Origin of the sequence: Novosphingobium cyanobacteriorum (assembly GCF_029436685.1) — a bacterium.
In the GTDB taxonomy this organism is placed as follows: Bacteria; Pseudomonadota; Alphaproteobacteria; order Sphingomonadales; family Sphingomonadaceae; genus Novosphingobium; species Novosphingobium cyanobacteriorum.
The window spans coordinates 55,392-227,029 of sequence record NZ_JAROCY010000006.1; the positions used below are offsets into that span (position 1 = coordinate 55,392).

The 171,638-nt window shown below is 66.9% G+C and carries 159 protein-coding genes and 1 pseudogene (1 of these 160 only partly in view); 94 read left to right on the forward strand and 66 right to left on the reverse strand.

The annotated features are described in order from the left end of the window. From gltB to POM99_RS08005, 3 genes are all read right to left on the reverse strand, one after another. Positions 1–1,887 carry the 5' portion of a glutamate synthase large subunit gene (gltB, locus tag POM99_RS07995; protein ID WP_277276522.1) on the reverse strand. Its footprint begins 2,754 nt before the window's first position, so the window shows 1,887 of its 4,641 coding nt (coding positions 1–1,887); it begins with the start codon at positions 1,885–1,887; the stop codon falls past the left edge of the window. A 217-nt stretch (positions 1,888–2,104) separates the two neighbouring features. Next, positions 2,105–3,763: a hypothetical protein gene (locus POM99_RS08000; RefSeq protein ID WP_277276523.1), complete on the reverse strand. Its 1,659-nt coding sequence runs from the start codon at positions 3,761–3,763 to the stop codon at positions 2,105–2,107. Between the two features lie 48 nt (positions 3,764–3,811). Beyond that, complete coding sequence (locus POM99_RS08005) at positions 3,812–5,044, reverse strand: TIGR04063 family PEP-CTERM/XrtA system glycosyltransferase (protein WP_277276525.1); 1,233 nt, start codon at positions 5,042–5,044, stop codon at positions 3,812–3,814. Positions 5,045–5,129: 85 nt separating this feature from the next. Between POM99_RS08005 and POM99_RS08010 the strand changes: the two genes are divergently transcribed. From POM99_RS08010 to POM99_RS08020, 3 genes are all read left to right on the forward strand, one after another. Next, positions 5,130–5,285 (forward strand): hypothetical protein, encoded by a 156-nt coding sequence (locus POM99_RS08010; RefSeq protein WP_277276527.1) that lies wholly within the window; start codon positions 5,130–5,132, stop codon positions 5,283–5,285. After that, complete coding sequence (locus tag POM99_RS08015; protein ID WP_277276529.1) at positions 5,278–6,657, forward strand: putative O-glycosylation ligase, exosortase A system-associated; 1,380 nt, start codon at positions 5,278–5,280, stop codon at positions 6,655–6,657. The genes POM99_RS08010 and POM99_RS08015 overlap by 8 nt, the downstream gene beginning before the upstream one ends. A gap of 93 nt (positions 6,658–6,750) precedes the next feature. Beyond that, on the forward strand, positions 6,751–7,200 hold the full coding sequence (locus tag POM99_RS08020; RefSeq protein ID WP_277276827.1) for a MaoC family dehydratase: 450 nt from the start codon (positions 6,751–6,753) through the stop codon (positions 7,198–7,200). Positions 7,201–7,210: 10 nt separating this feature from the next. On the opposite strand, the gene POM99_RS08025 is transcribed toward POM99_RS08020, so the two are convergent. Further along, on the reverse strand, positions 7,211–8,470 hold the full coding sequence (locus POM99_RS08025; RefSeq protein ID WP_277276531.1) for a polyhydroxyalkanoate depolymerase: 1,260 nt from the start codon (positions 8,468–8,470) through the stop codon (positions 7,211–7,213). Between the two features lie 211 nt (positions 8,471–8,681). On the opposite strand from POM99_RS08025, the gene POM99_RS08030 reads away from it, so the two are divergent. The 5 genes from POM99_RS08030 to POM99_RS08050 all read left to right on the forward strand — a co-directional run bounded on the left by POM99_RS08030 (position 8,682) and on the right by POM99_RS08050 (position 14,354). Further along, a complete protein-coding gene (locus tag POM99_RS08030; protein WP_277276829.1) occupies positions 8,682–10,493 on the forward strand; it encodes an ABC transporter transmembrane domain-containing protein in 1,812 nt (603 codons plus the stop codon). A 98-nt stretch (positions 10,494–10,591) separates the two neighbouring features. Continuing rightward, the gene (locus tag POM99_RS08035) at positions 10,592–12,718 is read left to right on the forward strand and encodes a M13 family metallopeptidase (RefSeq protein ID WP_277276533.1); all 2,127 of its coding nucleotides are present in this window, start codon (positions 10,592–10,594) and stop codon (positions 12,716–12,718) included. 82 nt (positions 12,719–12,800) lie between these two features. Continuing rightward, positions 12,801–13,616 carry an undecaprenyl-diphosphate phosphatase gene (locus POM99_RS08040; RefSeq protein WP_277276535.1) on the forward strand — a complete coding sequence of 272 codons (816 nt, stop codon included), beginning with the start codon at positions 12,801–12,803 and terminating at the stop codon, positions 13,614–13,616. Between the two features lie 127 nt (positions 13,617–13,743). Beyond that, entirely contained in the window at positions 13,744–14,010 is a 267-nt protein-coding gene (locus POM99_RS08045; protein WP_277276831.1) for a GlsB/YeaQ/YmgE family stress response membrane protein, read from the forward strand. A gap of 71 nt (positions 14,011–14,081) precedes the next feature. Further along, a complete protein-coding gene (locus POM99_RS08050; protein WP_277276537.1) occupies positions 14,082–14,354 on the forward strand; it encodes a hypothetical protein in 273 nt (90 codons plus the stop codon). Positions 14,355–14,427: 73 nt separating this feature from the next. On the opposite strand, the gene phhA is transcribed toward POM99_RS08050, so the two are convergent. Then, complete coding sequence (gene phhA / locus POM99_RS08055; protein ID WP_277276539.1) at positions 14,428–15,363, reverse strand: phenylalanine 4-monooxygenase; 936 nt, start codon at positions 15,361–15,363, stop codon at positions 14,428–14,430. A gap of 109 nt (positions 15,364–15,472) precedes the next feature. On the opposite strand from phhA, the gene ppk2 reads away from it, so the two are divergent. The 5 genes from ppk2 (at position 15,473) to ribA (ending at position 19,594) form a co-directional block, all read left to right on the forward strand. After that, entirely contained in the window at positions 15,473–16,252 is a 780-nt protein-coding gene (ppk2, locus tag POM99_RS08060; protein ID WP_277276541.1) for a polyphosphate kinase 2, read from the forward strand. 84 nt (positions 16,253–16,336) lie between these two features. Continuing rightward, positions 16,337–16,504 (forward strand): 50S ribosomal protein L33, encoded by a 168-nt coding sequence (gene rpmG / locus POM99_RS08065; protein ID WP_054132393.1) that lies wholly within the window; start codon positions 16,337–16,339, stop codon positions 16,502–16,504. Between the two features lie 76 nt (positions 16,505–16,580). Further along, entirely contained in the window at positions 16,581–17,246 is a 666-nt protein-coding gene (locus tag POM99_RS08070; protein ID WP_277276546.1) for a LolA family protein, read from the forward strand. Between the two features lie 477 nt (positions 17,247–17,723). Then, positions 17,724–18,515 (forward strand): exodeoxyribonuclease III, encoded by a 792-nt coding sequence (locus POM99_RS08075; RefSeq protein ID WP_277276548.1) that lies wholly within the window; start codon positions 17,724–17,726, stop codon positions 18,513–18,515. 17 nt (positions 18,516–18,532) lie between these two features. Then, the gene (gene ribA, locus POM99_RS08080) at positions 18,533–19,594 is read left to right on the forward strand and encodes a GTP cyclohydrolase II (protein ID WP_277276550.1); all 1,062 of its coding nucleotides are present in this window, start codon (positions 18,533–18,535) and stop codon (positions 19,592–19,594) included. Positions 19,595–19,628: 34 nt separating this feature from the next. On the opposite strand, the gene POM99_RS08085 is transcribed toward ribA, so the two are convergent. From POM99_RS08085 to POM99_RS08095, 3 genes are read right to left on the reverse strand one after another with little or no spacing between them, the layout of a single operon-like run. Next, positions 19,629–19,928, reverse strand: coding sequence for a hypothetical protein (locus tag POM99_RS08085; protein WP_277276552.1), 300 nt, complete (start codon positions 19,926–19,928; stop codon positions 19,629–19,631). A 54-nt stretch (positions 19,929–19,982) separates the two neighbouring features. Continuing rightward, the gene (locus POM99_RS08090; RefSeq protein ID WP_277276554.1) at positions 19,983–20,330 is read right to left on the reverse strand and encodes a hypothetical protein; all 348 of its coding nucleotides are present in this window, start codon (positions 20,328–20,330) and stop codon (positions 19,983–19,985) included. Between the two features lie 38 nt (positions 20,331–20,368). After that, positions 20,369–21,310, reverse strand: coding sequence for a right-handed parallel beta-helix repeat-containing protein (locus POM99_RS08095; RefSeq protein ID WP_277276556.1), 942 nt, complete (start codon positions 21,308–21,310; stop codon positions 20,369–20,371). A gap of 302 nt (positions 21,311–21,612) precedes the next feature. On the opposite strand from POM99_RS08095, the gene POM99_RS08100 reads away from it, so the two are divergent. Continuing rightward, positions 21,613–21,801: an HP1242/YdcH family protein gene (locus POM99_RS08100; protein WP_277276558.1), complete on the forward strand. Its 189-nt coding sequence runs from the start codon at positions 21,613–21,615 to the stop codon at positions 21,799–21,801. Here the strand turns inward: POM99_RS08100 and recQ are convergent. From recQ to POM99_RS08120, 4 genes are all read right to left on the reverse strand, one after another. Further along, entirely contained in the window at positions 21,785–23,584 is a 1,800-nt protein-coding gene (gene recQ, locus POM99_RS08105) for a DNA helicase RecQ (RefSeq protein WP_277276560.1), read from the reverse strand. The two genes, POM99_RS08100 and recQ, sit on opposite strands and share 17 nt — an antisense overlap. 43 nt (positions 23,585–23,627) lie before the next feature. Next, positions 23,628–24,086 carry a nuclear transport factor 2 family protein gene (locus POM99_RS08110; protein WP_277276562.1) on the reverse strand — a complete coding sequence of 153 codons (459 nt, stop codon included), beginning with the start codon at positions 24,084–24,086 and terminating at the stop codon, positions 23,628–23,630. 71 nt (positions 24,087–24,157) lie between these two features. Beyond that, on the reverse strand, positions 24,158–24,628 hold the full coding sequence (locus POM99_RS08115; protein WP_277276564.1) for a DUF3592 domain-containing protein: 471 nt from the start codon (positions 24,626–24,628) through the stop codon (positions 24,158–24,160). 25 nt (positions 24,629–24,653) lie between these two features. Then, the gene (locus POM99_RS08120) at positions 24,654–25,793 is read right to left on the reverse strand and encodes a serine hydrolase domain-containing protein (RefSeq protein ID WP_277276566.1); all 1,140 of its coding nucleotides are present in this window, start codon (positions 25,791–25,793) and stop codon (positions 24,654–24,656) included. 267 nt (positions 25,794–26,060) lie between these two features. Here POM99_RS08120 and POM99_RS08125 point away from each other — a divergent pair, with 267 nt between their 5' ends. Continuing rightward, on the forward strand, positions 26,061–26,528 hold the full coding sequence (locus POM99_RS08125; RefSeq protein WP_277276568.1) for a hypothetical protein: 468 nt from the start codon (positions 26,061–26,063) through the stop codon (positions 26,526–26,528). Here POM99_RS08125 and POM99_RS08130 read toward each other — a convergent pair. Beyond that, positions 26,491–26,952, reverse strand: a complete 462-nt coding sequence (locus tag POM99_RS08130; RefSeq protein ID WP_277276570.1) for an Lrp/AsnC family transcriptional regulator — start codon at positions 26,950–26,952, stop codon at positions 26,491–26,493. The genes POM99_RS08125 and POM99_RS08130 overlap by 38 nt on opposite strands. Before the next feature lie 136 nt (positions 26,953–27,088). On the opposite strand from POM99_RS08130, the gene ald reads away from it, so the two are divergent. Further along, complete coding sequence (gene ald / locus POM99_RS08135) at positions 27,089–28,204, forward strand: alanine dehydrogenase (protein WP_277276572.1); 1,116 nt, start codon at positions 27,089–27,091, stop codon at positions 28,202–28,204. 40 nt (positions 28,205–28,244) lie between these two features. Then, the gene (locus POM99_RS08140; RefSeq protein ID WP_277276574.1) at positions 28,245–29,942 is read left to right on the forward strand and encodes a GGDEF domain-containing protein; all 1,698 of its coding nucleotides are present in this window, start codon (positions 28,245–28,247) and stop codon (positions 29,940–29,942) included. Here POM99_RS08140 and POM99_RS08145 read toward each other — a convergent pair. Together POM99_RS08145 and POM99_RS08150 are read right to left on the reverse strand one after the other, a co-directional pair. Then, entirely contained in the window at positions 29,939–30,334 is a 396-nt protein-coding gene (locus tag POM99_RS08145) for an acyl-CoA thioesterase (RefSeq protein ID WP_277276577.1), read from the reverse strand. The genes POM99_RS08140 and POM99_RS08145 overlap by 4 nt on opposite strands. A 10-nt stretch (positions 30,335–30,344) precedes the next feature. Further along, positions 30,345–32,447, reverse strand: a complete 2,103-nt coding sequence (locus POM99_RS08150) for a S9 family peptidase (RefSeq protein ID WP_277276579.1) — start codon at positions 32,445–32,447, stop codon at positions 30,345–30,347. 44 nt (positions 32,448–32,491) lie between these two features. On the opposite strand from POM99_RS08150, the gene POM99_RS08155 reads away from it, so the two are divergent. The 6 genes from POM99_RS08155 to POM99_RS08180 all read left to right on the forward strand — a co-directional run bounded on the left by POM99_RS08155 (position 32,492) and on the right by POM99_RS08180 (position 40,649). Beyond that, entirely contained in the window at positions 32,492–34,297 is a 1,806-nt protein-coding gene (locus POM99_RS08155) for an aminopeptidase P family protein (RefSeq protein WP_277276581.1), read from the forward strand. Between the two features lie 56 nt (positions 34,298–34,353). Further along, entirely contained in the window at positions 34,354–34,728 is a 375-nt protein-coding gene (locus POM99_RS08160; protein ID WP_277276583.1) for a VOC family protein, read from the forward strand. A 217-nt stretch (positions 34,729–34,945) separates the two neighbouring features. Further along, the gene (locus POM99_RS08165; protein ID WP_277276584.1) at positions 34,946–35,629 is read left to right on the forward strand and encodes an EF-hand domain-containing protein; all 684 of its coding nucleotides are present in this window, start codon (positions 34,946–34,948) and stop codon (positions 35,627–35,629) included. A gap of 57 nt (positions 35,630–35,686) precedes the next feature. Next, positions 35,687–36,418 (forward strand): response regulator, encoded by a 732-nt coding sequence (locus POM99_RS08170; protein ID WP_277276586.1) that lies wholly within the window; start codon positions 35,687–35,689, stop codon positions 36,416–36,418. Next, positions 36,418–37,857 (forward strand): sensor histidine kinase, encoded by a 1,440-nt coding sequence (locus POM99_RS08175; RefSeq protein WP_277276588.1) that lies wholly within the window; start codon positions 36,418–36,420, stop codon positions 37,855–37,857. Before POM99_RS08170 ends, POM99_RS08175 begins: the two co-directional genes overlap by 1 nt. A gap of 110 nt (positions 37,858–37,967) precedes the next feature. Further along, complete coding sequence (locus POM99_RS08180; protein ID WP_277276590.1) at positions 37,968–40,649, forward strand: M1 family metallopeptidase; 2,682 nt, start codon at positions 37,968–37,970, stop codon at positions 40,647–40,649. A gap of 152 nt (positions 40,650–40,801) precedes the next feature. Here POM99_RS08180 and POM99_RS08185 read toward each other — a convergent pair whose 3' ends face one another. Further along, entirely contained in the window at positions 40,802–42,376 is a 1,575-nt protein-coding gene (locus tag POM99_RS08185; protein WP_277276592.1) for a helicase HerA-like domain-containing protein, read from the reverse strand. Positions 42,377–42,503: 127 nt separating this feature from the next. Between POM99_RS08185 and pabB the strand changes: the two genes are divergently transcribed. From pabB to arfB, 4 genes are all read left to right on the forward strand, one after another. Then, on the forward strand, positions 42,504–44,291 hold the full coding sequence (pabB, locus tag POM99_RS08190) for an aminodeoxychorismate synthase component I (RefSeq protein WP_277276594.1): 1,788 nt from the start codon (positions 42,504–42,506) through the stop codon (positions 44,289–44,291). A 5-nt stretch (positions 44,292–44,296) separates the two neighbouring features. After that, complete coding sequence (locus tag POM99_RS08195) at positions 44,297–45,466, forward strand: pyridoxal phosphate-dependent aminotransferase (protein ID WP_277276596.1); 1,170 nt, start codon at positions 44,297–44,299, stop codon at positions 45,464–45,466. Beyond that, on the forward strand, positions 45,463–46,137 hold the full coding sequence (locus POM99_RS08200; protein ID WP_277276598.1) for an RluA family pseudouridine synthase: 675 nt from the start codon (positions 45,463–45,465) through the stop codon (positions 46,135–46,137). The genes POM99_RS08195 and POM99_RS08200 overlap by 4 nt, the downstream gene beginning before the upstream one ends. 309 nt (positions 46,138–46,446) lie before the next feature. Continuing rightward, a complete protein-coding gene (arfB, locus tag POM99_RS08205) occupies positions 46,447–46,872 on the forward strand; it encodes an alternative ribosome rescue aminoacyl-tRNA hydrolase ArfB (RefSeq protein ID WP_277276600.1) in 426 nt (141 codons plus the stop codon). Between the two features lie 68 nt (positions 46,873–46,940). On the opposite strand, the gene POM99_RS08210 is transcribed toward arfB, so the two are convergent. Together POM99_RS08210 and POM99_RS08215 are read right to left on the reverse strand one after the other, a co-directional pair. Beyond that, positions 46,941–47,165: a hypothetical protein gene (locus POM99_RS08210; RefSeq protein WP_277276602.1), complete on the reverse strand. Its 225-nt coding sequence runs from the start codon at positions 47,163–47,165 to the stop codon at positions 46,941–46,943. Positions 47,166–47,167: 2 nt separating this feature from the next. Then, on the reverse strand, positions 47,168–47,485 hold the full coding sequence (locus POM99_RS08215) for a hypothetical protein (protein WP_277276604.1): 318 nt from the start codon (positions 47,483–47,485) through the stop codon (positions 47,168–47,170). Between the two features lie 178 nt (positions 47,486–47,663). On the opposite strand from POM99_RS08215, the gene POM99_RS08220 reads away from it, so the two are divergent. The 4 genes from POM99_RS08220 to metH all read left to right on the forward strand — a co-directional run bounded on the left by POM99_RS08220 (position 47,664) and on the right by metH (position 53,419). Then, complete coding sequence (locus POM99_RS08220) at positions 47,664–48,647, forward strand: ArsR/SmtB family transcription factor (RefSeq protein WP_277276607.1); 984 nt, start codon at positions 47,664–47,666, stop codon at positions 48,645–48,647. Continuing rightward, positions 48,644–49,594, forward strand: a complete 951-nt coding sequence (metF, locus tag POM99_RS08225) for a methylenetetrahydrofolate reductase [NAD(P)H] (protein ID WP_277276609.1) — start codon at positions 48,644–48,646, stop codon at positions 49,592–49,594. The genes POM99_RS08220 and metF overlap by 4 nt, the downstream gene beginning before the upstream one ends. Next, entirely contained in the window at positions 49,591–50,652 is a 1,062-nt protein-coding gene (locus tag POM99_RS08230) for a homocysteine S-methyltransferase family protein (RefSeq protein WP_277276612.1), read from the forward strand. The genes metF and POM99_RS08230 overlap by 4 nt, the downstream gene beginning before the upstream one ends. Positions 50,653–50,797: 145 nt before the next feature. After that, positions 50,798–53,419, forward strand: a complete 2,622-nt coding sequence (metH, locus tag POM99_RS08235; protein WP_277276614.1) for a methionine synthase — start codon at positions 50,798–50,800, stop codon at positions 53,417–53,419. 682 nt (positions 53,420–54,101) lie between these two features. Here metH and POM99_RS08240 read toward each other — a convergent pair. After that, positions 54,102–54,368, reverse strand: a complete 267-nt coding sequence (locus POM99_RS08240) for a hypothetical protein (RefSeq protein ID WP_277276616.1) — start codon at positions 54,366–54,368, stop codon at positions 54,102–54,104. 256 nt (positions 54,369–54,624) lie between these two features. Here POM99_RS08240 and POM99_RS08245 point away from each other — a divergent pair, with 256 nt between their 5' ends. Beyond that, positions 54,625–54,942 carry a UrcA family protein gene (locus tag POM99_RS08245; RefSeq protein ID WP_277276618.1) on the forward strand — a complete coding sequence of 106 codons (318 nt, stop codon included), beginning with the start codon at positions 54,625–54,627 and terminating at the stop codon, positions 54,940–54,942. A gap of 132 nt (positions 54,943–55,074) precedes the next feature. Here POM99_RS08245 and POM99_RS08250 read toward each other — a convergent pair whose 3' ends face one another. Further along, the gene (locus POM99_RS08250; RefSeq protein WP_277276621.1) at positions 55,075–55,581 is read right to left on the reverse strand and encodes a winged helix-turn-helix transcriptional regulator; all 507 of its coding nucleotides are present in this window, start codon (positions 55,579–55,581) and stop codon (positions 55,075–55,077) included. A gap of 171 nt (positions 55,582–55,752) precedes the next feature. On the opposite strand from POM99_RS08250, the gene POM99_RS08255 reads away from it, so the two are divergent. The 7 genes from POM99_RS08255 to POM99_RS08285 all read left to right on the forward strand — a co-directional run bounded on the left by POM99_RS08255 (position 55,753) and on the right by POM99_RS08285 (position 61,431). Continuing rightward, positions 55,753–56,091 carry a DUF8200 family protein gene (locus POM99_RS08255; RefSeq protein WP_277276623.1) on the forward strand — a complete coding sequence of 113 codons (339 nt, stop codon included), beginning with the start codon at positions 55,753–55,755 and terminating at the stop codon, positions 56,089–56,091. 159 nt (positions 56,092–56,250) lie between these two features. Beyond that, the gene (locus tag POM99_RS08260; RefSeq protein WP_277276625.1) at positions 56,251–56,937 is read left to right on the forward strand and encodes a hypothetical protein; all 687 of its coding nucleotides are present in this window, start codon (positions 56,251–56,253) and stop codon (positions 56,935–56,937) included. Between the two features lie 60 nt (positions 56,938–56,997). Then, a complete protein-coding gene (locus POM99_RS08265; RefSeq protein WP_277276627.1) occupies positions 56,998–57,972 on the forward strand; it encodes an SPFH domain-containing protein in 975 nt (324 codons plus the stop codon). A gap of 5 nt (positions 57,973–57,977) precedes the next feature. Next, positions 57,978–58,415: an NfeD family protein gene (locus tag POM99_RS08270; protein ID WP_277276629.1), complete on the forward strand. Its 438-nt coding sequence runs from the start codon at positions 57,978–57,980 to the stop codon at positions 58,413–58,415. Between the two features lie 31 nt (positions 58,416–58,446). Next, the gene (gene msrB, locus POM99_RS08275; protein WP_277276631.1) at positions 58,447–58,848 is read left to right on the forward strand and encodes a peptide-methionine (R)-S-oxide reductase MsrB; all 402 of its coding nucleotides are present in this window, start codon (positions 58,447–58,449) and stop codon (positions 58,846–58,848) included. A gap of 127 nt (positions 58,849–58,975) precedes the next feature. Continuing rightward, positions 58,976–61,126 carry a transglycosylase domain-containing protein gene (locus POM99_RS08280; RefSeq protein ID WP_277276633.1) on the forward strand — a complete coding sequence of 717 codons (2,151 nt, stop codon included), beginning with the start codon at positions 58,976–58,978 and terminating at the stop codon, positions 61,124–61,126. 62 nt (positions 61,127–61,188) lie between these two features. Next, positions 61,189–61,431 (forward strand): hypothetical protein, encoded by a 243-nt coding sequence (locus tag POM99_RS08285; protein WP_277276635.1) that lies wholly within the window; start codon positions 61,189–61,191, stop codon positions 61,429–61,431. Between the two features lie 144 nt (positions 61,432–61,575). Here POM99_RS08285 and POM99_RS08290 read toward each other — a convergent pair whose 3' ends face one another. The 3 genes from POM99_RS08290 to hflK all read right to left on the reverse strand — a co-directional run bounded on the left by POM99_RS08290 (position 61,576) and on the right by hflK (position 65,284). Beyond that, on the reverse strand, positions 61,576–63,123 hold the full coding sequence (locus POM99_RS08290; protein ID WP_277276637.1) for a Do family serine endopeptidase: 1,548 nt from the start codon (positions 63,121–63,123) through the stop codon (positions 61,576–61,578). A gap of 122 nt (positions 63,124–63,245) precedes the next feature. Then, the gene (gene hflC / locus POM99_RS08295; RefSeq protein WP_277276639.1) at positions 63,246–64,097 is read right to left on the reverse strand and encodes a protease modulator HflC; all 852 of its coding nucleotides are present in this window, start codon (positions 64,095–64,097) and stop codon (positions 63,246–63,248) included. Continuing rightward, complete coding sequence (gene hflK, locus POM99_RS08300; protein ID WP_277276641.1) at positions 64,094–65,284, reverse strand: protease modulator HflK; 1,191 nt, start codon at positions 65,282–65,284, stop codon at positions 64,094–64,096. The genes hflC and hflK overlap by 4 nt, the downstream gene beginning before the upstream one ends. 319 nt (positions 65,285–65,603) lie before the next feature. Here hflK and POM99_RS08305 point away from each other — a divergent pair, with 319 nt between their 5' ends. The 7 genes from POM99_RS08305 to POM99_RS08335 all read left to right on the forward strand — a co-directional run bounded on the left by POM99_RS08305 (position 65,604) and on the right by POM99_RS08335 (position 74,501). Further along, a complete protein-coding gene (locus tag POM99_RS08305; protein WP_277276833.1) occupies positions 65,604–66,368 on the forward strand; it encodes an Mrp/NBP35 family ATP-binding protein in 765 nt (254 codons plus the stop codon). A gap of 4 nt (positions 66,369–66,372) precedes the next feature. Next, positions 66,373–68,658, forward strand: a complete 2,286-nt coding sequence (locus POM99_RS08310; protein WP_277276643.1) for a xanthine dehydrogenase family protein molybdopterin-binding subunit — start codon at positions 66,373–66,375, stop codon at positions 68,656–68,658. Beyond that, positions 68,658–69,683 (forward strand): ferrochelatase, encoded by a 1,026-nt coding sequence (gene hemH / locus POM99_RS08315; RefSeq protein ID WP_277276646.1) that lies wholly within the window; start codon positions 68,658–68,660, stop codon positions 69,681–69,683. The genes POM99_RS08310 and hemH overlap by 1 nt, the downstream gene beginning before the upstream one ends. A 60-nt stretch (positions 69,684–69,743) precedes the next feature. Further along, positions 69,744–71,141 (forward strand): cytochrome P450, encoded by a 1,398-nt coding sequence (locus tag POM99_RS08320; RefSeq protein WP_277276648.1) that lies wholly within the window; start codon positions 69,744–69,746, stop codon positions 71,139–71,141. A gap of 208 nt (positions 71,142–71,349) precedes the next feature. Beyond that, positions 71,350–71,610 (forward strand): 30S ribosomal protein S20, encoded by a 261-nt coding sequence (gene rpsT, locus POM99_RS08325; RefSeq protein ID WP_277276650.1) that lies wholly within the window; start codon positions 71,350–71,352, stop codon positions 71,608–71,610. 563 nt (positions 71,611–72,173) lie between these two features. Then, complete coding sequence (gene dnaA / locus POM99_RS08330) at positions 72,174–73,565, forward strand: chromosomal replication initiator protein DnaA (protein ID WP_277276836.1); 1,392 nt, start codon at positions 72,174–72,176, stop codon at positions 73,563–73,565. A gap of 168 nt (positions 73,566–73,733) precedes the next feature. Beyond that, positions 73,734–74,501: a HesA/MoeB/ThiF family protein gene (locus POM99_RS08335; protein ID WP_277276652.1), complete on the forward strand. Its 768-nt coding sequence runs from the start codon at positions 73,734–73,736 to the stop codon at positions 74,499–74,501. Between the two features lie 130 nt (positions 74,502–74,631). Here the strand turns inward: POM99_RS08335 and POM99_RS08340 are convergent, their stop codons facing one another. Continuing rightward, positions 74,632–75,345: an NAD-dependent deacylase gene (locus POM99_RS08340; protein ID WP_277276654.1), complete on the reverse strand. Its 714-nt coding sequence runs from the start codon at positions 75,343–75,345 to the stop codon at positions 74,632–74,634. 35 nt (positions 75,346–75,380) lie between these two features. Here POM99_RS08340 and dapB point away from each other — a divergent pair, with 35 nt between their 5' ends. Genes dapB through POM99_RS08355 form a run of 3 tightly spaced genes read left to right on the forward strand, consistent with a single transcriptional unit; the run spans position 75,381 to position 77,190 of the window. After that, positions 75,381–76,109 carry a 4-hydroxy-tetrahydrodipicolinate reductase gene (dapB, locus tag POM99_RS08345; protein WP_277276656.1) on the forward strand — a complete coding sequence of 243 codons (729 nt, stop codon included), beginning with the start codon at positions 75,381–75,383 and terminating at the stop codon, positions 76,107–76,109. Then, positions 76,106–76,792 carry an endonuclease III gene (gene nth / locus POM99_RS08350; RefSeq protein WP_277276658.1) on the forward strand — a complete coding sequence of 229 codons (687 nt, stop codon included), beginning with the start codon at positions 76,106–76,108 and terminating at the stop codon, positions 76,790–76,792. The genes dapB and nth overlap by 4 nt, the downstream gene beginning before the upstream one ends. Positions 76,793–76,794: 2 nt before the next feature. After that, a complete protein-coding gene (locus tag POM99_RS08355; RefSeq protein ID WP_277276660.1) occupies positions 76,795–77,190 on the forward strand; it encodes a hypothetical protein in 396 nt (131 codons plus the stop codon). A gap of 138 nt (positions 77,191–77,328) precedes the next feature. On the opposite strand, the gene POM99_RS08360 is transcribed toward POM99_RS08355, so the two are convergent. Continuing rightward, positions 77,329–78,639, reverse strand: coding sequence for a dicarboxylate/amino acid:cation symporter (locus POM99_RS08360; protein WP_277276662.1), 1,311 nt, complete (start codon positions 78,637–78,639; stop codon positions 77,329–77,331). A gap of 198 nt (positions 78,640–78,837) precedes the next feature. Continuing rightward, entirely contained in the window at positions 78,838–79,923 is a 1,086-nt protein-coding gene (aroC, locus tag POM99_RS08365; protein ID WP_277276665.1) for a chorismate synthase, read from the reverse strand. 121 nt (positions 79,924–80,044) lie between these two features. On the opposite strand from aroC, the gene POM99_RS08370 reads away from it, so the two are divergent. Together POM99_RS08370 and POM99_RS08375 are read left to right on the forward strand one after the other, a co-directional pair. Further along, a complete protein-coding gene (locus POM99_RS08370; RefSeq protein ID WP_438822996.1) occupies positions 80,045–80,386 on the forward strand; it encodes an antibiotic biosynthesis monooxygenase family protein in 342 nt (113 codons plus the stop codon). Further along, positions 80,383–80,724 carry an arsenate reductase gene (locus tag POM99_RS08375; RefSeq protein WP_277276667.1) on the forward strand — a complete coding sequence of 114 codons (342 nt, stop codon included), beginning with the start codon at positions 80,383–80,385 and terminating at the stop codon, positions 80,722–80,724. Before POM99_RS08370 ends, POM99_RS08375 begins: the two co-directional genes overlap by 4 nt. 98 nt (positions 80,725–80,822) lie before the next feature. Here POM99_RS08375 and POM99_RS08380 read toward each other — a convergent pair whose 3' ends face one another. Continuing rightward, entirely contained in the window at positions 80,823–81,671 is an 849-nt protein-coding gene (locus POM99_RS08380) for a cupin-like domain-containing protein (RefSeq protein ID WP_277276669.1), read from the reverse strand. Between the two features lie 114 nt (positions 81,672–81,785). Here POM99_RS08380 and POM99_RS08385 point away from each other — a divergent pair, with 114 nt between their 5' ends. The 4 genes from POM99_RS08385 to POM99_RS08400 all read left to right on the forward strand — a co-directional run bounded on the left by POM99_RS08385 (position 81,786) and on the right by POM99_RS08400 (position 84,732). Beyond that, complete coding sequence (locus POM99_RS08385) at positions 81,786–82,760, forward strand: polysaccharide deacetylase family protein (protein WP_277276671.1); 975 nt, start codon at positions 81,786–81,788, stop codon at positions 82,758–82,760. Next, a complete protein-coding gene (locus POM99_RS08390; protein WP_277276673.1) occupies positions 82,757–83,674 on the forward strand; it encodes a GNAT family N-acetyltransferase in 918 nt (305 codons plus the stop codon). The genes POM99_RS08385 and POM99_RS08390 overlap by 4 nt, the downstream gene beginning before the upstream one ends. 5 nt (positions 83,675–83,679) lie before the next feature. Further along, entirely contained in the window at positions 83,680–84,228 is a 549-nt protein-coding gene (locus POM99_RS08395; protein ID WP_277276675.1) for a GNAT family N-acetyltransferase, read from the forward strand. Positions 84,229–84,297: 69 nt separating this feature from the next. Further along, positions 84,298–84,732, forward strand: a complete 435-nt coding sequence (locus POM99_RS08400; protein WP_277276677.1) for an acyl-CoA thioesterase — start codon at positions 84,298–84,300, stop codon at positions 84,730–84,732. Between the two features lie 18 nt (positions 84,733–84,750). Here POM99_RS08400 and POM99_RS22475 read toward each other — a convergent pair whose 3' ends face one another. The 3 genes from POM99_RS22475 to ubiG all read right to left on the reverse strand — a co-directional run bounded on the left by POM99_RS22475 (position 84,751) and on the right by ubiG (position 86,369). Continuing rightward, positions 84,751–84,876 (reverse strand): SEC-C metal-binding domain-containing protein, encoded by a 126-nt coding sequence (locus POM99_RS22475; RefSeq protein ID WP_369011637.1) that lies wholly within the window; start codon positions 84,874–84,876, stop codon positions 84,751–84,753. Positions 84,877–85,017: 141 nt separating this feature from the next. After that, positions 85,018–85,404 carry a hypothetical protein gene (locus POM99_RS08405; protein ID WP_277276678.1) on the reverse strand — a complete coding sequence of 129 codons (387 nt, stop codon included), beginning with the start codon at positions 85,402–85,404 and terminating at the stop codon, positions 85,018–85,020. A 236-nt stretch (positions 85,405–85,640) separates the two neighbouring features. Beyond that, the gene (gene ubiG, locus POM99_RS08410; protein WP_277276680.1) at positions 85,641–86,369 is read right to left on the reverse strand and encodes a bifunctional 2-polyprenyl-6-hydroxyphenol methylase/3-demethylubiquinol 3-O-methyltransferase UbiG; all 729 of its coding nucleotides are present in this window, start codon (positions 86,367–86,369) and stop codon (positions 85,641–85,643) included. Positions 86,370–86,446: 77 nt separating this feature from the next. Between ubiG and POM99_RS08415 the strand changes: the two genes are divergently transcribed. Beyond that, a complete protein-coding gene (locus POM99_RS08415; protein ID WP_438822997.1) occupies positions 86,447–87,703 on the forward strand; it encodes an aspartate kinase in 1,257 nt (418 codons plus the stop codon). Positions 87,704–87,762: 59 nt separating this feature from the next. Here POM99_RS08415 and POM99_RS08420 read toward each other — a convergent pair whose 3' ends face one another. Together POM99_RS08420 and POM99_RS08425 are read right to left on the reverse strand one after the other, a co-directional pair. Next, a complete protein-coding gene (locus POM99_RS08420; protein WP_277276682.1) occupies positions 87,763–88,458 on the reverse strand; it encodes a pentapeptide repeat-containing protein in 696 nt (231 codons plus the stop codon). A 121-nt stretch (positions 88,459–88,579) separates the two neighbouring features. Beyond that, a complete protein-coding gene (locus POM99_RS08425) occupies positions 88,580–90,091 on the reverse strand; it encodes a catalase (protein ID WP_277276684.1) in 1,512 nt (503 codons plus the stop codon). Between the two features lie 176 nt (positions 90,092–90,267). On the opposite strand from POM99_RS08425, the gene POM99_RS08430 reads away from it, so the two are divergent. Next, positions 90,268–91,278, forward strand: coding sequence for an NAD(P)H-dependent flavin oxidoreductase (locus POM99_RS08430; protein WP_277276686.1), 1,011 nt, complete (start codon positions 90,268–90,270; stop codon positions 91,276–91,278). A gap of 4 nt (positions 91,279–91,282) precedes the next feature. Continuing rightward, positions 91,283–92,545: an MFS transporter gene (locus POM99_RS08435; protein WP_277276687.1), complete on the forward strand. Its 1,263-nt coding sequence runs from the start codon at positions 91,283–91,285 to the stop codon at positions 92,543–92,545. Between the two features lie 8 nt (positions 92,546–92,553). Here POM99_RS08435 and POM99_RS08440 read toward each other — a convergent pair whose 3' ends face one another. Further along, positions 92,554–93,219 (reverse strand): HNH endonuclease, encoded by a 666-nt coding sequence (locus tag POM99_RS08440; protein WP_277276689.1) that lies wholly within the window; start codon positions 93,217–93,219, stop codon positions 92,554–92,556. Between the two features lie 229 nt (positions 93,220–93,448). After that, the gene (locus POM99_RS08445; protein WP_277276691.1) at positions 93,449–94,870 is read right to left on the reverse strand and encodes a M20/M25/M40 family metallo-hydrolase; all 1,422 of its coding nucleotides are present in this window, start codon (positions 94,868–94,870) and stop codon (positions 93,449–93,451) included. A gap of 206 nt (positions 94,871–95,076) precedes the next feature. On the opposite strand from POM99_RS08445, the gene gyrB reads away from it, so the two are divergent. Both gyrB and POM99_RS08455 read left to right on the forward strand, forming a co-directional pair. Beyond that, on the forward strand, positions 95,077–97,593 hold the full coding sequence (gene gyrB / locus POM99_RS08450) for a DNA topoisomerase (ATP-hydrolyzing) subunit B (protein WP_277276693.1): 2,517 nt from the start codon (positions 95,077–95,079) through the stop codon (positions 97,591–97,593). After that, positions 97,593–97,850, forward strand: coding sequence for a hypothetical protein (locus POM99_RS08455; RefSeq protein ID WP_277276695.1), 258 nt, complete (start codon positions 97,593–97,595; stop codon positions 97,848–97,850). The genes gyrB and POM99_RS08455 overlap by 1 nt, the downstream gene beginning before the upstream one ends. A 360-nt stretch (positions 97,851–98,210) precedes the next feature. Here the strand turns inward: POM99_RS08455 and POM99_RS08460 are convergent, their stop codons facing one another. Further along, positions 98,211–99,119, reverse strand: a complete 909-nt coding sequence (locus POM99_RS08460) for a c-type cytochrome (RefSeq protein WP_277276698.1) — start codon at positions 99,117–99,119, stop codon at positions 98,211–98,213. Positions 99,120–99,290: 171 nt separating this feature from the next. On the opposite strand from POM99_RS08460, the gene POM99_RS08465 reads away from it, so the two are divergent. The 17 genes from POM99_RS08465 (at position 99,291) to POM99_RS08545 (ending at position 116,398) form a co-directional block, all read left to right on the forward strand. Beyond that, complete coding sequence (locus POM99_RS08465) at positions 99,291–100,181, forward strand: prephenate dehydratase (protein ID WP_277276699.1); 891 nt, start codon at positions 99,291–99,293, stop codon at positions 100,179–100,181. A gap of 61 nt (positions 100,182–100,242) precedes the next feature. After that, positions 100,243–100,941, forward strand: a complete 699-nt coding sequence (locus POM99_RS08470) for a hypothetical protein (RefSeq protein WP_277276701.1) — start codon at positions 100,243–100,245, stop codon at positions 100,939–100,941. Next, on the forward strand, positions 100,938–102,203 hold the full coding sequence (locus POM99_RS08475; RefSeq protein WP_277276703.1) for a DUF4350 domain-containing protein: 1,266 nt from the start codon (positions 100,938–100,940) through the stop codon (positions 102,201–102,203). Before POM99_RS08470 ends, POM99_RS08475 begins: the two co-directional genes overlap by 4 nt. Beyond that, a complete protein-coding gene (locus POM99_RS08480) occupies positions 102,200–103,156 on the forward strand; it encodes an AAA family ATPase (protein WP_277276705.1) in 957 nt (318 codons plus the stop codon). The genes POM99_RS08475 and POM99_RS08480 overlap by 4 nt, the downstream gene beginning before the upstream one ends. Positions 103,157–103,167: 11 nt before the next feature. Beyond that, the gene (locus POM99_RS08485; protein WP_279644552.1) at positions 103,168–104,487 is read left to right on the forward strand and encodes a DUF58 domain-containing protein; all 1,320 of its coding nucleotides are present in this window, start codon (positions 103,168–103,170) and stop codon (positions 104,485–104,487) included. Beyond that, the gene (locus tag POM99_RS08490; protein WP_438822998.1) at positions 104,484–105,557 is read left to right on the forward strand and encodes a stage II sporulation protein M; all 1,074 of its coding nucleotides are present in this window, start codon (positions 104,484–104,486) and stop codon (positions 105,555–105,557) included. Before POM99_RS08485 ends, POM99_RS08490 begins: the two co-directional genes overlap by 4 nt. Beyond that, a complete protein-coding gene (locus POM99_RS08495) occupies positions 105,557–106,525 on the forward strand; it encodes an RDD family protein (RefSeq protein ID WP_277276709.1) in 969 nt (322 codons plus the stop codon). The genes POM99_RS08490 and POM99_RS08495 overlap by 1 nt, the downstream gene beginning before the upstream one ends. A gap of 218 nt (positions 106,526–106,743) precedes the next feature. Further along, positions 106,744–108,081: a PAS domain-containing protein gene (locus tag POM99_RS08500; protein WP_277276711.1), complete on the forward strand. Its 1,338-nt coding sequence runs from the start codon at positions 106,744–106,746 to the stop codon at positions 108,079–108,081. A gap of 41 nt (positions 108,082–108,122) precedes the next feature. Beyond that, positions 108,123–109,106, forward strand: a complete 984-nt coding sequence (locus POM99_RS08505) for an alpha/beta hydrolase (protein ID WP_277276713.1) — start codon at positions 108,123–108,125, stop codon at positions 109,104–109,106. A 12-nt stretch (positions 109,107–109,118) separates the two neighbouring features. Next, complete coding sequence (locus POM99_RS08510) at positions 109,119–110,477, forward strand: M48 family metalloprotease (protein ID WP_277276715.1); 1,359 nt, start codon at positions 109,119–109,121, stop codon at positions 110,475–110,477. Positions 110,478–110,487: 10 nt separating this feature from the next. Next, the gene (locus POM99_RS08515; protein WP_277276717.1) at positions 110,488–111,276 is read left to right on the forward strand and encodes a DsbA family protein; all 789 of its coding nucleotides are present in this window, start codon (positions 110,488–110,490) and stop codon (positions 111,274–111,276) included. Beyond that, a complete protein-coding gene (locus tag POM99_RS08520) occupies positions 111,273–112,196 on the forward strand; it encodes a M48 family metalloprotease (RefSeq protein WP_277276719.1) in 924 nt (307 codons plus the stop codon). The genes POM99_RS08515 and POM99_RS08520 overlap by 4 nt, the downstream gene beginning before the upstream one ends. Positions 112,197–112,262: 66 nt before the next feature. Next, positions 112,263–113,429, forward strand: a complete 1,167-nt coding sequence (locus POM99_RS08525; protein ID WP_277276721.1) for a sensor histidine kinase — start codon at positions 112,263–112,265, stop codon at positions 113,427–113,429. Between the two features lie 70 nt (positions 113,430–113,499). Continuing rightward, a complete protein-coding gene (locus tag POM99_RS08530) occupies positions 113,500–114,297 on the forward strand; it encodes a LytR/AlgR family response regulator transcription factor (RefSeq protein WP_277276723.1) in 798 nt (265 codons plus the stop codon). A 46-nt stretch (positions 114,298–114,343) separates the two neighbouring features. After that, positions 114,344–115,207 (forward strand): carboxylating nicotinate-nucleotide diphosphorylase, encoded by an 864-nt coding sequence (gene nadC / locus POM99_RS08535; RefSeq protein WP_277276726.1) that lies wholly within the window; start codon positions 114,344–114,346, stop codon positions 115,205–115,207. Positions 115,208–115,271: 64 nt separating this feature from the next. Continuing rightward, positions 115,272–115,700, forward strand: a complete 429-nt coding sequence (locus POM99_RS08540) for a hypothetical protein (protein ID WP_277276728.1) — start codon at positions 115,272–115,274, stop codon at positions 115,698–115,700. A 5-nt stretch (positions 115,701–115,705) separates the two neighbouring features. Beyond that, positions 115,706–116,398 (forward strand): ribonuclease T2, encoded by a 693-nt coding sequence (locus tag POM99_RS08545; RefSeq protein WP_277276729.1) that lies wholly within the window; start codon positions 115,706–115,708, stop codon positions 116,396–116,398. On the opposite strand, the gene POM99_RS08550 is transcribed toward POM99_RS08545, so the two are convergent. Then, a complete protein-coding gene (locus POM99_RS08550; protein WP_277276731.1) occupies positions 116,395–116,850 on the reverse strand; it encodes a nucleoside deaminase in 456 nt (151 codons plus the stop codon). The two genes, POM99_RS08545 and POM99_RS08550, sit on opposite strands and share 4 nt — an antisense overlap. A 121-nt stretch (positions 116,851–116,971) precedes the next feature. On the opposite strand from POM99_RS08550, the gene rpmB reads away from it, so the two are divergent. Then, positions 116,972–117,256: a 50S ribosomal protein L28 gene (gene rpmB / locus POM99_RS08555; RefSeq protein ID WP_277276733.1), complete on the forward strand. Its 285-nt coding sequence runs from the start codon at positions 116,972–116,974 to the stop codon at positions 117,254–117,256. A gap of 311 nt (positions 117,257–117,567) precedes the next feature. Here the strand turns inward: rpmB and POM99_RS08560 are convergent, their stop codons facing one another. The 5 genes and pseudogenes from POM99_RS08560 to POM99_RS08580 all read right to left on the reverse strand — a co-directional run bounded on the left by POM99_RS08560 (position 117,568) and on the right by POM99_RS08580 (position 122,939). Continuing rightward, on the reverse strand, positions 117,568–118,578 hold the full coding sequence (locus POM99_RS08560) for an esterase-like activity of phytase family protein (RefSeq protein WP_277276735.1): 1,011 nt from the start codon (positions 118,576–118,578) through the stop codon (positions 117,568–117,570). A gap of 71 nt (positions 118,579–118,649) precedes the next feature. Continuing rightward, a pseudogene (msrB, locus tag POM99_RS08565) lies at positions 118,650–119,104 on the reverse strand (peptide-methionine (R)-S-oxide reductase MsrB). Positions 119,105–119,314: 210 nt separating this feature from the next. Beyond that, positions 119,315–120,649 carry a cytochrome P450 gene (locus tag POM99_RS08570; protein WP_277276737.1) on the reverse strand — a complete coding sequence of 445 codons (1,335 nt, stop codon included), beginning with the start codon at positions 120,647–120,649 and terminating at the stop codon, positions 119,315–119,317. Positions 120,650–120,735: 86 nt separating this feature from the next. Then, entirely contained in the window at positions 120,736–121,944 is a 1,209-nt protein-coding gene (locus tag POM99_RS08575) for an ABC transporter permease (RefSeq protein ID WP_277276739.1), read from the reverse strand. After that, entirely contained in the window at positions 121,944–122,939 is a 996-nt protein-coding gene (locus POM99_RS08580) for an ABC transporter ATP-binding protein (protein WP_277276741.1), read from the reverse strand. The genes POM99_RS08575 and POM99_RS08580 overlap by 1 nt, the downstream gene beginning before the upstream one ends. 46 nt (positions 122,940–122,985) lie before the next feature. On the opposite strand from POM99_RS08580, the gene queG reads away from it, so the two are divergent. Further along, positions 122,986–124,050, forward strand: a complete 1,065-nt coding sequence (gene queG, locus POM99_RS08585) for a tRNA epoxyqueuosine(34) reductase QueG (protein WP_277276743.1) — start codon at positions 122,986–122,988, stop codon at positions 124,048–124,050. Here the strand turns inward: queG and POM99_RS08590 are convergent. From POM99_RS08590 to POM99_RS08610, 5 genes are all read right to left on the reverse strand, one after another. Then, the gene (locus POM99_RS08590) at positions 124,034–125,260 is read right to left on the reverse strand and encodes an NAD(P)/FAD-dependent oxidoreductase (protein ID WP_277276745.1); all 1,227 of its coding nucleotides are present in this window, start codon (positions 125,258–125,260) and stop codon (positions 124,034–124,036) included. The genes queG and POM99_RS08590 overlap by 17 nt on opposite strands. 111 nt (positions 125,261–125,371) lie before the next feature. Further along, positions 125,372–130,060, reverse strand: a complete 4,689-nt coding sequence (locus POM99_RS08595) for an NAD-glutamate dehydrogenase (protein WP_277276746.1) — start codon at positions 130,058–130,060, stop codon at positions 125,372–125,374. A 307-nt stretch (positions 130,061–130,367) separates the two neighbouring features. After that, positions 130,368–131,366, reverse strand: coding sequence for an LLM class flavin-dependent oxidoreductase (locus POM99_RS08600; protein WP_277276748.1), 999 nt, complete (start codon positions 131,364–131,366; stop codon positions 130,368–130,370). 5 nt (positions 131,367–131,371) lie between these two features. Continuing rightward, positions 131,372–132,277, reverse strand: coding sequence for a tetratricopeptide repeat protein (locus POM99_RS08605; protein WP_277276750.1), 906 nt, complete (start codon positions 132,275–132,277; stop codon positions 131,372–131,374). Positions 132,278–132,289: 12 nt separating this feature from the next. Beyond that, positions 132,290–133,045, reverse strand: a complete 756-nt coding sequence (locus POM99_RS08610) for an alpha/beta hydrolase (protein ID WP_277276752.1) — start codon at positions 133,043–133,045, stop codon at positions 132,290–132,292. A gap of 133 nt (positions 133,046–133,178) precedes the next feature. Between POM99_RS08610 and thrS the strand changes: the two genes are divergently transcribed. From thrS to POM99_RS08625, 3 genes are all read left to right on the forward strand, one after another. Further along, positions 133,179–135,173 carry a threonine--tRNA ligase gene (gene thrS, locus POM99_RS08615; protein ID WP_277276754.1) on the forward strand — a complete coding sequence of 665 codons (1,995 nt, stop codon included), beginning with the start codon at positions 133,179–133,181 and terminating at the stop codon, positions 135,171–135,173. A gap of 67 nt (positions 135,174–135,240) precedes the next feature. Continuing rightward, a complete protein-coding gene (locus POM99_RS08620) occupies positions 135,241–136,182 on the forward strand; it encodes a hypothetical protein (protein WP_277276755.1) in 942 nt (313 codons plus the stop codon). 129 nt (positions 136,183–136,311) lie between these two features. Next, positions 136,312–136,662, forward strand: a complete 351-nt coding sequence (locus POM99_RS08625) for a PilZ domain-containing protein (RefSeq protein WP_277276757.1) — start codon at positions 136,312–136,314, stop codon at positions 136,660–136,662. Positions 136,663–136,726: 64 nt separating this feature from the next. Here POM99_RS08625 and POM99_RS08630 read toward each other — a convergent pair whose 3' ends face one another. The 10 genes from POM99_RS08630 to POM99_RS08675 form a co-directional block, all read right to left on the reverse strand. Beyond that, positions 136,727–137,089 (reverse strand): HesB/IscA family protein, encoded by a 363-nt coding sequence (locus tag POM99_RS08630; protein WP_277276758.1) that lies wholly within the window; start codon positions 137,087–137,089, stop codon positions 136,727–136,729. Positions 137,090–137,112: 23 nt separating this feature from the next. After that, entirely contained in the window at positions 137,113–137,616 is a 504-nt protein-coding gene (locus tag POM99_RS08635; RefSeq protein ID WP_277276760.1) for an SUF system Fe-S cluster assembly protein, read from the reverse strand. Next, complete coding sequence (locus POM99_RS08640) at positions 137,616–138,827, reverse strand: cysteine desulfurase (RefSeq protein ID WP_277276762.1); 1,212 nt, start codon at positions 138,825–138,827, stop codon at positions 137,616–137,618. The genes POM99_RS08635 and POM99_RS08640 overlap by 1 nt, the downstream gene beginning before the upstream one ends. Continuing rightward, positions 138,824–139,558 carry a SufD family Fe-S cluster assembly protein gene (locus tag POM99_RS08645; RefSeq protein ID WP_277276764.1) on the reverse strand — a complete coding sequence of 245 codons (735 nt, stop codon included), beginning with the start codon at positions 139,556–139,558 and terminating at the stop codon, positions 138,824–138,826. Before POM99_RS08645 ends, POM99_RS08640 begins: the two co-directional genes overlap by 4 nt. After that, the gene (gene sufC / locus POM99_RS08650; protein ID WP_277276766.1) at positions 139,555–140,298 is read right to left on the reverse strand and encodes a Fe-S cluster assembly ATPase SufC; all 744 of its coding nucleotides are present in this window, start codon (positions 140,296–140,298) and stop codon (positions 139,555–139,557) included. Before sufC ends, POM99_RS08645 begins: the two co-directional genes overlap by 4 nt. Before the next feature lie 2 nt (positions 140,299–140,300). After that, on the reverse strand, positions 140,301–140,843 hold the full coding sequence (locus POM99_RS08655; RefSeq protein ID WP_277276768.1) for an endonuclease domain-containing protein: 543 nt from the start codon (positions 140,841–140,843) through the stop codon (positions 140,301–140,303). After that, positions 140,840–141,223, reverse strand: coding sequence for a hypothetical protein (locus POM99_RS08660; protein ID WP_277276770.1), 384 nt, complete (start codon positions 141,221–141,223; stop codon positions 140,840–140,842). Before POM99_RS08660 ends, POM99_RS08655 begins: the two co-directional genes overlap by 4 nt. Then, complete coding sequence (sufB, locus tag POM99_RS08665; RefSeq protein ID WP_277276772.1) at positions 141,220–142,701, reverse strand: Fe-S cluster assembly protein SufB; 1,482 nt, start codon at positions 142,699–142,701, stop codon at positions 141,220–141,222. The genes POM99_RS08660 and sufB overlap by 4 nt, the downstream gene beginning before the upstream one ends. Next, complete coding sequence (locus POM99_RS08670; RefSeq protein ID WP_277276774.1) at positions 142,698–143,156, reverse strand: SUF system Fe-S cluster assembly regulator; 459 nt, start codon at positions 143,154–143,156, stop codon at positions 142,698–142,700. Before POM99_RS08670 ends, sufB begins: the two co-directional genes overlap by 4 nt. Positions 143,157–143,277: 121 nt before the next feature. Further along, on the reverse strand, positions 143,278–144,228 hold the full coding sequence (locus tag POM99_RS08675) for a helix-turn-helix domain-containing protein (protein ID WP_277276776.1): 951 nt from the start codon (positions 144,226–144,228) through the stop codon (positions 143,278–143,280). 453 nt (positions 144,229–144,681) lie between these two features. Here POM99_RS08675 and POM99_RS08680 point away from each other — a divergent pair, with 453 nt between their 5' ends. The 4 genes from POM99_RS08680 (at position 144,682) to POM99_RS08695 (ending at position 151,780) form a co-directional block, all read left to right on the forward strand. Further along, positions 144,682–145,713, forward strand: a complete 1,032-nt coding sequence (locus POM99_RS08680) for a quinone-dependent dihydroorotate dehydrogenase (protein WP_277276778.1) — start codon at positions 144,682–144,684, stop codon at positions 145,711–145,713. 10 nt (positions 145,714–145,723) lie between these two features. Next, positions 145,724–147,478, forward strand: coding sequence for a gamma-glutamyltransferase family protein (locus tag POM99_RS08685; RefSeq protein ID WP_277276780.1), 1,755 nt, complete (start codon positions 145,724–145,726; stop codon positions 147,476–147,478). 145 nt (positions 147,479–147,623) lie between these two features. Beyond that, positions 147,624–149,399 (forward strand): AMP-dependent synthetase/ligase, encoded by a 1,776-nt coding sequence (locus POM99_RS08690; RefSeq protein WP_277276782.1) that lies wholly within the window; start codon positions 147,624–147,626, stop codon positions 149,397–149,399. An 89-nt stretch (positions 149,400–149,488) separates the two neighbouring features. Next, positions 149,489–151,780, forward strand: a complete 2,292-nt coding sequence (locus POM99_RS08695; RefSeq protein WP_277276784.1) for a putative bifunctional diguanylate cyclase/phosphodiesterase — start codon at positions 149,489–149,491, stop codon at positions 151,778–151,780. Between the two features lie 4 nt (positions 151,781–151,784). Here the strand turns inward: POM99_RS08695 and POM99_RS08700 are convergent, their stop codons facing one another. The 5 genes from POM99_RS08700 to POM99_RS08720 form a co-directional block, all read right to left on the reverse strand. Beyond that, the gene (locus tag POM99_RS08700) at positions 151,785–152,312 is read right to left on the reverse strand and encodes a hypothetical protein (protein WP_277276844.1); all 528 of its coding nucleotides are present in this window, start codon (positions 152,310–152,312) and stop codon (positions 151,785–151,787) included. Between the two features lie 148 nt (positions 152,313–152,460). Next, a complete protein-coding gene (gene trmB, locus POM99_RS08705; protein ID WP_277276786.1) occupies positions 152,461–153,201 on the reverse strand; it encodes a tRNA (guanine(46)-N(7))-methyltransferase TrmB in 741 nt (246 codons plus the stop codon). Positions 153,202–153,260: 59 nt separating this feature from the next. After that, complete coding sequence (locus tag POM99_RS08710) at positions 153,261–153,470, reverse strand: hypervirulence associated TUDOR domain-containing protein (RefSeq protein ID WP_277276788.1); 210 nt, start codon at positions 153,468–153,470, stop codon at positions 153,261–153,263. A 124-nt stretch (positions 153,471–153,594) separates the two neighbouring features. Further along, positions 153,595–154,296: a response regulator transcription factor CtrA gene (gene ctrA / locus POM99_RS08715; RefSeq protein WP_277276790.1), complete on the reverse strand. Its 702-nt coding sequence runs from the start codon at positions 154,294–154,296 to the stop codon at positions 153,595–153,597. Between the two features lie 185 nt (positions 154,297–154,481). Continuing rightward, positions 154,482–155,603, reverse strand: coding sequence for a tetratricopeptide repeat protein (locus tag POM99_RS08720; RefSeq protein ID WP_277276792.1), 1,122 nt, complete (start codon positions 155,601–155,603; stop codon positions 154,482–154,484). A gap of 154 nt (positions 155,604–155,757) precedes the next feature. Here POM99_RS08720 and POM99_RS08725 point away from each other — a divergent pair, with 154 nt between their 5' ends. Genes POM99_RS08725 through POM99_RS08740 form a run of 4 tightly spaced genes read left to right on the forward strand, consistent with a single transcriptional unit; the run spans position 155,758 to position 162,010 of the window. Then, positions 155,758–158,334, forward strand: coding sequence for a cyclic nucleotide-binding domain-containing protein (locus POM99_RS08725; RefSeq protein ID WP_277276794.1), 2,577 nt, complete (start codon positions 155,758–155,760; stop codon positions 158,332–158,334). A gap of 5 nt (positions 158,335–158,339) precedes the next feature. Then, entirely contained in the window at positions 158,340–159,239 is a 900-nt protein-coding gene (locus tag POM99_RS08730) for a hypothetical protein (protein ID WP_277276796.1), read from the forward strand. A gap of 10 nt (positions 159,240–159,249) precedes the next feature. After that, entirely contained in the window at positions 159,250–161,133 is a 1,884-nt protein-coding gene (locus POM99_RS08735) for a cytochrome c3 family protein (RefSeq protein ID WP_277276798.1), read from the forward strand. Between the two features lie 10 nt (positions 161,134–161,143). After that, the gene (locus POM99_RS08740) at positions 161,144–162,010 is read left to right on the forward strand and encodes a phosphodiesterase (RefSeq protein ID WP_277276801.1); all 867 of its coding nucleotides are present in this window, start codon (positions 161,144–161,146) and stop codon (positions 162,008–162,010) included. 101 nt (positions 162,011–162,111) lie between these two features. Here POM99_RS08740 and rpoN read toward each other — a convergent pair whose 3' ends face one another. Together rpoN and lptB are read right to left on the reverse strand one after the other, a co-directional pair. Continuing rightward, complete coding sequence (gene rpoN, locus POM99_RS08745; RefSeq protein ID WP_277276803.1) at positions 162,112–163,632, reverse strand: RNA polymerase factor sigma-54; 1,521 nt, start codon at positions 163,630–163,632, stop codon at positions 162,112–162,114. A gap of 163 nt (positions 163,633–163,795) precedes the next feature. Beyond that, on the reverse strand, positions 163,796–164,572 hold the full coding sequence (gene lptB, locus POM99_RS08750) for an LPS export ABC transporter ATP-binding protein (protein WP_277276805.1): 777 nt from the start codon (positions 164,570–164,572) through the stop codon (positions 163,796–163,798). A gap of 292 nt (positions 164,573–164,864) precedes the next feature. Between lptB and POM99_RS08755 the strand changes: the two genes are divergently transcribed. The 3 genes from POM99_RS08755 to POM99_RS08765 all read left to right on the forward strand — a co-directional run bounded on the left by POM99_RS08755 (position 164,865) and on the right by POM99_RS08765 (position 168,133). Then, entirely contained in the window at positions 164,865–165,254 is a 390-nt protein-coding gene (locus POM99_RS08755; RefSeq protein ID WP_277276807.1) for a hypothetical protein, read from the forward strand. Between the two features lie 110 nt (positions 165,255–165,364). Beyond that, positions 165,365–166,711: a TldD/PmbA family protein gene (locus tag POM99_RS08760; RefSeq protein WP_277276808.1), complete on the forward strand. Its 1,347-nt coding sequence runs from the start codon at positions 165,365–165,367 to the stop codon at positions 166,709–166,711. 57 nt (positions 166,712–166,768) lie between these two features. Continuing rightward, positions 166,769–168,133 (forward strand): mechanosensitive ion channel domain-containing protein, encoded by a 1,365-nt coding sequence (locus POM99_RS08765; protein ID WP_277276810.1) that lies wholly within the window; start codon positions 166,769–166,771, stop codon positions 168,131–168,133. A 24-nt stretch (positions 168,134–168,157) separates the two neighbouring features. Here the strand turns inward: POM99_RS08765 and ppa are convergent, their stop codons facing one another. The 3 genes from ppa to POM99_RS08780 form a co-directional block, all read right to left on the reverse strand. Beyond that, complete coding sequence (ppa, locus tag POM99_RS08770; protein ID WP_277276811.1) at positions 168,158–168,697, reverse strand: inorganic diphosphatase; 540 nt, start codon at positions 168,695–168,697, stop codon at positions 168,158–168,160. 109 nt (positions 168,698–168,806) lie between these two features. After that, positions 168,807–169,484 (reverse strand): DUF1345 domain-containing protein, encoded by a 678-nt coding sequence (locus POM99_RS08775; protein WP_277276813.1) that lies wholly within the window; start codon positions 169,482–169,484, stop codon positions 168,807–168,809. Positions 169,485–169,502: 18 nt separating this feature from the next. Further along, complete coding sequence (locus tag POM99_RS08780) at positions 169,503–170,312, reverse strand: M61 metallopeptidase family protein (protein ID WP_277276817.1); 810 nt, start codon at positions 170,310–170,312, stop codon at positions 169,503–169,505. Between the two features lie 707 nt (positions 170,313–171,019). Between POM99_RS08780 and POM99_RS08785 the strand changes: the two genes are divergently transcribed. Next, the gene (locus POM99_RS08785) at positions 171,020–171,505 is read left to right on the forward strand and encodes a hypothetical protein (RefSeq protein WP_277276819.1); all 486 of its coding nucleotides are present in this window, start codon (positions 171,020–171,022) and stop codon (positions 171,503–171,505) included. The last annotated feature ends 133 nt before the right edge of the window (positions 171,506–171,638 follow it).

The following is a 171,638-nucleotide window of genomic DNA, read 5'->3' on the forward strand; positions in this document are numbered from 1 at the left end:
CAGCACCGCCTCGGTCGCGGCCCAGCACATTTCCTTCACCGCCTGCTCGAGGCCATCGGCCCCGCTCGCGGCGTCCCAGGTGGTGTCGATCGTCGCGGTACGGAACGCGCCGTCGAGCGCGGCCTCGACCGAGCGGATCTTGGCGATCTCGTCATTGGTCAGGATCGGCTGGTCGACTTCCAGGCGCTTGTGGCTGCCGGCGTCGTGGCCCAGCAGGTTCGGGCGCGGCCCGATCATGCTGACCAGCGACATGACCAGCTCCTCGCGGATCGGGTCGATCGGCGGGTTGGTCACCTGCGCGAAGTTCTGCTTGAAATAGTCGTAGAGCAGGCGCGAACGCTTCGACAGCACCGCGATCGGCGTGTCGGTGCCCATCGAGCCGATCGGATCGTCACCGGCCACGGCCATCGGCTCGAGGAACTTGGTCACGTCCTCCTGCGTGTAGCCGAAGGCCTGCTGGCGATCGAGCAGCGAGGTCGTCTCCACCGGCAGCGCGGCCAGCTCGGGCTCCACCACTTCAAGCTCCTTGAGCTTGTACTGCGCGGATTCCAGCCACTCCTCGTAAGGCTCCGCCCCGGCGAGTTCGGCCTTGATCTCCTCGTCCTCGACGATGCGGCCCTTTTCCATGTCGATCAGCAACATGCGGCCGGGCTGCAGGCGCCACTTGCGGACGATGTCCTCCTCGCGGAAGGGCAGCACGCCGCTTTCCGAAGCCATGCAGATCAGGTCGTCGCGGGTGATCGAGAAGCGCGCGGGGCGCAGCCCGTTGCGGTCCAGGGTCGCGCCGATCTGGCGGCCATCGGTAAAGGCCACCGCCGCCGGGCCGTCCCACGGCTCCATCAGCGCGGCGTGGTATTCATAGAACGCGCGGCGCTTGCCATCCATCAGCGGGTTGCCGGCCCAGGCTTCGGGGATCAGCATCATCACCGCGTGCGCCAGCGAATAACCACCCGCGAGTAGCAGCTCGAGCGCGTTGTCGAGGCTCGCCGTGTCCGACTGGCCGTGCGGGATGATCGGCCACATCTTGTCGAGATCGGGGCCGAGCAGTTCGGATTCCATGGTGCGGCGGCGCGCATTCATCCAGTTCACGTTGCCGCGAACGGTGTTGATCTCGCCGTTGTGCGCCACGAAGCGGAACGGATGCGCCAGCTTCCAGCTGGGGAAGGTGTTGGTCGAAAAGCGCTGGTGAACCAGGCCCAGCGCCGAAACGCAGTCCGGATCGCGCAGGTCGTCATAGAAGCCGCCCACCTGGGTCGCCAGCAGCAAGCCCTTGTAGACGATGGTGCGCGACGAGAAGCTGGGCATGTAGAGCTGCGTCACGCCCGGCAGGTCGAACTTTTCGGCCATGGCGGCCAGCGGGTTCTGCGTCTGCTTGCGGATCGCCAGCAGCTTGCGCTCGAACGCGTCCTGATCGGGCGTGCCGGCGCCCCGCGCGATCACGCACTGGCGGATCACCGGCATCTGTTCGATCACGGTCTTGCCCAGGCCCGCCACGGTGGTGGGCACGTCGCGCCAGCCGACCAGTTCCTGGCCTTCCTTGGCGATGAACTTCTCGAAGAATTCGATCACGAAGTTCCGGCTGGGCTCGTCCTGCGGCAGGAAGCACATCGCCACGGCATAGTCGCCCGGCGCAGGCAGTGTCTTGCCCTCGGCAGTGGCCCACTTGCGGAACAGCGCATCGGGCAGCTGGATCAGGATGCCCGCGCCATCGCCCAGCAGCGGGTCCGCGCCCACCGCGCCGCGGTGGTCCAGGTTGTGCAGGATCTGCAGCGCCTGTTCGATAATCGCGTGGCTTTTCTGCCCCTTGATGTGGGCAATGAAGCCCACGCCACAGGCGTCATGCTCGTTACGCGGATCGTAGAGGCCCTGAACCGGCGGAAAACCCATCTCGAATTTGTTCCTGCATCCAGAAAGAAGGAATACGCGCGCGAATCACCGCCCGGAAAAGGCGATGAAAGTTGCGCGAATGTCCCCCATGACTGCAGGATTGTTATTTTGCAACCGCGAGAAGGGGCAGCGGGCCCAGAAGGCCGTTGGAAATAGGAATGCGATCACAGAATGGGGGGGCAGAACGCCCCCTCATCCCGCATTTTATCTTTGAATTTCAACCCTTCGCCGTCATCCGTTGCAGCGTTGCCAGCGCAGCGCGAAGTGCACGATCGGCCTCTTCTGGATCAACCTGCGGGGCGGCGGGTGGGGTGAAAATCTGGCGGGGTGCCTCCCCTGTCGCCTGCGGCCGGGCGAACGGGCCCTGTCCGGGGAAGACCACGACCGGTTCTACCTCGGTCATGTCATCTTCGGCCACGCCATCCGTTTCGGGAGCATCGGCGGCCAGCGCATCAAGCGGCAGGTCCACCCGCACGAACTCCTGGCGGGGCAGCGGCGCGGGCATGTCCACCAGCGAGGGATAGCGCTCCTCGGGCACGGGCGGCTCGGGCTCGGCATCATCGGACTGGGGGATCGCCACCGGCTGAAGCGGCGTGCGACCCAGGAAGCGCGGCACGATGACCTCTTCCTCGTCCTCGTCGTCCTGTGTGACGGGTGCGATATCCGCTTCCTGCGAACGCAGCGAAACGATGCGCTGGATCGGCTTTTGCACCAGCGGCGAATAGGGCAGCGGCTGGATGCCTTCCGCACGGTCGCTTGCCGGCGTGGTCGGCTCGTCCTCTTCGCCACGCACGGTCACATCCGGAGCGGGCGAAGCGCCCAGCCGCATCGCCAGCGGGCCCGAACGCGCCTGATCGAACAAGGGCGAACGGAAGAGAGCGCGCGCAGGCTGGCTGAACGGTGCAAGGTCCGCTGCCGTTTCGGGTTCCGCATCATCAACAGGCTCCGCCACCGGCGGAACAACCATTTCCGGCGCGGGCCGGGTTTCAATTGCCGGCGCGAATGCTTCGTCCTGCGGCTGCGCCATTGCCTGGGCCTGCGCCAATTCCTGCGCCTGCTCCTGCAGTGCGCGGCGTTCGGCAATGGCCAGCGCCAGACGCTCGATCAGCTGGACCAGGCCCAGCGTGCCAAGCGGTGCCTCGGCCACCGGTGAGCGCGGCGCGCCGGGTACGACCGGTTCGGGCATGGCGAAGATCGGGGCCATGGTCGGCCGGGCAGGTGCGGCGGCCACCGTCTCGACTTCGGCCTGCTCGATCTCGTCGGCATCGTCAGCCATGGCGTCAGCCGCTGTCTCGGGCTGATCAAACGGCTGGGCCTCGAGTTCAGCTTCGAATGCGGCCTCGCCTTCATCAACCGCGACAAACTCGGCGTAATCGGTCGGTTCGGCTTGCTCCGCCTCTGCCACGGGATCGGCAGAGTAGACGTCATCGTAAGGCGCGTCTTCCGCAGGGGCCGGGGCGATCGGTTCGGCGGCGATGTCCTCGCTGAGGATCAGAGGCTGGCACACCGGCACTTCCACGTCGCGCCACGCAGCCCGGCCCGTGCTTTCGGCGGGTGCATCAGGCACCACCGAACGGCGGCGCGGGCTGGCATGGGGCGAGGCGGGCCTGAGCCTGAGGCCGATCAGCGCGCCAAGGCCAAGGCCGACGACAGTCAACATGATGGCGACGAGCGCATGCGCCGTGGCGCCCAGCGGCGGCGCTGCAGCCGGAACCAGCGCGGGCAGCCCGGTCATGGCAACGATTCGTTCCAGCACCGAAGCGGGCACCGCAAAGCTGCCGAGCCCGAACAGGGCCCCGAACCAGAGTGCGACAAGCGCGGGAAACAGCGGATGCGCCGTGATCGGCTGGGCGGGCTTGCGCTTCTTCGGTTTCACGTGCGTTCGAGTCCCCGGATACCTTATCGGCCTTGATCGCCCCCGGTTTCAGGCGGCAATTTCGGCATAATCAGGCTCTTGGCCTAGCACGGTTTGGTAAACGGGAAGATAACGTCTGACGTTGAGAGCCCAGTCGTGCCGCTTTTCAACGAACGTGCGCGCCGTTTCACGGCGTTCCGGCCAGCGCTGGCGATGGCACAGCAGATCCGCCATCGCATCGGCCAACCCGGCCGGGTCATCGGGTGGAAACAGCGTGCCGGTGCGGTCGTGCTCGATCAGTTCGCGGTGCCCGCCCACGCTGCTCGCCGCCACCAGCTTGCCCTGCGCCATGGCCTCAAGCGGCTTCAACGGGGTGACCAGCTCGGTCAGGCGCATGCCCTTGCGCGGATAGCAGACCACGTCGACCAGGCTGTAGTACCGGTCCACATCATGGTGCGGCACCCGGCCGACGAAGCGGACCGCGCTGGCCGCCGGGCTGGCCGAGGCCTGCACGCGCAGGCGTTCCTCGGCGGGGCCGCCACCCACCAGCAGCAGGCGGGCATCGGGCACGCGGGCAACGATGGCGGGCATGGCGGCAATCAAGTCGTCCAGCCCTTCATAGGGGTAGAAGCTGCCGAGGAAGCCGATCACCGGCCCCTCACCCAGCCCCAGCTCGTTGGCCAGCGCCGCATCGCGCGGCAACGGCGTGCCGAACATCGCCATGTCCACGCCGTTGGGCATCACGGTGAAGCGGCTGCGCGGATATCCGCGTGAAACCAGGTCTTCCAGCAGGCCGTTGCAGATCGTCACAACCGCATCGGCGCCGGCGACCACGCGGTTTTCCAGGTGGCGGGTCAGCCAGTACTTCGCCGATCCCTCGCGGCCCGTGCCGTTGCCCACGGCGGCGTCTTCCCAGAAGGCGCGGATTTCATAGACCACGGGAATGCCCAGCCTGCGTCCGGCCTTCAGCGCGGCAAGGCCGCACAGCGCCGGCGAATGCGCGTGCAGCACATCGGGCCGCCAATCGCGCGCCACTTCAACGATGCGCGCGGCCAGCGCGGATACTTCCTTCCATTCACGCCAGCCGGTCGGCCCTTCGGCCTCGCCGGGGGTGCGGTAAAAGGTCAGACCGTCGGCCTGCTGCACATCACCCGGCACGGCGGGGGCGGCATGGCGCTGCCCGGTCACGCCGCGCACGTCCAGCCCCAGCGCCTCCTGCGCCTTCAGGATGGCGCGGGTGCGAAAGGTATAGCCGCTGTGCAGCGGCAGGCTGTGATCAAGGACATGGAGCACGCGTGTCATGGTTTCCGGCCATGCCACGGGAAGGCTTAACGCGGCGTCAACCCCGGCGGGTTAGGGCATGGTGCATGCGCAAGGTCGTGGCCCCATGATCGACATCTTCACCGTGGTGGTGCCGCACGCGCTGATGGCGCTGGCGGTATGGCGCCTGCTCCATCGCGACGATCTCGACAACGACCCCGCCCTGCCCGAAGGCAGGAAGCCGCTGGCGCGGGGGCAGAACCGGCGGCGGCCGCGTGCTTAACCTCTTTCTCACCGCCTTCGTCTTCGCCTTTCTCGGCGCGGGGCTGCGGCGGCCGTTCCTGCTCGTGCTGGCCTATGCCTATATCGACATCGTCGCCCCGCAGAAGGTGACCTGGGGCTTCCTGCAGAGCGTGCCGGTCTCGCTGATCACGTTCGGCTGCATGATCCTCGCGTGGCTGGCGGCGGAGAACAAGGACGGCATCCGCGTTTCGCCACGCCAGTTCGTGCTGTTCCTGCTGCTGGTCTATTGCGGCCTCACCACCCGCACCGCCGATTTCCCGGAGGAAGCGCTGGAGAAGTGGGCCTGGGTGTGGAAGGCGCTGGTCTTTGCCATATTCATGCCGCTGACCCTGCGCACCCGGCTGCGGATCGAAGCGATGACACTGGTCATGGTGCTTTCGGTCGGCGTGATCGTGATCGGCGGCGGGATCAAGACGCTGGCCTCGGGCGGCGGCTATGGCGAACTCAAGCTGCTGGTGAACGACAACACCGGGCTCTACGAAGGCTCGATCATATCGGCGGTGGCCATCTCGGTGGTGCCGCTGGCGCTGTGGCTGGCGCGGCATGGCACGATCTTCAGGCCCAACTGGATGGTCTGGCTGTTCGCGCTGGGCATCTGCTTTTCCTGCCTGCTGATGCCCATCGGCACGCAGGCGCGCACCGGGCTGATCTGCGTGGCCGTTCTCGGCGTGCTGATGCTGCGCACGGCCAAGCGGCGGCTGCTCTACATCTCGCTGATCGCCATCGCCGGGGTGATCGCCGTGCCGCTGCTGCCAGCCAGCTTTACCGAGCGGATGAGCACGATCCGCAACCACCGGAGCGACCAATCCGCCGGGACGCGCATCGCGGTGTGGCAGTGGACGATGGAATACGCGCAGAGCAATCCGTTCGGCGGCGGCTTCAACTCCTACCTCCAGAACAGCGTCTCTTACGACAAGGTGATCGCCGACGATGCGGGCGACAACAACACCGCGCTGAAAACCGAACGGATCGAGGAAAAGGCCCGCGCCTTCCATTCCAGCTACTTCGAGATGCTGGGCGAACAGGGCTATCCCGGCCTGGCACTGTGGCTGCTGCTGCACATCATGGGCGTGGTGCAGATGGAAATGCTGCGCCGCCGCTATGCCAAGGACCCGCCGCCGGGGTTCGCATGGGTCACCCCGCTGGCCGATGCGCTGCAGCAGGCGCAGATCGTCTACCTGGTTGGCGGGGCCTTCGTGGGCATCGCGTTCCAGCCGTTCTGCTATATGCTGGTGGGGCTTCAGTGCGGCCTGAGCGCCTATATCGGGCGCGTGCAACGCAGCGCCAGCGCGCCGTTCCGCAGGCCCCGCAACACCGGCCGCGCACTCGCTGCATCTTTGCCAACCCCTTGAAGCGGGTTGCAGCCGCCGTAGGTTGAGCGCAGTTGAGAGGGGGTTGAGATCGACTGAGAGCGATCGAGAGGGGGTTGAGCGATGCAGAAGACCATGCAGGCGGCCGATATCGCGAAGCTGGCCGGGCAGCAGATCGGCACGTCCGAATGGATCGAGGTGACCCAGGAAAGGATCGACCGCTTTGCCGAGGCGACGGGCGATTTCCAGTTCATCCACGTCGATCCGGTCCGTGCGGCGCAGACCCCGTTCGGCGGCACCATCGCCCACGGTTTCCTCACCCTCTCACTTCTGCCGCTGCTGACCGAACGCAGCGATTGCCCTGTGGCCGAGGGCACCAATATGTGCGTCAACTATGGCAGCAACAAGCTGCGTTTCCTGGCCCCGGTCCGCGCCGGAAAGCGGGTGCGGGGTGTGTTCAAGCTTCTGGAACTCGAGGAAAAACGCCCCGGCCAATGGCAGCAGGTGATGGAAGTGGCCATCGAGATCGAGGGCGAGGACAAGCCCGCCCTGATCTGCGAATGGATTTCCCAGTTTTTCGTCTGACCCAGCCGGATCAGGCGACGACCGAGAGGTTCTTGCGCTTCTTCGCCAGCCGGTCGTGGCGCAGCACCCATTCATCGACGACCGGGGCGATCGACGTGCGCCAGCGGGTGCCGTTGAAGATGCCATAGTGGCCCACTTCGGGAGCGAGGTGGTACTTCTTCAGCTTTTCCGGCAGGTTGGGCGTGACCTTCAGCGCGGCCTTGGTCTGGCCGATGCCGGAGATGTCATCGCGTTCGCCCTCGATGCACAGGATCGCGGTGTCGGTGATGTCGCCCAGGTCCACCGCCGTGCCGCGATGGACCAGCTCGCCCTTGGGCAGGGCGTGGGTCTGGAACACGACGTCCACCGTCTGCAGGTAGAATTCAGCGGTCATGTCGCAGACCGCGCGGTATTCGTCATAGAACTTCTTGGTGGCGTCGGCGCTTTCGCCATCGCCCTGCACCATGTGCTTGAACAGGCCATAGTGGCTCATCATGTGGCTGCCGAGGTTCATCGACATGAACGAGGCGAGCTGCACGAAGCCGGGATAGACCTGCCGCCCCGCGCCCGGATAGTTCTGCGGCACGGTGGTGATCACGTTGTGCTTGAACCACACATAGGGCTTGGTGATCGCGTGGTCGTTCACCGCAGTGGGGCTTTCACGCGTGTCGATCGGCCCGCCCATCATGGTCAGCGTGACCGGGCGGCAGGGGTGGCCGGCCTTGGCCATGACCGCCGTTGCAGCAAAGGTGGGCACCGAAGGCTGGCACACCGCCATCGCGTGGGCGCCGGGGCCGATGTATTCCAGGAAGCCGACGATGTAATCGATGTAGTCGTCGAGGTTGAAGCTGCCCTCTTCAAGGGGGACGTACTTCGCATCGGCCCAATCGGTGATGTAGACCACGCAGCGTTCCAGCATGCGCTCCACCGTGCCGCGCAGCAGCGTGGCGTAGTGTCCGCTCATGGGCGCGACGATCAGCAGGCGGGGCGCGTCCTCGGGCAGGCCGGTGTGGGTGAACTTCTTGAGATCACCGAACGGACGCGTCACCGCGGTCGTCTCGCTGACCGCATGGGCGTGGCCATCGACCGTCACCGTCTTGATGCCGAAGGCGGGCTTTGCGCGCGGCGCGGCGGCGTGGGCGAAGACATCAAGCGCGGACGCCATCATCTGGCTGAAGCCCGTGTTGGCGAGGGGATAGCGCGGATCGGAGAACAGTTCCGACGTGAGCGAGGCCATGGCGCTGCCCGCATTCAGGAACGAGCGCTGGATCTCGTGGATCTTGTAAAGCACCTGCGAACACCTTTTGTTGTTGCCCGGCAGCGCCGGACTCGATTGCGGCGCAGTCTGCCGTGGTTTCAAGCCTTGTGCAACGCAACAATTTGCGAGGTCCGGGGGTGCCCGTTCCACCGCTTGCCCGCATGCCCCCTTCCGGCCATGCCCGCCATCGGCTAGGCGGGCGGCCATGGACGCGCAAACCCCGCCCGAAATGGCCCAGCCCGAAATGGCCCAGCCCGAAAAGGCCCGCCCCGAACAGGCCCAGCCCGAACTGGTGCCGCCGACGGCGCGCAACCTGACCCCGCTGCGCATGATCCTGCGCCAGGCGCTGAACTATCCGGCGCAAGTGGGGGCCGCGCTGGCCGCGCTGGTGGTGACATCGGGCGCGACCATCGCCATTCCGGCGCGGTTCAAGACGATCATCGACCAGGCGTTCGGCCCCGGCGCCAACCCCGAAACGATCAACGGGGCGTTTCGCCTGCTGCTGGTGATCGTGGTGGTCCTTGGCATCGGCACGGCGACGCGGTTCTACTTCGTTTCATGGATCGGCGAACGCGTGGTGGCGGACATACGCCTGCGCGTGCAGAAGAACCTGCTGCGGATGCCCCCCAGCTTCTTCGAGAGCAACAGCCCGAAGGAGATCTCCAGCCGGATGACGTCGGACACGTCGATCATCGAGCAGGTGGTGGGCACGACGGTTTCGGTCGCGCTGCGCAATTCGCTGACCGCGGTGGGTGGCCTTGCCTATCTGTTCTACCTGGCGCCGGCGCTGACCGCTGGTGTGCTGGTGGGCATTCCGGTGATCCTGGGGCCGATCTTCTTCTTTGGCCGCCGCCTGCGCAGTGCATCACGATCAAGCCAGGACCGCGTGGCCGATATCGGCGTGCAGATTTCCGAAGTGCTGGGCGCGATGAAGGTGGTCCAGGCCTTTGGCCAGGAATCGCGCGAGGCGCAGCGCTTTGGCGCGACGGTGGAACGCACTTTCGCCACCGCGGAACGGCGCATCCGCATCCGTTCGGTGATGACCGCCATCGTCATCTTCCTGATCTTTGGCGGGATCACCGCGCTGATGTGGGAAGGCGCGATGGGCGTGGCCCAAGGGCGGATCAGCGGTGGCACGATCGCCGCCTTCGTGCTGACCGGGGGCCTTGTCGCCGGTGCATTCGGTTCGCTGATGGAAGTCTATGGCGACCTGGTGCGCGGGGCTGGCGCGGCGAGCCGGCTGAACGAGCTGCTGCTGGAACAGCCGGACATCGCGCCCCCGGCCCGGCCGATCACCCTGCCGCAGCCGCCACGCGGGCAGATCGCGTTCCAGAACGTATCGTTCCGCTATCCCAGCCGGCCCGAGATTGCGGCGCTGGAGGACTTTTCGCTGGCGGTGGAGCCAGGCGAGACGGTGGCCATCGTCGGCCCTTCGGGCGCGGGCAAATCCACCCTCTTCCTGCTGGCCGAGCGGTTCTATGACCCGCAGGCGGGCACCGTGCGGATCGATGGGGTGCCGCTGCCGCAGGCGGACCCGGCGGAAGTCCGCGCGCGCATGGCGCTGGTGCCGCAGGACGGCACGCTGTTTGCCGCCAGCGCGCGCGACAACCTGCGTTATGGCAACTGGAGCGCGAGCGACGACCAGATCTGGGAAGCAGCCCGCGCCGCCAATGCCGAAACGTTCCTGCGTGCGCTGCCGCAGGGGCTGGACACGTTCCTGGGCGAGGATGGCGCGCGCCTTTCCGGCGGGCAGCGCCAGCGCATCGCCATTGCCCGCGCGCTGCTGCGCGATGCGCCGATCCTGCTGCTGGACGAAGCGACGAGCGCCCTGGACGCCGAAAGCGAGCGGCTGGTGCAGGATGCGCTGGACCGGCTGATGGCGCAGCGCACCACGCTGGTGATCGCGCATCGCCTTGCCACCGTGCGCCAGGCCGACCGCATCGTGGTGATGGAAAACGGGCGCATCGTGGAGCAGGGCAAGCATGCCGAGCTGACGGCGGCGAACGGGCTCTATGCCCGGCTGGCGCGGCTGCAGTTCGATACGGCGGCGGCCTGAGGCCATTGCGTCGCCCGAAAGGGTGGGGGGTGTTCACCACAGCGCAAGGCGGCTAGAGCCATCCGGTCACCATTGAAACCGGATGGACCCGACTGCCCATGCGTTTGCGCCTGTTGCTTGCCTGCACTGCCGCCCTTGCCCTGCCCGCCACCGCCCTTGCCGAGGGGCCTGCCGCCGCCCCGTCCGCGCAGGTGGACTACCCGGTGCCGACCTTTCCGGGCTGGGGCTTCAATCCGGCCGACATCGACCGGTCAATCAAGCCGGGTGACGATTTCTTCGCCTATGTGAACGGCAAGTGGGACAAGGCCGAGGTCATCCCGCCGCAATACCCATACAGCGGCAATGCGCTGGCGCTGCGGCTGGCTTCGGACCGGGCGGTGCGCGACATCGTGACCGGCCTTGCCGCAACGCCCCATGCCGCCGGAACGGGCGAACAGCGCATCGCCGACAGCTATCGCGCGTTCATGGACCGCCCCGCCATTGACGCGGCAGGACTGGCTCCGGCCAAGCCCTATCTCGACCGCATCCGCGGCGCCGCCACGCGCGAGGCGCTGTCCGCGTTGATGGCGCAGCCGGGCATGCCATCGCCGGTGGCGTTCTATGTGAGCATCGACCGCACCGATCCGGCGCGCAATGCGGTCTATGCCGGGGTCGGCGGGCTGGGCCTGCCCGACCGCGATTATTACCTTGTCGACAACGAGCGCAACCGCGAGATCCAGGCGAAGTATCGCGCCTATCTGGCGTTCCTGCTGGGCAAGGCCGGGCAGGCCGATGCGGCTGCGATGGCCGACAAGGTCTATGCCTTCGAATACGCCATCGCCCAGGCGGACTGGGACCGCGCGGTGGCGCGCAACCCGCTGCTGACCACCAACGTGGTGCCGCGCGCGGATTTTGCAGCGCTGGGCAGCGCCTTTCCACTGCAGCCACTCTTGCAGGGTCGCGGGCTGGGCGAGGTCGGTTCGCTGATCGTGACCGAACTGCCGCCATCGACCGAGAAGGCGGCGAAGCTGGCGCTTTCGGCAGAGGACCGCGCCAAGCTTGGCGGCGGGATGCCCGCGCTGGTGAAGCTGCTGGGCGAGACCGACATCGGCACGATCCAGGCGTGGATGGCGGCGCGTTTCCTCTCTTCAAACGCATCGGTGCTGCCATCGGACATCGATGCGGCGACGTTCGAACTCTATGGCCGCACCCTGTCGGGCCGCACGGCGGAGCGCGAGCGCTGGCAGCGGGCGATGGCCACGCTGGAGGGCCAGATGGGCGAGGCGCTGGGCGCGCTCTATGTGAAGGAACACTTCCCGCCTTCGAGCAAGGCGGCGATGATCGAACTGGTCGGCAACCTGCGCGCGGCGCTGGCGCACAACCTGAAGACGCTGCCGTGGATGACGCCGGCCACCCGCGTGGCGGCGCAGGCGAAGCTCGACGCGTTCAACGTGAAGATCGGCTATCCGGAAAAGTTCAAGAGCTATGACGGCATGGCCATCCGCCCCGATGCGCCACTGGACAATGCGGTGGAATCGGCGCGCTGGCACTGGCAGGACGACCTGAAGGAGCTGGCGGCGCCGGTGGACAAGGGCAAGTGGCTGATGACCCCGCCGACGGTCAACGCCTATTACATGCCGCCTGCGAACGAGATCGTGTTCCCGGCCGCGTTCCTGCAGCCGCCGTATTTCAACCCCCGGGCGGATGCGGCAGTGAACTATGGCGCGGTGGGCGCGACCATCGGGCACGAGATCGGCCACGGCTTCGACGATTCGGGTTCACGCTATGACGGGACCGGCGCGCTGAAGGACTGGTGGACCGAAGAGGACCGCAAGACCTTTGACGCGCTGGGCAAGAAGCTGGCCGCGCAATACGACAGGGAATGCCCGCTGGACGGGGGCAAGACCTGCCACAACGGGCTGCTGACGCTGGGCGAGAACATCGGCGACCTTGGCGGGCTGTCGATGGCATACCAGGCCTACAGGCTTTCGCTGAAGGGCAAGCCCGCGCCGGTGATCGACGGGCTGACCGGGGACCAGCGCTTCTTCCTGTCCTATGCCCAGGCGTGGCGGTGGAAGTACCGCGACGCCTTCGCCCGGCAGCTGTTGAAGACGGACCCGCATGCGCTGGCCGAGGCGCGGGTGAACGCCGTGCTGCGCAACTTCGACCCGTGGTACAAGGCGTTCAACGTGAAGCCGGGCGACAAGCTTTACCTGCCGCCCGAGCAGCGCGTGCGCATCTGGTGAGGGGCGAAAGGGCGGGCATTGCCATAATTTAAGCCCGCCCCACCCTTGACACTTTGCTGCACTGCGGCGACGCCTGCGCGCCATGGACAGCCTGACGATCACCGCCATCCTCTTGGGCATCGTGGAGGGACTTACCGAGTTCCTGCCGGTGTCCTCCACCGGCCACCTCGTGCTCGCGACCGAGGTGTTCGGGTATGACCCAGGCCAGTGGGAAGTGTTCAACGTGGTGATCCAGCTGCCAGCGATCATGGCGGTGGTGGTGCTTTACTGGAGCAAGTTCATGGAGGTGGCGAAGGGCCTGTTCGCGGGCAGCCGCGACGCCATCGCCTTCGTGCGCAACATCATCGTCGCCTTCATCCCCTCGGCCATCCTGGGCGTGCTGCTGAAGAAGAAGATCGACGCGATGCTGGAAACCCCGGTGATCGTGGCCTGGGCGCTGATTCTGGGGGGCGTGGCCATCCTGCTAATCGAGCGGGTGGCGAAGCAGGGCGAATATCGCCCGGTGGAGAATGTCTCGGTCGGCAAGTCCTTCGCCATCGGGGTGATGCAGTGCATCTCGATGATCCCGGGGGTTTCGCGATCAGGTGCGACGATCATGGGGGCGTTGTCGATGGGCGTGAACCGCCGGACCGCCGCCGAATTCAGCTTCTTCCTGGCGGTGCCGACGATGTTCGGGGCAACCGCCAAGCAGCTGTGGGACCATCGCGAGGAACTGGCCGCGCAGTCAGGCCCGGTGGGCTGGAGCCACATCGCCGTCGGCTCGGCCGTGTCGTTCGTGGTGGCGCTGGTGGTGATCAAGCTGTTCGTCGGCTTCGTCAGCCGCCGTGGCTTCACCCCTTTCGCGATATACCGCATCGCCGCCGGCGCGCTCGCGCTGGTGTGGCTGATGCGGGGGTAAATTCTTTGCCGCAAGCCTTGGGCCGATGCCCAAGGCGCATCGATCAAAAACGCCTCGTCGCACTATCGGAACCAAATGCCTCGGCCCGGATTTTTCCGGGCAGACAGCATTTCAAGGGATTAGCGATATGGGCCTCATCATTCTTCTTGTCGTCGGTGGCATTCTTGGCTGGCTGGCCAGCATCGTGATGCGCACCGATGCCCAGCAGGGCATCTTCCTCAACATCGTCGTCGGCATTGTCGGCGCGCTGCTTGGCGGCTTCCTGCTTGCGCCGCTGATCGGCGGTGGTTCGATCACCAACGGCATCTCGGCCGGCACGCTGATCGTGTCGTTCCTGGGCGCCCTGATCCTGCTCGCGATCGTCAACCTCGTCCGTCGCGGCGCGGTGCGCTGAACCGGACTTCCAGACATTACCAACCCGAGGCGGTCCTTTGCGGCCGCCTCAACCATAAAGGGGACAAAGGCATGAAGACCTTCACCAAAGGCGCGATGATCGCCATGACCGCAGCGCTGGGCCTGAGCCTGGCCGCGTGCGACAGCAAGAAGGAAGACGCGGCCGAGAACACCGCCGACGCCGTGCAGAACGCCAGCGATGCCGCTGCCGACGCCATGGACACCCAGGCCGCCAACATGAGCGGCGCTGCGGCCGACACCATGAACGACAAGGCGGATGCGGTTCGCGCCTCGGGCAACACCAAGGCCGAAGCGATCGAAGAGAACGCGGAGAAGAAGCAGTAATCCTGCCTGCAGGGGACTGTTTCAGGTCGGCGCCCGGGCTTTCCCGGGCGCCGTTCTGCTTTGGTCGTGCCGGTCAGACCGGCTCTGCCCCGCTGCCTCTGCCGCCGCGCAGGTGATATTCCAGCGTGCCCTTGTGGATCACGTCGTCCACGTCGATCACGGCCGTATTGGCATAGGTGAACCCTGCGCCCAGCCCGCGATAGAGCCGGTCGAAATCTCGCTCCACCGTCTGATGGTAAAGCTGGGCAAAGCTTTCGATCACGAAGTAGGTCGGCTGCAGGTCGCTGATCACGTAATCGGTGCGCATGGCGCGATCGACATTGAGCATGATGCGGTTGGGCGAGCGGGCCTCGAGCGCGAAGACCGCTTCGGCCGGGCCGGAGAGAATGCCCGCGCCATAGGCGCGCAGGCCGTCCGCTTCCTGCACGAGGCCGAATTCCACCGTGTACCAGTAGAGCGCGCCCAGCGCCTTCAGCCGGTTGTAGCGCATCGCCTTCCACCCGGCGCGGCCATATTCCTGCATGTAATCGGCATAGACCGGATCGGCGAGCAGGGGCACGTGGCCGAACACATCGTGGAACACGTCAGGTTCCTCGATATAGTCGAACCGATCAGGGCTGCGGATGAAATTGCCCGCGGGAAAGCGGCGGTTGGCGAGGTGCCAGAAGAACACGTGATCCGGGATCAGCATGGGCACCGGCACCACGCTCCACCCGGTCAAGGCGGTGAGTTCGCGCGACAGGCGGGCGAGTTCCGGCACGCCGCCGCGGCCAAGGTCCAGCCGTTCCAGCCCCGCCATGAAGGCGCTGGCGGCGCGGCCCGGCAGCACTTCCATCTGCCGCGCGAACAGGCGATCCCAGGTGGCGTGGTCCTGTGCGCCATAATCCGCCTGGGACGGCTCCACCCAGTCTTCACCCAAGTGGGTGGGCCGGCGCAGCGGCGCGGTGAACACATCCGCCGGAAGATCGGGCAGACGGGTGAAATCGGTGGGGGCGGTGATCGTCGACATGGTTTCAACTGCAACCTCTAACAGTTCACGTCCGCTTCCGCAAACTTGCTTGCCGCGCCAACTCCACGCAGGGTGGCCCGCGCAGGTTGCAACCTGAAAGGATCCACCGATGGGCGAGCTGAAGAAGAAGGACTACGAGGACCTGCTCGAACCACTGCAGGAAGAGCTGAACGCCATGGCGCGCTGGGCGGCAAAGGTTGGCGCGCGGGTGCTGGTGATCCTGGAAGGGCGCGACACGGCGGGCAAGACCGGTGTGATCAACGCCCTGTCCGACAAGCTCAATCCCCGACAGGTGCGCACGGTGGCCCTGTCCAAGCCGACCGAGCGCGAACAGGGGCAGTGGTATCTCCAGCGCTACGTGCCGCACCTGCCGGCGGCGGGCGAGATCGTGCTGTTCGATCGCAGCTGGTACAACCGCGCCGGGGTGGAACGGGTAATGGGCTACGCCACCGAGGAGCAGGTGCGGGCGTTCCTCGCTGCCGCGCCTGCGTTCGAGAAGATGCTGGTCGACGATGGCATCCTGCTGTTCAAGTACTGGCTGACCTGTGACCAGTCCGAACAGGAAAAGCGCTTTGCCGAGCGGCGCGGCGATCCGATGAAGCGGTGGAAGCTGTCACCCGTGGATATCGAGGCGCGCGGCAAGTATGCCGACTACACCGCCGCGCGCGAGGCGATGCTGGCGGCGACCCACACGGCGCATGCACCGTGGACGCTGGTGGATTTCAACGACCAGCGGCGCGGACGGCTGACGCTGATTCGCAACCTGCTTGACCGGCTGCCCGATACCATGGTTGAGACCCCGCCGCTGGAGCTGCCACCGCTGCCTGGCAAGCCCGAGGAAGAGCATTTCGGCGTGCTGAAGCCGATTCATCCCTTCCCCGCCCCTTGACTTTGCCCTGATTCTCCCCCAACGCCCGCGCCCTGTGAAGGCGGCGTGGCGACGCGCCGCCGCTTGCGTTTTCAGGATAGAGCAATGGCCAAGCCCACCACCGTCAAGATCCGTCTGGTCTCGACCGCAGACACCGGTTTCTTCTATGTCACCAAGAAGAACCCGCGCAACACGACCGAGAAGATGAGCTTCCGCAAGTATGACCCGGTGGTGCGCAAGCACGTCGAGTTCAAGGAAGCCAAGATCAAGTAAGCGGGCGCTTGCCGCGCCGCACCCGGAACCGGAACGGTTCACGGGAAGTTCAACGCCGACACTGCAAGGAACGGCGATGAACACGATCTTGAAGACCCTTCGCACCCCGGTTCTTGCCGCTTCGGCCCTCGCGCTTGCCGCGACGGGCCTTTCGGTGCTTCCGACACCGGCAACCGCCCAATCCGCCACAGACCGTGCGCAGATCGATACGGCGGTGGGCGCGCTGCGCGCCATTTCCTCCATGCGGGCCGACTTCGTGCAGACCGATCGCAACGGCCAGCGCGTGGGCGGCGTGATGACGCTGAAGCGCCCGGGCAAGATCCGCTTTCAATATCAGAAGGGCGTGCCCTTCCTGATCGTGGCCGATGGATCATCGCTGACCATGATCGATTACGAAGTGCGGCAGGTACAGCGCTGGCCCATCCGCAACAGCCCGCTGGGCGCACTGCTCGATCCCAACAAGGACGTGGCGCGCTTTGCCAGGCTGAACCCCACGGCCAATCCTTCGGTGCTGAGCATCGACGTGAAGGATCCTCGCCACCCGGAATACGGCACGATCACGCTGATCATGGTGCGCAAGGCTTCGGCACCGGGCGGCTGGGAGCTCGATTCGTGGGTGGCGCTCGATTCGCAAGCCAAGCGCACCACGGTGCGGCTGACCAACCACCAGTATGGCATCGCCGTGCCGGACAACACCTTCCGCTTTAACGACCCGCGCACCCAGAATCGCCGCGCGGGGTGATTCTTTCAGAGTCTGGTCCAGGCGGAGAACCCGAATTGCGGTTCACCGGCACCAGCCCACGACTCGTCCTGAGATCGCCCTCCGGCTGCGACAAATTGCGACAAGGCTGAAAGCAGCGTTCATCCGGGCGAAAGGGGCGGGGTCCTAGAAAGACATCAGACGGAGCGGTCGAGGCGGGTTTCCCCCCTGTTGCCCAGCTTCCATCCAGCCGCCCGTCTAGCGTGACGAACGCACATGGAACCCTCGGACCAATGCCCCCGGTCCGAGGGTTTTCTGTTGGGACAGGCCGTGTTTGCCGGTGGCCGGGCTGCGAACGGCACTGCCCTGCGCTGCGGGTGCTCGCGACCAGAAAGGTCGCTGCGCGCCGCTTCTCGGACAGCACCATTCTCGCTACGGCCATCGCCAAATCCAGCCCATCCCAATGCGCGGCAGGCCCCGGCCTTGCTCCCTTCGGCACACGCTCCTAAAGCCACCACCATGATCTCGATCGCCACCTGGAACATCAATTCCGTCCGTCTTCGCGCCGATCAGGTGGAACGCTTCCTTGCGCAGGAAGCGCCCGACGTGCTGTGCCTGCAGGAGATCAAGTGCGCCGAGCACCTGTTCCCGCACGAGGTGTTCGAGAAGGCCGGATACGTGCATCGCGCGGTGCGTGGGCAGAAGGGCTATCACGGTGTCGCCACGGTGAGCCGCATTCCGCTGCGCGAGATCGGCCGGCACGACTGGCAGGACAATGGCGAGGCCCGGCATGTGGGCGTGGAACTGCTCGGCCCCGGACAGGGGCTGGTGCTGGAGAACGTCTATATCCCGGCGGGCGGCGATATTCCGGACCGCGAGGCGAACCTGAAGTTCGGCCAGAAGCTAGATTTCCTGGAGCGGATGACGCGCTGGGCCGATGTGCTGGACAAGCCCACGCTGATCGTGGGGGACTTCAACATCGCGCCGCTGGACTGCGACGTCTATGACCACAAGGCGCTGCTGAAGGTGGTGAGCCACACCCCGGTGGAGGTGGAGACGCTGCAGCGTTTCGCCGATGCGCATGGCTGGGTGGACCTGGGCCGCAAGCACATTCCGGCGCCCGAGCGCAATTACTCGTGGTGGTCGTATCGCTCCTATTGGCGCAACAAGGACCAGGGCCGACGGCTGGACCATATGTGGGCATCGCCGCAGGTGGCGGCGCAGTCGGTCTCGCACCGCTTTGTCGAGGAGACCCGCCGCTGGGAACAGCCTTCGGACCACGTGCCATTGGTGACGGTCCTGGACCTGTGAGCGCGGCAGGCGGCAGCATGCAAGGCGGCAGCCGCGCCGTCGCCCTCGCGCTCGATGCGTTGCGGCACGGCTGGGCGATCCGCGTGAACGGCGAAGGCGGCGCGCTGGACCTGCTGCCGGCGGAAACCGGCTTTGCCCAGCCGGGCCTTTATGCCGCGCGCATGCTGATTTCCGCAGCGCGCGCGGCCACGCTGAAGCTGGCCAACAGCCGGGAATACCGGCCCGAGGCGCCCGTGCTGATCCACGGGGCCGAACCCTTTGCGCTGCGCGATGCGCGTGAGCTGGCCGACCCTGCGCTCGATCTTGCCCGACCCCTGCGCGGGCCGTTCCGCGCCGAGCCGATCGCGGCCGGGGCAGCGGCGGTGGCGGCGATGGAACTGGCGCGGCTGGCCGGCATCCTGCCCGCGTTCCTGGTATCCACCGGCGTGGAGCCGGCGGCGGCGGTGACGGTGGCTGACCTTGCCGCGTTCAAGGACCCGCTGGACCTGACCATCCAGGCCCGTGCGCGCCTGCCGGTGGCGGCGTGCGAATCGGCAGAGATCGTGGCGTTTCGCGCACGGGATGACCTGCGTGAGCATGTGGCGCTGGTGATCGGCAGCCAGAACGGCGACGTGCCGCCGCTGGTGCGGCTGCACAGCGAATGCCTGACCGGCGACATCCTTGGCAGCCTGAAGTGCGATTGCGGCCCGCAGCTGGACGCCGCGCTGCGCCGCATGGCGGAGGAGACGACAACCGGCGGCTGGGGCGTGCTGCTCTACCTGCGGCAGGAAGGGCGCGGCATCGGCCTGATCAACAAGCTGCGCGCCTATGAACTGCAGGACCAGGGCTTTGACACGGTGGACGCCAACGAACGGCTTGGCCTGCCCAGCGAGGCGCGTGATTTCCCCGTGGCGGCACGGATGCTCGATCTGCTGGGCGTTTCTGCGATACGGCTGATGACCAACAACCCGGCCAAGGTGGCGGCGCTGGAAGGCGTAGGGGTGACGGTGTTGGAACGCGTAGCGCACCAGCTGCCCGCCAATCCGCATAACGCCCGCTATCTCGACACCAAGCGCGACCGCACGGGGCATATCCTGTGATAGGCGGGGAGCCGCAGCCCCCCGCCATCGTGCATCACCAGGCGCGCCACATGATCGCCGCGACGATGGCGACAAGCACGGCGGCGCCGGCGATGCCCTTCAGCACATCAGCCCACGAGAAGCGATCGATGTGTTCGGCGCGGAAGCGGGCATAGCCGCGGGCGATGCCCGGCTCGCTGGCCAGCAGCGCCACATCCATGGCAGTGGCTTCGCGGCGGAACCAGCGCACCAGCAGGTCGCGCTCCTCAACATTGACATCGGGATAGGCCGCCAGCAGCGCTTCCACATGCGCGCGGCGGGCGAGCGCGGAGGCGCTCTCGGTAAGGGTGTTCATGATGGGTAATCCTGAATTGCTTGGAAACAGCGCCAAGGGGCGCGCGTCGACAATTCAGGCGTGAGGAGGGCCCCGCGGCGCTTCCTTGCGCGCCAGGGCAGGCGCGGCGGGTGGTGGGCCGGTGGAATCCGGCCGCACATGATCGAACACGGCAATGGCGGGCTGGACCACAGGTGTGGCCGCCGTGGGCACGGGCGGCAAGGGCAACGGCGCAATCCGCACCGCCGCCACATCGCGCCGTGCGGGCGCAACCACCATTTCCACCGTATCTGCGCTGAAGGCCGATCCGCTGCGCTGTTCAAAGGCGGCCGCCACCGGTGTTCCGGCGTGGAACGCGATGGTCAGCACCAGCAGCACGGCCCAGAGCCGCCCTGCCAGCCGCAGGGGAAACCGGCTCAGCATCCCGACAAGGTAGGGACCGAAGCCCCGAGAGGCAAGTTTCAGCGGCGCTCGAACTTCTTCAGCCCCGGCCCCGTCTGGTTCGCGCCGAGCCGGATCGCATCGCCGCTCCAGTCCGCAACAAAGGCCGTGGTGCGGTCCACGCCGGGGGCGAGGCGGGCGACGTTGGCTTCGATCACCAGCCCGTCGGCGCTGTGCACGCGACCTTCGGCGGCATTGGTAATGAAGGCGCTGTAGTTCTCCTTGTCCTGCCCCTGCACCATCCAGTTGCCACGGATCGCGCCGGTGGCCCCGGCGCTGAGATCGATCATGTAGTTGGTTGCGCGCCCCTGCGAATCGTCGAAGCTCGAATCGCTGACCTCGATGCGCGCGGCGCGGCTCTTTACATAGTGACCGCCACGGCCCTGCTCGAACCGCACGTTGCGGATGGTCACGCTGCCATAGTCGCCGAAGTAGACCGAGTGCGCGCAGGACAGGCCACGGTCGCAGCGGCCGAGGCGGCTGAAGGTGGATTTCTCGATCAGCACCTGCCCGTTCGGGTCGTCGGCCGAGAGGATGCCTTGGTCGCTGTCGCGAAACCACGACTGTCGCACGGTAAGGTCGCCCTTTTCCAGACGGATGCCCGCGCCGTTGCCTTCGCCGATGCGCAGGTTCTGGAACACCAGCCCTTCAACGCGGGCTGAGCGCCCGCGCACGACCAGCGTCGCCTTGCCTTCGCAGATCGCGCCGTCAAACACTGTCTGCCCAGGCTCCTGCGCCACGAAGGCGACTTGGCCCGCCGTCTGCACGGCGCAATCGCGATAGGCGCCGGGTGCGATCAGGATGGTGCCGGCACGGTCACCGATGAAGTTCACCGCCTCCTGCAAGGCGCCGAAGCGCTGGCCGGTCTCAGCCACGGTATAAGGCGCGCGGTCGGGCTGGGCCGAAACCGTGCCGGCAAGCAACAGGACCGGGAGGGCGAGCAGGCAGGTCGCTTTGATCATGGAGCCGGCTTACCCCGCCAGCCCAATCCTGTCAGGCGGCGCGTAACGTCCGTGCCATAACGGATCAGGACGGGCAGAACCGATTGCGCTTGCGAATCAGACCATATTGATCCACTATTGCTTCTGCGGGACCGGGCCCCTCTGGCGCGGCGGTGCGATCATGGATTGCACGCCACGTGATGTCGGACCGCATCGGGTGTTTGCCGATGCTGCCGGTCCGGGTCCTCTCCCCCCACTCCCCGGCACGGACCAGAGCATTAGCGCACCCGATCGAACGCAACGTTCTGATCGAGGAGCATATGATGTCGAACAAGACCTTCCGCCTGCTGGAACGCCACCAGAAGCTGGACGCCCTGCTGCGCATGGCGCAGGGGCGGCGCTGGGCCGATCCCTATGAGATCGCGCGGATCAAGAAGCTGAAACTGATGGTCAAGGACCGGCTGGCGCAGCTTGCCCGCGGCGGACGCCGCGCGGCTAGAACTGCCGGATGACCGCCAGGAACTGGTCGCCATAGGCGTCCAGCTTGCGCGCACCGACCCCGCCGATCGCGGCCAGATCGCCGCGACTGGCGGGGCGGACCGCCGCCATTTCACGCAGCACGGCATCGTGGAAGATGACATAGGGCGGCACTCCCGCCTCCTGCGCCAGTTCGCGCCGCAGCGCGCGCAACGCATCGAACAAGGGATCGCCCACCGGATTGGGCGCACCGCCCCCGCCCTTGCGCCGCCGACCGCCGCTGCGTTCTGCCCGCTCGGCAATCACCAGGTCGAGCCGCGCCTCTCCCTTCAGCAACGCCCGTGCATCGCCGCCCAGCATCAGGCCGCCATGTTCGTTGGCGACCAGCGCGCCGCGCGCCTGCAGGGCCCGGCTCACCTGCTTCAGCAGCGGCGCTTCCTCGGCCGGAACAATGCCAAACACAGTCAATTGATCGTGCCCGCGCTGCATCACGCGTTCGTCGGCAACGCCGGTCAGCACTTTTTCCACGTGGCCGAAGCCGAACGCCTGCCCGGTACGATAGACCGCGCTGAGCAGCTTGCGCGCCAGCTCGGTGGCGTCGGTCACGCCCGGCGCGTTCAGGCAGTTGTCGCAGTTGCCGCATTGGGTGGGCGGGTTCTCGCCAAAGTGGCGCAGCAGCACGGCGCGGCGGCATTCGGCGGTTTCGACCAGCCCGGCCAGCGCATCCAGCCGCGCGCGTTCGCTCGCGCGGCGGTGCTCTTCCACTTCGCCCAGCCGCGCCCGTGCGCGCACGAAATCGTCCGGCCCCCACAGCATGATGGCCACCGAAGGATCGCCATCGCGCCCGGCGCGGCCGGTTTCCTGATAGTATCCCTCGATCGACTTGGGCAGCGCCGCGTGGGCGACGAAGCGCACATCGGGCTTGTCGATACCCATGCCGAAGGCGACGGTCGCCACCATCACCATGTCCTCGCTCGCCACGAAGGCGGCCTGGTTGCCCGCGCGCACTTCGGGCGCCAGCCCGGCGTGATAGGGCAGCACGGTGCGCCCCTCGCCCGCAAGCTGATCGGCCAGCCGCTCCACCTGCGCGCGTGTGGGCGCATAGACGATGCCGGGACCGGGGTTTTCGGCGAGCACCTGCTTCAGCTGGCGCAGCGGGTTGTCCCGCCCGCGAATGGCATAGCGGATGTTCGGCCGATCAAACCCGGCCACGATCAGACCATCATCGGGAATGCCGAGCTGCGCGAGGATGTCTGCCCGGGTGTGCCGGTCCGCCGTGGCCGTCAGCGCCAGCCGCGGAACATCCGGAAAGGCATCCATCAACGGGCGCAGCAGGCGGTAATCGGGGCGGAAATCGTGGCCCCATTCCGAGACGCAGTGCGCCTCGTCGATGGCAAACAGGCCGACCCGCCCCTGCGACAGCAGATCGCGGAAATGCGGCTGGCTGGCGCGTTCGGGCGCCACGTAGAGCAGGTCCAGCTCGCCGCGCAGGAAGCGTTCGATGGTCTGGCCGCGATCGGCATCGACGCTGGTCAGCGTGGCGGCGGCGATGCCGTTGGCTGTCGCCCCGCGCAGCTGGTCATGCATCAGCGCGATCAGGGGGGAGACGACGATGCAGGTGCCATCGAGCATCGTGGCTGGCAACTGGTAGGTCAGCGATTTGCCCGCGCCGGTCGGCATCACCGCCAGCGTGGACTGCCCTGCCAGCACACGCGCCACCACCTGTTCCTGCACGCCGCGGAAGGCGGGAAAACCGAACACCCGCGCCAGCGCGGCGCGCGCCTCGTCCATGTTCGCAAGCATATCGAAATCGGCCATCGCCTTTGCCCATGCCACACATGGGCGGCGGGTTACACCCGCCTTATCCGGTGATCACGTGCAGCCGGCTGATCCGGCTGGTCACGATCTTCCAGCCGTCCGCCTCCTTGCGGTAGGTTTCGTGATAGTGGCCCATGCCGTGCAGCGTCATCGTCTCGCCCGCCAGGTCCCAGATCTGGTCTTCCATGGCGATCACGCCGCGCGCCTCGGTATCGGACAGGATCTCGATCTCGTGGCAATGGCCGTGGTGCACGGTGCGCAGCGTCTCCACCGCCGCCTGCACGAAGGCGGCGATCTGATCGCCGCCACTGTGTGTCCACTGGTCTGCATCCGGGCCGGGTTCGAGGCTGAGCGAACAGCTGGCGTCAAAGCGCGCATCATCGGCAAAGACCTGGCGCAGCCCGACGAAGTCCTTGGTGTCCATGCAGCGGAAATAGCGTGCCTTCAGCTGCTTGATCTCCTCGATCGCGATCAGCCGCTGGATGGGGTCGATATCAGGCATGTCAGGCTCTCCCGGAGATGTTTGCCCGGAAGGCTAGCACGGCGATGCCGCCCCGCGCCCTCTGCTTTCGTTCAGGCGAGCAGCGACGCGAGCACGCCCGATGCCGCAGCCGTGCGTGCCAGCATCACGGTGAGCACGAGGGCCAGCACCGCCATCAGGCCCCAGAACCACGGGCCGAGAACCGTCACCCGCGCCGGATCGGCAGTGTCATACCACACTGGATAATAAAGGCTGGGCCGCCAGCCGCGATGCACCTGCCGCCGCACCACCGCGCGCTGCAGAAGCCCGTCGGCGGTGGTGAACTCCACGTCATCCTCGATCAGGCGGCTGTCCTCGCCATCGCGCCAGTTCCACCCGCGGGAGGTGAACATCGTCATGCCGAACGACCAGAAATCCTCGCGCTGCTGGCTTTCGGTATAATCGCTGCGCAGCACCCGCGCGGTGGCAGGGCGCCAACCGCCCAGCAGCCGCAGCGACTGCCATACGCAGAACACGAAGAACAGCCACGCCGCGAGCGTCGCCACGAGGATCAGATCAGCCATGGATGCGTGCTATCGCAGGCCGGGCTTAATTTTCCGCAAGCGCCGCCAGCTTCTCCTCAACGGCGGTGAAGGCGCTGTGCGCACCCTTGGGCGCAGCATCGGGCACGGCGGTGGTGAAGAAGGCCACGCCCTTGCCCGTCTTCGGATCGACCCACAGGCCCGAACGCAGGCCATAGGCTTCGCCCGAATGGCCGATACGCAGGCGGCCATCGCCGAACAGGTTGTCTGCACAGGGCGGCGGACCGCCTGCCAGCACATGCACCGCCAGGCCATAGGCGCAGTTCACCCCGCCCTGCCCGCCGCCTTCGTCCACGCCATTGGTGCCCGAGAAGCGCCATGCGGGCTGCACCAGTTCGGCAAAGCTGCGGCGCGAGAGGAAGCCTTTGCCGCCCCGCCCCAGCAGTTGCCCGATCCGCGCCAGGTCCCGCATCGAAATGCGCAGGCCACCCTGCGGGGAGAACAGGCCACCATTCCAGCCGGACACATAGGTGGACAGATCACAACCGCCGTCCCTGCCGGGCTGCACCGGGCAGGCGGGGACTGCACCTTTCAGGTCATCGCGCGCCACGCTGCCATCCGCACGATGGAGCACCACCGCGTGCGCCGCGCGCCCGGCACTGCACCCGCTCCAGTTGAAGCAGGCGTCCAGCCTCAGCGGCCGCAGCACGATGCGCTGCATAAGTGCATCGAACCGCTCGCCTGTCGCCGCCTCCATCACCGAGGCGATCACCGGGAAATTGAGATTGGTGTAGTGGAACCAGTCGCTGCCGGGGGCATGGGCCCTGTCCCACGCCCGGGGATCGGAAAGCCTTGCACGGACCGTGTCCCCCAACGGGATCAGGTAATCGGCATCGTCCACCAGGCTCGACCGGTGAGACAGCAACTGGCGCAGCGTGATCGGCACATCGGGAAAGGCGGGGTTGCGCAATCGCCAGCCGAGATAACCAGACACGTCACGATCCAGGTCCAGCACGCCCGCATCCACCAGCCGCATCACCCCCAGCGCGGTGACCAGTTTGGAGATCGAGGCGATGCGCACCGGATCGTCTGCGTTCACCTTGCGCCCGGTGGTACGGTCGGCCTCACCCTCGGCCAGGACGGTGCAGATATGGTGGCGATCGAACGCGATGGCCACCGATGCCGGCACGGCCTGCGCGCTGACCATTGCGGACGCGCAGGAGAGAATCCCAACCATTGCAACACTATACCATCGCGCCATCGGCATCAGTCTCCGGCCAGCAACCGCCCGCCGAGACTAGCAGGTTCCGCCCCGCTGTCGCCTGCCTTCAACGGATGCGAAACCGCCGGAATCCGCCACCCCTTAACCAAGGCAGGCCGCCGCCGTCCTCAGGTTACAGACCGGCGAGCCGTACCTCCTCCATCCACCTTGGACGGCCCGTCGGTCGCCCCGCCCTGTCCGTGGAGGATGACTTTGACCGAAGCCCTGACCCAGTGCTGGTTCACCCGCATCCACCTGCCCGAAAGGCACCGGCACAAGGAAGCCGACGGCTCCACCAGCAGCACCTGCCGCTATTGCCACAGGCCGATCGTCAGCTGGAGCAAGGACGCCTGGTCACTGGCCACGGGACTCGACGTCTCGCGCCTCGCCGCCACTGCTTCGGGCCGCTACCTCTGGCTGCATGATCGCGAGGCGGACTACGTCATCCATCGCTACACCGTGAAGCACCTGAACGACGAGGAAGCCATCGAGGCGTTCAAGGAACGGCTGCGCGCCGAATACAACCTTGACGATCCGGACACCACGCTGGTGCTGATGGACAGCCACCCGCCCAAGCGGAAGCGCCCTGTGCGCAAGGCCGGCGCCAAGGCGGGCAGATCGGGCCGCGGGATGTCAGACGCTTTCAGCTTCGTGTTACCGGGTAACCGTCAAATCGCTTGATCCGGCGCAGCGAGAAGCTGGATCGCATCGAGGAGACGCCCGGCAGCCGGGCCAGGCAATCGCGATGGATGCGGTCGTACTGGTCAAGGTCCCGCGCCGCCACGCGCAGGATATAATCCGCACTGCCGCTCATCAGGTGGCATTCCAGGATATCGTCGAAATCACCCACCGCACGCTCGAACCGGTCCATTGCCTCGCGGCTCTGGCTGGTCAGCGTGATCTCCACGAAAACCTCCACCGCCAGTCCCACCGCGCGGGGATCGATCCGTGCGGCATAGCCCGAGATCACCCCTTGTTCCTCAAGCGCACGGATGCGGCGGTGGCAGGCACTGGGCGACAGCGCCACCTTTTCCGCCACCTGTGCAATCGGCTGCGCCGAATCACGCTGCAGCGCTTCGATGATGGCGGCATCCGTGCGGTTCATGCAATTTTTTCCGATAAACTTGGTATTGATCAGGAAATATCGCCATTTTGGGCAATGGCAAAGCCCCATTTAGGTGAAACAGTGCACCCCATCGCGCGTATTCTGCATGGCATCACAGTTTGACGGGAGCAAAGCCATGCGTGTCGGTACAGTTCGCGAAATCAAGAACCACGAATACCGGGTCGGCCTGACCCCTGAATCCGCGCGCGAACTGGTCGCGCATGGCCATGAAGTGTGGGTGGAAAGCGGCGCCGGCAACGGCATCGGCGCAGGCGATGCGGACTATGAAGCCGCAGGTGCCACGATCAAGCCCGATGCCGCCACGATCTTCGCCGGGTGCGAGATGATCGTGAAGGTGAAGGAGCCGCAGGCTGTCGAACGCGCCCAGCTGCGCGAGGGCCAGGTTCTCTACACCTACCTCCACCTCGCGCCGGATCCGGAACAGACCGCCGACCTCGTGAAGAGCGGCGTGACCGCCATCGCCTATGAAACCGTCACCGGGCCGGGCAATGCCCTGCCGCTGCTCAAGCCGATGAGCCAGGTTGCCGGACGCATGTCGATCCAGGCCGGCGCCACCGCGCTGGAAAAGGCGAACGGCGGACGCGGCGTGCTGCTGGGCGGCGTGCCCGGCGTGCTGCCGGGCAAGGTCGTGGTGATCGGCGGCGGCGTGGTCGGCTTCAACGCCGCACAGATGGCGGTGGGCCTTGGCGCCGATGTGACGATCCTTGATCGTGATCCCAACGTGCTGGAACGGCTCGACAATCACTTTGAAGGCCGCGCCCGCACCCTGCATGCCGGCAAGGCCGCGCTGGCCGCGCTGGTGGCCGATGCGGACCTGGTGATCGGCGCGGTGCTGATCCCCGGCGCTGCCGCCCCCAAGCTGGTCACGCGGGACATGCTGGCCACGATGAACCCCGGCTCGGTGCTGGTGGACGTGGCGATCGACCAGGGTGGCTGCTTCGAGACCAGCCGGGCGACCACCCATGCCGAACCGACCTATGTGGTCGATGGCGTGGTCCACTATTGCGTGGCCAACATGCCGGGCGCAGTTGCGCGCACCAGCACCTATGCGCTCAACAACGTGACCCTGCCCCACGCGCTGCGCATTGCCGACCTGGGCTGGAAGGCCGCGCTTGCGGCCGATGCGCATCTCGCCGCAGGGCTCAACGTCCACGCCGGCAAGGTCGCCTATGAAGCCGTGGCCCGTGAACTCGGTTATGAATTTACGCCACTGGGGCAAATACTTGGCTGAGTTTACCCGACGCTAAACAGGCGGGGGATAGTCAGGATTCATGACTGCCCCCGTGCGCATGGTTCTGATGCTGCTCGTGGCGCTTGCCGGATTGATGCCGGCAGGCGCCCTTGCGCATCCGTTGACGGTGCGCGAGCAATGCCATGCCGAAGCCTCCGCCCAGGAATCCTACGCCTCGGTCAGCCTCGATCCACGCCGCTGGACCTGCTCCGCCGACAACTACAGCATCGATTCAGAGGTGGTCTTCATCCGGTTCCGCCTGGATCAGACCAGCCCCTTGCCGGCCAGCTTCGTCACCCATGCCGCCACCTTCGCCCGCGTGGACCTCGCCGTGCTGGACCGCGACGGTACCATGCGCAGCCTCAGCTATCCTGAACGAGAGGCGCGCCACCTCGGCTCCGGGCCGGTCGTATCGGTGCAGTTGCCGCCGGTTACCAGGAACAGCGAATGGGTGGTCGCCCGCATCACCGGGCCGTGGTCGAAGACCGTGGTCAGTCAGGCCCGGCTGGACGACGACCCCGAAGGCACCGGCTGGGACCTGGGCGAGATCGTCGCCATGGCGATGATTTGCGGGATGCTGGTGCTGCCCCTGCTGTTCAACGGCGGCTTCTATGTGATCCTGCGCCAGCAATACGTGCTCTGGCACCTCGTGCTGATCACGGCCATGCTGCTGCAGGCGCTGGTCGGCACCGGCTTCATCCACCTGATCGCGGACCTGCCGACCTTTGCCGAAGGGGCCGTATCCACGTTCTGCTACGGCACGATCGGAGCGAGCGCGCTGATGTTCACGGGCACGTTCCTTGAACCGCATGCGCTTGACCGCGCGGTCCAGCGCGGGCTGCGGCTGACAGCGGCTGCCGTCTTCGGCATCGGCGCGTTCACGATGCTGCCGTTCAATGCGCTGCGCCTGTGGTCCACGCTGGCGATCTACCTTGCCATGATCGCCACCATCGTGATGCTGGTGACGGCGCAGGTCCACGCATGGCGGCGCGGCAGCAACCTCGTCTGGTTCCAGATCGCGGGCTGGACGCCTACAGTCCTCGTCGGGGTGTGGCGCATCGGGTGCTATCTGTTCCCCGCAGGGCATCCGACCGATTCCATCGTCCCCTATGAACTCTCGCTCGCGGTGGAAGTCGTCGCCAGTTCGATCGGCATCATCAGCCGCATCGTGGTGCTGCGCCGCGAACGCGACGACGCCACCGCGCTGGCGCAGGAGCTTGAGGGCGAGGCCCGGCGCGACCCCCTTACCGGGCTGTGGAACCGCCACGCAATCGAAGCGCGTTTCCGCGATCTGGTGCGCGATGGCTTCCGCACCATGGCGGTGATCGATCTCGATCACTTCAAGGCGGTGAACGACAGCCACGGGCACGACGTGGGCGACAAGGTGCTGAAGGCAGCCGCCGGCGCGCTGGTGTTCGATGCCGATACCCGCGCCATCCGCATGGGCGGCGAGGAATTCCTGCTGCTGCTGCGTGGCCCCGATTCGGCGGAGCGCGCCGAGCGCTGCCGCCGCGCCATAACCACCCGCGTCGCCGCCGGCGTTCCGGGGCTGGACCGCATGGTCACCGCCAGCATGGGGCTGGTCGAACATGATCCGCGCGGGGCGCTGCAGGCGGATTTCGCCACGCTTTATCGCCAGTGCGACAAGCTGCTCTATGAAGCCAAGCGCCTGGGCCGAAACCGCACAATGCGCGAAAAGATGACCAGCTTCGCCCCGGACGCAGCGTTGGCGATCTAGGGCAGGAAAGGCGCCGCGATCTCGGGCGTCACCCGCTGCAGCCGTCCGCTCGCCCGGTCGATCAAAGCCCAGGTGGTGCGTGCGCTGACGATCGCCTTGCCGCCGGTATCGCGGAAATCCACCCGCCGGTCGAACCGCGCGCCGATCGGCCCTTCGGGAATGAAAGTCTCGGCGGTCACACTCTCGCCCTCGCGGATGTTGCCGCGGTAATCGATCTCGTGCCGCGTCACCACCCAGACATAGGCCGCCTTGTGCGCCTCGCTCGCCACCGCCTCCCAATGCGCGACGGCGATCGCCTCCATCCACTGCACCCACACGGCGTTGTTCACATGGCCCAGCTCGTCGATGTGCTCGGGGCCTGCGGTGAAGGTCAACGAATGGCGGTTGGTCAAAGCCTGTTCCTCACGCCGGCACGCCCAGCTGCCACAGGATGAAGGCGAATTCCTCGGCGGTTTCCTTCAGCGATTCGAACCGGCCTGACTTGCCGCCATGCCCTGCGCCCATGTTGGTCTTGAGCAGCAGCTCGCTGTCGCAGGTCTTCACTTCGCGCAGCTTCGCCACCCATTTGGCCGGCTCCCAATAGGTCACGCGCGGATCGTTCAGGCCTGCGGTCACCAGCATCGGCGGATAGGCCTGCGGCTTGACCTGGTCATAGGGCGAATAGGACCGAATCAGCTCGAATGCCGCCGCATCCTCGATCGGGTTGCCCCATTCGGGCCACTCTCCGGGGGTCAGCGGCAGGCTCTCGTCCAGCATGGTGTTGAGCACGTCGACAAAGGGCACGTGCGCCGCCACTGCGCCCCACAGGCCTGGATCGGAATTGACCACCGCGCCCATCAGCTCGCCTCCTGCCGATCCGCCCGCGATGGCGATCTTGCCCTCTGCGGTGAAGCCGCGCTCCACCAGCCCCTTCGCCACATCGACGAAATCGTTAAAGGTGTTGGTGCGCTTTTCCAGCTTGCCGTCCTTGTACCAGCGGCGGCCCATGTCGTCGCCACCACGAATATGCGCGATGGCATAGGCGAAGCCGCGGTCGACAAGACTCAGCCGCGTGGTGGAAAAGCCCGGCCCGATGGCGATGCCATAGGCACCATAGCCATAGAGATAGAGCGGCCCACCCTGCTCGCGGCCCTTGCGCCACACCACCGAGACCGGGATGGCCGTGCCATCGCGTGCAGTGATCTCAAGCCGCGCGGATTCATAAAGCGAAGCATCATACCCGCTGGGGATTTCCTGCGTCTTCAGCAGCTCCAGCCGCCGCTCCGCCACGTGATAGTCATAGGTAGACGCGGGGCTGACCATCGATTCATAGCTGATGCGCAGCTTTTCCATCGCCCATTCGGGGTTGTCCCCCAGCGAGGCTTCGTAACTCGCTTCCGGGAAGGCGATGGGCTCCACCCGCGCAGGCTCGTCGTAGTATCGCACCTCGATCCGGTCGAGCCCGCGCACCCGGCCTTCCACCACATAGAAATCGCGAAACAGATCGAACCCCGTCAGGTAGAAATCGTCGCTGCCCTCGATCAGGGTGGACCATTCGCCGGGCTGCGCCAGCGGTGCGGTCGCCAGCCGGAAGTTCTCATGGCTGTCGTTGGTATGGATGTAGAGCACGCCCTCGCGCTCATCGACGTCATACTCCACGCCCACCTGCCGTTCCCGCACCAGGATGGGCGTGGCAAGCGGATCGGCGGCGGGAATCAGCCGCACTTCACTGGTCTCGTGATCGCCGGTGGAGATCACCACCCACTTCTCGTTGGCAGAAAGCCCGGCAGACACGCGGAAGCCCTCGTCGTCCTCGTGATAGAGTTCGACGTCGTCCGACAGCGGCTTGCCCAGCCAGTGCAGCCGGGCATTGTCGGTCCGCCAGTTCTCGTTGGCGAGGCTGTAGATCAGCGCGCTGTCGTCCGCGACCCATACGAGACCCGAGAGCGTGCCCGGAATCTCGTCGGCCAGCACTTCGCCTGTGGCGATCACCTTTACCCGCGCGGTGAAGCGTTCCGATCCGTTGTCATCCACCGACCACGCCAGCAGCTTGCCATTGGCGGAAACAGAGATCGCGCCCAGCCGGAAATATTCCTTGCCCTCGGCCAGCGCCACTTCGTCAAGGATCAGTTCGTCCGCGCTGCCATCATCGGGGGTGCCCACCGGGCGGCGCCACCACTTCTTGTATTCCGCCCCTTCCTCGTACTCGATCCAGTAGAGGAACGCGCCGTCCTTCTGCGGCACCGACTTGTCCGCTTCCTTGATCCGTGCACGCATTTCCTTGAACAGCGCATCGATCGTCGGCTGCTGCGGCTTCATCCGCGCCTCGAACCAGGCGTTCTCGGCTTCCAGGTGCGCCAGCACCGCCTTGTCGGTCACTTCCGGGTAACCGGGATCGCGCAACCAGGCGTAATCATCGGTCACGGTCACGCCATGACGGGTGAAGCTGTGCGGCTTCTTCGCGGCGAGCGGAGGTGTTGCGGGGACGGGAGCGACAGGAGGGGTGTTATCGGCCATCACCCGCATCTATGTTGCAGCTGTAACCACCGCAACCCGGACTCGCAGATCCCATGCTGATGAACACGCACGAAGCCCGCGTCGACGCCCTGCGAAAGGAGCTGGCCCGCCAGAACCTCGACGGCTTCGTCATCCCCATCTCCGACGAGCACATGAGCGAATATGTCGGCGCCTATGCCCAGCGGCTCGAATGGCTGACCGGCTTCGGCGGATCGGCCGGCAGCGCCGTGGTGCTGAAGGATGAGGCGGCGATCTTCGTCGACGGGCGCTATACCCTGCAGGTGCGCGAACAGGTCGATGGCCGGCTCTTCGCCTACGAATCCGTACCGCAGACCAGCGTGGCCGCATGGCTGGGCGAACATGCGCCCGAAGGCGCGCGCATCGGCTACGACGCATGGCTGCATTCCAAGGGCTGGGCCGAAAGCGCGGCCCGCGCCTTGGCCGCCCGCAACGCCACGCTGGTGGCGGTGGAGCGCAACCCCATCGACGCGATCTGGCAGGACCGGCCGCAGCCCTCGCTCGCCCCCGCCGTCCCCCACGCCAGCGAGGTCGCGGGCCGGAGCGCGACCGACAAGCGCGCCGAAGTGGCCGAATGGCTCGCCACCAAGGGCCATGACGCCGCCGTCATCTCCGCGCTCGATTCGGTGGCGTGGCTGCTCAACATCCGGGGCGAGGACGTCTCGCGCACGCCGGTCGCGCTCTCGTTCGTGCTCGCCCATGCCGATGGCACCGCAGACCTGTTCATCGCCCCCGAAAAGGTCACGCCTGACCTTGTCGCGCACCTCGGCAACGCGGTGCGGGTGCAGCCGCGCGAGGCCTTCGTCCCCATGCTTCAGGGCCTGGCCGGCAAGACCGTGGCGGTCGACCCGGAACGCGCCGTCGCCGCGATCTGGAAGGCGCTGGAGGATGCCGGCGCGAAGACCGTGGCGGTCACCGATCCCACGGTGCTGCCCAAGGCGATCAAGAACCCGGTCGAACAGGCCGGCCACCGCGCCGCGCAGGCGCGTGACGGGGCGGCCATCTCGCGCTTCCTTCACTGGCTGTCGGTCGCCGCGCCCAAGGGTGGCGAGACCGAACTCTCCGCCGCCGCCGCCCTGCAGGCGGAGCGCGAGAAGACCGGCCAGCTGCGCGATCTGTCGTTCGACACCATCTCCGCCGCCGGGCCCAACGGGGCCAGCCCGCACTACAAGGTGGACGAGCACACCAACCGCCCGATCGAGCCGAACAGCGTCTACCTCGTCGATTCGGGCGGCCAGTATCTCGATGGCACCACCGACATCACCCGCACCGTGTGGATCGGCCCCGATGCGCCGCCAGCCGAAGTGAAGGACCGCTTCACCCGCGTGCTGAAGGGCCACATCGCGCTGGCCCGCGCCGTGTTCCCGCGCGGCACCAACGGCAGCCAGCTCGATACCCTCGCGCGCCAGTTCCTTTGGTCCGCCGGGCTCGATTACGCGCACGGCACCGGCCATGGCGTGGGCAGCTTCCTCGCGGTGCACGAAGGGCCGCAGCGCATCGCCAAGGCCAGCGGCGGGCAGGCTGGCACCGGGCAGGAGCTGCTGCCCGGCATGATTCTCTCCAACGAGCCGGGCTATTACAAGGCCGGCGAATACGGCATCCGCATCGAAAACCTGATCCTGGTCGAGGACCGCCGGATCGAAGGCGCGGACGGCGCGTACATGGGCTTCGAAACGCTCACCTTCGCTCCCATCGATCGCACTCTGGTGGACCTGTCCCTGCTCACCGGCGAGGAGCGTGGATGGTGGAACGACTATCATGCGCAAGTCCGGGCCCTGCTCGCGCCCCAGCTTGCGGGCGATGACCTGGCCTGGCTGGAGACGGCCTGCGCCCCGCTTTGACGGCACATTTGTTCATGATATGTTCCGTAGATCGACTCGGATGAAAGGAACACGTCATGATCGGATACATCACGCTCGGCACCAATGATCTCGCTCGCGGGGCCGCCTTCTATGACGCCCTGGCCGCTGAACTCGGCGTGGGGCGCATGATGGAATGGGACCACGCAATTGCCTGGGGCACGCCCGGCGGCAGCGCGGGCATCGGGCTGACGCGCCCATTCGATAGCGGCCCTGCCACGGTCGGCAACGGCGTGATGGTCGCGCTCGAGGCAAAGGATGCCGAACAGGTGCAGCGGCTCCATGCCATCGCGCTGGCCCATGGTGGCGTGTGTGAAGGTGCGCCCGGTCCGCGCGGCGAGGGCGGCGGGTTCTACGCCGCCTATTTCCGTGATCCGGACGGCAACAAGCTCAACGCCTTCGTCATGGGCTGATGCAAAGGTTCGCGACAAACTGCGACAAAGTTTCACCCCTCGCGGCATAGTTGCGCGACAATCGGCACCTATATCGTTGGTCAAGGAAGTCGCGGGGCGGCCTGATCCAGTCCCCCCTTGAAATCTGGCCACCAAACCGGCGGGTCATTCCCCTCCCCCTGTGCCCGCCGGGGCAGCTCCGCGGCTTTCTCCCCCCTTTCCCCGAGGACTGACCACGATGAGGAAGTTCACACTCGCCGCCACTGCCGCGATCCTGGCAACGGCAGGCACCGCCGCTTATGTCGCCTCCCCCGCCTATGCCCAGATGGCGGGCGGAAAGGGTTGGGATCGCAACGCCACGATCACCTGGGCCGATGCCAAGGCCAAGGCCGATGCGGCATGGACGCGCCTTGACGTCAACGGCGATGGCAAGCTCGACCAGGCCGACCGCGACTCCAGGATGGGCCAGATGTTCGACCGGATCGACACAAACCACGATGGTTCGATCAGCCGCAACGAGTTCATGGCCCATCACAAGGGCATGATGGACCATGGCAAGCCGGGCGCGATGCCGCCCCCGCCCCCGGGCGAAGGACCGATGGCGGGCAAGGGCCATGGCTGGCGTCATGGCGGCCCCGGCGGAATGGGGCCAGACCACGGCGCGATGGCCATGCTCGGGATGGCCGATACGAACCACGATGGCGCCGTCAGCCGCGCCGAATACGACGATTCGATAAAGGCCATGTTCGACAAGGCTGATGCCAACCATGATGGCAAGGTCACACCCGAGGAACGGCGTGCCGCGATGATGCAGATGCACGGCCGCATGGGCGGCCCGGGCGGGCAGATGAACGGCGGCATGGGTCGCGGCCTTGGCGGCGACATGATTCCACCCCCGCCTCCGGGCGATGACGGCGAGTGAGCCGAAGCGCCTGCGTGATTTGAAACCCAGCGCCATTTTCGGCTAGGACCGGGGCCGATGACCGAAACCACTGCCACCCGCATCCTGCTTGTCGACGACGAAGCTGCGCTGCGCGAACCCCTGGCGGACTACCTCGTCCGCCAGGGGTTCGGCGTGACCCAGGCCGGCAGCGCGGCGGAAGCCCGCGGCCTCATCGCCGAGGAGAGCTTCGACCTCGTGCTGCTCGACATCATGATGCCGGGCGAAGATGGCCTGTCGCTGTGCCGGCACCTTGCGGAAACGCGCCACCTCCCGGTCATCTTCATCACCGCAAAGGGTGAAGCGACCGACCGCATCGTCGGGCTGGAAATCGGCGGCGACGACTATGTGGTAAAGCCCTTCGATCCGCGCGAACTGGTTGCCCGTATCCGCAGTGTGCTGCGCCGTGCCGGTCGCGCCGTGCCCGATGAGGGCGAGGCGGTGTGCTTCGAATTTGAAGGCTGGCGGCTCGATCCGCTCAAGCGCCGCCTGACCGATGGCGAAGGTGCGGTCGTGGCCATTTCCTCGGCCGAGTTTCGCCTGCTCATGGCCTTCCTTGAACATCCACGCCAGGTGCTCGACCGCGACCGTCTGCTCGACATGGTGCAGGGCCGCGAGGCGCACCTGTTCGACCGCGCGGTGGACAACCAGATCAGCCGCCTGCGTCGCAAGATCGAGGTGGACAGCCGCAACCCGCAGATGATCCAGACCGTCTGGGGTGGCGGCTACATGCTTGCTGCCGAAGTCCGCAAGGTGCCGGCGCGCGCGTGATGGCCACGCCGCCCCATTCCTCGCGCATGCCGCAGGTTCCGCGCAGCCTGCAGGGCCAGATCATGCTGGCCATCGCCGTCGCGCTGCTTGTGGCGCAGGGCATTTCCGCCGCGCTGATCTGGCGGGCCCAGCATGAACGGCACATGATGGGGCTGGTCAACGCCGCCGCCTTCCGTCTGATCGGTGATCGCATGCTGCCGGCCACGCCGGCAGAAGGGCGCGGTCGGCGCCGCCCTCCACTGCCTGACGACGGCTTTCGCCTGCCGCGCCCGCTGCGGCTCCAGATCACCTCCGCCTCGCCATGGCAGGATGGGGACCGCCGGCGCGAGGACATCGAATCCGAACTGCACGAGGTATTCGAGGCGCAGGGCGTGGCCTCGGGCGAACTGCTGGTGATCCAGCGCGATCCGCATCGCGATCCTGTGATCGACGATTGGCTGGAACAGACGCGCCGTCGCTTCGAACGGCTCGGCTGGTGGGAAGGCCAGCCGACTTTGGTGATCGCCGCCGTCCGCCGTGGCGATGGTCAATGGCTGGCGGCGCGCTTGATCGTGCCTGCAACCGAACGACACGTCCTGCTCTCGCTCATGGGGCAGACGATCCTGCTCTACTTCGTGCTTATCGGTGCGGTGGCGCTGATCCTGCGCCGCATCGTTCGCCCGCTCAAGGCGTTGACCCGGCGGGTCGAGGTCTTCGCCCGCGAACGCAGCCTCGATGGTCAGCTCGTGCCTGAAGGTCCGGAGGACGTGCGCCACCTGGTGGAGGCGCACAACCAGATGGAAGGCCGCATCGCCGCGCTGCTCGATGAAAAGGACGTGATGCTCGGCGCCATCGGGCATGACCTGAAGACCCCGCTCGCCGCCCTGCGCGTGCGCATCGAGGCGGTGGACGACGACGCCGAGCGCGGGAAGATGGCCGCCACCATCGAGGACATCAACCGCTCGCTCGACGACATCCTCTCGCTTGCTCGCGTCGGCCGCCCCACCGACCCGGTCGAAGCCACCGAGCTTTCCGCGCTCATCTCTGACGTGGTTGGCGAATACGAGGACATGGGCGACGACGTCACCCTGCTTGATACCCAGCGCATGGTCGGCCGCGTCCGCGCCACCTGGCTGCGCCGCGCGCTGCGCAACCTTGTCTCCAACGCCCTGCGCTATGGCACTCGCGCCCGCGTGGCCCTCGTCCGACAAGGCGATTGGGCGGTGCTGACCGTGGAAGATGATGGCCCCGGCATCCCGGAAAGCGAGATCGCGCGGATGATGGAGCCGTTCAACCGGCTCGAGAGCTCGCGCAACAGCGGCACCGGCGGTGCCGGCCTTGGCCTTACCCTCGCGCGCGCCATTGCCGATCAGCACGGCGGCGCGCTGATCGTGGCCAACCGCATCGAAGGCGGCGCGGTGCGCGGCCTCGTCGCCACGCTGCGCCTGCCGCTCGCCTGAACCTTCCCGCCCGCGCCCTCCCGCAAAGGCTCTCGCCACGCCCGGGATTGGTTGCTAGTGCAACCGCCTTCGCCGCATGCGCGGCCCAGTCTCCGGGAGAATCCCTGCCCATGCGTTCGCTCGCCCTTGTTTCGGCGCTGGCTCTTGCCGTTGCCGCGCCCCAGGTCCTTGCCGAAACCCCGCTGGTCGCGCCCAATCCCGTTGCCGCCGCGGGCGTGCACAGTGACCTGCCGCGCAACGCCGCCCCACTGCACTACACGATAGAGATCGCCCCCGACGCCACCGCCATGGCCTTCACCGGCAAGGCGGGCATCGACATCGCGGTCAGCGAGGCAACGCCCACCATCGTGCTCCACGCGGTAGAACTGACCGTGGACAAGGCTACGCTCACCCCGGTCGGCGGCGGCGCACCGATCACGCTGACTGCCGCCACCAATGCGGCCGAACAGAAGCTGCGCCTCACCGCGCCGGCCGCGATCGCTCCGGGACAGTACCGGCTCGACATCGCCTACAAGGGGACGATCAACACCCAGCCAAACGGCCTCTTCGCGCTCGATTACCCCGACAAGCGCACCGGCAAGACCACGCGCGGCCTGTTCACCCAGTTCGAACCGGCCGACGCCCGCCGCTTTGCGCCGATGTTCGACGAACCGATCTACAAGGCGCCCTGGACCCTCTCTGCCGTTGTCCCCGCCGCGCAGATGGCCGTGGCCAATACCCCGGCGGTAAAGGAAGAACCGCTCGCCGGGGGCCTGAAGCGCGTCACCTTCGCCGAAACTCCGCGCATGTCATCCTATCTGCTGTTCTTTGCGCTGGGCGATTTCGAACGCTTGGCCAAGCCGGCCATGCCCGGGGTCGAGGTCGGCATCGTCTCGCCCGCAGGCAGCGGCGAACAGGCCCGCTTTGCGCTCGATTCGCTGGCGCCGCTGGTCCCCTATTATGCCGACTATTTCGGCCAGCCCTTCCCCCTGCCCAAGCTCGACAACGTTGCCGGGCCGGGCCAGTCGCAGTTCTTCGGCGCCATGGAGAACTGGGGCGGGATCTTCACCTTTGAAAGCATCCTGCTGGAAGATCCGGCCATTTCCACCCCTGCCACGCGCAACGCGATCTACACCACGCAGGCGCACGAAGTGGCGCACCAGTGGTTCGGCGATCTCGTCACCATGGCGTGGTGGGACGATCTCTGGCTGAACGAAGGGTTCGCCAGCTGGATGGAAACCAAGGCGACCGACCATTTCCATCCTGACTGGTTCGCGCCGATGGGCCGCGTCAATGGCCGCGAACAGGCGATGGAGCTTGATGGGTTCCGCACCACCCACCCGATCGTGCAGGAAATCCGCACGGTGGATGAAGCCAACCAGGCCTTCGATTCGATCACCTACCAGAAGGGCGAGGCGGTCATCTCGATGCTCGAGGCCTTCGCCGGTGAGGACGTGTGGCGGGGTGGCCTGCGCGCCTACATGGCGGATCGCAAGTTCGGCAGCAGCCGCACCGATGATCTGTGGGCGGCGGTCGAAAAGGCCGGCGCCCCCGGACTGACCAAGGTGGCGCACGATTTCACCCGCCAGCCCGGCATCCCGCTGGTGAAGGTCACCGCCATGCAGTGCAAGGGCGGCAAGACCACGCTTGCGCTCGAACAGGGCGAGTTCAGCCGTGACCGCATGGCCGAAACCGGCGCCAGCCCCGCGCGCTGGCAGGTGCCGATGCTCGTCTCCGCCGGCGGCGCGCCGGTCCGCTCGATCCTCGATGGCCGCGCCAACGCCGGCAAGGCCTCCGTCACTGTCGACGGCTGCGGCCCCGTGCTGCTCAACACCGGCCAGCTCGGCTACTACCGCGTACTCTATCCGCAAAAGGCGCTGGCCGGCCTCGCCAAGGCGCTGCCCGGCTTTACGCCCATCGACCAGATGGGCCTGGTGTCCGACAACATCGCCCTGTCCTACGCCGGCTACCAGCCGCTTGCCCCGGCGCTCGATCTGCTCGCCGCCGTCCCCGGCAACGCCAACCCCGTCCTCGCCAGCAGCGCCTTCCGCCACTACCGCGCCGCGTGGGATTCGCTGGACAAGGCCCCCGCCGCCCGCGCCGCGCTCACCGCACGCATCGCGAAGACCTGGCGCCCCCGTCTCGAAGCGCTCGGCTATGAACCCCGCGCCAACGAGACCCTGCCCGAAGCGACCCTGCGGACGCAGCTCGTCGGCGGCTTCGGCGCGCTCGGCGATCCGCAGGTGCTGACCGAGGCGCGCCGCCGCTTCGCCCTGCTCAAGGCCAATCCCAAGGCGCTGGACGGGCCAATGAAGACGGTATGGTTCGGGATCGTCGCCCGCCACGCCACCCGCACGGAGTGGGACGCCATCCGCGCCTATGCCGACGCCTCGGGCAGTTCGGTGGAAAAGCAGACGCTCTACACCCTGCTCGCCCGTGCCGAGGACCCGGCGCTCGTCCAGTTCGCGCTAGACCTCGCCCTCACCGACAAGCCCGGCCAGACCACCAGTGCCGGCATGATCGCCATGGCCAGCGGTCTGCATCCCGAAATGACCTATGACTTCGTGATCGCGCATCGCGATGCGGTGGAAAAGCTGGTCGACAGCTCCTCGCGCACCCGGTTCCTCGCCGGCGTGGTGGACAATTCCAACGATCCCGCGCTGGTGCCCAAGGTCGAAAGCTACATGGCGAACCTCGCCCCCGATGCGCGCAAGCCGATGGAGCAGGCGCTGGCTGCGCTCAAGGAACGCCTCCAGTCCCGCCCCCGCTACATCAGCGGCCTCACCGCATGGCTGGGCGTGAAGAAGAAGTAAGGCCTGAAGGCCGGTCTTAAGCTGTTTCGGTTACACCGAAACAGGGACGGCACCGGCCCGCTCCCACGCCCGGCCACCCAACGAGATTGTATGCCCTGGGTGGCCGGGCGGAGGGGCGGGCCGGTGCCGCCTCCCACGTCAGTGGACCAAATTCAGCGAAGCAGCCCGCCCAACAGCCCGCGCGCAAAGCGCCCGAACGCGGCCCCGCCGATCGAGGTCGCCACCGTGCCCACCACGGCAGACAGGCCCGAACTTACCGGCGATGCGCGGGATTTCTTGCCGGTCAGCTCGGCCGCGATCACCGATCCGGCTGAAGCGGCGATGGCGCCTACCGCGGCCTTGCCTGCCTTGCCCCACAGGCTCGGGCTCTGGCGGGCAGAGTTGCGCTGCGCAACTTCGCCTTCCTGCTCCACCTGCGCGGCAGCGGCTGCGGCATCGGCGGCCTTCTGCGCCAGCACTTCGGCCGCGCTCTCGCGGTTGACCGCCGCGTCATACTTGCCGTCGAACGGGCTGACCGACTGGATCACCGCGCGCTCCTTGTCGCTCAACGGACCCAGCCGTGATCGCGGCGGCGCCACCAGCGTGCGCTGCACCACCCCCGGCGCGCCATCGGCATCCAGCGTGGAAACCAGCGCCTCGCCCACCTTCAGTTCGGTAATCACCGTCGCCACGTCCAGGTCCGGGTTGATGCGAAACGTTTCCGCCGCCGCCTTGATCGCCTTCTGGTCGCGCGGAGTGAAGGCGCGCAGCGCGTGCTGCACGCGGTTGCCCAGCTGCCCGGCGATCTTTTCTGGTATGTCGATCGGGTTCTGGCTGACGAAATAGACGCCCACACCCTTCGACCGGATCAGGCGCACCACCTGCTCCACCTTGTCAAACAGCGCCGCCGGCGCGTCGTCGAACAGCAGGTGCGCCTCGTCAAAGAAGAACACCAGCCGGGGCTTGTCCGGGTCGCCCACCTCGGGCAGCGCCTCGAACAGCTCGCTCAGCAGCCACAGCAGGAACGTGGCGTAGAGCTTGGGGCTCTGCATCAGCTTCTGCGCCGCCAGCACGTTGACGATGCCGCGCCCCTGCTCGTCGGCCTTGATGAAGTCGTTGATCTCGAACGCCGGCTCGCCAAAGAACCTGTCCGCCCCCTGGCTTTCGAAGGCCAGCAGCTGGCGTTGGATCGTGCCGACGCTGGCCTTGGAAACGTTGCCGTACTTCGTCGCCAGTTCGCTCGCCTGTTCGGCGCAGGCCGCCAGCGTCGCCTGCAGGTCTGCCATGTCGATCAGCAGCAGGCCGTTGTCGTCGGCATAGCGGAAGGCGACGTTCAGCACGCCCTCCTGCGTCTCGTTCAATCCCATAAGCCGCGCCAGCAGCAGCGGCCCCATTTCCGATATCGTCGTGCGGATCGGATGCCCCGCCTCGCCATACAGGTCCCAGAACACCGCCGGATTGTCGGCATAGGCATAGTCCGTGATGCCCAGGTCCTTCGCCCGCTGCTCCAGCGTGGCCGCGTGCTTGAAGGTCGGGCTGCCCGGCATCGCCACGCCCGAAAGGTCACCCTTCACGTCGGCCATGAACACCGGCACGCCTTCGCGGCTGAACTGTTCGGCGATGGTCTGCAGTGTCACCGTCTTGCCCGTGCCCGTGGCCCCGGCCACCAGCCCGTGGCGGTTGGCGCGGTCCAGCCGCAGCACCTGGCGCTCGCCGTTCGCGCCCAGTCCGATCAGGATATCGCCCATCTTTTCGCCTTCTCGCCCATGCCCGGTTGTCAGTGCCCCTGCAGGCAGGAACCTATGCGGAGCCGCCTTGGGGCGGAAGCGGTTTTTGCATCCTGATCGGTGTGCGGCTATGCGCACTCGCAATCCCATGGACGCCACCCCCTTCATCCTGCTCGACGATGCCCGTCACGATGGCACGGCCAGCGCGCGCCTCTATCGCGCGCCGCGCCGGATCGTCGTCGCGCGGCGTCCCGAAGAGGTCATGCCCGCGCTCGCCCGCATCGGCGAAGGCGGCGGCGATTGGGCAGGTTACATCGCCTATGAAGCTGGACTCGCGCTTGAACCGCGCCTTGCCGGGCGCGCGCCTGCCCGCACCGGCGCCTGCGGCCCGCTGGTATGGTTTGCCCGGTTCGATGAAGTGACCGAGCTGGATGGCGAGGCCGCCCAGCGCTGGATCGCCAGCCATGCGCAGGGCAACGGCCGCCTCGGCCCGCTTGGCGCGCAGCTCTCCGCCGGCGGCTATGCCCGCACCTTCGCCGCCATGCGCGATGCCATCCACGCGGGTGACATCTACCAGGCCAATCTCACCTTCCAGCTCGGCGGCAGCTGGAGCGGCGATCCGCTGGCGATCTATGCCGCCCTGCGGCAAGACAGCCGCGCCGGCCATGGTGGCGTGGTCTGGGATGGCTCGCACTGGCACCTCTCGCTTTCGCCCGAACTGTTCCTCGAACTGGCCGACGGCATGGCCACCGTCCGCCCGATGAAGGGCACCGCCCCGCGCGGGCGCACGCCGGAAGAGGACGAAGCCTCGAAGGCCCTGCTGGCGCAGAGCGTGAAGGACCGCGCCGAAAACCTGATGATCGTTGACCTCATGCGCAACGATCTGTCACGCGTGGCGGAACCCGGAAGCGTGCGCGTGGAACGGCCCTTTGCGGTGGAAACCTATCCCACTCTGCACACCATGGTCACCACTGTGCGGGCGCAGCTGAAGCCGGGCGAGGACGTGCGCAGCCTGATGCGCGCCATCTTTCCCTGCGGATCGATCACCGGCGCGCCCAAGATCCGCGCGATGGAGCTCATCGACGAAGTGGAGCGCGATGCCCGCGGGCTCTATTGCGGTGCGATCGGCCGTGTCGATGCGTCTGGCGATGCCGCGTTCAATGTGGCAATCCGCACCTTGCGCCTTGCCCCCGATCATCCCGGTGCCAGCGGGGGGCGCGCCAGCATGGGGGTGGGCTCGGCGGTCGTGGCCGATTCTTCCGCGCTGGGCGAATGGCGCGAATGCATGGTGAAGGGGAATTTCTTGCGTCTGTCCGCCGGCAATGCCGACTTGATCGAAACGATGGCCTTCGATCCGGCCACGGGCATCGCCCTGCTCGAACTGCATCTTGAACGGATGAAGGCCAGCGCCGCCGAACTCGGCTTCGAATTCGATCGCCACGCCGTGCGCAATGCCATCCACGCGCTGTGCTTCGATCTCGATGCGCCCTCGCGCGTGCGCCTCGTCGCCTCGCGCGCCGGCGCCCATGCGCTTGAAGCCGGGCCGATGCCCGCGCCGGTGGCGGGCCTCGCCTGCGCCATCCTGCCCCTGCCGGTTGCGGAAAATGACTGGCGCCTGCGCCACAAGACCTCTGACCGCGCCTTCTACGAAGAGGGGTTGAAGGCCGCACAGGCCGCCGGCGCGGGTGAGGCGCTGTTCCTGCGTGACGATGGCCTGCTTACCGAAGGCACTTTCACCAACCTTTTCGTCGAACGCGATGGCATGCTGCTCACCCCGCCCGCCACGCTCGGCCTGCTGCCCGGCGTGCTGCGCCGCAGCCTGATCGAATCCGGCCGCGCGCGCGAAGCCGATCTGCGGATCGACGATCTCGCCGGGGGCTTCTTCTGCGGCAATGCGCTGCGCGGCCTCGTGCCCGCCCGCCTGCTCGGCGTCTGACCATCATGCAAAACCTCAGCACCGCGCTCTCGCGCATCCAGCCCTCGCGCACCAATGCGATGACCGACCGCGCCATCGAACTGCGCGCCCAAGGGCGTGACATCATCTCGCTTTCAGTGGGTGAGCCCGATTTCCCCACGCCCGATCACGTCAAGCAGGCTGCCAAGGACGCGCTCGACGCCAATGACACGCGGTACACCGCCGTGGTCGGCACAGCAGCGCTGCGCGATGCGGCGGCGCTGCACTTCCGCCGCGATCTCGGCCTCGTGGTCGATCCCGCCAACGTGATCGTCAGCGCGGGTGGCAAGCAGGCGATCTTCCTCGCGCTCTGCGCCACGCTCGATCCGGGTGACGAGGTGCTGGTCCCATCGCCCTGGTGGGTCAGCTACCCCGAGATCGTGCGCTTCGCCGGCGGCACGGTGGTGGATCTGCCCACCACCGCCGAGGGCGGCTTCCGCCTCTCCGCCACCCAGCTCGAAGCGGCGATCACCCCCGCCACCCGCTGGCTCCTGCTCAACAGCCCGGGCAACCCCACCGGCGCGACCTATCCAGCGGAAGAACTGCGCGCCTTGGGCGAAGTGCTGCGTCGCCACCCCCGCGTGCTGGTGCTCAGCGACGATATCTACGCGCCGCTGCGCTATACCCCCGGCACCCACGCCACACTGGCGGTGGAATGCCCGGATCTTGCCGACCGCATACTCACCGTCTCGGGCGTATCGAAAAGCCACGCGATGACCGGCTTCCGCATCGGCGTCTCCGCGGGCCCCGCCTGGCTGGTGGGCGCCATGGGCAAGCTGCAGAGCCACGCCTCGGGCAATCCCTGCTCTATCAGCCAGGCCGCCGCCGTCGCCGCCTTCACCGGCCCGCAGGAATTCCTGGCCGATTGGCGTGAACGCTTCCGCGTTCGGCGTGATCTCTGCGTCGATGCGGTGCGGGCCATCCCCGGCCTGTCCACCCCGGTGCCCGATGGCGCGTTCTACCTGATGATCGACGCCGCGCCGTTGATGCCGCGCTTCGGCGATGACGAGGCGCTCGCGCTGCACCTGCTCGAACATGGCGTCGCCGTCGTCGCCGCTTCGGCCTTCGGCGGGCGCGATGGCTTCCGCATTTCCTTCGCCGCCGACGATGCCCGGCTGACCGAAGCCTTCCATCGCATCGCCAAGGCGCTCACATGATCGATTTCGACATCCTGTTCGAAGATGGCGAGGCTCTGGTGATAGACAAGCCCGCCGGCCTGCCGCTCGACCAGCCTCGCGCGGGTGGCCCCTCGCTCGAAGACTGGCTCGACGAACTGCGCTTCGGCTTTCAGCGTCCGCCTGCCCCGGTCCACCGGCTCGACCGCGACACTTCGGGCTGCCTGCTCCTCGCCCGCAATCCCAAGGCGCTGAAGCGCTTTTCGGGAGCGTTTGAGGCGCGGGAGGTGACCAAGGTCTATCTCGGCGTCGTCGCGGGCGATGTGGCCGGTGAATCCGGCACGATCGACCTCGCGCTCAGCAAGATCAGCAGCGCCGAAGCGGGCTGGCGGATGATCCCGGCCAAGAAGGGCAAGCCCGCCCTCACCCGCTGGAAAGTCCTCGATCGCAAGGACGGCCTCACCCTTGTCGAGTTTCGCCCCGAAACCGGTCGCACCCACCAGATTCGCATCCACGCCCTCGCCGGCCTCGGCCACGCGCTGATGGGCGATCCCATCTACGGCGACGGCAAGGGCGCCCAAAATGGCAAAATGGGGCGGACGATGCTCCACGCCTCGGCGCTCACCGTCCCCCGCGAAGGCAAGGCCCCGATCACCGCCACCGCCGCGCTGCCGGCAGACATCGCCGCTCTTGGGTTCGATCTGCCCGCCTGATCTTGCGTACACCCCCATCCCCAGCGGGGAGGGGCGCGAGACTTGCCGAACCGCAGGTTCGCTAGTCGCAGCGGGGTGGGGGTTCTACGCCAGCAGGCAAACGACCCACCTGGCCCCCACACCCGCAAAAAAAGGGCCGGTCCGAAGACCAGCCCTGGAAAGTTTGGGAGAGGATGCCTGAAAGGCCCGTCCCTTGTGCACTGCATCATGAGATTGTGCAAGTGCGAAATAGTACGATCCGGTTGCATCTGGCACAATTGACAGGTCTCACCCTTCCACAGGCCCCCTCCTGCGGTTAGAAGCGCCGGCATGGTCGCGATCCCCGTCACCCGCTCGATCTTTATTGACAGCGACGAGCTGGTGGAGAGTTTCGCGCGCGCTTCAGGCGCCGGTGGCCAGCATGTGAACACCACAGACAGCGCCGTCATGCTCCGCTTCGATGTCGCCGCCTCGCCCGGCCTGCCCGATCCGGTCAAGCATCGCCTCGCCCAACTCGCCGGCTCACGCATGACGCGCGAAGGGGTCCTTGTCCTGCGCAGCGAAGGCTCGCGTTCGCAGCTGCTCAATCGCCAGGAAGTGCGCGATCGCCTGTTCGAGCTGATCCGCGAGGCGACCGTGGTGCCCAAGAAGCGCAAGCCCACGCGCCCCACCAAGGCCTCGCAAGCCCGCCGCGTCGACGCCAAGGCCCGCCGTGGCTCCGTCAAGGCCGGCCGCGGCAAGGTGAAGCTGGACTAAGCCAGCCCGACGCCCAATCTCCGTTCGTGTCGAGCGAAGTCGAGACACCCCACCCGCCCGGCAGGTTGCTATTCCGGCGTTCCCGAAGCTTCGGGCGCCAGCAGGTCGGCCGGCACGGTCGCATCCACCAGCGGCGGCGCGGGGCGCGATTCCAGCATCTGCGCCGCGTCATCCAGCGCCTTGGCCTCGCCCTGGGTCACCCCGCCGGGGCCGGGATCGCTGTCGCGCGAACAGCCTGCCACTGCGGCGGCCAGCATGAGCGCGAGCGCAGGGCCAGCGATCAGCCCCCGCATCGTTACTGCTGCGGCTCGGTCTTGGGCTGGGCCTGTTCGGCTTCGGCGGCAGCAGCCTTGGCGGCTTCGGCGGCGCTCATCGCGGCGTCGGCGTTGCTGCGCGCGGCCTGCTCGGCACTCATCGCCGCTTCCGAAGCGTCGGCGGCAGGATCGGCAACGGGCGGCGGGGCGGCCAGCGAAGGCGCGGCGGCAGGCAGTTCGTCCGCCGGCATCTCCACGTTGTCGGGCGTGGCCTGATCGGCCGCATCGTCCGACTTGCCGCAGCCCGCCAGCGAAAGGGCGGCAGCGGCAGCGAAGGCGGTCAGGGCGAACTTCTTCATGGGGATCCCTCTCGGTTCTTTCGGCTGCCAACATGCGCGGGCAGCGTATCGCGCGGTTCTATCCGTCAGCCTGCCCGCAAAACAACCCCCAAGACGTCATATGCGTCGAGTTGCGGCTTTCTACCACATGATATAAAGAAATCCTTATATCCCTTGCCACATATAAAGGATACTTTATATGGCGATCACAATGACCCTGCTCGACTCCCTCCGGGCCCTTGCCGACCCAACCCGCGTGCGCATCATGCGGCTGCTCGCCAGCATGGAGCTGGCGGTGGGAGAGCTTGCGCAGGTCCTCGGGCAAAGCCAGCCCCGCGTCTCGCGCCACGTGAAGATCCTGTGCGATGCCGGCCTTGCCGAACGGCGCAAGGAAGGCGGCTGGGTCTTCCTGCGCAGCGCCCTGGGTGAAGCGGGGGACGGACTGGCTCCCGCTCTCGCCGCGCTGCTCGCCGCCGCTGAACAGGGCGATCCCGCCTTCGCCCGCCAGTGCGCGGAAGACCGCCAGCATCTCGAAGCCATCCGCACCGCGCGCCACGCCCATGCCGAAGACTATTTCGCGCGCCACGCCGCCGAATGGGACAGCCTGCGCAGCCTGCACATCGCCGATGGCCCGGTGGAATCCGCGCTGGAGGCCATGCTGGCCGATCTTGCCGGCAACAAGACGCTCGGCCGCCTGTTCGATGTCGGCACCGGCACCGGCCGCATGGCAGAACTCTTCGCCGACAAGGCCGATCACATCACCGCGCTCGATCGCAGCCCGGAAATGCTCCGCCTCGCCCGCACCCGGCTGCAGCACCTGCCTGCGGGCAAGGTCGAGCTGGTCCAGGGCGATTTCGCCCAGCTGCCCTTCGCCGCCGCCAGCTTCGATACCGTGCTGTTCCACCAGGTCCTGCACTATGCGCTCGCGCCCGAAGCCGTGCTGGCCGAGGCCGCCCGCGTCACCGTGCCGGGCGGGCGCATCGCCATCGTCGATTTCGCCGCGCATGATCGTGAAGAGCTGCGCGAGCGCCACGCCCACGCCCGCCTCGGCTTTTCCGACGCGCAGATTCACGATCTGCTCGCCGATGCCGGGTTCGATCTCGCCGCCGAACGCGCCCTTCCGGGGCACGAACTGATCGTCAAGCTATGGACCGGGGTCCGCCGCCCCGCGCAAAAGACATGAACAGCACCAATCCCACTTTCGACCAGCTGCGCGAAGCCCGCACCGCGCTCGATACGCCCCTGTTCGCCGGCCTGCCGGGCGATATCCGGGTCAGCTTCGAATTCTTCCCGCCCAGGACAGACGCCCTGATGGAGCAGCTGTGGTCGGTGGTCGAAGTGCTCGCCCCGCTCGATCCCGCCTTCGTCTCGGTCACCTATGGCGCGGGTGGTTCCACCCGCGATCGCACCCACGGCACCGTGGCACGCATCATCCGAGAGGCACGGCTGCCCACCGCCGCGCACCTCACCTGTGTCGACGCCACCAAGGCCGAGATCCGCGAAGTGGCCGAATCCTATTGGGAAGCGGGCGTGCGCCACATCGTCGCGCTGCGTGGCGACATGGGGGCTCCCGGCGTGCCCTTCACCCCGCATCCCGATGGCTATGCCAATGCTGCCGATCTGGTCGCGGGCCTCAAGGATATCGCCCCCTTCGAGATCTCCGTCGCCGCCTATCCGGAAAGCCACCCGGATTCGCCCAGCCGCGCCGCCGATATCGACAACCTGAAGCGCAAGCTTGATGCCGGGGCCACCCGCGCCATCACCCAGTTCTTCTTCGAGCCCGAAACCTTCTTCCGCTTCCGCGACGATCTTGCCGCCGCCGGCATCGATGCGCCGGTCCTGCCCGGCATACTGCCCGTGTCCAACGTGGCGCAGACGCGCAAGTTCGCGCAGGCCTGCGGCGCGGCGATCCCGGCGTGGATGGACGGCCTGTTCGAAGGGCTCGATACCCACCCCGCCTCGCGCCAGCTCGTCGCCGCCACCATCGCCGCCGAATTCTGCCGCCGCCTCTATGCCGGCGGGGTCCGCGATTTCCACTTCTACACCCTAAACCGCGCCGAACTGTCCTACGCGATCTGCCACCTCCTCGGCCGTCGCCCCAAGGCCTCGCCGCTGGAGAAGGCCGCATGACGCTGATTCCCTCCGCCGCCCGCACTGCCTTGGTCGAACAGGCGCGCCAGCGCATCCTGATCACCGATGGCGCCTTCGGCACCGAGATCCAGAATTACCGCCTGTCCGAGGCCGACTATGCCGGCACCCTCGGCCTCACGAAGGACCAGAAGGGCAACAACGACATCCTCGCGCTGACCAAGCCGGAGGTGCCCGAGGCGATCCACCGCGCCTACTTCGCCGCCGGAGCGGACATCGCCGAAACCAACACCTTCAGCGCCAACCGCATCAGCCAGGCCGACTATGCCGCCGAGCATCTGGTGCGCGAGATCAACGTGGAAAGCGCCCGGCTGGCCCGCAGCGTGGCCGATGAATTCGCCGCCAGGGATGGCCGCCCCCGCTTCGTCGCCGGCGCCATCGGCCCCACCAACAAGACCCTGTCGCTTTCGCCCGACGTCAACGATCCGGGTTATCGCGAAGTGGACTGGGACCTGATGGTTGATGTCTATGCCGAACAGGTGCGCGCGCTGGTCGAAGGCGGCAGCGACTTCATCCTGATCGAAACCGTGTTCGATACGCTCAACGCCAAGGCTGGCGTCATGGCGGTGCGGCGGGTGGAACAGGAGCTCGGCCGCGAAGTGCCGATCATGCTGTCGATGACGCTTACGGACCTCTCGGGCCGCAATCTGTCGGGCCATACGGTCGAGGCGTTCTGGTACGCCATCCGCCATGCCAAGCCCGTCACCGTCGGGCTCAACTGCTCGTTTGGCGCCACCCAGCTGCGCCCCCATGTGCGCGCGCTGTCGCAGATCGCCGATACGCTGATCATGGTCTATCCCAACGCCGGCCTGCCCAACGAACTGGGCGAGTACGACGAAGCACCGCAGACCACCGCCGCCCTCGTCAAGGAATGGGCCGACCACGGCCAGGTCAACATACTCGGCGGCTGCTGCGGCTCCACCCCGGACCACATCGCCGCCATGGCGTCAGCCGTACAGGGCCTCCCCGCGCGCACCCTGCCCACGCCGGAAACCGTAACCCGCCTCGCCGGCCTCGAACCTTTCGTGATGGCTGGCTGACGCCTGCCCCCGCCGCAAGGCCGGGGGTCCACATTCTCCCCTCCCGCTTGCGGGAGGGGCAGGGGGAGGGCCTGTTACCCTCCACCTGGATGAACCCGCCCTCCCCTACCCCCTCCCGCAAGCGGGAGGGGAACTGGAATCGACAATGACCACCTCCACCACCACCCCTGCCAATGCCGGTTCCCGCTTCGTCAATGTCGGCGAACGCACCAACGTCACCGGCTCGGCCGCGTTCAAGAAGCTGATCCTTGCCGGCGACTATGCCAAGGCGGTGGAAGTGGCGCGCCAGCAGGTGGAAAACGGTGCGCAGGTGATCGACGTCAACATGGACGAAGGCCTGCTCGATGCGGTCGAGGCCATGACCACCTTCCTCAAGCTGATCGCCGCCGAGCCCGACATCGCCCGCGTGCCAGTGATGATCGACAGTTCGAAGTGGGAAGTGATCGAGGCTGGCCTCAAGTGCGTCTCGGGCAAGCCCATCGTCAATTCCATCAGCATGAAGGAAGGCGAGGAGGCATTCCTCACCCACGCGCGCAAGTGCATGGACTATGGCGCCGCCGTGGTCGTGATGGCCTTTGACGAGAAGGGCCAGGCCGACACGAAGGATCGCAAGGTAGAAATCTGCGAGCGCGCCTACAAGCTGCTGATGGGCATCGGCTTCCCGCCCGAGGACGTGATCTTCGATCCCAACGTCTTCGCCGTCGCCACCGGCATCGAGGAGCACGATCGCTACGCCCTGGATTTCATCGAGGCGACGCGCGAGATCAAGGCGCGTTGCCCGCACGTCCACATCTCGGGCGGCCTGTCCAACCTCTCGTTCAGCTTCCGCGGCAACGAAACGGTGCGCCGCGCCATGCACTCGGTGTTCCTCTACCACGCCATTCCGGCAGGCATGGACATGGCCATCGTCAACGCCGGACAGCTTGACGTCTATGCCCAGATCGATCCCGTGCTGCGCGAAGCCTGCGAGGACGTGCTGCTCATGCGCCGCGCGGATGCGACAGAGCGGCTGATCGAGCTGGCCGAAAGCTTCAAGGGCAAGGACGCGGTTGCCGAAAAGCAGGCCGAGGAATGGCGCAGCTGGGACGTTGTTCGCCGGCTGGAGCACGCGCTGGTCAAGGGCATCGACGCCTACATCGTCGAGGATACCGAGGAAGCCCGCCTGCTCCACGCCCGCCCGATCGAGGTGATCGAAGGCCCGCTGATGGCCGGCATGAACACCGTGGGCGACCTGTTCGGATCGGGCCAGATGTTCCTGCCGCAGGTGGTGAAATCCGCCCGCGTGATGAAGAAGGCGGTGGCCCACCTCATCCCCTTCATCGAAGCGGCGAAAGAAGAGGGCGCCAAGGCCAAGGGCAAGATCGTGATGGCCACGGTGAAGGGCGACGTCCACGATATCGGCAAGAACATCGTCGGCGTGGTCCTGCAGTGCAACGGCTACGAAGTGATCGACCTTGGCGTCATGGTGCCGTGGGCCACGATCCTCGACACTGCGAAGAAGGAAGGCGCCGACATCATCGGCCTTTCCGGCCTGATCACCCCCTCGCTGGACGAGATGGTGACCGTGGCCGAGGAAATGCAGCGCGCCGGCTTCACCATCCCGCTGCTGATCGGCGGGGCCACCACCAGCAAGGTCCACACCGCGCTCAAGATCGACCCGGCCTATGATGGCCCGGTGGTCCACGTGCTTGACGCCAGCCGCGCCGTCGGCGTCGCCAGCCAGCTGCTGTCCGACACCCAGGCGCTTGGCTTCATCAAGGCGACGGCCGCCGATTACCAGCACGTGCGCGATGCCCGCGCCGGCAAGGGCGGGTCCAAGCTGCTGCCGTTGCAGGATGCGCGCGACAACGCCTTTGCGCCCGACATGTCGGAAAAGGCGCCGCCGCCCGAACAGCCCGGCCTGCATGTGTTTCCCGATTGGGATCTTGCCGATCTGGTCGAAACCTTTGATTGGACGCCCTTCTTCCGAGCCTGGGAACTCGCCGGCACCTATCCCGCGATCCTGACCGATCCTGTCGTGGGTGAAAGCGCCACCAGCCTGTTTGCGGATGCCAGGGCCATGCTCGAGAAGATCGTCTCGGAGAAGTGGCTGACGGCCAAGGGCGTCGCCGGCTTCTGGCCCTGCGCCCGCCACGGTGATGACGTGGTGCTGCATCCCGATGATGACGAGCTGTCGGTCCGCCTGCCCTTCCTGCGCCAGCAATTCATCAAGAGCCGGGGCCGCGCCAACTTCTGCCTGGCCGATTTCATCGATCCGGCGGGCGACTGGCTGGGCGGCTTCGCCGTGGGCATCCATGGCATCGAACCGCACCTCGCCCGGTTCCAGGCCGCCAACGACGACTATTCGGACATCCTGCTGAAGGCCTTGGCCGACCGTTTTGCCGAAGCCTTTGCCGAGCGCCTGCACCAGCACGTGCGCACCACGCTGTGGGCCTATGCACCGGGGGAGCAGCTGACCAACGAGGCACTGATCCGCGAACAGTATCGCGGCATCCGCCCCGCGCCGGGCTATCCCGCCTGCCCGGATCACAGCCTGAAGCCGGTGCTGTTCGATCTGCTGCGCGCGCAGGACAACGCCGGCATCACGCTCACCGAATCGCAGGCGATGCTGCCCACCGCAGCGGTCAGCGGGTTCTACTTCGCCCACCCGGAAAGCCAGTACTTCGGCGTCGCCACCATCGGCCGCGACCAGCTGGAAGACTATGCGGCGCGGCGGGGGGTGGACCTTGCGACGGCAGAGCGGTGGCTGCGCCCCAATCTCGACTGAGGCAAGCGCTGCGTGTGCGGAGAGCCCCCACCCCCAACCCCCTCCCTTGTCCTTCGACAAGCTCAGGATGAGCGGGGAAGGGGCATGGAGAGCATCCGGCGGCGAGCCCGGACTTTTGCCTGAGGATCAAGACGGACCTGCGCGACCGGTGCGGGCGCCATGCGTGGCGCCGCAAGGGAGGGCGGGCAGCGCGCATTTGCGAGTGGCCGGGCGGGGCGTTGCAGCCGCTTCGGCGCAGCCTGTGACCGGACGGAAGCTCGATGCCGGGTGGCGGCTCGCGTGCCAGCCCGGTCCGTAGCGCCATTGGCAAGGGGAAGAGGCCGGGAGCGTCACACGGATAGGTCACCGTAGGTCCGCCGGGAAGCGGGATGCCGTTTCGTGCCGGAGGCCCGACCCGGGCCCTTGTCCGACGCATGCACGCGGCTGAACCACCGCCCCACATCCGCCGTCCGTTGCTTTGGCTTGGGATTTGCCCGGGGCTGGGGCTTTACGCCCTCGTGCTGGCAAGGCTGCCAGTTCCCCGCGATGCCGAACCCGCGCCGGTCGCGTCGGGCTTCGGCCTGAGGGGCCTGACCCGAAGGAGCGAGGGCGAAGCCGGCCATGCCCGCTCCCGGTCCAAGGCTGGGGCATATAACCTATTTGGTTATAATTGTCAAGTTCATGCGTATAGCTGTGCCACGCACTAGACCCGTCGCGTCAGGATCAGCCAGCCCGCCACGCCATTCAGCGCGGAATAGGCGATGTAGCCCAGCAGGCCCCACACTTCGCCCTGCGCGGCCAGCAGCATGCCGGCGAACAGCATGAGGAACTCCACCGCCAGCGAAAGGCGCCGGCTCATCGCGTGGTAGAACCACGGCATCCGTCCGATCAGCGGGTGCCCGCATTCCATCACCGCGCCGTGCAGCGCGAAGTTGGCCACGCCAAGGATGAAGGTGAGGAGAATCGCCATGTTTGGCGCAGCCTACACCACCGTGGCGGGGCGGGAAGAAGCCTTTCCTGTCGTTCGCCGGATGCACCATGTCGTTCGTCGGGCGACCGTGCCGCTGGTCGGGTGCATTCGCGGGATTGTCGAGCCTGCCGCGCATCGCCCCGCGGCCGGGGGTATCAGGATGGCATGCGGCGGCGGTCCCTTGCGAACCCCACCCCCCGAACCCCCAAGGGGCCCCGTCGCGACCGAGTTGAACCCCATGCCAAGGAGCCCCGCCATGACCTTCACCAAGACCCTGATCGCCGCTGCCGCCGCCAGCACCATCGCCTTCGCCGCAGCCCCTGCCGCCTTTGCGGAAGAGCCGGTCACCGTGACCCGCCTGGTGCGCTACAGCGATCTCGACCTCGCCAGCCCCGAAGGGCAGGCAAAGCTCGACGCCCGCCTGCGCTATGCCGCCGCCCGGGTGTGCGAAACCAGCAGCGGTCCGCACCCGCTGTCCGAAGAGATCTCCAGCCGCCGCTGCTACACCCGCGCCCTCAACGGTGCGCGCCAGAGCTTTGCCGCGGTGATGACCAGCAAGTCGCTTAGCCGCTGATGGACCGGCGGCCCCGCGAGCCGGTCGGGAAGCACTCCAGCCCCGCTTCCCGGCCGGTTCGTGGAATGCTTTTGCCTGTTGCGGCACAAACCTTCGATGGATGTCGAAGGCGCACCAAACGAAGGCCCTTTGCTATTTCACCGCCCGAACCGGCGACCTGCCTTCGGCCTCGATGTCGGCACGTTCGCGCCAGGTGAGATCCGCCGGGCCCAGCACCCGGTCATCATGCGCGCGGATGGTGATGGGCAGGATCGGCTGGCCGTCGCGCGCGTCGCACAGCACGGGATTGGCCGGCACGCCCAGCGCCCACTTCTCCCCCCACTGGCGCAGCGCCAGCATGGCGGGCAGCAGATCAAACCCCTTTGGCGTGAGCCGATATTCGATGCGCCGGCGATCGTCGGCGCACGGTTCGCGCTTCAGGATGCCGGATTCGACCAGGCGCGACAGGCGGTTGGAAAGGATGTTGCGTGCAATGCCGAGCTGATCGAGGAATTCCTCGAAGTGACGCACCCCGTTGAACGCGGCGCGCAGGATCATGAACGACCAGCGCTCCCCCATCGCCTCAAGCGCGCAGGGCAGGCCGCAGGCGGCCAGATCGGACAAGGGTTCGCGCAGTTTTTCCATATCGGTTCCCGCCATAGCGCAAAGGCGCAAGCGATGTAAGTTTTTAGTTGCAACTTAAAACCTAGATATGTAGGTATCGATTCGCAACTGAAATCCGCATCCTCTCCAGGACGCTCCGCACGGCGGCTGGTTCCGTCAGCGGCGCCCCAGCGCCGGGTTTCATGCACGGACATAAGGGGAAGAGACATGACTGCAACCGTTGACGGTGGCCTGCGCCGCCTGCTGCCCGCCCTCGCCGCGCTGGCGTTTTCGGCCGGATCGTTCGCCATAACCGCCCAGCCCGCCCGGGCCGAAGGCGGATACTACACCGCCGCGCTGGCGGCCCCGCTGGCCGCGCCGCAGAAGGTGATCGAAGGCGGAGTGTTGTGGAACTGCGCCGGCACCGCCTGCACCGCGGCCCGCGACACCTCTCGCCCGGCCATCGTCTGCGCCCGTCTGGCGCGCAAGGTGGGCGAAGTGACCCGCTTTGCCACGCCCAAGGGCGAACTGGCCGCAGAAGACCTGGCCAAGTGCAACAGCAAGTGAGTTTTCCAGCCTGACCTGCTCCAGCGCGTGCCCGCCCCGACCCTGCCGGGCGCGCCAAACCTGACAGGCCGTGGAGCGAACGCATGCCGCTCCACGGCCTTCTTTTTGGCATGGATTTGTCCGTGACCGTTCAGGTTGCGGTTCCTATAGCATGGCGCCATGCGCCCCCTTGCACTTGTCGCCGCCCTGTCGGCCGCCCTGCCCGCACCCGCCTTCGCTGCGGACGCGCCCGCGCAAGCGCTGACCGACGTGCACCGCACCGAACTGCGCTGCGCCGCCGCATTCGCGCTGGCCGCCAATGCGCAGGCGCAGGGGGACGAGGCGGCGCAGGGCCTGCCGCCACTGGCGGTAAGGGGCAAGCGCTACTTCACGATGGTGGGGCAGCAGGTGATGGAGCAGGCCGGCATGACCCGTGAACAGGTGCGTGACCTGCTGACCGCCGACGCCACGGCGATCCAGCAGGCGGCCGCAACCGATCCCGCTTCCGCGCTGACTTCCGCCGTAAAGCCTTGCCTCGCCAGCCTGGAAGCCAAGGTGCCGCCGCTCAAGACGCCGGACCTGCTGCAATGCTCTGCGATCCTCAGCCTCGCCTTCGACGAAGTCCATGCACGAGAGGGCATGAGCGACGCGGCCAAGGACATGAAGACCCTGGCCACCGTTCTGGCCGCGCGCGAGCACGAGGCGCTGGTGGCGCAAGGGCGCAGCAACGACGAGGCGGATGCCACGCTGGCCAAGGCGCACGACGCCATGCTGGCCGAGGCGACGGACAGCGCCGGCGGGGTGGAGAAGTACGATATCGACCATTGCTACGACCTCGCCAGGCCGGATGCCAAATCGCACTACTGAACCGGCTCGCGATGCGGTATTGCTCCACCGACGCCGGATAGTCCGGCCGGAGGGGGCAAGATGGAAGCGGTACTGCTGCTGCTGATCGTTCTGGTGGTCGTTTACGTGCTGATGGGCGTGCGCGTGGTGCGGCAGGGCCATGTCTATACCATCGAGCGGCTGGGCCGCTTCACCCTGGCAGCGCGGCCGGGGCTGCATTTCCTGATGCCGTTCGTCGACCGGGTGGGCCACAAGGTCAACATGATGGAGCAGGTGCTCGACATCCCCGGACAGGAAATCATCACGCGCGACAACGCCATGGTCGGCGTGGACGCGGTGGTGTTCTTCCAGGTGCTGGACGCGGGGAAGGCGGCCTATGAGGTGTCAGACCTCTATGTGGCGATCATGCAGCTGACGACCACCAACCTGCGCACGGTTATGGGTTCGATGGACCTGGACGAGACGCTGTCCAAGCGCGACGAGATCAACGCGCGGCTGCTGTCGGTGGTGGACCACGCCACATCGCCATGGGGGGTGAAGATCACCCGGGTGGAGATCAAGGATATCCGCCCGCCGGTGGACATTTCCAACGCCATGGCCCGCCAGATGAAGGCGGAGCGCGAAAAGCGCGCCCAGATCCTTGAGGCAGAGGGTTCGCGCGCATCGGAGATCCTGAAGGCGGAAGGGCAGAAACAGGCGCAGATCCTTGAGGCCGAGGGGCGCAAGGAGGCCGCGTTCCGCGATGCCGAGGCGCGTGAACGATCGGCCGAGGCCGAAGCGAAGGCGACCATGGTGGTGTCCGAAGCGATTGCCGCATCGGGCACGCAGGCCCTGAATTACTTCGTGGCGCAGAAATATGTCGAAGCGGTGCAGCAGTTTGCCACATCGCCCAACGCCAAGACCATCCTGTTCCCGGTGGAGGCGACGCAGCTGATCGGAACGCTGGGCGGAATTGGCGAGCTGATCGGAGATGCGGTGAAGGGTCCGCCGCCGGCCCCGCAGCCGCCGCGTTCACCGCGCCCGTCGGTGCCGACGATCACGCCCGGACAGGGGTGAGCGCCATGACGGTCCTGCTGGAATCGCCGTGGGCCTGGGTGGCGCTGGGCGTGGTGCTGGCCATCGCCGAGCTGCTGGTGCCGGGCTATTTCCTGATCTGGATTGCGGCGGCGGCCTTGCTCACCGGCCTTGCCGGGCTCGCGCTGCCCCTGCCCTTTGCCGTGCTGGCGCTGCTGTTCGTGGCGATGGCGGGTGTGGCGGTGCTGGCCGGACGGCGCTGGTATGCACGCAACCCGGGGGTGGATGCGGACCCCGCGCTGAACGATCGCGGCGGCCAATTGGTGGGCCAGGGCGCCGTGGTGGCCTGCGCGATCAGCGGCGGCAGTGGCCGGGTGCGCCATGGCGACACCGAGTGGTTGGCGCGCGGGCCAGACCTGCCTGCGGGCGCGCGGGTGCGTGTGGTTGGCCATGAGGGCACCGTGCTTGTTGTGGAACCCGCCTGATCCCATATCGCTGCGCGAAGGAGATCCCCAGATGGTCGACAAGCTGAATCTGACCGAAGCCGAATGGCGCGAACGACTGACCCCCGAGCAATACCAGATCCTGCGCCAGCATGGCACGGAGCGCGCCTTCACCGGCAAGTATGAAAAGAACAAGGCCGCGGGCGATTACACCTGCGCCGGGTGCGGTGCGCCGCTGTTCGAGTCCGACGCCAAGTATGACAGCGGATCGGGCTGGCCCAGCTTCTATGCCCCGGTGGATGACGAGATGGTCGACGAGATCACCGACCGCAGCCATGGCATGGTCCGCACCGAAGTGCGCTGTGCCCGCTGTGACGGGCATCTTGGCCACGTGTTTCCCGATGGTCCCGCACCCACCGGCCTGCGCTATTGCATCAACAGCGCATCGCTGGATTTCAAGCCGAAGGAAGACTGAACTGCGACGCTTTCGCCACTCGTGAAACTTCCCATTAACCCTGCGTTATATTTGCCCTATGCATGAGGCGCCCGTCAGGGCGGGCAAGCATGCCTGTGCACGATAACGAGGGAAGCAATCAAAGCTGATGGCCAGGCGGGACATTCCCCGGCGACGTCCGGAGCCCGAAGACGAACCGCGCGGCCGGTCAGGCCGTGGCAGCTCCTTCATCGGAAGGCTGCTGCGCCGGATCGTGGTATGGGGCGGCGCGCTGACCCTGCTGGGCGCGATGGCGCTGACCGCCGCGGTGCTGATCACCGCGCGGTCGCTGCCGAGCTATGACCGGCTGAAATCGAGCCAGGCGGGCCAGACCATCGTGGTGCGCGCGGCCGATGGTTCGGAAATCGTCACGCTCGGGCCCAGCTATGGCAAGTGGATTCCCATCCGCGCCGTGCCCGGTGTGATGCAGGATGCCATGGTGGCGGTGGAAGACCGCCGCTTTCGCAGCCATTGGGGCGTGGACCCCATCGGCATCGCCCGTTCGGTGTGGGTGCGTATCCAGAGCGGCCATTGGCGGCAGGGCGCGTCCACCATCACCCAGCAGCTGGCCCGCAACGTTTTCCTGAACAACAGCCGCACCTTCGACCGCAAGATCCGCGAGGCGGTGCTGGCGCTGGCGCTTGAGACCCGCTTCAGCAAGGACCAGATCCTCGAACTCTATCTCAACAAGGTCTATTTCGGCGGCGGCGCCTATGGCGTGGATTCGGCTGCGCGCAAGTTCTTCGGCCATTCGGGCGAGCAGCTGAACCTGTCGGAAGCGGCGATCATCGCCGGGCTGGTGAAGGCGCCATCGCACTATTCGCCCACGGCGGACAAGGATGCCGCCGTCGAACGCGCGAAAACGGTGCTGGGCACCATGGTGAAGGCCGACAAGATCACGCCTGCCGAGGCCGATGGCGTCGATTTCAAGGCGGTCAGGTTCGCTTCGGAGCAGGGCCAGAACTCCGCGCGCTATTTCACCGACTGGGTGCTGCCGCAGCTGGACCTGCTGCTGCCCGACAACGACCAGCCGATCGAGGTGTGGACCACGCTGGACCCCACGGCCCAGCGCGCCGCAACCGACGCGATCCAGGCCTTCGCGCCCAAGGGTGCACAGGGCGCGCTGGTGAGCGTGGACCGCGATGGCGCAGTGCTGGCCATGGTGGGCGGCACCGACTACGTCACCAGCAACTACAACCGCGCCGTCAACGCCGTGCGCCAGCCGGGATCGGCGTGGAAGCTGTTTGTCTATCTCGCCGCGCTGGAAGCGGGCTACAAGCCCGAGGACAAGGTGCGTGACGAGCCGGTGACGATCGACGGGTGGAGCCCGCGCAATTCCGGCGGCACCTATGCCGGCGAGATCGACGTGCGCACCGCCTTCGCCTATTCCAAGAACACCGTGGCGGCGCAGCTGGGCAACGAGGTGGGCTTCGGCGCGGTGGCCAACATGGCGCGCCGCTTTGGCATCACCACCCCGATCAACACGATGCCTTCGATGGTGCTGGGCACCAGCGAAGTGCGCGTGATCGACATGGTGCGCGCCTTTGCCGAAGTGCAGGCCAAGGGCACCAACGTGATGCCCTATGGCATCCGCAAGGTGACCACCACCGATGGCGAGGTGCTCTACAGCCACCGGCCCGACAACCCGCAGCAGCTGGTGCCCAACTATGTGGCGGCGGGCATTACCGACCTGATGCAGACCGCCGTCAGCACCGGCACCGGCCGCGCGGCGCAGATCGGCCGCCCCGTGGCGGGCAAGACCGGCACCACCAGTTCCAACAAGGATGGCTGGTTCCTGGGCTTTTCCAGCGGGATCACCACCGGCGTGTGGATGGGCCGCGACGATGCGCGCGCGGTGCCCGGCCTGCAGGGCGGCACCGCCCCGGCGCGGGCTTTTGCGTCATACATGAAGGTCGTCACCGCCAAGCGCCCGGTGGAGCAGTTCGAGACGCAGCTGACCCTGCCGCAGTGGCAGCTGGAGCCCGATGACGAGGCGATGCAGTCCAATCCGGACGACTACTTCTATGTCGACCCGAACGGCGATGTGGTGAACGGTGCGGGCCAGCGCGGCCCGCAGGCGCCGGATGAAGCTGTGCCTGTGCCCGAGGACGGGGTGGAGCAGGATGCGCCGGCTGCGGCCAACGACGATTTCCTCAACCGCGCCACGGGCCGTGACGCGCCACGGCAGCGCGTTCCCGCCGGAAGGCCCACCACCAGCGCCGGGCCGCAGCGGCAACAAGCCAACCCCGCGAACTTTTAGGCCACACGTTCGTTGTGCGGTGGATGGGTCCTGCCGGACCCGATACCGACAGGAGACGAACAATGGCTCTGTTCAAGCTCGCCGCCGCTGCGACGGTCGGCTATTTCATCTGGAAGGCGTCGAAACAGACCGCTTCCAACGCGGAACCGGCGGCCTTCGCCACGGGCGAGGGATCGGGCGAAAACTTCTCCAAGGTGCGCTCGGCCGGCACCGAGGGCATGCGTTCGGACCCGCCCAAGTGGGACAAGGTGGACCAAGCCGGGGACGAAAGCTTCCCGGCGAGCGATCCGCCGTCAACGTACTGATTGTGGTACGATGGGGGCAGGCAGGCTGACATTATGGCAGCCGAGAGCCCCCGGCCATCGCCCGTCGCCCGAAGGGGAGACATAAAAAAGGGGCGGCGTTGCCAGATGGCAGCGCCGCCCCTTTCTGCTTGAGTCTGATGCCGATCAGCGCAGGCGGATCGGCACGTAGATGGCGGGCTGGCCGCGGCGCTGGATGCGCAGCAGCACGGCTTCGCGGTTCTCCGCCTTGGCCTGCCTGACCACGGCTTCCAGCTCCGCCGCGGTGGTCACCGGCTTGTAGTTGGCCGAGAGGACGATGTCGCCACGCTGCAGGCCCTTGGCCCCGGCGTCGGCGGAATCGTCGACCGCGGTGATGACCACGCCCTTCACATCCTCGCCCACGCCGAGCTGGCGGGCGATGGTGGCGGTCATCGGGATCACCGCCACGCCCAGCGACTGCTGCACCACCGGCCCGGCGGGGGCCTTCTGCGCGGAGCCGCCATTGGGGCCGAAGCCGCCATCGTCGTCGCCATTGTCGGGGTCGAAGCTCTGCTTGGCGAGTTCCTCGTCGCTCGGCCGCTTGCCCACCACGGCCTGCACGGTCAGGCGCTGGCCATTGCGGATCAGCTCGATCGGGATGCGCTTGCCCGGAGGGGTGTTGGCAACGATGAACGACAGCGTCTGGTCCGGCGTCACTTCCTTGCCATCCACGGCCACGACCACGTCGCCCGGCTGCATCCCGGCCTTGGCCGCGCCCTGGCCAGGCTCGACCGACTGGATGAATTCGCCACGCTTCTTGGCGATGCCGAGCGAGGCGGCCAGATCGTCGGACAGCTGCTGGATGCGCACGCCGAGGTAGCCGCGATCGATCGCCTGCCCATTGCGCAGCTTGTCCACGATGGGCGCAGCGATTTCGGCGGGAATGGCGAAGCCGATGCCGACGCTGCCGCCGGTGGGCGAGAAGATGGCGTTGTTGATGCCGATGACGTTGCCGTTCATGTCGAACATCGGGCCGCCCGAGTTGCCCCGGTTGATCGAGGCGTCGGTCTGCAGGTAGCGGTCATAGGCCGAGCCCGAGCCGGTGTTGCGATAGACCGCCGAGATGATCCCGCTGGTCACCGTGCCGCCCAGGCCGAAGGGGTTGCCGATGGCGATCACCCAGTCACCCACGCGGGCATGGCGCGAATCGCCAAATTTCACGAAGGGGAACGGCTTTGTGCCGCTGATCTTCAGCACCGCAAGGTCCGAGGCGGCATCGCGGCCGACCAGCTTGGCCGGATAGTCGGTGCCGTCGGTCATGGTGACGGTGATCGATTCAACCTCTCCCTGCCCGTCGGCGGTGATCACGTGGTTGTTGGTGACCACATAGCCATCGGCAGAGATGATGAAGCCCGAACCGAGTGACTGCGCCTCGCGCGTCTGCGGTCCGCCATTGCCCTGCCCGCCGCCGAACAGATCGCCAAAGGGCGTTCCGGCAAACGGGTTCTGGTTCTGCACCTTCACCCGCTGGCGCGTGGAGATGTTGACCACTGCCGGCTGCAATTGCTGGGTCAGGTCCGCAAAGCTGGCGGGCGCCCCGGCGCGGGGCACCACAGACTGCATCTGGCTGCTGTCATTCTGGGCGACCTGCGCCCCTGCCGGAAAGCCGGTAGCCAGCGTCAGCGCGCTGCCGGCGAGGAGCAGCGCCGTAGTCACTCCATAAGCGTATCGCACGTGGCCTTGTCCTCTTTGTCTAATCCTGGTCGCGGAACGGTGATTCCGCTGCCGATCCCCGAACGGGATTCACGCTTCGTCGCATGAACGAAATTTGAATGGCAGCGGTTTCACCAGCGAAGTCACTTTCCGCGGAACTGGCGCAGATATTCGTTGTCGGGCGAGAGCACGATCGAGGTGCTCGACTGCTTTTGCGCGAAGGTGGTGTCATAGCTCTGCATCGCGCGGTAGAAATCATAGAACTGCGGATCCTTGCCGAAGCTCTCGGCATAGGTCTTGGCAGCCTGCGCTTCCGCTTCGGCCCGGATGATCTGCCCGGCCTTCTGGCCCTGTGCGCGGATCGTCGCGGCTTCCTGCTGGCGTGCGCTGATCATGCGGGTGAAGGCGCTTTCCAGCGGCGCTCCGTCGGGCAGGTCCGCCCGCTTGATGCGCACGTCGATCACCTGCGCGCCATATTCGCGCGCTTCAGCGTCCAGCCCCTTGCGGATGTTCTCCATCGCCTGCCCGCGCTCGGCGGTGAGCAGCGAGGCGAACGTGCGCTTGCCCAGTTCCTGGCGCAGCACCGAGTTGAGGATGGGCTGCAGCTGTTCCGCCACGCGGTCCACCGTTCCGGCCGTCTGGTACATCTTGACCGGATCGATCACGCGGAAGCGGGCATAGGCGTCCACTTCCAGCCGCTGCTGGTCGGCGCTGGTCACCTGCTGGCGCTCCATGCTCACGTCCAGCACGCGCTTGTCGATGGTGATCACCTGTTCAAAGAACGGGATGCGCCAGGTAAGGCCTGCCCCGGTCTGGCCGAAATCGGCATTGGGGCGGAAGCGGTTGACCACGCGCACCGGTTCACCCAGCCGCACGATCACCGCCTGTTCGGTCTCGTCCACTTCCTTGAGACAGGACAGCAGGCCGATGATGGCGATGATCACCGCGACCAGCGCAAGCTTCTGTTCGGCCCAGATCCGTTCGAGCGCGTTCATGGCTTGGCCTCCGACACGGGGGCAGGCGGCGGCGTCTGCTTCATCGCCGGCAACGGCAGGTAGGGCACCGTGCCGGGCGCCTCGACGATGACCTTGTCGGTCTGGCTCAGCACACGCTCCATCGTTTCGTAATACATGCGGCGGCGGGTCACCTCGGGCGCCAGCTTGTACTGCGCATAGACCTTGTCGAAAGCCGCGGCCTCACCCTGCGCACGCGCGGTCAGCTGCTGGGCCCAGGCGTTGGCGCGATTGATCTCGCTCTGTGCATCCTGCTGCGCGGCCAGCACTTCCTTGAACGCGTCCACCACCTTGGTCGGCGGGTCGGTCTTCTTGATGTCCACGCCCTGGATGGTCACACCCGCGCGATAGGCGTCGAGCACCCGCTGCATCCGGTCCCGCACGCTGGTTTCGATCGCGGCGCGGCCCGATCCCATCACCTGCCCCAGCGAGACTTCGGAAATGGACTGGCGCATCGCCGCCTCGGCCACTTCGCGAACGGTCTGGTCGGGATCGGCCAGCTGGTAGGAATAGAGCTTCAGGTCCTTGATGTTCCAGCGCACGATATAGCTGAGGTCGACAAGGTTCTGGTCGCTCGTCAGCATCAGCTTCTCGGCATCGCCCTCGGGGATCGATTCCCGGCGGATCTGGGTGACGTTCTCGGTCGTCACCGCCTGGAACGGCCAGGGCGCGGTCAGCGCCATGCCCGGCTTGAGCGTGCGGGAATAGGAGCCGAAGGTCGTGACCACACCCTCTTCCTGCGCGGAAACGCGGTGGACCATCGAGGTGCCGAGCCACAACAGCAGCACGGCCGCCACCACCAGCGGCGTCCACGATTTGCCATCGGGCCGCTGTGGCAGGCGGAACTGCGGGTTTGGCCCGCCGCGCCCGCCGTTGTTGCCACCACCACCTCCACCGCGCTTGCGGAAGATGTCCTCCAGGCTGGGACGCCGGTTGTCACCACCGGCAGAGGGCGGCAGCCAGGGGTTGCGCGGGCCGCCGGACTTGTCACCCGGCTTGCCGCCGGGCTGATCGGCCGCGGGCGGAGGGGATGCGGGAGGGCTCTCGCCATCGGGGGTGGACGGCTCTTCCGGGCCGGAACCGCCTTCTCCGCCTGACCCGCCCCAGGGACTGTTCTTGCCGGCCATCGCCCAGCCGCTGTGCTTCGCACGCTCACCAAAACTGCTCATGTCCCCGGTTATAGGGACGTTGCCTGCGAAAAACAGTGTCTCCTCCTCAAATTTCCTTGCTAGGGGAATGCCCGAAAGGACGGGCTTCGGCCCGGAGCGGGAACGGAACGTGGCAATCGAAGAGGCGGGTGACGAAACGGCGCTGGCACAGGCGCTGAAGCAGGTGGACCCGGCGCGCGTTCAGGCGGCGCGGGTGAAGGATGGCGTGGCCAGCGTTGTGCTCGACGTGGGCGGGCTGGAACGGCTGGAGCGCGACAAACTGGAAATGGCCGTGCGCGACGCGGCGCGAAAGGGCGGCGCCACCGACGTGCGCGTGGCGATGACCGCGGAAAAACGCGCCCGGCGGATCATCGCGGTGGGTTCTGGCAAGGGCGGCGTGGGCAAGTCCACGCTTTCGGCCAACCTTGCCGTGGCCATGGCACGGCTGGGGCGCAAGGTGGGGCTGGTCGATGCCGACATCTATGGCCCATCGCAGGCGCGGCTGCTTTCCACCGAAGGGCGCACGCCCGAAGCCAGCGACAGCAAGATGCACCCGGTGCAGAGCCCGTTCGGCGTGCCGCTGCTGTCCATGGGCCATCTGGTGCAGCCGGGGCAGGCCATCGCCTGGCGCGGGCCGATGGTGGGCAATGCGCTGAACCAGCTGATGGACGCGCACTGGGGCGATGCCGAGATCATCGTGGTCGACCTGCCGCCCGGCACCGGCGACATCCAGCTGACCATGCTGCAGAAGCACAAGCCGGCCGGAGCGGTGATCGTCTCAACCCCGCAGGATCTGGCGCTGATGGATGCGACCCGCGCGATAAGCCTGTTCGAGCAGGGGCAGATCCCGCTGATCGGCATGGTCGAGAACATGGCCGGCTATATCTGCCCGCATTGCGGCGAGGAAAGCGACCCCTTCGGCGTCGGCGGGGCGCAGGCTGCGGCGATGACCATGAACCTGCCGTTCCTGGGCCGCGTGCCGCTGGACATCCAGATCCGGCGGGAAAGCGACGCAGGCCATCCCGTGGCCGCAGGCGACGGACCGCAGGCCGAAGCATACCTGAATATCGCGCGCGCCGTGCTGGCGTGGCTGGACACGCACTAAGGTCATGCGGCTCAGCCGGCGCGGGCTGCTGATCGGCGCAGGGGCAGGCGGCGGCCTGTTGCTGGCGTTCGGGCTGCTGCCGCGCCGCTATGCCAGTGCGCTGGTGGCGGGCGAGGGCGAACGCGTGTTCGACAGCCTGCTGCGCATCGGCAAGGATGGCACGGTCAGCGTGGCAGTGCCGCTGTGCGAGATGGGCCAGGGCATCACCACGCTGGCGGCGCAGATCGTGGCGGTTGAGCTGGGTGCGGACTGGAAGCGCGTGGGCGTGGAGCCCGCGCCGGTCAGCCCGCATTATGGCGATCCGGTGCTGGCGGCGCGCTGGGCCTCGCTGTGGATGCCGCTGGCCGCAGGGCTGGCGGATTCGCCGGGCGACACGCTGGCCCAAGTCCATTCCGAGCGCGGGCCGATGATGATCACTGCCGAAGGCACTGCGCTGGCCGCATTCGAGGCGCCCCTGCGCGCCGCAGCGGCATCCGCCCGCGCCTGCCTGGCGCAGGCGGCGGCGGCGAAGTGGGGAGTCGGTTGGGAAACGCTGGAGGTGCGCGACCACGCCGTGATCAACGGCAGGCAGCGGCTGGGCTTTGCCGAACTGGCCGGACCCGCAGCCGACTATGACCCGCCATCGGTGCCCGTGCTGCGCGCGGAACCAGCGCGCGAAAAGCCGGGCGCCTTCCCCGAAGGCGGGCGCCTGCACTTCCCCCGGCTGGACCTGCCGGCCAAGGTGGACGGCAGCTTCGTGTTTGCGGGCGACGTACGCCTGCCCGGCATGGTCCATGCCGCAATCGCCCACGGCCCGCAGGGCGATGCGGTGCTGGCGAGCTATGACCGCAAGGCGGCGGCCGATGTGCCTGGCCTGGTCGGCGTGGTGAAGGCCAGGCGCTGGCTGGCGGCGGTGGGCGCGACCTGGCACGCCGCGGACAAGGCGCTGAAGGCGATGGACCCGCGCTTCAAGGCGGCGGGGCGGGTGGTCGATTCGGGCGCGCTGGACAGCCGGCTGGACCGCGCGCTGCGCAAGGGCGAGGCCACGGTGATCGCCGCCGAGGGCGACCCCACCGCGCTGCTGGCCAAGCCGAACCTGACCGCGCGCTATGACGTGGAGGCGGCGCTGCACGCCCCGCTGGAAACGCCCACCGCCACCGCGCGGATCGAGAACGGGCGGCTGGAGCTGTGGATCGCCACGCAGGCGCCCGAACAGGCCGCGCGGGCGGCGGCGCGTGGGGCGGGCATCGCCCGGCGCAACGTGGTGGTCTATCCCATGCACGCGGGCGGCAGCTTCGATGCGAAGCTTGACACGCGCATCGCGGCAGAGGCGGCGGCGATCTGCAAGGCGGTGAACCGCCCGGTGCAGCTGGTATGGTCACGTTGGCAGGATCTGCTCGCCACGTTCCCCCGCGCGCCCGCTTCGGCGCAGCTTTCCGCCGCAATGGGGCCCGATCGAAGGCAGCTGCTCGGCTGGCGCACCCGGCTGGCAATGCCCGCCACCGCGATCGAGGCGGGTGCGCGCCTGTTGGGCGAGGAAAGCGTGCCCGCTGCGCTGGCTGCCGCGAAGGACAGGGCTGACCCCCTCGCCTGCGAAGGCGCACTGCCGCTTTACGCCATTCCCGAAAAGGCGGTGGAGCATGTGCCGGTCAACCTGTCGCTGCCCACTGCGCGCCAGCGCGGCAATTCCCACGGCATTGCCGCTTTCCTGACCGAGAGCTTCATCGACGAGTGCGCGCATTTTGCCCGGGCGGAACCACTGTCTTTCCGCGTGGGCATGCTGGGCGGGCAACCCCGGCTGGTGGCCTGCCTGCAGGGCGTGGCGCGCATGGCGATGTGGGGCGGCGGTGCCGACGCATCGGGCCAGGGCATCGCCTGCCACCGCATGGACCTGAACGCGCCAGAGGGGCAGCGCAGCGGCTTCATCGCCGTGGTAGCCACCGCCCGGCAGGAAAACGGCGCCGTGCGGGTGGACCGCCTGTCCGCCTATGCCGATATCGGCCGCGTGGTGAATGTGGACGTGGCGCGCCAGCAGATCGAAGGCGGCATGGTCTTCGGGCTGGCGCAGGCCATCGGCGGCGCCACCGCATGGGCGCACGGGCTGCCGCAGGCCGGGCGGCTGGCGCAGCTGGGCCTGCCCCTGCTGGCCGATTGCCCGAAGATGGATGTTGCATTTGCCGATTCGAACGCCGAACCGTTCGATCCCGGCGAACTCGGCATGGTCGCAGTTGCGCCGGCCATCGCCAATGCCCTGTTTTCCGCAACCGGACTGCGTTTCCGCCGGTTGCCGCTGCTTTCCGAAGGAATCTGATGTCCTCTTCCGCCATCCTGCCGGCCGACCACCCGACCATCGCCACCGGCAAGGTCGGGGTGCTGCTGGTCAACCTCGGTACGCCCGATGCGCCCGATGCCGGCGCGGTGCGGCGCTATCTCGCCGAGTTCCTGTCAGACAAGCGGGTGGTGGAGATTCCTTCGCTGGTGTGGCAGCCGATCCTTCGCGGCATCATCCTGCGCACACGCCCGCAGAAATCGGCCCATGCCTATCAGCAGGTGTGGACCCCGGAAGGCTCGCCGCTGGCCGCGATCACGGCAGCGCAGGCCCGCGCACTGCAGGGGCGGCTGGGCGATGCGGCAATCGTCCGCCACGCCATGCGCTATGGCAAGCCGGCCGTGGCGGGGGAGCTTGACGCGCTGATCGAAGCCGGATGCGAGCGCATCCTCGTCGCGCCGCTCTATCCGCAATATTGCGCCGCCACCACCGCCAGCGTGCTCGACGCGATGGCCGACTGGATCAAGGCGCGCCGCCGCCTGCCCGCGCTGCGCACGCTGCCCCCCTATGGCGACGATGCGCAGACCATCGCCACGCTTCACACCGACCTTTCGCGCCAGATCGCCGCACTGGACTTCGATCCGGAGGTGCTGCTGCTTAGCTACCACGGCATGCCTGAGCGTACGCTGTTCCTGGGCGATCCCTATCACTGCCACTGCCGCAAGATGTCACGCCTGCTGGGCGATGCCTTTGCCACAAGCCATCCCGGCATGCGGCTGGTCACCAGCTTCCAGTCGCGCTTCGGCCGGGCCAAGTGGCTGGAACCGGCAACCGATACGGTGCTTCTGGAAGAAGCCGGCAGGGGCACGAAGAAGGTGGCCATCGCCGCGCCGGGCTTTTCCGCCGATTGCCTGGAAACGCTCGAAGAACTGGCGATTCGCGGCAAGGAGGACTTCATCGGCGCGGGCGGAACGCACTTCGCCGCGCTGGCCTGCCTCAATGCCGGGGATGCCGGCATGGACCTGCTGGAAAGCCTGGTGCGGCGCGAGCTTGCAGGCTGGATTTGACTTTGCTGACATGAATGTCATTAATTGCCCGGTTAAAGCTTAACCGGGAGAGACGAAGCCATGGCAAGCCTGGCGCCTTCGCAGGTTCACCTTGTCCAGACCGATCACGGCAACCCGCACTGGACCCGCCACCCCGGCGACAGTGCGCTGGACCACATCCCGGGCGAAGACGGCTGGCCTTTCGTGGGAACCACGCTGATGCAGCTGGCCGATCCGCTCGGCTTCGGGCAGCGCATGCTGGAAACATACGGCCCGGTCTATCGCACGCGCAGCTTCGGCCGGCGGCAGGTTGCGCTGATCGGCCCCGACGCCAACGAACTGGTGCTGTTCGATCGTGACAGGCTGTTTTCCAATGAGCAGGGCTGGGGCCCGATCCTCAACCTGCTGTTTCCGCGCGGTCTGATGCTGATGGACCACGAAGCGCACCGCATCGACCGGCGCGCGCTTTCGATCGCCTTCAAGCCCGACCCGATGCGCGCCTATTGCGGGCAGCTGAACGCCGACATCGCCCGCATGGCAGGTGCATGGGGCGCGGGCCCAATCCGCTTCTACGATGCGATCAAGGCGCTGACGCTGCAGACTGCGGCCACCAGCTTCATGGGTCTGCCGTTCGGTCCCGAGGCGGACAGGCTGAACAAGGCCTTCGTCAACATGGTGCAAGCCTCGATCGCGCCGGTGAGGCGCCCCCTGCCCTTCACCCGCATGGGCCGGGGTGTGGCGGGGCGGCGGATGATGGTGGACTTCTTCACGCCTCTGGTGCGGGAACGCCGCGCCCGCCCGGGGCAGGACATGTTCAGCCAGTTCGCGCTGGCCACGCGCGAGGACGGCAGCCTGCTGGCCGAAGATGTGGTGGTGGACCACATGATCTTCCTGATGATGGCGGCGCATGACACCATCACCAGTTCCTTCACCACGCTGGCATGGCACCTGGCGCGCAACCCGGAGTGGCAGGACAAGCTGCGCGCCGAGGCGCTGGCGGTGCTGGGCGGGCCTGGCCGGACGCTCGACTACGATTCGCTGGGCCGGATGGAGATGACCGAGCTGGCCTTCAAGGAAGCGCTGCGCATCATGCCACCGGTGCCGTCGCTGCCGCGCCGAGCGCTGCGCGATTTCACCTTCCACGGCTTTGCCATTCCGGCGGGCAGCACCGTGTCGATCAGCCCGGCGGCGGTCCATGCCGATCCTGCGCTGTGGCCCGATCCGACCCGCTTCGATCCGCTGCGCTTCACGCCTGACAAGGTGGCGGCGCGGCACAAGTATGCCTGGGTCCCCTATGGCGGCGGGGGCCACATGTGCCTTGGCCTGCACTTCGCCGCGATGCAGACCAAGGTTCTGGCGGCGCAGATCCTCACGCGCTACCGGCTGGAAGCGGCGCCGGGATACGAGCCTCGCTGGCAGGCCTGGCCGATCCCCAAGCCAAGGGATGGTCTGCGGCTGACTTTGCGGCCACTGGATTAATCGCCACTGACGGGGCCGGCGGCACCGACCCTGTTTCGGTCCGGCCGAAACTCCATCTGGCCCCATCACAGCCGAATCTGTTGACGATTCGCCGCTCCACCGCTAAGGGCCGCGCTTTCCGGCGGGTTTGCCCGCCTTTCGAGCAAACCAACGCCAATTCGACCGGGGCGTCCAGTGCGGCCCGGCAGAGGACAGAAACAGGACAGACATGGCCAATACGCCGCAAGCCCGCAAGCGCATCCGCCGCAACGAACGTCGCGCCGAAATCAACGGCAACCGCCTTTCCCGCATCCGCACCTTCGTGAAGAAGGTGGAGACCGCGCTGGCCGGTGGCGACAAGACCGCGGCTTCCGAAGCGCTGAAGGCTGCGCAGCCCGAGTTGGCCCGTGGCGTGGCCCGTGGCGTGCTCCACAAGAACACCGTGGCCCGCAAGATGAGCCGTCTGAGCAAGCGAGTCGCTGCGCTCTGATTCGGCTCTTGGCCCTCTCCTGAGGGCCAGCCATCAGCACAAAAACAGAACGTGGCCGGCGCCCAAATCGCCGGCCACTTTTTGTTTCTGCCCACTGTCACGAACGGTAACGGTGTGCAGGTGCAACAAGTCACGGAAACTTCGCGATTCGCGATCACCGCTAATTAAAATGATGTAATTTCAGTGACTTAGAAAATTATCACGGCATCCCGTGAGTCAAGAAGGTTTATTTCGGTTTTTTTACGACACCGCGCTTGCGAATCCCTCCCTACCCCCAATAGACAGTGCTTCCCGCTACCGGAGATTGTCCCTGCTACGGCAGGTTCGAAGCTGGCAGCTGGGTCACGAACATCAGCTGTTGAGAGGTCGGCGAACACCATGTCCGCCGACAAGGGGGAATTCATGCCTGCAACGGACACACGTTGCAGCATGCAGTTTGAGCGGGGCGGGGAAACGTGAAACTCGATGAATTCGGCAGCGGGCCGACGGCACGGGGCATTGGCGCAGACGCTGGCCCTGCGCATGGACGCGGCACACTCGCCAGGAAGGGACGTGACGGGGTAATGAACGAGGACCAGGAAGCACTGGATCTGGCCGCAGATTGGGCGGACATCAGCCAGGGGCTGAAGAAGGACCTCGGCTCGCAGCTGCACGCGCAGTGGATCAAGCCGATCCAGCTGGGCTCGTTCTGCAAGGACACCGGCACGCTGGACCTGTTCCTGCCGACCGAGTTCTCGGCCAACTGGGTGGCCGACCGCTTTGCCGATCGCCTTTCGCTGGCGTGGAAGATCGCGCGCAGCGAAGTGCGCCAGGTGCGCATCACCGTGCACCCGCGCCGCCGCGCCATGCCCGAACTGCGCGTGGGCGGCGATGCCGGCATGGCTCCGGCGCGTGTCCAGGGCATTCCCGCACCGGTGGTGGCCGATGCCATGGTCACCGGGCTCGACCCGTCGCTGACCTTTGCCGAATTCGTCTCAGGATCGGCCAACGTGCTGGCGGTGAACGCGGCGCAGCGCATGGCCGCGGTGGAAACGCCGCAGTTCTCGCCGCTCTACCTCAAGGGTTCGACCGGCCAGGGCAAGACCCACCTGCTCCACGCCATCGGCCACGCCTATGCCGCCAACAAGCCTGGCGCGCGCATCTTCTACTGCTCGGCCGAGCGCTTCATGATCGAGTTCGTCCAGGCCATGCGCCAGAACGAGATGATCGAGTTCAAGGCCCGCCTGCGCGGCTTTGACCTGCTGCTGGTGGACGACATCCAGTTCATCATCGGCAAGGCCAGCACGCAGGAGGAATTCCTGCACACCATCGACGCGCTGCTGGGCGCGGGCAGGCGGCTGGTGGTGGCGGCGGACCGCGCGCCGCAGGCCCTGGACGGGGTGGAGCAGCGCCTGCTTTCGCGCCTGTCGATGGGCCTGGTGGCTGATATCCAGCCCGCCGACATCGAGCTGCGCCGCAAGATCCTCGAACACCGCCTTGCCCGCTTCACCTCCACCCAGGTGCCGCAGGACGTGGTCGAATTCCTTGCCCGCACGATCAACCGCAACGTGCGCGAACTGGTCGGCGGGCTCAACAAGCTGGTCGCCTTCGCCCAGCTGACCGGGCAGCCGGTCTCGCTGAACCTGGCCGAAGAGCAACTGACCGACATCCTGTCGGCCAACCGCCGCCGGATCACCATCGACGAGATCCAGCGCACGGTCTGCCAGTTCTATCGCGTCGACCGTACCGAGATGGCCAGCAAGCGCCGCGCCCGTGCCGTGGTGCGCCCGCGGCAGGTGGCGATGTACCTGGCCAAGGTGCTCACCCCGCGCTCGTACCCGGAAATCGGCCGCAAGTTTGGCGGGCGCGACCATTCCACAGTGATCCACGCGGTGCGCCTGATCGAGGAACTGCGCACCCGCGATGCCGACATGGACGGCGACGTGCGCACCCTGCTGCGCCAGCTGGAAGACTGACCGCAGCAGGCCAAGGTTGCGCCGGCATCCTTCGACAGGCTCAGGATGAGCGGGGTTGGTTTTGTGGGATCGGACCCTTGCCAAACCGCTCGTGGTGAGCTTGTCGAACCACCACGGCGCAACCTCGCCGCGCTTGTCGAAGCGCTCCGCCGGCCCTAACTGCGGCGCATGACCCCCGACCGCCTCGACCGCTTCGCCCGCCATATCGTCCTGCCCGAAGTGGGCGGCGCCGGGCAGGCGCGGCTGGTGGAAAGCCATGTCGTGCTGGTGGGCGCGGGCGGCATCGGCAGTCCGGCGCTGCAATATCTGGCCGGGGCGGGCATCGGCCGGATCACCGTGATCGACGACGACTCGGTCGAGACAAGCAACCTGCAACGCCAGACGATCTTCACCGGTGCCGACATCGGCAAGCCCAAGGCCGAGGCGGCGGCGCAGTGGGTGCGTGCGTTTGATCCCGCGCTGGCCGTCACCGCCCATGTCACCCGCATATCCCGTGGCAACGCGGCCGACCTGATCGCCGGGGCGGACGTCGTGCTCGACGGCTGCGACAACTTCGCCACTCGGCTCGCCGTGTCCGACGCCTGCGTCGCTGCCGGCGTGCCGCTGACCAGCGCCGCGCTGGGCCGCTTCCAGGGCCAGGTCGCCAACTTCGCCGGGCACCGTTCAGACCACGCCTGCTATCGCTGCTTCGTGGGCGATGCCTTCGATGCCGAGGACTGCGACACCTGCGCGGACCTTGGCGTGCTGGGCGCAATGGTCGGCATGGTTGGCGCCTTCGGTGCGATGGCGGCGATGCGCGTGCTGCTCGAAGGCACCTCCTCGCTGGGCGATCCGCAGTGGGGCCAGCTCCACGTGCTCGACGGGATGAAGCCCTCGCTGCGCTCGATGCGCATCGTCAAGGACCCGGAATGCAGGGGTTGCGGCGGGGCGGCCTAGGTTTTCGCGCAAAGACGCGAAGACGCGAAGGGGTTCGCGCAGAGCCCGCAGTGGGCCCAGAGGCTTTAAAGCCTGCGGCGCAGCCGCCCTACTGCCTCCCTGTCTCTGCGATCTCTGCGCGAATCCAATTTCAGCCGAGCAGCTCGTCCACCCAAGCCGGAACGATCTCGGTCGCCGGGCCCAGTCGCGATTCGTGGAACCACGCCGAGCCCTGCGAGCGCTCCAGGTTCAGTTCCAGCGTCTGCAACCCCAGCTCGCGCGCAGTGCGCACGAAGCCGGCGGCGGGATAGACCGCGCCTGAGGTGCCGATCGACACGAACAGGTCCGCTGCGCCCAGCGCCTGATAGATGTCCTCCATGCGATAGGGAATCTCGCCGAACCACACGATGTCGGGCCGCAGCGCCGCCTTTCCGCAGGCCGGGCACGGCGGACGGTGGAGCAGCGGCCCGGTCCAGCGGCTGCGCGCGTCGCAGGCATTGCACCATGCGTTGAGGTGTTCACCATGCATGTGCAGCACATCCAGCGCGCCGCCCCGCTCGTGCAGGTCGTCCACGTTCTGCGTCACGATCAGCACTTGCGCACCCGGTGCCTTCTTCGGCCATTCCCGCTCCAGCCGGGCGAGCGCGCGGTGCGCGGCGTTGGGCTCCTTGGTCTGGATCGCCGCGCGCCGCATGTCGTAAAAGCGCAGCACCAGTTCGGGATCACGGGCGAAGGCTTCGGGCGTGGCCACGTCCTCCACCCGGTGCTGTTCCCACAGCCCGCCGCCGCCCCGGAAGGTGTCGATGCCGGATTCGGCGGAAACGCCTGCGCCGGTGAGGATCACGATGTTGCGAATGTGGCTCATCCCGCCCATGAAGCACGCCTTCAATGGGGTGAGCAATGGCGAGAATCGGAATCATCGGCAGCGCGGGACGCATGGGCAACGCGCTGCAGGCGGCGGTCGCGGCGGCAGGGCATGACTATGCCGGCGGCATCGACAAGGGTGGAGACCCGCTGGCGCTGGCGCAGGCGAGCGACGTGCTGGTGGACTTTTCCGCCCCCGCTGCACTGGAATACAACCTTGATGCGGCGATCCACGCGGGCAAGCCGATCGTGGTTGGCACCACGGGGCTTGAAGAGCGCCACCACTGGCTGGTCGATGCCGCGGCGGTGAGCGTGCCCGTGCTGCAGACCGGCAACACCTCGCTGGGCGTGACGCTGCTGTCCTACCTCGTGCGCGAGGCGGCGCAGCGGCTGGGCGAAGACTGGGACATCGAGATCGTGGAGACGCACCACCGCATGAAGGTGGACGCGCCATCGGGCACCGCGATCCTGCTGGGCGAAGCGGCGGCGCGCGGGCGCGGCGTATCCCTTCATGAAGAGGAAGTGCGCGGGCGCGACGGCATCACCGGCGCGCGCAAGGCCGGGACCATCGGCTTTGCCAGCCTGCGCGGCGGCACCGTGGCGGGGGACCATTCGGTCCACTTCCTGGCGGACAACGAACGGCTGACCCTGTCGCACCTTGCCGAGAACCGCGGCATCTTTGCCCGCGGCGCGATCCGCGCGGCGGAATGGCTGCTCGACAAGAAGGCGGGCCGCTACACCATGCCCGAGGTGCTCGACCTTTGAACAAGGCGGCGATCTTCGAATTCTTCCGCCGGCTGGCAGAGGCCAATCCCGATCCGCAGACCGAGCTGGAGTTCGGCAACATCTACCAGCTGCTGGTGGCGGTGACGCTGTCCGCGCAGGCGACCGACGTGGGGGTGAACAAGGCCACGCGCGCCCTGTTCGCCAGGGTGAAGACCCCGCAGGACATGCTCGACCTGGGCGAAGAGGGGCTGAAGCAGCACATCAAGACGATCGGCCTGTTCAATTCGAAGGCCAAGAACGTGATGGCGATGGCGGAAATCCTCGTCCGCGATCACGGCGGCGATGTGCCCAACGATCGCGATGCGCTGACCGAGCTGCCCGGCGTGGGTCGCAAGACCGCCAACGTGGTGCTGAATTGTGCCTTCGGCGCGGAAACCTTTGCGGTCGACACGCATATATTCCGGGTCGGCAACCGCACGGGGCTGGCCAAGGGCAAGACGCCGCTCGCCGTGGAGAAGCAGCTGGAAAAGAAGGTGCCGCAACCCTTCCGGGTGGGCGCGCACCACTGGCTGATCCTCCACGGGCGCTATGTCTGCAAGGCGCGCACGCCGGAATGCTGGCGCTGCCCGGTGGTTGACCTTTGCGGATACAAGGCGAAAATCCTCGAAAAGGGGGCCAAGCCGGCGACTCAGCAGGGCCGCGCGGCAGCAAAGGAGAGCTGAGCATGAAAGCCCTTAAGCTGTTTGCAGGCGCCGCCGCGCTGCTCGTCACCGCTGGATGCGCGCCGATGGCGGGCGGGGGCAACGACGGCCATGGCAAGAATGTGCCCGCCGCCACGCTGGCCGGCCCGCCGCAAAGCTGCATCCCCATCGTCCAGATCAACGAAAGCCGGGTGCGCGATGACTGGACCATCGATTTCCGCGTCGGCAGCCAGTGGTATCGCAACAGCCTGCCCAACCGCTGCAACAACCTCGGCTTCGAACGGTCCTTCTCCTATTCCACCTCGCTTTCGCAGCTGTGCAACGTGGACATCATCACGGTGATCCAGACGGGCGCCGGCGGTGGCCCGCGCGGATCGTGCGGACTGGGCCAGTTCCAGCCGGTGACGCTGGCGAAGTAGCGCCTGGTTGCCGCTCACGCGGAAGCGGCACCGGCCCACTCCCCCGCCCGACCACCCAACGGAATTGTACGCTATGGGTGGTCGGGCGGGGGAGTGGGCCGGTGCCGCAACCCTGTTTCAGTGTAACTGAAACAGAAGCTAAGCCTCAGGATCGAGATGCAGCCCCTTGCGCCCATGCTCGGGCGTATCGTGCGGGGGCACGGTTTCGGGTGCGTCGGGGTCCAGCGGCGGCTGCAGCATGCCTTCCCACTTGGTGATGACCGATGTCGCCACCGCATTGCCGACCACGTTGGTGGCGGTGCGGCCCATGTCGAGGAACGTGTCCACGCCCAGGATCAGCGCGATCCCTTCCACCGGCAGGCCGAACTGCGTCAGCGTGGCGGCGATCACCACCAGGCTGGCGCGCGGCACGCTGGCGATGCCCTTGCTGGTGACCATCAGCGTCAGCAGCATGGCGATCTGCTGCCCCATGCTCAGGTGGATGTCATAGGCCTGCGCGATGAACATCGTGGCGAAGCTGGTGTACATCATGCTGCCATCGAGGTTGAACGAATAGCCCAGCGGCAGCACGAAGCCGGAGATGCGGCGCGGCACCCCGAAACGGTCGAGCTGTTCGAACAGCTTGGGCAGCGCAGATTCAGAACTCGCGGTGGCAAAGGCCAGCAGCAGCGGCTCACGGATATAGCGCGCCAGCAGCAGCACCCGCTTGCCCAGGAACACGCCGCCCGCCGAAAGCAGCAGCACCCACAGGATCAGCAGCCCGAAGTAGAACTCGCCCATGAACACGCCATAGGTGACGACGATGCCCAGCCCCTTGGTGGCGATGACCGAGGCCATCGCCCCGAACACCGCCAGCGGCGCGGCCTTCATCACATAGTCGGTCACCGTCAGCATCAGCGTGGCCAGCGCCTCCGCCCCGCGCAGCAGCGGCGCGCCCTGCTCCCCGATGGCCGAAAGCGCCACGCCCGCAAACAGCGAGAACACCAGCACCTGCAGCACGTTGTTCTGCGCCATCGCGTCGATGATGCTGGTGGGGAATACCGACAGCACGAAGTGGCGCACGGTGAAGTCCGCCGTGGCCAGCTCGCCCACCGGCGTCGTGGCGGTGAACTGCAGCCCGTGGCCCGGCTGGAACAGGTTCACCAGCACCAGCCCCAGCCCGATCGAGATCAGGCTGGCGGTGATGAACCAGGCCAGCGCGCGCCCGCCGATGCGGCCCAGCGCGCTGCTGTCACCCATGCTGGCGATGCCGGTGACGATCGTCGCCATCACCAGTGGCGCGATGATCATCTTGATCAGGTGCAGGAACACCTCGGGCAACAGCTTCAGCAGGTCGGCAATCTGCGCCAGCTGCTTGCTGTCTGCCGGATAGGCCTGGTTCAGCGCGAAGCCGACGGCGATGCCGGCCAGCAGGCCGATGAGGATGTAGAAGGTAAGCCTGCGCGCCAAGGTCCCGGTCCCTGCAATATTGTTGCGGACGAGACTAACGACCTTTCCCGCGAAGCCCAAGCGCCTTTGGCGGGTGTAGTGCTGTGGTGGTCCGACAAGCTCACCACGAGCGACTTGGGTATTTCCAAATAACCGAAAAAGCACCCAACCCCGCTCACCCTGAGCCTGTCGAAGGGTGCTGGCGCGACCTGGCCTCTCTCAGCGCCCCGTCTGCGCGCGGTGCAGCAGCTTCTGGTCCGCCAGCACCAGCGCCATCATCGCTTCCACCACCGGCACGCCGCGAATGCCCACGCAGGGGTCGTGCCGGCCCTTGGTGAACAGCTCGGTCGCCTCGCCCTCGCGCGTGATCGTGGGCATGGGGGTGAGGATCGAACTGGTCGGCTTGAACGCCACGCGCACCGTCACCGGCTGCCCGGTGGAGATGCCGCCCGCAATCCCGCCCGCATGGTTTGCCGTGAACAGCGGTCCATCATTGCCCGGCCGCATCGGGTCGGCATTGCCTTCGCCGGTGTTGGCTGCGGCGGCGAACCCGTCGCCGATCTCCACGCCCTTCACCGCGTTGATGCCCATCATCGCGTGGGCCAGTTCCGCGTCGAGCTTGGCATAGAGCGGCGCGCCCCAGCCGGCGGGCACGCCCGTGGCCACGCATTCCACCACCGCGCCCAGCGAAGACCCGCTCTTGCGCGCTTGGTCCACCAGCGCCTCCCAGCGCGCGGCGGCCTGTGCATCGGGGCAGAAGAACGGATTCCGGCCGATCTCAGCCGCGTCGAAGTTCGCCATGTCGATGGCGTCACCACCGATGGCGCTGACCCAGGCGAGGATCTGCACTTCGGGGATCACCGCCCGCGCCACCGCGCCCGCCGCCACGCGGCTGGCCGTCTCGCGCGCGCTCGACCGGCCACCGCCGCGATAGTCGCGAAAGCCGTACTTCGCGTCATAGGCATAGTCGGCATGGCCAGGGCGATAGGCCTTGGCCACGTCGCCATAGTCCTTGGACCGCTGGTCCACGTTCTCGATCATCAGGCTGATCGGGGTGCCGGTCGTGCGTTGGATTCCATCTTGGCCCTCGAACACGCCCGACAGGATCTTCACCGCATCCGGCTCCTGCCGCTGCGTGGTGAAGCGCGATTGGCCGGGGCGGCGCGCATCGAGGAACGGCTGGATGTCCGCTTCCGACAGCGGCAGGCCCGGCGGGCACCCGTCCACCACCGCGCCGATGGCCGGCCCGTGGCTTTCCCCCCAGGTGGTGAAGCGGAACGCGTGTCCGAAGGTGTTGAAGCTCATGGCCGCGCGCTTTGTCGGAAATCCGCGCAAAAGTCCACCGGCACGGGCGTGCTGCGGTGGTTCGACAAGCTCACCCCAAGCGGATATGGACGGCCACATACAAACCCCGCTCGCCCTGAGCTTGTCGAAGGGCCCCACCCCGGACCCGCCCATGTTCCTCGTCGTCTTCCGCAACCGCAAGCGCGTCGATCTCGACGCCGCCGCCTACGGGGCCGATGCGCAGGCGATGGAGGACCTCGCGGCCCGGCAGCCCGGCTTCCTCTCCTTCAAGAGCTACACTGCGGAAGACGGCGAAGTGATCGCCCTGTCCGAATGGACCGACGAAGCCGCCGCGCTCGCCTGGCGCAAGGTGGCCGAACACGCCGCAATGCAGGCGAAAGGCCGCAGCGACTACTACGAAGACTACACCCTCTTTGCCGGCACCCCCAACCGCGTCCACCGCTTCAGCAGGAAAGCCCCATGACCACTCTCTATGGCATACCCAACTGCGACACCGTGAAGAAGGCGCGCGCCTGGCTTGATGCCAGGGGCATCGCTTACACCTTCCACGACTACAAGAAGCAGGGCGCTCAACCCGAGCGCATCGCCGGCTGGATCGCGCAGGCGGGGCTGGGCAAGGTGGTGAACAAGGCTGGCACCACCTTCCGCAAGCTGGACGCGGCCGATCAGGCGGCGCTGGATACGGACGGCGCCCCGGCGGTGCTGGCGGCGAACACATCGGTGATCAAGCGGCCCATCGTCGAGCATCCCGGCGGGCTGCTGGTCGGCTTCAAGGAAGCGGAGTGGGCGGCGGCGTTCTGAGCGCCGGCAGCCCACCCCGCTGCGACTAGCTTCGCTTTGCTCAGCAAGTCTCGCTCCCCTCCCGCCTGCGGGAGGGGTTGGGGGTGGGCCCTTGGCAATTACCCCCGCAACCTCCGCAACGCCCGGTTCGCCAGCGCCTTCACCCGGTTCGACGCCGGATAGGGCGCCGGCGAGCGCGGGTTCAGGCCCACGCCGCGCAGCACGTGGTTGAAGGCGCGCGCGTCCGCTTCGGCAAAGCTCCATTCCGATCGCCAGGTGACCGAGAGCGAGACCGACACGCCATCGCCGTTCTGCACCCAGTGCGGCGCCTTCACCGGCACGTGGATCGCCTCGCCCGGATGGATCGTGATCGCCACGCCCTTGCCCGCGAAGTCCTCCTGCCACGGCAGGTTGCGGTGATGCTGGCCGAGGTGGAACGCCTCATGCACATGCGGCGCGAAGATCGCCTCGTCGTCGCCCGGAAACACCGTCATCGTCTTTGATCCGCGCACTTGCAGCAGGATGTTGTGTTCGGGATCGAAGTGGAACGGCGTCACCGCGCCGGGCGAGCTGATGAAGATGAAGCCTTCCTGCCGCAGCATCGCGCCCGTGCGCGGCTGGACCACATGGGCCAGGTCCCCCAGGATGCTTTCCATCAGATCGCGATAGGCCGCCACCTGCTCGATCCGCTTGAGCACCACCCACACGCCTGCACTTTCCAGCCCTTCCAGCGCCTGTTCCAGCGCGCGTTCGGGCGTCGGCACGTCTTCGGGCGCAATGCCCACGGGCAGGTTGCCGGGATTGTATTCGATCGAATCGGCCGGCAGCTCGCGCGCCAGCTGCTGCAGCGCGGGCAGGCCGAGCAGCGGATGCGCCAGCAGGCCATGCGTCAGCTTCATCGGCTGCACCGGGTATCCCCCGGCAAAGGTGGTCAGGGCCTCTGGCGTAAAGAAACGGGGGTCACCCATGGGCGCGCCTTCAAACGGAAACACACGACGCGGCATAGCGCGCGGGCGTTAATTCCCCCTTTCTCTCTTGATGCTTAACCCCATCGCAAAGCATTGGCCCTATGCCCGCATGCGATGACCCGCTGCTACATCACCATCGATACCGAGTACGACTTCGGCTTCACCCGCCGCACAGGCGCGAATTCGCGCTGCGCCAACTTCGATCGGTCGATCGCCTGCGTCACCCCCGGCGGCGCGGTGGGCACGGTCTATCAGATGGATCGCTTCGATGCGCACGGGCTGAAGGCGGTGTTCTTCGTTGATCCCATGCCCGCGCTGATATGGGGCGTGGCGGCGATCGAGGACGTGGTCGGCCCGATCGTGGCGCGCGGGCACGATGTGCAGTTGCACATCCACACCGAATGGCTGGAACTGGCAGGCACCAGCAGCCCGGTCGGCAGCCGCACAGGCCTGAACATCAAGGACTTCACCTTCGAGGAGCAGTGCGCGCTGCTCACCTACGCGCGCAACGTCCTCGTCGCCGCAGGCGCACCGGCCCCGGTCGCCTTCCGCGCCGGCAACTATGGCGCCAACGACGATACCCTGCGCGCTCTGGCCGAGATCGGCCTCGCCTATGACACCAGCTTCTGCCCCGGCATCGCCCAGTCGCACTGCGCCATATCGCTCGACCGCGCGGTGCGTGTGCCGGTTATGCACCAAGGCGTGATCGAAGTGCCCATCGGCTGCATCGCCGGGCACGGCGGCACGTTGCGCCATGCGCAGGTCACCGCAATCTCTGCCGCGGAAACACTGGCTGCGCTGCACCACCACCGCCGCCACGGGATCGACAGCTTCACGCTTGTCTCGCACAGCTTCGAACTGCTCAGCCGCGATCGCAGCCGCGTGAACGAGATCGTGCGCCGCCGCTTCGAACGGCTCTGCGCCGCGCTCGAAAAGGCCGAGGGCGTGGCCACCGGCACTTATGCCGATCATCCACCCGCCGTGGCCCCCACCGGCGCGACCGCCGGCACGCCGCCGTTCAGCCCGCTTCGCACCGGCCTGCGCCTCGCCGAACAGGCGCTGGCCAACGCGCTCTATGGTGCGCGATGACCACCCAGACCGTCCCCATCAAGTTCGTCGTCGGCTCGCGCAAGCTGCTCTCGGTGCCGCGCGTGGTGCAGACGCTGGCCTTCGGGCTGGATGACCTGATCGGCGGCACCCTGCCCCAATGGCCTGCACCGGGTCCACAGGTGCAGGGCCTGCGCATCCTCTCCGCCCCGGCCAGCCAATTGGGCGCGATCCGCGCGCGCTATCCCGGCTATCTCGTCGGCGGGCTGCAGCACTACCGCCGCTTCTATATCGAGATGGAGGGGCGGACCTATGCCGATTACCTCGGCCTGTTCTCGTCCAAGACCCGCTCCACCTTCAACCGAAAGCGGCGCAAGCTGGCCGAGGCCAGCGGCGGCGCGCTCGACCTGCGCGAGTTCCATGGCGAGGCCGATGTCGAGGCCTTCATGGCCGATGCCGTGCCGCTCTCGCGCCGCACCTACCAGACCCGCCTGCTCGATGCCGGCCTGCCCGAAGGGCCGGAGGCCATCGCCGCGATGAAGGCGCTCGCCCGCAGGGACGAACTGCGCGCCTACATCCTCTACATCGGCGGCCAGCCGGCCAGCTATCTCTACCTGCCCACCACCGGCGGCGTGGTGACCTATGCCTTCCTCGGCTACGATCCCGACCATGCCCACCTCTCGGTCGGCACGGTGCTGCAGATGGAAGTGCTTGAGCGCCTCTTCGGCGAAGCGCGCTATCGCTACTTCGATTTCACCGAGGGCGAAGGCGCGCACAAGCAGATGTTCGGCACCGCCTCCATTGCAGCCTGCAGCTTCTTCCTGCTGCGCCCCAGCGTGCCCAACCGCGCGCTGATGGGTGGGCTCAACGCCTTCGATGGCGGCGTGGCGCTGGCCAAGCGGCTGGCGGAGCGCGGCGGCGCGCTGGCCCGCGTGCGCCAGCTGCTGCGCGGCTGACGCGCATGAAGGCCGCCCTGCGCGCGCTGGCCGGGCTGCTGGTGCGCGATTACCGGATCAACTGGATCTACGCCGCCGAGGGCACCAGCCCCCTGCTGCTGCGCCCGGACGAGGCGATCCGCCCAGTGGACGAAGCCCTGCGCAACCAGCTCGCGCAGAGCCGCACCGCCAAGGTCGCCAACAGCCTCTCCTACGCCAACGCCGGGCTTGAAGGGCTCGCCCTTCTCCGCGATGGCGATCCGCTCTGCGTCGCCCATTTCGCGCAAGGTGCGCAATACGGTCGGGCCGCCACCTGGCCACTGCGCTCGGGCGAAGTGGCGCTGATGGACATCGCCACCGAAGACGCCGCACGCGGGCAGGGCCTCGCCCCGCGCATGATCGCGGCGGCCTCGCGCCATTTTCTTGGGGCAGGCGCCTTGCGCATGATCGCCTTCATCTGGTGGAGCAACACGCCCTCGGTCCGCGCCTTCCGCAAGGCAGGCTGGCGCCGAATCGGCCTCAGCCTTGAATGGCAGGGGCGTGGGCCCTGGCGAAAGCTGCATATCCCGCTCTGATCCGGCATCGGGAACAAAGACCTTCGGAAAGTCTTAACCCTGTAGCGAAACTGTGCTACTTACACCGTTGTGAGCAAATCCCAACTCAACCCGCCCCATCTCTACCCCATCGCCGTCGATCCTGCGGACATCGACTTCATGGGCCACGTGAACAACGCGTCCTACCTCAAATGGGTGCAGGACGCGGTGATCGATCACTGGCGCGCGTTCGCCCCGGTTGAGGCGGTGAAGCAGTACCTGTGGGTCGCCACCACCCATTCGATCACCTACCGCCGCCCCACCTTCCTTGATGACACGGTGATTGCGGAAGTGATCCTCGAAAAGGTCCAGGGCGCCCGCGCCTTCTACGAAACCGTGATCAAGCGCGGCGAGGAAGTGCTGGCCGAGGTCAAGTCCAGCTGGTGCTGCATCGACGCCGACACTATGCGCCCGGCCAGGCTGGCGCGCGAACTGGTGGAGAAGTTCCTGCCCTCCTCCACCACGCCCGCTGCTCAGCGCCAGTAATCGCGGCGCTGCATGCCGTCATAGCGCCCGCTGTCGAGACAGCAGCGCTTGAAACCTCTTCCCCGAACCGCACGGGCACGGGTCGCGACGCCCCAGCCGTTCAAGCAGTTCGATGCTTGCCGGATCATCCGGGCCGCCGCGCACCGTACGCAGCCCCCGCTTGACGCGGGTCTCGCTGGGGAACCCCTTACGGCGCTTCGACGTGCGCTCGAAAGGACGGCTGTAGGTCGTGGTATGCGGTCTTCATGTCTGCCTCCATCGTGAAGGGTGTGGGACAAGGTTGATTCAGTGCAGCTGGCGGCGTTCCGGCTTGGCCACCACCTGCCACCGATCGCGGTACAGCAACTGGCCAGGATCGCGGGTCCACGTCCGCTGCACCGGCACACCGCAATCCTCGATCAGCGCACAGAGCGCATGGGCATGCGCCACCATTTCGCGCGCGTCGTCGCGAAACCAGCAGACGCCGTCGGACCAGCGTCGGCCCTTGGCGCAGACGTGAAACCGGTCGGGCACCGGCAACCAGTCCCCGAACCAGTCGAGTTCGCGCCGCAAAGCAATCAGGACGGGCGTATCCTCGGTCCGCTCGTTCCAGATGGCATAGGCGGCGCGAAACGGGCCCGGCGCCACGCTCGCACGCGTGACCGTCCCGGGCGTCGTGAAACGCACAAACATTGGAAATTTCCCGCAAGGCGCTGCCGCACGCCCCGCAACCGATGGCGTCGGGTCCGAATGCGGTCAGCGATGTCGCAACAAAAGGGTCGAACGCGCGCGTGCGCGGCTTACTTCGGGCCCTGTGGCTCAAGGACTGCAAACATGGGCTACCCTCCTGAGCAGGCGCGACGCGGACCATCCGCGATCGGGTGCGCGCCCTTACTGCGCGCCAGTGCGGTTTGCAAGCGCCGGGATCTTCAGTCCAGCCTCTTCACCGTCACGATATAATTCAGCGCCAAATCGTCAGACAGGTGCAGGCCCTTTGACGGCCCCCACGCGATCCCCATCGGGTTGCCCATGGCCAGCCCCACCCCAGCCAGCAGGTCGTGCAGTTCGATCGGGGTGATGAAGTCGTCCCAATGGTGCGTGCCGCGCGGCACCAGCCCCATCCGTTCGGCGCCCTCCACCATCAGCAGGCGCGATGCGGTGGTGCGGTTGGGGGTGGAAAGCACCATCAGCCCGCCCTCGCCCAGCCGCTCTGCCAGCGCGCGAAGGAACGCCGCCTTGTCCGCCACGTGCTCGATCACTTCCAGGCAGGTGACGAGGTCGAAGGTCGGCAGGCCCAGCGCGGCCAGTTCGCCATGGCGGTAATCGATGGTCAGCCCGCCCGCCTCGGCATGGGTGCGCGCCGCCGCGATGTTCTCCTGCGCCGCATCCACGCCCGTCACCGCCGCACCCAGCCGCGCCAGCGGTTCGCACAGCAGTCCCGCGCCGCAGCCGACGTCGAGCGCGGTGCGGCCCTTCAGCGGCTTCAGGCCACGCGAATCGGTGGCGAAGTGCGCGTCGATCGCGCTGCGGATGAAGCCCAGCCGCACCGGGTTGAGCCGGTGGAGCATCGCGCTCGATCCCTTGTGGTCCCACCACTCGGCGGCAAGCTGGCCAAAGTGTGCGGCTTCGTCCGGGCGGATCGTTGTTGCATTGCTCATGAACCCTTCCTAAAGCGCCGCCACCCTGCGGTCCACCGGTCTGCCGGGCAAGATTCTTACGTTTTCAGGAGCAAGCCTTGGCCCGGATCGTGATGAAATTCGGCGGCACGTCGATGGCCGGCACCGAGCGCATCCGCCGTGTCGCCCGCATCGTGCAGCGCCAGCAGGCCGCGGGGCACGAAGTCGCCGTGGTCGTTTCGGCGATGGCGGGCGAGACCGATCGCCTTGTCAATTTCTGCCGCGAAGCCAGCCCGCTGTATGATCCCGCCGAATACGACGTGGTCGTGGCTGCGGGGGAACAGATCACCTCGGGCCTGCTGGCAATGCACCTGCAGGCGCTGTGCTGCAAGGCGCGTTCGTGGCTCGGCTGGCAGCTGCCGGTGCGCACTGACGATGCGCACAGCAAGGCGCGCATCGAGGATATCGATTCGGACGAACTGCTGGCCAGCATGGCCGCGGGCGAGATTGCGGTGATCCCGGGATTCCAGGGTCTGACCGCCGGCAACCGCGTCACCACGCTGGGCCGGGGCGGCTCCGACACGTCGGCCGTGGCCGTGGCGGCCGCGATTAAGGCCGATCGCTGCGACATCTACACCGATGTCGATGGGGTCTATACCACCGACCCGCGCATCGTGGCCAAGGCGCGCAAGCTGAAGAACGTGACGTACGAGGAAATGCTGGAGCTGGCCTCGGTCGGGTCCAAGGTGCTGCAGACCCGCTCGGTCAGCCTTGCGATGAAGGAAGGCGTGCGGGTGCAGGTGCTGTCCTCGTTCATCGATGACGACGCGCCCGCTGCCGACACCATCCCCGGCACGATGATTGTCTCCGACGAAGAGCTCGAAGGATTGGAAATGGAACGCCAGCTGATCACCGGCATCGCCGCCGACAAGAACGAGGCCAAGGTCACCCTGACCCGCGTGGCCGACCGCCCCGGCGCAGTCGCGTCGATCTTCGCGCCGCTGGCCGAAGCCAACATCAACGTTGACATGATCATCCAGAACATCGCCAAGGACAAGGGCGAGACCGACGTGACCTTCACCTGCCCGCAGGCGGACCTCGCCCGCACGCAGGCGCTGCTGGAAGAGCGCAAGGAGCAGATCGGCTTCTACCGCATGATCGCCGACAGCAAGGTGGCCAAGGTCTCGGTCGTCGGCGTCGGCATGCGCAGCCACGCCGGTGTCGCCAGCACGATGTTCAAGTCGCTGGCCGATCGCGGCATCAACATTCAGGCGATCAGCACCAGCGAGATCAAGGTCTCTGTCCTGATCGACGCCGACGAGGTGGAACTGGCCGTCCGCGTGCTCCACACCGCGTACGGACTCGACGCGGCATAAGCCCTTCTCAGAGGGGGCTCAGTCGGCTTCAGTCGACTTCAACCCCCTCTCAGTCGTTCTCAACGTACCTTCAATCCAAGCTCCGCGAGCAGGTCTCCAGCCTGTTCGCGTGAGATCGTGGCGCCGCGGAAAAGGCGCGCATCCTCAAGCTTCACCCCGCCCAGATCCGCGCCGCGCAGGTCCGCACCGTCGAAGCGCGCCTGCGCCAGCGTGGCGTCGCGCAGGCTGCAGGCCTCGAACGTGGCCATGCGGAAATCGCACTTGCGCAAGTCCGCCTGCGAAAAATCCACGCGTTTCAGCGCTTCCTTGCGGAAAGACAGCCCCGGCAGCCGCGCCGCCACCAGCAGCACTTCCTCAAACGCCACGTCCAGCGCCTTCGCGTCGGAAAAGTCCGCCCCGGTCAGCTTGCAGCCGGAAAAGCGCGCGCCATTCAACGCGGCACGGCGGAACATGGCATTGTTGTAATCCCCGCCCTCGATCCGCGCATCCGCCAGTTGCGCCCCGGTGAAATCGGCGAAAGGGGCGCGGCATCCCCGCAGGACCGCGCCGTTCAGCTGCGCACCGGCCAGTTTCGCATGGCGCAGGATGCAGCGTTCGAAGCGCCAGCCATCAAGCGGCAGGCCCGAAAGGTCCGCTTCCTCCAGATCGCAATCGACGAGGTGCGTTCTGGGCGGGAGACCGGTTAATGCCGCGCGATCAAGGCGTTGGCCGGTGACCGGTGCGGGCTGCTGCGGGCGGGAAAAGAGATCGTCCATCCCCGCGCGCTAGGCGCATCTGGCCCGTATGCAAAGCGAAACCCCGCCCCCGAAGGTCCAACGAATGCTGGCCATCCCGGGGGCGGGGTGCGACCCGCTGGCGCTGTCACCCGATACGGGTTCAGTCAGCCAGTTCGGGCTCGGCCGGCACCATCTCGGGCAGGGGCATCCCGAGCGCGGCGGCCACGCCTGCGCCATATTCGGGGGCGCAGCGCAGGCAGTTTTCGATGTGCCGGGCCTTGATGAAGGCCGGGGCATCGCCCATCGCCCGCGCCGTGTTGAAATAGAGGCTCTGCTTCTCGGTCGCGCTCATCTGCAGGAACAGCTTGCGCGGCTGGGTGAAGTAGTCCTCGTCATCCTCGCGGAAGTTCCAGTAGTCGGCATCGCCACGGATCTTCAGCGGCGGTTCGCGGTATTCGCCCTGGTCCTGCCAGGTATCGAACGAGTTCGGGTGGTAATGCAGCGTGGAGCCATAGTTGCCGTCCACCCGCATCGCGCCATCGCGATGGTTGGAATGAACCGGGCAGCGCGGCGCGTTCACCGGAATCTGGTGGTGGTTTACCCCCAGGCGATAGCGCTGCGCATCCGAATAGGCGAAAAGGCGCGCCTGCAGCATCTTGTCGGGCGAAACGCCGATCCCGGGCACCAGGTTGGAAGGCGCGAAGGCGCTCTGTTCCACTTCGGCGAAGAAGTTGTCCGGGTTGCGGTTGAGCGCGAACTCGCCCACCTCGATCAGCGGATAATCGTCCTTGTACCACACCTTGGTCAGGTCGAACGGGTGGAACTTGTATGTCTCCGCCTCTTGCTCGGGCATGACCTGGATGTACATCTTCCAGCGCGGAAACTCGCCGCGTTCGATCGCGTCATACAGGTCGCGCTGGTGGCTTTCGCGGTCCCGCCCGATCAGGTCGCCGGCCTGCGCATCGGTCAGGTTCTCGATGCCCTGCTGGCTGAGGAAGTGGAACTTCACCCAGAAGCGTTCGCCTTCGGCATTGATCATGCTGTAGGTGTGGCTGCCAAAGCCATGCATGTGGCGATAGGTGCGCGGGATGCCGCGTTCGCTCATCACGATGGTAACCTGGTGGAACGCTTCGGGCAGCAGCGTCCAGAAATCCCAGTTGTGGCTGGCCGAGCGCAGATTGGTGCGCGGATCGCGCTTCACCGCCTTGTTCAGATCGGCAAACTTGCGCGGATCACGGACGAAGAACACGGGGGTGTTGTTGCCCACCATGTCCCAGTTGCCTTCCTCGGTATAGAACTTCAGCGCAAAGCCGCGGATGTCGCGCTCAGCATCGGCGGCGCCGCGTTCACCCGCCACGGTGGTGAACCGCGCGAACAGTTCCGTCTGCTTGCCCACTTCGGAAAGGAACGCGGCGCGGGTGTAACGCGTGACATCGTTGGTGACGGTAAAGGTGCCGTAAGCGCCCGATCCCTTGGCATGCATACGCCGTTCGGGGATCACTTCGCGGTTCAGGTTGGCGAGCTTTTCGATCAGCCACACGTCCTGCATCAGCAGTGGGCCGCGCGGTCCAGCGGTCATGGAGTTCATGTTGTCGGCCACAGGGGCGCCAAATGCGGTGGTCAGGCCACCCGAGTAAGGACACTTGCCGGTGGGCTGGTCTGATCGGCTCATCTCATCAACTCCGTCTGTTTGATCGTTAGAACCGATCTACAGAAAGCCGCTTGATCGAGGAAACGAGTAAGACCGCTCACTATGATCGCCTGAAGCGATCTACATCTGCCTTGCCGCTGCCACGAAGCGGCCCTAAAGCGCGCGGCTTGATATCAGGACGGGAAGAAGCTGCGGGAATGACCCAATATCCGAAGACATCGGCGCTGATGGCGCGCGGGGCGGAATTCCTCGGCACCGAACACGCCGTGCTGTGCGGCGCGATGAGCTGGGTTTCCGAACGCAACCTCGTCGCCGCGATCAGCAACGCGGGCGGCTTTGGCGTGATCGCCTGCGGCGCGATGACGCCCGCACTGCTGGACAAGGAAATCGCCGGGACCAAGGCGCTGACCGCCAAGCCTTTCGGCGTGAACCTGATCACCATGCACCCCGCGCTGTTCGATCTGATCGAGGTCTGCGCCCGGCACAAGGTGGGCCACGTGGTGCTGGCCGGCGGCATCCCGCCCAAGGGCAGCGTGGAGGCGATCAAGGCCTTCGGCGCCAAGGTCATCGTCTTCGCGCCCACCATTGCGCTGGCGAAAAAGCTGTTCCGATCCGGCGCGGATGCGCTGGTGATCGAAGGCAGCGAGGCGGGCGGCCACATCGGCCCGGTTTCCACCAGCGTGCTGGCGCAGGAATTCCTGCCCGCGCTGGCGGCCGAACACATCGTGTTCGTGGCCGGCGGCATCGGCCGGGGCGAGGCGATTGCCGGTTACCTGGAGATGGGCGCCAGCGGCGTGCAGCTGGGCACGCGCTTTGCCTGCGCCAGCGAATCGATCGCCCACCCCGCGTTCAAGCAGGCCTTCTTCCGCGCCAATGCGCGCGATGCGGTGGCCAGCGTGCAGGTTGATCCTCGCCTGCCGGTGATCCCGGTGCGCGCGCTGAAGAACAAGGGGTCCGAGGAATTCACCGCCAAGCAGGTGGCCGTGGCCAAGATGCTGGATGAAGGCACGGTGGACATGGCCGCCGCGCAGCTTGAGATCGAACACTTCTGGGCCGGTGCGCTGCGCCGTGCCGTGATCGATGGCGATGTTGAACGCGGTTCGGTGATGGCCGGGCAATCGGTGGGCATGGTGACCAGCGAAGAGCCGGTGGCCGAGATCATGGCCCAGCTGCTCGCCGAAAGCGAAGCCGCGCTGGAGCGCCGCTGACGCGATGAACGGCAGCGCGACAGGAGCGGAGACTGCCCCTACCGCGCGGCCACACCGCGCTTCGTGGGGCATTGTCTTCGCCATCGTGCTGATCGACATGCTGGGCTTCGGGCTGGTGATTCCAGTGCTGCCGGGCCTGATCATGCATCTGGCCCACGTGCCCATCGCGGTTGCCGCCGAATATGCCGGGTGGCTGGGCGCGGGCTATGCCGCGATGCAGTTCGTGTTCGCACCGATCATCGGCAACCTGTCGGACCGGTTCGGCCGTCGCCCGGTGCTGCTTGCCTCGATCTGCGCGCTGGGGCTGGATTATCTGCTGCAGGCGGTGGCGCCCAACATCGGCTGGCTGGTGGCGGGGCGCCTGATCGCCGGGATCACCGGGGCCAGCTTCTCGGCCGCCTATGCCTATATCGCCGATGTCACCCCGCCTGAAAAACGCTCGGCCAACTTCGGCCTGATGGGGCTCGCTTTCGGTATCGGCTTCGTCGTCGGCCCGGCGGTGGGCGGGTTGCTCGGTTCAATCAGCCCGCGCCTGCCCTTTGCCGCCGCCGCCGCGCTGGCTTTGGCCAACGCGGTGTTCGGCTTCTTCGTGCTGAAGGAGTCACTTGCCCCTGAAAACCGTCGCCCGTTCGACCTGCGCCGCGCCAATGCGCTGGCGGCACTGCAATCCCTGCGCGGGCAGAGCAGCACGGTGCTGTGGTTCGTGGCGGCACTGGGCACCTGGCAGCTGGTCCACATCGTCTATCCCGCCGCCTGGGCCTATATCGCCATTGCCGCCTATGGCTTCACCACGCAGCAGGTGGGCGTGGCGCTGGCCGCGGTGGGCCTTTCCAGCGCGCTGGTGCAGGGTGTGGCGCTGCGCCGGGTGCTGCCACGGATCGGCGAAAAGCGCGCGGTGCTGATCGGCATTGCCGGGCTGATCGTCGCCTCCGTGCTCTATACCGTGGCGCGGACCCCTGCGGCGGTCTACCTCGCGGTCTTCGTGGGGGCGCTGCAGGGGCTGGTGCAGCCATCGATCTCTGGCCTCAACAGCCGCGCCGTGGATGCGCGCAGCCAGGGCGAGCTGCAGGGCGCGGTGCAGTCGATCGGCTCGATCGCGGCGATCATCGGCCCGCCGCTCTACACCCAGATCCTCGCGCGCTTCAGCGGCCCGCACGCGGTGCTGAACCTGCCGACGATGCCGATGCTGGTCTCCGCCGCGATCTCGCTGGTGGTGCTGGTGCTGTTCCTGCGCGGGGCGCGAAAGCTGGAGCTTACCTCAGCTTGAGGTGAAACTCAGCTTTCCAGTTCGACGTCCCAGTAGAGCCAGTCGCGCCAGGATTCGTGCAGGTAGTTGGGCGGGAAGGCCCGGCCCCGATCCTGCAGCTGCCACGTGGTCGGGCGGATCGGGTGTTCCATGATGTGCATGTGCGCCTGCGCCGGAGTGCGCCCGCCCTTCTTCAGGTTGCACGGCGCGCAGGCGGTGGTCACGTTCTCCCACGTGGTGCGCCCGCCCAGCCGGCGCGGCACCACGTGATCGAACGTCAGCTGTTCCCCGCATCCGCAATACTGGCAGGAGAAGCGATCGCGCAGGAACAGGTTGAAGCGGGTGAAGGCGGGAAACTCGCTGGGCCGCACATACTGCCGCAGCGCGATCACCGAAGGGATCTTCATGTCGAGCGAAGGGCTGTGCACCTCCCGCTCATACGTGGCGATGATGTCCACCCTTTCCAGGAACACCGCCTTCACCGCGGTCTGCCACGGCCACAGGCTCAGCGGGTAATACGACAGCGGCGTATAGTCCGCATTGAGCACCAGCGCGGGGCAGTTCGACAGGTGCCGACTGGCGGAATGGCCGGTGAAACCGGCATCGGCGATATAGCGGGAATGCAGTGCCGCAGCGGCATCGCCGCCATGAAGGCTGGCCGAAGCCGCCTTATCGATCAGCGCCTTATGAAGCATGCTCCGGTCCGGCCCTCGTCCATCGTCGTCCTGCCCCTGTCCGGGGAGCCATGGGCGACGGGCGTGACCACTTCATGACGCATGGGCAGATGGAACACGCCTGCGACTCCCCCGTCAAGAGGGAACCGCGGGCAGTTTCCACATCCTGCCTTCAAAGGGGTGCTGTTTCAGTTGCACTGAAACGGATGCGGTGCCGGGCGGGGGAGCGGGCCGGCACCGCCTCATCAGATCAGAACGCGTAAGCCATCACCAGATCGTTGAGCAGATCGCGCCCCGTGAACACGGCCTTCACCGATGCCCGCTCGTTCAACCCGTGCACCCCGTTGCCATCGGGATTGCCGAAGCCGGCAGGCGGCCCATACGACGGGATGCCCACCGCTTCCAGGAACACGCCATCGGTCGCCCCTGGCGACATCACCGGCACCAGCGGCACGCCGGGATAGTACTTGGCCACAAGCTTTTCCGCCGGGCCGACGATCTTCGGATCGAGCGGCGGGGCCTTGGCGTCGGGCCCGCGCATGTCGGTGCGGGTCACGGTCATCTTCGGATCGGCGATCACCTGCTCCAGCGTCTTGCGCACCTCCTCGCCGGTCACGCCCGGGAAAATCCGGCAGTTGATGTTCGCCCCGGCGCGCTGCGGCAGCGCGTTGTTGGCGTGCCCGCCATCGAGCAGCGTGGCGACGCAGGTGGTGCGCAGCATCGAATGGAAGGTGCGGTCGGTATTGAGCAGGTCTTCCGCCGCCTTGTCGTTCGGGTTGGCTGCGATCGCGACCATCGCCTTGCCCATCGCGTCGCTGCGGCTGGCCCCGGCCTTGGCGAAATAGGCGCGAGTGGTGTCATTCAGCATCAGTGGGAATTCATAGGCTGCGATCTTCTCCAGCGCCGCCGCCAGATCGTAGATCGCATTGTCCTTCACCGGGATCGAGCTGTGCCCGCCGCGGTTGGTCGCCTCGATGCGGTAGTTCACCGGGGTCTTCTCGCCCACGTGGATGGTCTGCACCACCACGCGCCCGCCTTCCTCCAGCGGCTTGTCCGTCCTGCCGCCCCCGCCTTCGTTCAGCGCGAATTCGGCGTCGATCAGGTCACGCCTGTTCTCGGCCAGCCACTTCGCGCCGTTGAAGGCGGTGCTGGTCTCCTCGCCGCAGGTCAGCGCCAGCTTGATCGTGCGCCTGGGCTTCTTGGCCGCAGCCTTGAAGCGCATCATCATGTCGACCCAGGTGGCGTCCATCGCCTTCATGTCCGACGTGCCGCGGCCATAGAAATAGCCGCCTTCCTCGATGAACCGATAGGGATCGCGGGTCCAGTCCTCGCGCTTGGCCACCACCACGTCAAGATGGCCGAGCAGCAGGATCGGCTTCAGCGTCTTCGAGGTTCCCGGCAGCACCGCCACGATGCCGCCCTCCTTCGGCGCCTCGGGCACGGCAAAGCGGAAGATGTCGGCATCGCCATAGCCGGCCTTGCGCAAATGCCCCTCGATCTTGTCGGCCAGCGCGGTGCAGCTGCCGGTGGTGATCGACGTGTCGGTCTCCACGAACTCCTTGTAGAGCTCGCGCCAGGCAACCTGGTCGGGCCGCAGCGGCGCTTGTGTCGCTGCGTTGGCGCCAGTGGAAAGAAGCATGGCGGCAAACGCCGCGCCGATCAGCTTGTGCATCAGGAAATGCCCCCGAAATCAGGTCTATGGCGCCATTCCAGCAGCTTTGCCCCGCCCTGCAAAGCGCCTTTGCGGCCATGGGGTGAAACGCCGCTGCAACACGCAGGGTCCATGGGCGGCGGCACAGCCGGATTTTCCGCCCGCTCCTGTGTAAAACAGGCCGGATTCGCTTGGGTTTTCGGCCCCGAATGCCTATGTCGAAAGGCATGGCCAGCACCAACGAAAACACCCCGAACACCAACGCCTATGGCGCGGAATCGATCAAGGTCCTCAAGGGGCTAGACGCCGTGCGCAAGCGGCCCGGCATGTACATCGGCGATACCGACGATGGATCGGGCCTGCACCACATGGTGTTCGAGGTGTCCGACAACGCCATCGACGAGGCGCTGGCCGGGCATTGCGACCTCGTCCTGATCGAGCTGAACGCCGACGGTTCGGTTTCGGTGGAGGACAACGGCCGTGGCATCCCCACCGGCATCCACCCCGAGGAAGGCGTTTCCGCCGCCGAAGTGATCATGACCCAGCTCCACGCGGGCGGGAAGTTCGAGAACACCAGCGACGACAACGCCTACAAGGTTTCGGGCGGCCTGCACGGCGTCGGCGTCTCGGTGGTGAACGCGCTGTCCGAATGGCTGGAGCTGACCATCTGGCGCGACGGGCAGGAACACTGGATGAAGTTCGCGCACGGTGATTCCGTCGCCCCGCTGGCGGTGCGCGGCCCCGCGCCGGAAGGGAAGAAGGGCACCCGCGTGACCTTCTCGGCCAGCCACGAAACCTTCAAGAACGTGACCGAGTTCGATTTCGACAAGCTCGAGCACCGCTACCGCGAACTCGCCTTCCTCAATTCGGGCGTGCGCATCCTGCTGCGTGACAAGCGGCACGAGGAGGTGAAGGAGCACGATCTCTATTACGAGGGCGGCATCGCCGCCTTCGTGAAGTACCTCGATCGCAACAAGGTGGCGCTGCTGCCCGATCCCATCGCCATCTCGGCGCAGCGCGACGGCATCGGCATCGACGTCGCGCTGGAATGGAACGACAGCTACTACGAAAACGTGCTGTGCTTCACCAACAACATCCCGCAGCGCGATGGCGGCACCCACCTCGCCGCGTTCCGCGCCGCGCTGACCCGCACGCTCAACAGCTATGCCGAAAAGTCGGGCATGCTGAAGAAGGAGAAGGTCAGCCTGACGGGCGACGACATGCGTGAGGGGCTCACCGCGATCGTCTCGGTCAAGCTGCCCGATCCCAAGTTCTCGTCGCAGACCAAGGACAAGCTGGTCAGCTCCGAAGTGCGCCAGCCGCTCGAAAGCCTGATGAGCGACAAGATGACAGAGTGGCTGGAGGAAAATCCCGCCTACGCCAAGGCGGTGATCCAGAAGGTGATCGACGCCGCCGCCGCGCGCGAAGCGGCAAAGCGCGCCCGCGAACTGACGCGGCGCAAGGGCGCGATGGACATCGCCAGCTTGCCGGGCAAACTGGCCGACTGCCAGGAGCGCGATCCGCGTCTGTGCGAACTCTTCCTGGTCGAGGGTGATTCGGCCGGCGGCTCTGCCAAACAGGGGCGTGACCGCGCCACGCAGGCGATCCTGCCGTTGAAGGGCAAGATCCTGAACGTTGAGCGCGCGCGCTTTGACCGGATCATCGGATCGAAGGAAGTCGGGACGCTGATCCAGGCGATGGGCACCGGCATCCGCGAGGACTTCAACCTCGAAAAGCTGCGTTATCACAAGATCGTGATCATGACCGACGCCGACGTCGACGGCGCGCACATCCGCACCCTGCTGCTCACGTTCTTCCACCGCCAGCTGCCTGAGCTGATCAAGAACGGCCACCTCTTCATCGCCCAGCCGCCGCTGTACAAGGTGGCGAAGGGCCGCAGCGAGGTTTACCTGAAGGACAACGCCGCGCTCGATCGCTACCTCGTCGAAGCGGGGCTTTCCGGCCGCGTGCTGGAAACGGCGGGCGGCGCGCGCAGCGGGCAGGACCTGGCCGATATCGTCGACCACGCACTGCGCCTGCGCAACCTGATGGCGTTCGTCCCCCGCCGCTACAACGCCGACATCATCGAGGCCCTGGCGCTGGCCGGCGCGCTCGATCCCGATCTTTCGGCCGATGCCCGCAGCGCCGCGCTGCAGCGCGCGGCACAGTGGCTGGACCGGGGTGATCCCGAAGCGACCTGGACCGCGCAGATCGCCGAAGAAGGCGGCTATCACGTGCAGCGCCTGTGGCGCGGGGTGACCGACCACCACATGATCGAGGCCGGCTTCCTCACCAGCGCCGAAGCGCGCAAGCTGGCCAAGCTGGCGGCGGAGAACGCCGAAGTCTATGCCAACCCGGCCAGGCTGGTCCGCGCCACGGCGGTCGCCGCAGCGGAACCGGTGGAGGAAGAGCAGGCCGGTGAGGAAGACGCCGAGACACCGGCCCGCACCCGCGCCGAACCGCGCGAGGGTGACATCACCCGTCCTTCGCAGCTGGTCGAGGCGGTCTTCGCCGGCGGACGCAAAGGCCTGTCGATCCAGCGCTACAAGGGGCTGGGTGAAATGAACGCGGAACAGCTGTGGGAGACCACGCTTGATCCCAACAACCGCTCGCTGCTGCAGGTGAAGATCGAGGACGCCGACGTGACCGACGAGATCCTCACCCGCCTGATGGGTGATGTGGTGGAGCCGCGGCGTGACTTCATCCAGGAAAACGCGCTCAACGTGGCGAACCTGGACGTCTGATGCAGCACGAAACCGTTGCCGATATCGCGTGGGACCAGTCCGCGACGATGATCGACCTTGAAGGCCGCGCGCCGATCATCGGCACGATCCGCGACTGCGCCATGCATTTCGCGCTCTACAAGCCGCACGCCCGCGACAATGCCCGTGTGCTGCTGACCAGGCCCGTCCATCGCGAAGGACGGGCCACGCGCACATGGCTGCTCGAACCGTTCGAAATCGCCGAACTTTCGGAACGGCTCAAGCGCGAGACCCAGTGACCATCACATAACGCGATCATCGGATAACGGGATCACCGGAATCCGGGTTCTCGGCCGACCGAATCAGTCCGATCACGCGTCCCGCCGGCATGGCCGCCTCGCCTGCCCCGATTGTCGGCCGCGGGGATTGTCGTGCGGCATCGGCCTGGGTCGGCATGGCCACCGCCAGACCGACGCACAGCAAAGACGCCACAAGAAGATGGTTTTGCAAGGGAGCTTTCTCCGTCTGGGAACGCTCCTGCAGCGTCTTGGCGCAGCCCGCGTTCCACGCCCGGAGACGGGCCGAATGGCGAACGCGCCCAAACGAAAAGGGCGCCCCAACCGGGACGCCCTTTCATGCCTCGTGTGTGGAAGAAGCGGTTACTTCTTCGACTTGAGATAGGCGATCACGTCAGCGCGCTGCTTCGCGTCGGGCAGGCCGGCGAAGGTCATCTTGGTGCCGGGCGCGAACTTGGCGGGGCCAGAGAGCCACGTGTCGAGCGTCGCGTCGTCCCACACGCCGCCCTTGCCCTTCAGCGCGTCGGAGAAGGCGAAGCCGCCGCGGTCGCCCGCAACCTTTTCACCCGCAACGCCCCACAGGTTCGGGCCGATGCCGTTGGCAGCGCCCTGATCGATGGTGTGGCAGGCCTTGCACTTGGCAAAGACCTTTTCGCCGGCTGCAGCGTCACCCGCCACGGCAACTGCCGGGGCAGCGCCTTCGGCCGGGGCCGCACCAGCCGCCGGAACGGCTTCGGGCGCGGGCAGCGGCACGTTGGAACCCTTGGTGTTCAGGTACAGGATCACGTTGGCGCGTTCCTGCGGATCGGCGATGCCGGCGAACGACATCTTGGTGCCCTCGGCAAACTTCTTGGGATTGGCCAGCCACTCGTCGAGCGCGGCGAAATCCCAGTTGCCACCCTTGGCCTTCAGCGAATCGGAGAACGCGAAGCCGCCCTTGCCCTGGGCGATGCCTTCACCCACCGTACCCCACAGGTTCGGACCGATGCCGTTGGCAGCGCCCTGATCGATGGTGTGGCAGGCCTTGCACTTGGCAAAAGTCGCTTCGCCCTTGGCCGCATCGGCGGTGGCCAGGCGGTTGGCGATCGGCAGGACAGCCGCCGCAGCGCCCGCGCCGCCTTCAGCTTCCACGCCCTCGATCACGTAACCCAGCTTTTCCGGACGTTCCGGCTTGTCCGCCTCGAAGTAGTGCGACGAGAGGCTCGAAAGCCCCAGAGCCACGATACCGCCGAACAGCGTCCAGCCGGCGATGGTGTTGAAACGGTCGTCCATTCCGTACCCCATGCAGCGCATACCGGCACCCTTGCCGGCCCCCGCGCGTGTTTGGCGTCGCTCTAGTCAGGCCCCTTGCCCTGCGCAAGAGAGATTGAAGGCTGATCGACCTGCTTATTTGACGAATGCGCCTTGCCCGCGCGTGGCGCGCTGCCTAATCCCCGCCGTGCCATGACCAGCTATCCCGCCCCCGCCCAGCGCCTTGTCGAATCGATGTCTGCCGCCGCTGCCGCCGATCCGGCGCGGACCGTTGCGTTCCAGGGCGCGCCGGGATGCAATTCGCATCGCGCCGCGCTGGAAATGCTGCCCGATTGCCTGCCCCTGCCCTGCTTCTCGTTCGAGGACGCGCTCGATGCGGTGAAGGACGGCCGCGCCGCGCGCGCGATCATCCCCATCGAGAACTCGCAGCATGGCCGCGTGGCCGACATTCATTTCCTGCTGCCCGAATCCGGTCTTTCGATCACTGGCGAGCACTTCATGGAAATCCATGCCTGCCTGATGGCGCTGGGCGATGGACCGTTCACCTCGGCCTACAGCCACCCACAGGCGCTTGGTCAATCACGCTTCTACCTGCGCGAACGCGGCATCGTGCCATTAAGCTATGCCGATACGGCGGGCGCCGCAGCCTTTGTCGCCGAACTTGGCGATCCGGCAATCGCCGCCCTCGCGCCGAAGATCGCCGCCGAACTCTATGGCCTCAAGGTGATCGAGGAGAACGTGGAAGACGCGCATGACAATACCACGCGCTTCGTCCTGCTCGCCCAGCAGCCGCTCGATCCCGCCGCGATCACGGGTGAGGCGATCACCACGTTCGTGTTCGAGGTGCGCAACATCCCCGCCGCGCTTTACAAGGCGCTGGGCGGCTTCGCCACCAACGGCGTGAACATGACCAAGCTGGAAAGCTACCAGAAGGGTGCCAGCTTCTCCGCCACGCAGTTCTTTGCCGACGTGATCGGTGCGCCCGGCCAGCCCGCGCTGGACCGCGCGCTGGAGGAACTGCGCTTCTTCGCCAAGGACCTGCGTATCCTCGGCACCTATCCGCTGGAACGCGCGCGGGGTTGAGGTGTAAAACGGCGGCATCGCCCCTTGCGGAGGCGGGCCGCTTCGTGCCACCACCCGCGATGTGGCGGCACCAGCGGGATCGGCAGGCACTGAAGCAGCAGACCACGCGTGGCGCGCCGCGCGGGCGATGGGCGATATCCAGTACGCCCCGGTAACGCCCAAGGTCGCCCCCAAGTCCGAACCGCCCGAATGGCTGATCAGCCTGCTGCGCGCGATCGGCAAGGTTCTGGAGCCCATCGGCCGTTTCCTCGGCAGCAGCTGGGGCGTGGTCGAAGTGCTCCTGCTGATCCTGGCCGTCGCGGGCGTCGCATGGATCGCCTGGACGCTGCTCTGGCCGCTGTGGCGCGATCGTCGCCCCGCCACCGCCACAGCTCCGCCGGGCTGGGTTCCTGCGCGTGAGGCCGCCATCGCCCTGCTCGAGGATGCCGATCGCCTCGCCGCCGAAGGCCGCTATGGCGAGGCGGCGCACCTGCTGCTCCAGCGCAGCGTCCACCAGATCTCCACTGCCCGTCCCGATTGGCTCACCCCGTCGAGCACCGCGCGAGAGATCGCCACGATCCGCGAACTGCCGTGGGCGGCCAAGCGCGCCTTTGCGGTGATCGCTGGCGAGGTGGAGCGCAGCCTCTTTGCGCTGCACGGCCTCACCACCGAAGACTGGACCCGCGCCCGCACCGCCTATGCCGAATTCGCGCTGGCGGACCTTGCCAAATCGGACAGGCCCACCGATCCGCCCCTGCCCACCAGGGCGGTCCCCGCATGAATCGCCAACCCTTTGGCCGGGGCACGGTGATCGGGCTGGTGCTGATCGGCCTGCTCGCGTTCGTCGCCCTGCTCTACTGGCTCGGCAACGGGATGGGGCAGAGCAACAACGGCGGCAGCCACGCCGCCGGGCGCGGGCTCAACGGCTATGCCGCGCTAGCGGCGATGCTCGAGGCCGACGGCATGACCGTCAACCGCGCCCGCGCCAAGGACGCGCTGAAGCAGCCCGGCCTGCTCGTGCTCACGCCCACGCCCTATGCCAAGGGCGAGGATATCGAGAAGATCGTCTCCGAACGGCGCTATGTCGGCCCCACGCTGGTCGTCACGCCCAAATGGGTGGCCGAACAGATCAGCGGCGATCCCGCGATCAAGCGCGGCTGGACCACCATCGTCGGCACCATGGCGCCCGAATGGCGCGGCTTTGCCGACGATGTCACCGTCACCATCGGCCGGCCGCAGGATGCCGCCGCGCGCGGCTGGCGCACGGCCTATGCATCGGGCCGCCTGCCTGATGATCGCCGCGTGCTCTCGGGCACTGGCCAGGGCCTTGAACCACTGGTGAAATCGGGTGACGGCCGCATCCTCGCCGCGTGGCTGGTCGACGATGGCGACTACCCCGCGCTTGCCGAATTCGCCCGCACCGAATCCGAAGGCGGCGACGGCGACCTTTATCCCGTTGTCCTCGTGTTCGAGCCTGACCTGCTCGACAACTGGGGCCTTGCCGACCGCGACACCGCGCTGATGGCGCATGACCTGATCGTCGCCGCAGCGGGCGGGCATGACCAGCCGGTTACCTTCGACCTCACGCTGGTCGGCCTCGGCGCATCACCCAACCTGCTTACGCTGGCATTCCAGCCGCCCTTCCTTGCCGCCACGCTGTGCCTGCTGATGGCGGTGCTGGCGGCGATGTGGCGGGCGTTCAACCGCCACGGACCGGCACGGCGCGGGGTGCGCGAGATCGCGCTGGGCAAGACCGCGCTGGTCTCCAACACCGCCGGGCTGATCCGCCGCACCGGGCGCCTGCACCTGATCGCCGCACCCTATGCCGATGCCGCGCGCGAACGGCTGGTTGCGGCGCTGGGCCTGCCGCGCGGCCGTCCTGCGCCGGAAAGCGAGGCCGCGATCGATGCGATCATGGAGCGGCGCGCGCTGCCAGACCGCTTCTCCGCCGCCGCCGCCCGCCTGCGCCAGGCGCGCCGTGCCGAAGACATCGCCCGCCGCGCAGCGGAGCTACAGAAAATCGAAAAGGAACTGGCGAGATGACCCTTGATGAAGTGCGCGATCTGGCCGGGGCCATTCGCGGCGAGGTGGCCAAGGCGGTGGTGGGGCAGGAGGCGATCGTCGACCACCTGCTGATCGCCATGCTCTCGGGCGGGCACGTCCTGCTCGAAGGGCCCCCGGGCACGGCCAAGACCTTCCTCGCGCAGTGTTTCTCCACCGCGCTGGGGCTCGATTTCGGCCGCATCCAGTTCACGCCCGATCTGATGCCGGGCGATATCCTCGGCTCCAACCTGTTCAACTTCCAGACCAGCCAGTTCACCCTCACCCGCGGGCCGATCTTCCACGAACTGCTGCTGGCCGACGAGATCAACCGCACCCCGCCCAAGACGCAGGCCGCGCTGCTTGAAGCGATGCAGGAACGGCGCGTCACCCTGGATGGAGAGGTTCACGCGCTGTCGGATCGCTTCATGGTGGTCGCCACGCAGAACCCCATTGAAAGCCAGGGCGTCTATCCCCTGCCCGAAGCGCAGCTCGATCGCTTCCTGTTCAAGCTGCTGGTGCCCTATCCTTCCGCCGAGGAGGAGGCGAAAATCGTCGCCCGCTATGGCGAAGGGCGCGGCGCGCGCAAGCCGGCCGAACTGGGCGTCACCGCCGTCACCGATGCCGCGCGCATCGCCGCGGCCAGCGCCGCGCTGGCGCAGGTGACGCTGGCTGACAGCGTGATCGATTACGTCGTCAGGCTGGTCCGCGCCACGCGCGAAAGCGCCGATCTGGTTGCCGGGGCCAGCCCCCGCGCGGCTGTGCTGCTGGCCGGCGCCGCCCGCGCCCGCGCTGCGCTGGAAGGGCGCGATTATGTACTGCCCGATGATGTGAAGGCGCTTGCCACCGCCGTCCTGCGCCACCGCATGCTGCTGTCCCCGGCGGCCGAGATCGAAGGCCGGCAGGTGGAAGCGATCGTGGCTGACATGGTGCAGCGGACCGAGGCGCCGCGCTGAAGGTGCAGCGCCTGCCCGCCTTCTATCCCACCGGGCGCGCCGCGCTGCTGCTGGCGCTGGCTGCGCCACTGGCGCTGCTAGTCGCCACGATCCAGCCCGCCGCGTGGATCGCCGCGCCCGCGCTGGGCGGCGCGCTGTTGCTGCTCGTCCTGCTGGATGCGCTGTTCGCAGGCTCGGTGTCGGATCTGCGGGTCATCGCACCCGCCGATGCCGAAGTGGGTGAACCGCTGCGCATCACCGTACTCGCCGATCTCGCCCGCGTCGGCGGCTGGGCGCGTCCAGTTGCGGCGCTCGGCTGCGATCCCCGGCTGGCCGATGGCGGGCGGCTGGACCTGCCGCTTGCCCCGCACGATGGCGCATGGTCGGGCGCCACCGAAACCGTCCCCACGCGCCGCGGCACCGGCATGCTCTCGCGCGTGTGGCTGCGCTGGCAGGGGCCGCTCGGCCTCGCCCATCGCGCCGCATCACGCCCGGTGGAACAGTCCGTGCGGGTCTGGCCCAATGTCACCCCGGTGCGCAGCCCGGCGCTGCAGATCTTCCTGCGCGATGCCCAGTTCGGCCTCGTCGCCCGGCGCATCCGTGGTGAAGGGACCGAGTTCGAATCGCTGGCCGATTACGAACCCGGCATGGACCGCCGCCGCATCGACTGGAAAAGCTCGGCCCGCCACGCCCGGCTCTTCGCCAAGGAATACGAGACCGAGCGCAACAACCAGATCGTCTTCGCCTTCGATTGCGGACAGGCGATGTGTGAACCCATCGACGGGTTGCCACGCATTGACCGCGCCGTCACCGCCGCGCTCACCACCGCGTGGGTCGCGTTGAAGGCGCAGGATCGCGTTGCCCTGTTCGGCTTTGCCGCGCGGCCGCAGGTGCTCACCCCGTTCGTCACCACCACGCGCGATTTCCTGCGTCTGCAGCAGGCCGCCGCCGCGCTCGATTACCATGCCGAGGAACCCAACTTCACCTTGGCCCTCGCCACGCTCTCGGCGCGGCTGAAACGGCGCTCGCTGGTGGTGATCTTCTCCGATTTCACCGATCCCACCAGTGCCGAACTGATGATCGAGAACATCGCCCGGCTGGTGGAAAAGCACCTCGTGCTGTTCGTTGTCATGGCCGATGCCGAACTGGCCGGGATCGTCTCCGCCCCGGTCGATACGGTGCAGCAGGCGGCCATGGCCGTCACCGCCGATACCCTGCAACGCCAGCGCGCCGTGGTGCTGCAACGCCTGCGCCACCTCGGCGTGCGCGTGGTCGAAGCGCCGCATGACAAGATCGGCAACCGCCTGCTCGACGCCTATCTCGCGGTGAAGCGGCAGGGGAGTCTGGGATGAGCACGCAGCCAACCCTCGCCGCCCGCGTCATGGGCCGCTTCTCCCGCTCGGAAGTGGAAGCCGTTGCCGATGCGGAACAGGCCGCGCTGCGCTCCGACCGCTTTCGCCTGGAACGCGAAGGTGACTGGAAGCGGCTCGAAGCGATCGTCACCCGTGTCGAACAGGGTCGCCTGCGCCGCATCTCGGATGATGATCTGCTGGCCCTTCCGGCGCTGTACCGCAACGTCGCCTCCAGCCTGGCCATCGCACGGGAAACCTCGCTTGATCGCGCCACGATCACCTGGCTCGAAGGGCTGGTGCAGCGCGCGTGGTTCATCGTCTATGGCCCGCGCGCCAGCCTCGGCAACTGGCTGCGGCGCTTCCTCGGCGGCGGCTGGGGTGCCAGCGTGCGCGCGCTGGGGATCGACATCCTGATCGCGCTTGCCACCATGATCGCCGGCACCGTGGTCGGCTGGCTGCTGGTGACGCACAACCCCGATTGGTACTATTCGCTGGTCGGCGCGGGTGACGAACGCGTGCCCGGCGCCTCACGCGCGGTGCTGGAAAAGGTGATTCACGGCAACCAGGGGCAGGATGGCATGGCCATCTTCGCCGCCGCACTGTTTTCCAACAACGCGCAGGTCTCGATCCTCGCCTATGCGCTCGGCTTTGCCTTCGGCGTGCCATCCTTGCTGCTGCTGGTACACAACACCGCCTCGCTGGGCGCGCTGCTGTGGCTCTATCACGGGCAGGGCCTGCTGTTCGATCTGGTCGGCTGGCTCTTCGTCCACGGCACCACCGAACTGTTCGCCATCCTGCTCGCCGGCGCCAGCGGCATCCACATCGGCCGCGCCATGGCCTTTCCCGGCGATCTCCCTGTGCTCGAAGCCGCGGCTCGCGCCGGCCGCCGCACGGCGCAGGTCATGGCCGGGGTGGTGATCATGCTGATCTGCGCCGGCCTGCTCGAAGGCTTTGCCCGCCAGCTTGTCGATGCCACCGTGCCACGCCTGATCATCGGCAGCTTCATGCTGGTGTTCTGGATCGGCTATTTCTTTGCCTGGCGGCGTAACCGGGCAGAGGTGATCGGCTGATGGCGATTTCGCTGCCCTTCCGCCAACGCCGCGAAGCCGGCCGACGCCCGCTGGATCACGAAGAGCGCCGCCGCCGCACCATCGTCACGCCCGAAGGGCTGCGCCTCTCGGTCACCATCGCCTCGCGCGGGGCGCGCGCCGCGGCGCTGCTGATCGACCTGTTCCTGATCGGCCTGGCGATGATGGTCACCACGCTCGCCCTGCTGTTCATCGCGCGCGGCGTCGGCCTGCAGCTTGATGGCAAGCCCGAAGGCGTCGGCGGCCACGCGGTGCAGGCGCTGGTGATCGTGTGGATCATCGCCATGTTCGTGTTCCGCAACGCCTGGTTCCTCTATTTCGAACTGGGCGCGCGCGGGGCCACGCCGGGAAAGCGCATAACCGGCATCCGCGTGGCGGCGCGCGCGCAGGAAGACGGCGTCGGCCGCCTCACCACCGAAGCAGTGATCGCGCGCAATCTCGTCCGCGATATCGAACTGTTCATGCCGGTGGTGTTCATCGGCGGTGCGATCTCCGCCGGCGGCGATACCGAGATGGCGGGCTGGGCGGGCGCGCTGTGGTTTCTCATCTTCGTGCTGTTCCCGCTGACCAACCGCGATGCGCTGCGCTGTGGCGACGTGATCGCCGGCACCTGGGTGGTGGAGGCGCAGCGGCGCAAGCTGGAGCAGGCGCTCTCGCTGGGCGAGGCCGGCGGCGGGCGCAGCGCGGCCACCGGCGCGCAATACGTGTTCGGTGAAGCCGAACTCTCGGTCTACGGCGAATACGAGCTGCAGGTGCTGGAACGCGTGCTGCGTGACGACCGCCCCGAGGCGCTGGCCGAAGTGGCCGAGACCATCTGCCGCAAGATCGGCTGGAACGCCGGCCGCGGCGACGAACGCGCCTTCCTCGAAGCCTACTACACCCAGCTTCGCGCCCGCCTCGAACGCGGCATGCGCTTCGGCAGGCGCAAGGCCGACAAGTTCACGGACTGACTGGGACGCGGCCTACATCCCGAATCAGGAGAAACGACCGGCAATCCCTGGAGGAAGTGCGCGGCCTTGTAGCTTGAGAGTGTTGCCGGTTGTTCCGGTCTGTGCCGCTGGGAAAGGCCGAAGCCGGTGTCCCTTCCACGAACAAGTCGCGGCGCAACTTAAGGGATTCTTCACCATGTTGCGCCAGAACGGCACCAATCAAACGAAGGTGCCCTGCAATGGACGGTCTTTACGGTTCCGGATTCGATTCCCGGGACGATCATGCTGACGACATGGTGGTTGAGGCGCCGCCGCCCGTGGTGGGGCAGGACGAGCGCCGCATGCAGGTGCGCGCCTACAACTTCTGGGCCAGCCTGCTGGGACAGGGCCAGTATCCCCGGCCCGATACGCTGCTGGCGGGCAAGGTGCCGGATTTTGCCGCGAACGCGGTGCTGCTGCATTTCGACGAAGGGCTTGAAGACCCTTCCATCATGCTGGTGGGCCAGGCGCTGGCCGACGAATGCGGCGCCGAACACGCGCTTCACCGGCTGAGCGATGTGCCCGGCCGATCGCTGCTTTCGCGAATCACCGACCATTACCTACAGATCATCGCCAACAAGGCGCCGATCGGATTCGAAGCCGAGTTCGTCAACCAGCGCGGGCGCACGATCCTGTATCGCGGCATCCTGCTGCCGTTTTCGACCGACAACGAGACGATCGACTACATCTATGGCGTGATCAACTGGAAGGAACTGGCCGAGCAGCACACGACCGACGAGCTGCTGCTGGAACTGGGACAGTCGCTGGAAGAGCCTTCACCCAAGCGGGGCGAACCGTTCGGGGCGCCGCTGGCCGAATGGGCCGATGGCCCGGCCACGCTGGATCTGGCCGATTATGGCGAGATCCTGCCCTTCCCCAATGCTTTCGACGACGACTTGGCGGACATTCCCTCGCCCTCGTTCGGCGCCGACGCCACGGCGGAGATGACGCTGGCCGACTGGCTGGCTTCGGCGCGGGACTATGCCGCGGCCGCCAATTCGAGCGAGGACCGCACCCGCAGCGCGCTCTATGCCGCGATCGGCCGTGCCTGGGACTTTGCCCTGGCGGCGCAGGCCGAGCCCGACGAATATGCCGAGATGGTGGCCGAAGCCGGCCTGACCATGCAGGAACGCGCGCCGCTGACGCCGCTGGTGAAGCTGGTGTTCGGTGCGGATTACGACAAGACACGGCTGACCGAGTTCGTGACGGCGCTGAACCATGCGCAGCGGCTGGGGCTGGGCCGTGGGGAGCTGGGCCGGTTCCTGGCCGATGCGCCAGGCGGGCTGAAGGGCGTGGTTTCCACCGAGCGCCGCCTGCGCCGCGAGGAAGCCGGGCGCGACGGGCGCAGCAGCACCGAAGTGCTGGCCGAGTCGCTGCGCGCCTTGCCGCCACGACGCATCGAGACACTGCCTGCGCAGGGGGCCGAGTTTGCCCTGGTGGTGGTGCGCCGCCTGCCCGATGGCACCGTGGCCCTGCTTGGCGAGATCGAGGACGACCTGCCGCTGTTCGAACGCGCGGCGCGCAAGCTGGTCGGCTAAAAGAGATTCCCGGCCCGCCCGCATCCTGCTAGCCGTTCGCAATGAGCGGCAGGCAGGAACGGCGGCGCGTGGGAATTCCGCAGATGGGCATGCTCGGCTGGTCGTTGACCGCGCTCGCCCTCGTTCTGGTGGCGCTCTATGCCGCCTATGCCCATGCCATCAACACCAACGCGGTGGGCACGCTGGATGCGGCAGACCGGTTCCTGCGCGGCGGGGACGGCGCGGTGCGGCTGGTGGCGGCGGCGCAGTTCGGGCCGGACAAGGCGCAGAAGCTGGAGATGTTCCTGCCGGCCGAAGCCAAAGCAGGGGGAGCGGGCGGCAAGCTGCCGGTGGTGGTGTTCATCCATGGCGGCGGGTGGAACAGCGGCAATCCGCACGATTATCGCTTCATGGCGCGGGCGCTGGCGCCGCAGGGCTATGCCGTGGTGCTGGCGGGATACCGCCACTTCCCGCATGTGCGCTATCCCGCGATGCTGGAGGACGGCGCGCTGGCGGTGAAGTGGGTGGAAGACCATGCCGCCGAACATGGGGGCGATCCTGCACGGCTGGTGCTGATGGGCCATTCCGCGGGCGCCTATAACGCGATGATGCTGGGGCTTGACCCGCGCTGGCTGAACGCGGTGGGGCTTTCGCCCGGCGCGCTGCGCGGGGTGGTGGGGCTTTCGGGGCCCTATGACTTCTATCCCTTTGACGTGAAGGCATCGATCGACAGCTTTGGCCAGGCGCCCGATCCGGCGGATACCCAGCCGGTGAACCACGCCCGCGCCGGGGCGCCACCGTTGCTGCTGATCCACGGCAGCACCGACATCACGGTAAAACCGCGCAATTCCATCGCGTTGGCCAGGGCGATGACAAACGCCGGGCAGCCCACGCAGGCGATCATCCTGGAAGGCATGAGCCACGAAGGCGTGATCATGCGCTTTGCCCGCCCGTTCGCGCGCGATCCGCGCGTGCTGGACGCGGTGCTGCCGTTCCTGCGGGATGTGACACAACCTTCACCAGCCGTTCAGGCGGCAGCCCGATAAGGCTGGGACCAGATGCGCCGCACCTTTCGCCTGATCGTCGCCGTCCTTGCCACCCTGGCATTTTCCGCACGGCCCGCCGCCGCGCAGGGCGTGCTGCGCGATGCGGAGACCGAGGCGCTGTTCCGCGACCTGTCAGCCCCGATCATCGCGGCGGCGGGGCTCGACCCGAAGAACGTGGACCTGGTGCTGCTGAACGATGGCAGCATCAACGCCTTCGTGGCCGGGGGGCAGGCGATCTACATCCATTCGGGCCTGATCGGCGCGGCCGACAACGTGAACCAGGTGCAGGGCGTGGTGGCGCACGAACTGGGCCACATCACCGGCGGCCACGTGATCCGCAATGATGAAGGCGCCAAGCCCGCCACCGGAATCACCTTGCTGAGCCTGCTGCTGGGCGCGGCGGCGGCGGCGGCGGGATCGGCCGATGCAGGCATGGGCATCTTCATGGCCGGGCAGCAGGCGGCGCTGGGCAAATACCTGGCGTTCAGCCGTGCGCAGGAATCGAGCGCGGACGCCGCGAGCGTGCAGTTCCTGACCAAGGCGGGGATTTCCGGCCGGGGATCGATCGACTTCTTCAAGAAGCTGCAGAACCTGGAAATGCGCTATGGCTTCAAGCGCAATGCCGACAGCGAGTTCTACAGCACGCACCCGATGACATCGGACCGCCTGACCACGCTGGAGGATTCGTTCAGCCAGGATCCGGCATGGAACCGTCCGCCCGATGCGGACCTGCAGGCCCGCTTCCTACGGGTGAAGGCCAAGCTCTTCGGATACCTGGCCGATCCGCAGGCGACGTTGGCGGCCTATCCCGATTACCTGCAGGACGTGCCCGCGCACTATGCCCGCGCCTATGCCTATCACAAGGAGGCGTTCCTGGACAAAGCGCTGGAGGAAACCGACGCCATCCTGAAGGCCCAGCCAGACGATGCCTATGCGCTGGAACTGAAGGGGCAGGTGCTGCTGGAATCGGGCAGGCCGGCAGAGGCGGTGCCACCGTTGCGCCGCGCCGTCGAGCTGTCCCGCAACAACCCGCTGATCGCGACCACCTTTGGTCACGCGCTGCTCGCCACCGAGGACAAGGCCAACTTTGCCGAGGCGGAAAGGGTGCTCAAGACGGCAGTGGCGCGCGACCATGACAACCCGTTCGCATGGTACCAGCTGGGCGTGGTCTATGAAGCGCAAGGGGATACCCCGCGCGCGCGGCTGGCCAGCGCCGAGCAGCAGCTGATGGAAATGAACTTGCTGGAAGCCGCCCAGAATGCCGAAACCGCCGAAGCTGCCCTGCCCAAGGGATCGCCCGACTGGCTGCGCGCCCAGGATATCGCCATGTCTGCCCGCGCAATGATTGAGCGCGCGCGCAAGAAGAAGTAGCGTTGCGCCGATGAACGCCACGCGCATCCGCCCCTTCGCCCTGCTCGCCATCGGCGTGCTGATGATCGCCGCCGCCTTTGGCTGGTGGCTGGAAAGCCGCCGCGCCGCGACCGAACCCGCCGCCAATGCCGAACTGGACAGCCAACTGGCCAAGGCGGGGATAGACCCGAAGCAGCGCGCCGCGCTGGAAGGGCTGGTGCGCGCCTATATCCTCGATCACCCGGAAATCCTGCCCGAGGCGATGGACCGGCTGCAGGCGCGCGAGACGCAGGCCAAGCTTGCGCCGCTGCAGGGAGCGCTGGAAACCCCCTTCCCCGGCGCGGTGATGGGCAACCCGCAGGGCAAGGTGACACTGGTGGAATTCACCGACTTTTCCTGCACATACTGCCGGGGCAGCGTGGCAGACGTGAAGGCGCTGATCGCCGGGAACCCCGACCTGAAGGTGGTGGTGCGCGAACTGCCGATCATCGGCCCGCAGAGCGAACCCGCCGCGCGCATGGCGCTGGCCGCCGCCGCACAGGGCAAATATGGCGCGTTCCACGATGCCATGTTTTCCGGTGACCGGCCCAGTCCCGAAAGCATCGATGCCGCCGCAGGAAAGGCGGGGCTGAACCTGAACGCCGCGCGCACATTCGCCAGCAATGCCGGGGTGCAGGCCGAACTGGAGCGCAACCTGGGCATGGCCCGGCAATTGGGCGTGAACGGCACGCCGGCGTGGATCGTCAATGGCGAGCTGATTTCCGGCGCAGTGGGCCGCGAGCGGCTGCAACAGGCGATCGACGCCGCGCGCAAGGGATGACCATCGCGCGCAAGGCCCTGCTGGCGTTAGCGGCGATGGCAGGCGCGATACCCGCAAGTGCCGTGCCGGTTGACGACCTGCAGCAGGGCGATGCGATGGTGCAGACCATCGGCTGGAAGCTGGCCAGCGCCAATGCCCGGTTCTGCGCACGCAGTGGGCCGGGCATAGGCCTGCTGCTGGGCGATGCCCGCACCTTCAACGATGCGGCTGCGGCGCGCGAGGCCTATGGCCTGGGCGGCGACATTTCCGTGGCGGCGGTGGCCGATGGCGGCCCTGCGGCCAAGGCCGGGCTTTCCGCCAACGATACCGTGCTGGGCATCGCCGACGCGACCGTGGACAGCGAGCCTCCGGCCCGGCCCGGCGCATGGACCCGGCAGATCCGGCTGCAGACGCGGCTGGAAACGGCGGTACGGACCGACGGCAAGGTCACGCTGGCGCTGGCAGGAAACCGCAGCGTGACCGTGGCGGGCGAACCCGCCTGCACCGTGCGCTTCATGCTCGACGATTCGAAGGGATACGCCAAGGCCAACCGCGAGGAAGTGCGCATCGGCCGACGGTTCTACGACAGCACCGGGCAGGACGAGGCCGCCTTTGCCGCGATTGTGGCGCACGAGATGGCACATGCGGTGCTGGACCATCAGGGCGTGCTGGAGCGCGGCCCGCGCAGCGTGACGCTGGTGCGGCATACCGAGCGTGAGGCGGACCGGCTTTCGGTGTGGCTGATGGCCAATGCCGGATACGATCCACAGGGCGCGGTGCGGATGATCGAAACGGTGCTGCGATCCAAGGAGCCGTTCCTGTTCCCCGACCCGGGCCATGGCGGATGGAAGGCGCGGCGCGAGGCAGTGGTGGCCGAGATCGCCGCGATGAAGGCCGCGCCCGAGCCCGACTGGCCCCGGTTCTTCAAGCGAGAGACCTGACAGGCTCCACCAATCCGGAGGCTGCGGTGTTTTGCATTCGCGCGCATCCTCGCTACATTGGCGAGCATGGCCATGCTGCCGCTTCCGCCGACGCCGTTCTTCGGCAACAAGAACCGCGCTTTTTGGCGCCTGCAGTTCCTTGGCTGGGGCGGGGCGATGCTGCTGCGCGCGCTGTCCAGCATCGCCAATGCGCAGCCGTGGTCGTTCCTGATCATCGTGCTGATCGCCACGATCACCGGCTTTTCGCTCTCGCTGATCCTGTCGGTGATCTATCGCGCGCTGATCAACCGCCGCGCGATCGTGACCTGGGGGGTGACGGCGGTGGTGCTGGCGATCGCGGTGGGGCTTTATGCCTTCATCGATTCGTGGGTGATCAGCCTCTACCGCACCAGCAACGATGCCGGGTTTGCGCAGCTGTTCCTGGGGGTGTTCTACCTTGACCTGACGCTGCTTGGTGCATGGTCCGCCCTGTATTACGCGATCAATTTCTACATCCAGGTGGAAGAACAGAACGACCAGCTGATCCAGCTGGAGAACCAGGCGACGAGCGCGCAGCTCGCGATGCTGCGCTATCAGCTGAACCCGCACTTCCTGTTCAACACGCTGAACTCCATCTCCACGCTGGTGCTGCTGAAGCAGACCGAACCGGCCAATGCGATGCTCAGCCGGCTGTCTTCCTTCCTGCGCTATACCCTGATCAATGAGCCGACTGCGCGGGTGACCGTGGCGCAGGAGATCGAGACGCTGAAGCTCTATCTCGACATCGAGCGGATGCGCTTCGAGGAGCGGCTGCGCACCGAATTCCGCGTGGAGGAAGAGGCGAAGCAGGGCCTGATGCCATCGCTTCTGCTGCAGCCGCTGGTGGAGAACGCGATCAAGTATGCGGTGAGCCCGCTGGAGGAAGGGGCGCAGATCACCATCGATGCGCAACTCGTCGGGGGGATGCTTCGCGTCACCGTGTCGGACACGGGGCCGGGCTTGCCACCGGGCACCGACCCGTCGAAGCTGTTCGGCGTGACCAGCGAAAGCTCAAAGCATTCAACGGGCGTCGGCCTCGCGAACATTCGCGACCGGTTGGCGCAGGCCTATGGCGAAAACCAGCGATTCGAGATTGCCGACCGGCCCGAGGGTGGCGTGGCCGTGGTAGTCGAGCTTCCGTTCGAGGCGCGCGAAAACGCGCCTGCCGTTTCCGTCTCTCCCGCTTCCTCGGCTTCTGCGCAGGCAGTGGCGTGAGCGTGGCGGGAACCGCCTTTCCGTGCCGCAAGTTGTTCGCGGTTGCCTCAGGACAATCCAAGGGAAACCCATGACCATCCGCACGATCCTCGTCGATGACGAGAAGCTCGCCATCCAGGGCCTCCAGCTGCGGCTGCAGGCTTTTCCGGACGTGGAGGTGATCGACACCTGCTCGAACGGGCGAGAGGCAATCCGCAAGATCAAGACCGAAAAGCCCGACCTGGTGTTCTGCGACATCCAGATGCCCGGCTTCGATGGCTTTTCGGTGGTGAAAGGCGTGATGGAGATCGATCCGCCGCTGTTCGTGTTCGTCACCGCCTATTCCGAACACGCGATCAAGGCGTTCGAGGCCAACGCAGTGGATTACCTGCTGAAGCCGGTTGAGGAAGACCGCCTGGCCGATGCGCTGGACCGCGCGCGCACCCGACTGGCGGAAAAGCGCGGGCTGGAAGAGGCCGAAAAGCTGAAGCACGTGCTGGCCGAAGTGGCACCGGATGCGATGCCCGACATGCCCGAGGATGGCGAGCCGGCGGCGGGCCGCTTCGAAAAGCTGATCAACATCAAGGATCGCGGCCAGATCTTCCGCGTGGACGTCGACACGATCGAACGGATCGAGGCGGCGGGCGATTACATGTGCATCTACACCGGCGACAATTCGCTGATCCTGCGCGAGACGATGAAGGACCTTGAGCGCCGGCTTGACCCGCGCGTGTTCCAGCGCGTGCACCGCTCCAAGATCGTGAACCTCGATCAGGTGCGGCAGGTGCGCCCGCACACCAATGGCGAATGCTTCCTGGTGCTGGACAGCGGGGCCGAGGTGAAGGTCAGCCGGTCCTATCGCGACGTGGTGGCGCGCTTCGTCCATTGACAGGCTTCGCTCGACAGGGGCGGACCGGGTTGGGTAAGGGGCGGGCATGACCAGCTTTGCCATCCCCGGTTTCGACCTTGCCGCCTTTGTTTCCGCCACGCTGGCCGAGGACCTTGGGCAAGGCCTGCCGGGCGGCGGGAACGACGTGACCAGCAACAGCGTGATCCCGGCGGACGCGCAGTTTTCCGGGGTGATGGACAGCCGCGATGCGATCACCGTGTGCGGGCTGCCGATCGCGGCCGCGTTCTTCCGCGCGCTGGACCCGGCGATGGCGATCGAGATCCTGGTTGAGGAAGGCGCACGCGTGGAACCGGGCAGCGCGCTGATGCGCATGGTCGGCAATGCGCGGGCGATGCTGACGGCGGAGCGCAGCGCGCTGAACACGGTGCAGCACCTGTCCGGCGTGGCCACGCTGACCCGCACCTATGTCGACGCGATGGGCGATACGCGGGCGAAGCTGCTGGATACGCGCAAGACCATTCCGGGGCTGCGCCTCCTGGAGAAGTACGCCGTGCGCACCGGCGGCGGCCACAACCACCGCATGGGGCTGTGGGACGCGGCGATGATAAAGGACAACCACGTGCTGGTTGCGGGCGGCGTGGCCGAGGCGGTGAAGCGCGCGCTGGCTGCCGGAGTGCAGGACGTGATCTGCGAAGTCGACCGGATCGACCAGATCGAGCCGGCGCTGGCGGCGGGGGCGACGCGCCTGCTGCTCGACAACATGGGGCCGGACATGCTGCGTGAAGCGCTGGCAGTGGTGGCGGGCCGGGTGCCGTGCGAGGCATCGGGCGGTGTGCGGCTGGATACAATCGCCGCCATTGCCGCAACGGGGGTGGACTACGTCTCGGTTGGCCGCCTGACGCAAAGCGCACCCGCAGCAGACATCGGGCTGGATTTCACGCCACTTTGACCGCGGCTGCGGTTGCCGCCCTTTGCCCGACTGCTAAGCTGGCCGTCAGCGAGGGAGTGAAGGCATGCGGCCCACATCGATCGACCAGTTCGAGAAACTCTATCTGGGGGCGTCGGTCTTCGGGCTGTTGAACTTCATCTTCAACTTCGATGAAGCGACGCGCCAGATGGCGCAGCTGCAGTACGGCATCGTTTTCCTGGTGATTGCAGCGTTGGTCGGTTTGGGCATCAACATGCTGTTCTGGTTCTTCATCGCCCGGCGCGCCAGCAACGTGGCGAAGTGGATCCTCACCGTGCTTACGGCTTTCGGGCTGGTGAGCACGGGGATGCGATGGCAACTGATGACCTCCTATTCGCCGCTGCGGCTCACGCTGTCGCTGCTGGTGCTGGTGCTGCAGGTCATCGCCGTGGCCTACCTGTTTCGCGCTGATGCGGTAATCTGGCTGAAGAGCAAGGGGCGGCAAGGTCCGGTCGACGTCGCCACGTTCGAATGAGGCCGATGCGCGGGACAGCGGCCCTGCTCGCGCTTGCCGCCGCCACGCAGGCCCATGCGCAGGCGTGGCAGTGCCATGTACCTTCGCGGGTGGAGGCGCCTGCCCTGCCCGCCCCCGATGGGCCACGCCGCGTGCTGCCGATCCGCGGCTATACGCTGGCGCTGTCATGGTCGCCCGAGTTCTGCAAGGCGCGCAAGGGTGACAGGGCCAGCGCCACGCAATGCAGCGGCAGGATGGGGCGGTTCGGCTTCGTGCTGCACGGGTTGTGGCCGGAAAGCGCGCCGGGCCTTTGGCCGCAATGGTGCGCCGCCAGGCCGGTGCCGGCGGAGACCGTGCGGCGCAACCTGTGCCTGACGCCATCCCCGGGCCTGATCGCGCACGAATGGGCCAAGCATGGCAGTTGCATGGCGCGCAGCCCGGAAGGCTATTTCCGCGCGGCGGCGGCGCTGCTGCGGCCGATCCGGTTTCCCGACATGGCGCGGCTATCCCGGCAGGACGGCCTGACCGCAGGTGACCTGCGCAAGGCGATGGTGGAGGCGACGCCATTTCTTTCGCCCGCCGCGATCCGGCTGAAGGTGAACAGGCGAGGCTGGCTGCAGGAAATGCATCTTTGCTATGGTGCCAGCTTCATGCCCGCCGCCTGCGCCGATCCGGGCGCGCAGGATAACGCGCCGCTGAAGATCTGGCGCAGCTTCTAACGGCGTTCACGGAAGAAGGTGCGCAACAGGTCTGCCGCTTCGGCTTCGCCCATGCCGGAATACACTTCGGGCCGGTGCAGGCATGTGGGCTGTTCGAACACGCGCGCGCCGTGTTCCACCGCCCCGCCCTTGGCATCGGAGGCGGCGTAGTAAACCCGGTCAAGCCGGGCGTGGACGATGGCCCCGGCACACATCGCACAGGGTTCCAGCGTGACCCACAGGTCGCAGCCATCCAGCCGTTCCTGCCCCAACGCGGCGGCAGCAGCGCGAATCGCCAGCACTTCGGCATGGGCGGTGGGGTCACGCTGTGCCCTGGGGGCGTTGTGCGCCGTGGCGATCACCTGCCCGTCCTTGACCACGACCGCGCCGATGGGCACTTCGCCCGCACCTGCGGCAGCACGGGCCAGCTCCAGCGCGAGCTTCATCGGATCGGGCAGCGGCCAGCGGGTCATGGCAGTCGGCTAAACCGGCAAAGCGCGATCCGCAACTTGCGAATCCTTGACTTCGTCCGGTGAATCGATAAGAGCCGCGCCTTCCCGATAGGTATTATCGAACACAAAGCGAGTTTCAGCCATGTCGCGCATCTGCGAACTGACCGGCAAGGGTCGCCAGGTCGGCCACAATGTCAGCCACGCCAACAACAAGACCAAGCGTCTGTTCCTGCCCAACCTGCAGAACGTGACGCTGATGAGCGAGAAGCTGGACCGCAGCTTCAAGTTCCGCGTTTCCACGCACGGCCTGCGCTCGGTTGAGCACAACGGCGGCCTGGACAACTGGCTGCTGAAGCAGGACGACACCAAGCTGTCGGCCCGCGCCCTGAAGGTGAAGCGCGACCTCAAGAAGGCCGTCGCCGCCTGATTGCGCTCCGGTCGGCATGCCGACCGGGTGCCAAGCCAAAGCCCCGCTTCGGCGGGGCTTTTTGCGTATCTACTTAGAGCGGCGTACCGTATATCTGACCCACCCTGATTGCCTCAGGAAGCTTCTCGGCAAGGAGCGCTGTGCAGGGCGGGCTGGTTTCCCGTCCCAGCAGCGTGACGCTGTCCGAGCCGCTTCCTGTGGCAACCGCGAAGCGGCGGGCCGCTTTTGGCCCAGCGCTTCGTCCCTCGTCGGTCACTATGCGACGGCATGGCTCCCTCCTCGCTCCTCGCGATGGGCCAAAATCGGCTCCGTCAGGGTGGATCAGATATACGGTACGCCGCTCTAAACCGCAGCTTCAGCAGCAGGGTGCGTTGCAGGCGCACCATCAGGTTGCTGTCCGAAATGATCCAGATGGCCGGCTTTCCATCGGCATCCGCGGTCACGGCCATTCCTTCGAAGTTGTCGCGGATGCGCGGGTCGTCGATTCGCGCAATCTCCTGCGTTGCCACGGTTGCGCCCGCCCGGATTGCCCGCGAATCGACAAGGGCGATGACGTTGCGAAAACCGGTGATCGAAAAGCTGCGCCCCAGCACCAGCAGCCGCCCATCGGGCAGTTGTTCCAGCTCCACCGGCCGGAACCCGGCCGGCATGGCGATGGTGAAGTGGCCAGGCCGCTGGGGGTGCGCCGGGCCGGGAATGCCGGAAAAGACAAGCCCGGGATGCAGCTTCTCGTCATCCCAATCGGTATAGGTCTCGCCCAGGATCACCAACCGCCCGTCCTGCAACAGGACCATCGCCTCGGGCCCCTTGTTTTCTGGCCATGCCGCCAGTTCGGGCACCGGGATCCGCCGATGCCGCACCAGATCAGGTGAGAAGCGATAGAGTTCACCCACGCCTTCCGAAGCAAGGACGATATCCTGGTTGGCGGGATCGACCACGAAGGCTTCCGCATCGGCCGATGGCGGCGGATCGCCCCACTTGCCGTGCATCGTCACCCCCTGTCGCAGCACCGCAAAGGGGCCGGGCCGGTCCGGCGGGACGAATTCCATGTAATCGTTGCGATCGCTGAGCGCGAGGATCGTCCCGCTCTTGAGCTGGCGCATCGCGGAAAAGTTGCCGAAATCGCGATAGACGCTGTTCAGCTGCCATGCGCCGACCAGTTCCAGCCGGCCAAGCTTCGGGATGCCGCCGCCTGTCCGCAAATCAGGCATCAGGTCCGTCTTGCGCACCGGTGCGCCATAGCGCATCGGGCCGCCGGTACCGTGCTGGAGCAGCACCGCCGCCACCAGGGCCAGCACGACAAGGAGCGCAGGACGCTGCATCGCGCCAGCGCTTGCCACACGCCGGGGCGCAGCGGAATCGGAAACTGTTGCTTCGTGGAAAAAGGCCTTTGTCAGGCCGGCTGGAAGCGCAGCGCGTCACCGTTCATGCAATACCGCTTGCCGGTGGGGGGCGGGCCATCGTCGAACACGTGGCCAAGGTGTCCGCCGCAGCGCGAGCAGTGCACTTCCGTCCGGCTCATGCCGAAGGAGCTGTCCGTGCTGGTGCCGACCGCACCCTTCAACGGGCGCCAGAAGCTGGGCCAGCCCGTGCCGCTTTCAAACTTCGTGGTGCTGGAGAACAGCGGATTGCCGTCAGCCGCACAGACGAACGTGCCCTTGCGGTGTTCCTTCAGCAGGGGCGAGGTGAAGGGGCGCTCGGTGCCCGCCTGGCGCAGTATGTATACTGGTCGGGCGTGAGCAGGCGCCGCCATTCGGCGTCGCTGTGCCGGACCGGAAACGTCCCCGCCACGGCCGGTCGCGCGCTGCAGGCGCCGGCAAAGGCCATGGCTGTTCCTGCACCCAGCATCCCGAGGAAACGGCGGCGGGTGGAGGCCTGGATCGATGCGGAATCGGCAAGCGGGGTCGTCACCGGTGGTACCCTTCGAATGGTCCGTCCCGGGCGGGGCACGAGGGGGGCATCGGGTGGCCCCGCCCAGGACTGTGGCGGAGTTAACCCCGCCAGCCTGAACGCGGGGTGACCGCCGTCACACCGCATGCAGGAATGATCATCAAGGCCTCAATAGCGTTCGACCTCAACCTCCATGAGGCGGAAGCCATGCACGAAGTTGGCGCGGACCCGCTCCACTTTGCCCGCCACATGAACCCTCAGGCGGCGTTCGCGCATCTCTTCCAGCAGAACGCGCAACTGCAGCTCAGCCAGGCGCGCGCCCACGCAGCGGTGGATGCCATGGCCGAACGAAAGGTGCCGTCTTGCGTTCTCGCGCGTGACGATCAGCTTGTCGGGGTTTTCGAACACCGCTTCGTCGCGGTTGGCGGAGATGTACCACATCACCACCTTGTCACCCGCGCTTATCTGTTGCCCGAACAGCTCGGCATCGGACACGGCGGTGCGGCGCATGTGCGACAGCGGGGTAACGAAGCGGATGCATTCCTGCACCGCGTTGGGGATCAGCGATCCATCGGCTTCAAGGATGGCGCGCTGATCGGGGAACTGGTGCAGCGCGTGGATGATGCCCGACATCGTGTTGCGCGTGGTATCGTTTCCGCCCACGATCAGCAGGATCAGGTTGCCCATGAATTCCTGCGGGCTCATGTGGTTCATCGCCGGGGAATGGATCATCATCGAGATCAGATCGGGCGAAGGCGGCCTCCCCATGCGATCGATCCACAGGCGCTGGAAATAATGGGCCATTTCGCCCAGGAATTCAAAGCGCTGGTCAGAAAGCTCGCTCGCCAGCGTCAGCTCCACGTCGCCCGCCCAGTCTGACCAGAACGTCAGCAGTCGGCGGTCTTCCCACGGAAAGCCGAACAGGATCGCCAGCATGCCGGTGGTCAGTTCGATCGAAACCTGGTCCACCCAATCGAAACGTTCACCCAGCGGCAGCGAATCGAGAACGGCGGCCGTGCGGCGGCGGATCTCCGCCTCCATCTCCACGATCTTGCCCGGGGTGAACGCCGGGGCCACGGTGCGGCGCTGGCCGGTGTGTTCGGGCCGGTCCATCGCGATGAACATCGGCAGCTGGCGCTCCGCCAGCTTGGCCGGGTCGATATCGGGCGGTGGATCGCCGATCGTGATGCCGCCGTGCTGCCATGAGGAGGAAAAGATCTCGGGCAGCGATTCGACGTGGAGGACTGCCTTGTGGCTGACCACGTTCCAGTAATCGCCATAGGGCGTGCCGGTGACCTTGTTGACCGGCGCCTGCGCACGCATTTCCGCAAAGATCGGGCCCCAGGTGTCGTTCACATAGATGTCCGAGCGGCTGACGTCCCACGGGTGGGTGTGGACCGGGCGCGCCTGCGGATTGGCGTGCAGCCATTGTTCGAACACTTCGTTGGCGGTGGGCGACGAACGGTAGGTGAACGCAGTCTGGTCTGCGAATTGCGTGGCCATGGCATCCTCCGCGGACCCGTCGTGAATGCGAGTCCCTTGCAGAGGTACTATTTCCGCAACCTACAAGGGTGTCAATAAGGCGCAGCTCAGGCGGCCACGGCCTTTCGACGCTTCGCCTTGCGCGGGCGTGCCGGGCCGCTCTTCATCACCGTGCGACGGAACAGCTGCGATCCGAAGCGGACCATCAGCCCGACCCAGAGCGCCTGCCACGCCAGCGCCACAAGGTGGGGTGCGAGCGCGGAAGACTGGGCCGCGCTGGCCAGCATCGCATAGGGCGAGCTGACCGGGAAAACCCGCGAGGCCGTTTCGATCCACGTGCCGGGACGGGCCAGCGCATAGCTGGCGAAGAAGAACACGATCAGCTGCAGCATGGTGGCAGGCATCGACAGCGTCTGCACTTCGCGCACGGTCGTCGCCAGGCCGCCGATGGCGAGGAACATCGAGCCAAGCAGGAGGTAGGCCATCGCGAAGTAGGCAAAACCCAGCGCCAGGAACATCGGCCAGCCCACGGCCGGCGCGGCGAGCAGCGGGGCAGACTTCTGCCCCACCAGCACCAGCAGGCCATAGCCCGAACCCCACACCGCGATGCCGACCATGCTCACCGCCAGCATCGCGAACAGCTTGCCCAGGAACAGCGCGTCCATGGGAATGGAAGCGGCCAGCACTTCGATGATCTTGTTGGCCTTTTCCTCGACCAGGTTGGACAGGACCATGCCTGCCAGCAACATGGTGAGCAGGAACAGGAGCACCTGGCCCGCCTGCGCGGTCAGCACTTGTTCGTTGCGCTGCTTGGCCACGCTGGTCTTCACTTCGGCCACCTGCACGATCGGATAGCCCTGCGGCGCCTTTTCCACGGCACGCGCGGCAATCAGGCCGACGATGCCCTGCCACTGGTCGATCCGTTCGGGCGTGCCGGTGAGCACCGGCGCGGCGCGGGTGCCGGTGATGATAGCGGCCACGCCCTGCCCACTGCCGAGCGCCACGCGCGCGTCGAACGCCTCGCCATCGCGCAACCGCTTGAGCACGACCAGTTCGGGCACGCGGCCATCGAGCTGTCGGGCCACGGCATCGCGCGCCACAACCATCAGGTCTCCTTCATGCGCGGGCATGGCCACGCCGATCACCGGGCGATCGAGATCGCGCTGGACCGTGGCGCCGATCGATCCGGCCATCATGCCCACGATCACCGGGAACAGCGGGCCGAGCAGGAAGAAGATGAACGCCTTGGAAAAGATCACCGCCACGAAATCGCGGCGCGCGACGACCCAGGCGGCGTGCAGGCGGTGCGACAACATCAGCGGCGACCCTCTTCTTCGGGATTGGCTTCCAGCGCCCGCGCCGCGGCTTCACCCGCGATGGCGACAAAGGCATCGTGCAGCCCGGCGCGTTCGATCGAAAGGCTGAGGATGCCCGCATCGCCCTCGATCAGTGCGCGCAGCAAGGGCTCGACCCCGCTTTCGGGCAGCGTGAAGTGCCAGAACGCCCCTTCGTGCCGGGCATCGGCAGGCAACGCGGCGCGCCATGGCCCGTCCTGTGCGCGCGTCTCCAGCCGCACCTGCGGACGCAGCCGGTCCCGCGCCACGTCCACCGGCCCGGCGAAGGGAACCTTCCCCCCCGCGATGATCGCCACCTGGTTGCACATGCGCTCGGCATGGGCGATGACGTGGGTGGAAAAGATCACCGTGGTGCCATCGGCCGCAAGCTGGCGGATCAGCCGCTCCAGCTTGCCCTGGTTCAGCGCATCGAGGCCGGAAAACGGTTCATCCAGCACAACAAGGTCAGGCTTGTGCACGAGGGTGCCAAGCAGCTGGACCTGCTGCGCCATGCCTTTGGAAAGCTGGCGGATCTGGCGATCGGCGGCATAGCCGAGGCCGTTCTCCTCCAGCAGTTCGCGCCCACGCCGGCGCCCCTCCTTCAACGGCACGCCACGCAGCGCGGCGAGAAAGGCGATCGCCTCATAGGCCTTCATCGCCGGATAGAGGCCGCGCTCTTCGGGCAGGTAACCGATCCGGCGGGCAACGTCGGTGGGCCGGTCATGCCCCAGCACGCGGCGATGGCCTTCGTCGGGATCGATGATGCCCAGCAGCATGCGCAGCGTAGTCGTCTTGCCCGCGCCATTTGGGCCAAGGATGCCATAGATCGCGCCACGCGGCACCGAGATGTCGACGCCGTCCACCGCCGTGAAACCGTCGAACCGCTTGACCAGCCCGCGCGCCTCGATCGCCAGTTCGCGGCCGGCTGCGTCGACTTCATTGCCCTCCACAGCCCAAGTCCCTAACTCGATCTTCATGGCGCATGGCGTTAACCCTAGGGCATGAACGAACGGGGCGGCAAGTTTGGTTAACGGCGCGGCAAGGCTTGTCTCCCGGCTGAAGGACGAGGCGGCGCGGCTGGGCTTTGCCGCCTGCGGCATCGCGCCTGCGGCCGACGACCCGGTGCGTGCCGAGCGGCTGGAGCAGTGGCTGGGCGAAGGCAGCCATGGCAGCATGGACTGGATGGAGACGCGCCTCCATCACCGCCGCGGCCCGCAATCGCTCTGGCCTGATGCGCGCAGCGTGATCGCGCTGGGCATGAGCTATGCCCCCGCTGCCGATCCGCTGGCGCTGGCGGGGAATCGTGGCCGCGCGCGCATCTCCACCTATGCGCGAGGGGCCGACTACCATGACGTGGTCAAGCGGATGCTCAAGGCGCTGGCGCGCTGGATTGTGGCCGAAGCGCCGGGGGCGGAGGTCAAGGTCTTCGTCGATACCGCTCCGGTGATGGAAAAGCCGCTGGGCCAGGCGGCGGGCATCGGCTGGCAGGGCAAGCACACCAACCTGGTCAGCCGCAGCCATGGCTCATGGCTGTTCCTCGGGGCGATCTACACCACGCTGGACCTGCCAACCGATGGCGCACACCCGGATCGCTGCGGATCGTGCAGCGCGTGCCAGCAGGCCTGCCCCACGCAGGCCTTCCCCGCGCCCTATCGCCTCGATGCGCGACGCTGCATCTCGTACCTCACGATCGAGCACAAGGGGCCGATTCCCGAGGAATTTCGCGCTGCGCTGGGCAACCGCATCTATGGCTGCGACGATTGCCTGGCCGTCTGCCCATGGAACAGCTTCGCCAGCGCGGCGCAGGCGAACCGGGCGTTTCTGCCCCGTGCGGAGCTGGCGGCGCCCCGGCTGGCGGATCTGCTGGCGCTGGACGACGCCACGTTCCGCACCGTCTTTGCCGGATCGCCGATCAAGCGCATCGGGCGTGATCGCTTCGTGCGCAATTGCCTATATGCTGCCGGCAACAGCGGCGATGCCACGCTGTTTGCCCCGGCCCAGCGCCTGCTGGCAGACCCTGACCCGGCCGTGGCGGAGGCGGCAAGCTGGGCGCTTGGCCGCCTCGCCGCGGTTATGCCAGTTCCTTGAGCGGCACGCTGGCGTCGGCCAGCTTTTCGGGCGCGATCTGGGCGCGCGCTTCCACCAGCTTCTTGCCCTGGACATAGTCCTTGACCATGTTCACGCAGTCCAGCGCCACAACCTTGCCCCCCTTCAGGTAAACCACCGAGAACGAGCGCGTGGCGGGATCGCCGCGCAGCACCGCCTGGTCATGCCCGGTGGAAAGGCCCACAGTCTGCAGCTTCAGGTCATACTGGTTTGACCAGAACCATGGCGTCGCCTTGTAAGGCACCAGGGTGCCGCAGATCGCCTTGGCGGCGGTGGTGGCCATGTCGTTGGCGTTCTGCACCGATTCCAGCCGCATCACCGCACCGTCGACGAAATCGTTGGCATGGGCGGCGCAATCGCCGATCGCATAGACATCGGGCAGCGAGGTGCGGCAGTATTCGTCCACGTCCACCCCGTTGCCGCCCGCCGCGCCTGCGGTCAGCAGCGGGCCCACGCAAGGCACGATGCCGATGCCGACGATCACGATTTCGGCCGGCACGATCGAACCGTCCTGCATCTTCACGCCGGTCACCTTGGTGCCGTCGCCTTCGATGCAGTCCATCGCCGCGCCGGTGCGCAGGTCCACGCCATGGGCGCGGTGATCGGCCTGGTAGAATTCCGACAATGCCTCACCCGCCACGCGCGCCAGCACGCGGGGCAGCGCCTCCAGCAGCACGACCGAGCAGCCAAGCTTGGTCAGCACCGCCGCCGCCTCAAGCCCGATATACCCGCCGCCAATCACCACGGCGCGCTTTGCACCGGCATCCAGTTCACCCATCAGCCGGTCCACGTCCTCGCGCGTGCGCACCGCGTGGACCCCGGCAAGGTCTGCCCCGACGCAGGAAAGCCGGCGCGGATCGCCGCCGGCGGCCCAGATCATCGAACCATATTCGATGGTCTTGCCATCGGAAAGCGTCGCCACCTTCGCCGCCGGGTCGATCGCAGTCACTTCGGTGCCGAGACGCATTGTCACCTGCTTGTCCTGCCAGAACTGCGCCGGGCGGATCAGGATGCGGTCGAAGGTCTTGTCACGCGCCAGGTATTCCTTGGACAGCGGCGGGCGTTCATAGGGCAGTTCCGGTTCGCGCCCGATCACCACGATCGATCCTTCGAAACCGTTCTGACGCAGCGCGATGGCCGCCTGCGCGCCCCCGTGCCCTGCACCCACAATCACCACATCTGCACGATCCATGCGAATCCTCCCGGCTTTGCGGGCCGGTTTGGACAAAAGTGGCGCGTCGTCAACTGATCGCGGTCAATTTGTCCGATCCGCCACGGTCAATATGTCCGATCCGCGACCAGGTTATCTCATCATCAGCGTCCGCGCCTGGCTGGCCAACTGGGCAAGCATGGCCGGGGCCACCACTGCCGTCGCCTGGGCCCGCGCCACCAGCGCACGGAACTGGCGGACAGGGGCGGCATGGGCATCCACCCAGCGCGCCACCGCCGCATCGGGGCCTCCATCGGCCGCATGGCGCGCCAGGAAATCGAGCCGCATCTGCTGGAAGTCACGCGCCAGGCCTGAAACCAGCAGGCGCTCCCATGGATCGGAAGGCGTCATCCGGCTGGCCGCCTGCTGCGCCCAATCGAGCCCCAATTGCGCCCCCAGATCGGCAAATGCGCCGGTCAGCGCAGCGGCATCCACATTCAGTTCGCCCGCCAGGTGGGCAAGGCCGATCGCCCCGTCCATATCGTAAAGATGGACCACCCGCGCCGCCACTTCGCCCGGAATGCCCGCATCGGCCAGAGCCTGCGCCATGCGCCGCGCCTGGGCCTGGGCCTCGCCCCGCAGCAGCTGCGCCGCCGTATGCGACAGTAGGCCAACACCACCGCACAGATCCTCGATCAGATCGTTCACGGCAATGCCGCCACGTCCGGCGCGCAGCACATCGGCCACATGCGCGCGCAGCGCCGCCGCCACGCGCTCGAACATGGCAAGCCGCAGCGCTTCCGGCATCGGCGTTTCATCAAGCAGGCGCCAGGTCTCGCGCAGGTCCAGCAACCGCTCCGCCGCCACGAACGCGGCGGCAACCTGCGCCAGCGAACAGCCTTCTTCCTCCACCAGTTCGAACGGATGGACCGGCCCCATGCGGTTGACGATGCGGTTGGCAAGCTTGGTGGCGATGATCTCGCGCCGCAGGCGGTGATGGGTGATGTCGGTTTCGAAGCGTTCCTGCATCGCAGGCGGGAATGCCGCGACCAGTTCCTCTTCCAGCACGGGATCGTCCACCACCGCGCTTTCTTCCAGCGCGCGCTGCAGCACCAGTTTTGACGAGGACAGCAGCACGGCGAGTTCCGGCCGGGTGAAGCCCTGCCCCGCCGCAGCGCGCCGGGCATAATCCTCGGCCGGGGCCAGGCCCTCGGTCTTGCGGTCGAGATCGCCGCTTTCCTCCAGCACGTCGACCAGCCGTGACCAGGCCGCGCTCGCGCCTGCGCCACCGCGCTCTGCAATTGACAACGCCAGCGCCTGCAGCCGGTTGTCTTCCAGCACCAGCCCCGCCACCTCGTCGGTCATCGAGGCGAGCAGTTCGACCCGCCCGTTTTCGGTCAGGCGGCCCGCGCGCTTGGCAGCAGCCAGCGCGATCTTGATGTTCACCTCGTTGTCCGAACAATCGACGCCGGCGGAATTGTCGATGAAATCGGTGTTCACGCGGCCGCCATGCAGCGCAAATTCGATGCGACCAGCCTGCGTCATGCCAAGGTTCGCACCTTCGCCGATCACCTTGACGCGCAGTTCCGCCGCACTCACGCGCAGTGTGTCGTTGGCGGGATCGCCCACCGTGGCGTTGTTCTCCGCTGCCGATTTCACATAAGTGCCGATGCCGCCAAACCACAGCAGGTCCACCTGCGCGCGCAGGATCGCGGAGATCAGCGTCTCGGGGTCCATTTCCCCGGCCGTTGTGCCCAGCAGCGCCTGCACCTGCGGTGACAGCGGAATCGCCTTCATCGAGCGCGGGAACACCCCGCCACCTTCAGAGATCAGGCCCTTGTCGTAATCGTCCCAGCTCGATCGTGGCAGCGCGAACAGGCGTGACCGTTCGCCCCAGCTTGCCGCCGGATCGGGGTCGGGATCAAGGAACACGTGGCGATGGTCGAACGCGGCAACCAGCTTGATCGCCTGGCTCAGCAGCATGCCGTTGCCGAACACGTCGCCCGACATGTCGCCACAGCCGATCACCCGCACCGGTTCGCGCTGCACATCCACGCCCAGTTCCAGGAAATGGCGGCGGACCGAGAGCCACGCACCCTTGGCGGTGATGCCCATGGCCTTGTGGTCGTAACCCTTGGACCCACCACTGGCGAAGGCGTCATCCAGCCAGAAATCGCGCGATTCGGCGATGGCGTTGGCCACGTCGGAAAACGTCGCCGTGCCCTTGTCCGCCGCGACCACGAAATAGGGATCCTCGCCATCGCGGATCACCACGCTGGCGGGGTGGACGACCTTGCCATCGACGATGTTGTCGGTGAGCGACAGCAGCGTGCGGATAAAGACCTGGTAGCTCGCCTTGCCTTCAGCCAGCCAGCCGTCGCGATCCTTCCCCGGATCGGGCAATTGCTTGGGATAGAACCCGCCCTTGGCCCCGGTCGGCACGATCACCGCGTTCTTCACGCGCTGCGCCTTCATCAGGCCGAGGATCTCGGTGCGGAAGTCGTCGCGCCGGTCGGACCAGCGCAGGCCCCCGCGCGCCACCGGCCCCGCACGCAGGTGGATGCCTTCCACGCGCGGCGAATAGACGAAGATCTCGCGCCACGGCACCGGTCGCGGCAGGCCGGGCACCAGCGCGGATTCGATCTTGAAGGCCAGCGCTTCTTCGGCGGCTGGTGCAAACGCGTTGGTGCGCAGGGTCGCCTCCACCACCGCGCGGAAGCTGCGCAGCAGGCGATCGTCGTTGATCGCGGCAACATTGCCGAGGCCGGCGCGAATGCGTTCTGCCGCCTCTGCCTCTGCATTCGCGCGATTGCCGCCAAAGGCGGGATCGTGCCGCGCCACGAACAGATCGACCAGCCCGCGGGTGACGGCGGGCGCGTTCTTCAACGCATCGACCACGGTGGCGATGGCAAAGGTCATGCCCGTCTGGCGCAGATAGCGGAACCACGCGCGCAGCCAGTTGGCCTGCTGCGCCGAAAGCGCGACGGCCACGATCAGGCGGTTGAACGCATCGTCCTCGGCTGCGCCGTTCAGCACCGCCGCCAGCGAGGCTTCCACCGCTTCCGCCCGCTGCAGCAGCGCCTCGGCATCGGTATCCGCCGGGGTTGAGACAAGGAAATCGTGGATGAAGCCCAGCCGCCCACGATCGAGCGCGGTCGGCACTTCCTCCAGCACGCGGAAGCCGAAGTTTTCCAGCACCGGCACCGCATCCGAAAGCACGATGGCGCCTTCGCGCTGGTACAGCTTCAGCCGCAGCCCTTCCTCGCCCGGCAGGCGATGGAGCCGCGCGGCGCGGCGCGGAGCCTTGCTGCCCGAAAGCGCGCGCAGCACGCGGATGTCCTGCGCCGCCTCTGCCGCGCCAAACGCCTGGCGGTACCCGATGGGAAAAGCGGCGGCATAGCGGGTGGCGATGGCGGCAGCGCGCGCCGGGTCCTCGCCCTGCGCCAGTTCGGCCTCCACCGCGGCATCCCAGCCGCGCACCATCGTCTGCAGTTTCGCATCCAGCGCGGCCTCGTCCGCTGCCGCTTCGCCCTCGCGGATATCAAGCACGAAGCGCATCAGCGCCAGCGTGCTGCCTTCCACCTGCAGGCTCCAGTCGATCACCTGCGCGCCGGTTTCCGCCTCCAGCATGGCGCGCACCTGCAGGCGCATCTCGGTGCTCTGCGCATCGCGCGGCAGCCAAACGAAGGCGAACAGGTGCCGCCCGATCGGCGCGCGCACCAGCGCCAGACGCGGGCGTGGCCGGTCGATCAGGCTCATCATCGTGGTGGCGATGCGTTCCAGATCCGCATCGTCAAAGCCGATCAACTGGTCATGCGGCAGCGCCGTCAGCGCGTGGACCAAGGCCTTGCCGGCGTGGCCGGTGGGGTTGAAGTGCAGCTTGTCCATCAGCGCGGCCAGCTGGCTGCGCATGCGGGGCACGCGGTCGGGCGCGGCGGCCAGCGCGGCGCTGGTCCAAACCCCGGCGTGGACCGACAGCGCCACCACCTGCCCCGCTTCGCGCACCGGCACGATCAGCAGATCCAGCGGCACGCGGCGGTGCACGCGTGAAAGCCGGTTGGCCTTGACGATCAGCGGCGCGCGGCCTGAATCGGCGCCACGCTCCCCGGCGCGGTCGAACCACTCGAAGGCCTTGGCATAGGAACTGTCGGCCAGCAGCGGCGCATCGGTGGAGCGGCAGATGCCCAGCGCATCGGCCTGGCCACCATCGCGATGCCGGGTCACATGGCCCAGCAGCGTCATCATGTCCGCGGCAAGCCAGCGCAGCAGCGCCGCGCCTTCGGGATCGGGCAGCAGGCGCGCGTCCTCGTCCATCGCCGCGCGCATCCGTGGCCAGTCCGCCACCGCGGCGTGGACATCGGCCAGCGTGGAATGCAGCGCCTCCACCAGCGCGCGCCGCGCCCGGGCGTCGGCGCGCTCGGTCTCGAGGTAGATCATCGATTCGCGCCGTTCGCCGGTGGCGTCACCGCCGGGCAGGTCGATCAGCCTGCCATCGGGATCGCGCCGCACCGCCAGCACGGGGTGGACCAGCCGGTCGATCGCCAGCCCCTGCGCGGCGATGGTCGCGGTGATCGAATCGACCAGGAACGGCATGTCGTCGTTGATCACCGCGATGCGCAGATACCGCTGCGCGGCGTCGGTGCCGCTGACACTCTCCAGCGCCAGCGCAGCCTCGGAACCGCGCCGTCGGACTGCGGCGGCCAGCGTGAAGCGCGCCGCCTCATCCAGCCGGGCGGCATCGAAATCGCCGGCTTCGGCGGGCAGGAGCGAAGCGGCGAAGCGTGCGGCAAGCACCTCCTCCAGCGAAATGGCAGGGGTGATCATTTCCGACTTCGTGGCCATTGGCGTTCCATCCCGCTAGCGCAGTGAACATACCCTGCGCGGTGGCGTAACTTTATTATTATCGCCTATATCAATGTTACAAATGATACTAGTCTCGCCCAGCTTGGGCAACCCCCTCAGCGTAACCGTCGCGTGTTAACCCGGCGTGTCGCCCCCGGTTCCATGGTTGCTTAGAGTCTGTCTCAGTTGCGGGGCAACTGAGGACGGCACCGGCCCACTCCCCCGCCCGGCCACCCACAGCGTACAATTCCGTTGGGTGGCCGGGCGGGGGAGTGGGCCGGTGCCGCTTCCGCGTGAGCGGAACACATTATGCAGGCTCGGCCACCAGATCCTGCACCGCTTCCATCGTCATCTGCAGCGAACGCCGCCGCAGCGCCGGATCGAACACCGATCCCGAAACGATGATCTCGTCCGCCTTCGTCCGCTCGGCAAAGGCGGCCAGCTGCGCGCGCACCGTCTGCGGGCTGCCGATCGCGCTCACTTGCCGCATGTGCTCCAGCATCGCCAGCGCCGGTCCGGGCAGCGTATCGCGATAGCCCGCCACCGGCGGCGGCAGCTGGCCCGGATTGCCGCTGCGCAGCCGCACGAACGACTGGTCCATCGAACTGGCCAGCAGCACCGCTTCCTCGTCGGTCGGCGCGCAGGTCACGTTGATCGCCGCCATCGCATGGGGCCTGTCCAGCGCCGCCGAAGGCTCGAACCGGTCGCGATAGAGCGTCAGCGCCGCATCGAGGTGATCGGGCGCAAAGTGCGAGGCGAAGGCATAGGGCAGCCCCAGCATCGCTGCCAGCTGCGCGCCGAACAGGCTTGAGCCCAGTATCCACATCTGCACCGCCGCCCCCTTGGCCGGCGTGGCCTGCAGCGGCAGGCGCGGATCGCCGGCGAATTGCAGGCGCAGCTCCATCACGTCGTCCGGGAAATGCTCGGCCGCGCGGTTCACTTCCTTGCGCAGCGCGTGGACGATGCGCTGATCCGCCCCCGGCGCGCGCCCCAGCCCCAGATCGATCCGCCCCTGAAACAGCGCGTCCAGCGTGCCGAACTGCTCGGCGATCACCAGGGGGTTGTGGTTGGGCAGCATGATTCCGCCCGCGCCAATGCGGATGCGGCTGGTGGCATGGCCGATATGCGCCAGCACCACCGATGTCGCCGCGCCGCCGATGCCGTCCATGCCGTGATGCTCGGCCACCCAGTACCGGTGATAGCCTGCGTCCTCGGCCACTTTGGCCAGCGCCGCCGCCTCGGCCAGCGCCTGCCCTGCGGTGCCGCCTTCAACGATAGGGATCAGATCGAGCACCGAGAGTTTCATGGGGGCTATCCTTGTGGCCTGGCTGCCGATGTGGGGGCCGGGCCCAGCTGTTCAAGGTAGCCCTTGGCGGTCTTCGCCTCGTCGCCCTGCGGCGCGGTGGCGATCACCGACTGCCATGATTTGCGCGCCGCCTCGTCCCGCCCGGAAAGCACCGCGATCACACCTGCCTCCAAGCCGATGGCCGGGTCCCGCGGGTCGAGCGAGGCCGCCATCTCGATATCGCGCTGCGCCAGCTCCAGCTCGCCCATCCGGCGATAGAGCGTGGCCGAAAGCAGCCAGCCGGTCGGCTCGTTGGGCGCCAGCCGGTGCGCCTCGCCCAGCGCCTTCACCGCGTCCTCCATCCTGCCCAGCACCACCAGCGCCCGCCCGCGATCCACCTCGATCGCCGCCAGCGCCAGGTTGTCGCCCTGCGGCCCGAGCGCGCGGGCGCGGTCCAGCCAGTCGACTGCCTTCGCTGCATTGCCGCCGGCCAGCGCGGCATTGCCCGCCATCGCCAGCAGCCCCTGCTGCGAGGCCGCCTGCGTCGCATCCAGCCCGGCGATGGCGCTGGCGAATTCGCTTTCGGCGCCGGCAAAATCGCCCTGCTGGCTCAGCACCATGCCCACGCACTGCCGCGCGCGCACCCGCTCGTCCGGGCTCTTGGCCTGCGCCAGCCAGTCGCGCGCGGCGGCAAGCCCCGCTGCGGGATCGAGCTGCGCCTTGGCGAGGCAGGCGCCCAGCCGTTCCGATGGCAAATTGCCCTGCCTTTCTGCTGGTGCGCCCTTGGCCGGCGCATTCTCGATGATCGTGCGGCGGCGCGGGATCGGCAAAGGTGATTCCTGCCGCTGCGAAGGATTGGGGCCAACCTGCATCATCGCCGCCGGCCGGTCGATCTCGGCCGCATTGGCGAACAGCGGAACGGGCAGGATCATGGTCATCGGCTTTCAGTCTGCACCCGGCAGGGTGGCAATCGTCCGCAGCAGCAGCGCGATGTCCCCCTCGCGCGAAAGGCGGTGGTCCCCGTCCTTGACCAGCATGACCTGCACGTCGTCTGAACGCAGCGCATCGGCCAGCCGCAGCGCCGTCTGCCACGGCACGTCTGGGTCCGCCTGCCCCTGCAGCACGCGCACCGGGCCGGTAAAGCCAATCCCCTGCTCCAGCCGCAGCAGCCCCTGCCCGTCGCGCCAGAACCCGGCATGGGTCGGCGTCGGCTCCGGGCCATAGGGATTGTCCTCAAGCAACGTCTCGCCCGCCGCCAGCACTTCCTTCTGCTCCGCCGTGAAGCCCCACTCGGTGAAGTCCGGCGCCGGGGCGATGCCCACCAACCCGGCCACGGCACCGCCCAGCACCTCGGCCACCAGCAGCATCAGCCACCCGCCCATGCTCGATCCGCACAGGATGACGCTGCCCAGCCCCTTGGCCCGCACCAGCGCGACCACTTCGTCGCGCCAGCGGGAAAGCGTGCCATCGGCAAAATCGCCCTTGCTGCGCCCGCATCCCGAATAATCGAGCAGCAGGCACGCCCGCCCCGCCGCGTGCGCCCAGCGCAGCACCGCCTGCGCCTTGCCCCCGTCCATGTCCGACATGTAGCCGGGCAGGAACACCACCGCCGGCCCCGCCCCGGGAAGGAAGCGGTGCGCGATCTTCAGTCCGTTGGGCCCGTCGAACCACGCGACGGGCGCGATTGCATCAATATCCATGCGCGCAGCCTAGAACCGGTCCCCCCGCGTGCGCAACCGCATGGGGTGGCGGCGCGCGATTCGATAGGCTAAGCGCCTGCGCACCGGTCTGGCGGATTCCCGCCGTCCCATCCCGCTTTCCAAGAGAGTTCCGATGTCAGAGCTGCTGAAGATCACCCTGCCCGATGGTTCCGTGCGTGAAGTCGCGCCCGGCACTACCCCGGCAGACATCGCGGCGGCGATCGGCCCGGGCCTCGCCAAGGCGGCGATCGGCGCGCGCGTCGATGGCGAACTGTTCGACATCATGCGCCCGTTCGAAGGCGATGCGCAGCTGGCGCTGGTCACCGCGCGTGATGAAGCCGATGCACTGGAACTCGTCCGCCACGATTACGCCCATGTGCTGGCCGAAGCGGTGCAGGCGCTGTTCCCCGGCACGCAGATCACCTTCGGCCCGGCGACCGACGACGGCTTCTACTACGATTTCGCGCCCAAGGACCGGCCCTTTACCGAGGAAGACCTGCCCGCCATCGAAGAGGCGATGCGCAAGATCATCGCCGCCGACAAGCCGCTGCGCCGCGAAGTGTGGAGCCGCGAGGACCTGATCGCGCGCTGGACCGAACAGGGCGAAACCTTCAAGGCCGAATGGGCCGCCGAACTGCCGGGCGACGAGCCGCTGACCGTCTACTGGTCGGGGGGTGACTGGCTCGACATGTGCCGTGGCCCGCACCTTGCCAGCACCGGCAAGCTCGATCCGCAGGCGTTCAAGCTCACGCGCGTTTCGGGCGCATACTGGCGCGGTGACCAGAAGAACGCGATGCTCAGCCGCGTCTATGGCACCGGCTGGCTCAACAAGAAGCAGCTCGATGCGCACCTGACGCGGCTTGAGGAAGCGGCCAAGCGCGACCACCGCAAGCTGGGCGCGGAGATGGACCTGTTCCACCTGCAGCAGGAAGCGCACGGCAGCGTGTTCTGGCACCCCAAGGGCTATCGCGTGTGGCGCGAACTCGAAGCCTACATGCGCCGCGCCATCGACGCCGCCGGCTATCGCGAGGTGAAGACCCCGCAGGTGATGGACGCCCGCCAGTGGGAGCAGTCCGGCCACTGGGGCAAGTATCGCGAGAACATGTTCGTCATACCCGATGAAGTGCCGAACACCGAGGACGAAGGTCCGGTGATCAGCGGCGAGGCGGACTGGATGGCGCTGAAGCCGATGAACTGCCCGGCCCACGTGCTGATCTTCCGCCAGGGGCTGAAGTCCTATCGTGACCTGCCCCTGCGCCTTTATGAAAACGGCTGCTGCCACCGCAACGAACCGCACGGCGCCCTGCATGGGCTGATGCGCGTGCGCCAGTTCACGCAGGACGATGCCCACATCTTCTGCCGTGAAGACCAGATCGTGTCGGAAGTGCGCGCCTTCTGCGAACTGGCCGACCGCATCTACAAGGACTTCGGCTTCACCTATTCGATCAAGCTCGCCCTGCGCCCCGAAAAGCGCTTCGGCAGCGATGCCGATTGGGACAAGGCCGAGGACGAGCTGCGCAACGCCGTGCGTGATGCCGGCCTCGCCACTGCCGAATATGGCTGGGAAGAGCTGCCGGGCGAAGGCGCGTTCTATGCGCCCAAGCTGGAATGGCACCTGACCGACGCGATCGGCCGCACCTGGCAGGTGGGCACCATCCAGTCGGACCGCGTGCTGCCCGAACGGCTCGATGCCGCCTATGTCGCCGAAGATGGCGAAAAGCACCGCCCGGTCATGCTCCACCGCGCGATCTTCGGCTCCTACGAACGCTTCATCGGCATCCTGATCGAACACTTTGCGGGCAAGCTGCCCACCTGGCTCGCCCCGGTGCAGGCGGTCGTCGCCACGATCGTCTCCGATGCCGACGGCTATGCCGTTGAAGCGACCGAGAAGCTGCGCGCCGCCGGAATCCGCGTGGAAAGCGACCTGCGCAACGAGAAGATCAACTACAAGGTGCGCGAACACTCGCTGCAGAAGGTCCCCTTCCTGCTGGTGGTGGGCAAGCGCGAGGCAGAGGAAGGCACCGTCGCCATCCGCACCCTGGGCGAACAGGCGCAGAAAGTGGTTTCGCTCGACGAAGCCATCGCCCTGCTCAAGACCGAGGCACTGGCGCCGGACCTGCGGGCGTAACGCGGAATTAAGTGCTTCTACGGTAAAGGCCCGGCTCTCGTTAACAGGGAACCGGGCCTTTCAATCCATGTCGATGCACTTCCGCCAGCTTGCCCAACAGGCCGCCGCCGACGGCACGATTTCTCCCGACGAAGTGCTCGCCCTGCGGCGCGAGGCCTGGCCCGACGGGCGGATCAGCCCCGACGAGGCCGAGGCGATCCTTGCGATCAACGATCATGTGACTGCGCCAACGGCGGAATGGACCGACTTCGTGGTCGAGGCGATCTGCGAATTCGCCCTGAACGCCACCGATCCGCGCGGCCATGTGAGCGATGAGACCGCAGACTGGCTGATCGGCCGGATCGAGCACGATGGCCGGCTTGATACGATGACCGAGCTGGAACTGCTGGTGCGGCTGGTGGAAAAGGCGGAGAGCTGCCCGGAACGGCTCAAGACCTTCGCACAGGTGCAGATCGAACGCGCCGTGGTGTTTGGCAAGGGGCCGACCCGGCGCGGCGCAGACCTGCAGCCCGGCTGCATCGGCGATGCCGAATGCGCCCTGCTGCGCCGCCTGGTCTTCGCCGCCGGCGGGGACGGCCCGGCCCGCGTCAGCAAGGCCGAGGCGGAGATGCTGTTCCGCATCAAGGACGCCACCCTGGGCGCAGACAACGCCGCCGAATGGCAGCGCCTGTTCGTGCAGGGGATCGCCAATTACCTGCAGGGCTGGCAGGGCCTGAAACTTACCAACCGCGCCGAAGCGGCCCGGCTTGAAGCTTTCGTCAACGACCGCACCAGCCACGTCGGCGGCTTCTTCGGGCGGATGGCGCGGGTGAACGGAAACGGCTTCCTGTCCGCCACGCGTGAAGTCGCCTTCGGGCGCAAGGGCGCGGCGCGCGACATTGCCGGCGAAGCGGCGGGCGATGCGCAGGTGACCGATCTCGAGCGCCTGTGGCTCGACGCGCGGATCGATGCGGACGACACGCTCGATCCGCTGGAAAAGGCGCTGCCGGAATTCCTCAAGCAGGCTTGATCTCGCGTAGTTTCACGTAAGGCCGGGCAACGCGTCCTTCAGTCGGCAGGGTCGATCCTACCGCTTGATAAAAAGCATGATCGGGCACGTCTTTGTGGGAGACGCGCCGCGATCGAGGGGCGCGATCCGATGTCGAGTGAAGCCGTTGCCATTCCGATACCGCGCATGGTCGCGGGCGATACCGCAGAGCGCCGCCGCGCCGCGCGCCTGCCCAACCCCGCGTCACAGGGGCCGGACCGGCGCACCCGCCGGCTGGTGGATATTTCCCCCTTCGGCTGCGGGCTGGAGGTGGCGGAGGCGGCCTATTACCAGGCGGGGCAGTTCGTGCAGCTGAACTTCGAGGAAGCCCTGACCATTCGCGCCATCGTGCGCTGGACCGGGGAAACGCGGCTGGGGCTCGAGTTCACCCGTCCGCTCGCTTCGGCAGAGATCGAAGCGGCGCTGACACCGGGCGTCTCAATCGGCTTCAACCGGCTTTGAACCAGCCTCAGTCCGTCTCAGTCGCTCTCAACCCCTTCTCAGTCGTTCTCAACTTACGCCTTTTTCAGACGGTGAAGCTCTCTCCGCAGCCGCACGCGCCCTTGGCATTGGGGTTCTGGAACACGAAGCCGGCAGTGAAATCGTCCTCCTGCCAGTCCATCGTGCTGCCGATCAGATAGAGCACCGAGGCGCCATCGATGAAGAAGGTGCCGCCCGGAGTCTCGATCCGTTCGTCCATCGGATTGGCTTCGCTGACATAATCGACCGAGTAGGCAAGGCCCGAACAGCCGCGGCGCGGGGTGGAAAGCTTCACCCCGATCGCGCCTTCGGGCGCACTGGCCATCAGCGTGGCGATTCGGCCTTCGGCGCTGGGCGTCAGGATCACGGCGGCGGGGCGCTGACGGGTCTTGGTGGTCGTTTCGGTCATCACGGCACCTATATGGGGACTGCTTACAGCATTCCCAGTTCGAGCTTGGCTTCGTCGCTCATCTTCTGCGGATCCCATGGCGGATCCCAGACGAGATTGACCTCGGCATCGCGCACGCCCGGCACTGCGGCGACGCGCAGTTCCACTTCGCCGGGCATCGATTCCGCCACCGGGCAGTGCGGGGTGGTAAGTGTCATGGTAACGGCGACATGCCCGTCATCACCCACGTCCACGCCATAGATCAGGCCAAGATCGTAGATGTTCACCGGGATTTCCGGATCGAAGATGTCACGCAGAGCGGCGATCACGCCTTCATAGACATCGCCACCCGGCTCGCCGGCAGACACGCCTTCGGGCTTGGCGGCAAGAAACCCTTCGAGGTAGTCCTTCTTGCGCTCCAGCTTTTCGGCCGGAGACTCCGCGCCACTTTCTTCCACGGCATCCTCCACGAAGGCGCGGCGAGGGGCCGCGACGCCTTCCACTTCCTCAACGGCGAATTTGCGCTCGTCCCCGCGGTCCTGTGTCATCAGGCGAAAATCCTCATCGTCCGTTCGATGCCGCGGACCAGCGCCGCCACATCGCTTTCATCGCTGTAGATGCCGAAGCTGGCCCGCGCGGTGGCGGGCACGCCCAGGTGCTCCATCAGGGGCTGGGCACAGTGGTGCCCGGCGCGGATGGCCACGTTCTCTTCATCCAGGATCGTGCCGAGATCGTGCGGATGCACGCCTTCCAGCGCAAAGCTGACGATGCCGGCGCTGTCTTCCGGCCCGAACAGGCGCACCGTGTTGATCCGACCGAGCGCCTCGCGCGCCAGCCGCACGAGCCCTGATTCATGGGCATGGATCGCGGCGAGGCCCTTGTCCTTCACGAAATCTGCCGCCACGCCGAAACCGATGGCTTCGACGATGGCCGGGGTGCCGGCCTCGAACCGCTGCGGCGCGGGAGCCCAGGTGGTCTTTTCGAAGGTGACCCGGTCGATCATCGAGCCGCCGCCCTGCCACGGCGGCATGGCGTCGAGGATTTCGGCCCTGGCCCAGAGCGCGCCGATACCGGTGGGGCCATAGAGCTTGTGGCCTGAAAACGCATAGAAATCGCAGCCCAGCGCCTTCACGTCGACCGGCAGGCGGGCGACGGCCTGGCAGCCATCGAGCAGGATCTTCGCGCCCACGCCATGCGCCAGCGCCACCGCGCGCGGGGCATCGAGCACCGAGCCGAGCACGTTGGAAACATGCGCCAGCGCCACCAGTTTGTGCGCCGGGGTGAGCATCCGCTCTGCCGCGTCGAGATCGATGCGGCCATCGGCGGTGAGCGGGCAGACATCGATGGCAAGCCCGGTGCGATCCTGGATCAGCTGCCACGGCACGATGTTGGAATGGTGTTCAAGCTGCGACAGCAGCACGCGATCGCCGGGCTTCAGGTTGGCCACGCCCCAACTCTGCGCGACGAGATTGATCGCCTCGGTCGCGCCGCGGGTGAACACCAGTTCGCTGTCCTCCCCCCCGACCAGCGCGGCGACACGGCGACGGGCCGCCTCATATCCCAGCGTCATCTCGGCAGAGCGGGTATAGACCCCGCGGTGGACGGTGGCGTAGTCCGCACCGATGGCGCGGGTCATGGCGTCGATCACCACCTGCGGCTTCTGCGCGGTGGCGGCGGTATCGAGATAGTGCCAGCGCCCGCCATCGGCATTGCGCAGGCCGGGCCAGTCTTCGACACGGGTGAGCGTTTCCACGGTCACAGCAGGCCCTCCAGCGCGGCCAGTGCCGCCGCAGTCAAGGTTTCCTCTTCACCTGCGCCGATGAAGGCTTCGGCGATGAAGGCCTGCAGCATCAGCTTCTTGGCCTCTGCCGGGGGCAGGCCGCGCGACTGCAGGTAGAACAGGCCCATCGCATCGAGCTCACCCACGGCGCAGCCGTGCGCACACTTCACGTCGTCGGCGTAGATTTCCAGTTCCGGCCGGGCGTTGGCAGTGGCGGTGCGGTCAACCAGCATGGCCCGGACGGACTGTTCGCCATCGGTGCCCACCGCGCCGCGATCGACGCGGACCTTGCCGAGATAGGTGCCGGTGGCGTGGCCGGTGAGGACCGAGCGGATCACCTGGCGCGAAACGGCATCGGGTTCGGCATGGACGACTTCGGTGACGATCTCCAGCACCTGGTCCCCGCCGCCGAGCTGCGCCGCGCCAAGGTGGAACCGCGCGCCCCTGCCCAGCGTGACCTTCACCGCCAGCCGGCCATAGGCGCGCCCGGCGTTGAGCAGGCGCAGGTCGAATGCGGCGTCCGCGCCGAGCACGATCTCGATCTCGCGCGCCTGCGCGGCATCGCCTTCGGCCACGATCGAGAGCGCACCCTGTTCACCCGCCGCAACATGGATGACCTGCGGCTGCAGCGGCCACAGACCCGCCAGCGCCGCAAGATCGGCGTAGCGATAGGCCTCGTCGGCATGGGTGGGCAGGTCGATCACGCTCATGCGGCCACGGCCTCGTAACCCTGCTCTTCCAGCTGCAGCGCCAGTTCGGGGCCGCCCGACTTGACGATGCGGCCGCCCGCAAGGACGTGCACGAAGTCCGGCTTCACATAGTCCAGCAGGCGCTGGTAATGGGTGATCAGCAGGACCGCGCGATCAGGCTTGCGCATGATGGCGTTGATGCCTTCACCGCAGATGCGCAGCGCGTCGATGTCCAGGCCCGAGTCCGTCTCGTCGAGGATCGCCAGCTTGGGATCGAGGATGCCCATCTGCACCATCTCGGCCCGCTTCTTCTCGCCGCCGGAAAAGCCGACGTTCACCGGGCGCTTGAGCATGTCCATGTCCATGCGCAGCAGGCCGGCCTTTTCCCTTGCCAATTTGAGGAATTCGCCGCCCGAGAGCGGCGCTTCCCCACGCGCGGTGCGCTGTGCGTTGAGCGCTTCGCGCAGGAACTGCACGTTGGACACGCCGGGGATTTCCACAGGGTACTGGAAGCCCAGGAACAGGCCGGCGGCGGCGCGTTCGTGCGGGTCCAGCGCCAGCAGGTCTGCCCCATCGAAGCTGACCGAACCGCCGGTGACCTCATAGCCCGGACGCCCGCCGAGGGTGTAGCCCAGCGTGGACTTGCCCGCGCCGTTCGGCCCCATGATGGCATGGACCTCACCCGCGTTCACGGTGAGCGAGAGACCCTTGAGGATCGGCTTGTCGGCGACGGTGGCCTGCAGGTTTTCGATATTGAGCATGGTCATCCTTGGGTGCGCGGGCCACGGGGCGCGCCGGAACGAGGCCCACCGGGGCGCGGGCCACCCGCGTACGGTCCGCCAGGCCGAGGTCCGCGCGGCGAGGCCGCGCGAGCGGGCTTGTCGGGGCGTTCGAATGGTTCGTTGATGGCGCGCACGATCTGCTGCGTCACGCGGTCGAGATCAGCCAGTACGTCCGCTTCGGCGAAGCGGAGGACGCGGATCTTGGCGTCGGCCAGCTTGCGGTCCTGCAGTTCACCCACTTCCGGGCTGACGCCTTCGGGCGTGATCGCCACGACCAGCCAGCGCGAGGGGCAGGTGAAATCGACGATGGTCGAGCCGACCACCGCCTTGCGCGTGAACTTGATGCCGCCAAGCTGCGCGCCGGAAAGCCGCGCCCACAGCGCCCTTTCCGCATCGCTCATGTGGCGGCGTTCCTCGCGTGCGCGTTCCTTCAGGCGCTCTTCGCGTTCGGCACTGGGCTTCCAGCGCTTGTCCGCGCTGTCTTTGGGGGCGGCGTCGGTGCGGACGCTCAGGGTCTTCCTCATGATGCGTCCTTCCTGGCGCCGGAACAGTTGGCGAGGTAATCGGCGCGCGCTTCATCGAACAGATCGCGCCAGGCGCGTTCGATGGCGCGCGCATCGTCGAGCTGCTTCTGCCGCGCATCGAGCTGCGCCAGAGCGGTTGCCGCAGTGGCTTGACCGGCGGGCGAGGCCTGTGCCGGCGCGGGCGCGGCGAGCAGGGTGGCGCGCTCGGCGGCGATGGCGCGCTGTTCGGCATAGATTGCCGCGGCGAACTGCGTGCGCCGGTGCGGCTCATCCTTGATCAGCGCGCGGATCTCGCCCCGGTCACACGCCTTCACCGCGGCGAGGACGGGTTCGGCATCTGGCACCGGCACGGCCATGAGGAAGACGGGCAGCGGAATCATCCCACGCTGCCTTCAAGGCTGATGCCCAGCAGCTTCTGCGCTTCCACCGCGAATTCCATGGGCAGCTGCTGCAGCACTTCCCTGGCGAAGCCATTGACGATCAGGGCCACGGCCTGTTCCTGATCGAGCCCGCGCTGCATCGCATAGAACAGCTGGTCGTCGCTGATCTTGCTGGTGGTCGCCTCGTGCTCGATGGTGGCCGATGGGTTGCGCACCTCGATATACGGAACGGTGTGCGCGCCGCAGTCCCCGCCCAGCAGCAGGCTGTCGCACTGGGTGAAGTTGCGCACGCCTTCGGCCTGCGGCGCCACGCGGACGAGGCCGCGGTAGGTGTTGTTCGACTTGCCGGCGCTGATCCCCTTCGACACGATCGTCGAGCGGCTGCGCTTGCCGTTGTGGATCATCTTGGTGCCGGTATCGGCCTGCTGGAAATTGTTGGTGACCGCCACCGAGTAGAACTCGCCCACCGAATCCTCGCCATTCAGCACGCAAGAGGGGTACTTCCATGTGATGGCGCTGCCGGTTTCCACCTGCGTCCACGAAACCTTGGACCGCGCGCCCTGGCACAGCGCGCGCTTGGTCACGAAGTTGTAGATGCCGCCCTTGCCGTCCGCATTGCCGGGGTACCAGTTCTGCACCGTGGAATACTTGATCTCGGCATCGTCGAGCGCGACGAGTTCGACCACCGCGGCGTGGAGCTGGTTCTCGTCGCGCTGGGGCGCGGTGCAGCCTTCGAGATAGGAGACATAGGCGCCCTTGTCCGCCACGATCAGGGTGCGTTCGAACTGCCCGGTGTTTTCCGCGTTGATGCGGAAATAGGTGGACAGTTCCATCGGGCAGCGCACGCCTTCGGGAATGTAGACGAAGGTGCCGTCGGAAAAGACCGCGCAGTTCAAGGCGGCGAAGTAGTTGTCGTGCATCGGCACGACCTTGCCCAGCCAGCGCTTCACCAGATCGGGGTATTCGCGGATCGCTTCGGAGATGGAGCGGAAGATGACGCCTGCGGCTTCAAGCTCCTTGCGGAAGGTGGTGGCGACCGAGACGCTGTCGAACACCGCGTCCACCGCCACCTTGCGCGCGCCTTCCACGCCGGCGAGCACCTTCTGCTCTTCCAGCGGGATGCCCAGCTTTTCATAGATGCGCAGGATTTCGGGATCGACCTCGTCGAGCGATTCCAGCGTCTTCTTCGCCTTGGGCGCGGCCCAGTAATAGGCTTCCTGGTAATCGATCGGCGGGATGTTGAGCTTTGCCCATTCGGGCGTGGGCATGGTGAGCCAGTGGCGATAGGCCTTGAGCCGCCATTCCAGCATCCATTCCGGCTCGTCCTTCTTCGCCGAGATGAAGCGGACGGTATCTTCGGACAGGCCCTTGGGCCCGTATTCCTGCTCGATGTCGGAAGACCAGCCATGCTCGTAGTCGGCAACGCGCGCGGCGGCGTCACGCGCGGCCTGGTCCTTTACGGGTGTTTGCTCGGTCATGCGGCCCCCTGCGCCGCGGCAACGGCCATGTCCATAGGGTGAAAGGGTATTTGTGGCGCGGAAAGCTGGGTCAGGCTGATCCCGGCGAGCGCGCCGCGCAGCGCGGCATCGACCATCGGCCAGTGCGGGCGCACCACGCAGGCGCCCTCCAGCGTGCAATCGTGGCGGCCGCCCTCGCTGCAGGTGGCAAGCGCGATGGGCCCCTCCACCGCCTCGACGATATCGGCGAGCGTAATGGCGGCGGCAGGGCGGGCCAGCTTCAGCCCGCCGCCTGCGCCGCGCGCGGATTTGATCAGGCCGGCGGCGGAAAGCTTGCTGACCAGCTTCTGCACGGTGGGCACGGGCAAGCCGGTCTCGTCCGCCAGCTGCTGTGCGGAGACGCGCGCCGATCCGCAATGGCGCGCGGCGGCGCACATCGTGACGACGGCATAGTCGGCCATGCTGGAAAGTCGCATAATTCCGCCTGCTTGCAGCCTTGGGACAGAACCCGAACGGGTAATCGGACTGATTCGTTCCGGTTATCTAGGCGCGAGGATGCTGCGGTGCAAGGCAGGGCGGGCCATCCTTTGGTACAGGTCAGCCGCGGGCATCGACATCCTGCGCCACTGCGCCGACCAGCGGCGTGATCTCGCGGAAATTGCGCAGGTCCAGCAAGGCAGACAGCATGGGCTGGTCACCGGCGCCGAGGCGCGCCGGGGTGCGGCCCGCAAACAGGCGCATTTCGCGGATCATGTGCGACTGGTCATAGAACTGGTCCTGCACCAGGGCGACCTGATCGGGCGGCAGCGAAGGATCGGCCAGCAGCGCCGCGGCGCGCAGTGCGCGATACTTGCGCGCCAGCTGCTTGGGCGGCAGGCCGAAGTACTGGTCCACCAGGCGCTGCAGCTGCCGCGCCGAATAGAGCGCGTTGCGGGCAAGGTCGTCCACCCGGGGCGAAAGGCTCTGGCCCAGCCAATCCGCCACGCGCCCCATCAGCGCCACGTGGGCGCCGGGCACATCGCGCAGCAGCGGGCCAAGAGCCGCGCTCATCATCGCGGCGCAATCTGCGGGCCACAGGCGCCCGGCGTTGTAATCGGCAGCCATCGCCTGGCCCATTGCATGGAGCGACGGATCGATCAGTTCTGCCGCATCGCGCAGCCGATTGCCGTGCTCCGCAGCGGAAAGGCAGCCGGTGAGCGCCGCCCAGCCCAAGGGCGAGAGTGCGGCACCGAAAGCATGCCACGGCCCTTCGACCAGCACCGGCGCGGCGGCGGCGAGCGGGGTCATCACGTTGACGAGATGGCTGGGATCGACGCGCCCGTCGCGGAAGAACATCTCTCCCCGGCCCTGCATGAACACGGCCAGGATGCCAACGCCGGCTGGCTGGATGTCGGCAATGCGCGGCTCTTCGCAGCGGAACAAGAAGTAGGTGGTGACGAACGGCGCCAGTTCAGGCGGAGGGGGGATGTAATCGAGATGGATCAGCGCGGCACTGGTCAGTTCCGCCCCGGCCAGCGGATTGCTGTCCAGATTGTGCGGTGGAGCCATCAGTGACGGTCTGCGGGCAGAGAGATTGGAAGGTCGGCAAACGGTTTCATGCCGCGCGAAAAGGCATGGTTGATTGCCAGCCTGTCAAGCAAATGCACTGTCAAGATGTCATTTTGGAGCAATCCCCTTCGGTTCACGGCGCGAAGAGGGCGAATTGCGGACAAAAAAGGGCGGCCGAGCCAGGGCTCAGGCCGCCTTGAAGTCGAGAACCCAGCACATTGCTGCACCGAGCCCTTCGGGTCGCACGGGCTGCCTATGCGATGGATCGATTCGCGAATTGTATGGATTCGACAAAATGGGTGGCACGATGGCCACACCGATGAAAAATCAACGAACAAGTGCAAACCAAGAGGCAATTTGGAGACAGTTTGGTATTGGCGGCTTGGCGCGCCCGGACAATAGAGCGCCGCAACCGTTTACCGACCCAAACCCGCGCGAGAGAGCCGACGCTTCATGTTGTACAAGGCGTGCCGCCCGCTGCTGTTCCGCATTCCCGCCGAGCCTGCCCACCGGCTGACCATTGCCGCACTGCGCAACCTGCCGCGCGGACCACGCGCCGCGCCCGAAGCCAATCTGGCGCAGCGGGTGGCCGGAATCGTCTTTCCCAACCCGGTCGGCATGGCCCCCGGCTTCGACAAGAACGCCGAAGTGCCCGATGCGATGCTGGGCAACGGCTTCGGCTTCGTGGAGATCGGCACGGTCACGCCGCTGCCGCAGGACGGCAACCCCAAGCCGCGGCTGTTCCGCTTGGTGGAGGACCGCGCGGTGATCAACCGCATGGGCTTCAACAACGAGGGAGCCGACGCGGTGGCCGACCGCCTGCGCGCGCGGCAGGGCCAGCCCGGAATCGTGGGCGTGAACATCGGTGCGAACAAGGATTCGGTGGACCGCATCGCCGATTACGCGACGATGACGCGGATCATGGCGCCGCTGGCAACGTATCTGAGCGTCAACATTTCCAGCCCCAACACGCCGGGCCTGCGCGCGTTGCAGGACGAAGGCGCGCTGAAGGAGCTGCTGGATGCCGTGATGGAGGCGCGCGCCACCAGCACCACACCGGTGTTCCTGAAGCTGGCGCCGGATCTCGCCACGGCAGACGTCGACGCGATCAGCCGCATCGCGCTGGACAAGCGGCTCGACGCGCTGATCGTTTCGAACACCACGATCACCCGGCCGGGACTGCAATCGCGCTATGCCGCGGAGACGGGCGGCCTGTCTGGCGAGCCGCTGCGTGCGCTGGCGCTGGAGCGGCTGCGCGATTTCCGCAAGGCGACCGGCGGCGCCATCCCGCTGGTGGGCGTGGGCGGCATCGCTTCCGCCGAGGATGCCTGGGTGCGGATCAAGGCGGGGGCCAACCTGGTCCAGCTTTACAGCGCGCTGGTCTATGAAGGACCGGCGCTGGCCCGGCGGATCGTGACCGGGCTGGCAAGGAAGGTGCGCGAGGAAGGCTTCAGCAGCATTGCCGAGGCCGTCGGCACCGAATAGCCTGCGCCGCATGGCCATTCGCATACCGCTGTTCGCGCTCGCATCCTCGCTGTCTCTCGCCGCCTGTGCGCCCTTGCCGATGGCCGGGCCGCCCGCTGCCCCGCCGGTGCCGGCATCCACACCCCATCGCGCTGACAACGCGCCGGTTGATGGGCCGGGCCTGGTTTCCGCAGCAGACCCGCGCGCCGCCGCCGCAGGTGCGCAGATGCTGCAGCTGGGCGGATCGGCCACCGACGCCGCGATCGCCACGATGCTGGCGCTGGGCGTGGTGGAACCACAGAGCAGCGGCATTGGCGGTGGGGGCTTCATCGTGATGGGCGATGCGGCGGGCAAGGTGGAGACGATCGACGGGCGCGAAGCTGCCCCGGCAGCTGCCACCCCGACCTGGTTCTATGCCGAAGGGCTGCCGATGCCCATCCGCGAAGCCATTCCCGGCGGGCGCAGCGTGGGCGTGCCGGGCAACCTGCGGCTGGCCGCGCTGGCGCATACCAAGCACGGCAAGCTGGCCTGGCGCACGCTGTTCGAACCCGCGATCCGGCTGGCGCGCGACGGCTTTGCCATCACGCCGCGCCTGAATGCATCGCTGGCCATGTTCAAGGAGACCGCGGCGCTCGATCCCGCGGCGCGGGCGCTGTTCTTTGACCCGGCCGGCAATGCCCTGCCCGTGGGCACGGTGGTAAAGAATCCGGCGCTGGCGGCAACGCTGGAGCGCATCGCCGGGCGCGGCGCGGATGCATTCTACAGTGGGGACAACGCCGCCACCATCGCCGCCAAGGTGGGCACCAGCCCGATCAATCCTGCACCGATGACCACGGCCGACATCGCCGCCTATCGCGCGATCGAGCGACCGCCGGTGTGCGGAACGTATCGCGCCCATCACATCTGTTCCATGGGTCCGCCAAGCGCGGGCGGGATCATCGTTATCCAGGCGCTGGGCCAGCTGGAACGCTTTGACCTAAAGGCGATGGGGCAGAATTCCCCCGTAGCCTGGCACCTGATCGCCGAAAGCGAACGGCTGGCCTTTGCCGACCGTGACCGCTTCATCGCCGACCCTGGCCTTGTTTCGGTGCCGACGCCGGGCCTGATCGATCCATCATACATCGCGGCGCGGTCCGCGCTGATTTCGGAAAAGGCCACCCTGCCCGCTGTCCAACCGGGCAGCCCCGCAGGAGCGGGCGCGGACTACGCCATGGCCGGCCCGGTGGACGAACACGGCACCACGCACTTCGTGGCGGTGGACCGCGACGGCGCGGTGGCGAGCTACACGTCCACGGTGGAGAGCGGCTTCGGATCGGGCCTGATGGCGAACGGGTATTACCTGAACAACGAGCTGACCGATTTCAACATCGTGCCCATGCGCGATGGCAAGCCGACCGCCAACAGGGTGGAAGGCGGCAAGCGGCCGCGCAGCTCGATGAGCCCGGTGGTGGTCTATGGCCCTGATGGCACGCTGCGAATGGCCGTGGGCGGCGCCGGTGGCATGACCATCCCCGTGCAGGTGATCCGGGCCATCATCGGCACGCTCGATTGGGGCCTTTCCGCGCGCGAGGCGCTGGGGCTGGGCGTGGTGATGCCGATGGGCGACATGCTGGGCGTGGAGCAGGGCACCGCGCTGGAAGGGATGATCCCCGCGCTGCAGGCACTGGGCCATGCGCAGGTGCGCGCGATGCCGCTGCGGCTTAAGGCCAATGCGATCGAACGCGTGGGCAACAGCTGGCGCGGTGCGGCCGACCCGCGCAGCGAAGGGGCCAGCGTGACACCCTGATGGCGGGCAATGGGGCCGCTTGCCGTAAGGGCAGGCGCGCCCTACGTTCGGAATCAAGGATCGCGCGTTGGCGGACGGGCGACGGCGGGTCAGGGGATCACGGGTGCAGCTTTCCGATTTCGCGACGTTTCCGAATCTTGTTGCCATGTTTCTTTCGCGCGCGGCGGAGCGGGGCGATGCGCCGTTCCTGTGGGCCAAGTCGGGCGGCAAATGGCATTCGCGTTCATGGCGGCAGGTGGCCGACGAGGTGTGCCTGCTGGCGCAGAACCTGCGCGCACTGGGCCTGAACGATGGTGACCGGGTTGCGCTGATTTCCGAGAACCGGCCCGAATGGTGCATCGCCGACCTGGCGATCATGGCGGCGGGGTTGGTGACGGTGCCGACCTACACCACCAATACCGAGCGCGACCACCTGCACATCCTGGAAAATTCGGGCGCGCGGGCAGTGATCGTGTCAACGCCCAAGCTGGCCCAGCCGCTGCTTTCCGCCGCCCTGCGCGCGCCGTGCGCCGAGTTCGTGATCGGCATCGAACCGTTGAAGCAGATGCAGGCGAGCACGGTATCGTTCCGCGAATGGAGCGACATGACCGCCGGCGATGCGGCCACCGCCCGCGCCGATGTGGAGGCCCGCATTGCAGGCATCGGCCGCAGCGATCTGGCCTGCATCATCTACACCAGCGGCACCGGCGGCGCCCCGCGCGGCGTGCGCCAGCACCACGGCGCGATCCTGTGCAACGTGGAAGGTGCGGCCTTCATCCTGTCGGAAGACTTCGGCTGGGAGGAAGAGATCTTCCTCTCGTTCCTGCCGCTCAGCCACGCCTATGAACACACCGGTGGCCAGTTCCTGCCCATCGGCATGGGCGCGCAGATCTATTACGCCGAAGGGCTCGACAAGCTGGCGAGCAATATCGAGGAGACGCGCCCCACCTTCATGGTGGTGGTCCCGCGCCTGTTCGAAGTGCTGCGGGCCCGGATCATCAAGCAGGTGGAAAAGCAGGGCAAGCTGGCCAATTACCTGATGGGCCGGGCGCTTTCCATCGGCGGCCGCAAGGCGGATGGCAAGGGCCGGTTGATCGACATGCCGATGGACGCGGTGCTGGAACGCATCCTGCGCCCCAAGATCCGGGCGCGCTTCGGCGGACGGATCAAGGCGATGGTATCGGGCGGGGCGCCGCTGAACCCGGAAGTGGGCGTGTTCTTCGACGCCATGGGGCTGACCATGCTGCAGGGTTATGGCCAGACCGAGGCGGGTCCGGTGATATCGTGCAACCGGCCGGCGGTGGGCCTGAAGATGGATACGGTGGGACCGCCGCTGAAGGGCGTGGAGGTGAAGATCGCCCCGGATGGCGAGATCCTGGTGCGTGGCGAGCTGGTGACCCACGGATACTGGCAGAACGAGCCCGAGACCGAGCGCGCCATCCCGCGCAGCGGCCCGCAGGCGGGCTGGCTGCACACGGGTGACATCGGGCACCTCGATGCCAAGGGCCGCATCGTCATTACCGACCGCAAGAAGGACATGATCGTCAACGACAAGGGCGACAACGTCTCGCCCCAGCGGATCGAGGGCATGCTGACGCTGCAGCCTGAGATTGCGCAGGCGATGGTGAGCGGGGACAAGCGGCCCTACATCGTCGGGCTGATCGTGCCCGATCCGGAATGGGCGCTGGAATGGGCGCGCGCGCAGGGCGAACACTTCGATTTCCGCGAGCTGCAGGACCTGCCCGCGTTCCGCAACGCCATCCGCGCGGCAGTGGACCGGGTGAACAAGGACTTGAGCGTGACCGAAAAGGTGCGCCAGTTCACCTTTGCCGACGAGGCGTTTTCCATCGACAACGAGGAGATGACTCCCAGCCTGAAGATCCGCCGGCACAAGATCAGGGAACGCTATGGCGCGCGGATCGACGCGCTCTACAAGGCGTGATCCGCTGCTGTTTTCAAACCTGCGTCACTAATCCCTAGCCGTCGTTACCGACCGATTCACCCATATCGGCCAGATAGGGTGGACGGGAGGTGTCCGACGTGGACCGGCTGGCCTATGCGAACATAAGGGCGAACAGCGCCGCAATCCGGCTGGAACCGGTGCTGGACGATTTCCGCATGCTGCCCCGCGCCGTGCTGGGCGGCTTTCCCACGATCCTGTTCTATGCCGCGCTGCTTTGGCCGCACGAGCCGCACTGGCTGGTTCTGGCCTGGCTCGCCGCGCTGCTGACGCCGCTGGCCGGTTGCCACCTGCTGTGGATGCAGTGGCGCAAGCGGCAGGGTGATCTGGAATGGCTGGCGTGGGCCCGCAAGCCGCTGGTCATCCTGTCGCTCTTGACCGGATTCGGCTGGGGCGCACCGGTGGTGGTGACCGCGCTGAAGGGTGAACCCGTGCTGTTCTGCATCACCATGGTGGTGGGCGCAGGCGTGCTGGGCGGGGTCAATTCCAGCAAGGGCAGCTATGCCCCCGCAACGCTTGCGGTGATCGTGCCGGGGGTGCTGAGCGGGCTGGTCGCCTGGGCGATCTTCCTCGGCCCTGCCGAATTTGCCGGAGTCGCGGTGCTGACCGTAATCTTCGGCGCGTTCCTGTGCACCGCCGTGATCGATCGGCAGCGCAAGCACGTGGCGCAGTTCGAAGCGCGCGAAGGGCAGCGCCTGTCCATCGAAACGGTCCGCCTCCTGCTCAACGACTTTCAGGAACAGGCTGCCGACTGGCTGTGGCGGGTGGACGCACAGGGGCGCGTCTTCGCCCCCGGCTTCCGTTTTCGCCAGGTGACCGGCCGCAGTGTCGACGATCTGACAGGCCTGCCCTTTGCCGACCTGTTCGACGAAAGCCCGGAGCGGGCGATCCTGGAAAACCACCTCGACAGCCGGACACCGTTCCGCAACCTGACCGTGCAGCTGACCATCGGCGCGGAAAAGCGGTGGTGGACGCTGTCCGCCCGCGCGCTCGACAACGGAGAGATGCACGGGGTCGCATCGGATGTCACCGCACAGAAACGGGCCGAAGAGCGGATCAGCTACATGGCCCACTTCGACGGCCTGACCGAGCTGTCGAACCGTTTCCGCTTCAACGAATGCCTGCAACGCGCGCTGACCGGGCGCCTGGTCGACAGTGAGGACGTTGCCGTCCTGTGCCTTGACCTGGACCGCTTCAAGGCGGTGAACGATACGCTGGGCCATCCGGCTGGTGACCTGTTGCTGCGGCAGGTGGCAAGGCGGATCGAACTGGCCGTTGGCGCGGAAGGACTGATCGCCCGGCTGGGCGGCGACGAATTCGCCGTGCTGCTGTGCGGCCCGGATGCAGCATCGCGGGCGGAACCAACGGCGCAGCGCATCATCGCCGAGCTTGCCGAACCGTTTCATCTGGAAGAGCATCAGGTCCTGTCCTCCACCAGCATCGGCATCGCCACCTCGATCGACGGGTGCGTGGATGCGGCAGACATGATGAAGATGGCCGACCTGGCCCTTTATGCCGCCAAGGAGCAGGGGAGAAACCGGCTGGTCCATTACACCGCCGGCATGGAAACGCAGGCCCGCGAACGGCGTGAACTGGAGATCGACCTGCGCCGTGGCCTTGGCAACGGCGAGTTCGAATTGCTCTACCAACCACAGGTGGACATCGAGACCGGGGCCATCGCGTGCTATGAAGCGCTGGTGCGGTGGAACCACCCCACGCGCGGCACCATCCTGCCGGGCAGCTTCATCGACATGGCCGAGGAAACCGGCCTGATCGTGCCGCTGGGCCAATGGGTGATCCGCGCGGCGACCGAGGCGGCAGGCCGCTGGCCGGACGATGTGCGCGTGGCGGTGAACCTTTCACCCGCACAACTGCGCGATCCCGGCCTCCTGCCCTGCGTGATCCAGGCGATGGCCTCGGCAGGCCTTTCAGCAAACCGGCTTGAGCTGGAAATCACCGAAAGCGTGCTGCTGGAAGATACCGAGGACAACCTGGCCACGCTGCATCGCCTGCGCGATCTGGGCCTGCGCATCTCGCTCGACGATTTCGGCACCGGGTATTCCTCACTGAACTACCTGCGCAACTTCCCGTTCGACAAGATCAAGATCGATCGCTGCTTCATCGAAGGCATCGAGGAGCGCGGGGATTGCCAGGCGATCGTCAGCGCCATGATCACGCTGGCGGAAGATCTGGGCATGGTCATAACGGCGGAAGGCGTCGAGACGGTGGAGCAGCTTGAACGCCTGCGCCTGCACGGCTGCCGGCAGATCCAGGGCTATCTGGTGGCGCGACCGCTGTCGGCGGCCCTGCTCGATGCCCATCTGGGGCTGGTGAACGAAGCCATGGCCCGGCGCGCCGGGTAAAGGATCACGCGGCTTCGAGTTCCACGAATTCGGGATAGAACACCGGCTGGCGCCCGGACCAGCCCGGCGCGGTGGCGGCGGCTTCGCTGATCGATTGCAGCAGCAGCTTGCGCCGGTCGGGGCGGATCTGCGGCAGGGCCGCGGCACCACAGAAGGCCGATGGCAGCCAGGGCCGCACTTCGGCGCCCAGCAGGCGTTCGTAAAGGAAGCGATAGGCGCTGAAGCTTGAGATGCGTTCCTGCGCGAGGTCGAAAGTGGTCACGCGCATCAACGGACCCATGGCGCGCTCGATGCAGTCCAGCCCTTCGGCATTGGGCAGTTCCTGGCGCAGCAGCTTCAGGTCCTGATAGACCACATACTGCTGGCGGATCGAAGCGGTCTCTTCGCCATTGCGCGCCCACAGGCGAAAGGCATCGGCGCGACCAAGCCCGACATCGAGGCTGCGGCGGATATAGCGCTGCTCGCAGGGCGTGAAGCTGGCGAACTCGCGCAGCTCGGCCAGGATCACTTGTGCGGTACGGCTGTTCGACATCGCCATGAGACTCCCGCGCAGGCCAAGGCAGACCCGGCCCCGCGGATTTCACACTAGGCCTGTTTGGTTATCGGAACGTTAAATGGTTAATGCGGCCGGAGTCCAAGCGATTCCGCGACTGCGTTAACGGAAGCACCGGTAACCATGTTCACTGCGAATCGGGTGCCGAATCGGCCCGGCGACGGTATCGGAAGTACCATACCTCATGCCCATAGACATTGCGCGCCTTTGATTCATAACGCGTTTCCGGCCAGCCGCCGGGGCGTACCTGAAAGTCCCGCGGGGTTTCCGCCAGCCAATCGAACTGGTGCGTGTGCCGGGTCATCACCATCAGCGCGTGCCGCAGGTAAATGGCATGGTCGGTGCCGAAGCGGAATTCGCCGCCAGGCTTCAGCTTGCGCGCGAACAGGTCCACCGGCCCGTCGTTCATCATCCGTCGCTTGGCATGGCGCGCCTTGGGCCAGGGATCGGGGTGGAGCAGATAGAGGAACGAGAGCGCGCCATCGGGAATGCGCGCCAGCACTTCCAGCGCATCGCCATGGTGGATGCGGATATTGCGGATCGGCAGGTGGGCACCGTTGTCGCCATCCACATGGGTCAGCGCCTGCGCCACGCCATTGAGAAACGGCTCCGCCCCGATGAAGCCGTGATCGGGCAGCATGTCGGCGCGGAACGCCATATGCTCGCCGCCGCCGAAGCCGATCTCGAAGTGAAGCGGACGATCGCTGCCGAACAGGGCCTGCGCCGTCACCGGCCCTTCCGCAGGCACTGCGATCTGCGGCAGCAGCGTGTCCACCAGCGCCTGCTGCCCTGCGCGCAGCGGTTTGCCCTTGGCACGGCCATAGAGGCGGTTGATCGTGGTCGGATCGCCGGATTTGTACGCAGTCATGCCTGCGCCGTTGGCATTACCGGGCGGTCAATGCAACCGCCCGGCTCTGCCCTGTGCGGTCAGCCATCGCGCTTCAGGGCGCCGGGCCGGTGTGCGGCCTGCTTGCCGTCGTCGGTCTCGACCAGGTATTCCGGGTTGTCGGCAGAGGCCGCAACCCTTTGCCCCTTGATGGATGTCGGCTTTTCAAGGCGCCGCACCACCTTGCCATGCGCCGTGCCGCCGTGGCTGCTCCACGCCACCCTGTCGCCGCGCTTCAGTTCCTTTGCCATGCCCGTTCCTTTCAGATGCACATGGTCGGCAAACGGAAACGGCGGGGCGAGTTCCGGCGCTTGCCCCAAAACGCAAACGGCCCGCACAGGGCGGGCCGTTCACTCGTCATCGCAGGGAAATCGTTCAGGCCGCCTCGATCGCGGTCATGTCGTCGGGATCGCGCAGCACATAGCCGCGGCCCCACACGGTCTCGATGTAGTTCTCGCCCCCGCAGGCATGCGCCAGCTTCTTGCGCAGCTTGCAGATGAACACGTCGATGATCTTGAGTTCCGGCTCGTCCATCCCGCCATAAAGGTGGTTGAGGAACATTTCCTTGGTCAGCGTGGTGCCCTTGCGCAGTGAAAGCAGCTCGAGCATCGCGTATTCCTTGCCGGTCAGGTGCACGCGGGCACCATCGACTTCGACGGTCTTGGCGTCGAGGTTGACCGAAAGCTTGCCGGTGCGGATGACCGACTGCGAATGGCCCTTGGACCGGCGCACCACGGCGTGGATACGGGCGATCAGCTCTTCGCGGTGGAAAGGCTTGGTCACATAATCGTCCGCGCCGAAGCCGAACGAACGAACCTTGCTGTCCATTTCGGAAATGCCCGAAAGGATCAGCACCGGCGTCTGCACCTTGGCGACGCGCAGCTTCTTCAGCACGTCATACCCGTGCATGTCGGGCAGGTTCAGGTCGAGCAGGATGATGTCGTAATCATACAGCTTGCCGAGATCGAGGCCTTCTTCGCCCAGATCGGTAGAGTAAACATTGAACCCTTCGGTCGTGAGCATGAGCTCGATCGCCTTGGCGGTGGTCGGCTCGTCCTCGATCAGCAGAACGCGCATTGGTCAGCCCCTTCTTGCCATTCCCCGGCTGGCATTAACCCCCCTTCAAAGGGTCTTGCCCGTCATTAACCATAGGACCAATGAACATGAAAGGTTAATTTATCGTAAGCAAAGGGCACGCGTCGCCCGGAATTAATAACGGGCCGGTTGAACCGTGGTGTCGGAAATATAAGGGATTCCGCGTATCAGGCGCCCGGCACGCCGATGCTCGAAGCAGCCTCGCGCAGCTTGCGCGCCGTCGCCTGATCGTTGCGGAAGACGTTAAGCGAATCGGCCAGCGCCTTCGCCGCCTTCTTCGGCTCGCCCAATTGCATGCGGCTGCGCATCAGCATGATCCAGCCATCGGCATTGGCGGGATTGGCCTTCAGCTTGCCCTCAAGGCTTTCGACCATGCCCGTGATCATGGCTTCCTGCTGGCCCTTGGGCAGGCCCTGCGCGGCCTTGATCTGGTCGCTGCTGGGCCCCGGGATGCCAGCGGCGGCCACCTGCGCGCCATTGGTGGTCAGGCCGTTGCCCGGCGGGGCGAACTGCGCCTCTGCCAGCCGCTTTTCCACGTCGATCTTGTACTTCGTCCCCACCTCGCGGATCACCTTGCGGATATCGTCGGCATAGGGCGCGTCGGCCGGAGTGTCCTTCAGCAGATCGAACCAGGCGTTGATCGCCCTGCGGTGCTGCCCCGCCAGGTCCATCGCCACGGCGCGGAAATAGCGGGCGCGCGCGTCCTTGGGATCGAGCTTGAACGCCTTGTCGAAGGCGGCGCGCGCATCGGGCGGGATGCGCCCTTCCTTGTCGCTCGCCAGCACCAGCGCCTCGCCCAGGAACGAGAACGTCTCGGCATGGGTGGGATCGAGCTTGGTCGCCTTCTTCAGCGCGGTCGCCGCCTCGGCATAGCGTTCGGTCTGGAAATAGGACCAGCCGAGCATGCGCCAGCCCTCGGCATCCTCGGGATTGTCCTGCAGCCGCTTTTCCAGCTTGGCGATCACGTCGTCCACCGAAGGGGCCTGCGTCTCGCTGGGCATCGGCGGAGCCACTGTGGCCACGGCCGAGACTTCTTCCTTCTGCCCGCGATAGACCGCCACGCCACCTGCCGCCAGCGCCAGCACCGCCGCCGCGCCCAGCAGGGCCTTGCCCGCAAAGCCGCCAGCCACGCCACCACGCGCAGCCTGGGCGGGTGCACCGGTGGGGGCAGGACTGGACTCGGCCTCTGACATCGCTTGCTCCACCCGCGCCGCACCATGCGCGGCGGCCCATTCTTCCCACCGCGCATATCCCGCCGCGACCGCCCATGGCAAGCGCCAGGCGAGCATCGGGCGGGCAGGTATTCCCGCTGACAAAATGCGGCTGGAAAATCAGGCCCGTTCAGCTAAGGTCAGGCGCGATAAGAACGGTCGCGAAATAACGGAAGAGGGGGATCGGGGGCCGAAAGAGCTGCCGCCCTTCGTGTTGCGGGGGCACGCGGCGGTGAGCGAAGTCTACAAGGTTGCCATCATCGGTTCCGGCCCCGCAGGCATGAGCGCGGCCAGTCGCGCCGCGCAGCGCGGTCTTTCGCACGTGCTGCTGGAAAAGACCGACCACCTTTCCGACACCATCTTCAAGTACCAGAAGGGCAAGCACGTGATGGCCACGCCATCGCAGCTGGTCCTGCGGTCTGACCAGGAATTCGACGCGGGCAAGCGCGAGGATATCCTTGGCCGCTGGAACGCGCGCACCGCCGAACTGGCCGTGAACGTGAAGTACAACGCCGAGGTGAAGGCGATCCGCGGCACGGGTGAGGCCATTCCCGGCTCGATCCAGAAGATCGTGACCCGCGCGCGCGACGGATCGACCACCACCACCGAGCTGCAGCGCCACGCCCCGCCCTATGCCATCCAGCTGACCAATGGCGAGACGGTGATGGCGGAGAACGTCGTCCTCGCCATCGGCACGCAGGGCAACCCCAACCTGATGCGCTGCCCGGGGGCGGACCTGCCCCACGTGACCTACCAGCTCGACGATCCCTATGCCGTGCTTGACGAACACATCGTGGTGATCGGCACCGGCGACGCGGGGATCGAGAACGCGCGCGGCCTGGCAGAGGACCCGGCGCAGGGCAACGTCGTCACCATCCTCAACCGCAGCCCCAAGTCCGCCAACGTGCGGGAAAGCTTCGCCACCGCCAAGGAGCCCAACGCCAAGGCGCTGGTCGAAGACGATGCGGCGGGCAAGCTGACCATCCGTTATGAGACCGAGACCAAGGCGGTCGAGCCGGGCTGGATCACGCTGAACACCCGCGATGGCGAGGAGCGCATCCGCTGCGACCGCATCATCGCCCGCATCGGCTCGGCCCCGCCGCGCGCCTTTGTCGAAGGCTGCGGCATAGAATTCGCCAGCAACGATCGCCTCGCCTTCCCCACGCTGACCCCGCAGTTCGAATCGACCGCGCCGGGCATCTTCGTGATCGGCGCGCTGGCCGGCTATCCGCTGATCAAGCACTGCATGAACCAGGGCTACGACGTGGTAGAGTTCATCGCCGGCAATGCAGACCTGAAGCCGGCGGACGAACCGCTGCTCGAAGCCAAGTTCGCCGGCCTGCCCGGCAGCCGCTCGGTGAACGAATGGCTGGAATTCCTGCGCACCAACGTGACCATCCTTGAAGGGATGACCACGCTGCAGCTGCGCGAGTTCATGCTCGATTCCGACGCCCGCTTCTACAAGAAGGGGGACACGATCTTCGAGAAGAACGATCCCGGCTCCTCGCTTTTCACCATTGCCGATGGATCGGTTCACGTGCGGATCGACCCGAATGATCCCGGCAAGGTCGTGCCCATCGCCAAGGGTTCGATCTTCGGCGAAGTGGGCCTGATCTCGGGCCGCCGCCGCGGCGCCACCATCGTCGCCGCCGAAGACTGCATCTGCGTGGAAATCAGCCGCAACGCCGCGCTGAAGCTGCAGAGCCAGGTGCCCAGCGCCCGCCGCGCGATCGAGCGCATCTCCACCGAGCGGCAGCTGCTGCAGATGTTCGGATCGGGCCTGACCCCGGCCGACGTGGCCGAAGTGGTCGAGACCGCCAAGATCATGCAGGTCCGCGCGGGCGAAGCGATCATCACCGAAGGCGCGGACGACAAGGACATCTTCGTGATCCGCGTCGGATCAATGATCGTGGAAAAGGAAATCGGCGGAAAGCCGGTGTTCCTGTCCTACCTGCCCGCGGGCTCCTATGTCGGTGAAATGGCGCTGATCGACGGGGGGCAGCGCACCGCCACGGTGCGCGCCGCAATCAAGAGCGAGGTCATCCGCATCGATGGCGAGGCGTTCTCGCGCGTGCTGGCGGCCAAGCCCGCGCTGCTGGAACGCGCGCGCAAGGACATGGAGAGCCGTCGCCAGGTCAACGCCTTCGTCGAATCGCGCAAGGACAGCTTCTCGGGCGTGGTCGATCTCTATTCCGAACAGGCCAAGTTCCTCGTTTCGCAGGGACTGGGCGAAGCGACCGACGTGCTGCTGATCGACGAACGGCTCTGCGTGGGCTGCGACAACTGTGAAAAGGCCTGCGCCGACAGCCACGATGGCCTGTCGCGGCTGGACCGCGAGGCCGGCAAGAGCTTTGCCCACCTGCACGTGCCCACCAGCTGCCGCCACTGCGAACACCCGCACTGCATGGCCGATTGCCCGCCCACCGCGATCAAGCGCGGCCCGGACGGCGAAGTGCGCATCGATGATACCTGCATCGGCTGCGGCAATTGCCAGCGCAACTGCCCCTATGGCGTGATCCGCATGGACAAGGTTCCGCCAAAGAAGCCGTCGCTGCTGGAATGGCTGTTCTTCGGCAAGGGGCCGGGGCCGGGCGAGCCGCCCTACAAGTGGTCCAAGAAGAACACGAAATACACGGGCGATCCGGCGGTGGACGAGGCGCTGGACCGCAAGAAGGCGATCAAGTGCGACATGTGCGCCGGGATCGAAGGCGGGCCCAGCTGCGTGCGCGCCTGCCCCACCGGGGCGGCGATCCGCGTTTCGCCGGATGAATTCCTGACCGTGGCGCGGTTGGAAAACGAAGGGGCCTGAGGGGGATGGCAAGCACCGCACCGGTTAAGGCCCGCACCGGGTCAAGCCGCGAACGCACCAGCACGCACGAGGGCTTTCTGGTCCATCGCGGCGGGCGCTGGATGAAGATCGCCGCCGCGCTCGCGCTGGCGCTGATCCTGCTCTACATCTTCGTGCCGCTGCCGCCGGGCCACTTCGGCTCGACCTGGCTGGGCTACACGCTCGGCACCGTGTGCGCGCTGCTGATCCTGTGGCTGACCATGCTGGGCGTGCGCAAGCGCGCGATCACCCCGGGCCGCTGGAGCCTGAAAGCCTGGACCAGCGCGCACGTGTGGCTCGGTCTGCTGCTGATCGTGGTTGGCACGCTGCATTCCGGCTTCGATTTCGGCTGGAACGTGCACACGCTGGCCTGGGGCCTGATGATGATCGTCATCATCTCCGGCATCGTCGGTATCTGGCTCTATGCCACGGTGCCCGCCGCGCTTTCGGAAAACCGCTATGACAGCGAAGGCGCGATCACCGAAAAGCAGATGGTGGAGGCGATCCGCTCGCTCGACCGGCAGATCCACGATGCGGCGCAACCGCTTGATCCGGAAAGCGCGGGCCTCGTCAACCGCAGTCTTGAGGAAGATCCTTTCGCCGGATCGTTCTGGAACCGGATCACCGGCAAGTACCCCCGGGACGCCACCCGGTTCGCCTCGTCCGAACTGCGCCGGATGCGCGCCTACAAGCCGCGGCATGCCGATGATCCGCTGGACAAGGTGGACGCCCTGCTCACCCGCAAGGAGGCCATGCTCGGCCGGATGCGGCGGCACCTGAAGCTCAAGGCCTGGCTGCAGGCCTGGCTCTATGTCCATGTCCCCGTCACGTTCGCGCTGATCGCCGCGCTCTCCGCGCATATCGTCAGCGTCTTCTTCTACTGGTGAGGGCCAAGCCATGACGTTCCTGGTCCGCCAGATAGCCCTGAAGAGCAGCGGCGAGGAAATCGTCCGCCCCACCACGGTGGAAGGCGACGAGATCCTGGTCGGCCGCGATTCATCCTGCGGCATCCACCTGCCCGATCTTGCGGTCGATCCGCGCCACGCCCGCCTGCGCCTTGCCGCCGATGGATCGCTCGTGGCCGAATCGGTGGGTGACCAGCCCTTCGATGTCGACGGGCGCAGCACCACCCGCACCACGCTCGATCCCGCCGTGGGTGCGGAGCTCGGCTTTGGCGGCCACCGCATCGTGCTGTCGCGTGATGGTGAAAGCGGCGTACCCGTGCTCACCGTGCGCCGCGTGGAGGCGGTGTCGGAGAGCGCCGAGGACATCGACCTGTCCAGCGTATACACGCTGAAAGGCCTGCTTCCCGGCAAGCGCGGCTCTGCCTGGACCTTTGCCCTGCTGATGCTGGCGGCATTCCTGGTTGCGCCGATCTGGTCCTGGGCCACCTACCAGCCGCTCGCGCTGCACAAGGATGCGCGTCGTCCGGCGGGGATCCACGGCGATACCGCGTGGTCCTCGGGCCACCTCAGCCTGGCGCACAAGAACCTCAACAACGATTGCCAGGCCTGCCACGTGAAGCCGTTCGTCGCGGTGCGCGACAACGCCTGTCTCACCTGTCACACCCAGGATGCGCACCAGCACATCCCCGATGGCGCCCGCCTGCTGAAGGCGCGGGGCGAGCCGACCGGCTTCGCCGCGTTCCAGCGCGCCGTGGCCACCACCTTCAACCGTCCGGCGGGCAGGTGTGTCGATTGTCACACCGAGCATACCGGGGCCGGTGCTATGCAGCCTACCCGGCAGCAATTCTGCGCCGATTGCCACAATGGACTGAAAGGCCGCTTGCCCGACACAGCCCTCTCCGACGCCGCCGATTTCGGTACGGCCCATCCGCAGTTCCGGCCCATGCTGGTGTCCGGCTTCGCGGGCGACAAGGCCGTGCTCAAGCGGGTGGCCTGGTCCGATGGGCTTAGGGAGAACGACGGGCTGAAGTTCACCCACGCCCAGCACCTGTCGAAAACCAATGGCGTGGCGCAGATGGTCCGCCGCCGTCCCGGCCAATATGCCGCGCCTGACGGGCTGGGCTGCCAGGATTGCCACCGTGCCGAAAGCGATGGCGCGCGGTTCAGGCCGGTGGAGATGGAACAGGCCTGCCAGTCGTGCCACAGCCTCACCTTCGATGAAGTGAGCGGCACCTTCCGCACGCTCAAGCACGGCCAGCCCGCGCAAGTGGTGGCAGACCTGCTGGCCGCCTATCGCGGCGGCATGCCCGAACGCCCGCTCAGCCTGTCCGGCATGGCCCGCCGCATTCCGGGTGACGCGGCCCAACGCGCCACCGCGGCAGATTATGCCCGCGCCGTCCGCTTCTATCCCACGCAGGGATCGCAGGCCGTAGCGCAGGTCTTCAGCAAGGGCGGCATGTGCTATGATTGCCACGTGATCGGCCGTGGCGGCGATGCCCGCACCGCCGGGTTCAGCGTGCAGCCAGTGGCGCAGAACGGCCGCTATTTCGCCAAGGGCTGGTTCGATCACCGCGCCCACCGCAAGACCGACTGTGCCGAATGCCACGTGAAGGCAACCCGTTCGAACGACGCGACCGATCTGCTCGTGCCCGGTCTTGAAGGGCCCGGCGGCTGCCGCTCGTGCCACGTGGGCGAAGGCGGGGCGCATCTCGCTTCGGCCAAGGTCAAGGACCCGGTCGATTCCTCGTGCGCCATGTGCCACGCCTATCACATGGATGCCGGCGCGCCGTGGAAGCCTGCGGACAAGCGCAAGCACGACGACCTGCACACCGCCGCGCTGGACCGTCCGCGCCTGCCCGGCGACCTCAGGAAATAAGGGGCCGCCGATGCTGATCGCCCAGATCACCGACATCCACATCGGCTTCGAGCCGGACAGTCCGGACGAGTTCAACCGGCAGCGGCTCGATCGCGTGCTGGCCGATCTCAAGGCGCTGCAGCCCCGGCCCGATCTGCTGCTGGCTTCCGGTGACCTCGTCGATCGCGGTGACCGCATCAGCTATGTCCGCCTGCGAGAGGCGCTTGAAGGCCTGCCCTTCCCCGTCCACTTCGCGCTTGGCAACCATGACCTGCGCGATGTTTTTGCCGACGTTTTTCCCGAGGCGCAGTTCACCGACGGCTTCCTGCAATATGCCATCGATGGCGGCCCGGTTCGCCTGCTCGTGCTCGATACGCTTGAGGATGGCCGCCACGGCGGTGGTTTCTGCGCCACCCGCGCCGCCTGGCTCAACGCCCGGCTGGATGAAGCGGGCGATGTCCCCACCCTGCTGGTCATGCACCACCCCCCGGTCGAAGTCGGCATCGCGTGGATGAACACCGATCCCGCCGAACCCTGGGTGGAACTGCTGGCATCGTGCCTGCGCGGGCGCAGCAATGTGATCGGCCTCGTCTGCGGGCACATCCACCGCGCCATGACTGCAAAGTGGGAAGGCCTCGTCGTCGCCACCTGCCCCTCCACCGCGCCGCAGGTGGGGCTGGACCTGCGCCTGCTCGATCCCGACGTGCCCGATGGCCGCGCGCTGATCGTCGCCGATCCGCCCGCCTATGCGCTGCACTGGTGGAACGGGCGCGAACTCGTCACCCACTGGGACACCGCCGAGGACCGCGCCGTGCTCGCCCGGTTTGACCAGAACCTGCAGGGCATGGTCCAGCACATGATGGACGAACGCCCCGGCACCAGCGGCCGCCTTCTCTAACGCTCAGCGCGCCCGCGCCAGCAGCCCGGCATGGCCCAGTCCGTCGCGGCAATAGGGATGCGCCCGCAACGCGATCGTCCCGTCGGCCGCGGGAAAACCTCCTACCGCACGCCTGCGAGCGCCTTCTGGCGCCGCCGCTGCACCGAACTGCCGAGGCCGATCGCCTCGCGATACTTGGCCACCGTGCGCCGCGCGAGGTCGAAGCCGCGCTCTTTCAGCAGGTCCACCAGCGCATCGTCGCTCAGGATCGCCTTGGGGTCTTCGGCATCAATCAGCTGGCGGATCGCCGCCTTCACCGCCTCGGCCGAAACCGCGCCTTCGCCGTCGGCGGATGCCACGCCCGAGGTGAAGAAGTATTTCAGCTCGAACGTCCCGCGCTCGCACTGCAGGTACTTGTTCGAGGTGACGCGGCTCACGGTCGATTCGTGCATCGAGATCGCCTCCCCCACCGTGCGCAGGGTCAACGGCTTCAGATGCGAAACGCCGTGGCGGAAAAACCCGTCCTGCTGCTTCACGATCTCCGCCGCCACTTTCAGGATCGTCTTCTGCCGCTGGTCCAGTGCCTTCATCAGCCAGTTGGCGTCGGCCAGCTTCTCGCCCAGCCAGGCCTTGGCTTCCTTGCCCACGCACGCCCCGCGCATCTGCACGTAATAGCTGCGGTTCACGATCAGGCGCGGCAGCGTGGCCTGGTTCAGCGCGATGTCCCAGTCCACACTGCCATCCTTCTGCGGCACCGCGCGAATCAGGATGTCGGGCACCACCACTTCGCCCGTGCCGCTGCCAAAGCGCAGCCCCGGCTTGGGGTCATAGCCGCGCAGCTCGGCCAGCATCTCGGCAAAATCCTCGTCATCCACGCCGCACATGCGCTTCAGCCGGGCCAGTTCGCCCCGCGCCAGCAGGTCCAGGTTGTCCAGCAGGCGCGCCATGCACGGGTCATAACGGTCCGCTTCCTTCGCCTGCAGCGCCAGGCATTCGGAAAGGTTGCGCGCGCCCACGCCTGTGGGGTCCAGCGATTGCACCAGCGCCAGCCCCGCCTGCACCACCGCCAGTTCCACGCCCAGCGTTTCGGCCACGTCTGACAGCGACACCGAAAGGTATCCCGTCTCGTCCAGCTGGTCGATCAGCCAGCGCGCCACGAACAGCTCGATCCGGTCATGCGCCTGTGCGCCCACCTGCGCATGCAGGTGCTCGGCCAGCGTCTCGTCGAAGCGGCCCCGTTCATCGATATCCGGCCCTTCGCCGCCCGCGCCGCTGCTGCTGCGATAGTCCGCCAGTTCCAGCGTTGCCGCGCCGTCCCCGGTATCCCGGTCACGATCCAGCGCGGTGGCGTCGATGTCCAGCGGGCGGTCTTCCTCCACCCGCCCTTCGCGCACCAGCTGATCGACGGGAGAGCTTTCCAGATGCGTGCGGCGCAGCTCCTCTGGCAGGGCTTCGCCGGTCTCGACCGGCGCTTCGCCCCGGCCCTCACCCAGTTCCAGCAGCGGGTTGGCGTCCAGCGCCTCGCCGATGAAGGCTTCGACTTCCAGGTTTGACAGCGCCAGCAGCTTGATCGCCTGCTGCAGCTGCGGCGTCATCACCAGCGATTGCGTCTGGCGAAGATCCAGTCTCGGCCCGAGCGCCATCAGTGCCTCGATCGCGCTGGCTTACGCCAGTGCTGGCGCCACCCACCACCCCGCACCCCCGGCCCAACCGCCCATTCAGTGTACCCTTGTGGGTGGTTGGGCCGGGGGTGCGGGGTGGTGGGTGGCGCGAGGAATTCGGCAGAGCCGAATTCCGGCAACGCAGTCATAACGTAAAGCCCTCGCCCAGGTAGAGCCGGCGCACGTTGGCATCGGCCACCAGCGCCTCGGGGCTGCCGGCAAACAACACCTGCCCGCCATAGATGATGCAGGCACGGTCCACGATATCCAGCGTTTCGCGGACGTTGTGGTCGGTGATCAGCACGCCGATGCCGCGGCCTGAAAGATCCTTCACCAGATGTCGGATATCGCTGATCGAAAGCGGGTCGATCCCCGCAAACGGTTCGTCCAGCAGGATGATCGAAGGCTTGGCCGCCAGCGCCCGCGCGATCTCGCAACGGCGGCGTTCACCGCCCGAAAGTGCCATGGCCGGGCTGGAACGCAGCCGGGTCAGGCCGAATTCGTCGAGCAGGCGCTCCAGCTCCGCTTCGCGCGTGTGCCTGTCCGGCTCGATCAGCTCCAGCACCGTGGCAATGTTCTGCTCCACCGTCATGCCGCGGAAGATCGATGTTTCCTGCGGCAGGTACCCCAGCCCCAGGATCGCACGGCGATACATCGGCAGCTTGGTGATATCCACGCCGTCCAGCAGGATGCGCCCCGAATCCGGCCGCACCAGACCCATGATCGAATAGAAGCAGGTGGTCTTGCCCGCGCCGTTGGGGCCCAGCAGGCCCAGCACCTCGCCCTTGCCCACCGACAGCGAGATGTCGGTCAGCACCGCCCGCTTGTCATAGGACTTGGCGATGGAGACGACCTCCAGCCCGCCTTGCGGAATCGGAGGGGCGGCGTCCGCCTTTGGTTGGGTTTCGGCAAGTCCGGTCATCGGGTCGGGTCGGTCTTTCGCGTCTCGTCGTCGTGTCCCGCCAAGGCCATAGCTTGCCCAAACGCGCTGGCAAAGCCCGCTTGTGCCAGTCTGGCAGGATTTGTGCATGGCTGCGCTTTTGCCGCCACGGGCTCGGTCACGGGCGCAGACCTTTGCCATGATGGCATCGTCATCCGCGTCCCGCCGCGGAACAACCGGGCCTGCGGCTTCGTTCCCTGTTCATGTGACGCTTGAAAGACATTTGAATGCGTGTTCTACTCACATTTCGGGAGCAGGGAACGGGGTTCAGCCCATGAACAAGGTGGTCAACGGTTCGCACATTTCCAGCCACGCGCGGGCCGCCGCGGCCCGACCGCTCGACTGGCGCAGGAAGATGAGCGACACCGTGGCCTATGGCCTTCTCGTCTACACCGGCCTGCAGATTTTCGTGACCATGCACGCCATCGATGGCGATGGCGCCTCGCTTCTGCCGGTGCTCGCGCTGGTGGTGCTGGTGGCGGGCATCATCCCGCTGTTCCGCCGCTTCGAACGCCGCTGGGAACATCTTTCCAACGAAGCCGCTGCCGATCCCGATCTGAAGCCCGCCTTCCGCCGTGACCAGCTCACCGTCTGGCTGCTTGCCGTGGGCCTGCCCTTCCTGCTCACCGGCCTGTTCAAAGGCATCGCCGCGCTGCTGGCTTGAACGGGCAATCCCCATCCCGGCATTGATGCCCCATCATTGAAGCGCGCCATCATTGAACAGGGGGCGATCCGTCGCTAAGTCGCGGCCTTTCCCGCTTGAAAGGCTTGCCCATGCTCTCTCCCGCCCAGGCCCAGGAACGCTGCCAGGCGCTGATCGAACGCGCCATGCGGGCAGGGGCCGATGCGGGCGATGTGGTCTATCTCGCCAATTCGTCGGAAAGCGTCTCGGTCCGCCTCGGCAAGCTTGAGGATGTGGAACGCTCCGAATCAGAGAACGTGTCGCTGCGGGTCTTCGTCGGCGGGGCCTCGGCCTCGATCGGATCGACCGACATGGGCGATGCCGCGCTTGATGAGCTGGCCGCCCGCGCCGTGGCAATGGCCCGCCTTGCTCCGGCAGACAAGTATGCCGGCCTTGCGCCCGAAGAGCTGCTGTTCCGCGGCACGCCACCCGCGCTCGATCTCGACGACGGGCGCGAAACCGCACCGCAGGAACTGCGCCGCATTGCCGAAGAGACCGAGGACGCGGCCCGCGCCGTTCCGGGCGTCACCAACAGCGAAGGCGGCAGCGCCGGATCGGGTCGGGGCGTGGTCGCCCTGGTCACCAGCCACGGTTTCGCCGGGGCCTACGCCGCATCCAGCCATTCGATCTCGGCCAGCGTGATCGCGGGTGAAGGCGATGCGATGCAGCGCGATTACTGCTGGCGCAGCGCCCATCACGCGGCAGACCTGCTCAGCCCGGCCGAGATCGGCCGCCGCGCGGCGACCCGCACCGTCGCCCGCCTCAACCCCGGCCGGGTAAAGAGCGGCGCCTATCCCGTGGTGTTCGATCCCCGCGTTGGCGGCTCGCTGATCGGGCACCTGCTCGGCGCGATTTCGGGCAGCGCCATCGCCCGCCGCGCCAGCTTCCTGCTGGAAAAGGACGGGGCGCAGATCTTCGATCCGTCCATCACCATCACCGAAGACCCGCTGCGCCCGCGCGGCCTGCGTTCGCGCCCCTTCGATGGGGAAGGGCTTGCCGTCGCCCCGCGCAACCTGGTGGAAAACGGCCGCCTTACCGGCTGGCTGATGGACAGCGCCGCTGCCCGACAGCTTGGCGGCACCCCCACCGGCCACGCCTCGCGCGGCGGCGGCGGGGCGCCCCACATCGCGGCGGGCAACGTGGTGCTGCAGCCCGGCAGCGCCGCCCCGGCGGCGCTGATGGCGGACATTGCCGATGGCATCTATGTGACCGAGCTGATCGGCATGGGCGTGAACGGCGTGACCGGCGATTACAGCCGCGGCGCATCGGGTTACCGCATCGTCAATGGCGAGATCGCCGGGCCGATCGCGGAATTCACCGTGGCCGGCAACCTGATCGACATGTTCGCCGCGCTGGTCCCGGCGAACGATCTGGACATCCACCGCGGCATCGATGTGCCCACCCTGCGCATTGACGGGATGAGCGTGGCGGGGGACTGACGCCACCCTGCCAAAGGGGGCGGGAACGCTTTGCGGGTCTTGTGATTTGACCCGCTTATGCGCGCCTTCAAACGGTCTCAACCCCTTCTCAGTCGGTTTCTACCCCTTCTCTGTCTTCTTCAACTTACGCCCCCGGCGCTGGCGCAGGGCCTGCCCGGGCTGACCCCTTCGGCCAGCGCCAGCGCATCGCCGGCGCCCTCCATCTCCCCCGATGACAGCGCCGCCGAGGATCAGCGCCTGGCCGCCCGCATCCGCGCGATTTTCTCGGAGATAGAGGCACTTAAGCCGGTGCAGGTGCGCGTTTCCGCGGGCGTCGTCACCCTGTCCGGCACGGTGGCGGATCAGGCCGCGATCGATCAGGCCGCCGCAATCGCCCAGCGCCTGACCGGCGTGGTCACCGTGCAGAACCGGATCACCCGCAATCTCGAAGTAGACCAGAACCTCTCCCCCGCCCTCACCGGCGTGACAGGCAAGGCCGAAGGTTTGTGGCGGATGCTGCCGCTGATCGGGGTGGCGCTGCTGGTGGCGGTGCTGGTCGGCATGCTGGGCTACGCCATCGCCGGGCGGCGCGCATGGTGGCAGAAAATCGCTCCGAATCCGTTCCTTGCCGATCTTTTCGCCACGGCGATCCGCTTCGTCTTCGTGGTCGGCGGGATCGTGCTGGCGCTGGATATCGTGGGCGCCACCGCCTTGCTGGGCGCGGTCCTTGGCGGCGCCGGCGTGATCGGTATCGCGCTGGGCTTTGCCGTGCGCGATTCGATCGACAACTACGTCTCCTCGCTGATGCTCTCAGTCCGCCAGCCGTTCCGCGCCAACGACAATGTGCGGATCGACAGCCACGAAGGGCGGGTCATCCGCCTGACCAGCCGGGCCACGGTGCTGATGACCGGGGACGGCAACCACTTGAGAATCCCCAATTCCACGGTGTTCAAGGCGGTGATCGTGAACTTCACCACCAACCCGCACCGGCAGTTTTCCTTCACGTATCCCATCCCGCACGATGCCGACCCGTGCCGCGCGCTGGCGGTAGGGCTTGAGGCGATGGAGGGGCTGGACTTCGTGCTGGACACCCCGGCGCCAGGCACCGAACTGGTCGACATGGCGGGGCCGGTGCAGCTGCTGAAGTTCAGCGGCTGGATCGACCAGACCCGCGCCGACTTTGGCAAGGGGCGGACGCAGGCGATGGAAACGGTGCGCGCGGCGCTGCGCGAAGCGGGCTTTCCCGCCGTGGCGCCCGCCTATCGCGTGCGGTTGCTGCACGATCGGGAACAGGTGGTGCCCGAAGTGGCCGCGCCACCGGCGGCAGCGCCGACCGAGGCGGACGTGCGGCCGGACCGGCATATCGAGAAGATGGTGCGGCAGGAGCGCGCCCACGACGAGGAGGGCGCGGACCTGCTGGATGCCGGCCGCCCCACCGAATAGGAGGGCGGCCGCAGACCGGAAGGATCAGGCCTTCTTGTCGGCCTCGTAGCGCTCGATCGCCTCGAGCGTGATGCGCTTGGCGTCTTCCGCCCCGCCCCACTTGCCGACGCGGACCCACTTTTCCTTCTCAAGGTCCTTGTAGTGGGTGAAGAAGTGTTCGATTTGCGCGAGCACGATCTCGGGCAGATCGCCCTTTTCGGCAACGTCGCTGTAGTAGGGGAAGGTCTTGTCGTCGGGCACGCAGACCAGCTTTTCATCGCCGCCGTGTTCGTCTTCCAGGTTCAGCACCGCGATCGGACGCGCACGCACGACCGAGCCGGGGACGAAGGGCGAACGGGCAATGACCAGCGCATCGAGCGGATCGCCATCGGGCGAAAGCGTGTGCGGCACGAAGCCATAGTTGGCGGGATAGCGCATCGGGGTGTGCAGGATGCGATCAACGAACAGCGCGCCGGAGGCCTTGTCGAATTCGTACTTCACCGGTTCGCCGCCGACGGGAACTTCGATGATCACGTTCAGGCATTCCGGCGGATTGTCGCCAGTGGGAATCATGTCGATGCGCATTGGGGCCCTTTTCTGTGGCTGACCATTGGAACGCACCGGCCTGTAGCGCCGCCTATTGTGCGCCGCAACAAGACTTATGGCGGAAGGTGCGCCTTTTCAGCGCACCTGATCAGCTGCCGCCGCCCAGCGCATTGATGGTGAAGGCAATCACGCCGATGTTGAACACGAAGGCGGCAAAGCTGTGCAGCGTGGCGACGCGGCGGATGGCCCGGCCGGTGATCTGGGTGTCGCTGGTCTGGAAGGTCATGCCCAGGGTGAACGCGAAATAGGCGAAATCGAGATAGTCAGGCTGCCTGGTGCCGGGAAAATCCAGCCCACCCGCATCCGATCCCGGCGCAGCCCCCAACGCATAGTATTCGTGCGCATAGTGCAGGGCATAGACGCTGTTGGCGAAGAGCCATGTCAGCATCAGGGTGGCGACCAGCTTGATCATCGCCCCGGTGTCACCCTTGCTGGCCTGGGGCAGTTCCCCCGCGATGGCGGCCATGACCACCAGTGTGAGCACACTGGTGATACCCAGCACCCAGACCCGGTTGGCATCGTTCTGCGCGCTGTGCAGCCGCATTGCGGAGGCATTGCATTCCGCGATGATCGGCCAGAGCGAGGCGAGGAAGGCGAGCGCGGCGAAATCGAAGGCCATGGCCAGCGAATCCGCCACGCCATGTCCACCGAACAGATTCCGCCATGAAAGGAACGCGGCGACCAGCAGGACCAGGAACAGCACGAAACGGGGCGGGGCGATCCGTTTCCCCAGGTTCCATGCCTGCTCCGTATGATCCTGCCGCATCGCCGCTCCCGTCCAGCCCTATTTCCTTGCCGGCGCCTTGCGCGGGGCCAGCAGCAGATCGAGCCCGCCCGGCCCCTTGGCGCCCGGTGCGCGTTCCAGCCACGGCCAGCGCAGCCCGTCGTGATAGTCGATGGTGACGGTCATGTACTTGTCGTCACGCTTTACCAGCAGTTCAATCGCCTTGCCCGCGCCCTTGGCGGCGGTGATCGCCGCCTTGATGCCATCGGCGCTGTAGGCCGTGCCGTTCACCGCAACGATCGTCATGCCCGTTACGATCCCGGCCTTGAACGCGGGGCTGTTCCAGCGGCTGGCCGAAACCTTGCCATCGTTGTCGATGGCAAGGCCGATCGAGTGGTTGAGCGAGATGAACTTGCCTTCGCCGAAGCGCGCCTTGTCAAAGACGTTGGGCTCTTCCTTCCAGACGAGGCGATAGCCGCCGCGTTCGATCCCGCCGGTGGGCGAAGGCTGGCCCGGCGTCTGGATCCGCGTCTTGAGGAAGGTGCCCCAATCATGGGCATGGACGCCATTCAGCGTCTTCACCACATCATCGAATTCATTGACCATTCCCCAGGCAAGCTGCTGCGCGAACTCCTCCATGCGCGTGTCCTTGAGGACATCGAAGATCGTTCCGATAGCCATCTCGACGGCGCGGCGCGCCATGTCGGGATCCGGCATCTCGGCGGCGATTGGAGCCTCGATGATGTTCAGCTTGGCCAGATCGCTGTGTTCAAGAAACGCCCCGTCGTAGGATTCCGTGATCCCTTCACGTGCATCGGCGAGATTGATCCGTGCCTGAGCCAGATCTGCGAACGAGTTGAAAACAGTCATGATAGCCTCCGATTGTTGAAATCGTCCCCACATCGGGAACGGCCGAAAACCCATCGGTCGGGAGGCGTGCAGTCAGGGACGGCGAGCCCTGCTCGCCGCCGCCCCTGCGGGCGTGGGGGTGCCGATTTTCTGCGCGCGTGCCGCAAGCGCAGCGCAGCAGGCACGCGTGCGGAAAATTGGGGGAACCACGATCCTTGACGAGCGCCGGAGACCGATATGTTTCGGCAGGTGTTCCTGTGTGTGGAAGAGACGTTCCCGCCCCCGAGCAAGAGAGACGAAGGCAGGACCGGTCAGGCGCCTTAGCGCCACGCCGGGCCGCCCCTTCGGCCCTGCGCAGGGGTTACAGCGGGAACACTCCCAATCTTGAAAGGGCGTTTGGCGGGGCTGGTCGGAAGACGACGTAATGTCAGCGGCGATGCCGCAAAGCGCGCATCGCCGCAGTGCGGGCGGCAAAGGCAAGCGCAGCGACAGCCTGAGCCGATCCTTGACCAGGCGGAGGATGCCGAATGACCCGCCTGCGCGCCGCAGCGCGCATTACGGTCGGAAAGCTCCGACCGCGAACGCCTTCCTGATAAGGAAAGGCGCTTTCGCGGGTAAGGGGCGCTGCCATGCCCGGATGGGCGGCAGCGCCGAGATCGGACAGAGCAAAACCCGGACTCAGCGAATGAGGCCATTGTCGCACCCTGCATTGAAGCTATGTTCGGGTGATGGCCGTCTGGCAGTTCGTCATCAACCTCATCCCTGCCTCTGCAGCGCGTATCGCAGGGGTCCACGCGGCACGGATGAGCCGCGCGCAGCTCGATGACATTGTTCTGGCCCTCCCCATCGCACAGGCGAATGTGCTGTTCGCAAAACTCGACATGTTGCTGCCCGAGAAGCCGCGATCGTACACCGGTCTTCGGGTGTGGGGTGACGAGCCGAGCGACGACATTCAGGTGAGCTTCGATGACGAATTCATCGAAGAAATCCAGGTCCGCTTCGACGTGGCAGATATCTCATTGCCATTGATCGGCGGGGTCTGCGACGTCGCGCGCCATTTCGACTGCGTCTTTGCAACGCCGGAGGGTGCGATCATTCAGCCAAGCCGGGAAGCTGTCGTCAGGACGGTTCTCCAATCTGACGCCGCGCATTTCGTGAAAGATCCACAGGGCTTTATCGAAAAGGCGGTCCGTCTGGATCGGGAGGACCGATAGGGGCCTTTGCCTGTAGACCGGCGTGCAAAATTGACCCCGTTTGAGGGGTAATCGGCGTCTAAAATTGACCCCACCCTTGGGCATGTTTGAGGCTGTCCGTTTGTGCATACGAACGGCGAGGGCGGGGATGTTG

Coding starts and splice junctions, on each gene's coding strand:
- POM99_RS08335 (WP_277276652.1), top strand. CDS start 73,734: ATGACCCCCGACCGCCTCGACCGCTTCGCCCGCCATATCGTCCTGCCC.
- POM99_RS08180 (WP_277276590.1), top strand. CDS start 37,968: ATGCGTTCGCTCGCCCTTGTTTCGGCGCTGGCTCTTGCCGTTGCCGCG.
- POM99_RS08525 (WP_277276721.1), top strand. CDS start 112,263: ATGGCCATGCTGCCGCTTCCGCCGACGCCGTTCTTCGGCAACAAGAAC.
- POM99_RS08480 (WP_277276705.1), top strand. CDS start 102,200: ATGACCCTTGATGAAGTGCGCGATCTGGCCGGGGCCATTCGCGGCGAG.
- POM99_RS08210 (WP_277276602.1), bottom strand. CDS start 47,165: ATGCGGGGGCTGATCGCTGGCCCTGCGCTCGCGCTCATGCTGGCCGCC.
- POM99_RS08735 (WP_277276798.1), top strand. CDS start 159,250: ATGACGTTCCTGGTCCGCCAGATAGCCCTGAAGAGCAGCGGCGAGGAA.
- POM99_RS08670 (WP_277276774.1), bottom strand. CDS start 143,156: ATGCGACTTTCCAGCATGGCCGACTATGCCGTCGTCACGATGTGCGCC.
- POM99_RS08305 (WP_277276833.1), top strand. CDS start 65,604: ATGACCGCGGAAAAACGCGCCCGGCGGATCATCGCGGTGGGTTCTGGC.
- metH (WP_277276614.1), top strand. CDS start 50,798: ATGACCACCTCCACCACCACCCCTGCCAATGCCGGTTCCCGCTTCGTC.
- POM99_RS08785 (WP_277276819.1), top strand. CDS start 171,020: ATGGCCGTCTGGCAGTTCGTCATCAACCTCATCCCTGCCTCTGCAGCG.
- POM99_RS08435 (WP_277276687.1), top strand. CDS start 91,283: ATGAACGGCAGCGCGACAGGAGCGGAGACTGCCCCTACCGCGCGGCCA.
- POM99_RS08780 (WP_277276817.1), bottom strand. CDS start 170,312: ATGACTGTTTTCAACTCGTTCGCAGATCTGGCTCAGGCACGGATCAAT.
- hflK (WP_277276641.1), bottom strand. CDS start 65,284: ATGAGCAGTTTTGGTGAGCGTGCGAAGCACAGCGGCTGGGCGATGGCC.
- dnaA (WP_277276836.1), top strand. CDS start 72,174: ATGAACGAGGACCAGGAAGCACTGGATCTGGCCGCAGATTGGGCGGAC.
- POM99_RS08340 (WP_277276654.1), bottom strand. CDS start 75,345: ATGAGCCACATTCGCAACATCGTGATCCTCACCGGCGCAGGCGTTTCC.
- POM99_RS08385 (WP_277276671.1), top strand. CDS start 81,786: ATGACCCGCTGCTACATCACCATCGATACCGAGTACGACTTCGGCTTC.
- POM99_RS08150 (WP_277276579.1), bottom strand. CDS start 32,447: ATGCGGGTGATGGCCGATAACACCCCTCCTGTCGCTCCCGTCCCCGCA.
- POM99_RS08095 (WP_277276556.1), bottom strand. CDS start 21,310: ATGATCAAAGCGACCTGCCTGCTCGCCCTCCCGGTCCTGTTGCTTGCC.
- ppa (WP_277276811.1), bottom strand. CDS start 168,697: ATGCGCATCGACATGATTCCCACTGGCGACAATCCGCCGGAATGCCTG.
- POM99_RS08130 (WP_277276570.1), bottom strand. CDS start 26,952: ATGAACCGCACGGATGCCGCCATCATCGAAGCGCTGCAGCGTGATTCG.
- POM99_RS08110 (WP_277276562.1), bottom strand. CDS start 24,086: ATGCCTGATATCGACCCCATCCAGCGGCTGATCGCGATCGAGGAGATC.
- POM99_RS08070 (WP_277276546.1), top strand. CDS start 16,581: ATGAACACGATCTTGAAGACCCTTCGCACCCCGGTTCTTGCCGCTTCG.
- dapB (WP_277276656.1), top strand. CDS start 75,381: ATGGCGAGAATCGGAATCATCGGCAGCGCGGGACGCATGGGCAACGCG.
- hflC (WP_277276639.1), bottom strand. CDS start 64,097: ATGAACGCGCTCGAACGGATCTGGGCCGAACAGAAGCTTGCGCTGGTC.
- POM99_RS08495 (WP_277276709.1), top strand. CDS start 105,557: ATGGCGATTTCGCTGCCCTTCCGCCAACGCCGCGAAGCCGGCCGACGC.
- POM99_RS08115 (WP_277276564.1), bottom strand. CDS start 24,628: ATGGCTGATCTGATCCTCGTGGCGACGCTCGCGGCGTGGCTGTTCTTC.
- POM99_RS08730 (WP_277276796.1), top strand. CDS start 158,340: ATGGCAAGCACCGCACCGGTTAAGGCCCGCACCGGGTCAAGCCGCGAA.
- POM99_RS08505 (WP_277276713.1), top strand. CDS start 108,123: ATGAGCGGCAGGCAGGAACGGCGGCGCGTGGGAATTCCGCAGATGGGC.
- POM99_RS08090 (WP_277276554.1), bottom strand. CDS start 20,330: ATGCTGAGCCGGTTTCCCCTGCGGCTGGCAGGGCGGCTCTGGGCCGTG.
- POM99_RS08600 (WP_277276748.1), bottom strand. CDS start 131,366: ATGAAACTCTCGGTGCTCGATCTGATCCCTATCGTTGAAGGCGGCACC.
- POM99_RS08355 (WP_277276660.1), top strand. CDS start 76,795: ATGAAAGCCCTTAAGCTGTTTGCAGGCGCCGCCGCGCTGCTCGTCACC.
- POM99_RS08050 (WP_277276537.1), top strand. CDS start 14,082: ATGAAGACCTTCACCAAAGGCGCGATGATCGCCATGACCGCAGCGCTG.
- POM99_RS08455 (WP_277276695.1), top strand. CDS start 97,593: ATGCAGCACGAAACCGTTGCCGATATCGCGTGGGACCAGTCCGCGACG.
- POM99_RS08430 (WP_277276686.1), top strand. CDS start 90,268: ATGACCCAATATCCGAAGACATCGGCGCTGATGGCGCGCGGGGCGGAA.
- POM99_RS08570 (WP_277276737.1), bottom strand. CDS start 120,649: ATGGCCACGCAATTCGCAGACCAGACTGCGTTCACCTACCGTTCGTCG.
- POM99_RS08310 (WP_277276643.1), top strand. CDS start 66,373: ATGCGGCTCAGCCGGCGCGGGCTGCTGATCGGCGCAGGGGCAGGCGGC.
- POM99_RS08155 (WP_277276581.1), top strand. CDS start 32,492: ATGCTGATGAACACGCACGAAGCCCGCGTCGACGCCCTGCGAAAGGAG.
- POM99_RS08575 (WP_277276739.1), bottom strand. CDS start 121,944: ATGTTGTCGCACCGCCTGCACGCCGCCTGGGTCGTCGCGCGCCGCGAT.
- POM99_RS08445 (WP_277276691.1), bottom strand. CDS start 94,870: ATGCACAAGCTGATCGGCGCGGCGTTTGCCGCCATGCTTCTTTCCACT.
- POM99_RS08775 (WP_277276813.1), bottom strand. CDS start 169,484: ATGCGGCAGGATCATACGGAGCAGGCATGGAACCTGGGGAAACGGATC.
- POM99_RS08590 (WP_277276745.1), bottom strand. CDS start 125,260: ATGGATCGTGCAGATGTGGTGATTGTGGGTGCAGGGCACGGGGGCGCG.
- POM99_RS08610 (WP_277276752.1), bottom strand. CDS start 133,045: ATGGATATTGATGCAATCGCGCCCGTCGCGTGGTTCGACGGGCCCAAC.
- ribA (WP_277276550.1), top strand. CDS start 18,533: ATGCAAGGCGGCAGCCGCGCCGTCGCCCTCGCGCTCGATGCGTTGCGG.
- ppk2 (WP_277276541.1), top strand. CDS start 15,473: ATGGGCGAGCTGAAGAAGAAGGACTACGAGGACCTGCTCGAACCACTG.
- POM99_RS08075 (WP_277276548.1), top strand. CDS start 17,724: ATGATCTCGATCGCCACCTGGAACATCAATTCCGTCCGTCTTCGCGCC.
- POM99_RS08245 (WP_277276618.1), top strand. CDS start 54,625: ATGACCTTCACCAAGACCCTGATCGCCGCTGCCGCCGCCAGCACCATC.
- POM99_RS08680 (WP_277276778.1), top strand. CDS start 144,682: ATGTTGTACAAGGCGTGCCGCCCGCTGCTGTTCCGCATTCCCGCCGAG.
- POM99_RS08545 (WP_277276729.1), top strand. CDS start 115,706: ATGCGCGGGACAGCGGCCCTGCTCGCGCTTGCCGCCGCCACGCAGGCC.
- POM99_RS08465 (WP_277276699.1), top strand. CDS start 99,291: ATGACCAGCTATCCCGCCCCCGCCCAGCGCCTTGTCGAATCGATGTCT.
- POM99_RS08280 (WP_277276633.1), top strand. CDS start 58,976: ATGGCCAGGCGGGACATTCCCCGGCGACGTCCGGAGCCCGAAGACGAA.
- POM99_RS08420 (WP_277276682.1), bottom strand. CDS start 88,458: ATGGACGATCTCTTTTCCCGCCCGCAGCAGCCCGCACCGGTCACCGGC.
- POM99_RS08045 (WP_277276831.1), top strand. CDS start 13,744: ATGGGCCTCATCATTCTTCTTGTCGTCGGTGGCATTCTTGGCTGGCTG.
- arfB (WP_277276600.1), top strand. CDS start 46,447: ATGGTCGCGATCCCCGTCACCCGCTCGATCTTTATTGACAGCGACGAG.
- rpmB (WP_277276733.1), top strand. CDS start 116,972: ATGTCGCGCATCTGCGAACTGACCGGCAAGGGTCGCCAGGTCGGCCAC.
- POM99_RS08260 (WP_277276625.1), top strand. CDS start 56,251: ATGCGCCCCCTTGCACTTGTCGCCGCCCTGTCGGCCGCCCTGCCCGCA.
- POM99_RS08175 (WP_277276588.1), top strand. CDS start 36,418: ATGGCCACGCCGCCCCATTCCTCGCGCATGCCGCAGGTTCCGCGCAGC.
- POM99_RS08285 (WP_277276635.1), top strand. CDS start 61,189: ATGGCTCTGTTCAAGCTCGCCGCCGCTGCGACGGTCGGCTATTTCATC.
- POM99_RS08460 (WP_277276698.1), bottom strand. CDS start 99,119: ATGGACGACCGTTTCAACACCATCGCCGGCTGGACGCTGTTCGGCGGT.
- POM99_RS08270 (WP_277276629.1), top strand. CDS start 57,978: ATGACGGTCCTGCTGGAATCGCCGTGGGCCTGGGTGGCGCTGGGCGTG.
- POM99_RS08035 (WP_277276533.1), top strand. CDS start 10,592: ATGCGTTTGCGCCTGTTGCTTGCCTGCACTGCCGCCCTTGCCCTGCCC.
- POM99_RS08240 (WP_277276616.1), bottom strand. CDS start 54,368: ATGGCGATTCTCCTCACCTTCATCCTTGGCGTGGCCAACTTCGCGCTG.
- POM99_RS08510 (WP_277276715.1), top strand. CDS start 109,119: ATGCGCCGCACCTTTCGCCTGATCGTCGCCGTCCTTGCCACCCTGGCA.
- POM99_RS08220 (WP_277276607.1), top strand. CDS start 47,664: ATGGCGATCACAATGACCCTGCTCGACTCCCTCCGGGCCCTTGCCGAC.
- rpmG (WP_054132393.1), top strand. CDS start 16,337: ATGGCCAAGCCCACCACCGTCAAGATCCGTCTGGTCTCGACCGCAGAC.
- POM99_RS08390 (WP_277276673.1), top strand. CDS start 82,757: ATGACCACCCAGACCGTCCCCATCAAGTTCGTCGTCGGCTCGCGCAAG.
- POM99_RS08675 (WP_277276776.1), bottom strand. CDS start 144,228: ATGGCTCCACCGCACAATCTGGACAGCAATCCGCTGGCCGGGGCGGAA.
- POM99_RS08700 (WP_277276844.1), bottom strand. CDS start 152,312: ATGTCGAACAGCCGTACCGCACAAGTGATCCTGGCCGAGCTGCGCGAG.
- POM99_RS08030 (WP_277276829.1), top strand. CDS start 8,682: ATGGCCCAGCCCGAAAAGGCCCGCCCCGAACAGGCCCAGCCCGAACTG.
- POM99_RS08755 (WP_277276807.1), top strand. CDS start 164,865: ATGAACAAGGTGGTCAACGGTTCGCACATTTCCAGCCACGCGCGGGCC.
- POM99_RS08250 (WP_277276621.1), bottom strand. CDS start 55,581: ATGGCGGGAACCGATATGGAAAAACTGCGCGAACCCTTGTCCGATCTG.
- POM99_RS08120 (WP_277276566.1), bottom strand. CDS start 25,793: ATGGTCAGCGCGCAGGCCGTGCCGGCATCGGTGGCCATCGCGTTCGAT.
- rpsT (WP_277276650.1), top strand. CDS start 71,350: ATGGCCAATACGCCGCAAGCCCGCAAGCGCATCCGCCGCAACGAACGT.
- POM99_RS08580 (WP_277276741.1), bottom strand. CDS start 122,939: ATGAAGATCGAGTTAGGGACTTGGGCTGTGGAGGGCAATGAAGTCGAC.
- POM99_RS08625 (WP_277276757.1), top strand. CDS start 136,312: ATGTCGAGTGAAGCCGTTGCCATTCCGATACCGCGCATGGTCGCGGGC.
- POM99_RS08140 (WP_277276574.1), top strand. CDS start 28,245: ATGACTGCCCCCGTGCGCATGGTTCTGATGCTGCTCGTGGCGCTTGCC.
- POM99_RS08395 (WP_277276675.1), top strand. CDS start 83,680: ATGAAGGCCGCCCTGCGCGCGCTGGCCGGGCTGCTGGTGCGCGATTAC.
- POM99_RS08530 (WP_277276723.1), top strand. CDS start 113,500: ATGACCATCCGCACGATCCTCGTCGATGACGAGAAGCTCGCCATCCAG.
- POM99_RS08645 (WP_277276764.1), bottom strand. CDS start 139,558: ATGAGCGTGATCGACCTGCCCACCCATGCCGACGAGGCCTATCGCTAC.
- POM99_RS08215 (WP_277276604.1), bottom strand. CDS start 47,485: ATGAAGAAGTTCGCCCTGACCGCCTTCGCTGCCGCTGCCGCCCTTTCG.
- POM99_RS08515 (WP_277276717.1), top strand. CDS start 110,488: ATGAACGCCACGCGCATCCGCCCCTTCGCCCTGCTCGCCATCGGCGTG.
- POM99_RS08720 (WP_277276792.1), bottom strand. CDS start 155,603: ATGCTCGCCTGGCGCTTGCCATGGGCGGTCGCGGCGGGATATGCGCGG.
- phhA (WP_277276539.1), bottom strand. CDS start 15,363: ATGTCGACGATCACCGCCCCCACCGATTTCACCCGTCTGCCCGATCTT.
- POM99_RS08710 (WP_277276788.1), bottom strand. CDS start 153,470: ATGGCAAAGGAACTGAAGCGCGGCGACAGGGTGGCGTGGAGCAGCCAC.
- POM99_RS08170 (WP_277276586.1), top strand. CDS start 35,687: ATGACCGAAACCACTGCCACCCGCATCCTGCTTGTCGACGACGAAGCT.
- POM99_RS08230 (WP_277276612.1), top strand. CDS start 49,591: ATGACGCTGATTCCCTCCGCCGCCCGCACTGCCTTGGTCGAACAGGCG.
- POM99_RS08265 (WP_277276627.1), top strand. CDS start 56,998: ATGGAAGCGGTACTGCTGCTGCTGATCGTTCTGGTGGTCGTTTACGTG.
- POM99_RS08100 (WP_277276558.1), top strand. CDS start 21,613: ATGTCGAACAAGACCTTCCGCCTGCTGGAACGCCACCAGAAGCTGGAC.
- rpoN (WP_277276803.1), bottom strand. CDS start 163,632: ATGGCGCTCGGGCCGAGACTGGATCTTCGCCAGACGCAATCGCTGGTG.
- POM99_RS08010 (WP_277276527.1), top strand. CDS start 5,130: ATGATCGACATCTTCACCGTGGTGGTGCCGCACGCGCTGATGGCGCTG.
- ald (WP_277276572.1), top strand. CDS start 27,089: ATGCGTGTCGGTACAGTTCGCGAAATCAAGAACCACGAATACCGGGTC.
- POM99_RS08740 (WP_277276801.1), top strand. CDS start 161,144: ATGCTGATCGCCCAGATCACCGACATCCACATCGGCTTCGAGCCGGAC.
- POM99_RS08195 (WP_277276596.1), top strand. CDS start 44,297: ATGCAAAACCTCAGCACCGCGCTCTCGCGCATCCAGCCCTCGCGCACC.
- POM99_RS08595 (WP_277276746.1), bottom strand. CDS start 130,060: ATGGCCACGAAGTCGGAAATGATCACCCCTGCCATTTCGCTGGAGGAG.
- POM99_RS08320 (WP_277276648.1), top strand. CDS start 69,744: ATGGCAAGCCTGGCGCCTTCGCAGGTTCACCTTGTCCAGACCGATCAC.
- POM99_RS08425 (WP_277276684.1), bottom strand. CDS start 90,091: ATGAGCCGATCAGACCAGCCCACCGGCAAGTGTCCTTACTCGGGTGGC.
- POM99_RS08380 (WP_277276669.1), bottom strand. CDS start 81,671: ATGGGTGACCCCCGTTTCTTTACGCCAGAGGCCCTGACCACCTTTGCC.
- POM99_RS08635 (WP_277276760.1), bottom strand. CDS start 137,616: ATGACACAGGACCGCGGGGACGAGCGCAAATTCGCCGTTGAGGAAGTG.
- POM99_RS08690 (WP_277276782.1), top strand. CDS start 147,624: ATGTTTCTTTCGCGCGCGGCGGAGCGGGGCGATGCGCCGTTCCTGTGG.
- thrS (WP_277276754.1), top strand. CDS start 133,179: ATGTCAGAGCTGCTGAAGATCACCCTGCCCGATGGTTCCGTGCGTGAA.
- POM99_RS08405 (WP_277276678.1), bottom strand. CDS start 85,404: ATGTTTGTGCGTTTCACGACGCCCGGGACGGTCACGCGTGCGAGCGTG.
- aroC (WP_277276665.1), bottom strand. CDS start 79,923: ATGAGCTTCAACACCTTCGGACACGCGTTCCGCTTCACCACCTGGGGG.
- pabB (WP_277276594.1), top strand. CDS start 42,504: ATGGACGCCACCCCCTTCATCCTGCTCGACGATGCCCGTCACGATGGC.
- POM99_RS08605 (WP_277276750.1), bottom strand. CDS start 132,277: ATGATCCTGCCCGTTCCGCTGTTCGCCAATGCGGCCGAGATCGACCGG.
- metF (WP_277276609.1), top strand. CDS start 48,644: ATGAACAGCACCAATCCCACTTTCGACCAGCTGCGCGAAGCCCGCACC.
- POM99_RS08165 (WP_277276584.1), top strand. CDS start 34,946: ATGAGGAAGTTCACACTCGCCGCCACTGCCGCGATCCTGGCAACGGCA.
- POM99_RS08620 (WP_277276755.1), top strand. CDS start 135,241: ATGTCGATGCACTTCCGCCAGCTTGCCCAACAGGCCGCCGCCGACGGC.
- POM99_RS08375 (WP_277276667.1), top strand. CDS start 80,383: ATGACCACTCTCTATGGCATACCCAACTGCGACACCGTGAAGAAGGCG.
- POM99_RS08160 (WP_277276583.1), top strand. CDS start 34,354: ATGATCGGATACATCACGCTCGGCACCAATGATCTCGCTCGCGGGGCC.
- POM99_RS08185 (WP_277276592.1), bottom strand. CDS start 42,376: ATGGGCGATATCCTGATCGGACTGGGCGCGAACGGCGAGCGCCAGGTG.
- POM99_RS08440 (WP_277276689.1), bottom strand. CDS start 93,219: ATGCTTCATAAGGCGCTGATCGATAAGGCGGCTTCGGCCAGCCTTCAT.
- gyrB (WP_277276693.1), top strand. CDS start 95,077: ATGGCCAGCACCAACGAAAACACCCCGAACACCAACGCCTATGGCGCG.
- POM99_RS08040 (WP_277276535.1), top strand. CDS start 12,801: ATGGACAGCCTGACGATCACCGCCATCCTCTTGGGCATCGTGGAGGGA.
- trmB (WP_277276786.1), bottom strand. CDS start 153,201: ATGACTGCGTACAAATCCGGCGATCCGACCACGATCAACCGCCTCTAT.
- POM99_RS08475 (WP_277276703.1), top strand. CDS start 100,938: ATGAATCGCCAACCCTTTGGCCGGGGCACGGTGATCGGGCTGGTGCTG.
- sufC (WP_277276766.1), bottom strand. CDS start 140,298: ATGCTCAATATCGAAAACCTGCAGGCCACCGTCGCCGACAAGCCGATC.
- POM99_RS08490 (WP_438822998.1), top strand. CDS start 104,484: ATGAGCACGCAGCCAACCCTCGCCGCCCGCGTCATGGGCCGCTTCTCC.
- POM99_RS08500 (WP_277276711.1), top strand. CDS start 106,744: ATGGACGGTCTTTACGGTTCCGGATTCGATTCCCGGGACGATCATGCT.
- nadC (WP_277276726.1), top strand. CDS start 114,344: ATGACCAGCTTTGCCATCCCCGGTTTCGACCTTGCCGCCTTTGTTTCC.
- POM99_RS08255 (WP_277276623.1), top strand. CDS start 55,753: ATGACTGCAACCGTTGACGGTGGCCTGCGCCGCCTGCTGCCCGCCCTC.
- POM99_RS08685 (WP_277276780.1), top strand. CDS start 145,724: ATGGCCATTCGCATACCGCTGTTCGCGCTCGCATCCTCGCTGTCTCTC.
- POM99_RS08660 (WP_277276770.1), bottom strand. CDS start 141,223: ATGATTCCGCTGCCCGTCTTCCTCATGGCCGTGCCGGTGCCAGATGCC.
- msrB (WP_277276631.1), top strand. CDS start 58,447: ATGGTCGACAAGCTGAATCTGACCGAAGCCGAATGGCGCGAACGACTG.
- POM99_RS08630 (WP_277276758.1), bottom strand. CDS start 137,089: ATGACCGAAACGACCACCAAGACCCGTCAGCGCCCCGCCGCCGTGATC.
- POM99_RS08540 (WP_277276728.1), top strand. CDS start 115,272: ATGCGGCCCACATCGATCGACCAGTTCGAGAAACTCTATCTGGGGGCG.
- ctrA (WP_277276790.1), bottom strand. CDS start 154,296: ATGCGCGTTCTGCTGATCGAGGACGAGCCGACCACCGCCAAGGCGATC.
- POM99_RS08200 (WP_277276598.1), top strand. CDS start 45,463: ATGATCGATTTCGACATCCTGTTCGAAGATGGCGAGGCTCTGGTGATA.
- POM99_RS08085 (WP_277276552.1), bottom strand. CDS start 19,928: ATGAACACCCTTACCGAGAGCGCCTCCGCGCTCGCCCGCCGCGCGCAT.
- POM99_RS08550 (WP_277276731.1), bottom strand. CDS start 116,850: ATGACCCGCTGGCCGCTGCCCGATCCGATGAAGCTCGCGCTGGAGCTG.
- POM99_RS08765 (WP_277276810.1), top strand. CDS start 166,769: ATGCGCGCCTTCAAACGGTCTCAACCCCTTCTCAGTCGGTTTCTACCC.
- POM99_RS08560 (WP_277276735.1), bottom strand. CDS start 118,578: ATGCAGCGTCCTGCGCTCCTTGTCGTGCTGGCCCTGGTGGCGGCGGTG.
- POM99_RS08020 (WP_277276827.1), top strand. CDS start 6,751: ATGCAGGCGGCCGATATCGCGAAGCTGGCCGGGCAGCAGATCGGCACG.
- POM99_RS08520 (WP_277276719.1), top strand. CDS start 111,273: ATGACCATCGCGCGCAAGGCCCTGCTGGCGTTAGCGGCGATGGCAGGC.
- POM99_RS08655 (WP_277276768.1), bottom strand. CDS start 140,843: ATGAGGAAGACCCTGAGCGTCCGCACCGACGCCGCCCCCAAAGACAGC.
- POM99_RS08005 (WP_277276525.1), bottom strand. CDS start 5,044: ATGACACGCGTGCTCCATGTCCTTGATCACAGCCTGCCGCTGCACAGC.
- lptB (WP_277276805.1), bottom strand. CDS start 164,572: ATGACCGGACTTGCCGAAACCCAACCAAAGGCGGACGCCGCCCCTCCG.
- recQ (WP_277276560.1), bottom strand. CDS start 23,584: ATGGCCGATTTCGATATGCTTGCGAACATGGACGAGGCGCGCGCCGCG.
- ubiG (WP_277276680.1), bottom strand. CDS start 86,369: ATGAGCAATGCAACAACGATCCGCCCGGACGAAGCCGCACACTTTGGC.
- sufB (WP_277276772.1), bottom strand. CDS start 142,701: ATGACCGAGCAAACACCCGTAAAGGACCAGGCCGCGCGTGACGCCGCC.
- hemH (WP_277276646.1), top strand. CDS start 68,658: ATGTCCTCTTCCGCCATCCTGCCGGCCGACCACCCGACCATCGCCACC.
- POM99_RS08760 (WP_277276808.1), top strand. CDS start 165,365: ATGCTCTCTCCCGCCCAGGCCCAGGAACGCTGCCAGGCGCTGATCGAA.